Annotated in this window: 208 protein-coding genes, 1 tRNA gene and 2 pseudogenes (1 of these 211 running past the window's edge); 60 read left to right on the forward strand and 151 right to left on the reverse strand. The window is 58.8% G+C overall.

Features of this window, described 5'->3' with window-relative positions; translation table 11 throughout:
- Positions 1-729, forward strand: partial view of an Rv3212 family protein gene (locus I6J19_RS00270; protein ID WP_038627943.1) — the 3' portion only. It extends 603 nt beyond the left edge of the window; the window shows 729 of its 1,332 coding nt (coding positions 604-1,332); its start codon lies beyond the left edge, outside the window; it ends in the stop codon at positions 727-729.
- Here the strand turns inward: I6J19_RS00270 and I6J19_RS00275 are convergent.
- Positions 726-1,184, reverse strand: a complete 459-nt coding sequence (locus I6J19_RS00275; protein ID WP_224786648.1) for a hypothetical protein — start codon at positions 1,182-1,184, stop codon at positions 726-728. The genes I6J19_RS00270 and I6J19_RS00275 overlap by 4 nt on opposite strands.
- Positions 1,185-1,284: 100 nt before the next feature.
- Here I6J19_RS00275 and I6J19_RS00280 point away from each other — a divergent pair, with 100 nt between their 5' ends.
- The 4 genes from I6J19_RS00280 to I6J19_RS00290 all read left to right on the forward strand — a co-directional run bounded on the left by I6J19_RS00280 (position 1,285) and on the right by I6J19_RS00290 (position 3,734).
- Positions 1,285-2,391 (forward strand): diacylglycerol/lipid kinase family protein, encoded by a 1,107-nt coding sequence (locus I6J19_RS00280; RefSeq protein ID WP_224786649.1) that lies wholly within the window; start codon positions 1,285-1,287, stop codon positions 2,389-2,391.
- Between the two features lie 485 nt (positions 2,392-2,876).
- On the forward strand, positions 2,877-3,146 hold the full coding sequence (locus I6J19_RS00285; RefSeq protein ID WP_005511107.1) for a WhiB family transcriptional regulator: 270 nt from the start codon (positions 2,877-2,879) through the stop codon (positions 3,144-3,146).
- 75 nt (positions 3,147-3,221) lie between these two features.
- On the forward strand, positions 3,222-3,296 hold the full coding sequence (locus I6J19_RS11005; protein WP_014300525.1) for a 50S ribosomal protein bL37: 75 nt from the start codon (positions 3,222-3,224) through the stop codon (positions 3,294-3,296).
- Positions 3,297-3,661: 365 nt separating this feature from the next.
- Positions 3,662-3,734 (forward strand) — tRNA-Ala (locus tag I6J19_RS00290).
- A gap of 130 nt (positions 3,735-3,864) precedes the next feature.
- Here I6J19_RS00290 and rsrA read toward each other — a convergent pair.
- Positions 3,865-4,173, reverse strand: coding sequence for a mycothiol system anti-sigma-R factor (gene rsrA, locus I6J19_RS11010; protein WP_016422222.1), 309 nt, complete (start codon positions 4,171-4,173; stop codon positions 3,865-3,867).
- Positions 4,170-4,799 carry a sigma-70 family RNA polymerase sigma factor gene (locus I6J19_RS00300; protein WP_016422221.1) on the reverse strand — a complete coding sequence of 210 codons (630 nt, stop codon included), beginning with the start codon at positions 4,797-4,799 and terminating at the stop codon, positions 4,170-4,172. Before I6J19_RS00300 ends, rsrA begins: the two co-directional genes overlap by 4 nt.
- A gap of 97 nt (positions 4,800-4,896) precedes the next feature.
- On the opposite strand from I6J19_RS00300, the gene ybaK reads away from it, so the two are divergent.
- The gene (gene ybaK / locus I6J19_RS00305; protein ID WP_038627936.1) at positions 4,897-5,409 is read left to right on the forward strand and encodes a Cys-tRNA(Pro) deacylase; all 513 of its coding nucleotides are present in this window, start codon (positions 4,897-4,899) and stop codon (positions 5,407-5,409) included.
- Positions 5,410-5,448: 39 nt separating this feature from the next.
- Here ybaK and I6J19_RS00310 read toward each other — a convergent pair whose 3' ends face one another.
- Positions 5,449-6,144, reverse strand: coding sequence for an SOS response-associated peptidase (locus I6J19_RS00310; RefSeq protein WP_038627934.1), 696 nt, complete (start codon positions 6,142-6,144; stop codon positions 5,449-5,451).
- Between the two features lie 70 nt (positions 6,145-6,214).
- On the opposite strand from I6J19_RS00310, the gene aroA reads away from it, so the two are divergent.
- The 3 genes from aroA to I6J19_RS00325 are packed head-to-tail and all read left to right on the forward strand — an operon-like array spanning position 6,215 to position 10,114.
- Complete coding sequence (gene aroA, locus I6J19_RS00315) at positions 6,215-7,693, forward strand: 3-phosphoshikimate 1-carboxyvinyltransferase (protein WP_080972919.1); 1,479 nt, start codon at positions 6,215-6,217, stop codon at positions 7,691-7,693.
- Positions 7,694-7,695: 2 nt separating this feature from the next.
- Entirely contained in the window at positions 7,696-8,742 is a 1,047-nt protein-coding gene (gene rsgA, locus I6J19_RS00320; RefSeq protein ID WP_038627929.1) for a ribosome small subunit-dependent GTPase A, read from the forward strand.
- On the forward strand, positions 8,729-10,114 hold the full coding sequence (locus tag I6J19_RS00325) for a chloride channel protein (protein ID WP_038627927.1): 1,386 nt from the start codon (positions 8,729-8,731) through the stop codon (positions 10,112-10,114). Before rsgA ends, I6J19_RS00325 begins: the two co-directional genes overlap by 14 nt.
- Here the strand turns inward: I6J19_RS00325 and I6J19_RS00330 are convergent.
- The 4 genes from I6J19_RS00330 to I6J19_RS00345 form a co-directional block, all read right to left on the reverse strand.
- Positions 10,111-11,451 carry a fatty acid desaturase family protein gene (locus tag I6J19_RS00330; protein ID WP_038627925.1) on the reverse strand — a complete coding sequence of 447 codons (1,341 nt, stop codon included), beginning with the start codon at positions 11,449-11,451 and terminating at the stop codon, positions 10,111-10,113. The genes I6J19_RS00325 and I6J19_RS00330 overlap by 4 nt on opposite strands.
- Positions 11,452-11,520: 69 nt before the next feature.
- On the reverse strand, positions 11,521-12,585 hold the full coding sequence (locus I6J19_RS00335; protein WP_038627922.1) for a flavin reductase family protein: 1,065 nt from the start codon (positions 12,583-12,585) through the stop codon (positions 11,521-11,523).
- Between the two features lie 327 nt (positions 12,586-12,912).
- The gene (locus tag I6J19_RS00340) at positions 12,913-13,404 is read right to left on the reverse strand and encodes a DUF6912 family protein (RefSeq protein WP_038627920.1); all 492 of its coding nucleotides are present in this window, start codon (positions 13,402-13,404) and stop codon (positions 12,913-12,915) included.
- Positions 13,404-13,814, reverse strand: a complete 411-nt coding sequence (locus I6J19_RS00345; RefSeq protein ID WP_038627918.1) for an HAD-IA family hydrolase — start codon at positions 13,812-13,814, stop codon at positions 13,404-13,406. The genes I6J19_RS00340 and I6J19_RS00345 overlap by 1 nt, the downstream gene beginning before the upstream one ends.
- Positions 13,815-14,099: 285 nt before the next feature.
- On the opposite strand from I6J19_RS00345, the gene I6J19_RS00350 reads away from it, so the two are divergent.
- Positions 14,100-14,723 carry a hypothetical protein gene (locus I6J19_RS00350; RefSeq protein ID WP_052155585.1) on the forward strand — a complete coding sequence of 208 codons (624 nt, stop codon included), beginning with the start codon at positions 14,100-14,102 and terminating at the stop codon, positions 14,721-14,723.
- A gap of 3 nt (positions 14,724-14,726) precedes the next feature.
- Here the strand turns inward: I6J19_RS00350 and secA are convergent, their stop codons facing one another.
- From secA to I6J19_RS00395, 9 genes and pseudogenes are all read right to left on the reverse strand, one after another.
- The gene (gene secA, locus I6J19_RS00355; protein WP_038627913.1) at positions 14,727-17,429 is read right to left on the reverse strand and encodes a preprotein translocase subunit SecA; all 2,703 of its coding nucleotides are present in this window, start codon (positions 17,427-17,429) and stop codon (positions 14,727-14,729) included.
- 161 nt (positions 17,430-17,590) lie between these two features.
- Positions 17,591-18,250, reverse strand: a complete 660-nt coding sequence (gene hpf, locus I6J19_RS00360) for a ribosome hibernation-promoting factor, HPF/YfiA family (protein WP_038627911.1) — start codon at positions 18,248-18,250, stop codon at positions 17,591-17,593.
- 161 nt (positions 18,251-18,411) lie between these two features.
- On the reverse strand, positions 18,412-18,669 hold the full coding sequence (locus tag I6J19_RS00365) for a hypothetical protein (RefSeq protein ID WP_052155584.1): 258 nt from the start codon (positions 18,667-18,669) through the stop codon (positions 18,412-18,414).
- 493 nt (positions 18,670-19,162) lie between these two features.
- Positions 19,163-21,004 (reverse strand): LpqB family beta-propeller domain-containing protein, encoded by a 1,842-nt coding sequence (locus I6J19_RS00370; protein ID WP_038627909.1) that lies wholly within the window; start codon positions 21,002-21,004, stop codon positions 19,163-19,165.
- Entirely contained in the window at positions 21,005-22,678 is a 1,674-nt protein-coding gene (gene mtrB / locus I6J19_RS00375; RefSeq protein ID WP_038627906.1) for an MtrAB system histidine kinase MtrB, read from the reverse strand. It abuts the gene before it with no gap.
- A 78-nt stretch (positions 22,679-22,756) separates the two neighbouring features.
- Positions 22,757-23,431: pseudogene (gene mtrA / locus I6J19_RS00380) on the reverse strand (MtrAB system response regulator MtrA).
- A gap of 54 nt (positions 23,432-23,485) precedes the next feature.
- Positions 23,486-24,115 (reverse strand): dTMP kinase, encoded by a 630-nt coding sequence (locus I6J19_RS00385; RefSeq protein WP_038629425.1) that lies wholly within the window; start codon positions 24,113-24,115, stop codon positions 23,486-23,488.
- A gap of 45 nt (positions 24,116-24,160) precedes the next feature.
- Positions 24,161-25,615 (reverse strand): adenosylhomocysteinase, encoded by a 1,455-nt coding sequence (ahcY, locus tag I6J19_RS00390; RefSeq protein WP_187402554.1) that lies wholly within the window; start codon positions 25,613-25,615, stop codon positions 24,161-24,163.
- A gap of 67 nt (positions 25,616-25,682) precedes the next feature.
- Positions 25,683-26,057 (reverse strand): DUF4259 domain-containing protein, encoded by a 375-nt coding sequence (locus I6J19_RS00395; protein ID WP_038627901.1) that lies wholly within the window; start codon positions 26,055-26,057, stop codon positions 25,683-25,685.
- A 350-nt stretch (positions 26,058-26,407) separates the two neighbouring features.
- On the opposite strand from I6J19_RS00395, the gene I6J19_RS00400 reads away from it, so the two are divergent.
- Positions 26,408-27,184, forward strand: a complete 777-nt coding sequence (locus I6J19_RS00400) for a hypothetical protein (protein ID WP_038627898.1) — start codon at positions 26,408-26,410, stop codon at positions 27,182-27,184.
- Here I6J19_RS00400 and manA read toward each other — a convergent pair.
- From manA to I6J19_RS00420, 4 genes are all read right to left on the reverse strand, one after another.
- Positions 27,181-28,383 carry a mannose-6-phosphate isomerase, class I gene (gene manA / locus I6J19_RS00405; protein ID WP_038627896.1) on the reverse strand — a complete coding sequence of 401 codons (1,203 nt, stop codon included), beginning with the start codon at positions 28,381-28,383 and terminating at the stop codon, positions 27,181-27,183. The genes I6J19_RS00400 and manA overlap by 4 nt on opposite strands.
- 86 nt (positions 28,384-28,469) lie before the next feature.
- Positions 28,470-29,486: a hypothetical protein gene (locus tag I6J19_RS00410; protein ID WP_038627894.1), complete on the reverse strand. Its 1,017-nt coding sequence runs from the start codon at positions 29,484-29,486 to the stop codon at positions 28,470-28,472.
- A 38-nt stretch (positions 29,487-29,524) separates the two neighbouring features.
- Positions 29,525-30,904 carry a phosphomannomutase/phosphoglucomutase gene (locus I6J19_RS00415; RefSeq protein ID WP_081914004.1) on the reverse strand — a complete coding sequence of 460 codons (1,380 nt, stop codon included), beginning with the start codon at positions 30,902-30,904 and terminating at the stop codon, positions 29,525-29,527.
- A gap of 116 nt (positions 30,905-31,020) precedes the next feature.
- A complete protein-coding gene (locus I6J19_RS00420; RefSeq protein WP_005509890.1) occupies positions 31,021-31,428 on the reverse strand; it encodes a DUF3499 domain-containing protein in 408 nt (135 codons plus the stop codon).
- A gap of 172 nt (positions 31,429-31,600) precedes the next feature.
- Between I6J19_RS00420 and I6J19_RS00425 the strand changes: the two genes are divergently transcribed.
- On the forward strand, positions 31,601-32,083 hold the full coding sequence (locus tag I6J19_RS00425) for a metallopeptidase family protein (RefSeq protein WP_070628649.1): 483 nt from the start codon (positions 31,601-31,603) through the stop codon (positions 32,081-32,083).
- 123 nt (positions 32,084-32,206) lie between these two features.
- On the opposite strand, the gene I6J19_RS00430 is transcribed toward I6J19_RS00425, so the two are convergent.
- From I6J19_RS00430 to rfbD, 4 genes are all read right to left on the reverse strand, one after another.
- Positions 32,207-32,575 (reverse strand): WhiB family transcriptional regulator, encoded by a 369-nt coding sequence (locus tag I6J19_RS00430; protein WP_005510060.1) that lies wholly within the window; start codon positions 32,573-32,575, stop codon positions 32,207-32,209.
- Between the two features lie 320 nt (positions 32,576-32,895).
- Entirely contained in the window at positions 32,896-34,053 is a 1,158-nt protein-coding gene (manB, locus tag I6J19_RS00435) for a mannose-1-phosphate guanylyltransferase (RefSeq protein ID WP_038627889.1), read from the reverse strand.
- Positions 34,054-34,094: 41 nt separating this feature from the next.
- On the reverse strand, positions 34,095-35,018 hold the full coding sequence (locus I6J19_RS00440; RefSeq protein ID WP_049182273.1) for a glycosyltransferase family 2 protein: 924 nt from the start codon (positions 35,016-35,018) through the stop codon (positions 34,095-34,097).
- Positions 35,019-35,029: 11 nt separating this feature from the next.
- Positions 35,030-36,004: a dTDP-4-dehydrorhamnose reductase gene (gene rfbD, locus I6J19_RS00445; RefSeq protein ID WP_038627887.1), complete on the reverse strand. Its 975-nt coding sequence runs from the start codon at positions 36,002-36,004 to the stop codon at positions 35,030-35,032.
- Positions 36,005-36,172: 168 nt separating this feature from the next.
- On the opposite strand from rfbD, the gene I6J19_RS00450 reads away from it, so the two are divergent.
- On the forward strand, positions 36,173-37,807 hold the full coding sequence (locus I6J19_RS00450; protein WP_371199666.1) for an LCP family protein: 1,635 nt from the start codon (positions 36,173-36,175) through the stop codon (positions 37,805-37,807).
- Here I6J19_RS00450 and I6J19_RS00455 read toward each other — a convergent pair.
- Complete coding sequence (locus tag I6J19_RS00455) at positions 37,804-38,064, reverse strand: HypC/HybG/HupF family hydrogenase formation chaperone (RefSeq protein ID WP_038627884.1); 261 nt, start codon at positions 38,062-38,064, stop codon at positions 37,804-37,806. The genes I6J19_RS00450 and I6J19_RS00455 overlap by 4 nt on opposite strands.
- A gap of 4 nt (positions 38,065-38,068) precedes the next feature.
- On the reverse strand, positions 38,069-39,424 hold the full coding sequence (locus I6J19_RS00460; protein ID WP_038627881.1) for a nickel-dependent hydrogenase large subunit: 1,356 nt from the start codon (positions 39,422-39,424) through the stop codon (positions 38,069-38,071).
- Between the two features lie 40 nt (positions 39,425-39,464).
- On the opposite strand from I6J19_RS00460, the gene I6J19_RS00465 reads away from it, so the two are divergent.
- On the forward strand, positions 39,465-39,824 hold the full coding sequence (locus I6J19_RS00465) for a hydrogenase maturation nickel metallochaperone HypA/HybF (RefSeq protein WP_187271236.1): 360 nt from the start codon (positions 39,465-39,467) through the stop codon (positions 39,822-39,824).
- Here the strand turns inward: I6J19_RS00465 and I6J19_RS00470 are convergent.
- From I6J19_RS00470 to I6J19_RS00495, 6 genes are all read right to left on the reverse strand, one after another.
- Positions 39,821-40,405, reverse strand: a complete 585-nt coding sequence (locus tag I6J19_RS00470) for a hydrogenase maturation protease (protein ID WP_038629417.1) — start codon at positions 40,403-40,405, stop codon at positions 39,821-39,823. The genes I6J19_RS00465 and I6J19_RS00470 overlap by 4 nt on opposite strands.
- Positions 40,406-40,466: 61 nt before the next feature.
- Positions 40,467-41,735, reverse strand: a complete 1,269-nt coding sequence (cybH, locus tag I6J19_RS00475) for a Ni/Fe-hydrogenase, b-type cytochrome subunit (protein ID WP_052155583.1) — start codon at positions 41,733-41,735, stop codon at positions 40,467-40,469.
- On the reverse strand, positions 41,732-43,480 hold the full coding sequence (locus I6J19_RS00480; protein ID WP_038627878.1) for a nickel-dependent hydrogenase large subunit: 1,749 nt from the start codon (positions 43,478-43,480) through the stop codon (positions 41,732-41,734). The genes cybH and I6J19_RS00480 overlap by 4 nt, the downstream gene beginning before the upstream one ends.
- Before the next feature lie 11 nt (positions 43,481-43,491).
- Positions 43,492-44,730 (reverse strand): hydrogenase small subunit, encoded by a 1,239-nt coding sequence (locus tag I6J19_RS00485; RefSeq protein WP_038627876.1) that lies wholly within the window; start codon positions 44,728-44,730, stop codon positions 43,492-43,494.
- Positions 44,731-45,063: 333 nt separating this feature from the next.
- Positions 45,064-45,870: a hydrogenase nickel incorporation protein HypB gene (gene hypB / locus I6J19_RS00490; protein WP_038627874.1), complete on the reverse strand. Its 807-nt coding sequence runs from the start codon at positions 45,868-45,870 to the stop codon at positions 45,064-45,066.
- 16 nt (positions 45,871-45,886) lie between these two features.
- Positions 45,887-46,282, reverse strand: a complete 396-nt coding sequence (locus tag I6J19_RS00495; protein ID WP_049182279.1) for a hydrogenase maturation nickel metallochaperone HypA — start codon at positions 46,280-46,282, stop codon at positions 45,887-45,889.
- Here I6J19_RS00495 and hypF point away from each other — a divergent pair.
- The gene (gene hypF, locus I6J19_RS00500; RefSeq protein WP_052155582.1) at positions 46,281-48,671 is read left to right on the forward strand and encodes a carbamoyltransferase HypF; all 2,391 of its coding nucleotides are present in this window, start codon (positions 46,281-46,283) and stop codon (positions 48,669-48,671) included. The genes I6J19_RS00495 and hypF overlap by 2 nt on opposite strands.
- Here the strand turns inward: hypF and hypE are convergent.
- Positions 48,668-49,810, reverse strand: coding sequence for a hydrogenase expression/formation protein HypE (gene hypE / locus I6J19_RS00505; protein WP_052155581.1), 1,143 nt, complete (start codon positions 49,808-49,810; stop codon positions 48,668-48,670). The genes hypF and hypE overlap by 4 nt on opposite strands.
- Before the next feature lie 123 nt (positions 49,811-49,933).
- Here hypE and I6J19_RS00510 point away from each other — a divergent pair, with 123 nt between their 5' ends.
- Both I6J19_RS00510 and hypD read left to right on the forward strand, forming a co-directional pair.
- Positions 49,934-50,203 (forward strand): HypC/HybG/HupF family hydrogenase formation chaperone, encoded by a 270-nt coding sequence (locus I6J19_RS00510; RefSeq protein ID WP_038629409.1) that lies wholly within the window; start codon positions 49,934-49,936, stop codon positions 50,201-50,203.
- A gap of 16 nt (positions 50,204-50,219) precedes the next feature.
- Positions 50,220-51,371, forward strand: a complete 1,152-nt coding sequence (gene hypD / locus I6J19_RS00515) for a hydrogenase formation protein HypD (RefSeq protein ID WP_038627869.1) — start codon at positions 50,220-50,222, stop codon at positions 51,369-51,371.
- Here hypD and I6J19_RS00520 read toward each other — a convergent pair whose 3' ends face one another.
- The 14 genes from I6J19_RS00520 to I6J19_RS00580 form a co-directional block, all read right to left on the reverse strand.
- Entirely contained in the window at positions 51,372-52,235 is an 864-nt protein-coding gene (locus I6J19_RS00520; protein ID WP_038627866.1) for an HpcH/HpaI aldolase/citrate lyase family protein, read from the reverse strand.
- 129 nt (positions 52,236-52,364) lie between these two features.
- On the reverse strand, positions 52,365-53,573 hold the full coding sequence (locus I6J19_RS00525; RefSeq protein ID WP_038627863.1) for an acetyl-CoA C-acetyltransferase: 1,209 nt from the start codon (positions 53,571-53,573) through the stop codon (positions 52,365-52,367).
- Between the two features lie 58 nt (positions 53,574-53,631).
- Positions 53,632-54,300 (reverse strand): 3-oxoacid CoA-transferase subunit B, encoded by a 669-nt coding sequence (locus tag I6J19_RS10835; protein WP_038627860.1) that lies wholly within the window; start codon positions 54,298-54,300, stop codon positions 53,632-53,634.
- Complete coding sequence (locus tag I6J19_RS10840; protein ID WP_038627858.1) at positions 54,301-55,053, reverse strand: CoA transferase subunit A; 753 nt, start codon at positions 55,051-55,053, stop codon at positions 54,301-54,303.
- A 4-nt stretch (positions 55,054-55,057) separates the two neighbouring features.
- The gene (locus I6J19_RS00535; RefSeq protein ID WP_038627856.1) at positions 55,058-56,812 is read right to left on the reverse strand and encodes an AMP-binding protein; all 1,755 of its coding nucleotides are present in this window, start codon (positions 56,810-56,812) and stop codon (positions 55,058-55,060) included.
- A gap of 103 nt (positions 56,813-56,915) precedes the next feature.
- The gene (locus I6J19_RS00540) at positions 56,916-57,794 is read right to left on the reverse strand and encodes an HpcH/HpaI aldolase/citrate lyase family protein (protein ID WP_038627854.1); all 879 of its coding nucleotides are present in this window, start codon (positions 57,792-57,794) and stop codon (positions 56,916-56,918) included.
- A gap of 7 nt (positions 57,795-57,801) precedes the next feature.
- Positions 57,802-58,344: a MaoC family dehydratase gene (locus I6J19_RS00545; RefSeq protein ID WP_038627852.1), complete on the reverse strand. Its 543-nt coding sequence runs from the start codon at positions 58,342-58,344 to the stop codon at positions 57,802-57,804.
- Between the two features lies 1 nt (position 58,345).
- Entirely contained in the window at positions 58,346-59,515 is a 1,170-nt protein-coding gene (locus I6J19_RS00550) for an acyl-CoA dehydrogenase family protein (protein ID WP_049182292.1), read from the reverse strand.
- A gap of 62 nt (positions 59,516-59,577) precedes the next feature.
- On the reverse strand, positions 59,578-61,671 hold the full coding sequence (locus I6J19_RS00555; protein ID WP_038627850.1) for an acetyl-CoA carboxylase biotin carboxylase subunit: 2,094 nt from the start codon (positions 61,669-61,671) through the stop codon (positions 59,578-59,580).
- Positions 61,672-61,725: 54 nt separating this feature from the next.
- A complete protein-coding gene (locus I6J19_RS00560; RefSeq protein ID WP_070431953.1) occupies positions 61,726-63,306 on the reverse strand; it encodes a carboxyl transferase domain-containing protein in 1,581 nt (526 codons plus the stop codon).
- A gap of 306 nt (positions 63,307-63,612) precedes the next feature.
- A complete protein-coding gene (locus I6J19_RS00565) occupies positions 63,613-64,206 on the reverse strand; it encodes a TetR/AcrR family transcriptional regulator (protein WP_038627845.1) in 594 nt (197 codons plus the stop codon).
- A gap of 199 nt (positions 64,207-64,405) precedes the next feature.
- On the reverse strand, positions 64,406-65,953 hold the full coding sequence (purH, locus tag I6J19_RS00570) for a bifunctional phosphoribosylaminoimidazolecarboxamide formyltransferase/IMP cyclohydrolase (protein WP_038627842.1): 1,548 nt from the start codon (positions 65,951-65,953) through the stop codon (positions 64,406-64,408).
- The gene (gene purN / locus I6J19_RS00575; RefSeq protein ID WP_016422166.1) at positions 65,950-66,603 is read right to left on the reverse strand and encodes a phosphoribosylglycinamide formyltransferase; all 654 of its coding nucleotides are present in this window, start codon (positions 66,601-66,603) and stop codon (positions 65,950-65,952) included. Before purN ends, purH begins: the two co-directional genes overlap by 4 nt.
- A 57-nt stretch (positions 66,604-66,660) precedes the next feature.
- A complete protein-coding gene (locus I6J19_RS00580) occupies positions 66,661-68,490 on the reverse strand; it encodes a cell division protein PerM (protein WP_038627831.1) in 1,830 nt (609 codons plus the stop codon).
- A 530-nt stretch (positions 68,491-69,020) separates the two neighbouring features.
- Between I6J19_RS00580 and I6J19_RS00585 the strand changes: the two genes are divergently transcribed.
- Both I6J19_RS00585 and I6J19_RS00590 read left to right on the forward strand, forming a co-directional pair.
- Positions 69,021-69,728, forward strand: coding sequence for a M23 family metallopeptidase (locus I6J19_RS00585; protein ID WP_038627829.1), 708 nt, complete (start codon positions 69,021-69,023; stop codon positions 69,726-69,728).
- A 152-nt stretch (positions 69,729-69,880) separates the two neighbouring features.
- Positions 69,881-70,372: a hotdog fold domain-containing protein gene (locus I6J19_RS00590; protein WP_038627827.1), complete on the forward strand. Its 492-nt coding sequence runs from the start codon at positions 69,881-69,883 to the stop codon at positions 70,370-70,372.
- 67 nt (positions 70,373-70,439) lie between these two features.
- On the opposite strand, the gene I6J19_RS00595 is transcribed toward I6J19_RS00590, so the two are convergent.
- Complete coding sequence (locus tag I6J19_RS00595) at positions 70,440-73,139, reverse strand: UvrD-helicase domain-containing protein (protein WP_038627825.1); 2,700 nt, start codon at positions 73,137-73,139, stop codon at positions 70,440-70,442.
- Positions 73,140-73,204: 65 nt separating this feature from the next.
- On the opposite strand from I6J19_RS00595, the gene I6J19_RS00600 reads away from it, so the two are divergent.
- Positions 73,205-73,579, forward strand: coding sequence for a chorismate mutase (locus I6J19_RS00600; protein WP_038627823.1), 375 nt, complete (start codon positions 73,205-73,207; stop codon positions 73,577-73,579).
- Between the two features lie 22 nt (positions 73,580-73,601).
- Here I6J19_RS00600 and I6J19_RS00605 read toward each other — a convergent pair whose 3' ends face one another.
- Positions 73,602-75,083, reverse strand: a complete 1,482-nt coding sequence (locus tag I6J19_RS00605; RefSeq protein ID WP_038627820.1) for an NAD-dependent succinate-semialdehyde dehydrogenase — start codon at positions 75,081-75,083, stop codon at positions 73,602-73,604.
- A gap of 224 nt (positions 75,084-75,307) precedes the next feature.
- Here I6J19_RS00605 and pgi point away from each other — a divergent pair, with 224 nt between their 5' ends.
- From pgi to I6J19_RS00630, 5 genes are all read left to right on the forward strand, one after another.
- A complete protein-coding gene (gene pgi / locus I6J19_RS00610) occupies positions 75,308-76,945 on the forward strand; it encodes a glucose-6-phosphate isomerase (protein WP_038627818.1) in 1,638 nt (545 codons plus the stop codon).
- 394 nt (positions 76,946-77,339) lie between these two features.
- Positions 77,340-78,095 carry a 3'(2'),5'-bisphosphate nucleotidase CysQ gene (locus I6J19_RS00615; protein ID WP_038627816.1) on the forward strand — a complete coding sequence of 252 codons (756 nt, stop codon included), beginning with the start codon at positions 77,340-77,342 and terminating at the stop codon, positions 78,093-78,095.
- Between the two features lie 16 nt (positions 78,096-78,111).
- Positions 78,112-78,948 carry a thymidylate synthase gene (locus I6J19_RS00620; protein ID WP_049182304.1) on the forward strand — a complete coding sequence of 279 codons (837 nt, stop codon included), beginning with the start codon at positions 78,112-78,114 and terminating at the stop codon, positions 78,946-78,948.
- Between the two features lie 23 nt (positions 78,949-78,971).
- Positions 78,972-79,502 carry a dihydrofolate reductase gene (locus tag I6J19_RS00625; RefSeq protein WP_038627807.1) on the forward strand — a complete coding sequence of 177 codons (531 nt, stop codon included), beginning with the start codon at positions 78,972-78,974 and terminating at the stop codon, positions 79,500-79,502.
- A 139-nt stretch (positions 79,503-79,641) separates the two neighbouring features.
- Positions 79,642-79,920, forward strand: coding sequence for a mycoredoxin (locus I6J19_RS00630; protein ID WP_038627805.1), 279 nt, complete (start codon positions 79,642-79,644; stop codon positions 79,918-79,920).
- 122 nt (positions 79,921-80,042) lie between these two features.
- Here the strand turns inward: I6J19_RS00630 and I6J19_RS00635 are convergent, their stop codons facing one another.
- Both I6J19_RS00635 and I6J19_RS00640 read right to left on the reverse strand, forming a co-directional pair.
- Positions 80,043-81,452, reverse strand: a complete 1,410-nt coding sequence (locus I6J19_RS00635; RefSeq protein ID WP_038627803.1) for an NAD(P)H-quinone dehydrogenase — start codon at positions 81,450-81,452, stop codon at positions 80,043-80,045.
- A 75-nt stretch (positions 81,453-81,527) separates the two neighbouring features.
- On the reverse strand, positions 81,528-82,778 hold the full coding sequence (locus I6J19_RS00640; protein ID WP_187402553.1) for a M20 family metallopeptidase: 1,251 nt from the start codon (positions 82,776-82,778) through the stop codon (positions 81,528-81,530).
- Between the two features lie 172 nt (positions 82,779-82,950).
- Between I6J19_RS00640 and I6J19_RS00645 the strand changes: the two genes are divergently transcribed.
- Positions 82,951-83,634, forward strand: coding sequence for a hypothetical protein (locus tag I6J19_RS00645; protein WP_141737476.1), 684 nt, complete (start codon positions 82,951-82,953; stop codon positions 83,632-83,634).
- A 9-nt stretch (positions 83,635-83,643) separates the two neighbouring features.
- On the opposite strand, the gene upp is transcribed toward I6J19_RS00645, so the two are convergent.
- Positions 83,644-84,279, reverse strand: a complete 636-nt coding sequence (upp, locus tag I6J19_RS00650) for a uracil phosphoribosyltransferase (RefSeq protein WP_049171962.1) — start codon at positions 84,277-84,279, stop codon at positions 83,644-83,646.
- Positions 84,280-84,626: 347 nt separating this feature from the next.
- Between upp and I6J19_RS00655 the strand changes: the two genes are divergently transcribed.
- The 3 genes from I6J19_RS00655 (at position 84,627) to I6J19_RS00665 (ending at position 87,364) form a co-directional block, all read left to right on the forward strand.
- Entirely contained in the window at positions 84,627-84,947 is a 321-nt protein-coding gene (locus I6J19_RS00655; protein WP_038627794.1) for a hypothetical protein, read from the forward strand.
- Positions 84,947-85,990, forward strand: coding sequence for a C40 family peptidase (locus I6J19_RS00660; protein ID WP_038629398.1), 1,044 nt, complete (start codon positions 84,947-84,949; stop codon positions 85,988-85,990). The genes I6J19_RS00655 and I6J19_RS00660 overlap by 1 nt, the downstream gene beginning before the upstream one ends.
- 132 nt (positions 85,991-86,122) lie before the next feature.
- The gene (locus tag I6J19_RS00665; protein WP_038627792.1) at positions 86,123-87,364 is read left to right on the forward strand and encodes a hypothetical protein; all 1,242 of its coding nucleotides are present in this window, start codon (positions 86,123-86,125) and stop codon (positions 87,362-87,364) included.
- A 30-nt stretch (positions 87,365-87,394) separates the two neighbouring features.
- On the opposite strand, the gene I6J19_RS00670 is transcribed toward I6J19_RS00665, so the two are convergent.
- A complete protein-coding gene (locus I6J19_RS00670; RefSeq protein ID WP_038627790.1) occupies positions 87,395-88,624 on the reverse strand; it encodes an adenosine deaminase in 1,230 nt (409 codons plus the stop codon).
- A 156-nt stretch (positions 88,625-88,780) separates the two neighbouring features.
- Here I6J19_RS00670 and I6J19_RS00675 point away from each other — a divergent pair, with 156 nt between their 5' ends.
- Complete coding sequence (locus I6J19_RS00675) at positions 88,781-90,031, forward strand: D-alanyl-D-alanine carboxypeptidase family protein (protein WP_038629395.1); 1,251 nt, start codon at positions 88,781-88,783, stop codon at positions 90,029-90,031.
- Here the strand turns inward: I6J19_RS00675 and I6J19_RS00680 are convergent, their stop codons facing one another.
- The 3 genes from I6J19_RS00680 to I6J19_RS00690 all read right to left on the reverse strand — a co-directional run bounded on the left by I6J19_RS00680 (position 90,032) and on the right by I6J19_RS00690 (position 92,750).
- Positions 90,032-91,057 carry a YhjD/YihY/BrkB family envelope integrity protein gene (locus I6J19_RS00680; protein WP_038627788.1) on the reverse strand — a complete coding sequence of 342 codons (1,026 nt, stop codon included), beginning with the start codon at positions 91,055-91,057 and terminating at the stop codon, positions 90,032-90,034.
- Positions 91,058-91,119: 62 nt separating this feature from the next.
- Entirely contained in the window at positions 91,120-92,175 is a 1,056-nt protein-coding gene (gene trpS, locus I6J19_RS00685; RefSeq protein ID WP_038627786.1) for a tryptophan--tRNA ligase, read from the reverse strand.
- A 143-nt stretch (positions 92,176-92,318) separates the two neighbouring features.
- Positions 92,319-92,750, reverse strand: a complete 432-nt coding sequence (locus tag I6J19_RS00690) for a hypothetical protein (RefSeq protein WP_070560858.1) — start codon at positions 92,748-92,750, stop codon at positions 92,319-92,321.
- Between the two features lie 190 nt (positions 92,751-92,940).
- Between I6J19_RS00690 and I6J19_RS00695 the strand changes: the two genes are divergently transcribed.
- Positions 92,941-95,628 carry a DUF6541 family protein gene (locus tag I6J19_RS00695; protein WP_187402552.1) on the forward strand — a complete coding sequence of 896 codons (2,688 nt, stop codon included), beginning with the start codon at positions 92,941-92,943 and terminating at the stop codon, positions 95,626-95,628.
- A gap of 25 nt (positions 95,629-95,653) precedes the next feature.
- Here I6J19_RS00695 and I6J19_RS00700 read toward each other — a convergent pair whose 3' ends face one another.
- Positions 95,654-96,610 (reverse strand): exodeoxyribonuclease III, encoded by a 957-nt coding sequence (locus I6J19_RS00700; RefSeq protein ID WP_038627780.1) that lies wholly within the window; start codon positions 96,608-96,610, stop codon positions 95,654-95,656.
- Between the two features lie 43 nt (positions 96,611-96,653).
- Positions 96,654-97,964 (reverse strand): MFS transporter, encoded by a 1,311-nt coding sequence (locus I6J19_RS00705; protein WP_038627777.1) that lies wholly within the window; start codon positions 97,962-97,964, stop codon positions 96,654-96,656.
- Positions 97,965-98,359: 395 nt separating this feature from the next.
- On the opposite strand from I6J19_RS00705, the gene I6J19_RS00710 reads away from it, so the two are divergent.
- The 4 genes from I6J19_RS00710 to metX all read left to right on the forward strand — a co-directional run bounded on the left by I6J19_RS00710 (position 98,360) and on the right by metX (position 104,839).
- On the forward strand, positions 98,360-99,397 hold the full coding sequence (locus I6J19_RS00710) for a hypothetical protein (protein WP_038627775.1): 1,038 nt from the start codon (positions 98,360-98,362) through the stop codon (positions 99,395-99,397).
- Between the two features lie 265 nt (positions 99,398-99,662).
- Complete coding sequence (locus I6J19_RS00715) at positions 99,663-101,885, forward strand: NADP-dependent isocitrate dehydrogenase (protein WP_038627773.1); 2,223 nt, start codon at positions 99,663-99,665, stop codon at positions 101,883-101,885.
- A 449-nt stretch (positions 101,886-102,334) separates the two neighbouring features.
- Positions 102,335-103,657 carry an O-acetylhomoserine/O-acetylserine sulfhydrylase gene (locus I6J19_RS00720; protein ID WP_038629393.1) on the forward strand — a complete coding sequence of 441 codons (1,323 nt, stop codon included), beginning with the start codon at positions 102,335-102,337 and terminating at the stop codon, positions 103,655-103,657.
- Positions 103,658-103,702: 45 nt separating this feature from the next.
- On the forward strand, positions 103,703-104,839 hold the full coding sequence (gene metX, locus I6J19_RS00725; RefSeq protein ID WP_038627771.1) for a homoserine O-acetyltransferase MetX: 1,137 nt from the start codon (positions 103,703-103,705) through the stop codon (positions 104,837-104,839).
- Here the strand turns inward: metX and I6J19_RS00730 are convergent.
- The 5 genes from I6J19_RS00730 to I6J19_RS00750 all read right to left on the reverse strand — a co-directional run bounded on the left by I6J19_RS00730 (position 104,836) and on the right by I6J19_RS00750 (position 111,944).
- Entirely contained in the window at positions 104,836-105,204 is a 369-nt protein-coding gene (locus I6J19_RS00730) for a DUF3017 domain-containing protein (RefSeq protein ID WP_038627769.1), read from the reverse strand. The two genes, metX and I6J19_RS00730, sit on opposite strands and share 4 nt — an antisense overlap.
- A gap of 20 nt (positions 105,205-105,224) precedes the next feature.
- Complete coding sequence (locus I6J19_RS00735; RefSeq protein WP_038627768.1) at positions 105,225-106,082, reverse strand: bifunctional methylenetetrahydrofolate dehydrogenase/methenyltetrahydrofolate cyclohydrolase; 858 nt, start codon at positions 106,080-106,082, stop codon at positions 105,225-105,227.
- 68 nt (positions 106,083-106,150) lie between these two features.
- Positions 106,151-106,690: a tRNA (cytidine(34)-2'-O)-methyltransferase gene (locus tag I6J19_RS00740; protein ID WP_038627766.1), complete on the reverse strand. Its 540-nt coding sequence runs from the start codon at positions 106,688-106,690 to the stop codon at positions 106,151-106,153.
- A 31-nt stretch (positions 106,691-106,721) separates the two neighbouring features.
- Positions 106,722-108,686 (reverse strand): alpha/beta hydrolase family protein, encoded by a 1,965-nt coding sequence (locus tag I6J19_RS00745; protein WP_038627764.1) that lies wholly within the window; start codon positions 108,684-108,686, stop codon positions 106,722-106,724.
- A gap of 18 nt (positions 108,687-108,704) precedes the next feature.
- Positions 108,705-111,944, reverse strand: a complete 3,240-nt coding sequence (locus I6J19_RS00750; RefSeq protein ID WP_038629391.1) for an error-prone DNA polymerase — start codon at positions 111,942-111,944, stop codon at positions 108,705-108,707.
- Between the two features lie 247 nt (positions 111,945-112,191).
- On the opposite strand from I6J19_RS00750, the gene I6J19_RS00755 reads away from it, so the two are divergent.
- From I6J19_RS00755 to I6J19_RS00765, 3 genes are all read left to right on the forward strand, one after another.
- The gene (locus I6J19_RS00755; RefSeq protein ID WP_038627762.1) at positions 112,192-113,058 is read left to right on the forward strand and encodes a MetQ/NlpA family ABC transporter substrate-binding protein; all 867 of its coding nucleotides are present in this window, start codon (positions 112,192-112,194) and stop codon (positions 113,056-113,058) included.
- A 64-nt stretch (positions 113,059-113,122) separates the two neighbouring features.
- On the forward strand, positions 113,123-114,172 hold the full coding sequence (locus tag I6J19_RS00760) for a methionine ABC transporter ATP-binding protein (RefSeq protein ID WP_038627760.1): 1,050 nt from the start codon (positions 113,123-113,125) through the stop codon (positions 114,170-114,172).
- Positions 114,173-114,237: 65 nt separating this feature from the next.
- A complete protein-coding gene (locus I6J19_RS00765; protein WP_224433327.1) occupies positions 114,238-114,870 on the forward strand; it encodes a methionine ABC transporter permease in 633 nt (210 codons plus the stop codon).
- A 24-nt stretch (positions 114,871-114,894) separates the two neighbouring features.
- Here I6J19_RS00765 and I6J19_RS00770 read toward each other — a convergent pair whose 3' ends face one another.
- Entirely contained in the window at positions 114,895-115,806 is a 912-nt protein-coding gene (locus I6J19_RS00770) for a sucrase ferredoxin (protein ID WP_052155580.1), read from the reverse strand.
- 163 nt (positions 115,807-115,969) lie between these two features.
- Here I6J19_RS00770 and I6J19_RS00775 point away from each other — a divergent pair, with 163 nt between their 5' ends.
- A complete protein-coding gene (locus I6J19_RS00775) occupies positions 115,970-116,650 on the forward strand; it encodes an AMIN-like domain-containing (lipo)protein (RefSeq protein WP_038627758.1) in 681 nt (226 codons plus the stop codon).
- A 39-nt stretch (positions 116,651-116,689) separates the two neighbouring features.
- Here the strand turns inward: I6J19_RS00775 and I6J19_RS00780 are convergent, their stop codons facing one another.
- The 3 genes from I6J19_RS00780 to I6J19_RS00790 form a co-directional block, all read right to left on the reverse strand.
- Entirely contained in the window at positions 116,690-118,354 is a 1,665-nt protein-coding gene (locus I6J19_RS00780) for a Y-family DNA polymerase (protein WP_038627756.1), read from the reverse strand.
- Complete coding sequence (locus tag I6J19_RS00785) at positions 118,354-119,049, reverse strand: hypothetical protein (protein WP_038629380.1); 696 nt, start codon at positions 119,047-119,049, stop codon at positions 118,354-118,356. The genes I6J19_RS00780 and I6J19_RS00785 overlap by 1 nt, the downstream gene beginning before the upstream one ends.
- 215 nt (positions 119,050-119,264) lie before the next feature.
- Complete coding sequence (locus I6J19_RS00790) at positions 119,265-119,570, reverse strand: antibiotic biosynthesis monooxygenase family protein (RefSeq protein ID WP_038629377.1); 306 nt, start codon at positions 119,568-119,570, stop codon at positions 119,265-119,267.
- Positions 119,571-119,719: 149 nt separating this feature from the next.
- On the opposite strand from I6J19_RS00790, the gene I6J19_RS00795 reads away from it, so the two are divergent.
- The gene (locus tag I6J19_RS00795; RefSeq protein ID WP_038627755.1) at positions 119,720-120,397 is read left to right on the forward strand and encodes a hypothetical protein; all 678 of its coding nucleotides are present in this window, start codon (positions 119,720-119,722) and stop codon (positions 120,395-120,397) included.
- Between the two features lie 4 nt (positions 120,398-120,401).
- On the opposite strand, the gene guaA is transcribed toward I6J19_RS00795, so the two are convergent.
- From guaA to guaB, 4 genes are all read right to left on the reverse strand, one after another.
- Positions 120,402-121,976, reverse strand: coding sequence for a glutamine-hydrolyzing GMP synthase (gene guaA / locus I6J19_RS00800; RefSeq protein ID WP_038627753.1), 1,575 nt, complete (start codon positions 121,974-121,976; stop codon positions 120,402-120,404).
- 13 nt (positions 121,977-121,989) lie between these two features.
- The gene (locus tag I6J19_RS00805; RefSeq protein WP_038627751.1) at positions 121,990-123,738 is read right to left on the reverse strand and encodes an FAD-dependent oxidoreductase; all 1,749 of its coding nucleotides are present in this window, start codon (positions 123,736-123,738) and stop codon (positions 121,990-121,992) included.
- A gap of 119 nt (positions 123,739-123,857) precedes the next feature.
- Entirely contained in the window at positions 123,858-125,006 is a 1,149-nt protein-coding gene (locus tag I6J19_RS00810; RefSeq protein WP_038627749.1) for a GuaB3 family IMP dehydrogenase-related protein, read from the reverse strand.
- A gap of 50 nt (positions 125,007-125,056) precedes the next feature.
- Positions 125,057-126,586: an IMP dehydrogenase gene (gene guaB / locus I6J19_RS00815; RefSeq protein WP_038629376.1), complete on the reverse strand. Its 1,530-nt coding sequence runs from the start codon at positions 126,584-126,586 to the stop codon at positions 125,057-125,059.
- 263 nt (positions 126,587-126,849) lie between these two features.
- Here guaB and I6J19_RS00820 point away from each other — a divergent pair, with 263 nt between their 5' ends.
- On the forward strand, positions 126,850-127,218 hold the full coding sequence (locus I6J19_RS00820) for a DUF5319 domain-containing protein (protein ID WP_038629374.1): 369 nt from the start codon (positions 126,850-126,852) through the stop codon (positions 127,216-127,218).
- 137 nt (positions 127,219-127,355) lie between these two features.
- The gene (locus I6J19_RS00825) at positions 127,356-127,679 is read left to right on the forward strand and encodes a WhiB family transcriptional regulator (protein WP_080972931.1); all 324 of its coding nucleotides are present in this window, start codon (positions 127,356-127,358) and stop codon (positions 127,677-127,679) included.
- A 125-nt stretch (positions 127,680-127,804) separates the two neighbouring features.
- Here the strand turns inward: I6J19_RS00825 and groL are convergent, their stop codons facing one another.
- From groL to I6J19_RS00870, 9 genes are all read right to left on the reverse strand, one after another.
- Positions 127,805-129,409 (reverse strand): chaperonin GroEL, encoded by a 1,605-nt coding sequence (groL, locus tag I6J19_RS00830; protein ID WP_038627745.1) that lies wholly within the window; start codon positions 129,407-129,409, stop codon positions 127,805-127,807.
- A 19-nt stretch (positions 129,410-129,428) separates the two neighbouring features.
- Positions 129,429-129,728, reverse strand: coding sequence for a co-chaperone GroES (groES, locus tag I6J19_RS00835; protein ID WP_005510054.1), 300 nt, complete (start codon positions 129,726-129,728; stop codon positions 129,429-129,431).
- 458 nt (positions 129,729-130,186) lie between these two features.
- Entirely contained in the window at positions 130,187-131,260 is a 1,074-nt protein-coding gene (gene tsaD, locus I6J19_RS00840; protein ID WP_038629372.1) for a tRNA (adenosine(37)-N6)-threonylcarbamoyltransferase complex transferase subunit TsaD, read from the reverse strand.
- A 58-nt stretch (positions 131,261-131,318) separates the two neighbouring features.
- A complete protein-coding gene (locus I6J19_RS00845; protein WP_038627743.1) occupies positions 131,319-131,747 on the reverse strand; it encodes a hypothetical protein in 429 nt (142 codons plus the stop codon).
- Positions 131,748-131,802: 55 nt separating this feature from the next.
- Entirely contained in the window at positions 131,803-133,539 is a 1,737-nt protein-coding gene (locus I6J19_RS00850) for a pyruvate dehydrogenase (RefSeq protein WP_038627741.1), read from the reverse strand.
- 38 nt (positions 133,540-133,577) lie between these two features.
- Positions 133,578-134,057, reverse strand: a complete 480-nt coding sequence (gene rimI, locus I6J19_RS00855; protein ID WP_038627739.1) for a ribosomal protein S18-alanine N-acetyltransferase — start codon at positions 134,055-134,057, stop codon at positions 133,578-133,580.
- Positions 134,054-134,704, reverse strand: coding sequence for a tRNA (adenosine(37)-N6)-threonylcarbamoyltransferase complex dimerization subunit type 1 TsaB (tsaB, locus tag I6J19_RS00860; protein ID WP_038627737.1), 651 nt, complete (start codon positions 134,702-134,704; stop codon positions 134,054-134,056). The genes rimI and tsaB overlap by 4 nt, the downstream gene beginning before the upstream one ends.
- A gap of 30 nt (positions 134,705-134,734) precedes the next feature.
- Entirely contained in the window at positions 134,735-136,348 is a 1,614-nt protein-coding gene (locus I6J19_RS00865) for a bifunctional alanine racemase/tRNA (adenosine(37)-N6)-threonylcarbamoyltransferase complex ATPase subunit type 1 TsaE (protein ID WP_038627735.1), read from the reverse strand.
- The gene (locus I6J19_RS00870; RefSeq protein WP_038627733.1) at positions 136,345-138,027 is read right to left on the reverse strand and encodes an NAD(P)H-hydrate dehydratase; all 1,683 of its coding nucleotides are present in this window, start codon (positions 138,025-138,027) and stop codon (positions 136,345-136,347) included. Before I6J19_RS00870 ends, I6J19_RS00865 begins: the two co-directional genes overlap by 4 nt.
- Positions 138,028-138,051: 24 nt before the next feature.
- On the opposite strand from I6J19_RS00870, the gene I6J19_RS00875 reads away from it, so the two are divergent.
- Positions 138,052-139,140 (forward strand): esterase/lipase family protein, encoded by a 1,089-nt coding sequence (locus I6J19_RS00875; RefSeq protein ID WP_038627731.1) that lies wholly within the window; start codon positions 138,052-138,054, stop codon positions 139,138-139,140.
- 219 nt (positions 139,141-139,359) lie between these two features.
- Positions 139,360-140,712 (forward strand): HNH endonuclease signature motif containing protein, encoded by a 1,353-nt coding sequence (locus I6J19_RS00880; RefSeq protein ID WP_049182329.1) that lies wholly within the window; start codon positions 139,360-139,362, stop codon positions 140,710-140,712.
- On the opposite strand, the gene glmS is transcribed toward I6J19_RS00880, so the two are convergent.
- Positions 140,695-142,569, reverse strand: a complete 1,875-nt coding sequence (gene glmS, locus I6J19_RS00885; protein WP_038627727.1) for a glutamine--fructose-6-phosphate transaminase (isomerizing) — start codon at positions 142,567-142,569, stop codon at positions 140,695-140,697. The genes I6J19_RS00880 and glmS overlap by 18 nt on opposite strands.
- A gap of 111 nt (positions 142,570-142,680) precedes the next feature.
- On the opposite strand from glmS, the gene I6J19_RS00890 reads away from it, so the two are divergent.
- Positions 142,681-143,532 (forward strand): alpha/beta hydrolase, encoded by an 852-nt coding sequence (locus tag I6J19_RS00890; protein ID WP_038627725.1) that lies wholly within the window; start codon positions 142,681-142,683, stop codon positions 143,530-143,532.
- Between the two features lie 15 nt (positions 143,533-143,547).
- On the opposite strand, the gene I6J19_RS00895 is transcribed toward I6J19_RS00890, so the two are convergent.
- From I6J19_RS00895 to eccCa, 18 genes are all read right to left on the reverse strand, one after another.
- Positions 143,548-143,829, reverse strand: coding sequence for a hypothetical protein (locus I6J19_RS00895; RefSeq protein WP_038627723.1), 282 nt, complete (start codon positions 143,827-143,829; stop codon positions 143,548-143,550).
- Positions 143,829-145,073, reverse strand: coding sequence for a hypothetical protein (locus tag I6J19_RS00900; protein WP_038627721.1), 1,245 nt, complete (start codon positions 145,071-145,073; stop codon positions 143,829-143,831). Before I6J19_RS00900 ends, I6J19_RS00895 begins: the two co-directional genes overlap by 1 nt.
- Complete coding sequence (locus I6J19_RS00905) at positions 145,073-145,408, reverse strand: hypothetical protein (protein ID WP_052155578.1); 336 nt, start codon at positions 145,406-145,408, stop codon at positions 145,073-145,075. Before I6J19_RS00905 ends, I6J19_RS00900 begins: the two co-directional genes overlap by 1 nt.
- Positions 145,409-145,507: 99 nt before the next feature.
- Positions 145,508-146,698, reverse strand: coding sequence for a hydroxymethylglutaryl-CoA synthase (locus I6J19_RS00910; RefSeq protein ID WP_038627719.1), 1,191 nt, complete (start codon positions 146,696-146,698; stop codon positions 145,508-145,510).
- Positions 146,699-146,892: 194 nt separating this feature from the next.
- The gene (locus I6J19_RS00915; RefSeq protein WP_038627713.1) at positions 146,893-147,948 is read right to left on the reverse strand and encodes a hydroxymethylglutaryl-CoA reductase; all 1,056 of its coding nucleotides are present in this window, start codon (positions 147,946-147,948) and stop codon (positions 146,893-146,895) included.
- Positions 147,949-148,041: 93 nt separating this feature from the next.
- Positions 148,042-149,139 carry a phosphomevalonate kinase gene (locus tag I6J19_RS00920; RefSeq protein WP_038627711.1) on the reverse strand — a complete coding sequence of 366 codons (1,098 nt, stop codon included), beginning with the start codon at positions 149,137-149,139 and terminating at the stop codon, positions 148,042-148,044.
- Positions 149,140-149,151: 12 nt separating this feature from the next.
- The gene (gene mvaD, locus I6J19_RS00925) at positions 149,152-150,129 is read right to left on the reverse strand and encodes a diphosphomevalonate decarboxylase (protein WP_038627703.1); all 978 of its coding nucleotides are present in this window, start codon (positions 150,127-150,129) and stop codon (positions 149,152-149,154) included.
- The gene (gene mvk / locus I6J19_RS00930; RefSeq protein WP_224786608.1) at positions 150,126-151,151 is read right to left on the reverse strand and encodes a mevalonate kinase; all 1,026 of its coding nucleotides are present in this window, start codon (positions 151,149-151,151) and stop codon (positions 150,126-150,128) included. The genes mvaD and mvk overlap by 4 nt, the downstream gene beginning before the upstream one ends.
- Before the next feature lie 4 nt (positions 151,152-151,155).
- The gene (idi, locus tag I6J19_RS00935; protein ID WP_049182338.1) at positions 151,156-151,812 is read right to left on the reverse strand and encodes an isopentenyl-diphosphate Delta-isomerase; all 657 of its coding nucleotides are present in this window, start codon (positions 151,810-151,812) and stop codon (positions 151,156-151,158) included.
- Positions 151,813-151,828: 16 nt separating this feature from the next.
- Positions 151,829-153,172, reverse strand: a complete 1,344-nt coding sequence (glmM, locus tag I6J19_RS00940) for a phosphoglucosamine mutase (protein ID WP_038627699.1) — start codon at positions 153,170-153,172, stop codon at positions 151,829-151,831.
- Between the two features lie 101 nt (positions 153,173-153,273).
- Positions 153,274-154,962 carry a VanW family protein gene (locus I6J19_RS00945; protein WP_038627697.1) on the reverse strand — a complete coding sequence of 563 codons (1,689 nt, stop codon included), beginning with the start codon at positions 154,960-154,962 and terminating at the stop codon, positions 153,274-153,276.
- Between the two features lie 43 nt (positions 154,963-155,005).
- Positions 155,006-156,928 carry an acyltransferase family protein gene (locus I6J19_RS00950; RefSeq protein WP_038627695.1) on the reverse strand — a complete coding sequence of 641 codons (1,923 nt, stop codon included), beginning with the start codon at positions 156,926-156,928 and terminating at the stop codon, positions 155,006-155,008.
- Between the two features lie 220 nt (positions 156,929-157,148).
- Positions 157,149-157,709: a 30S ribosomal protein S9 gene (gene rpsI, locus I6J19_RS00955; RefSeq protein WP_038627693.1), complete on the reverse strand. Its 561-nt coding sequence runs from the start codon at positions 157,707-157,709 to the stop codon at positions 157,149-157,151.
- A complete protein-coding gene (gene rplM / locus I6J19_RS00960; protein ID WP_005509852.1) occupies positions 157,706-158,149 on the reverse strand; it encodes a 50S ribosomal protein L13 in 444 nt (147 codons plus the stop codon). The genes rpsI and rplM overlap by 4 nt, the downstream gene beginning before the upstream one ends.
- A 319-nt stretch (positions 158,150-158,468) precedes the next feature.
- Positions 158,469-158,756, reverse strand: a complete 288-nt coding sequence (locus I6J19_RS00965; protein WP_005509924.1) for a WXG100 family type VII secretion target — start codon at positions 158,754-158,756, stop codon at positions 158,469-158,471.
- 73 nt (positions 158,757-158,829) lie between these two features.
- A complete protein-coding gene (locus tag I6J19_RS00970; protein ID WP_005510029.1) occupies positions 158,830-159,156 on the reverse strand; it encodes a WXG100 family type VII secretion target in 327 nt (108 codons plus the stop codon).
- Positions 159,157-159,358: 202 nt separating this feature from the next.
- Positions 159,359-160,747, reverse strand: coding sequence for a type VII secretion-associated protein (locus I6J19_RS00975; RefSeq protein WP_049180787.1), 1,389 nt, complete (start codon positions 160,745-160,747; stop codon positions 159,359-159,361).
- Positions 160,747-164,520, reverse strand: coding sequence for a type VII secretion protein EccCa (gene eccCa / locus I6J19_RS00980; protein ID WP_052155577.1), 3,774 nt, complete (start codon positions 164,518-164,520; stop codon positions 160,747-160,749). Before eccCa ends, I6J19_RS00975 begins: the two co-directional genes overlap by 1 nt.
- A 247-nt stretch (positions 164,521-164,767) precedes the next feature.
- On the opposite strand from eccCa, the gene eccD reads away from it, so the two are divergent.
- Both eccD and mycP read left to right on the forward strand, forming a co-directional pair.
- Complete coding sequence (gene eccD, locus I6J19_RS00985) at positions 164,768-166,183, forward strand: type VII secretion integral membrane protein EccD (RefSeq protein ID WP_235191230.1); 1,416 nt, start codon at positions 164,768-164,770, stop codon at positions 166,181-166,183.
- A 14-nt stretch (positions 166,184-166,197) separates the two neighbouring features.
- On the forward strand, positions 166,198-167,436 hold the full coding sequence (gene mycP, locus I6J19_RS00990; RefSeq protein ID WP_222867126.1) for a type VII secretion-associated serine protease mycosin: 1,239 nt from the start codon (positions 166,198-166,200) through the stop codon (positions 167,434-167,436).
- Here the strand turns inward: mycP and eccB are convergent.
- Entirely contained in the window at positions 167,395-168,837 is a 1,443-nt protein-coding gene (gene eccB, locus I6J19_RS00995; RefSeq protein WP_038627684.1) for a type VII secretion protein EccB, read from the reverse strand. The two genes, mycP and eccB, sit on opposite strands and share 42 nt — an antisense overlap.
- 116 nt (positions 168,838-168,953) lie before the next feature.
- Here eccB and I6J19_RS01000 point away from each other — a divergent pair, with 116 nt between their 5' ends.
- The gene (locus I6J19_RS01000) at positions 168,954-170,108 is read left to right on the forward strand and encodes a hypothetical protein (RefSeq protein ID WP_081914002.1); all 1,155 of its coding nucleotides are present in this window, start codon (positions 168,954-168,956) and stop codon (positions 170,106-170,108) included.
- Between the two features lie 589 nt (positions 170,109-170,697).
- Here the strand turns inward: I6J19_RS01000 and I6J19_RS01005 are convergent.
- From I6J19_RS01005 to map, 9 genes are all read right to left on the reverse strand, one after another.
- Positions 170,698-172,839 carry a DUF6541 family protein gene (locus I6J19_RS01005; RefSeq protein WP_052155576.1) on the reverse strand — a complete coding sequence of 714 codons (2,142 nt, stop codon included), beginning with the start codon at positions 172,837-172,839 and terminating at the stop codon, positions 170,698-170,700.
- A gap of 59 nt (positions 172,840-172,898) precedes the next feature.
- Complete coding sequence (locus I6J19_RS01010; RefSeq protein ID WP_038629364.1) at positions 172,899-173,768, reverse strand: tRNA pseudouridine synthase A; 870 nt, start codon at positions 173,766-173,768, stop codon at positions 172,899-172,901.
- Positions 173,769-174,081: 313 nt separating this feature from the next.
- A complete protein-coding gene (gene rplQ / locus I6J19_RS01015; protein WP_038627680.1) occupies positions 174,082-174,558 on the reverse strand; it encodes a 50S ribosomal protein L17 in 477 nt (158 codons plus the stop codon).
- 37 nt (positions 174,559-174,595) lie between these two features.
- The gene (locus I6J19_RS01020; protein ID WP_038627678.1) at positions 174,596-175,621 is read right to left on the reverse strand and encodes a DNA-directed RNA polymerase subunit alpha; all 1,026 of its coding nucleotides are present in this window, start codon (positions 175,619-175,621) and stop codon (positions 174,596-174,598) included.
- Positions 175,622-175,694: 73 nt separating this feature from the next.
- Positions 175,695-176,300, reverse strand: a complete 606-nt coding sequence (gene rpsD, locus I6J19_RS01025) for a 30S ribosomal protein S4 (RefSeq protein WP_038627676.1) — start codon at positions 176,298-176,300, stop codon at positions 175,695-175,697.
- Between the two features lie 24 nt (positions 176,301-176,324).
- Positions 176,325-176,729, reverse strand: coding sequence for a 30S ribosomal protein S11 (gene rpsK, locus I6J19_RS01030; RefSeq protein WP_016422078.1), 405 nt, complete (start codon positions 176,727-176,729; stop codon positions 176,325-176,327).
- Positions 176,730-176,732: 3 nt separating this feature from the next.
- Positions 176,733-177,101: a 30S ribosomal protein S13 gene (gene rpsM / locus I6J19_RS01035; protein WP_005509836.1), complete on the reverse strand. Its 369-nt coding sequence runs from the start codon at positions 177,099-177,101 to the stop codon at positions 176,733-176,735.
- A gap of 296 nt (positions 177,102-177,397) precedes the next feature.
- Positions 177,398-177,619 carry a translation initiation factor IF-1 gene (infA, locus tag I6J19_RS01040; RefSeq protein WP_016422077.1) on the reverse strand — a complete coding sequence of 74 codons (222 nt, stop codon included), beginning with the start codon at positions 177,617-177,619 and terminating at the stop codon, positions 177,398-177,400.
- A gap of 283 nt (positions 177,620-177,902) precedes the next feature.
- Positions 177,903-178,703: a type I methionyl aminopeptidase gene (map, locus tag I6J19_RS01045; RefSeq protein ID WP_038627674.1), complete on the reverse strand. Its 801-nt coding sequence runs from the start codon at positions 178,701-178,703 to the stop codon at positions 177,903-177,905.
- A gap of 226 nt (positions 178,704-178,929) precedes the next feature.
- Between map and I6J19_RS01050 the strand changes: the two genes are divergently transcribed.
- Positions 178,930-179,511, forward strand: coding sequence for a hypothetical protein (locus tag I6J19_RS01050; protein WP_038627672.1), 582 nt, complete (start codon positions 178,930-178,932; stop codon positions 179,509-179,511).
- 181 nt (positions 179,512-179,692) lie between these two features.
- On the opposite strand, the gene I6J19_RS01055 is transcribed toward I6J19_RS01050, so the two are convergent.
- Together I6J19_RS01055 and secY are read right to left on the reverse strand one after the other, a co-directional pair.
- The gene (locus tag I6J19_RS01055) at positions 179,693-180,244 is read right to left on the reverse strand and encodes an adenylate kinase (protein ID WP_005509947.1); all 552 of its coding nucleotides are present in this window, start codon (positions 180,242-180,244) and stop codon (positions 179,693-179,695) included.
- A complete protein-coding gene (gene secY, locus I6J19_RS01060; protein ID WP_141737477.1) occupies positions 180,244-181,575 on the reverse strand; it encodes a preprotein translocase subunit SecY in 1,332 nt (443 codons plus the stop codon). The genes I6J19_RS01055 and secY overlap by 1 nt, the downstream gene beginning before the upstream one ends.
- 354 nt (positions 181,576-181,929) lie before the next feature.
- On the opposite strand from secY, the pseudogene I6J19_RS11015 reads away from it, so the two are divergent.
- Both I6J19_RS11015 and I6J19_RS11020 read left to right on the forward strand, forming a co-directional pair.
- A pseudogene (locus I6J19_RS11015) lies at positions 181,930-182,544 on the forward strand (6-carboxyhexanoate--CoA ligase); the annotation flags it as partial.
- 57 nt (positions 182,545-182,601) lie between these two features.
- On the forward strand, positions 182,602-183,789 hold the full coding sequence (locus I6J19_RS11020) for an aminotransferase class I/II-fold pyridoxal phosphate-dependent enzyme (protein WP_370547474.1): 1,188 nt from the start codon (positions 182,602-182,604) through the stop codon (positions 183,787-183,789).
- Positions 183,790-183,891: 102 nt separating this feature from the next.
- Here I6J19_RS11020 and rplO read toward each other — a convergent pair whose 3' ends face one another.
- The 10 genes from rplO to rplN form a co-directional block, all read right to left on the reverse strand.
- Positions 183,892-184,338: a 50S ribosomal protein L15 gene (gene rplO / locus I6J19_RS01070; RefSeq protein ID WP_016422071.1), complete on the reverse strand. Its 447-nt coding sequence runs from the start codon at positions 184,336-184,338 to the stop codon at positions 183,892-183,894.
- A 7-nt stretch (positions 184,339-184,345) separates the two neighbouring features.
- Positions 184,346-184,531, reverse strand: coding sequence for a 50S ribosomal protein L30 (rpmD, locus tag I6J19_RS01075; RefSeq protein ID WP_187402551.1), 186 nt, complete (start codon positions 184,529-184,531; stop codon positions 184,346-184,348).
- Between the two features lie 5 nt (positions 184,532-184,536).
- Positions 184,537-185,154 carry a 30S ribosomal protein S5 gene (gene rpsE, locus I6J19_RS01080; RefSeq protein ID WP_005510059.1) on the reverse strand — a complete coding sequence of 206 codons (618 nt, stop codon included), beginning with the start codon at positions 185,152-185,154 and terminating at the stop codon, positions 184,537-184,539.
- A 34-nt stretch (positions 185,155-185,188) separates the two neighbouring features.
- On the reverse strand, positions 185,189-185,587 hold the full coding sequence (gene rplR, locus I6J19_RS01085; RefSeq protein WP_038627668.1) for a 50S ribosomal protein L18: 399 nt from the start codon (positions 185,585-185,587) through the stop codon (positions 185,189-185,191).
- The gene (gene rplF / locus I6J19_RS01090; RefSeq protein WP_005509895.1) at positions 185,587-186,123 is read right to left on the reverse strand and encodes a 50S ribosomal protein L6; all 537 of its coding nucleotides are present in this window, start codon (positions 186,121-186,123) and stop codon (positions 185,587-185,589) included. Before rplF ends, rplR begins: the two co-directional genes overlap by 1 nt.
- Positions 186,124-186,138: 15 nt before the next feature.
- Positions 186,139-186,537: a 30S ribosomal protein S8 gene (gene rpsH / locus I6J19_RS01095; protein ID WP_005509822.1), complete on the reverse strand. Its 399-nt coding sequence runs from the start codon at positions 186,535-186,537 to the stop codon at positions 186,139-186,141.
- 404 nt (positions 186,538-186,941) lie between these two features.
- The gene (locus tag I6J19_RS01100; RefSeq protein WP_038627665.1) at positions 186,942-187,838 is read right to left on the reverse strand and encodes a GDSL-type esterase/lipase family protein; all 897 of its coding nucleotides are present in this window, start codon (positions 187,836-187,838) and stop codon (positions 186,942-186,944) included.
- Between the two features lie 378 nt (positions 187,839-188,216).
- Positions 188,217-188,771: a 50S ribosomal protein L5 gene (gene rplE / locus I6J19_RS01105; RefSeq protein ID WP_005509901.1), complete on the reverse strand. Its 555-nt coding sequence runs from the start codon at positions 188,769-188,771 to the stop codon at positions 188,217-188,219.
- 2 nt (positions 188,772-188,773) lie between these two features.
- Positions 188,774-189,088 (reverse strand): 50S ribosomal protein L24, encoded by a 315-nt coding sequence (rplX, locus tag I6J19_RS01110; protein ID WP_005509963.1) that lies wholly within the window; start codon positions 189,086-189,088, stop codon positions 188,774-188,776.
- Positions 189,089-189,457: a 50S ribosomal protein L14 gene (gene rplN, locus I6J19_RS01115; protein WP_038627660.1), complete on the reverse strand. Its 369-nt coding sequence runs from the start codon at positions 189,455-189,457 to the stop codon at positions 189,089-189,091.
- A gap of 297 nt (positions 189,458-189,754) precedes the next feature.
- On the opposite strand from rplN, the gene I6J19_RS01120 reads away from it, so the two are divergent.
- Together I6J19_RS01120 and I6J19_RS01125 are read left to right on the forward strand one after the other, a co-directional pair.
- Complete coding sequence (locus tag I6J19_RS01120) at positions 189,755-190,996, forward strand: multidrug effflux MFS transporter (RefSeq protein WP_187402550.1); 1,242 nt, start codon at positions 189,755-189,757, stop codon at positions 190,994-190,996.
- Between the two features lie 129 nt (positions 190,997-191,125).
- Positions 191,126-191,842 (forward strand): VIT1/CCC1 transporter family protein, encoded by a 717-nt coding sequence (locus I6J19_RS01125; protein ID WP_038627657.1) that lies wholly within the window; start codon positions 191,126-191,128, stop codon positions 191,840-191,842.
- Between the two features lie 44 nt (positions 191,843-191,886).
- Here I6J19_RS01125 and I6J19_RS01130 read toward each other — a convergent pair whose 3' ends face one another.
- From I6J19_RS01130 to I6J19_RS01230, 21 genes are all read right to left on the reverse strand, one after another.
- Positions 191,887-192,669: a formate/nitrite transporter family protein gene (locus I6J19_RS01130; protein ID WP_038627654.1), complete on the reverse strand. Its 783-nt coding sequence runs from the start codon at positions 192,667-192,669 to the stop codon at positions 191,887-191,889.
- Between the two features lie 102 nt (positions 192,670-192,771).
- Complete coding sequence (locus tag I6J19_RS01135; protein ID WP_049180779.1) at positions 192,772-193,428, reverse strand: class I SAM-dependent methyltransferase; 657 nt, start codon at positions 193,426-193,428, stop codon at positions 192,772-192,774.
- A 53-nt stretch (positions 193,429-193,481) separates the two neighbouring features.
- A complete protein-coding gene (mgtE, locus tag I6J19_RS01140; RefSeq protein ID WP_187402549.1) occupies positions 193,482-194,831 on the reverse strand; it encodes a magnesium transporter in 1,350 nt (449 codons plus the stop codon).
- A gap of 198 nt (positions 194,832-195,029) precedes the next feature.
- The gene (rpsQ, locus tag I6J19_RS01145; protein ID WP_005509926.1) at positions 195,030-195,308 is read right to left on the reverse strand and encodes a 30S ribosomal protein S17; all 279 of its coding nucleotides are present in this window, start codon (positions 195,306-195,308) and stop codon (positions 195,030-195,032) included.
- A complete protein-coding gene (rpmC, locus tag I6J19_RS01150) occupies positions 195,305-195,541 on the reverse strand; it encodes a 50S ribosomal protein L29 (protein ID WP_005509851.1) in 237 nt (78 codons plus the stop codon). Before rpmC ends, rpsQ begins: the two co-directional genes overlap by 4 nt.
- A complete protein-coding gene (gene rplP, locus I6J19_RS01155) occupies positions 195,541-195,957 on the reverse strand; it encodes a 50S ribosomal protein L16 (protein WP_005509813.1) in 417 nt (138 codons plus the stop codon). Before rplP ends, rpmC begins: the two co-directional genes overlap by 1 nt.
- 3 nt (positions 195,958-195,960) lie before the next feature.
- The gene (rpsC, locus tag I6J19_RS01160) at positions 195,961-196,701 is read right to left on the reverse strand and encodes a 30S ribosomal protein S3 (RefSeq protein ID WP_005509954.1); all 741 of its coding nucleotides are present in this window, start codon (positions 196,699-196,701) and stop codon (positions 195,961-195,963) included.
- Positions 196,701-197,063 carry a 50S ribosomal protein L22 gene (gene rplV, locus I6J19_RS01165; protein WP_005509775.1) on the reverse strand — a complete coding sequence of 121 codons (363 nt, stop codon included), beginning with the start codon at positions 197,061-197,063 and terminating at the stop codon, positions 196,701-196,703. Before rplV ends, rpsC begins: the two co-directional genes overlap by 1 nt.
- 3 nt (positions 197,064-197,066) lie before the next feature.
- Positions 197,067-197,345, reverse strand: a complete 279-nt coding sequence (gene rpsS / locus I6J19_RS01170) for a 30S ribosomal protein S19 (RefSeq protein ID WP_005509882.1) — start codon at positions 197,343-197,345, stop codon at positions 197,067-197,069.
- A 14-nt stretch (positions 197,346-197,359) separates the two neighbouring features.
- Positions 197,360-198,202 carry a 50S ribosomal protein L2 gene (rplB, locus tag I6J19_RS01175; RefSeq protein ID WP_005509800.1) on the reverse strand — a complete coding sequence of 281 codons (843 nt, stop codon included), beginning with the start codon at positions 198,200-198,202 and terminating at the stop codon, positions 197,360-197,362.
- Between the two features lie 37 nt (positions 198,203-198,239).
- Positions 198,240-198,545, reverse strand: a complete 306-nt coding sequence (rplW, locus tag I6J19_RS01180; protein WP_038627647.1) for a 50S ribosomal protein L23 — start codon at positions 198,543-198,545, stop codon at positions 198,240-198,242.
- Positions 198,545-199,192 (reverse strand): 50S ribosomal protein L4, encoded by a 648-nt coding sequence (gene rplD, locus I6J19_RS01185; RefSeq protein ID WP_038627645.1) that lies wholly within the window; start codon positions 199,190-199,192, stop codon positions 198,545-198,547. Before rplD ends, rplW begins: the two co-directional genes overlap by 1 nt.
- Complete coding sequence (gene rplC, locus I6J19_RS01190) at positions 199,189-199,845, reverse strand: 50S ribosomal protein L3 (RefSeq protein ID WP_005509762.1); 657 nt, start codon at positions 199,843-199,845, stop codon at positions 199,189-199,191. Before rplC ends, rplD begins: the two co-directional genes overlap by 4 nt.
- A gap of 31 nt (positions 199,846-199,876) precedes the next feature.
- Entirely contained in the window at positions 199,877-200,182 is a 306-nt protein-coding gene (gene rpsJ, locus I6J19_RS01195; protein ID WP_003938093.1) for a 30S ribosomal protein S10, read from the reverse strand.
- 671 nt (positions 200,183-200,853) lie between these two features.
- Positions 200,854-202,044, reverse strand: coding sequence for an elongation factor Tu (gene tuf / locus I6J19_RS01200; protein ID WP_038627641.1), 1,191 nt, complete (start codon positions 202,042-202,044; stop codon positions 200,854-200,856).
- Positions 202,045-202,547: 503 nt separating this feature from the next.
- Positions 202,548-204,620 carry an elongation factor G gene (gene fusA / locus I6J19_RS01205; RefSeq protein ID WP_049180800.1) on the reverse strand — a complete coding sequence of 691 codons (2,073 nt, stop codon included), beginning with the start codon at positions 204,618-204,620 and terminating at the stop codon, positions 202,548-202,550.
- A gap of 358 nt (positions 204,621-204,978) precedes the next feature.
- Entirely contained in the window at positions 204,979-205,449 is a 471-nt protein-coding gene (gene rpsG, locus I6J19_RS01210; RefSeq protein WP_016422052.1) for a 30S ribosomal protein S7, read from the reverse strand.
- 3 nt (positions 205,450-205,452) lie between these two features.
- A complete protein-coding gene (rpsL, locus tag I6J19_RS01215; RefSeq protein WP_038627636.1) occupies positions 205,453-205,824 on the reverse strand; it encodes a 30S ribosomal protein S12 in 372 nt (123 codons plus the stop codon).
- 447 nt (positions 205,825-206,271) lie between these two features.
- Entirely contained in the window at positions 206,272-206,760 is a 489-nt protein-coding gene (locus I6J19_RS01220; protein WP_038627634.1) for a hypothetical protein, read from the reverse strand.
- Positions 206,761-206,810: 50 nt separating this feature from the next.
- The gene (locus I6J19_RS01225; protein WP_038627632.1) at positions 206,811-208,115 is read right to left on the reverse strand and encodes an SAM-dependent methyltransferase; all 1,305 of its coding nucleotides are present in this window, start codon (positions 208,113-208,115) and stop codon (positions 206,811-206,813) included.
- 72 nt (positions 208,116-208,187) lie between these two features.
- Positions 208,188-209,726, reverse strand: a complete 1,539-nt coding sequence (locus tag I6J19_RS01230; protein ID WP_080972800.1) for an FAD-binding oxidoreductase — start codon at positions 209,724-209,726, stop codon at positions 208,188-208,190.
- A gap of 316 nt (positions 209,727-210,042) precedes the next feature.
- Between I6J19_RS01230 and I6J19_RS01235 the strand changes: the two genes are divergently transcribed.
- Positions 210,043-210,690, forward strand: a complete 648-nt coding sequence (locus I6J19_RS01235; protein WP_038627630.1) for an SDR family oxidoreductase — start codon at positions 210,043-210,045, stop codon at positions 210,688-210,690.
- A gap of 9 nt (positions 210,691-210,699) precedes the next feature.
- Here the strand turns inward: I6J19_RS01235 and I6J19_RS01240 are convergent, their stop codons facing one another.
- Positions 210,700-212,394, reverse strand: a complete 1,695-nt coding sequence (locus I6J19_RS01240; RefSeq protein WP_049180776.1) for a purine-cytosine permease family protein — start codon at positions 212,392-212,394, stop codon at positions 210,700-210,702.
- Positions 212,395-212,661: 267 nt separating this feature from the next.
- On the opposite strand from I6J19_RS01240, the gene I6J19_RS01245 reads away from it, so the two are divergent.
- The 6 genes from I6J19_RS01245 to I6J19_RS01270 all read left to right on the forward strand — a co-directional run bounded on the left by I6J19_RS01245 (position 212,662) and on the right by I6J19_RS01270 (position 218,259).
- A complete protein-coding gene (locus tag I6J19_RS01245; protein ID WP_038627628.1) occupies positions 212,662-212,970 on the forward strand; it encodes an urease subunit gamma in 309 nt (102 codons plus the stop codon).
- Positions 212,971-213,900 carry a hypothetical protein gene (locus I6J19_RS01250; RefSeq protein WP_049180775.1) on the forward strand — a complete coding sequence of 310 codons (930 nt, stop codon included), beginning with the start codon at positions 212,971-212,973 and terminating at the stop codon, positions 213,898-213,900. It begins immediately after the preceding gene.
- Positions 213,887-216,013, forward strand: a complete 2,127-nt coding sequence (ureC, locus tag I6J19_RS01255) for an urease subunit alpha (protein ID WP_187402548.1) — start codon at positions 213,887-213,889, stop codon at positions 216,011-216,013. Before I6J19_RS01250 ends, ureC begins: the two co-directional genes overlap by 14 nt.
- A gap of 9 nt (positions 216,014-216,022) precedes the next feature.
- A complete protein-coding gene (locus I6J19_RS01260; RefSeq protein WP_038627626.1) occupies positions 216,023-216,730 on the forward strand; it encodes an urease accessory protein UreF in 708 nt (235 codons plus the stop codon).
- Positions 216,731-216,793: 63 nt separating this feature from the next.
- Entirely contained in the window at positions 216,794-217,429 is a 636-nt protein-coding gene (gene ureG / locus I6J19_RS01265; protein WP_141737478.1) for an urease accessory protein UreG, read from the forward strand.
- A 2-nt stretch (positions 217,430-217,431) separates the two neighbouring features.
- Positions 217,432-218,259 (forward strand): urease accessory protein UreD, encoded by an 828-nt coding sequence (locus tag I6J19_RS01270; RefSeq protein WP_049180773.1) that lies wholly within the window; start codon positions 217,432-217,434, stop codon positions 218,257-218,259.
- Positions 218,260-218,345: 86 nt separating this feature from the next.
- Here the strand turns inward: I6J19_RS01270 and I6J19_RS01275 are convergent, their stop codons facing one another.
- From I6J19_RS01275 to I6J19_RS01305, 7 genes are all read right to left on the reverse strand, one after another.
- Positions 218,346-219,071: a type 1 glutamine amidotransferase gene (locus tag I6J19_RS01275; RefSeq protein WP_049180772.1), complete on the reverse strand. Its 726-nt coding sequence runs from the start codon at positions 219,069-219,071 to the stop codon at positions 218,346-218,348.
- Positions 219,072-219,387: 316 nt separating this feature from the next.
- Positions 219,388-223,359, reverse strand: coding sequence for a DNA-directed RNA polymerase subunit beta' (locus I6J19_RS01280; RefSeq protein WP_187402547.1), 3,972 nt, complete (start codon positions 223,357-223,359; stop codon positions 219,388-219,390).
- A gap of 148 nt (positions 223,360-223,507) precedes the next feature.
- Positions 223,508-226,996: a DNA-directed RNA polymerase subunit beta gene (gene rpoB, locus I6J19_RS01285; protein WP_038627624.1), complete on the reverse strand. Its 3,489-nt coding sequence runs from the start codon at positions 226,994-226,996 to the stop codon at positions 223,508-223,510.
- A gap of 435 nt (positions 226,997-227,431) precedes the next feature.
- Entirely contained in the window at positions 227,432-228,397 is a 966-nt protein-coding gene (gene pgfA, locus I6J19_RS01290) for a cell envelope lipid trafficking protein PgfA (protein ID WP_038627621.1), read from the reverse strand.
- Between the two features lie 223 nt (positions 228,398-228,620).
- On the reverse strand, positions 228,621-229,004 hold the full coding sequence (gene rplL / locus I6J19_RS01295; RefSeq protein WP_038627619.1) for a 50S ribosomal protein L7/L12: 384 nt from the start codon (positions 229,002-229,004) through the stop codon (positions 228,621-228,623).
- Positions 229,005-229,128: 124 nt separating this feature from the next.
- Positions 229,129-229,641: a 50S ribosomal protein L10 gene (gene rplJ, locus I6J19_RS01300; protein ID WP_038627617.1), complete on the reverse strand. Its 513-nt coding sequence runs from the start codon at positions 229,639-229,641 to the stop codon at positions 229,129-229,131.
- 387 nt (positions 229,642-230,028) lie between these two features.
- Positions 230,029-230,661 carry a hypothetical protein gene (locus I6J19_RS01305; RefSeq protein ID WP_038627615.1) on the reverse strand — a complete coding sequence of 211 codons (633 nt, stop codon included), beginning with the start codon at positions 230,659-230,661 and terminating at the stop codon, positions 230,029-230,031.
- Positions 230,662-230,686: the final 25 nt, after the last annotated feature.

Consider the following 230,686-nt stretch of genomic DNA (forward strand, 5'->3'; position numbering starts at 1 on the left):
GTCCGAGTAGTCGAGTACGGCAAGATTCCAGCATCCCCGGAACCGAAGATGCAGCCACATCCAGAGTGTTCGATTATCAGTGCGCTCACACGCGTGGAGCTGCTGGCCGTTGTAAACAATTGCGATGGTCACGGACGCCTGGTCATGCAGGTGGCAAATCCGGAGGAATCGCGGAAACCAGAGGTCAAGAGCGATATTGACCTTGGTCCAGTAACTGCAGATATGTCGCTGGTATCGATTGGCCAGGACACGGCAGCGGTACTAACAGACAATCGCATTCGCGTTTTTCGTATGGACGGCACGATGCTAACTGAATTGGCGCTGGGTGAGACTACCCTGCGTCCAGCACCGGCTGAAGCTAACTCCGACGGCGATGCCCCGCGTGCGCCTTTTACAACGGATCTCCCCCATCACATGACGTGGTGGTCGCCACGTGGATTACTTGGCTTCCGTCCGAGCACCCTGGCACCGGATTTCGAGTTTCCTGAGGCCACAGGGACCCCAGCTCCATGGGGTGAGCATGTTTTCATGCCAGTCGCTGACGGAGTCGCGGTATTGAATGCCTCAACTCTCGAAATTATCGGCACACTCCCGTTGCCTGCAGCTGCGAAGTCCACTCATGCAAATGATGCGGACAAGCCGGAACTGCCCGTGCGTCTTGCAGTTGTCGGTGACACGCTACTGGTTCAGCGCGGTGAGTCAGTCGACGCGTTCGTCATCGAAATTTAAAAAGAGCGGGCAGCCCAGTCAATCGCCTTCGGACTAAACATACAGACCAGCGCCGCAATTGAAGCTGCCGCCGTCGGCAGAGCCAGCAGAAAAGCGCTCGAGCGGAACATGTAATAGGCCACACCCAGCAAGCAGAGGTTGAGCATAATAATCGGCCCGCGCCCCCAACGGGCGCCACGCAGCAACATAATCGCACCAGCGAGAACAGAGCCAAAAATGAGAAGGAACCACAGCGCGGTACCCCAACCGGAAATGACCGCGACCTCGTCGCGGTACCCCATCAAATCACGAATCAGAAGGAAGACTCCGTAGCCCAGACCGAGGGTACATTCGGCGACACCGATCCACGCACCGACCACGACAACCTGAGGTGCGGCCATCGGCCCGTCAGTTACCGCAAGCTGGTCAGTAGTACGCGATTTGGACGCATTGCTGCTGTTTTTCTGGTTACTCACGCCCTACATGTTAGCCCGGTGAGAACCGATGAATACACTCTGGAGGCAAGTCGACCAATGCACCCATCACAGGTCTATTCATGCACTACTCTTGGTGCCTGTGCGTGCGTTGCTAATCTCCAATCCGAATTCGACCAGTAACTCTGCTCGACGCATGCCCAGCATTGTGCGGGCGCTTCGCTCAGTCGATGGGATCCGCTTGACATCCATGTTCACCGCTTACCCCGGCCATGCTGAGGAAATGGTCGCGGGAATAACGGTTCGCGATTACGACGTCATTATTTCCCTCGGCGGCGACGGAACCATTAACGAGATTGTCAATGGGCTCATGTACTCCAACCCATTCTCCGCACTGCCTGCCACTGACCTGCCTGCCATCGCAACAATTCCCACAGGCAGCGCCAACGTCTTGGCAGGTGCGTTGGGCATTCCCCGCGACCCCGTAGATGCCGCGTGGTACATCGCAAGCCTGCTGCGCTCCCGAACCCGCAGCGCTATTAGCGTTGGACATGCAGCAGAGCGATGCTTCGTCGTCAATGCCGGTATCGGCATCGATGCGGAAGTCATTTCCACCATGGAACAGCTCCGACATAACGGCACCCGCGCCAAAGCCGTGCGCTATTTGCCGGCAATTTTCACCGCATGGAACGAGTTGCGCAAAAGCCCGCCACAAATCACCGCAACTATCGACGGCAAGGAATTTGGCCGCGATCTCGCAATGGCTGTGGTGTCCAACTCCAATCCATGGACATTCCTCGGCGACCTCCCCATCGTCACCAACCCCACTGTGTCACTGCGCAGGGGCCTGGGGTTTTATGGCTTCACTTCTTTAAAGGGAGTGACGGGGCTTGTCGCCGCAGCCAATTTGGCCGGTTTCTTCACCCGACTGCGCTCCCCCTTCCACATAGAAGCCCGCGAACGACGCGTTGACAACGCTCAGCACATCCAGCTCACCGCTACTGCTCCACTTCGTCTCCAATTGGACGGCGAGTACATCAATCAGCGCGATTCCCTCAACATCCGCGTTAAGCAAGGCGCAATCAATTTTGTGGCGCGTGCCGACGATTACACCGAGGACCAGTTCACCAAGAAGGTCGCTACCCGCCCCGTGGACGAGCGCTTGCTCGTTGTGGTGACCAAAAAGGCCATGGATCGCACACGCCGCCTGTTCAGTACAAGCCAAAAGACCGAGGCAAACCCGGCTTAAGCTGTAACTGTTTACTGACAAGCCAACAAAAACGCGCCATACACCCTCACTACTGCAATTACCAAAACTAAAATCACCCCCACAAGGGGCTAGTTTTGACCTGGCGTTTTAACCAAAACTTCACTTTTCTGTGAGGTTTGGCACTTTTATTCATTTTGCTCTTTACGAACCGCTCCAGTCGTGAAAACATGTAAACCGTCAGCGAGACAGGCACGCAGTTCACTGGATGTGCAACTATGCAAGTCTCGCCTTTTTAGGCGCAAACTCTTTGGTGAGTCCCCACTACCTTTCACGTCGCATAGGTGATGCAACAGGTAGCCCCTCCCAAGATGCCTAATACCCCTGGGCAACCGGGAATGAACCCCAACCCTCGTTGAGATACGGCGATTTGTCGTGTCTGACGAAATCCATTTCCGGAGCTGCCTTCCCGCAAGGAAATTTAACCCTGCCCTCACCCGGGGCTCGTAATGTTTTAGGAGTTTGTCATGGATTGGCGTCACAAGGCCGTTTGTCGTGAAGAGGATCCGGAGCTGTTCTTCCCAGTCGGTAACTCCGGCCCGGCTCTCGCCCAGATTGCTAAGGCCAAGGTCGTTTGCAACCGCTGCCCCGTTACCGCTCAGTGCCTGGCTTGGGCACTTGAGACCGGCCAGGATGCAGGTGTCTGGGGCGGCATGAGCGAGGACGAGCGTCGCGCACTGAAGCGCCGTCGCAACCGCGGCCGCACTCGTCGCACTCGCACCAGCACCGCAGTCTAATTAAAAGACTTACCCCTTACCGTGTAATCTATACCGGTTGATACCTGTTTAACCCGATAGAAAGAGAGCCCAGCTATGAGCAAGCGTGGCCGTAAGCGCAAGGACCGCCGTAAGAACAAGGCTAACCACGGCAAGCGTCCGAACAGCTAAGTTGCCCTTAGTTACAGCAGCCTTAGCCATCACTGGCTAAGACATCTCACTCCACCCCGACACAACTCGGTATTGCATCGAAGGACGAGGTGGAGTTTTTGTGTCTCCAATGGAGAGCTCAACGGGTAGCAGGTCTGAAACTGACTAGGTTTATGACACGTGAATTGAATTCACCCGCGGTTTTTTGTCATAAACCTAGTCACTTTCTGCACCTTTTCGATACCTCTTCGATACCCCATCCTCGCTTTTCAGGATTAACCATCCGCCAGATCACTACCAGCGAGTTTGGAGCCCAAACCCCACCGGGAGTAACGTCTAAAAATAGAGCTTTTACAGGAGCTCCAGCTAGGTTGCTCGAAAGTAATGGGGCTATAGCTCAGTTGGTAGAGCGTCGCGTTCGCAATGCGAAGGTCAGGGGTTCGATTCCCCTTAGCTCCACAAATAATTCCACAAAAATATCCCAGGCCACATCTCCATGACCTGGGATTTTCCGTATTTCGCACTACCGCATTACGAAACATCGCATTAAGCATCAAAGGAATACACGCCAAAACCTAGCCGCCAGCAACTACCTGCGGTACTCCACCCGCGTATAGGACACGCGTATGCGGGTGGTAATGCGCTGGCGGAGGTCCTCAGGGGCAGGTTGCTGGCAGCACCGGCGCAGCAGCCGTCGGATAGCTTGCTCGGAACCGAACTCTTCTAAGCACTGAGGGCATTTGTGAATGTGTTCCTCGAGAAAGCGGCGCTCCTCCGAATCACACTCGCCATCCAAAAATGCGTGTAGGCGCGAGTGGACATCCTGACAGAAAGCATCTTCACAGGCGTGCCCGCGCTCTGGCGTCTGCTCCATATCTTGGCTCGACTCTCGGCTCATCGCGGAGAATCTCCCTTCTCTTCTTTCAAGAATCCACGTTCCACGGCTACGTTGTGCAACGCGTCTCGGAGCTGTTTTCTTCCACGGTGGAGCCGACTCATCACAGTTCCGATGGGTGTGCCCATGATTTCGGCGATTTCCTTGTAGGGCAATCCCTCGACATCGGCGTAGTAGACCACCATCCGGTAATCCTCTTTGAGACTCATCAAAGCGTCACGAATTTCCTCGTCAGGAAGCTTTTCCAGCGCTTCAACCTCAGCAGAGCGCAGCCCTATCGAAGTGTGCGACGCGGTTTCCGCGATCTGTGAATCGGTGATGTCATCGGTGGCGTACTCGGCAGGACGACGCTGCGCCTTGCGGTAGTTGTTGATGTACGCATTCGTCAGAATGCGGTAGAGCCATGCTTTCAGATTCGTGCCCGGCTTGTAGGAGCGGAAGCCCTGAAAAGCCTTTATATAGGTCTCCTGCACCAGGTCTTCGGCATCGGCGGGGTTGCGTGTCATCCGCAGCGCCGCTCCATAGAGCTGATCCAAAAGCGGCATGGCATCACGCTCAAAGCGCTGCGCAAGCTCCTCATCCGACTCATCAGTCCGGATGGCCGATGTTCCTGTCTGATCACCTGACATGCTACCTATCCTAAAACATCCGCACCCACGAGTCGGCAGACCCCCGTCACCAGGCATTTCGTAGCGTAATTGCGCTGATGTGCAACGATGGGAAATTATGTCGAAGAAGTCCGCCAAAAAATCCGCTGCCGCCACCCCGGCCATCGCCTTCTGTCAGAACGCCGGAATCGACTTCCACGTTCACCAATTCCCCCACGGCAGCGACAACTTCGGCGAAGAGGCCGCCTCTTGGCTGCTAGAGCACCTCGGCATCGAGCCCGAACGCATCTTCAAAACTCTCATTATCGAGCTATCCGGCAAACGCACTGGGCTGGCCATCGCCGTCGTTCCCGCCACCGGAATGCTCAACCTCAAGGCCGCCGCCGCGGCTATCGGGGCTTCCAAGGCCACGATGGCCGACCCCCATGACGCGTCACTTGCCACCGGCTACATTCCCGGCGGCATCTCCCCGCTTGGCGGTCGCCGCAAGCTCCCCACCGTCATTGATGAGACAGCCACTCTCTCCGACACTGTGTTCGTCTCCGGTGGTCGCCGCGGGTGGGACATCGAACTGTCACCCGCTGATTTGGTTTCGCTTTGCGACGCCACGGTCGCCGACATCGCCCGCTAATCCTGCGGCTACTCCTGCAACCTCCCCGCTGATACGGCCTTAAAACAGCTCCTCGTTGTGGCCGGGTACCGCGCCATCGGGCTCATCCAACAGGTGCGGCCCTTCATTCGCAACATTGCCGACGGCGCGGTTGACCGGTCGGATGGTCAGTTTGTCCACCACCTCGGCGCTGGTCACGCCAACATCTCCGTTTGCTGCCCAGGCCGAGAGATCCAGCCAATCGCTGACTTCGTCGTCGGCAAGCACGCGCGGCATACGATGATGCAGATCCGCGAGCTGTCCCACGGCGTCGGTGGTGAGAATTGTGGCGGAGACTATATCTCCCCAGCGTGCCCACAGACCCGCGACGGTGAAAAGCGGTGCATCATCACCGAAGCTGACGAAGTAGGGCTGGCGATTTTTCCATTCATACCAACCGTTCATGGGGATTGCGCAGGGAAGGCCGTCCCGGAAAGTCGGTTTGGACTGCCAGGTTTCCGCACGGGCGTTGAAGAAAGGTGTCGTTGGCACTTCGCGGGCCCACTGCGGAATTAAACCCCAGCGCACGGCGGCTGCAATGGTTCCTGTGCGGCCGGGATGCTCGCGGGCAAGAGCAACTATTGGCATGGTCGGGCCGATGTTGTAGCGGGAGGTGGGCAACGGGCCGTCGGCACGCACGGGCGCCAAACCGGGAATTTCAGCCGTGGTGCTGAGCAGCTTTTCGGCGACTGCGAAATTGACGAAACGACCACACATACCAACTGATTGTGCCGATGACTCCCCCTCTAGTCGAGGTATGGAGTGAAAGTGTTCCATAATTGGTTGTGTGTGTTCCCAAAATCAGAATTGGTCCGCCCCTACTGTAAGTGTCGACGGTGCCGAATCCGGTCGACAGCCTTTTAGCGCCACGGTGCAGATTGCCGGCTCGAAGTCGATTACGAACCGTGCTCTTGTCATCGCGGCGCTATCTTCGACCCCATCGGTTATCCATGGTGCTCTGCGCTCTCGCGATACCGATCTTATGATTCGCGCACTGCAGGCCTTGGGAACTGACATCAGTGCCGACTCGACATATTCGGGTGCCCCGAACCACACGCTCCGTGTCACTCCACGCATGCTCCGCGGTGGTGTCGTGGAATGTGGCCTTGCAGGTACGGTTATGCGCTTCGTGCCGCCTATCGCAGCTCTTGCGCAGGGGTCGGTGTTCTTCGAGGGCGACGTAGAGGCCAAGGCTCGCCCGATGTCGGCCGTGCTGGATGCCCTGCGCGGCCTCGGTGTGAACATCACTGGAAATGGGCTTCCTTTCACGGTCAATCCACAGGGTCCGAACCAGGGCAACCGCCTCGGTGACTCGGTCCAAGAGCAAGATCTGCCGGACATCGGCGGCGAAGTGGAAATTGACGCTTCGGCCTCAAGCCAGTTCGTCTCTGGCCTGTTGCTGTCAGCGCCGCGCTATGGCCGTGGCCTCGTACTTCACCCGACCGGTGAGATTCCATCCCGCCCGCACATTGACATGACCCTGGACATGCTTCGCGAGGCCGGTGTGCAGATCGAGGAGACCACGGCCGACGCACCTGAGGGATCACGCACAACGTTCACCATTCGCCCCACCGAAATGATGGGTCGTACTTGGCAAATCGAGCCCGACCTGTCCAACGCTGCCGCCTTCCTGGCCGCTGCGGCTGTCACTGGTGGCAGCGTCACCGTGCCCGACTGGCCAGAGCACACCACGCAGCCGGGCAACCGCATCCGCGAGATCCTCACCGCTATGGGCGCTACTGTGACGTTCAACCGTCACGAGGGCGGCCGCACCAGCCTCACCGTCGTGGGTCCAAAGCCGTCGGAGCTGCGCGGAATCACGATGGACATGTCCGAGATTGGCGAGCTGACCCCAACGGTCGCTGCCATCGCCACCCTGGCCACCACCCGCACCGAGCTGACGGGTATTGCACACTTGCGCGGTCACGAAACCAACCGTCTTGCCGCGCTCACCACGGAAATCAACCGCCTCGGCGGTCGCGCTACGGAGCTTGACGACGGCATTGCGATTGACCCCGTTCCGCTCCACGGTGGCCTCTGGCACAGCTACGCCGACCATCGAATGGCCACCGCTGGTGCCATTGTTGGCCTGCGCACGGAGGACGTGGAAGTCGAAAACATCAGTACCACCGCTAAGACCATGCCTGGATTCGACCTGCGCTGGCTGGAGATGCTCGGACTGGCCTCCCCCAGCCCTAGCTCGTTGGAAAAGTCGGTCGACACTCGACTTGATGGCATGGAGAACGGAACCGAGGCAGGGAAATAACAGTGGCGGCACGCAGGCGTGGACGGCAATGGGACGAGTCCGATGTACGCATCCGCCCCGGTAGAGGGTCTCGGCCACGGACGAAGGATCGCCCCAGCCACGCCGATGCCCACTGGGGCATGGTGGTGACCAAGGATCGTGGTCGTTGGGGTGTAGTCCTCGATAACAACGCTGATGTTGCAGTGACATGCATGCGTGCCCGCGAGCTCGGCCGCACCAATATCGTTGTCGGTGACCGTGTCGGTGTCGTCGGCGATGTCAGCGGCCGTGAGGGCACACTGGCCCGCATCGTCAAGCTGGCAGAGCGCAGCACGGTTTTGCGTCGCACCGCCGATGACAATGACCCGTATGAGCGCATTGTCGTGGCCAATGCCAGCCTGCTGCTCATTGTGTGTGCAGTCGCCGATCCTGAACCCCGCACCGGTTTTGTCGAACGCGCGCTGGTCGCGGCCTACGCCGGCGGTGTCCGTCCCGTGCTCTGTCTGACTAAGTCTGATCTGGCTGACCCAGAGGAATTTGCCGGGGAGTTTTCCGCACTCGGAGTGGATGTCGTTGTCTGCGGTATTAACGATAACTTGGCTCCTTTGTCAGAGCTCATCGATGTTCCAGGACGAGTGACAGCTTTGGTTGGGCATTCCGGTGTTGGGAAATCAACCCTCGTCAACCGGATTGTTCCCGAAGCCAACCGTGAGACCGGCGAAGTCAGTGGTGTGGGTAAGGGCCGCCATACCTCCACGCAGTCGGTGGCGCTGATGTTGCCGTCGGAAAGCGAAAACAGCGCGCCCTCGTGGATCATTGATACCCCGGGCATTCGTTCCTTTGGCCTGGCTCATGTGACACCGGAGACGCTACTGGCGGCGTTTCCAGATATCCAGGCGGCAACAGATGAATGCCCACGTGGTTGCACCCATTTGGGACCACCCGCGGATCCAGAGTGCGCCCTGGACAAGTTGGAGGGAGTTCAGCACCGTCGAGCGATGGCAGTGCGTCGTCTATTGATCGCTATCAGCGACAACGAGGACTGGGAGCTGGACATTGAAAGAGACTAGCCACACCAATTCTGCGGAGTCGTCCTCTGAAGCCTCGGCAAGTGCTGAGTCGAACAAAGAGGACTCCGGTCTCTACCCCGCTCCCGGCAGCTGGATTCGACTGTGCATCTACACACTTATCGTGGGTCTTGCGACGGGGCTCGGAGCAGCCGGGCTCGCGCTGATTATGCACGGAATCGAGTACGCGGTCTACGGGCAGCACGAGGGTGACGTAGCGGTCGTGACCGATGGCACCACCGGCCTACAGCGCTTTGTCGGGATCGTGTTGGCGGGGCTGATTGCAGGACCAATGTGGGCTGCTTTGCGCACAAAGGCGAAGCCCATTGAAAGCGTTGAGGCGGGCATGCACGGCCGTCTCATGCCTGTGTGGTCGACTCTTGTCAATGTGTTTTTACAGATGGCGACCGTAGCCGCAGGTGCATCCATGGGACGCGAGAATGCCCCGCGTGAGCTAGGTGCAATGGTGGCCTCGCAGATGTCGCATCGACTACGCATCGATCCGCTACACCGCCGTATTCTGGTCGCAGCAGCGGCCGGTTCCGGCCTGGGGGCGATTTATCACATCCCGCTGGCCGGAGCGGTTTTCTCGTTGGAGATTCTGCTGGGCTCACTGAGCATTACCGCGGTGATGGTGGTACTGGCGTGTTCAGCCATTGCCACGGTGACGTCGGGCATCGTGGTCGGCAGTAGCCCGCTCTACAGCCCAATCAATCTCTCAGACGGCTGGGGCAACCTCGGTGCGGCACTGCTCCTCGGCGTTATCTGCGGCGCCATTGGCTACGCATTTCGCATTCTCAGCTCGCGGGTGTTAGACAAGGCACCGACTGGCTGGCATTCTGCCTGGGCCATCCCCCTCGCGTTCACGCTAGTTGGTGTGATCTCGCTATGGATTCCAGAAGTATTGGGCAACGGCCGCATCGCTGCGACCACAGTTCTCATGGATCGCCCACTGCTGGGGTTTGCGGTCATGCTGCTGATCGCGAAAACTGTCGCGGTTCTAGTTACTTTTCGTTCGGGTGCCGTCGGTGGTCTGTTAACTCCCGGCTTTGCCCTTGGCGCGCTCAGCGGTTTCATCATCGGCTGCTTCGTACAACCATTGATGCCCTCAATTCCGCTGAGCGACTTTGCAATTCTCGGCGCGGCGGCCTTCCTGTCGGCGTCCATGGCAGCTCCACTTTTCGCACTGATCGTGACCGTGGAGTTTACCGGCCAGAATTCCTCGGCTTACTTAGCGCTCTTCCTCGCTGGTGCAACTGCGACACTAACTGTGACCATAATTCGCGCCTGGCTACGGCTCCCCCACAAACAATCAATGCCATGGAACCGCGAACCGGCAGCCGCAGCTGCAGTCCGCAAGCGGGTCGAGGGCTAACCGCGCCCAGCAGTGTGCGTTGAGCGACCTGTATAGGCTCGGACAATTTCCCGGACGCCTGGGCGAAGACGGCGGAGCATTCGCAGGCCCGTCGCTAAGCCCTTGCGTTGCGGGGAACTGGACTGGAGCTCCGCTTCAACCTGCGGATACTTCTTGAACGCCGCCTCCGAACGCACCTCTGGGGCGTTGTCCGGGTCAGCGACTAAGAAGCGATCCGGCAGCGACAACTTTAGTAGTGTGCGCTGGACCTGGAAGAACTGCTTCGGGAACGACCCCGTGTTGTATGGCAGGTCGTATTCTCGGCAAATCTGCTGAACCTGCTTCGAAATCTGCGCGAGCCTGTTGGATGGCATGTCTGGGAAGAGGTGGTGCTCAATCTGGTAATTCAGATTTCCCGAGAGCACCGACAACGCCAGCCCACCGTGGAAGTTCGCCGAGCCCAGCATTTGGCGCAAATACCACTCACTCTTGTCCTCGGTGTTGTACTGCTCCTTGGTGAAAGTCTCGGCATCATCCGGGAAGTGTCCGCAGAAGATGACAGCGTAGGCCCACAGATTACGGGCGAGGTTGGCCATCATATTCGCAAATGCCACTTCGCGGTAACGCGGACCCGCCATCGCCGGGAAGAGAACGTAGTCCTTGATCACCTGGCGCCCCGACTTGTTGAGAACCTCCATGAGCTGCGGCCGGGCCTCATCCCAGGATTTCTTGCCTGCAAACACACGCCCGAGCTCAACGTCGTAGAAAGCCACTGCCCATTGAAAAAGGCTGGCCAAGACCACGTTTGTCACCGGCTGCAACAGCGTCGATGGCTTCCAACGGCGGTCACGAGTCACCCGGAGAATGCCGTATCCCACATCGTTGTCCATACCTAACACGTTGGTGTACTTGTGGTGGACAAAGTTGTGGGAGTGCTTCCACCCGCTCGATGGGCAGGAATTGTCCCACTCCCAGGTGGCCGAGTGAATCTCGGGGTCATTCATCCAGTCCCACTGACCGTGCATGGTGTTGTGGCCGATTTCGAGGTTTTCCAAAATCTTTGCCAGCCCCAGCGCTGAGATGCCCGCCCATTTGAAACCCCAGTGTGCGGTGTTCTTCCACGACCTCGGCAGCAGCCCCAATTTGTTCAGGGCCATGCCTGCGGTCGGTACCATCAGCAGACCTCGACCAGTCACCTCAAGGGTGCGTTGAATGCGGATGAGCGTGCGGATGTAGCGAGCATCCTTCTGCCCCAGCGAATCGCGGTGTTGCTTTTCGATTTCCGCAAACCGACGCCCAATCTCTGCGACGTCTTCTTCGCTCAAGTGCGCATACGATGCGATATCGGAAATTGCCATGGGAAGGGTCCCAACTCCTTTAGGTAGTTTCTCCTGGTTAATGCAGGTTGAGATAGATGTGGGGCGAACTTACAGTTCGATACGCGCGTGCCCCGCCGGCGCACAGACGCACGTTCGGACCCGCTCGCCCGCCACAAACGTCGCACCGGTGCGGATGTCCCGCGCTGCGCCGTCGGAGAGTTGCTGCACGCAGGTCGCACAAATTCCCATCCGACAGCCGTACGGCAGGTCGACCCCGACGCGCTCGGCCGCCTCCAGGATGGTGGTTGCACCGTCTACGTCGACATCTCCTCGGCTGCCGAAACTCACCGTGCCACCGGCCTCCTCCGCCGCCGAGCGGTCAACGGTGAAACGTTCCGTCCGCAGCTCGGGGAACTCCGACTCAAGGCTTTTCAGCAGTTCAACCGGACCACAAGCATAGGCGCTTGCCGACGATGCCAGCGCTCCAAAGTCAGCAATGATGTCGGTAACCGCAGCAGCGTCAATCCGCGGCTGCGTCTCCGTATTCCAGGCATGCAGGCGATACTTCAACGCGCTAATAGCGCTGCGCTGTTCCAGCTCCCGGAGTTCGTTGACAAACACAGCTTCTGCCTCGCCGCGGTAGGAGTGAATGTGTTCGACTTCCACTGATGCATTGCGAGCTGAAAGATCACGCAGCATGGAAATCACAGGAGTTACGCCGGAGCCTGCGGTAACAAACGCAATACGGGCTGGGAGTGGCTCCGGAAGATGGAAATCCCCAGCCGGGGCAGCCAGGCGGACGACAGTACCCGGTTTTACATTGGCGACGAGATGTTGGGACACGTAGCCGTCGTTGAGTGCACGAATGTTGATAGTCAGCAGCCCATCATGAGGCCGCGGTGCATTTGTCAGTGAGTAGGAACGCCACAGGTATTTCCCCTTGACCTCTACGCCGAGTCCAATGAACTGACCTGACTTGAAGTCTGTTGGCATCCCCCAACCCGGACGGATTATCAACTCTGCTGAAGTAGGAGATGTGGGATTAATGGCCTCAATCTGACCGCGCAGCTCGCGACTTGACCACAGCGGATTTAGCAACTGCGTGTAGTCATCGGGCAAAAGTGGCGTGGATAAATGCTTGAATACCCGGGAAACTTTGGTCTTAAGTCCCATTCTTGACCCTCCTGACTGTCACGGGAGAACAAGTAATAACACTGTTCATCAGCGGGCAATCCCCGCCCAATCCATTATTACGTGCCCGTAGGTTACTTAGACGTAGACTACGGAGTGGTAAGTTATTGGTCAAGAGAAGCAAATGATTTTGACACAAATAGCGAAATTGTCATTACCCCCGCTTTCCTGCGAAGCGCCCCCTTTGACATGGAGCTTATCCACACAAAACAATCCCGCCTTATATACCCCCGCAGAAAAAACTTGTGCCATACAAAAAGGGACTGGGTTCCAAACCCAGTCCCCTTCTTCAACACCAAGCACGCGCTACTACAGGAAGTCGACCACCATGCCGAGCTCAGCTACGTCATACCACGCCAGCGGAATCTCCAGCGCATCGCCGACAGTGAGCTCCGCATCCTCGTCACCGAGATCTGCCTTATCGACGGCTTCAATTGCAGCCTCAACCTTGCTTTCCGCCTCTTCCACATCAATGTGGAGCGCTGCAACGTCGGCAAGCGAAATTGGGCCGCCGACCTTAACCACAGCATCGCCCATATCCGACTGCGGTTCCGCCTCCACATCGACGGAAATGACTACTCGGCGGTGCGGGAACTTCTCTTCTGCAGCATCGAGCAGACGGAGCGACGCACGCGCAGCCTCATCAAAGGCCACATCTGCCAGTTCCTCATCATCGCCCTCAGTAAAGAAATCGCGCAGCGCCTCAGTGACAGCAAAGCCCCAACCACCGCGGGCGTGGAAGAGCTCATCCTCCTTCAGCGCCTCAAGCATGGAGAAAGTCGCTGGGATATAGACACGCATTAGAACTCGCCCTCGAGCCCCAGTAGACCGGCAATCTCGACCACTGCGCGGTCGAACTGCTGATAGAAGACTCCCACCATGCCGTTAGAGACGGCAGCATGGATGTTCTCAATCGAATCATCCACCAACACACAGTCCCGTGCCGGCAGTTCAATAGCCGCAGCAGCTGCATTAAAAGCCTCTGCCGAAGGCTTCTCATGGCCAATTTCACCAGAGAGCACAACTGCGTCTACCAGGCCCTCATCTTCGAGCTTGCGAATCGGATCCGCTGATGGGCCACCTGGGTCATTCGACAGGACTGCCAGGCCAACACCATTTGCACGCGCCTCTACCAGCAAATTACGCCAACGTGCCTGGTCTTCATCCGTACCGTCGAGGACACCACAGTAATCGATAATCATTCCGCGCATGGCCTGTAGTTTATCGCATGACCTGCACGTTTGCCTTTTTTCCAGTTCAGCGTGTTAATTGGCTGTTCGTTACGCCAATTTATAGACGACCAGAACGGCTTTGACGGAAACCTATAGGGCTATTAACAGCGAGACACTCAGCCCACTTCGCGGCTGCATCTTCTCCCCACCCCCATGCCAGCCGTGAATTCCCCTTCACAAGCTGCACACTTAAAGCACTTGTAGGACAATGGTCTTCAGCAAGGGGGGAACTTGCCAATGGAGAGTTTTTAGGGGGATTAATCCATGGCACCTACGTCTCACGTACCAACATCGCAGGCGCCGATGCCTTACGCGCTGTCGCACGCCGCTGAGAACCGATCCAGTGACAGGGAATTCATCGAACCAGCAACGGGCTTTTCGCTTCTCCACACAATTCAACTTGGCCAGTCAGCTAATGCCGCCACTTCTCCAACCGCAAAAGTGGCACCGACCTATAGCGGATGTTCCGTTGCTTCCGGGACCGCTGTCATGACGGCATTACCGCCCGCCGTGGCCACTCCTGCGGCAAAAAAGACGCCGCAAACACCGCACGTCGTCCAGCACTGTGAGCAGAATCTGAGACAGGAGCTTGGCACGATTACTCGCCGCGTCTTCGACATTATCGCGGGTCGCCGGCGAGTCAACGATTTGCGTCGTATCAACATCGACCCGATTATTCACGCTGCGATACTCACGCTGTCGAAAAACACCAGCCTCAAAGGTGTCGCGTTGCAATCCTTCCACGCCAGCGCTTCAGCGGACGGCAAAAAGGTCGAATTCCTGGGTAGTTGCCGTGTCGGTCCGCGCGTTCGCGCGTTCACGGGCACGTTCCGCCGCGGAACAGCAAAAACGCGGCCATGGATTATGACCGCGTTTCGTGTGCTTTAGTGCTTAGCGACGGCGCTTGCGAGCCGCCTTCCGACGCTGCGCCCGGTTGCCCTCACGCTCTTGATCCATGCGCTGCTGCTCTGCACTGCCGTCCTCGCTGGGGCCGGAGTAGGTCATCTGCTGATTTTTCTCAGCAGCTTCCGTTGGCAGAGCCGGAGCCTGGTTTTCCTGCCCCTCAGTGTTTTCCACTGCGGGCATAACCTGCTTACGGATTAGGAACAGCTGACGAACCGATTCTTCCTTGATGCCGTCCATCATCGCGGTGAACATGTCGTAGCCCTCACGCTGGTACTCCACCAGCGGGTCAGCCTGGGCCATGGCGCGCAAGCCAATGCCCTCCTTGAGGTAGTCCATCTCGTAGAGGTGCTCGCGCCACTTCTGGTCCATGACGTTCAGGATGGTGAAGCGCTCAATGTTGCGCATCTGGTCGTCGCCACCAATTGCGGAAACCGCATCCTCAAGCTGGTCGTAGCTGGCGGAGATATCCGTGTGCAGAGCCTTGGACAGCTCATCGGCCGAGAGGTCACCCGGGGTACCGAAGTCAGAGCCATCGATGAGCTCCTGCGCCGTAAACGTCGGGCTGTAGAGCTGCTCAAGGGCATTCCACAGCTCGTCGAGGTCCCAATCCTCCACGTAACCGTCAGCGGTGGCACCGTTGACATACGCGTCGACGACATCGTCCTGCATGTCGCGAACCTGAGTCTTCAAATCCTCACCTTCGAGGATGCGACGGCGCTCAGCGTAGATGACCTTACGCTGCTGGTTCATAACCTCGTCATACTTCAGAACATTCTTACGGATTTCGAAGTTCTGGCTTTCCACCTGAGCCTGAACGCTCTTAATGGAGTTGGAGACAACCTTGGAGTCAATAGGAACGTCATCCGGGACATTCAGAGTGTTCATCAGCGCTTCCATGCGCTGGCCGTTGAAGCGAACCATGAGATCATCGCGCATGGACAGGTAGAAGCGGGTAACACCCGGGTCACCCTGACGACCGGTACGACCACGCAACTGGTTGTCAATGCGGCGCGACTCATGGCGCTCAGTGCCCAGGACGTAGAGTCCACCGGCCTCACGTACCTTGTCAGCTTCTTCCTTCGACTGCTGACGAACGCGCTCAATCTCAGCGTCCCACGCCTCTTCGTACTCTTCCGGAGTTTCCACCGGGTCCAGACCACGAGAGCGCAGATTCAGGTCAGCGATGATGTCCGGGTTACCGCCCAGCACGATGTCAGTACCACGACCGGCCATGTTAGTTGCCACGGTAACGCCTCCGAGACGACCCGCCACCGCAACAATCTCAGCTTCCTTCTCGTGGTGCTTTGCATTCAGCACAGAATGAGGAATACCTTCGCGCTGCAGGAGCTTGGAAAGGTACTCGGATTTCTCGACTGATGTCGTACCAACGAGAACTGGCTGGCCCTTTTCATGGCATTCGCGGATGTCCTCGACAACAGCGGCGAACTTTGCCTCCTGCGTCTTGTAAATCAGGTCGGGCAGATCCTCGCGCTGCTTCGGGCGATTCGGCGGGATCGCCATGACGTTCAGCTTGTAAATCTGGTGCAGCTCAGCCGCTTCAGTCTCAGCCGTACCGGTCATACCGGACAGCTTGTCGTAGAGGCGGAAGTAGTTCTGGAGCGTGACGGTTGCCAGCGTCTGGTTCTCGTTTTTAATCTCCACCCCTTCCTTGGCCTCAATTGCCTGGTGCATACCCTCGTTATAGCGACGGCCTGCCAGCACACGACCGGTGAACTCATCGACAATGAGAATCTCACCATTACGGATAATGTAATCCTTGTCGCGGGTGAACAGCTCCTTGGCCTTCAGGGCATTGTTCAGGTAGCTGACCAGCGAGGAATTTTCCGGAGCATACAGGTTTGAAATACCCAGCTGATCCTCAACGAATTCAACACCCTCTTCACGAATACCGATGGTGCGCTTACGCTCATCGACTTCGTAGTGAATGTCGCGCTTCATACGCGGCACAATCTTGGAGAACGCCAGGTACCAGTGCGGATCGCCATCCGCCGGACCGGAAATAATTAACGGGGTACGGGCCTCGTCAATCAGAATCGAGTCAACCTCATCGACGATGGCGAAGTGGTGCCCACGCTGCACCAAATCGTCGAGCGAATGCGCCATATTGTCGCGCAGGTAGTCAAAGCCGAACTCATTGTTCGTGCCGTAGGTGATGTCGGCAGCATAGGCCTTGCGGCGCTGGTCCGGGCTGAGCTCAGAGAGAATCACCGAGGTCTCAAGCCCCAGGAAGCGGTGGACTCGACCCATCCACTCCGCGTCACGCTTAGCCAGGTAGTCATTAACCGTAACGACATGAACGCCCTTGCCTGCCAACGCATTGAGGTATGCGGGCAACACACAGGTCAGGGTCTTACCTTCACCAGTACCCATTTCGGCAACGTTGCCGAAGTGCAGTGCCGCACCGCCCATAACCTGGACGCGGTAGTGCTTCTGACCCAGCACGCGCCAGGATGCCTCACGCGCCGTGGCGAAAGCATCCAGCAGCAGATCGTCTACATCGGCACCGTCAGCCAGCTGCTTCTTAAACTCCTCGGTCTTGGCGCGGAGTTCATCGTCTGAAAGAGCTGCGTACTCGTCTTCCTTGGCGATGACCTGATCTGCAATATTGCCAAGCCTCTTGACAGCGCGGCCTTCACCAATGCGGAGCAACTTGCTGAGCGAAAACACTAAATTGGGACCTTTCCGGCCGATTCACGTCGAACTTTAATGTGCAACGGTTGATTATACGACGAACCCGCCTTCCCTTCTAAGAGAAGACGGGCTCATGTGAGCAATTACTTACCAATACACAGCTCTGTGCGGCATTGCGTGCTCTTTTTGATGAAGACTTACTTCTCGTCTTCCTCTGCCAGCTCAATCAGACCGTAGTCGTATGCGTGACGACGGTAGACCACGGACGGACGAGAGGTTGCCTCGTTAACGAAGAGGTAGAAGTCGTGACCGACGAGCTCCATCTCAGACAGAGCATCTTCGACCGTCATCGGAGTTGCGGAGTGCTGCTTGGTACGCACAACCTGGCCCGGACGTACGTCCTCAACCAGATCCTCGTACGGATCAGCCTTTTCCGGAGCCGCTGCCTCAGCCTCTGCAACCAGCGAAGCAGTTGCCTCGCCGACGGACATCGGTGCACGGTGGCCAGAACGGCTAATCTTGCGGCGAGCCTTCACCTTACGCAGGGAGCGCTCCATCTTGCCCAGAGCAGACTCCAGTGCAGCGTAGAAGCTATCTTCCTTCGCCTCCGCACGAGCCAGGTGCCCCTTGCCAGTAGCGGTGATCTGAATACGGTCAGAGCGGTCTGCACGGCGCGGATTCGGCTCGTGCTGGAGCTCCACGTGGAAGAAGGTCAAAGTCGGGTCGAGGCGCTCAATCTTCGCCAGCTTCGCCTTAACACGATCTGCGAAGTGCTCTGGAACCTCAACATTGCGCCCGGTGATGGTCACCTGAGCGTTCGGGCTGAGTACCTCGTTGTTGTCAGCAGGTGTGGACACTTGCTACCTACCTCCCGGTATGGCCACCGCCCTTCCGTGAGCGGGATTACTCACGGCGTCTACGGTGACGAGTCTTTCTGCACCCCCAGGATACAGTTCCGGGGGTAACCAATGCCACGTTCCCCTCGTTTATTTTTCGCTTGCCGACGACACCCCTGCGTCTACGCCCGGGCGAGTACCAACACCATGTCGATGCGAATCCCCAATGACGCTGCCACCAACTCGGTTTCCGCTGCAGTGGCACCAGTGGTGGCCACATCATCAACCAGAATCACTGTCACCTGGGCACACCGTTGTCGCAGCTTGCCACTAATTCCGTGCTTGAATTGCGTCAGCGGCACAATGTGGCCAGAAAGGTTTCGTCTGCGTTGAGAAGCCCCAAGCTCCGCGGAATCCCGCGTGCGCTCAGCAATGCGCACCAGGGGCAATACCGAACTAGAGGGGAGCTGACTGCAGGCAAAGTCGCAGGCAATTGTTACCGGATCCCCACCCCGTTGTCGACGGGATGACAATCTTGTCGGCGCGGGAATCAAAATGACGGGGGTAATTTCCGGGGGCATTATATGGCCGTCTGAGGCCAGCCTTCGTACCGCAGCGGCGAACACGGCCCCCATGATTCGTCTGGCTTCACCACTGCCCCGTTCTTTGGCCGACAAAATGAGATGTCTCCTCGCACCGGAGTACGGACCGCAGGTCCACGCTGCTGCGCGTAACGCAGCCCGCGGTGAAAACCGCACTGGAGGTTGCTGAAGATCGTCCTTGCAATCACGACACAGCGTCCCGGAGCAGCCGCACACCGGGCAGGTTTCCGGTATCACGAGGCCAATCGCATCGCGAGTGACGTCGTAAAGCACGCGCAGTACATCCTGCGATGATTTCCCCTGCGCCATTGATCCCCTCCCCGATTTGCGCTTACTCCACAGACACCGGAGCCATTCGACCACGCGCACCCGGAACCTGGCGCCAGAACTGCTGTTGCCCCTCGCTGGAGATCAGCTCCATAACACCGGTGGCATCCAATGCGTAACGCTTCGACGAGGTCGCGGTAACCACAGGAATTGGCGGTGTCAGGTTGAGCTTCGGCAGAACGGAGCTGGTCGCACCGTCCGGGAAGGCACTCCACATCGGGGTGTCTCCGCTGTAACCGCCCACCGTGACCGTTTGATTCGGCGACCACGTCAGTGACACCGGGGAAACGTTTTCAGGGAGCGGCAGAGCGCGCGGATGCGTCAACTTCCATGGTTTGTCGTCATGCCTTTCGATGGTGGCGATATAGACCTCACCAGCGATAATCATCGCTACCTGCGTGCCTGAAGAATCGACGCGGAATTCAGAAATACCGGCGCTTGGGTGCCCCGTGTCTTCGCCGCCGTCAAGAAGGTGACTGAGCTCAGAGGTATCAACCTCCTCCTGCTGAATCCGGGACGACGTCGACTGCCGAACCAGGCGTACGACGGTTGTACCGTCCTTCACTGTCCAGACCGCCTCGGCATCTGGCGACCATGTCGGACGGGTGAGACTCTCGCCAGTCAGCACAGGAACCGGCTGATCTTGTATTCCGCCGAGCATCAATGTGGACTCCCCAAGGTCATACGAACCGGTACGACCATCCACAGCCGAGCGGAACACGGCGGCAATAAGCTCGCTGCCATTAGGGTTGATGCCCACTGCCGCGGAAAACACCGCAGTGCTGCCGCTGGCAGTCCAGCCGCGTCCCACAGGTGTGGCGTGGCCGTCAGCAATCTCGTAGATACCGCTGCGGTCGACCGTCCGCAACGGCGCGTTATCAGCCGGTAGATGATTCGGGTCGTAGAGCTGGATTGCGTCGGTATCCTTCGTCCACGGCTCGTCGTGGCTGGCAATTAGTGGTTCGCCGTCGGCCATGAGGATCCACGGACCACGGAAATCTGCCGAGTCGAGAGTCCAGATAATCTGTGCCGCGAGCATGACACGCAGTTCCTCGGAAACATCACCCAATCCGGTGATTTCGACCCTGCGACCGTCCGAGTTGGACACAGGTCCTGCTTCCACCGCAATTGAGGCATTGGGCTTGAGCACTGTGGTGACGCCCGGTCGCAGTGGTGCTGATGGTCCGTTCTTCAGCTTTGTCAACAGATTGGTCGCGCCATCGGTGACGCCACGATAGAGCCAACGACGATCTGTGACCAAATGATTACCCGCCGGGTCGAGGAAATAGACATTGCGAGGCACATTGTTTTCCAGGAATGCCTGACGCTCCATGACAACACCGTCGGGCAGCGAGGAAATGCGCCACTGCCCATCCGAACCGAGCTTCATCTCCACGGTTTCCTCATAGTCACCGGACTGGGGCTCATAAGCACCATCAGTACCAAATTGACCAACGCTGCGACCTCGGGCAACGAAGGACTGTCGAGAACCTCCTTCATCCCGTTGAGCGATGAGGTTGACACCGTCGAGAATGCGGGCGCTTTCGTGCGGCTTCCAACTGGCCGCAAGTTCCGGGGTCATGAAGGCACGCATAGCTTGAAAATCATCAACCGGATGCGCGGCCGCGGCGAAAAAGTCGCGCAGGACAATGTCTGCATTGACATTCGGCCGTGGCTGCGGAACCTCAATACGAACTTGGGGCGGCTCAAACGGACGCAGCACCTGGGGGCTGGTGTTCCTCGGAATGGTGGTACATCCTGCGGCCGTGCCCAAAATGATCACTGAGCTAAGCGCCACTACCTTACGCAGGACGCGACGAGCCTTTGACTGTTGCTGCGCCGTCATTTAAATATCCTCCTCTCGTGCCTGTCGGGATTCGCTATCGCTAGTCCGCTGCCCCTTATCCTGATCCTGGCTCTTGACTTGCGGTGCAATCGAATCCGATTCCAACTCCCGTGCACCAATTTCCTGCTGATGCGGAATCTGATCGGGCAGCGGCGGAACTTCTAGGCCGAGCGGATGCTCACCGAAGCTCGCATCAGGCTCCAGTGGCACAGTCAGGCGGAAACAGCTACCGACCGTCGGCACGCCAAATGCCTCCAGTTCCCCACCATGCAATTGTGCGTCCTCACGCGCGATCGCCAAGCCAAGTCCGGTACCGCCGGTGCGTCGGACACGCGAGGGGTCAGCGCGCCAGAACCGGTTAAACACCAGCTCTTGCTGCTCCGGCTTTAGCCCCACACCGTGGTCAACGACCGTAAACGAGACCGCGGAATCGCTCGCCTGCACTGTGACATCCACCGGATTGCCCTCACTGTGGTCAACAGCGTTGGCCATAAGATTGCGTAGCACGCGCTCGATACGACGCGAGTCGACTGTTGCCATTACCGGTTCATCGGGCAGGTGGAAGCGAATGGGTGTACCGGTCTCCTTAGCCACGACCGTTACCTGCTGATAGGCAGCATCCACGCAGCGACGGACATCGACCTTTTCTGCGGACAGGTCAGCAACGCCGGCATCGTGGCGTGAGATCTCAAGCAGGTCATTGAGAAGCATCTCAAAACGCTCAAGCTCCTCATTCATCAGCTCAGCTGCGCGGCGAGTCGCCGGATCGAGGTCCTCAGCGCCGTCAGCAATAAGATCGGCGGCCATACGCACCGTGGTCAGAGGCGTCCTCAACTCATGCGAAACATCGGAGGTGAACTGTCGCTGCAGACTGCCGTATTCCTCCAGCTGTCTAATCTGCGTCGACAGCGATTCGGCCATCTTGTTAAAGCTCATGGCCAGTCGCGCCATGTCATCTTCACCCTGCACGACCATGCGTTCGCGCAAGTGGCCGTCGGCAAAGCGCTGGGCAATCTGGGCGGCGGAACGCACTGGTGTCGTCACCTGATTGGAGAAGAACCAAGTAATACCGCCGAGAAGCGCCATGATGACTACTGTCGCACCGGCGAGCAGACCACGAACCAACTTAATAGTCGATTCCTCTGCAGCCATAGAGGTGACCAGATAGAGCTCGAGCCCATCAACCGAGGTAGAAGTAGGGCTACCGATAATTAACGCCGAGTACGTATCGCCGCGGTTATCAGTGACTTGACGTACCTGATACGCAATTTGCCCTTGTCGGACTACTTCATGCAATCGTTCTGGGACATCGGCCTTAATCGGCGATGAAGCCAACACCGTGCCTCGTGGCACCGGCGCCACGAGCAGCGGTTCATAACTTGTCAATGGCGCAGCACCGGAACCGGCTGCACGGTTCACAAGGGCATCGCGCCCCACGTTGAGCAGAGCTTGCAGCTCGTTGGACGAAGAGTTCTCAATCGCCTGCTCCACCACCGCGCGAGCACGGTCAATTTCCTCGTCGGCAGCGGTAACCTTTGCGTCGATAAGCCGCTGGGTAACAATAGTCGCCAGCGCGAAACCGAGTACCGCAATCACCATCGCGCTCAGTACCACGACAGAGGTCAGAATGCGCGCTTGGATAGACGTACGCCAGAGCGTAACCGCCCAGGTCACTCCCCTATTGGTGAAGTCTCGAAGCTTCGTTATTAATCGACGCAAGAATCGGCTCCCACTAAAGCTGACTGACCTTGATTAGTCACCCGTCTTGTACCCGACACCGCGGACGGTCAGCACAATCTGGGGGTTTTCCGGATCCAGTTCAATCTTCGAGCGCAGACGCTGAACGTGAACGTTGACGAGTCGAGTATCCGAGGTGTGCTGATATCACCAGACCTTTTCCAACAACTCATCACGGGAAAAGACCTGCTTCGGACGGGATGCAAGAGTGTGCAATAGGTCAAACTCCAACGGGGTCAGAGAAATCTCCTTGCCATCGCGGAACACGGCGTGACCGGGCACGTCGATAGTCAGGTCGCCGACCTCGAGGGTCTCACTCGGGCTGTCCTCTTGACGACGCAGCCGAGCGCGCACACGCGCCACGAGCTCCTTCGGCTTAAAGGGCTTCGTGACATAGTCATCCGCACCGGATTCCAGGCCGAGGACCACATCGACCGTGTCGGTCTTCGCAGTCAACATGATGATCGGCACCGCCGATGTCTCTCGCACAGTGCGACAGACATCGACACCACCCATGCCCGGCAACATGAGATCCAGCAGAATCAAATCTGGATTCTCCCGCTCTGCTGCCTTGACAGCTTCGATGCCATCGTCGACTACTACTGTGTCGAAGCCCTCGCGCTCCATCACCATCGTGAGCATTTCGGCGATGGCCGGATCATCATCAACAACCAGGATTTTTGAGCTCATGCGTCATATTCTAAACGTAAAGCTATCTAGTTCTGTAGTTTCCAGTTGAGGTGGCTAGCGCAGGCGTGCACTGATCCATTCCACAAGACGGTCCGCCCCATCATCCCCCGTAAGCATCAACCATGGTGACTGCCACGAGCCCCCCGCGAACTTCTGGTACGCCGCCAGCGTGCGCTCCTGCAAACCCGAGTCCTTTTCGTAGGTATCCCTAGTTCGCTGCGCATCAGAGGCTTCCCGATTGCGTGCGCGGTCGGCTGCCACTCCCACCGACGTGGCCAGACAGACCTGAACGTCGGGAAGCGGAAGCTGGAAATCTCCGAATTCGGTCTTCTCAATCCACTCGACGATCGCCGGATCCTGCGTGCGAGCCAGGGAGTAGGCCGCGTTGGACGCGACGTAGCGGTCGATGATCAGAACATCGTTTTCGCGCGCTGCATCAACAATCGCTTCACGACGTTCTTTGCGGTCCAGAGCGAACAGGAGTGCCATTGCCCAAGCGGAGTCCGCAGTGTCGCCGAGCTGACCGTGCAAAGCTTGATCGGCGAAATCAGCGAAGATCGTCTGCCGGTACGCCGGAAAGGTCATCGATGAAACGGAGTGCCCTTGACTTCGGAGTTGATTGGTAACAGCTGTGACAAGCGTGTTCTTGCCAGCACCGTCGATTCCTTCGACTGCGATAATCAAATTTTTCTCCTCGCACACATGGCTACGACCAAGCCTTGGCTAGAACTAGTAGCGGTAGTGCTCTGGCTTATACGGACCCTCGACATCAACGCCGATGTATTCGGCCTGTTCCTTGGACAGCCGGGTGAGCTCGCCGCCAAGTGCCTCGACGTGAATGCGAGCGACCTTCTCATCCAGAATCTTCGGAAGACGGTGGACAGAGTTGTCGTACTTTTCGCCGTTGCAGTAGAGCTCAATCTGAGCGATTGTCTGGTCGGTGAAGGAGGTCGACATTACGAAGGACGGGTGTCCGGTGGCATTGCCCAGGTTGAGCAAACGCCCCTCGGAAAGCACGATCAGAGAGCGCTCTTCGCCGTCAGCATGCGGGAAGATGTACTCGGTGACCTGCGGCTTGATCTCCACACGACGGACATCATCGCGATGGTGCAGGCTGTGCATGTCAATCTCGTTGTCGAAGTGCCCGATGTTGCCCAGCAGCGCGTGGTTCTTCATCTGCTGCATGTGCTCGAAAGTAATGACGTCCTTGTTGCCTGTGGCGGTGATGACAATGTCGACATCTGCGATGACGCTCTCAGTAGCGACAACGTCGAAACCGTCCATCAATGCCTGCAATGCGTTAATCGGGTCGGCCTCGGTGACCTGAACGCGAGCGCCCTGGCCAACCAGTGCCTCTGCGCACCCCTTACCCACGTCACCGTAGCCACAGACCAGTACGTTCTTGCCCCCAACCAGCATGTCGGTACCGCGGTTGATGCCGTCCAGAAGGCTGTGACGGGTGCCGTACTTGTTATCGAACTTGGACTTGGTGACCGCATCGTTGACGTTCATGGCCGGGAATGGCAGCACTCCCTGCTCTGCGAAGTGGTAGAGGCGGTGGACACCAGTGGTGGTCTCCTCTGTGACACCCTTCACCGACTCTGCAATTCGGTGCCAACGGCCGGCATCCTTCTCCAGGCTGGCGCGAAGCATGTCCTTGAAGGCAATAAACTCATCCGAATCCGACTCTTCTGCAGGCGGCACCAGGCCAGCATCCTCGAATTCCATGCCCTTAATGACAGCCATGGTAGCGTCGCCGCCGTCGTCCAGAATCATGTTGGCATCTTCATCGCCCCAGTCGAAGATGCGGTCGAGGCACCACCAGTACTCTTCCAGTGTCTCGCCCTTCCAAGCGAAAACCGGAACACCCTGCGGGTCCTCCGGAGTGCCGTTTCGCCCAACGACGACTGCCGCAGCGGCCTCATCCTGGGTGGAGAAGATGTTGCACGAGGCCCAGCGGACCTGTGCGCCCAGCGCCGTCAACGTCTCGATGAGCACTGCGGTTTGAACCGTCATGTGAATGGAGCCGGAAATACGGGCACCGGCCAGTGGCTGCTGCTCCGCGTACTCTTCGCGCAGCGCCATTAGACCTGGCATCTCGTGCTCAGCCAGACGAATCTGGTGACGACCGGCCTCAGCCAGGGAGAGGTCTGCAACCTTGAAATCAATGTTCTTCGAGGACATGTAACGCTTTCTCTAGATTCTTTGACGTGAGATTCTTCTTAAAGAATTACTACTGGGGACGCGAGAGTTACTCTACCGCTTCGACGCAGTTTTCCAGCGCCGCCTGGTCAGACTCACTGAGTTCCCCCAGAAGACTATCGAACACCTCGGATGCGATAGCCAACGCATCTTCCTCGCTGCCGTGCGCCTCGGAGATTCCCTCCCGGATGAAGCTGTAGTCCTCCACAATGTCACCGCCGCTAAATGGCGCACCATTCCAAATTGCAATGATCACAGCCGCCGCGAGTGCGCATGCTTTCTCATCGCTATTTTCGGAATCCACCCCAATGCGGCCAGCATCAATCAATGCACCAACACGATCCTGTGAGTCGAGATCCTGAACCTCATCGAAGAGTTCAATGACCGAATCGCTACCAAAAATCTCAGTATCCCAGATGGACATGATAGGTGGCCACGCTCCTTTCGCGCTTCGAACCAATAGCCAGTTTTCGTCTATCGACGAGCGCTTTCCAAAGAGCGCTTTTCGACGAGCCCACGGTAATCTGGCCGCCGACCTAAAAGCTGTCGCCTGCACGTACCGCTAGCCGGAAAACCGCATGTGGCCTTACCGAAGTTCTACCCGACTTTTCGTCACTTTTACAGTTCGAGAGACATATTTAATCCCTTCAACACAAATTTCACCCTAGAGAGAAGATAACGGGCATGTTAAGTTAGTTCCCAGACCTCGTAATGCAACTGTTATCTTTTTCGTTACAGGGCGACCTCACGCATGACACGAAAGGAGTACCTACCATGGTGAAGAAGGCTTTTGGAGCTCTTCTGCTCGCAGCCCTTCCCCTGAGCGCTTCGCTCGTAGGCTGCTCCGATAGCAGTGCCGCCAAGGGGGCGAATCCGGAAAACGCCGGCTCTCAGTCGAAAATGGAGACCTCTGCTCCACTGCCTCCAGTTCCTAGTGATGCCGAGCTGCAGCAGACCACTGAACCGAATTCAGATTCCTCGCTGACTGAGACGAACGGCAGTCTAGTACCTCGTCCGACCACGTCATCGAGCACCGAAATCGTTGAGGATCCGTACCTGCCACCGCAGGCCTACATCCCCCCGACTTCCACAAGCTCAAGTGCGACAACTCCGACGTCGACGACATCGACACCTCCGACGACCACAGAGACCACAGAGCCCACCTCTGACGACATATCTTCGCCGACGCCCAGCAAGCCGGTGCCACTGCTACCGGAAGATAACTCGGAAAAGCCGAACGACAGTCTTCCGGAAGGCGACGGTGGTGCAGCAGCTGAGCCGAAGCCGCCTTCATCGCAGGCGCAGTCCCAGTCGGGTACGCAAACTACAACTCCGTCCGAGACTCCTCAGAAAACTCCTTCGAAGGAACCGACATCCCCGAAGGAGCCGACACCTCCGAAGAGCCAGACCTCTTCGAAGGACCAGACCCCTTCGACGGAGAAGGACACCACTGGCGGCAATGGGGCTAGCAATAGCAAGATTTCCCCAATCCCGGAAAAGCCGAAGGACTCCGGATTCCTGGGAAATTTCTTCGATAACGACGAGGACTAACCCACCCGCGGGACGGTCGCGACAAAGACGGTTGCCCCGTCTTGGCGCGCAGTCAGCTCAATATCAACTGCGTCGACAGCCGGAACCCAGGCCGCATGGCCGCTGGGAACCTCAACCACGGAGTCGTCGTGACGCAACGCCACCGTGCCCGCTGTAGACAACACAACCGTGGCGGATTCTTCGTCGAGCAGAACATGTTCGCCCGGCTCCAGGTCCCGCGAACGAAGGCGGAACTCGCGCACCGGCGCGTCATAGTCATTCCAGCCATCATCGGTCAGCCACGACTGCAGCACCGGATCTGGCAGCGGTCGGAAAGAGAGCACGCGCAGTAGCTCCACGACATCGACGTGCTTAGAGGTCAGCCCTCCGCGCAGCACGTTGTCGGAGTTGGCCATGATTTCCACGCCCATGCCATTGAGGTAAGCATGCAGCTGTCCCGCACCAAGGTAGATGGCTTCGCCCGGCTGTAAGCGAAGGCGATTAAGCAGCATCGACCCCAGGACTCCCGGATCCCCCGGATACTTTCGAGCCAGTTCGCAAGTGGTCTCGGCCACTCGCGAGAACTCCTCGTCATCGCCACTGTAATCCGCGCACTTGGCAGCCACGGCCTTGACCAGCTCATCGAGGACATCCTGGGGCAACGTCAACCACGTTGTAAACAATGCCCGCAGAGCACTCTCGTCATCGGCGGCATCGAGCAGTCCCATGTAGTGGTCGAGCTCCGGTACCGCCAGCGTCGCGAGCAACTCCTTCGTGCGCTCCACCGGGCGGAATCCGGCCAACGCGTCGAAGGTAGTCAGGGCGACAATAAGTTCTGGCTTGTGGTTGTTGTCCCGGTAATTGCGGAAATGTGCAGTGGCCGGAATGCCCTCCGCATTTTCGCGTGCAAATCCCTCCTGAGCTTCTGCCAAGGTGGGGTGTGCCTGCAGCGATAGCGGCTCATCGGCTGCGAGCAGCTTCAACAGGAACGGCAGCCTGCCGTTGTCGGTGTCAATTGCATATCCGAGCGCAGCTGCCGGATCCTGCGCAATGAGCTCGTCCAGCGGCGTGCCGGCCACCGTGGCCGATGCCAGTGCATGCGCACCAAACCACAGTTCCGCCCAGGGCTTCGATGTGGGAGCGTCCGCACCGGTGATTCTCGCCAAATGTGTACGAGACCCCCAGGGGTACGACTGCAGCACGGGGTCCAACAGCTCCATGCCCGTATCACTCCTCTAATAGTCACTTCTGGCGCAAGCACGCCAATCTCACCGAAGGCCCAAAAGCCTTCGGTGACACCCGGCGATTACGCAGAAAACGCCGCAATCGCACCAACTCTGGCTGCAGCAACACATACTTCAACCAATGGATGATGAGTCTCCGCATCGAGCGCAGGGCACTCCACACGAGCCCATCCAACCTCGCCGTAGTGGTCCCGGTAGTGGCCCACATTGTTCGGCGCAGCTAAAACAATCGCCCCCAACGGTAGCACTGTCGCCCCTTCATCCCCACCATCAATGAACGGGTCATAGAAAATATCACGGCTTTCCTGGGGCTCTGCAGCGAGCAACGCGCCCACACTAAGAGACAATTCGCTTATCGACGACGCTGCCGAGACCACGCCTGCCTCAAGCATCTGTAACGATGCCAGTTCCGCTACCGGTGCCAGCGCCGAGGTCGTCGACACTCCAAGCATTCTGCGGCCTGCCACCCACTGCGCTACCTGCCGCGCGGGATTAACTGTTTCATCTCGCTGCGGAGCACAGGCGGCAATATCGGCGTCCACCGCATCAGCGACTTCCTCCACGACCCCGGCCGGAGCCAGGGTGGTGGCACCACATTCGGTGAGCGCGCTGGCGATGGCACCGACATAGGCGGTAAAGGACGCGGACTCCGCCATCGCCGGGCGCGGAACCACAACCGTATCGGGGCTACCGGCGGCACGCAGTGGCCCTTCACCGGGATCCACCACGACCGTGGCAGCACCTCGCCTATCAGCTTCAGCCAGAGCTGCCCCCAGTGGGCTGCCGGGGTTGTCGTCACAGACGATGACCAAGTCGAGGGCACCGACATAACTGGGCAACTGATGCGCAATTACCACCGGGCAGCGGATGTCGTCGGCAAGCGCGCGCACGGATTCGGCAGCGAGCTGCGCCCGACGATTTCCCACGAGGATGACCGCACTGCGCGGCAGTGGAAGTTGAGCAAACGCACCCCCGCGAGTCGCGGAAGCAGCAGCTCTGAGACCTGCACCGGCAGTGGCCATACGGTAGAACAGGGCCTCTTGGCGCGGGTTATGGGAGGAGTCGAATGACGAGGTCATACTCCCAAGCATGCCTGAAAACGGGCGCGTGGGGTTGATTAACCGCGGATGATGCCGAGAACTTCGTCGACAAGAGCGTCGACCTCAGCACGCGTCGGAGCCTCGACGTTCAGACGCAGCAGCGGCTCCGTATTGGAGGCCCGGACGTTGAACCACGCCTTGGAGTCCGCCAGCTCAATGGTCAGGCCATCCATCCAGTCCGAGGACTCCGTGCGATCGGCAAACGCGGCCTCGATTTCCTTCTGCTTGGCCTGCTGCTCCTCGGCGCTGCCCAGGCGGGAATTAATCTCACCGGAGGCCTCGTAGCGGTTGTACTCGGCCATGAATTCACTCAGCGGCTTGTTCTGCTCGGCCAGTGCGGCCAGGACATGCATGGCAGCCAGCATGCCGGAGTCTGCGTTGAAGAATTCCTTGAAGTAGTAGTGCGCTGAATGCTCGCCACCAAAAACAGCACTGTGCTCGGCCATTTGCGCCTTAATAAAGGAGTGCCCAACACGGGTACGAACCGGAGTTCCGCCGTTTTCCACAATCATCTCCGGCACGACGTGCGAGGTGATCAGGTTATGGATGATAGCCGCACCCGGGTTCTGCTCCAGGTAGCGGGTGGCCACCAACGCACAGATGGCCGATGGGCTGACCGGGTTGCCCTTCTCGTCGACGACGAAGCAGCGGTCAGCGTCGCCATCGAAGGCAATACCGATGTCTGCGCCCTGCTCCACCGTAAACTTCTGTAGGTCAACGAGGTTGGCGGGCTCCAATGGATTGGCCTCGTGATTCGGGAAGTTGCCGTCGAGCTCAAAGTAGAGGTCAGCAACATCCATGTCTTCTCCGAGCACTGCCGGAACTGTCAGTCCCCCCATACCGTTACCGGCATCGACTGCAACCTTCAGGCGACGGCCGGAGCGGATGTCGACCAGCCCATGGAGGAACGCCGCGTAATCCTGCAGAACATCCTCACGATCAATTTCGCCCGGAGTGCCGGTGTACTCCGGGATTCCGTCGACAAGCAGATCCTTAATCTGAGCAAGCCCTGTCTCCTGCCCGATTGGGCGGGCCAGCGAACGGCACATCTTGATGCCGTTGTATTCAGCTGGGTTGTGGCTGGCAGTGAACATCGCGCCCGGGCATTCCCTTACTCCGGAGGCGAAATACAGCTCGTCCGTAGAGGTCAGGCCGAGCAGGGTGACATTGAGCCCCTGCGCTGCCGCGCCATCGGCGAAACTAGCCGCCAACTCCGGCGAGGACTCACGCATATCGTGACCAACTACGGCACGCGTTGCGCCCTCTGAACGCATGATGTGCCCAAAGGCGGCGCCGATGGCTCCGACAAGGTCCGCGTCGATGCCCTCACCGACAACACCGCGCACGTCATAGGCCTTGATGACGGCATCCAAATCGGAACGATTGTAAGTGCCCACGAAAAACCTCTCTGGGTAAGTATCAGTGTTGTGAAAAATGATACTAGCCACAGAGAGGCTCTCACAAAGAAATGCCGCGGCAAGATGGCATGAGCTGGGGCACGGCGCCCGCCCCGTTAGTCGTCCGAATCCTCCGGATCGCGAACTACATGCAGGTGACCGCGCGCGGATTTCCGCGTCGACGGGTGACGGCTGGAATCAATCTTGTAGGTCTGCGGACGGTTGTCGACCTCATCCCGCAACACCAGGCCAGTCGCGTTGCGGCCAGCTTCACGGACGGCTTCCGCCAATGCGGTCAAATCATCATCGTCCTGGGCGGGCGTCGGCACGTCGTAACGCACGAGCTCCCAACCCAGCGGTGCGGTGATGGAACGCGCGTGCTTCTCACAGAGATCCCAGCTATGCGGTTCGGACGCGGCGGCGAGCGGACCCACCACAGCCGTCGACTCCGCGTAGGCATACGTCAACGTAGCTACGGCAGGTTTGCCACAGCCGGGCCGGCAACAACGTCTAAAAACACTCACGGCATCAAAGTCTAGACCCTAACTTTAAGTTTCGATAGTTTTTCTCCCACTCCGGGCGTTTTCGCTTTCCGACGCTCCCCCGGAGCACCCCAGCCTTACCCAGCAAACCCGCGACATGGCCGAAAGTTGACCTCACCCACGTTGACAGGCCGACCGATTATGCTCAACAAATATGAATTCATCGGCTTATACTCCGCGCTCGTTGCGACGCTCACTGCGACGCGGTCGCGGACCTCGGGGGCCTCTGCTGCCGCCGGAAGTACCTCGTTGGAAGAGCCGTTCAGAAGCTTTTGACCAGGCGGTTATTGACGCCTATGCCCCATTGGATCAGCGCTGGTCCCGACAACTGTCGCACCTGGACATCGCCATCGATACGATTCCTCGCATGCAGTTGCGCCCGGACATGTACTTCCCGGAAGAGGTTGTCGCTGACGGACCTGTCCCACTGGGACGGCTTATCCCTGCTGGCATTGACCGCATAGGCAACCCCACCCGCCCCTGCGTAGTAGTGTTCCGCCGCCCCATTGAGCGCCGTGTGTCGGGCCGAGTGGAACTGGACCGGATGCTGCAATATGTACTGACCCGCCTGGTGGCGGTATATCTGGGTATTGATCCGGTTGAGGTGGACCCTAGTTTCGACGAAAACTTCCTGTAGAAAGCTCTCTTCTAAGGAGCTCCCTAGAGAGCAGAAAAACCCGTTCAACGAAAAATCCCCCAGGGTATTACCCAAGGGGAAACTGCGAGGTCGAGAGAAGGATAAAAACCGACCCCAGCCTTCCTAGCCAATCTGCCGCTTCAAACGGCGGCGCTCACGCTCAGAGAGGCCACCCCAAATACCGAAGCGCTCATCATGCTCGAGAGCAAACTCCAGGCATTCATCTCGCACACCACAAGCACGACAAATACGCTTTGCTTCGCGAGTGGATCCACCCTTCTCAGGGAAGAAAGCTTCTGGATCAGTCTGGGCACACAGAGCCTGCTCCTGCCAGTCCTGATCGACGGCTTCAAACAACCCCGAAAGGTCATCTGCCCACTCTGTCAACGGCCGAGGCTGGTTTTCAGAGGAGCTATCGTTCACAGCGATGTCACCCGCATTCGTCTCACTATCCACAGCAGAGCCGCCATCAAACATGCTGGACTTTTCCATGCCGAGGGCCTCCTGATGGTTGTTGCTGCGGGTCTTTAAATTGGGCTTAGTGTGCGAAACACACATTTGTGATTACACACGTGTAACCCACCATCGGTCAAGCCGAATAGAGAATTTGCCCCAATACTTTTCATTGCCCCTGAAGCCCCTCCCCCCGCGTTGGGGATTAAGTTCAGGTTGAAGGATGGTGCCTGAACCCTAAACCTGCCACCTGAACTCAACCACATTCACCACATGCCTCTCACCAGCAACTTTGGCGATACTCCGGCAATTCTAATCAGATATTGCCGACAAAAGTCTGACACGCCGAAGGCTGCAGACTAGACATCCGTCGAAAAACGTACTCCGTGATCGGGGATCCGGACGCCCGGCCACACACGGATACCGTTGATCAATTCACAGCGCGCACCAACGACGGCACCCTCGCCGATAATGGCATCACTGATGACCGTCCGCGGGCCAATATCGGCGCCATCGGCAATCACAGAGCGCTCAATCACAGCACCGGCACCGATGCGTGCGCCGTCGAAGATCACCGATTGATCAATCCGAGCTCCCGCACCAATCTCCGCCCCACGGCCGACGACAGAGCCACCGTAGAGAAGAGCGCCGCCACCGACCGACGCAGATTCGTCGACAAGCGCTTCGCCGTGCTTACCCTCTAGAAGTGGTGACGGCGCGATACCGCGGACCAAATCGGAGGAGCCGCGGACGAAGTCACCCGGAGTCCCCATGTCACGCCAGTAGGCGTAATCAACGTGACCGTAGACGTTCATACCGCGGTCGAGCAGCGCTGGGAAGATTTCACGCTCAACGCTAATAGGACGACCAGCCGGAATCGATTCGATAATCTCGCGGCGGAACACGTAGATACCGGCATTAATCTGATCGGTTGGCGGATCCTGGGTCTTCTCCAGAAACTCCAGGACGCGCCCATCCTCATCGGTCGGAACACAGCCGAACGCGCGTGGATCCGGCACACGTACGAGGTGCATCGTGACGTCCGCGTCCTTCTCCGCGTGAGTACCCAACACCGCGCGCAAGTCGGTGCCGCCGAGGACATCGCCGTTGAAAATCATCGCGGTGTCATAGCGCAGCTTGTCGAGGACGTTTCGGATACCGCCACCGGTCCCCAGCGGCTCAGCCTCAAAGACATATTCAATTTCGAGACCCAAATCCGAACCGTCGCCGAAGTGTTCTTCAAATACTTCAGCACGGTAGGAGGTGCCCAATATCACGTGCTTCATACCTGCTGCACGAATGCGGCCAAGCAGATGCTCCAGGAATGGATGTCCTGCCGTGGGCAGCATCGGCTTCGGCGTATTCACAGTAAGGGGACGCAAACGCGTACCTTGCCCGCCGACCAGAATGACAGCGTCAGTCTGTTCAGCCAACGTGGCTCCCGCCTGCTGTGCAGCATCCGCTCCCGGCTGGAAAGCGGAGCCATGCCCAGCACTCGGACGAACTTCGGTAGTCATGAAATCGGTAACTTTCTTCGATGGATCATTCCAACAGTCAATTAATTCCTACGCTTTTTGACCGCGATTATGACTTTGCCACGCAGGAACAGCCCCAAACGCAATGCCAGTCGCACAGGTGCCAACGCCGGCCCCGGCAGGCGATCTGACATAAAGCGGTAGGCCGACTCGTGATGGGCCTTTACGGTAATTTCTGGGTGCTTACTGGCAGAATGCCCCTGCGCGTGACGAATCTCTGCACGAGGACAGAAAATATTCCTCCAACCAGCCTTGCCCAGTCGGTCGCCCAAATCCACGTCCTCCATGTACATGAAGTAGCGGGTATCAAAGCCATCAATCTGGTCGAACGCATCCCATCGCAGCAGCAGGCATGCGCCCGACAACCAGCCGGCCGGTCGCTCGCGATCCATATCCGCGTCATCCCGGTAGCGCCGTGAGAAAGGGTTAGTAGGCCAGATATCGGCGAGCAGCGCGTGTCCGATACCACTGACAAGCTCAGGAACCGCGCGTGCCGACGGGTACACGCTGCCATCCGCCTCGCGAATCAGCGGACCAATAGCTCCGGCTTTGGGATTGCGCTGCGCGCATTCCAACAGAACATCGATTGCGCCAGGGGCAAACACCACGTCAGGGTTGACCAGCATGACGTAATCAGGATTAATCTCACCGGCACGGCGAGCCCGTCCCAGCTCCGCAATGCCACGGTTGGCGGCCGCGCCATAGCCAATGTTGCCGCCGGTGCGCAGAAGCTGAACATCCGCTCCGGTCTCCTTGGCCCGAGCTTCTTCCTTCTCCACGGAACCATCCGTCGAGCCGTTGTCGGCCATGATCAGACGCGTGGAGGCACTGGCGGCGGGGCCCAGCGAATCCACCAGCTTGCTCAGGTGCTCACCGGGCGAAAAGGTCACGGTGACCACACCGAGCGGAAGCTGTGAGGATTGCGGGGAATTCGAGGTTGCATTCACAAACCTAGACCCTAGGTCAGGACTGCACGCAAAGTGTCCTGCCACTCCGGAAGCGAATGTAGACCTACCTCACTCCATGCGGAACCATCCAACACGGACCAGGCCGGACGCACGGCCGGACGAGGGAACTCACTGCTGGTACACGCCACCACACGCTGTGGATCGTGACCGGTGAGCCGAAACACTTCGCGAGCCACCTCGAACCATGTTGACTCACCGCTGCCCGTGACATGGAAGGTGCCGGTCGGTGCGCTGCTCGGTTTGGACAACACGCGATCGGACAACTCCCAGATAGCTCCGGCGAGGTCACCAACAAAGGTGGGGTTGCCGTGCTGATCGTCAACGACCTTAATAATTGCCGGATTGCCCTTGTCATCAGTCGCCGTCTCCGCCAGACGCATCATCGTGGAGACGAAGTCCTTGGCCTCTGGCTGTGTGGGCCCCGACCAGACCCACGCCGTACGCAAAATAGCGGAACGCGCGCCCGAATCACGCACATTGTTCTCCCCCACTAACTTGGTACGTCCGTACATAGTCTGAGGCGCGGTGAAATCATCAACTCGCAGCGCTCGGCGCTGCCCCGTCATCTCATCGATTGCTACATCACCGAAGACATAGTCGGTGGAGATATGAATGAGATACGCGTCTTCCTTTTTCGCCCGAGCCGCCAAGTACTTCGGTCCGAGTGCATTGATTAGATGTGCCGAACCGGGATCGGATTCTGCACCATCGACATCGGTCGCCGCTGCCGCGTTAATGATGATGTCGACGTCGTCAAGCAGAGGCGATGTCTCCACAGCATCCGAATCAGTGATATCCAACTGTGCCCGAGTGAGAGGGCGCACCTCAACATCGGCGGCGAAAGAATCACGCTGAAGCGCAGTACCCAGCTGTCCAGCCGCACCAGTTATGGCAATAATGGGACGCCGCGAGTTGCTGTGGGTTGGTCCATGAGTGGCGAAATGCGAGACTGATATTTCAGACATATTCTTCTTTATCACTATCGTAGATACGATTGACACTGTGTTGAGGTGTAACCGGATACGGATTGACACTGTGTTGAGGTGCAACCGCACACGGTTGGACGGCTAAGGTTTATGTAGTTTCCGCAGCTGCTTACTGCCCTCCACGATGTGTGGAATGCCCACGCAGACATGCAGCACAAATTATATTTTCGAAAACGGTTTAAGAGGAGCCCCGGTTTGAGCAGCCACACGCCACGCGCGCGTCACGCACGCGATATTCAAGCGCCACCGTCCTCTGCAGAGAGTACCGCCCAAGCTTGGCCGCCGATGCTGCGCAATGCGCTTGTACTGCTCTCGGCCATTATCCTGGTTATTTCCGCAGTTGGCTGGTGGACACTCGGTAGGACCACCGACAACTTGGGTTCGGGTGGCGACTTCGGCCTGGGCAGTGAGAAGGACGGTGCAACCGATATTCTGCTCGTCGGCTCAGACTCCCGCACCGATGCCCAGGGCAACCCGCTGACTCCGGAAGAAATTGAGCTTCTGCGTGCCGGCGACGAAGAAGCCACGAATACAGACACGATTATTGTGATTCGTGTTCCTGCCGATGGCTCTTCCGCGACGGCGATTTCCATTCCGCGCGATACCTATGTCCACACCAATCGCCTAGGCAACACAAAGATTAATGGTGTCTACGGCAATACAAAGCAGATGGTGGAAGAGGAACTCGCAGGAAGCGGGGCTTCGCCGGATGAGATTGAGCGTCGCTCGACTGAGGCCGGACGTAGAGCTCTGATTGAAACCATTAGCGACCTCAGCGGTATCACCGTTGACCACTACGCAGAAGTTGGCCTGCTCGGCTTTGTCCTGCTCACCGATGCCATCGGTGGTGTCGATGTATGTCTGAATGAGGCTGTTTACGACGAGTTCTCTGGTGCGGACTTCCCGGCGGGCTCACAGACGTTGATGGGTGCCGACGCGCTCTCATTCGTCCGCCAGCGCCACGGTCTGCCCCGCGGTGACCTCGACCGAATTACTCGCCAGCAGGTCTTCATGGCCTCGTTCACCAATAAGCTGCTCGGCGCTGGCACACTGTCCAATCCCGCGAAGCTGTCTGAACTGGGCAACGCTGTCCAGCGCTCGGTGGTGCTCGACGACAACTGGGATGTCACCGGATTTGCTACCCAGATGCAGGGCCTCAGTGGTGGCAACGTGAAGTTTGAAACGATCCCGGTGACCTCGATTGACGGTGTCGGCGACTATGGCGAGTCGGTGGTCACAATCGATAAGGGCCAAGTCCACCAGTACTTCGAGACCCTGCTGGGCACCAAGGAAGAAGAAGCTCCGACGAAGGAAGAAGACGATAAGAAGGCTGACCCCAACGCGGCTGAAACTACAGTCAGCGTTTACAACGCCACAGGCATTGAAGGTTTGGCCAGCGGCGTCTCAGGTTTCTTAACGGAAAAGGGCTACACCCAGGGAGAGGTCGGCAACGCTGAGTTCGCCGGCGTTGCCTCCAGCCAGATCAATGCGGCTGACCCAGAGGATCCGGCAGCTCAGGCCATTTCTGAAGCACTCGGTGGCGTACCGATTGTCCACGATCCATACCTCGATCCGCACCACATCTCAGTGACGATTGCCGGTGACTACGACGGCCCAGGATTGACATCAGAGGGAATGGACACTGATTCGGGCGAGAGTGCCGAACCCGCACCTGACGTCGAAGATGGTTCCAATGGCGACATCATCGGCCAAGAGGGCGGCGAAATTCCGCAGGAAGATCGCCCCGCTATCGACGCCGCTGGCGTGACCTGCGTGAACTAGGTCCGTCTCTTCGGGGAGACCTCAGCGACATGTTCGATGAGGTTATATTCCTCAATTGCGGCTAAGGAGTCCTTGGCCTCCTGTTCGTCCAGCACGTTCATGATGAACCCGTTCTGGACGAACACCCAATCACCTACCACCAGCTCAGGCACGTACATTGCCGAGCATTGCCGCTTCTGCCCCGCCATATCCACCATCGCCATCGGCAGTGGACCATCGGCGATTGCCAAAACCTTGGCAGGAATTCCAAGACACATCGTGTTACTTCGTCCTCTCCACTACGGTCGGGGCATCCGCCGAACTACGGCTATCCGTTGTCATATTGTCCGCAGGTGCACCGGCATGTTCCTGCATCTTGAATGTCATCACTCCCGCAGGTGCCGAGCTACACGGTAAGCACGGATCAGCGGCCCAGATGGACTTCTCGACCCCCGCAGTCTCCCCGCCACCGCACATCTGCGCGGTGAGCATACGCGTCAGCCAGAGTTCATTCTGCGCAGTTGGCGTCATAATCTGACAATCCGTGATGATGCCGTCAGCCCCTGCCGTATAGCGATGTACTAACAGCCCACGCGGACCGTCAATAATCCCGACACCACTGCGATGCCCTTCAAAGTCAGCGCTCTCAATCGCTGTCGCGGCATTCGGATCGCACACATGCTCGCCGAGCAGTTCCCCGTCGGCAAGCACCCGCCTCGCCCAAGCCGCGGTGTCGGCGAGAAGCTGGCGTTGGGCGTCGCGTGGGCTCACCCCACGCTTATCGACGACAACCTGCCTGGAGACCGGCCCCACCCGGTAGAAATCGGCCCGATGACCTTCACAGCCATGTTTGCCCAGCTGCTTCGAGGCATCAAACACCGGTCTGGGAGCGGCATCGCCCGGACGGGATTCACGAACACGTGTGGGCCAATCAGCAGCCGGGAAAATCTCCGCCGCGGTATCGGTGTCATGCCGCGCGACTGCCAGGTAATTTCCCAGCGGCGCAAGCTCACCGTCGGCATCGACAACTGCCACATCGAGGCCGTCAAAAGTATCTGTCCAAGCATCAGGAGCATCGGGAGTGGGAAGAAGCTCCACTTCCTTGATTACCGCCGTCTCAGCCAGTACCTCCAGAGCAGTTTCTGCCTCAGAAACCAGCGTCTTATCCACTGTCGCGCGCACACCGCCGGGGACGGCGACATCCGGGAAGTGCGACGGTGCCCCCGCTGCACGCATCAGAGCTTTTCCGGCACGCTTCATTGCCCGCGCCCCCTCGCGGTCGACGGCCACAAATTTGGTCGCTAGATTATCCAAGGTCGACCCGGCCGCCAGCAGCTCTCGAATCAACTGTGCGGTTCGAGGAATGTCGGAGATCCCGTAGAGGTCCTCTACCGCCCGCACGCCTGCAAGATGATGCACAACCGGGCACAGGCCACACAGCCTCTTGGTGATATCTGGTACAGCCAGCGCCTGCTTGCCCACGAGCATCCCGTCGATACGCGGTAGCCCTGAAAGGTCGAAGGCCACCTGTGTGATGGCGCCGTTGTCATCGCGATAGACATCCAGTCGTGCCTCGAATGGGTCAACAAGCTCATCGAGCTGGATGTGCTGGGTAACCGGAACGGATTTGGATGACATGGTCCGCCTGCGCCTCCTTTGCGCTGAGTGCTTCGCCATAATGGTATCTGTGCATGAGCTTGGATTGTTGACCAGCGTGGTGGAAAAGATTGCCGAGGTCTGCCCGGGACGCACCGTGACAAAGGTGTCAATGCGTGTGGGCGACCGCTCCGGAGTCGTCTACGATTCCCTCATCGCCGCGTGGCCCGTGGCCAGTGCCGCGACGCAGTGTGAGGGCGCCGAGTTAGACGCCGAGCTCATTGTGTCGACGGTCTACTGTCCCACCTGCGAGGCCGAGCATGAAATCGATGAATTCTATGCTCTAACCTGCCCCGTCTGCGGCACTCCAACTGCGGATCTACGGCACGGTCGCGAGTTTGAAATCTCCAGTATTGAGGTCAACGCTGAGGGCGAGAGTTAGACGCCGCTGTCGTGCTCGTCGGCAAGCCAGCTGTCGATGAGCTCGCGCGCAACCTCAGTCGCTTCCTCAATGCCGACAAGTGCCGTGTCACTGAGCCCCACCACCATGTCAGCCGACTCGTAGACCACTCCCACCACACCGACGCGCGCAGGCTCCTGCCCCAACAGGCGCGCCGCGGTGAGCAAATCCAACAAGCCGACCTGGTGCGCGGACAGCTTTGCCGCCAATAGTCGAGGAATCTGGTCACCGACGAGCTTAACGACGGTACCGGGATCCCCCGGACCAGCGAGAGCATCGAGCAACAATAAGTTCTTGGCCTCCTGCACGATGGGCAGCAACTCCATACCGCAGGTGCCGCCATCGATGTAGGCAACCGCACCCGTCCATTCGTCCCCCCGCCCGGCGATGTTCGCAGGATCATCGAGATTAGAGGGCGACCAGACCAAATGCGCAGAATCTCCGGCCTGAGTTGTCTGCCTCATGCCTGCAGATTCCAGTTCCGGGGCGAGGCGCCTCAGCAGTTCGAGACCAATGCCGTCGTCGCCCATGACGGGGTTGCCGATGCCAAGAACCGTCACCAACGGGGTTCCAGTATCGGCGCCGGTGGCTGCGTCAGACGTCTTATCGTTACCCAATGATCTCCTATCCAATGCGTGGAGAGTCAACCGGTTGCGTGCCGCGCGGTAGCCAGACAGAGCCACCAATCATCGAGGACAGACCACCGTGGTTGTGCACCGCATCGGAGCGGATGACCAGGTAGACGTGAATGATGGCGAAGAGCCAAATCAGGTACATGATGATTGTGTGAATCAGGCGGAAGTAACCGATGCCAATCCAGTGCGTGGGCATAGCCAACAGCTGGAAGAACCAGTTGGACTGATCCATCATCGCATATAGCGACAAACCTGTGAGCATCTGGATGAAACACATCGCGTAAATACCGGTGTATGCCAGCTGCTGCAGCGGATTGTGCGCGAAGTAGAACGGCCCTTCCTTGCGCAGGAAGAGGTAGTACTGCATCGTGTGCCAGAGGTCTTTAACATCCTGCTTGTTATAAATCGGCCATAGCGCACGCCATCGTGTTTGTCGGTCGTGGGTAACAAACAACAGAATGGCACGCCACAATCCCACCGCAATCCATAGGAATCCGGCTAAGAAGTGCGCGAAACGCACATACCCCATCGCAAAACCCGCGGCCGTGCCGTCATAGGTGCGCTCGGTCAAATAGGGCTGCATGATGTACCAGCCAGTAAAGGTCATCACCAACATCAGCGCCAGGTTCAACCAATGTTGAACGCGCAGCGCCCATCCCCACAGGTGAACCTCGACCCACGAACCGGAACCCTTCTTGTTCTCCGCAATGGCCTCGTCGAGTTTCCGCAGCCCCATTGCCACGAATCCTTCGAAGATGAACTCTCCGATGATATTTCCGTCTTTGTCAATGGGCGCGAGAGCGACCCCCATGCTGCGATGACCGCGGCCATGGTGCATGTTCGCGTTACGACGAAGTAGAACACCTTCCTCGCGGGACATCGTGGATGCCTCTACGACTGAGTCCAGTTCACCACGCATGATTGCCACATCGACCGTTTGATCGGCGATATTGAGACCGTGCACCTTAGCGATGGAGTAACGGCGATCCGGTGTTGCCGGATCGTACGAATCCGGGGTCAATTTCATCAGTGGCGTGCCGTCGAGGTGGAAAAGATCGTCACGACGACGACGCAAGCTGACCTTCAGCGCAAGGTCGACAGGATCGCGGGACTCGTCCGGGACAATTGCTGCGGCCTGAATGACCTCAGATGGCGACAACCAGTGGCTGGTGTGTGCGTCAATAACCGCAATAACCAGGGGGTTGCCCTTGGAATCCTTTAGTCGCAGTTCCGGATTTTCACTCACTGAGGGGGTCATGCCGTCGTCACCTTAAACATCTCCTGACCAGACGGATCCAAAACATGGACTGCGCAGGCCATACATGGGTCGAAGGAATGAATCGTGCGAAGTGGCTCAAGCGGCTGCTCAGGATCGACCAGCGGATGCGTGCCATCGCCAGCCAGCGCGTGCTCGTACGGGCCAAGCTGCCCCTTGGGGTCACGGCCACCGGCCAGCCACGTGGTAGGAACCACGGCTTGGTAGTTGGTCACCTTGCCATTTTCGATTTTGACCCAGTGGCTGAGCATGCCACGAGCGACCTCGAGAAAGCCCACGCCCTGGCACTTTTCCGGCCACGAGGACGGCTCCCAACGGCTGTTGTCGAAGACATCAATATCGCCGTTCTTCAAGGCCTCAACGAACTCTGGGAAAATGTGATCTGCCAAGTAATTGGCGGTAGTCACAGATTCCACGGCACGAGCGTAGGTGCGTCCCGCAGTGGAGTTCATCTGCTCAATGCGTAGGTCGAGCTTGTCCATAACCTCGTCGACCAGGCGCACCGTCTCCGACTCCTTCTGCAGGTACGCCAACAGCACACGTGCAACCGGGCCGACTTGAACAGCGCGACCGTCGTAACGCGGCGCTTTCGACCAGGTGTACTTTTCATTGTCGGACAGCCACTCGTACGGCGGTTTCGGTCCGGTGTAGTTCACTGTGGTTTCACCGTCGTACGGCTTGAGGCCGACATCGTCGCCTGCTTCCTGCGTGTACCAGGCGGAGTTAATGAATTCCTCGATCTTCTCCGGCTGGAATGGGTGGAGCTTGGTGTAATCACCGTCGAGAATGACACCGGGCTTGATGTTTGGATGCACGGTCTGGACACGGGACTTAGCCGGGTCGCCGGAGTAAGTGGCACCGGCCATGCCGACCGCCAGGAAGCTGTCGGAGGAGCGACCGATGTCGAAGTAATCCTTGTAAACGCTCATAATGGCGACTGCATCTGGGTAGAAGCAGTCATTGACGAACTCCACGATCTCATCGATCCAGGACTTGATCTGGTCAATGCCGACTTGGTTGACCGTCTCCGAGCGTTCCGGGTCTATGGAGCACGCCATACCTCCGACCAGGAAGTTCGGGTGGGGATTCTTACCGCCAAATACGGTGTTAATGCGGATGATAGAGCGCTGGAAAGCCAAGGCGTCGAGGTAGTGCGACACTGCCATCAGGTTGGCCTCGGGCGGCAAGCGGTAGTCCTCATGCCCCCAGTAGCCGCCGGTGAAGATGGACAGCTGGCCGGAGTCCACAATGCCCTGCACGGTGTCCTTGACTCGGGCGAAGGTTTCTTCGTTATTGCCCTTCCACGTCGAGCCGATCGACTGCGCGAACTCAACGGTCTTCTTCGGATCTGCCTCGAGAGCCTTCGTGACATCAATCCAGTCCAACCCGTGAAGATGGTAGAAGTGCACGACGTGGTCGTGAATCTCCTGCGAGCCAATCACCAGGTCGCGAATACGACGTGCCTGCGGGGGCGGTGTCGAGCCAATGGCATCTTCGACCGCAGCAATAGATGCCACCGAGTGAGTACCCGTGCACACACCACAGATACGACCAACGAACGCCCAGACATCGCGAGGATCGCGGTTTTTCACAATGGTTTCGATGCCGCGGAACTGAGTGGTCTCACTCCACGCGGTTTTAATCTGGTCTCCCTCGCGTTCCAGCTCAATGCGAAGGTGTCCCTCGATTCGGGTAATCGGGTCAATTACAACTTTTTCCGTAGCCATGTCCTATGCCCTTAGTTGTCCTTCGAATCGGATGCTGTCTCACTCTGCGTGCCCGGTGAGTTTGAAGGAAGGTCGACCATCGGAGGCTTTCGGCCTTCCACACCACCAAACGCAGCCAACACCTTTTCTTCGCCGTTGGAGCGCCTTATCTTCAGTTCCTTCACCAATGTAAGTCCGCCATGGACTGCGGTACCCGCAGCAGTAGCAGCCAGCAGTCCAACGCCGACCTTGTTCACACTGGACTCCACCCCAATACCCGGGATACCCGGCAGCTTGTCATAGAACGGAGTGAACTGGTCGAAGAAGTCCTTCTCAGTACAGCCAATACATGGGTGACCAGCACCGATTGGCCAGCCAGACTTAAGGTTCCACTGCACGATTGGGCATGGGCTAAACGTGGATGGCCCCTTACAGCCGACCTCGTAAAGGCACCAGCCGTTGCGTGCACCCTCGTCATCGAAGGTTTTCACGAACTGACCGGCATCATAATGTGCGCGGCGCGGACAGGAGTCGTGAATACGCTGGTCGTAGGCAAACTTTGGCCGCCCCTCAGCGTCAACCTCCGGAGTCTTGCCATAAGTGAGCACGTACGTCAGAGTGGCGGTAATAACCTCACCAATCGGCGGACAACCAGAGACATTAATCACCGGCTTGTCCTTGATAATCTCATCGACGCCCTTAGCGCCGGTCGGATTCGGCTTAGCGGCCTGAACAGAACCCCAGACAGCACAGGCACCAACGGCCAGGATTGCCGTGGCCTTCTCAGCAGCCTCGAGCAGCACTTGTTCTGCCGACTTACCGCCGATGGTGCAATACGCACCGTGCTCGCCGGTCGGGATCGAGCCATTGACCACCAGAATGTGGTCCTCGGCATTCATGTCATCCAAAGCCTTTTCGGCCGCGTGCCCGGACGGCGCCATGAGCAGCTCGTTATAGTCCATCGAAACTAAGTTCAGCACCACGTCTTCAGCAGTAGTGCCTCCGGAACGCAATACGGATTCCATACATCCGGTGCACTCCTGCAATTGCAACCAAGCCACCTTCGGCTTCTTTACAGCTGAGAGCTTGTCTGCGATTTCCTCCGCCGAGGGAGTCAGCGACTGCGCCGCGGCCTCACCGACATTCGGAGTTCCCGCGGCAAAAATTGCCGCCATGGTGCCACAAAACTTCATGAAACTGCGCCGTGAGACACCAGCTCTAGCGAGGTTGTCGCCGAGGGTGCCTTCCTGCCAATTCGCGCCACTAATCATTTTTTCGCTGCGCCTTCTGCTTAGTTATTAGGAATATTGGTTTCGAGGTTTTACAACTACCCAGGCCCATTGCCTATACATGGCCAAGTATAGCGACCTAAGAACAACCTGAATAATGGCGCTGCGCTGCGGTTATAACAAAATAATATGCAAGATAACTGTTGCGTAAATATAGCTCCAGGTACAGGGAATGAACGTGAAAAACCGCCGCAGATTACAGCGGGATATCACCTATCCCCCACTAAGGTGGAGCGAAACGAGGGGGTGGCGGGACCGTCGTCAAGCATGCCGTAATGCCCCCCCATTGCTTCACGACGCCCCCCCGGCGCGCGCTTAATCAACCAGCGCAGGGTTGACCCAACGGAGCCATTCGTCGATGCCCTCCCCGGTCTTAGCGGAGACCTCAATCACCTTCACCCCTGGATTGACCTTTTCCAGGTTGGCGCGGAAGAGCTCCATGTCGAAGTCAAGGTACGGGGCAAGATCCATCTTGTTGATAACCACTACCTGCACAGAGCGGAACATCACCGGATACTTGACCGGCTTATCCTCACCTTCAGTAATGGAGTAGACCATTGCCTTGCGAGTCTCACCGACCTCAAACTCAGCCGGACAGACGAGGTTTCCCACATTTTCAATCATGACCAGGTCAAGCGTGTCCAGATTCAGCCCCTCGAGCGCGCGGGAGACCATGGGAGCATCCAAGTGGCATTCGCCACCGAATCCGTTGCCCGTGTTCAGCAGCGAAATCTGTGCCCCGTAGCCCTCCAGGCGATCGGCATCGAGGGCCGTCTCAATATCGCCCTCGATAATGCCGACGCGCAGCTTGCCCTGCGCAGCCACCAGTGTCTTCTCCAACAGCGCGGTCTTGCCTGAACCCGGGGAGCTCATCAGGTTGATGGCCTCAACACCATGTTCGGCAAGCAACTCGCGATTATGCTCCGCGCGGTGGTCGTTCTCGCTGAAGATGTCCTCGAGGATGGTCACGCGTTCCACACCAGTTTCATAACCCGAGTGGTCGCCGTGGCTGGTGTCATTGGGGTCGGCGAGATGAACGTGGTCATGGCCGTGGTGGTGGTCATGGTCATGATGATGGTGGTGGTGTGCGTCATCGCCGTCGTGCCGGTGGAAACGTCCCATGATTAAACCGTCTTTCCTACTTGTGCGCGTCGACGTCGATGTCGACGATTGTGAACTCTTCCCCCGAGATTACGCGTCCGGGCTTTCCGCACGTGGGGCACAGCAGACCGTCGAGTGGCCCGACCTGTTCGCGATGGCCGTGCGCGCATTCGACAACGGCAGGTACCCAGTCAATCTCCAATTTCGCGTGCCCCAAACCGGTATCGCGACTGACGAAATCCCACGCGTATGAAAGGGTTTCTGGAACAACCTGACGCAGAGCGCCTATCCGCAGGTGCACAGTGCGTACATTCCGCCCCTCGGCTGCTCTCGTGACAACCTTCGCCAACTGCATGCTCAACGCTACTTCGTGCACAATCTCCAAAGTAGCAGTGCGAACGGACCCGAGTCGCTTACGTAAAGTTGAACGCATGGAAAAGGCAGGCACGACCGGGGCGGGGATGGGCACGGGCATTCAACGCATTCGCTGGCGTATCGAAGGAATCGTCCAGGGGGTCGGATTCCGCCCTTTTGTGGCCACCATCGCCCGGCGCGCGGGTCTCGTCGGCTTCTGCGGCAATGATGAGCAGGGCGTATTCATCGAGGTAGAAGGCACGTCGGACGCCCTCGCGGCCTTCCGCAGCCAGCTTTTCACCGAACTGCCGGCGCTTGCCCGCATCATCAATCACTCCGCCGAGCACATCGCTGCGCTGGGCCATGAGCGCGAGTTCACCATCGTGTCCTCTCGCCACAGCTACCCCGGCCGCGCGCTGCTTCCGCCCGACACCGCACTGTGCCCGGACTGCCGCCGTGAGTTTTTCGACCCTACCAACCCGCGCTACCTCTACCCTTTCATTTCCTGCACCAACTGCGGGCCGCGTCTGTCCATCATCACTGAACTGCCCTACGACCGCCCGCGCACCACTATGGCGGCCTTTCCGATGTGCACCCCGTGTGAGCGCGAATACACCGACCCCACCGACCGCCGCTATCACGCCCAGCCAATCAGCTGTTTCGACTGCGGACCGCATCTGAGCTGGCACGATGCAGGCGGCACCACCACCGCTACCTCCCGCGAGGAGGTTCTCGCACTCTTTCGTCGCGCACACGCGCTGCTTGACGACGGCGCCTTGCTCGCCGTCAAAGGTATTGGTGGTTTTCACCTGGTCTGCGATGCCGCCAATGGCGCTGCCTGCGAGAAACTACGGATGCGCAAGCGTCGACCCGACAAACCGCTGGCGGTAATGGCTCCCACTGTTGACACCGCTGCCCAACTGGTTGAGTTAACTGAGCAGGAGAAGCGTTTCCTCGACTCCCCTGAGGCACCGATTGTGATCGCGCCGAAGCAGCGGTCGGGGCCGCTTTCCGATCTCATCGCCCCTGGCCTCGACAGCTTCGGCATTATGCTTCCATACTCAGGCATTCACCTGTTGCTTTGCGATCGCCCGCTCGTGGTCACCAGCGGCAACCTCAGTGGCGAGCCCGTGTGCACCGACAATGCCGACGCGCTGAAGAAGCTCGGTCACATCGCCGACGCTTTCATCCTCCACGACCGCGAAATCCACGTCCCCGTTGAAGATTCGGTTTTCATCGGCACCGCCCCATCGCGCCGGTCCCGTGGCTTCGCTCCCATCCCCGTTTCAATCACGGCCACCGATTCTCGTAGCCACACGGGCACTAGCACCGGCACCAGCGCCCGTAGTACGTCGCAACCCACCATTTTCGCGACTGGCGGGGAGCTGAAGAACACTTTCGCGATCGCGCATGGGGACCTCGTTCACGTCTCCGCACACATTGGTGACATGGGTTCGTGGGCCAGTCAGAAGGCCTACCAGAAAGCAGTTGATCAGCTCCTTTCCATGCGTGACGCGACCCCGGATTTTGTCGTCTGCGACCTTCACCCGGACTACGCCACTACCGCCTTCGCCGAACGCTTCGCTGCCGAGCACGACATCGAACTGCTCTCGGTTCAACACCACTTCGCCCACGCGCTCTCCCTACTCGCCGAACACCGCCTCCTTTCCCCCAGTGCCGGTCGCGCAGTCGTCGCTACCCTCGACGGCACTGGCTATGGCACTGATGGTTCCATCTGGGGCGGCGAGATCCTCACGCTCAGTCGCAGTTCCGCAAACTGGGAACGCACCTGGCACTGCCCCTCTTTCCCATTGGTAGGCGGCGATCGTGCAGTCACGCATCCGTGGCGGCTAGCCCTCGGTCTCGCGCACGAGTGGGAGCTTGACGACGACCGTCTCTTGCGCAACCTCTCCAACGAACACGAAGTAGCGCTGGTTAAAAGCCAGCTGGCGACGGGAATTGGCACCGTGCAAACTTCGTCTCTAGGCCGCATATTCGATGCCGCCGCAGCTCTGCTGCTGCCTCGCTGGCGCGGTGGCGCGGCCATCAGCTACGAGGCGCAAGCGGCCATGGAGTTGGAGGCAGTGGCGACTCGCTACGTGAGGTCACATGCGGAAGCGCTCGGAGCGATCAGTTCAGAGACGAAGCCGGTGCCCCTCCAGGACGTCATCCCGGAGGCGGCAGCATCGCCTGACGCTGAGCAGGCCGCATTCTTGTTTCACAGTGGGGTTGCGGGCGTCGTCGGCAAGCGACTGGTGCAGGCGGCGGAGGAAGCTGGAACCGATGTTGTCGGTGTCAGCGGGGGTTGCGCGAATAATGCGCTGTTAATGGAGTTGCTACGGCGCGAAGTTGCAGCTGAGGGCTTTACTCTGTTGCAGCATCAAATCGTGCCGCCGGGCGATGGCGGCTTGAGTCTTGGCCAGGCGGTGGCCGGTCGCCTGCTGGCGGCAACCGGCATGGATGTCTAGCAGATGCGCGGCAGCGGGTCGCCGACCAACATGTCCACCATGCGGGTGCCACCGAATCCGGTGACCAGCACCACGGAAGCGGCGGGATCGTCCTCGATGGAGCCGATATCACGAGCCTCGGAAGCCCCGGCTGCGTGGAGCGCACTGAGCGCTGCCTCGGATTGCTCAGCCGGGACAACGGCGACGAAGGTGCCTTCATTGGCGACGTAGAGCGGATCGATGCCGAGCATGTCACAGGCGCCACGGGTCATTTCACGGACTGCAATGGATTCGTCGTCAAGCACGACACCAAAACCGGTGCCACGGGCGAGCTCGTTGGCGACCGTGCCGAGGCCGCCGCGGGTGGCATCGCGCATCCAGCGAGTGCCGGGTGCAGCTTCAAGTAGCGCTTCGACCAGACCGTTGACTGCGCGGGTATCGGTCTCGATAGGCGCGGCCAGAGCCAAGTCGCCGCGGGCGAGCATGACGGCCATGCCGTGATCGGCGATTGGACCGGAGACGAGGATGCGGTCTCCGGCCTCGATGTTTGTGTAGACAGATCCTTCCGTAGCGGCACCTGCGTAGTCGCCGCGGACCACGCCCACCCCGGCCGTGGTGATGTAGACCTGGTCACCTGCGCCCTTCGGCACAACCTTGGTGTCGCCGGCGACGATGCTCACCCCTGCGGCATCGGCAGCGGTGCGCATACTCGCCACGATGCGACGGAGAGTCGCGATCTCCAGCCCCTCTTCCAGGATGAACGATGCGGTCAGCGCCAGCGGCCTGGCTCCGGCTACCGCCAGATCGTTGATCGTGCCGTTGACGGCCAAATCGCCGATGTTGCCGCCCGGGAACTCGATGGGATTGACCACGTAGGAGTCAGTGGACATTGCCAAACGCGCCCCGCCATGTGCAGAAGCTGTCGCAGCCTTGACGACGGCATCGGCAGCGAAGAGCCCGGAGTCGCCACCCTGCCCTAAAATTTCATTGCCATAGGCATCGAAAAAGACCTGTTCAACCAGAGCTGCGGATGCCTTTCCGCCGGAGCCGTGTTGCAGGGTGACGTAGTCGTCGAGAAGCCTGAACGGACGTGCCCGAACGCGACCAATATTGGTGTTTACCTTGGCTTCGTTGGTGTTCAGACGATTCTTCGGCTGCATGCTCACTATCCCTAACTTCACAGCTGCTGGCGGACAAAACTGCTTGCGTCACTCGTCCTTCGAAAACGAGGCTCGCTGCTCCTGATGGTAGTCTCGAAAAGTATTGCAAACGAGGAGAAGCGTATGTGTCTTGGTGTCCCCGCCGTCATCACGGAAGTCCACGATGCTGCCCGTGCAACAGTGGAAATTGGTGGCGTCGCACGCATGATTTCCACCGATTTACTTATTGACGAGAACCTCACCGCCGGTGATTGGGTTCTCGTACATGTCGGTTTCGCCATGAGCAAGATCGACGAGGAAGAGGCCAGGCTCTCGCTCCAGCAAATCAAACAGCTAGGTGGCGACGCTTACGAGGATGAGCTGGAATCCTTCTCATCGTCACAGATCAACTAAGGGGCTGGACGGCACCATGAAATACGTTGACGAATTCCGCGATCCCGCCGCTGCGAAGAAGCTGCTCGCACGCATTGAACGCGAGGCCACCAAGCTGGAAAAGCCCATCGCACTGATGGAAGTCTGTGGCGGGCACACGCACACCATTTACCGCTACGGCTTGGAAAACCTCCTGCCGGAGAACATCGAGCTGATTCACGGACCCGGCTGCCCCGTCTGTGTCATCCCCATGGGGCGCGTCGACGATGCCATCTGGCTGGCACAGCAGGAAGACGTCATTTTCACGACCTTCGGCGACATGATGCGCGTGCCGGGGTCCGAAACGTCGCTGATGCAGGCACGTGCGCGCGGCGCCGATGTACGCTTTGTCTACTCGCCTCTCGACGCGCTGAAAATTGCCACCGACAACCCCGATAAGCAGGTCGTTTTCTTCGCCGTCGGGTTCGAGACCACCGCCCCGTCGACTGCCGTGACCGTTGAGGCCGCACGCCGGCAGGGTGTGGAAAACTTCTCCGTGTTTTCCAACCACGTACTTATCGAGCCGCCGCTGCGCGCCATCGTCAACGGCGGCGAAACCAAGGTTGATGGGTTTATCGGCCCAGGCCACGTGGCCACCACCACCGGCACGGACGCTTTCGAGTTCCTGCCGCGCGAGTTCAATCTGCCAGTGGCGGTCACCGGTTTTGAGCCATTGGATGTACTCCAGGCCGTCGTCATGCTGCTAGATCAATTCGTCAGCGGCGACGTTGCTGCCGGTAAGTCGCGGGTGGACAACCAGTACGCGCGCGTTGTGCGCTCCTCCGGCAACACCACCGCGCAGAAACTTATGGACCGCGTCTTTTCCCTCCGCGACATCTTCGAGTGGCGCGGCCTCGGCTGGATTGAAAACTCCGGCCTCGGCATCTCTGAGGAATACGCAGCATTCGATGCCGAGCGCCGTTTCCAGGTGCCGGGGCGCCGGATCCCAGACCCCGTGACCTGCGAATGCGGATCTGTGCTCACCGGCCACATCAAGCCGTGGCAATGCGCGGTCTTCGGCACCGCCTGCACCCCGGCGACCCCCATCGGCACCTGCATGGTCTCCCCCGAAGGCGCTTGTGCGGCGTACTACAACTTCGGCCGCATCGACCGGAAAGTCACCGAGAACCTGGCGAAATCCCGCCGCTAGTTACTCCGTAATTCCCGCACGCGCGAGCGCTGCCACCGCCTGCTTTACGACGGGCGCGTCAATCATCTCGCCATCGAGCTGGAAGGCGCCAGTGTGCGTACCTGCGTGATCGACAATCTTCCGGGCGCGGGCGAGCGTTGCTTCCGACGGCTTATATGCCTTGCGCACCGGCGGCACCATCGCCGGGTGGATGCAGGCCGTAGCCAAGAAACCACAGCCCACGGCATCGAGAGCCTCTAGGTACTGGCCGCGCTCATCGCGAAAGTCAGTATGAACGGCATCAATGGCGGCAATACCCGCTGCAGCTGCATGCACCTGAACGAGTGCACGAGCCAATCGCTGCGGATCGCGGTAGTGGCGACGAGGGTTTTCATCCACACTCTGACGCGAGGACGCCCCACCGAGTTCGGCGGTCAGGTCTTCGGCACCCCAGAACAGCCCCACAACGTCCTGGTGCGTGGCAATCTGCTGGATATTAATCATGGCCTGCGGGGTTTCAATCATCGCGATGATCTTCAACCCTTCGAGCTCTGCGGGAATGGAGTCTCGAATCTTGGGCACCATGACGATGTCGTAGTCACATGTACGGGCAAAGGCGACATCCTCCGCGAAGGTCGGAGTCCCAGGACCGGTAATCCGAAGAATAGTCACCTCCGGGTCGAGCGGATTGTTGATGATGTTCGCACGTGCCTGCTCGTGATTGTCAACGGCAGCGCCGTCCTCCAGGTCAATAATGACCATGTCCGATCGTTCAGCAGCTTTCTGGAAACGTTCCGGACGGTCAGCCGGGGCGAAGAGTAGCGCCGGGCCAGAGGGAAGCCAAGGGAAGGTCTGTTCACCATCGAGGGAGCTAAAGCCTGTCATAGCTCCTAACCTAATTGAAAACTCGAATCACCTTCGCGCAGGCTCTCCCAGGAGACAACAAAACCCGCGTTGTGGGGTCCATAGAGTGGAAACCACAACGCGGGTTTACTGAGTTTTTAACCTATGCGATTAGTCGCGGTACAGCAGCAGCGCGTCGCCCTGGCCGCCGCCACCACACAGGGACACACCAGCGCGACCCGAACCGCGACGGTTCAGCTCCATTGCAGCGGTCAGAGTCAGGCGGGCACCGGAGCAGCCAATCGGGTGGCCGAGGGCAATCGCGCCACCGTGGATGTTGGTCTTTTCCAGCGGGTAGTCCAGCTCACGCAGGGACTTGACGGCCACCGCACCAAATGCCTCGTTGATCTCGATGAAGTCAAGCTCCTGCGCGTCCCACTCAGCGCGACGCAGAGCCTCCTTCAAAGAGTCCGCCGGCTGAGCGTGCAGGGAGTTATCCGGACCTGCGGTCTGGCCGGCCTTGCCCACAACTGCGAGGTAGTCCAGGCCGTGCTTCTCTGCGTAGGCACGCGATGCCAGCACAACTGCTGCGGCACCGTCGGAAATCGGCGAGGAGTTACCGGCAGTGATGGTGCCGTTTTCCTTCAGGAAGACCGGACGCAGCTTAGCCAGGGTCTCCACAGTGGTCTCCGGGCGAATGCCCTGGTCGGTGTCGACAACTACCGGGTCACCCTTGCGCTGCGGAATCTCGATTGGAGCGATTTCCTGCGCGAAAATGCCGTCTTCCTGCGCCTTGGCTGCACGCTGGTGAGAAGCGGCCGCAACTTCGTCCTGCTGCTCGCGGCTAATGCCGAGGTCGCTGTTCGGACCGTCGGTAAGCGTACCCATGGACACACCATCGAAGGAGTCGACCAGACCGTCGCGCTCCAAGGTGTCCTCCAGCTTCAGCGCACCGAAGGACTTGCCCTGACGAACACCGCGTGCAACGTGCGGAGCGTGCGTCATGGACTCCTGACCACCTGCAACAACAACGTCTGCATCACCGAGACGAATCAGGCGAGCAGCGTGAATGACAGCGTTTAGGCCCGAGAGGCAGACTTTGTTAACGATCTCAGCGGTCGTATTCCATGGCAGACCTGCCTTAATGGCGACCTGTCGGGCCGGGTTCTGGCCAGCGCCTGCGAGAATCACCTGGCCCAGAACGACGTGCTGAACCTCTTCCGGGGCAACGCCGGAACGCTGGACAGCGTGCTTGACAGCATGTGCGCCGAGTTCGACGGAAGTAAGCGGTGCCAGCTGGCCGAGCAGCTTGCCCTGCGGGGTGCGGGCACCGGCGAGGATAACGACATCATTCGGGCTGGGAGCTGGAAGGTTACTCATGGATGGATTCTCCTAAGTCAAATCTGATGAGTGTGGACTGACCATGATTGCTGCGTATTTAATTCTCGAGGTCAACCACGTATGCGGCTTCGGTGTTGGCCTCGATATCGGCTAGCGTCACCCCAGGTGCCAGCCTGCGTAACACCAGGTGATCATCAGCGACATCGAAGCTTCCCAGGTTGCTAATAATCCTTTTCACTACTTTTGCACCTGTGAGGGGCAGTTCGCAGGCTTTTACCAATTTTGGTTTGCCATCTTTGGAAACGTGATCGGTCAAAACCACCACTCGAGGGGTACCAGCGACTAAGTCCATCGCGCCGCCCATGCCCTTGACCATCTTTCCTGGAATCATCCAGTTGGCCAGGCCACCGCACTGGCTAACCTCCATTGCACCCAACACGGCCATTTTCACAGCACCGCCGCGAATCATGCCGAAGCTGGTGGCGGAGTCGAAGATTGCCGCGCCCGGCACCAATGTCACGGTCTGCTTGCCCGCATTGATAAGGTCGGCGTCCTCTTCACCTTCATATGGGAAGGCGCCCATTCCCAGAATTCCGTTTTCACTCTGCAGCAGAACACGCACACCTTCGGGAATATGGTTTGCCACCAGTGTCGGAATGCCGATACCCAGATTCACATAGTCGCCATCGCGCAGCTCTTCGGCGGCCTGCTGTGCCATCTCGTCACGGCTCCAGCCCTTGTCCATAATTGTCTTCGCAGGTGCCATTTAAATCTCCTCCCCTGCTGCCGCGTCACCGGCATCGTGGCTGGAATCGGTATTGCGTGGCCGAGTTGTGCGCTTTTCAATGAGCTTCTCACGGCCGTCACCGCGGACGATGTGCTGGATATACACACCCGGAGTCATCACCAGATCCGGGTCGATCTCACCGCGGCCAAGCAAGTGCTCCACCTCCGCAACGGTCACCCTGCCGGATGCTGCGCACAGCGGGTTGAAGTTCTGCGCGGTCCGGCGATAGACAAGGTTGCCCTCGATATCGCCGTGGTAGGCGTGCACCAGGCCAATGTCAGCAACGATGCCACGCTCCTGCACGTAGGTCTGCCCGTCGAAGTCGGCGTGGGGCTTGCCCTCTGCAACGAGCGTGCCGACGCCGGTTGCGGTGTAGAACGCGGGAATACCTGCGCCCCCTGCGCGAAGCCGCTCAGCCAGAGTTCCCTGAGGGGTGAACTCCACCTCGATTTCTCCTTCGAGGTACTGGCGGGCAAACTCCTTGTTCTCGCCGACGTAGGAGGCCACTACCTTTGCCACCTGTTTGTTCTCCAACAGAATGCCGAGTCCAGTACCGTCAATGCCCATGTTGTTGGACACGATGGTGAGGTCTTTTGCCCCGGAGTCGCGCACGCCTTCGATGAGGGTATATGGCACACCACACAGGCCAAAGCCGCCAACTGCCAGGGTCATTCCATCAGTGACAAGGCCTGCGACAAGCTCTCGGCCGGTCTGATCAGTTGTTTTTGACATTGTTCTACACCCAGCCCAGGATTCGCGGAGCCATCTCACGCATCTCGACCTTGCGGACCTTGCCCGACGCGGTCATCGGGAACTCTTCGACGACGTGGACGTAGCGCGGAATCTTGTGACGCGACAGCTTGCCGTGGGCAAAGGCCGCCACATCGTCAGCGGTGAGGTCTTCCACATCGTCGTGCAGAATTACCCATGCCATGATCTCTTCGCCGTACTTGTCATCCGGCACACCGATGACCTGCGCATCGACGACAGCCGGGTGGGTGAACAGGAACTCTTCAATTTCGCGCGGGTAGATGTTCTCACCGCCACGGATGAGCATGTCCTTAATACGTCCGGTGATGGACAGGTAGCCCTCGTCGTCAAGCACACCCAAGTCGCCGGTGTGCATCCAGCCGTCGGCGTCGATGGCCTCGGCGGTTTTTTCCGGGTGTTCCCAGTACTCCTTCATAACGGAGTATCCGCGAACGACAACCTCGCCCTGTTCGCCTCGCGGCAGCGTCTCACCCGTTTCTTCACAAATGATGCGGGCTTCCAAGTGCGGCATGATTTGGCCGACGGTGTTGACGCGCTTTTCCAGCGGAGAATCCGCGCGGGTCTGGAAGGACACCGGCGAGGTCTCCGTCATGCCGTAACAGATGGCAATCTCGTGCATATTGAGTTTGTCCATCACATCACGCATGGTCTTCGACGGGCACGAGGTACCTGCCATCACACCTGTGCGCAGCAGCGACAGGTCGTAAGGGGATCCGTATTCCTCCTGATCATGAGCTTCTTCAAGCTCATTGATGAACATCGTCGGCACGCCGTAGAGGCTGGTGGCCTTGGCCGAGTGCACAGCCTTGAGTGTTTCACGCGCCTTAAACGACGGGGCCGGGATGACAATAGCGGCACCGTGGGTGAAGGCGGCGAAGGTGCCAATCACCATGCCGAAGGTGTGGAAGAACGGCACCGGCACACAGATGCGGTCGGTCTCGGTGTAGCCCAACAGCTCACCGATGAAGTATCCATTGTTCAGCAGGTTGCGGTGCGTTAGCGTAGCGCCCTTGGGAAAGCCTGTCGTGCCCGAGGTGAACTGGATGTTGATTGGATCATCCGGTTTCAGCTGGGAGGTGTACTCGCTCAGGTCGTCGATCTCGCTGTGCATGTGCTCGTACCATTCGGACGAACCGAAGTAGATGACCTTGTCCAGGCGCACACCGCGCTGCTTGGAGGCCTCGATCAGCATGGTTCGGTAATCGGAGTCCTTGTAGCGGCGAGCGGCAAACACCATACGCACACCTGCCTTTTCCAGCACGTAGTTCAGCTCGTGCTGGCGGTAAGCCGGGTTGATGTTGACCAGCACCAAGCCGATGTGGTGGCAGGCGTACTGCACCACGGTCCACTCCCATCGGTTGGTAGACCAAATGCCGATGCGGTCTCCTGGACGGTAGCCCTCCCGGATGAAAGCGCTGGCCAGGCGCAAAACTCGGTTGTAGAAACGCTCAAAGGTAAAGGAGACATCCGCGTAGACGTCAACGACGGCGTCGCGGGAAGGGAATTTCTCCACAATCGCACGCAGGTTCTCACCGAGGGTCTCATCGCGAAGTGGAGCGGCACCTTGCTCGACACCGGCGCCGAACACGTGGCTCATCTTGTTGCCATCGGCATCGACAACATCCTTGCCGTATGGCGCCGGCACAGTGGTGAAGCCCTCCGGCAGCTTCGAAGGATCAGCAGTGCGCTGTTCTGCGTGGTTCTTCAATGTCGCGGTCATGGGGAGTTCTCCTTGGTTTAAGTGACTCCGCAGAGTGCGGAGTGTGTGAGAGGAAAATGTGTTCTTTAGGGGGATAAATCAGTGGTCGTTACCGGCCGTGGGACTAACCGGTTACGGCAGCTCGCCGAGCAATGGCTTCTGCTTGACGGAAGAGCGGCGCATCCACCATCTGGCCGCCAAAGCTGAAGGCGCCGGTGTTCTCTTCCGCTTCCGCCAAGAGCCGACGCGCCCAGTCAATCTCCTCGTCGCTGGGGCGGTAAGCCTGGCGGATTGTCGGGACCTGACCGGGGTGGATACAGACGGTGGCGGCAAATCCCAACGCAGCGGCATCTGCGGCCTCCGCAGCTAGCCCATTCGCGTCGGAGATATTGACGTAGATGGAATCCAGACTGGCCTTACCGTGCGCCGCTGCAGCCAGGTGAACGTGGCTGCGGGTATGTACCGCCACACTGCGGTAGCTACCCGCATGGATACGGCCCGGCACGAGTGCAGCCTCTGCTTCGCTAAAGCGTGATGACGTTCCCGCCAATCCCGCCACCAGGTCCTCTGCGCCCCAGAACAGTGCAACGACACCATCGGCCCGTGCCAGCTCTTCGGCGCGCATGACCCCAAGCGGAGTTTCAATAAGGGCAATGACCTGGGTCTTCTCCCCCAGTGCCGCTACCAACTCATCCACTTGCTGAGCCGATGAAGCCTTGGGCAGCATCACCTGGCGGAAAGCGGTGCCACGCAGCATGTCAATATCCGCTGCGTAGTCCTCAACCTCCGGTGGATTGACACGCACAATCGTGCGGGCCGGGTCGAGGTCACAGGAGGCGATAGCCTCGCGGGCGGCCTCACGGTTTTCTGCGCGACAGCCGTCCTCCAGGTCCAGAATCACCATGTCGGCACGGTCAGCAGCTTTAGCGAATCGTTCCGGCCTGTCTGCCGGCGCAAACAGAATTGCAGGGCCCAGCGGCTGCCAGGAGTTATGCGTAGACATGAGCCACTCACTTCCCCGCTGAAGCCGCGTTCTCGGAGCCGTCGTCAAGCGAAGTCGGTGCGCATTGGACGAGCGTGGACCGGACGGCGCGGCAGACGACGGTGCCGTCCTGATTGCGTCCGATGTGCTCGAGCTCGACAATGCCCTGGTTGGGGCGGGACTTGGACAGACGCTTGTTACGACAGACGGTCTCTGCATACAGGGTGTCGCCGTGGAACATCGGTGCGGGAAACGCCACTTCGGTGAAGCCGAGGTTGGCGACGATGGTGCCGAGCGTCAGCTGCCCGACGGACAGCCCGACAACCGTCGACAGCGTCCACATGGAGTTGACCAGCCGCTCGCCGCCGAATCCCGGCTGCTGGCTCGACCAGTGCGCATCCAGGTGCAGTGGCTGGGTGTTCATGGTCAGCGTCGTGAACAGGACGTCATCGGTTTCAGTGACGGTTCGCCCCGGTCGGTGCAGGTAACGCGCGCCGACCTCGTACTCTTCGAACCACAGTCCGCGCTGGACGACGTCGTGGGTGACTTCGGTTACGTTGTTGTCAGCCATTTTACAGCCCCAATCCGCGTGCGATCAGCATGAGCTGAACTTCGGTGGTGCCCTCGCCAATCTCCAGAATCTTGGAGTCGCGGTAGTGACGTGCCACGCGGTACTCGTTCATGAATCCGTAGCCACCGAAAATCTGTGTCGCGTCGCGCGCGTTGTCCATCGCGGCCTCGGAGGCAATCATCTTGGCGATGTACGCTTCACGACGGAAATCTGCGCCCGCGGCCATCTTTGCGGCTGCGTCGTACCACGCCATACGTGCGGCATGCGCACGCGCTTCCATTCGTGCGATCTTGAAGGAAACAGCCTGGTACTCACCAATCGCTCGGCCCATGGAGTGGCGTTCCTTTGCGTGGCGAACAGACTCGTCGACACAGCCCTGCGCAGCACCAGTGGCAAGAGCTGCAATCGCGACTCGGCCCTCCGCCAAGATGGACAGGAAGTTAGCGAAGCCGCGACCACGGGTGCCCAGCAGGTTCTCCTGGGGGACGCGGACATCGGTAAAGGTCAGTGGGTGGGTGTCGGAGGCATTCCAACCGACCTTGTCGTAAGCCGGTTCCGCGACAAAGCCCTCCGTGCCACTCGGCACGATGATGGTAGAAATCTCCTTCTTTCCATCGTCCTTCTGGCCGGTGACTGCGGTGACAGTAACCAGCGAAGTGATGTCGGTACCGGAGTTGGTGATGAACTGCTTGGCACCGTTGATGACGAAATCATCGCCGTCTTCACGGGCTGTCGTGCGGGTGGCACCGGCGTCGGAACCTGCATCCGGCTCGGTGAGACCAAAACCGGCCAGCTTCTTACCAGCAGTCAGCTCGGGCAGGTAGGTCTCCTTCTGCTTGTCATTGCCGAAGTGGAAGATTGGCATGGCACCTAGGCCAACGCCCGCTTCCAGGGTGATAGCGACCGACTGATCGACTTTAGCTAGCTCCTCCAGAGCAATACCGAAGGACAGGTAGTCACCGCCCATGCCACCGACTTCCTCGGGGAATGGCAGACCGAACAGGCCCATTTCTCCCATCTGCGAGACAATCTCGTACGGGAAGGTGTGGTTGCGGTCATGCTCGGCAGAAACCGGATCGACAACTTCATTGGCAAATTCGCGAACTACTTTCTGCAGTTCCACGTATTCGTCGTCGAGGATGGCGGTTGCAATCTTGGTGCTTTCGGACATGATGAGTGCTCCTTAAAGATTTTGTAGGTGTGGGACCTGATTGGTGCGTTTTGTGTGGGTTTTTATTCCTCGGCTTCGGCTACGGTGATGACGGCCAGCTGCTGGTCACCGGTGACCTGATCGCCCGGCGCGACGGTGAAGCTAACCTCACCTGCAATTTCGGCGGTGAGAGTGTGCTCCATCTTCATGGCCTCCATGACCAACAGAGCGTCACCAACTTCGACGCGGGTTCCCTCCTCCACCGCCAGCGCGATAATCGCGCCGGGCATCGGAGCTTGGATAACTCCTGAGCCACCGGCATCGGCTTCGGCGCCGGTGGTGACTACCTCGGTGCGGGGCAATACCCAGGTGCCGTGGGCACCGGCGACGACGTATTCTTCGTGGTTCGCTGACCCAGCGTTGTCGATGGTTTCGACCAGGAAGTGCTGTGCAACTCCGTCGCGGACGATGCGCAGATGTTCCCCGTCGCGATAGACCGAAACTTTGTAATTTCGCGGTTCTGGAACGTCGATATCTTCGTTCTCCGCTTCGGCCGACAGACCTGCGACTACGTCACCGACAACGACGTCGGTACTCGACGGGGTGCCCACAATCGAGATCAGACGCGAGTTCTCCCCTGCCCCGAAGCGAATGCGCTGCGCGGCAGGCGCACTGGCACGCCAGCCATCCGGGGTGAGCCACGGTGAGTCGGTGGCCTCTTCAAAGCGAGAAGCCAGCCAGTCCATCGCGGCGGCGAGGTACACATCGTCCGGCGTTTCGGTGGTGGCGAAGCCTTCCGCCACGCGGTCGAGCAGTCCGGTGTCAAGATCGCCGGCGCGAACCTCGGGGACGTTCAGCAGATAGCGACAAAAATCGATATTGACTCCGACACCTGCGACAACGGTGTCCCCCAGCGCCTTGTCCAGCCGCTCGAGCGCCTGCTCACGGTTTTCACCGTAGGAGATGATCTTCATCAACATCGGATCATAGAGAGATGAGACCTCGGAACCGTCGACAATGCCGGAATCCACCCGGATTCCCACCCCGCTCGGCTCGACGACACGTGTGACCGTGCCACCGGTGGGCAGGAAACCCGCCGCCGGGTCTTCGGCATACACGCGAGCTTCAATCGAGTGACCGGTAAGAGTTACATCTTCCTGAGCAACCGGCAGTGGGCGTCCCGAGGCAATGTCAACCTGCAGCGCCACCAGATCCAGGCCGGTGACCTGCTCAGTCACGGGGTGCTCAACCTGCAGGCGCGTATTCATCTCCATGAAGAAGAACGACGACGGGTCCTTCGCCGGCACAATGAACTCCACCGTGCCCGCGCCGACGTAGCCAACCGAGCGTGCCGCGTCACAGGCCGCTTCACCAATTGCGCTGCGCGTTTCCTCATCCAGCAGAGGGCTCGGCGCTTCCTCGATGACCTTCTGATGGCGTCGCTGCAGCGAGCACTCACGCTCGCCCAAGTGGATTACATTGCCGTGTTTATCTGCGAGAATCTGCACCTCGATATGCCGCGGGGTGTCGACGAAGTGCTCGATGAACAGGGAGTCATCGCCGAAGGCACCCGCCGCTTCACGACGAGCTGTTGCGAGTGCCGCCGGCAGGTCAGCAGCATTTTCCACGCGGTGCATCCCCTTGCCACCACCGCCTGCCGACGGCTTAATCAGTACAGGAAAGCCAATCGATGGGGCTGCCTCAATGAGGTCCTCGTCGCTAAGCCCGGGGCGAGAAAGACCCGGCACGGTGGGAACATCGCGGGCTTCGACGGCAGCGCGGGCGGAGATTTTGTCACCCATGATGTTGATGGCGCTGGCCGGTGGGCCAATGAATTCAATACCTGCTTCCTCACAGGCGGTCGCGAAGTCTGCGTTTTCAGACAGAAAGCCGTAACCGGGGTGGATTCCGTCTGCGTCGCAGCGGCGAGCGGCATCGATAATCTTGTCGATAACCAGATAGGACTCGCGTGCCGGAGATGGGCCAATGTGGATGGCCATATCCGCCATGCGGACGTGAGGGGCGTCGGCATCGGCATCCGAGTAAACCGCGACGGAGCGAATTCCGTTGTCACGAAGGGTTCGAATAATGCGGCAGGCAATCTCCCCGCGGTTTGCGACCAATACGGTACTCAGGCTGCCGCCAGCTGCGTGGGGCTGCGTGTTGTGCGCTGTCATGTGCCCTGTGTTTCCTTTCCAGAAAATGCGGTGTCGAGAGTTTTTAGCTGGTTACTACATGCGGAAGATGCCGAAGCCCTGTTCATCCAGGGGCGCGCCACTTGCCACATCGAGGGCCATGCCAAGAATTCGGCGGGTATCTGCGGGATCGATGACACCGTCATCCCACAGGCGAGCCGATGAGTAATAGCAGTGCGACTGGCGCTCAAACTGCTCGCGGATCGGAGCTTCAAACTCCTCCTGGTCTTCCTGCGACCAGCTCTCACCTGAGCGTTCAATCTGGTTGCGACGAACCGTCGACAGCGTCATCGCCGCCTGTGGACCGCCCATGACGGAAATGCGAGCATTCGGCCACATCCAGAGGAAGCGCGGCGAATATGCGCGACCGCACATGGAGTAGTTGCCGGCGCCGAAGGCACCGCCGATGACTACGGTGAACTTGGGCACGCGGGTGGTAGCCACGGCGTTGACCATCTTGGCGCCGTGCTTTGCGATACCGCCGGCCTCGTATTCGCGACCAACCATGAAGCCCGTGGTGTTCTGCAGGAATACCAGTGGGATGCCGCGCTGATCACACAGCTCGATGAAGTGCGCGCCCTTCTGTGCAGATTCCGCGAAGAGAATGCCGTTGTTGGCGATAATGCCGACGCGGTGCCCGTGAATGCGGGCAAAAGTAGTGACCAGGGTCGTACCAAATTCGGCCTTGAACTCCTGGTATTGGCCTCCATCCACAATAATTTCAATGACCTCGTGAACGTCGTAAGGCACTTTGGCATCGACGGGGACGACATCGTAAAGATCGGTCTGGTTGCGAGTCGGCGCGACGGTGGGCTCTGTGTCCCACGGAACTTCCGGGTCCTTGGGGAGCGTTGCGACGATATCGCGGACACGACGCAGTGCGTCGGCATCGTTAACTGCGAGATGGTCAGTAACGCCGGAGGTCTTGGAGTGCAGTTCGCCGCCACCGAGTTCCTCTGGTGTGACATCTTCACCAGTTGCAGCCTTAACCAGTGGTGGGCCTGCCAGGAAGATGGTGCCCTGGTTTTTCACAATGACCGCTTCATCGCTCATCGCCGGCACGTATGCGCCCCCGGCGGTACAGGATCCCATCACGGCGGCAATCTGCGGAATCCCGCGAGCGGAGAGGTTGGCCTGGTTGTAGAAAATGCGACCGAAATGATCGCGATCAGGGAAAACTTCATCCTGGTTGAGAAGCATGGCCCCGCCGGAGTCGACCAGGTAAATGCACGGCAAGTGGTTAAGGCTGGCAATCTCCTGTGCGCGCAGGTGCTTCTTGACAGTCAACGGGTAGTACGTTCCGCCGGAAACGGTTGCGTCATTGGCTACAACCAGGCAGCGACGACCTTCGATGATGCCAATGCCGGCGATGACGCCAGCAGCCGGAACCTTGCCGCCATACATTTCGTGGGCCGCTAGAGGTGCGACCTCAAGGAAAGGGCTGCCGGGGTCAAGCAGTTGGTTGATGCGCTGACGTGGCAGCAGCTTACCGCGGGAAATATGGCGAGCACGGGCACGTTCGGAACCACCGCGTGCTGTCGTGCTGAGCAACTCTTTGAGCTCTGCGACGAGCTCTTCGTGGCGCTGTCGGTTGGTCAATGCTGGGGCGTGAGTCATGGGCGAAATACTTTCCGTTAATGACTATTAACTTTCTTGACGGAAAGGTTAATGTGACCACAGTCACTTCACAACAAGTTTTGTTTCCTAGGTCATACTTTTACCCCCGGATGCCTTTCAGACAGCTTGAAGTACACACCCCTCCCTGAGGTCACAACATGTTTCCAATAGAGATTTAAGTTTGTCCTAGAAATCTGTTTCGGGGGTAAATTCACTTGGATAAGACCGACCGCTCCACACAATAAAACCGCCTGACCTCACACTGCTGAGCACAGTGAGGCCAGACGGCACAAGAATAAATACGGATTATTGGTTGTTAATGCCCAGCGCAGCAAGGGCCATCTCAAAGGCATTATCCCTTGTCGCCTCGGGACCCGCCCATTTGAGCACATGTCTGGAAGAGTTAATCAACCCAGCGGTGAGCTGGACTTTAAGCTGCGCCTCGTCGGAGGTGAGTTCGGGCTGTAGTTCACGCAGAGCGTCCACCCATAAGACCATGTAAAGACGCTGCAAGGAACGCACTTTTGCGCTCTGCTCTGGCGCTAGATTTCCGCCTTCGCGTTCTTGGACACGAATGCGATCGGGCTCCGTGACTGCAAAATGCACGTGATGCGCAAGGAGGCCCCGAAGAGTCTCCTCTGGACCCCAATCATTGCTCTTTGCTCGATCGAGAACTGCTCGCGCACCATCGACAAGTCGGATAGAAATATCGATGAGGATCTGCGCCAACAGCTCTTCCTTGCCGCTGAAGTAGCGGTAAAGAGCTGGGCCAGAAATGCCAACAGCGGAGCCAACATCCTCCAACCGAGTCTGATGAAACCCTCGGTCGGCCAGGATCGCAGCAGCAGCGGAGAGAATCTCTGCTTCTCGACGCCGTCGCGCTTCGGTTCTACGTGACATAAGCCCTTATGTTAAACGCATTGGAGCCATTTCGTCTGCATAATTACCACCAGCGCCCGCCCTCAGCGTGTGTTCACATAGACCACGGCTCGACAACAGACACACATCCTCGCCCACAGGTCCCCACACGTCCGGGTAGAGAAAAACCGCCGAGGTGATAGTTAGCACCGCGGCGGTTAGCCCCTAATCCAGCAAGGAATTAGTGGAAGAAGTGGCGAGTACCTGTCATGTACATAGTGATGCCAGCTTCCTTGGCAGCAGCGATGACCTCTTCGTCACGGATGGAGCCACCTGGCTGGACAACTGCCTTCACACCGGCATCAATCAGGACCTGCAGACCGTCAGCGAACGGGAAGAAGGCATCGGACGCAGCGTAGGCCCCCTGGGTACGGTTTTCTCCGTCGGCAAGCGTATTTGCGCGCTCAACGGCGAGCTTTGCGGAGTCCACGCGGTTGACCTGGCCCATGCCGACGCCGACGGTGGCGTTGTTCTTGGACAGCAGGATGGCGTTGGACTTCACAGCGCGGACGGAGCGCCATGCAAACTCGAGCTCAGCCAGCTCTTCAGCATTCAATGCCTCGCCGGTGGCCAGCTCCCAGTTCTCCGGCTTATCTCCCTCTGCCTGGTAAGTATCCGGATCCTGGGTAAGCAGACCACCCGAGATGAACTTGTTCTCGGTGGTCGGTGCTTCGTACTCGGCGACGAGAATACGCAGATTCTTCTTGGCCTTCAGTACCTCAACGGCACCGTCTTCGTAGGACGGAGCGACGATGACCTCGGTGAAGATGTCCTTGACCTGTTCGGCCATCTCAACGGAGACCTCGCGGTTGACGGCGATGACACCGCCGAATGCGGACATCGAGTCACATGCGTGAGCTGCGCGGTGAGCTGCGGCGATGGACTCATCCGAGACTGCGATGCCGCACGGGTTAGCGTGCTTGATGATTGCCACACACGGACGCTCGTGATCCCAGGCGGCACGCCATGCGGCGTCGGCATCCTGGTAGTTGTTGTACGACATCTCCTTGCCGTTCAGCTGCTTGGCGTTTGCCAGCCCCTTGGTACCAATGCGGGTCAGAGTTGCCGACTGGTGAGAGTTCTCGCCGTAGCGCAGCGGGGTCGGCGTGGATCCCTCAGCGCTACCGAGCTGCTCAACAAACCAGTTGGACACAGCTGCGTCGTAATCAGCGGTGTGCAGGAAAGCGTCGCGAGCGAACTCACGGCGCTGCTCGAGGGTGAAGCCGCCTTCCTTCACGGCGGTAGCGACATCGCCGTAACGAGCCGGGTCGACGACGATGGCGACCGACGGATGGTTCTTCGCCGCAGCGCGAACCATCGACGGGCCTCCAATGTCGATCTGCTCCACGCACTCGTCGTAGGAAGCGCCCGAGGCAACGGTCTCCCGGAACGGGTACAGATTAACGACAACGAGCTGGAAAGCCTCCACACCGAGCTCCTTCAGCTGAGCCAGGTGGTCTTCCTTGCGAGTATCAGCCAGAATACCGGCGTGAACACGCGGGTGCAGCGTCTTCACACGGCCCTCGAGACACTCCGGGAAACCAGTGAGATCCTCAACCGGGGTCACAGGCACGCCAGCTGCAGCAATCTTGCCAGCCGTGGAACCGGTGGAAACGATTTCCACGCCAGCCTCGTGCAGGTCGCGAGCCAGCTCCTCGAGCCCAGTCTTGTCGTAGACGCTAATCAGAGCGCGCTTGATCGGTTTACGCTGCGTGTTGTCGTTGGTCATTTCAGATAAGCCTTTCGTCCGTCACGCTCAATTCCGTGATCGGCAATCGAGTGCAATACATCAACCAGGAGTCGGCGTTCGACAACCTTGATTCGTTCGTGCAGGGTCTCCACCGTGTCGTCGTCCTCGACGGCCACTGGCTGCTGCGCCAGAATCGGCCCGGTGTCCACTCCATTATCAACAATATGCACGGTCGTGCCGGTGACCTTCACCCCGTAGTCAAGTGCATCCGGTACCGCACGCGCCCCTGGGAAGGACGGCAGCAGCGCAGGGTGCGTATTAATGATGCGATTGCTGTAGGCCTCCACAAATGATGGCCCCAGAATGCGCATGAAACCCGCCGAGACAACGATATCCGGCGAAAAACTGTTCACGGCCTCTAAAACACGAATATCCCAACCTTCTCGGTCCTTCTTTGCCTCAGCATCGAAAGGCACCCGAAAAGTTGGGATATTGAGGTTTTGAGCCCTCTCCAGCGCCGGACAATCCTTGTCCGAACCAACCGCGACAATCTGAACTTTTTCAGCGTCCAGCAGTTCCAGCATCGACTGCAAAAGGGAGCCCAGGCCAGAGGCCAGGACTACGATGCGGAGCTGCTTGCTGGAGGAATTATTGTGCGAAATTTCTGCGACGGGCTGTGCTTCAGTCACGGCGTTTAGCTTACCCAGCCCGACAGAGACCCCAAATTCCGCTCCCCCTAAGTTGGCTTAGCTCTTTTGGCTTGACGACGGTTCCCCGTCGCCGCCCTCCTCCGAGTCTTCGGTGTCCTCATCGGATTCACCCTCATCGGTCGCATCTACTTCGCTCGACTCTCCTCCGCCTGCGGCGCTTTCCGAATCCTCTTCAGAGTCGTCCGATTCCTCAGCGTCTTCTGAAGCATCTTCAGACTCAGCACCGGACTCTGATTCCTCCTCTGTGTCGGACTCGACTTCATCTTCGGAGGTCGCTACGACTTCCCCGTCGACAATCTCCTCCGACTCCTCTGACTCCTCCGAGCTGTCCCCGTCATTGTCGGACTTATCGGCGTCGCCGGCATCCTCAGCCTCAGCATGACCGTTTCCATCTCCCGCAGGCTTCGGCGGGAACTTTTCTGCGGCCACTTCCGAGACTCCCTTGTCCCTACCAAGTGACGGCACACCGGTCATCGCAACAACCACGATGGCCCCCGGAACAACCAGCCACATCGAGCCGAGCAGTCCAGTCAGCCACCAGGAGGCACCGGCCCACCCAAAGATGCCAACCTCACCGCCGAGCAGCCAAGCCAGCCCCATGAGGAACATGATTGACCACACGGCAGCGAGAACGACGACCAGGTAGGGCTGCTTCGGTGCAGATTTCTTCAGGAATGCCACGACGCGCCAAGCTGCGACGGCTGGCGGTAGCACAATCAGCACTCCGAAAGCCCAGTGCGCCAGCGACTGAGGCATGGCAGCCAAAATCGGCAGGGGTGGCAGCTGAGCCGGGTGCACTGCGAATAGTCCAGCCTCCGCAGGCCCGAAGGTCGATTTTCCACCTACCAGCACACCGACAGCACCGAAGGCTACATTCGGCAGGTAAAGCAGCGAGAGACCGCTGACCGCAACACTTTCACCGGCGGTATCCGTGATTGCAAATGTCTCTGCCAGCAACTCTCGATGCCAAATCAGCGAAACGAGTGTCACCGCAACACCGACCAGCCACAGCCATGCCACGTAGCTGACCGCCAGTCGCGCAGACCCGAGCAACCATTCCGGCAACTTCCGGCGCAGCAGTAGTGCACGCAGCAACCGCTGCCCCATTCCCAGCACCAAGGCCACGAGATTTACGAGCAGCGCAGCCGCAATCGCCAGACCGAAACTGGGGGTCTGAACGCGGGGAAACACCTTCGACGCGTCGTAAAGCATGAGCCACGCGATGATGGTGAGAACAATGGGCGTGCCCAGATACGCGCCGACCAACGCGCGCACGTCCTTGATGCTGATGCGGTCAGCGACCTCGCGGCGCACCCGCCAAGCGATGAATGCCACCGTCAGCACTGCGGGTAGCGCCGGCGTGAGCCCCAGCGTCGTGCCGTTAAAGCGGAACGGGGCAAGGTTAAACATCATCCACAGCGACGCGATACTCGCTGGAAGCGGAGACATTCCAGCGCCGCTGACGATGACGCCAATCAGAGCTACCGAGATGATGAACAGCAATACGACGCCGTAAGAACCGGCAACAGACAGCCCAAACCGGCGCACACGGGGAGAGTTAATGAAACGACGGACCCCCGAGGGACGCCCCTTGCGTGACGACGTTCCGGAGCCCCCCGCTTTCATCTTCGTCGTGGCGCCTCGATTGCTGTCGGCACCGACGCTGCGCGCACCGCCAGTCCGGCCGGCCTGCGTGTTCTGCCATGCGCGGGCAGTGCGCTCACTGTGCTCACTGCGGACGCTACGGGAACCACCGCCGCTGCCACCGGCACCGGTGCGGCTTCGCCGATTTCGATCGCTACCGGAGGAACCTCTCCGCGAATCCGCGCCTTTCACAGTGACATCGTCCTTCCCGCGTCTAATCATTGACAGCTGATTGCCCACCTATATAGATAGGGTGCCACGCAAGGGTGCGTCACAGCCATGGCCATATAGTGCCATACATACAACGCCTCTTTGTTTAGGCATTGCAGAGTCTAATTTGAAGGTACGGATCCCAGGACGGACGGTATCCGTTGAGTCCGACCTCCTCCGCTGTCCCCCCCAAAGTGGCTTCGCCGTTGGTTTCCATTTGTCAACGTCGATGGGTTACCTTTTGTCACCCCCGCTACCACACCCTTAGTTCACCCGGAAACTACTTGCCGACCTCCCTACCCACCCCCTCGATTAAGGGGCATCCGCCATAAATCCCCTGGCAACACACCGGTTGCGCTTCACCGGATCCGTGATACAAGACAACAGCCCCACGGTCGCAGCACGGCTCTATTGAACTGAAACTGACAAATTAGTGAACAAGTTCTCTAAATATGAGTTGCTTGCCCTATATCGAACCGTTATTATCGCAGAAGTTAGATAACAGTTGGGTTACAAAGAGTTTCGTTGGCAGGGAGATTGAAGTGACGTTTTTCAATGCTCGTCGCGGAGGCGGAAAGCACCGCAAGGTAGAGGTTTCCGCAACTTCTCGCGCAGCACTGGTCGCACTGTCCGCATCGACGATTGCTTCTTCCAACGCGGTCGCCCACGCAGCTGAGACCGAGAATAAGGCTCCGGAGAACTCAGCTTCGACTCAGACCCGCGCTGCTCAGCCGAAGAACAATGCTCCGATGGTGCTGGCCTCCAGCTCCTTCAATCCGAGCACTAACCTCAGCGACCACCTCGCTACGGCGTTGCAGTACAACCAGGAGCGCGTTGCTCGCGACCAGGCTGCCCGCGCTCCGAAGCTCTCCATCCCGACTGTGGGACTGCTGACCTCACCGTTCGGTCCACGCTGGGGAACCTTCCACTACGGCGTCGACCTGGCTAACGTCACCAACACCCCAATCATGTCCGTCATGGACGGCACTGTTATCGATGCAGGCCCGGCTCAGGGCTACGGTCAGTGGATCCGCGTTCGCCATGACGACGGCTCTGTTTCCGTCTACGGCCATATTGAGTCCATCTACGTCGCTGTCGGCGAAGCTGTCCGAGCTGGCCAGGTCATCGCCGGTATGGGTAACCGCGGCTTCTCCACCGGTACGCACCTCCACTTCGAGATTCACCCGGATGGCACCACCCCGGTCGACCCGGTGACCTGGTTCATCCAGCGTGGTCTGAGCCTGAACTAATCAGGTATCGGCACAGGCACGAGCAGGCCTGGCCGCTCTACGAAGGCCCTACTTGTGCACCGGCCCCCTGTTTGACCGTGGCTGAAAGCCTCGTCTAATCAATTTTTCAGAAACCGGCATCGCCGCCGGCACTGGGGCTTTACCCTTGACACATGGCAGAGACTCAAACATTCCGCATGTGGAAGAAGTTGGCTGCGACTCCGGTCGTCGGCAAGCGTCTATTTTCCTTAACCGCCGCATTGACGGCGCCATATTTCCGCACAATCTGCCCCAAGCTAGAGACGATGCAGCCTGGACTGGCGGTAGCGCGCATGCCCGCTTGGTGGGGCGTGCGTAATCACATTAAGTCCGTGCATGCGATTGCTGCGTGTAACCTCGCTGAATTCGCGATGGGCATGCTCTGTGAGGCCAGCGTACCGACAACGCATCGCTGGGTTCCAAAGGGCATGACGACGAACTACAAGCGCATCTCCGTTGGTGGCCTGACGGCTGTGGCCAAGGCTGAGTTGCCGGACTTCTCCACCATCACACCGGAGACTGGCGGGGTAGATTTTCCCGTCCACATCGTGCTGACCGATGCCAACGGCACCGAAGTGCAAGATGCCACCATCAACTGCTGGGTGACGGCGAAGAAGCCTAAGTAGCCTCCACGCGATAGTGGCACGTGCACGGCCGCAGGTAGGGACGGCCAATCGGGCGGTGGTTGTTCTTTTACAACTTCTCCATGGGCACGCCGCCGATAAGCATCATGCGGACCTTACCTGCGGATCCAAAGTCAATCATCGCAGTTGCCCGGGGCGCGGCCCCTTGGACCTCAAGCACAGTGCCTAAGCCGTACTTGTCGTGAACAACCTTGTCACCGGGCTCTAGGTGCAAGACCTGATTCTTCTTTCGGGATGACGCACCAGAGTTAGAGGATCCACCAGAGCCGAAGCCCGAGCTGGAACCGAAGCCCGACGAGGCACCATGGCCACGACCAAACGCGCTGCCTGCGCCGTAGCCTCCAGAGCCGAAACCACCAGAACCGGAGCCCCAGCTTCGAGCCGGAGCCTCGCGCAGCCAATCAATCAGGTCGCTTGGGACTTCCCCCAGAAAACGTGAGGGCGGATTATTCTGCGGCGAACCCCACGAGGACCGAGTCACAGCGCGCGTGAGATACAGCTGCTTGCGAGCTCGGGTAATACCCACATAGGCCAGACGTCGCTCTTCGGCCAGCTCCTTCGGATCGCCTAGGGCGCGCAGGTGCGGGAACAGTCCGTCTTCCCAACCAATGAGAAATACCACCGGAAACTCCAGGCCCTTGGCCGTATGTAGCGTCATCAACGTCACTACACCGGTGTCATCATCCGGAATCTGGTCCGCATCCGCGACCAGAGAAACTCGCTCGAGGAATGCCTGCAGACTTCCCGGCTCCGCTTCCCCATCGTTGTCGAAGTCGGCCGTGAAATCACGCGCGAGGTCATTCGCGATTCCAGATTCCACCTCGGACTCGCCACTAGTATCAGCACCGCTTTCAGCATCAGTTGCAGCGCCAGAGCCTTCATTTACATCAGCGCTAATATCCACCGACGCCATCATCCGCGCCTCTGCAGAGAACTCCCGCGCAACGCTGACGAGCTCATTGAGGTTGTCCAGTCGCGTGGCATCTTGCGGATCATTGGAGCGCTCGAGCTCCGACTTGTACCCACTGCGATCAATAATCGCGTTGACCAGATCACCGATATCGGCCAGCTCACCGGATGCCATATCCGCCGCCAAGCCATCAATCATCTCGACGAACGCCGCCATCGCGTTTCGACTCCGCGCCGCCACCGCCGGAACCTTGCCCTCCGCTACGGCACGTAGCGCCGTGCCGAACGAGCATCTCTCGTCCTCGGCATAGAGAGACACATGCGCCACCGCACGGTCACCGATTCCGCGGCGCGGCGTATTGATAATGCGACGCAGCGAAACATCATCGTCGAAGTTCTCGATAACGCGCAGGTAGGCGACAATATCGCGTACTTCCTTACGCTCATAAAACCTGGTGCCACCAACCACCGTGTACGGCACGCCCATACGAATGAAGACATCCTCTAGCGCACGGGAGGAATTATTGGTGCGGTAGAAAATCGCCACATCCGAATACGAGTACGGCCCGTAGTCGACCAATTGCTCAATCTCGTTAGCGATAAACCGAGCTTCATCGTGCTCATTGTCCGCCACGTAGCCCTTGATCTTGCCGCCCTCACCGAGATCGGTCCACAGCTTCTTCTCCCGGCGATTCTCATTCCGCGCAATCAACGCATTGGCCGCCGACAGAATCGTCTGCGTCGAGCGATAGTTTTGCTCCAGCAGAATCGACGTGGCCTCGGGATAGTCCTTTTCAAACTCTTCAATATTTCGAATAGTCGCACCACGGAAGGCATAAATGGACTGGTCCGAATCGCCCACCACACACAGCTCACTCGGAGGCACATCTCCACCGGGTTTGCCGACGAGCGTCGAGACCAAAACATACTGCGCATGGTTGGTGTCCTGGTACTCATCCACCAACACATGCCGGAAGCGGCGACGGTAATACTCTGCAACCTGCGGGTGATTGGTGAAGATCCGAACGACCTCACCGATTAGATCGTCAAAGTCCACGGCATTAGCCGCCCGCAGCCTGGTCTGGTACTCCAGGTAAACTCGTGCAACGACGTCATCAAAAGGATTGCGCGTCGTCGAGGCATCCGCGATGGCCTTCTCCGGGTCAATCAATTCATTCTTGAGATTGGAGATACGCGACGAGAGCACGCGGCCGGTGAACTTCTTGGCATCCAGGTCCATGTCCTTAGCAATCATGGACAGCAAACGCCGGGAGTCGTCCGAATCATAAATAGAGAAATTGGAATTAAGCCCCGGTACTAGCGCATGCTGCATGCGCAGGATGCGCACACACATGGAGTGGAACGTGGACACCCACATACGCTGCGCCTGGTCACCAACCAGACCAGCCACACGCTCGCGCATCTCGGCTGCGGCCTTATTGGTAAAAGTAATAGCCAAAATTTGACTTGGCAGGACCCCACGCGCGCCAATCAGGTATGCAATCCGGCGCGTCAGCACAGACGTCTTTCCCGAACCCGCTCCAGCCACAATCAACAGTGGTGAGCCAATGTGCTCCACTGCTTGGCGCTGCTGCGGATTAAGCCCCTCTAACAGCGACTCTGAATCAAAACTGGGCTCGAAGCCACCGCCAAAACCGCCGCCAAAGCTGGCAGCGCCACTCGGCGCGCTATTGCTACCAGCGCCGGCGAAGTGGCCGAACCCACCACGGCCAGGCGTAGCACCGCCCGACTCACCGTGGTTCGAACCACCATGGCTATCACCACGACGGCCATCGTCAGCATTGAAGGACCCGAACAACATTCCAGTTTCATTTCCCATGATGGCTACTACAGTAGCCGAGCCCCCGGATTGGACTGTTCGAATCCTTTGGCACAATAAGAACTATGAGCGAAAACCCTGCGGACACTCCCGCCGCACACACCGACAACACCAACGGCGCTGAGCACAGCCAACAGGCTGCGGCAGTATCCCCTTTTGAAGTCCGCACCCCCACCGGCACCGATGACCCGTTGAGCTCCGCGGAGATCGAACAGTACCGCAAGGAAATCAACCGCCTTGACGGGCTGATTATCGATGCCATTCAACGCCGCACCGCAATCAGTAAGGCCGTCGGCAAAACCCGCCTGGGATCTGGCGGCACGCGTCTCGTGCACGGCCGAGAGGTGCAGATCATCAACGAGTTCCGTGACGCCCTTGGCCCAGAGGGCCCAGCGATCGCATCGGCTCTGCTGCGCATGGGACGCGGTCGCCTGGGCTAACCCTCGCCAACTACCTGTCCGGCTAGCCTTCCAGGGAAATCAGCTTTTCCTCTAGGAACTCATCGATACCGGTGAAGCCGCCCTCACGTCCAAGGCCGGACTGCTTGACACCACCGAACGGCGCCGACGGGTCCGACAGCGAGCCCTTATTGACCGCAACCATGCCGGACTCCACTGCCTCTGCCGCACCGAGCGCCTTGGTCAGATTCTCACTGAACACATATGCAGCCAAACCAAAGATGGTGTCATTTGCCTGCTCAATCGCCCGGTCATCGTCCGTGAAGGTCGTCACCGCAACCACCGGACCGAAAATCTCTTCGCGGACAATATCCGCATCCTCGGGCACATCGGTCAGAACTGTGGGCTCGAAAAAGTAGCCGTCGGAAAGCGCGCCGCCGAGATCTGGAATCTTGCCGCCGCACTCGACCTTCGCACCGCGCTTGACCGCATCGTCAACCAGATCACGAACCTTTTCCTGTTGATCGCGCAGCGCGAGTGGCCCAAGGTCCGTCGCAGGGTCGGTGCCCTCGCCCAACTTCAGCTCCGCAAAACGCTTGACGACGCCCTCGACGAACGCATCCTTCTTGGATTCATGAACAATAAAGCGATTCGGGGCGATACACACCTGGCCGCCATTGCGGAGCTTGGCGTCACTGACTGCCTGCACAGCCTTATCGACATCGCCATCAGAGAGAATGACAAACGGTGCATTTCCGCCGAGTTCAAGGGAGACCTTCATCGAGGTTTCCGCGGCCTTCGCGGCGAGCATCTGGCCAACTTCGGTGGAACCGGTGAAAGTGAACTTGCGCAGGCGGTCATCGGAAAGGAGGGCCGAAACGTTGGCTGAGTGTCCTGTTGGCAGCACGGAGATCACGCCTGCGGGGACGCCGGCCTCGGTAAGCAGTTTGCCCAGGTAGAGCATGGTCAGAGGAGTTTTGGACGCGGGCTTAATAATGACCGGGCAGCCGGCGGCGAGTGCCGGGGCGATCTTGCGAGTACCCATAGCCAGTGGGAAATTCCACGGCGTAATAGCCAAAACCGGGCCGACCGGCTGCTTAATCACCGCGACGCGCGAGGTCCCGCTCGGAGAAATTCGGTAATCGCCGGAGATACGCACGGCCTCCTCAGCGAACCAACGAAAAAACTCGCCACCGTAGCCGACCTCAGCCTTGGAATCCGGCAACGCACGGCCCATCTCCAGGGACTGCAGCTGGGCCAACTTGTCTGCATCCCGACGGATGAGTTCAAAAGCGCGGTACAGAATCTCGCTGCGCTTGCGGGGCGAGGTTACCTTCCACTCCTTCTGGGCTGCGACGGCGTTGTCAAGCGCCCGCTGAGCGTCCTCTTCGGTGGCAGATGCGACCTTGACCAGCGGTTTATCGGTGGCGGGATTAATGACATCGAAGGTCTCGCCATTCGACGCGGGACGGAACTCGCCGCCGAGGAGAAGGCCTGTGGGGACGTCTTTGAGGATGTTGTCGTAATCAGGGGTGAAATCAGTCATATTTTCCAGGGTAGGTGCCTTTGCTGAAGCGGGCTAGGGGCTCGTAGATGGCGGATAGTCGACGGATGGTCGGTGCATAGGCGAAGCATAGGCACCGCGGAATCGAGTTGCTGGCAGATTGCGGTCACGCCTGGTCGAATCCTGCCGCCCGGCGAGAGCGCCAAAACGTAACTAGTCTGGGGAGGTATAAAGTGCATTTCGTCAAAAATTACCTGGGAGCAGGAATGACTGTAGATATCACCGCAACCGAACAGTGGGCTCAGCTAGCTAAGCGCGTGGACAATGTTCGCGCCACCTCGCTGCGTGAGCTTTTCGCCAATGAAGATGGCCGCACTGAGAAGCTGACTTTCGATGCGGGCACTCTCCACGTTGACCTTTCCAAGAACTTGATGTGCCTCGACGGTTTTGCCGAGCTGGTTGAGCTCGCTCGTGCAGCTGGCATCGAAGAAGCACGCGAGAAGATGTTCCGCGGTGACAAGATCAACACCACTGAAAACCGCTCCGTGCTGCACACCGCGCTGCGCCTGCCAGCAGAGGAAAATCTGACCGTCGGTGACCAGGATGTCGCTGCCGACGTGCATGAGGTGCTCGGCCGCATGCGCGATTTCGCTCGCAGCCTCCGCAGTGGAGACTGGCTGGGATACACGGGTCACACTATTAAGACTGTGGTCAACATCGGCATCGGTGGCTCCGACTTGGGCCCGGCAATGGTGACCAAGGCGCTGCGCACCTACGCCACTGCCGGCATTGATGCCCGCTTTGTCTCTAACGTTGACCCGTCTGATCTGCAGGCAGTTCTGGATGAGGTCGATCCGGAGTCCACGCTGTTTATCGTCGCTTCCAAGACCTTCACCACGCAGGAGACGCTCTCCAACGCTCACGCAGCTCGCCGCTGGCTTATCCAGCAGCTGGGTAGCGAAGAAGCCGTCGCCAAGCACTTCGTTGCCGTTTCCACGAATGCCGAAAAGGTCGCCGAATTCGGCATCGACACTGAGAACATGTTTGGCTTCTGGGACTGGGTCGGCGGCCGCTACTCCGTCGACTCCGCCATCGGCCTGTCCATCATGGCCGTCGTTGGTCCGATGGACTTCATGCGCTTCCTGCAGGGCTTCCGCGCAATGGATGAGCACTTCCTCAACGCTCCGCTGGAGCAGAACGTGCCGGTGCTGATGGGCATGCTGAATGTTTGGTACTCGAACTTCCTCGACGCTCAGTCGCATGCCGTGCTGCCCTACTCCGAGGATCTCTCTCGCTTCCCGGCGTACCTTCAGCAGCTCACCATGGAATCGAACGGTAAGTCCGTGCGTACCGACGGCAAGAGGGTGGACTACAACACCGGAGAAATCTTCTGGGGTGAGCCGGGAACGAACGGCCAGCACGCTTTCTTCCAGCTCCTTCACCAGGGAACTCGCCTGGTTCCGGCTGACTTCATCGGCTTTGCCCGCCCACGCCAGGATCTGCCGACGGCATCTGGCGAAGGTTCCATGCACGACCTACTGATGAGTAACTTCTTCGCACAGACCAAGGTGCTGGCCTTCGGTAAGACCGCAGAAGAAATTCGCGCAGAGGGCGTTGCCGAGGAACTCGTAGAGCACAAGGTCATGCCGGGTAACCGTCCGACCACGACCATCATGGCCGAGGAACTGACCCCGGACGCTGTCGGTGCGCTGATTGCACTCTACGAGCACATCACTTTCGTCGAGGGCATTGTCTGGGGCCTGAACTCCTTCGACCAGTGGGGCGTGGAGCTGGGCAAGCAGCAGGCCGGTGACCTGCTGCCTGCGGTCACTGGTGAAGTAGCACCGGATTCTGGCGATACTTCCACCGATGCGCTGCTGACGTGGTACCGAGATAAGCGCTAGCGGCTCTTAGACAGCTGGCCTAAATAGCTAACAGCCCGCCCTCGGCTTCTCGCTGCGGGCGGACTTTTGTTATTTGTATCCCCCTAAATCTTCACCGCGTAACCGTCAGCGCGATAGCCCTTAACAATCTCCTTGCCAAATGGGAAGCAGGTCACCGGGATCATCTTGACATTGGCCACAGGCCACCGAACAAAAGCCAAATGATATTCAGCAAGGTCTTCATGCCACTTAAGTCTAGTCAGGATGCGTAGTCGGCAACTGGAGCTAGCAAGGCTCAACTAACACCTGCGCAAGGTCTGGAGCTAAGCCAATGAGGCCACCTGGCTGCGGTGAGAATAAGTCGCGGCATCTCGTCGTAAAGCGGGGTTGGGAAAAAGTGAATAGTATCTAAGTCATGTCTGCCTACATTGAAGATGATGTTCTTGCCTATCGACTTGCCGTGGGCGCCAGTGAAATTCTCAAGGGTGTCCGCAACGTAGGCCTGCTGCGTGGCCGCATTCTGGGAGATGCCGGCGACGCACTGGCACAGGAGTGGATTGCCCGCGTACTGGAGCAGCACCGTCCGGACGACGGACTGCTGTCGGAGGAAGCCGCGGATAACCGTGAGCGCCTGGACTCAAAGCGTGTGTGGATCATTGACCCACTCGATGGCACTCGAGAGTTTGCTTCGGGCCGTCAGGACTGGGCAGTTCATGTCGCTCTGGTAGAGGACGGTCAGCCGACCCACGCTGCTGTTGGTCTGCCGGATCACGGCCAGGTTTTCCACACGGGTGAGGCCAAGGCTGTGCAGGGGCCGCGTGCGGGCAAGATTGTCGTATCGCGTACTCGCCCACCGGCTGTGGCGAAGTACGTCGCTGACAAGCTGGGCATGGAGCTGGTGGAGATGGGCTCCGCTGGCGCGAAGGCAATGCACGTGCTGCTCGGTGACTACGACGCCTACATCCACGACGGTGGTCAGTACGAGTGGGACTCGGCAGCGCCGGTTGGTGTCGCTAAGTCCGCCGGTTTGCATGTCAGCCGCCTAGACGGCTCCGCGCCGACCTACAATAATGTCGATACTTTCCTGCCGGATATGCTGTTCTGCCGACCGGACCTGTCGGAGGAGATTCTGGCAGCGGTGAAGGAATTCAAGAATCAAGAGCAGAAGTAGGTAAGTTAGGGCGGCTATGACCGACTCCACTGACATCACGACACAGCCTCATCAGGGCATTAAGACTCCGTACGAGGATTTGCTGCGCGAAATTCTCGCTGACGGAGCAGCGAAATCAGACCGCACTGGCACGGGCACTCGCTCAGTGTTCGGCCGCCAACTGCGCTTTGATCTGAGCGAGGGCTTCCCGCTGATCACCACTAAAAAGGTGCACCTGAAGTCCATCGTGTACGAGCTGCTGTGGTTCCTCCGCGGCGATTCAAACGTCCGGTGGCTCCAGGACCGCGGAGTGACTATTTGGGATGAGTGGGCAGACGACAACGGCGACCTCGGCCCGGTCTATGGCGTGCAGTGGCGCTCCTGGCCCACTCCGGATGGGCACCACATCGACCAGATTGCACAGGCGCTGGAGACTTTGAAGTCCAACCCGGATAGCCGCCGTAACATCGTCAGCGCCTGGAATGTCTCCGAGATTTCCAATATGGCGCTGCCGCCATGCCATCTGCTGTTCCAGTTCTACGTCGCAGATGGCAAGCTCAGCTGCCAGCTCTACCAGCGCAGCGCGGACATGTTCCTGGGCGTGCCATTTAACATCGCTTCCTATGCACTGTTGACGCACATGATGGCGCAGCAGGCGGGCTTGGATGTTGGTGAGTTCATCTGGACCGGTGGTGATTGCCACATCTATGACAACCACATTGAACAGTGCGAACTGCAGGTCTCCCGTGAGCCACGCCCCTATCCCACGCTGAAGCTTCGGAAGGCCGACAGCATTTTCGACTACGCTTACGAGGACATCGAGGTCATCGGCTACGACCCGCATCCTCTGATTCGCGGTCAGGTGGCTGTCTAAGTCAGCGAAAGGTGAGTGTCGACATGAACGAGTCCACCGCTTCCACCAGTGCAAGGCCCCCGTTTGTAGGGATGATTTGGGCGCAGTCTCGGGCCGGCATTATCGGCGACGGCGCGACTATGCCCTGGCATCTGCCTGAAGATCTCCAGCATTTCAAAACAACGACGATGGGCGCACCAGTCATCATGGGGCGCCGCACGTGGGACTCGCTGAATCCCAAGTTCCGTCCACTCCCGGGTCGTCGAAACATCGTCCTTTCACGCTCCGTGTCCGATTTCCCCGGCGGTGAATCCGCAGCCAGTCTCGAAGCGGCACTCGCAGCCGTCGCCGACGAGCCCGCAGCATGGATTATCGGGGGCGGACGTGTCTATCGCGATGCACTTTCGCTTGCCGACGAATGCGTGGTCACCGACATTGATACTGATGTCAATGTCCCGGTACCGGTCATGGCTCCCGACCTCTACGACTGGGTCCGCATTGAGGATGGCCCGTGGCAGACGTCAACGACCGGCCTACGCTACCGCTTCTGCACATGGCGGCGCATAGAGGATTAGCTTCCTTTAAAAGCCTCGGAAGGAAAGCCTCCGAAGAGCATCTGGGAAGGCTGCCTAGCAAGGCTCTGAGGTGGGGCTACTGCCCGGCGGACGTATTGCGCAATGGAATATCGGCCTTGGTCCGCGCGTTGGACTAAGTATGACTGATGTGAAGACTCCACAGACCACCGAACACGTGACCATTTACGCTGCGGCCTGGTGCCCTTTCTGCCAGAACCTCATTGCTGGCCTGAAGGAAAACGGCACTCCGTTTGAGGCTTGGGACGTCGAAAAGCACGACGACCTTTCGAAGTGGGTTGAGTCCGTCAATGACGGCAACCGCGTTGTGCCGACTGTGCTGTACTCCGATGGCGAGCACGCCACGAATCCGTCTGTGGAGGAAGTCACCGCTAAGTACGCTGAGCTCTCCAGCAAGTAAGCACAGCATAAGCGCATCGGTACGTTCTTATTGCACAACCAAAAAGCCGAGCCCCACTTTCGGGGCTCGGCTTGTTTTAATTACGAGTGCGGCCGGTCATGCTGCCAGTCGCGATACCAGCATTAATCCAAATCGTCGTGTGCCATCAGCTGACGAGCAGCCTCAGTAATCGAGCCAGACAGCGACGGGTAGACAGAGAAGGAGCTTGCCAGGTCATCGACGGTGAGCTGGTTGGAAACACACACAGCAATTGGCAGAATCAGCTCCGAGGCGGTCGGAGCGACCACCACACCACCGATAATCATGCCGGAATTCTTACGGCAGAACAGCTTGACGAAGCCGTGGCGCAGCGAGCGCATCTTCGCACGCGGGTTACCTGCCAGCGGGAAAACCTCAACACGAGCGGAGACCTCACCGGACTCAATCTGAGCCTGGGAGACACCAACAGTCGCAATCTCCGGGCGGGTGAACACTGCCGAGGAAACGGTGCGCAGGCGAATTGGCGAAACACCTTCACCGAGGGCGTGGTACATCGCAATACGACCCTGCATAGCTGCAACGGAAGCCAGCGGGAACAAGTCGGTGCAGTCACCGGCAGCGTAGATGCCCGGCACGTTGGTGCGGGAAACACGGTCAACGTGAATGTGGCCAGACGGGGTCATTTTCACACCACTTGCGTCCAGCCCCATATCCGCAGTGTTCGGAATCGATCCAACGGTCATCAACGCGTGGGAGCCGAAGACCTCACGGCCGTCGGAAGTGACGACGCGAACGCCGCCGTCCTCAGTGCGTTCGACAAGATCACAGCGGGCGTTCTTCACAACGTCCACACCGCGCTCCAGCAGGACCTCCTCCAGGGCATCTGCAGCGTCAGCATCCTCGTGCGGCAGGATACGGTCACGCGAAGCGACCATGGTGACCTTCACACCCAACTCGGTGAAAGAGGATACGAACTCAGCGCCGGTAACACCAGAACCGACCACAATGAGGTGCTCCGGCAGCTCCTCCAGTTCGTAAACCTGACGCCAGGTCAAAATACGGTCACCATCAGGAATCGCACCCGGCAGAATACGTGGGGACGCACCGGTGCAGACCAGCACCAGGTCGGCTTCAAGAGTGACCTCGCCGCCCTCGAGCAAGTCGACGGTGACGTAGTGAGTTACACGGCCCGGGTCGTGGTCATCGAGACGACCGCGGCCCTGCAGCATCTTGATGCCCTCGCGCTCCATCTGTGCGCGAACATCGTCAGACTGCTGCTGCGCCAGGCGCTTAACGCGCTCGTTGACCGCAGTGAAGTCGATTTTACGCTGGGAGAAGTCCGGGCGAAGACCCATCTCGTCCGCACGGCGCATATCGGTACGAACGCCCGTCGCCGCGATGAAGGCCTTAGAGGGAACGCAATCCCACAGGACGGAAGAACCGCCCATACCGGCATCCTCAACCACAGTGACTTCAGCACCGTACTTGGCGCCAACCAGCGCTGCTTCGTAGCCGGCTGGGCCGCCGCCAATGATTACGATCCTCTGTGCCACAAATCCTCCAAAGTTGCCGTGGATATCACAATGTAACTACCGCGGGAGGCATTTTCCCCGCTTTGCCCCAATATTCTAACGGACAGTCATGGTTGGCTGCGCGCCATCCTCATAGCGTGCGACGATGCCAGCGAAGAGTTTCACACCAACGCCCAGGCAACGCTCGTCCACGATTAGATCATCTCGGTGCAAATCGTGCTTGTCTCCACGACCGGACCAGCAGCCCAGACGAGCCATCGCACCCGGGACGTGCTCGAGATACCAACCGAAGTCCTCGCCGCCGGACGACTGTGGGGCCTGAATGACAGCATTCTCGTCCACTCGTCGCACCGCTTCCGCAATCAGGGCGGTGCAGTATTCGTCGTTAAGCACAGGCGGCACGCCACGCTCGTAGTTGATGGTGCAATCGGCGCCGGTCGGAGCGAGGACCTGTTCAATCAGTTCGCGCACAAGTGGATCGATGTCGCGCCAGGTCTTGATGTCCGCGGTGCGCAGGGTGCCACTGACGCTGCCTTCCGACGGAATCGCGTTGTGCGCGTACCCGGAGTGAACGGAGCCGAACGTCAGCACGGTGCCCGTACGAGGATCGACGCGTCGCGACAGCAAGCCCGGCAAATCTACAATCAATTTACCCAGCGCATAGACAACATCGGCCGTCATCTGCGGACGAGAGGTATGCCCGCCCGGACCATGCACCTGAATCTCCAGGGTGTCGGCTGCAGAGGTGATGGCACCTGTTCGAACGCCAACGTGACCGACACGTAACTTCGGCTCACAGTGGACAGCAAAAATACGTTCAACACCATTGAGCGCACCGGCAGCGATAACTTCGGGCGCACCGCCAACCATGACTTCCTCTGCCGGTTGGAAAATGAAACGCAGCGGAGTAGGCAACGTGTGCTTCTCGTGGTACTCAGCCATGGCCAATGCCGTCGCGAGCGTAATCGCGGTGTGAAAATCATGCCCGCAGGCATGCATGACGCCATCGTTGGTGCTGGCAAACTCCAGCCCCGTGGTCTCAGTAATTGGAAGCGCGTCTATGTCACCACGGAAAGCGAGACGCCCTGGGAGTTCACCTCCGGCGTCACTACCGGCGAGTTCGGCTTCACCAATGTCAACCATCAAGCCGGTGTTGGGAAACAGCACTGGTTTCAGCCCTGCAGCACGCAGCTTCTCCTCCACAAAAGCCGTGGTGGCGTGCTCCATGTGAGATAGCTCTGGGTGCGCATGAAGATGCCGCCGCCACTCGAGAACCTCGTTCGCATGCTCGGCCCACCAGTGCTTAATAAACTCCTCAATCACAACTCTCCAGTGTAAGCGCTCCATCGACAGGCCGTAACAAGAGGCCTACCGACGACTGGGCCAGCGATAGCAGTGGCCGGCAAGCGCTTGAATGTCAGCGCCAGACGTACACATGACCAGGAGTCACTTCTTTAACTTTGACCTCTTCAATTATCAGATGTTTCACATTTTGAGGAAGTCTGCGATGATAATAGGCATGTCCGGCAATGGCACACCTAAGTCTCTCAGCATCCCCATCATCATCGTGGCCACAGCACTCGTGGTCGTCATCGGCATCGCCATCGGCCTGTCGCTGAACAATAGTGATGAGCCCCAGCGTCCGGAGGTCCCCTCCTCCTCGCAGCCGACGTCGCCCAGTTCGACACCGCCGTCCTCGACGAGTTCGACTTCTACGAGCAAGACGACCACCACGACGACAACTACGTCGAAGACCTCCGAGACGTCGTCAAGCACGCCGAGCACTTCGACATCTTCCTCGTCGTCGACGCCGAGCACCACGTCTTCGTCATCCACGACGACGAGCTCCGAGCCGACATCAGCTCCGGAGGGACAGGACTTCGGCACTGGGCGCTCCGACCTGGACGGCCTGGGCTTCGTGGGCAGCTCCGCACGCTGCGACAGCGGCGACCGAGCTTTTGCTGTTGTCGCCGCTGAACAGGGAATTAAGGCTGCTGCTTGTGAGACACGCTCCGGCGAGAAGTACTACCGCTCCGATACACCACAGGGTTCCGGATCGATGGACATCATCGTCGATGAGGGCGACCGCGTTGTTGCACAAAACGGCTCGTACAAGTACCAGATGTCCCCCGACGGAGTTCTTGTGACCAAGGACAACGAGGTCGTCAAAAAGTACGCTGCAGAAGCCTGGGGCACTGCCTAAGAAATCAACTTAAAGATCAATGTTGCGGGGACCGTAGAGGCGGTCGCCCGCATCTCCCAGCCCCGGCACGATGTAGGCATCCTCGTTAAGATCCGGGTCCACCACAGTGGTGACAAGACGCACCGGGAAACCGGATTCCTTCAAGGCGTCGACACCCTGCTGTGCGGAAATGATGCACACGGCCGTGATGTTGTCCGCTCCGCGATCTGCCAACAGCTTCAGGGCATGCAGCAGTGAACCACCGGTTGCCAGCATTGGGTCGACCAGGAAGACAGTGCGCCCGGACAAATCCTCCGGCAGCGCCTCGAGGTACGGCACCGGCTCATGGGTTTCCTCATTACGAGCCAAGCCAATAAATCCCACCTGCGCATCCGGAATCATCGACAGCGACGGATCAATCATGCCAAGCCCCGCACGAATGACGGGAACAATAATCGGCGGATCCTGCAGACGGTAACCCGGCGCGGTGGTGATTGGGGTCTGAACATCGAAGTTATCGACGGGCAGCTCCCGGCTTGCCTCGTAAATCAGCATTGCGCCCAGATCGGCGAGTGCCGCACGGAAGCCCGCGTTATCAGTGCGCGCGTCGCGCAGAATGGTCAAACGTGACTGTGCCAAGGGATGGTTGACAACGGTAATCTCCATGCCTTCCAAAATACATTGCTTTGCTTTTGCCGCTCTGGTGCCGGCATCGCAAGTTTCTGAAAACGCGTTCCGCAAAAAAGATGGAACCGAATCGGCCTTTTTCGCGCCTAACAATACGAGGGCTTTTTACTGCGCCCCATTTGTGTAAGCCCGCTTACTACCAAATCCACTTGCCACTCAGTCGCCGTCCGAACCTCGCTAGCCGTTCTGCCACAGCACTGAGTGTTTAACCACACGCGAATTTCCTAGAGAGGCCGTAAATCTTGTCCCGTCCATCACCGCACAGTCCCCACAGCCAATCATTTCTCTCTCCGGCCACTAGCGGGAATGACTCAGTCTTTACGCTGGTGCCAGAGCTTATTTCTGCCAATGCCGCGCGCCTTGACGCATTGTCGCAGCAGGACAGCGGCACTGCCTTGGACATCAGCGCACTGCACTCGCTTGGCGACGTCCCGTTTGCCGGCCCCTTCTGTCACGCTGCAGCCACTGCTCTACAGCGCCAACATGAGCATGTGGCTGAGCTGAATGAGTACGGCACCAGCGCTGCTCGTGCACTGAACGCTCTTGTCTCTGCGGTGTCCACTGCTGAAGATGCAGGCGCACATGCGTTGCAGTCCATTTCACCGAAAATGGGAGCCGTTGCAGCTCGCGGGATTGGCGGTGCGTGATGCTTCCCACCAATCTACTTACGGAAGTCCCCAGCGCGATTGCACAACAGCTAAGTCCTGCCATCGCGCCCGCACTGGCAGGACTTGCTGGGGCCGCAATCCCCGCCGCGAGTACTGCCTGGCGCTCTGTGGCAGATTCCGTTGACCGCAACTGGGGCGATGGTGCTCGTTCCGGGGCAGGAGCCGCGGGAACAAGCCTCAAACAGGCTGCAAATGCGGCAGCCGACTTGGAAGCTCGCGCCGGAACCATTGACAGTGACATTGCCAAGGGCCTAGCCGCAGTAATGTCAGCGGCCACTGATTTGGCCCGGATTGCCATGGATTTTGTTACTTCCGCCATGGGCTCGCTGACTGCGACGGCTGCGGGGCCCGCAGGTCTCGCCGCAACCGGTGCCAGCCTAGTCTCAGCGGCCAGTTCCTCGATCTCACAGGCCATTGCGCGGCTCATGAAACTAGAACAAGAACTGCGGCCTCTGGTGCAGTCGCTGATACAGCAGGCAAGCACCGCGGTGGACACCCCTGCCCCACCCCGTCCGACGCAGTTGGAGGCCCCAGCAACCACTCAAGCCGCCTTCGCTTCTACGTCTACGAACACCCCAGGATTGGCCAGCGCTACCGACGCTGCAGATGGTTCGTGGGCGTCGTCCGATTCGGGCGGCGCGCCGGTGCCTGCGGATGCGGGGGCTGGCGCGCCGACACCAGAAGCCCAAGCTGCGGTGAAAGCTGCACTCAGTGCCGTGGGAACGCCCTATGGTTGGGGCGGAAATACTCCGGGGCAGGCGCTCGATTGTTCAGGCTTGACGCACTGGGCCTACGGGCAAGCTGGTGTTGATATTCCCCGCACGGCAGAAGCACAGGCCGTCGGCCGACAGGTGAGCCAGGATGAACTGCTGCCTGGCGATCTTGCAGTGTGGGACGGCCATGTCGCCATGGTTATCGGCGACGGAAAGATGGTCGAAGCGGGCGATCCGGTACAGGTAAACCCCGTGCGTACAACCAACATCGGCATGCCGTTTAAGGGGTTCTACCGCCCGACCGGATAGTGCGGTGGGTATCTGCGTCGTAAAACTTCTAAGATAGGACTACGCAAACTTGCCACCCGTGGGGGCGCTGCAGGTATGACAATTTTTGAGTTTTAACAATCACCGACAAGCAGAAGGGCTGCGACGAAAACTATGGCCAGGAAAGGCATCGTTCCTATCGAACTCGAGCTGACCTCGGGCACCTTTTACACGTTGTGGGCTCCAAGCTGGCGTGAAGGTGGCTCCGAGTGGCAGGCTCTGCTCGGCCGCGGCGATGACATCTATTTGTTCTCATCAGCGGCAAAGCTCCTGGCTTTCCTTCAGTCGGATGCTCCTCACGACTTCACGCAGCACCCCAGCTGGCGCAACTTCAACCAGCAGCTACCGGGAGCGGCCATCGCGGCGCCACGCCACCGCTATGACCTGATTGGGCTGCCAGAAATTTTGGCTGGCCGGGCCGACTACGACCATGTTTCGCGCGCAGACCGCATTCTTGCCATCACTCGCTCGATTGGTGCGATCGCGGATCTCAATCCGATCAACCAGATGTTCGCCTCTCACTCTGTCCTGGCTGCCACACAAAATGGTGCTGATCACTTCCAGGGCGGTGGCGCCGCTCAGTGGTCAGCTATCGGCAGTGTCATCTTGACCAACTGGGACAATTGCATTGACGCTATCGACGCCATCGGCGCAAATACTCCGAACATCGATGAAGAGTCTGAAACCACTGCTGCAGTCGCACTAAAGGAAGCAGAGGCCGCGGAGCGTGAGCGTCGTGAAGCAGCGGAGAAGAAGCGCGAAGAGGAAAAGAAGGCCGCAGAGGAGACCGCCGGCGATCCGTACGATCAGACGGTGTGGGCCAACGCTGGCATCGACCCGATCAAGATCTCCATCGCTGGCCGCACGCTCTACACCTTGCGTTGTTACATGGGGCGTCGCCCGCTATTCCTGGGCAGCGCCGGTGAGATTCACACGTTCTCGCAGCCACGCACGATGGTACGTTGGCTGCTGGAGAACAAGCATCACGACATGTCGGCGCTGACGACGTGGGATGAAATCATCACTGCAGCCAACGCAGGTGAGCTAGAGGCCGTGGTGCACGAGGACAATGAGTACTCGTTTACCGGTCTGGCCGAGGATATTGAAAAGGGCCCGAACGCCGTGGACACCGCCCAGCTCGCCCGCGCGTACGAGCTACTCGCAGATGCCGCTGACTGGGCTGGTGATGATGCCGTGAACGAGGTACTGGCGGGCAATCAGCAGCTGCAGTGGCTGCTGAACTTCCTGCTGGACACCGGAGAGCTGTCCGAGCCAGTTCCGCCTTACGACGATGAGGCCAAGGGCTGGAGGCAGCTGGAGAAGGACTTGGCCGCTCGGTTTACGACCAAGATCTAGCTCCCACCCAGCAAAGCTGGCCGGCGCTGGCTAGTCCAGCGTCAGGTTCAGCTCGTCTTCGGCACCGAAACCCGCACCGTTGACATCAGTTTCGATGTCCTCGTCGCTGTTGTCGATAAGCTGCAGGTAAGCGGGGTAAATAATGGTGTCCATGATGTGTTCGCGGGTCGGCAGATCCACGAATGCATTGTTTAGCGCATTCGAGGTCAGTTCGAACAGCTCGCTGTAGCCGTAGCCGAAGTTCTCCACCAGCTCCATGCACTCCCTGGTCATGGAAGTCGCACCAATCAGACGGTTATCCGTGTTGACGGTGCAGGCGAAACTCATATCGTCGAGAAGCGAGAACGGGTGATCCGCAACGCTGTCACAGACACCCGTCTGAACGTTGGAGGTCGGGCAGATTTCCAGCGGAATCTGGCGGTCACGAATAGCGGAGGCAACCTCCTGACATTCGATGCCCTCGAGGGAAGCACCGAAGTCCTCGTAGATGCGCACACCGTGCCCCAGGCGGCGAGCACCTTGCACGACAGCGTCCTGCAACGAATCCACACCGGCGTCTTCACCTGCGTGAATGGTGACCGGAATGAGGTTCTCCCGCAGCATAGTGAATGCTTCGGCGTGGTTAGCCGGCGGGAAGCCGTTTTCCGGTCCAGCGATGTCAAAACCGACAACGTACCCGTCGGAGTTCTTCCCGTAGTTGTCGATGACCAGCTGTGCGACTTCCTTGGAATTGTTATTCTGGCGCATCGCACAGACCAACAGACGTGCGGTGATGTGCTTTCCCTCAGCGGCGGCATGGGCTTCACCCTGCGCCAGGCCTTCGACCAGAGCGTCGATAACAGCCTGCATATCCAGGCCCTTTTCCAGATGGTTTTCCGGAGCGAGGCGCAGCTCAGCGTAGACAACGTTGTCGGCAGCCAAATCCTCGACGGCCTCACGCGCCACGCGCGTCAGCGACTCAGCGGTCTGCATGACGGCGCAGGTGTGCGCGAAGGCAGTCAGGTAGCTCGGCAACGAGCCAGAGTTGCCGGTGTCAATGAACCACTTCTCCAGTTCATCCACGTCGGTGGTGGGCAGCTGATCGGTGTAACCGCAGTCCGCGGCCAGGTCGATAACGGTCTGCGGGCGCAGGCCGCCATCAAGGTGATCGTGAAGCAGTACCTTGGGCAGGCTGGCGACAACCTTGCGCATCTCATCGAGATTCGATGCCGAAGACTGTGTGTCCAGAGACTGAGCATCACTGTGCAAAGAATTAGTCATAATGGCCAGACTATCGGTACTGCGCCCTCCGCTTCTACTTCACTGCCGCGGAATCGTATTTCTGCTTTGCACAAAGGCTTTCCCTCCCCCGTTTTCCCCCATCCACACACGAGAAATACGTCATTCCGAGTGACGTTTTACTACCCTTATTTCATCATGTTTCCCTCTCGCCGCTACTCGTCTGCCGTTACGCTGCTAGCCACCAGCGCTTTGCTTCTGCCGAGCACTGCCCCCGCAGCCATGGCGCAGAGCACCTCGCTTACCGACGACACTCCGATTGTCGGCCCCGCACCTGACATCCGTGACACGGAGGGCTGCCCCTACAAGACCCTCCCACCAGCACCAGTGGACTCCTCGGAGGTTCCGGCTCCCGGCGAAACATCTCCCCCTCCACTTCCGGTTCCCCAAAAACCGACTGGAGGTAGCAAAATGTCCGCCTGCGGCATTGTCAGCGGTGAGGGGTTTGACGTCCCGAAAGACCTCTCCGCCTCTGCATGGACGGTGTTCGATTTGAAATCCGGCGATGTCCTTGCGGCGAAGGACCCGCACGGCCGCTACCGTCCGGCATCGATTATTAAGGTGTTGCTGGCGATGGAGGCGCTCGAGGATTTGAAACTCGACACCTCGGTTAAAGCGACATTCGAGGACGCGAACATGGAGGGCTCTCGTGTCGGCATCGTCGAGGACGTGAACTACTCGGTAGAAACGCTCCTGACTGGCCTGTTGCTCAACTCCGGCAACGACACCGGCCACGCGTTGGCCCGCGAACTTGGTGGCATGGATAAGACCACCGAAAAGGTCAACGCCCTGGCAAAGAAATTGGGGGCGACGGATACGCGAGTGGTCAACCCGACTGGTCTCGATGCCCCGGGCCAGATGACGTCGGCATACGACATGTCACTGTTCTTCCAGCACGCATTCAACAATGAGACCTATCGCAAACTCTCGGCCACCCGCCTGGCCACCATCCCCGGAGACAAAGCTCTCGAGGTCGATGACTTCGAAATCGCCAACGACAATCAGCTGATTGCCCAGGACTATCCCGGCGCGCTTGGAGGCAAAACCGGTTTTACCGACGATGCCCGTCACACCTTCGCTGGGGTGGCTGAGCGCGACGGCCGTCGTCTCGGCGTCATCATCCTCGACGCCACTGTGGAGGATTCACCGCGCCCCTGGGAGCAGGCAGCATCGCTTCTCGACGCCGGCTTCGCGGCCCCGCAGGACAGCTCTGTCGGTGTCCTCGAAGCGGAAGCGACTGAGAATACGTTGGTAGAAAAATTGCCCGATATCCTGGACGACGAGTCAACAGGAACCGGGCTGAAAATTACTGTCAGCGCTGCCATCGTAGGTGTCATCGCATTGATTGCGATGGTCACCTACCGCTTCGGCAGACGCGATCGCGGCTAATTATTTCGAACCGAGCAGGCGGTTCAATCCGGACGGGTTGGCCGCTTCCGCACGGACGTTAATGACAGCAGGAGCAGGCGCATCCAGCTCCTCGTCGGCAAGCGCTTCTTCGGTCGTCGCGGTCCAGGCAGTGGCGTACATAGTGATGCGCCAGATGAGGTAGAAGACGACCATCAAACCGATGACCGGACCGAAAACTGCACCGGCCGGGTTCGACAGGGCGTTGGAGAAGAAAACGCTACCGAGCTGCTTGACAACCTCAAGGCCAATCGCACCGATAATCGCGCCCTTTGCCGCAGAGCGGAACGGGGCACCCCCGCGTGGCAGGAAAGCGAGCATCCAGAAGAACAGCAGCCAGTTGGCGACGAGACCAATGGCGATGGCAATCAATCCTGCGATTATTGTGATTCCCGGGACATGGGCCAGACCAATCTTGTCCAGCAGGGACTGTGTCAGTCCGGAAGAGCCGGCCGCGGTGACAGCGAAGGTCAGCAGGATCATAACCAGCATGCCCAGCAGACGCAGCAGGTCGCGAACCTTTCCCATCACGAAGTTGCTAGCGCCTAGCGGGCGCTTCCACAGCTGTGTCACTGCGTTGGAGAGGTTGCTCATCCAACTAAGACCCGACCACAGGGTGGCGATGAAACCGACGGTGAAAACGCCACCGGCCTGATCGATCGCACCTTCAATAATTGCGTTGATGGTGTCGCCCATCGACCCATCGATGGAGTCTGTGATAGCGGACTGAATTTGCTCGAGCAGTTGCTCACTACCACGCAACACAAGCGCGAGGATGGCAAATGCCGTCATGATAAGGGGGAAAATCGACAGCACGGAGAAGTACGTGACAGCGGCGGCAAAAAAGTTGCCACCCTGCTCAGAGTAGCGCTCCTGCATCCGCATAATGTGATCGAACCACGTCCACTTTTCGCGGAGGCGGTCGATTGCGCTCGGTTCATCGGCGTGTACACGCTCGATGCCATAGCGGTCCGTTCTCTTCGGATCTTTTTGAGTAGAGGTTGCCATGTCCTCTACCTTAACGTGCCAGCTTTCGGTACGGAGACTGAAGCGCAGAGTCTACAGCTGGATTAACGGTTGGCAGCCTTCAGGAACCCGACGCGCTCGTACACATCTGCAAGTGTCTTGGCGGCAACTTCACGGGCACGGTCAGCGCCTTCGGCCAGGATTCGTTCCAACTCACCGCGATCAGCCATGAGCTCCTCATAGCGAGCACGCAGTGGCGTGGTGAATGCTTCCAGCGCATCTGCGGTATCAGCCTTCAGCTGGCCGTAGCCTGCGCCTTCGTAGCCGGCAACGAGCTCGTCGACAGGCTTGTCGGTCAACGCCGACTGAATGACCAGCAGGTTGGATACGCCCGGCTTGTTCTCACGGTCGAAACGAATTTCGCCATCGTTGTCGGTAACGGCCGAGCGAATGCGCTTGGCAGAGACCTTTGGGTCGTCCAACAGATTAATAATGCCCTTCGGGTTTGCACCCGACTTGCTCATCTTCGAGGTCGGACCCTGCAAGTCATAAATCTTGGCGGAGCCTTCCATGATGTGCGGATCCGGCACAACGAACGTTTTCTTGTAGCGGGAGTTGAAGCGCTGCGCCAGGTTACGCGTCAGCTCGAGGTGCTGGCGTTGGTCCTCGCCCACCGGCACCAGCTGTGGGCGGTAGAGCAGAATGTCGGCGGCCATCAGCATCGGGTACGCAAACAAACCAGCGGAGGTGTGTTCCGCGCCCTGACGAGAGGACTTGTCCTTAAACTGCGTCATACGGCTGGCTTCACCAAAGCCAGTCAAGCAGGTCAGCACCCATCCGAGCTCCGCGTGCTCGGGCACATGCGACTGCACGAACAGCACCGACTTCTCCGGATCAATACCAAGTGCAATCAGCTGTGCGGCACCTGCGATAGTGCGCTGACGCAGCTCCTTCGGATTCTGCTCGACAGTGATGGCGTGCAGGTCTGGAATGAAGTAGTAAGCGTCGAAGTCATCCTGCAGATTAATCCAGTTCTTCAATGCTCCCAGGTAGTTGCCCAGGTGGTAGGAATCTGCGGTCGGCTGAATGCCGGACAGAACGCGCTGCTTACGAGCACTCGGTGCAGGATTAGTTGCTTCAGGACCCTTGCTTTCACTCATAGCCAATAAGTTTAGCGCGAGCTTCATAGTGGAGAGTCGGCGACGTACCCATTTCGACGACATCGCAGGCTTTACAGGAACGCCAATCCTTAATATCCGGTCTTTAAATCGACGTCGACTACCGGGAAAGCGACCACCAAAAACTAGTCCTGACGGCCCTTGTACCCTTGCTCCACAAGCATTCGATCGGATAGCAATTTGACGGTTCGCGCTGCAGCGGCTGGCGATTCCTCGGGGTACAGTGCGCGCACCAGCGTGACAGCCGGGCGGATGCCGTGTTCAGAGAGAACACGTCGAACACGCTCGCGCTCCCCCTGGGTCAACTCCAGTGGAGCTACGGGAGGCCTGCGGGTGTAGGACACGACCATGACGACTCCCAGCAGAACAATGAGTCCGAGGGAAATCCACAGTGGCCACGCGTAGGCAAAAGACAGCACGATAAACGCAACGATGACACCGGAAGTCACGACCACCGGGACATTGACAGCAGTACCAGGATCGTTCTGCAGGCTCCGTGCGATGGCTTCCAAATCGGCCATCTGGTGCCGCTTGTTATCTCTCTCGCCGTTTTTCACTGTGAATGTCCTCTCCTTTCCGGGTCCGCACCGAGCTCGCTTCAAGTCTCGCGCAAATTCGCGCTTGGGCTTTACAGCAGCTGAAGTCCCATCAGCCCTTCTTCAAATCTTAGGCGCTCGCGTCCCAAGTGCCGAACTAACCCACAGGTATTATTGGACTAATTCAATTCTCTTATCCGTCAGGAGTCCCATGCTCGCTGCCATTGCGGTTGCCGTCTTCATCCTGCTGATCCCAGGCACAGTTCTCGGTTGGGTCAGTGGGCTACGTCCCACGCTCGCGTTGGCATCTGCCGGCCCATTAACGATGGGTGTGATCGGTTTTTCCGCATGGTCGTCTCACGCGCTTGGGCTGGATTACACCTGGCTCTTCGTGGCCAGCATGTGGGCATGGTTCTGTGCCATTGGCTATCTGGTGCGCAGATTCATCCCCCGGGCAACGCCCGAAGACGGCTTCGATTCCGGCGTTGTCACCGCGATGATTGTCGCCGGGGTCACGGTAGTCGGCTCGATGCGCGCCATGCTCGTGCTTAACGACGTCCCCGGTGGCCCCGGCGCTATCCGCGAGGCCTGGGATATGCTCTGGCATACCAACTTCCTCCGGTTCATTGACGAGCATGCAATAGCCTCGCCCACCGCGGCCGGTGACCTGATGAATCAGGAGACCGGAGCCGAAATGTTCTACCCCACCGGCTGGCATGCCGTGGCGGGGCTGCTGCCCGGCTCGGTTTTCCTCGATTCCAACGTGTTTGCGTTCTTGGCCCCGGCGCTGCTTCTGCCCGCAGCAACTGCGGTGCTAGCCCGCACCGCAGTTGGCCCTAAGTGGGCGGCCTATGCCGGTCCCGCAGCTGCCGTCGCGACGCTGATGCTTCCGGAGATTTGGGTGGCTCTTTGGCGCACATCCTCCATGCCGTATCTGCTCGCGGTGGCCACTTTGCCGATCGCTGCGGCTTTGACCATGCGGGGCTATATTGTCCCCGCTACGCTTGCCCTGGTCGGCACGTTTATCACCCACCCGGCCGGCGCAATTGCTGCTGTGCTCTTTGTTGGCTTGTGGTTGATCACCCAACCGAGTGTCAGTGGCCTCGCTCGCACACTAATTATCGGAGCGCTCTCACTGGTGATGACTCTCCCGGCAGCATTGTCCGCTAGCGGGCAAGGTGAATCCGTTGCGGGCTTTACCGGCCAAATTGAGATTTCCCGCTCCGAATCACTGTGGCGGACTCTTATCGGGTTTTCCCGCTATGCTGACGAGCCCATCTTTTCCCAGACTGTTCTGGTTCTTGTGCTCATCGGCCTGGTGGTGGCGCTGGTCTCTCGCCTACCAGACAGCCCGTGGGCGCCGTGGCCGGCACTGGCTTTCGGGCTGCTCTTTGTGGTGTCCGATAGTGCGCAGTCCCGTTGGGATGAGCCGTTCGGCACCTATCTGAAGTTTATTGGCACTTTCTTCTACGACATGCCGTACCGTATGCAGGCGGTTATGGGAATTCTGCGCGCAGTGCTGGTCGGCTACGCAGTCGCGGCTGCCGTTGTCGCGATTGTGGCTGCGGCGCAGTGGATCGTCGCAAAGCGAAATCAGCCGGTCAAGTCGTGGAATCCTGCGCTGGCGATGGGGCTCGTAGCGGCACTGGCGATTGTGCCTGCGACCTGGGTGAGTGGGCCTGCTCAGCGCGAGGCAATTCGTGGAAGTTTCGGAAGCACGTTTGTGACCGCTGCGGACATGGAAGCTATTGATTGGCTGTCCGAGCAGCCGCATGCGTTTGAGGGGCATATCCTCAATGACCGTCGTGACGGTTCTGCGTGGATGTACGCCATCGCTGGGCTGCCGACGCTGTTCCGCCATTTCTCCTTCTCCGACAAAACTGCCGAGGCAAGCAAGAAGCTGCCGACAAACGTTGACTTGCTGGGCTCACATCCGGAATTCGATGCCATGGCGAAAAAACTGGGCGTGCATTACATCATTAGTTCTCCGCCAGGTGTGAACACGGATGGCACGGAGGCGCTGTCGATGCGTTCCTGGGCATGGCACGCGCCGGGGCTCACGCCCGTGTATCACGACGGTTCTGTGATGATTTTCGCGGTCAACAAGATGTTTTCACCTGAAGAGTTGCACGCTGTTGTCAACAGTTCCCCACACCGCCCGGCGCGCCCCAATCCGCTGTGGATGCCTCCGCGCCAGCCGATCATCCCCTCCCCCGACGAGGCTGCCGATCCGCTCGCCGGCGCGCATATCACCGTCGACTCTCGCCGCGGGGCCATCGAGACTATCAACGCTGACCTGCCTCGCGCACTGCGTTTGAGTGGGGATACTTCCGCTCACATCGACAGCATCGTGCAACGTGCCAACGAGAAGCTCCGTCAGCGCGGCGCAATCGTTGGCGCGCATTCGCTTGCCGACGGCACGGAGAGCGCAGCCACCGTAATTGTCGGTCGCTCATCAGAGGACCAGACCCTTTCTGGGGATAACATCGGCGATCGTGGTTTTTCGGTATCCGCTGTGGTGGAGTCCCTCGAGCCAAAGGACGATGACCCTGCTGACTGGCAGCTGGCGGCAGGTGTGCGTGACGGAATGGTGTTCCGAGGTTTCAATCCGCACAGCAGTTACAGCACAAACGGGGTGCCAACAGAGTTTCGTACCGGTCTGGCGCCGGCAGTGGCGGTGAACCAGAGTTCGCGGTCGCATGCGCCGACGGTTGCGCTATCGCTGGGAGCGGTGGGCGCTGAAAAACTCACCCGCGATTTGGCCGACCCGGCTATGCAGGACAAATGGGCCGACGCCATCGTTGACGGCATTGCCTCCATGTTGCGGCAGAACCGACATCTCGTAACCGCTCCCGAGCCGGAGTTGATCCCAGAATTCGCTGGAGTCGGAGCATACTAGTCCGCGGCCTAGGCGCGTGCCGAGTCTAGGCGTACTCCACGATCACCGGCGCGTGGTCCGTCCAGCGAAGATCGTAGGCGGCAGGCTTGTCCACCACCGAGCTGACGGCACGCTTGAGCATTGGTTCGGTTGCCGCCTGGTAGTCGATGCGCCAGCCGGCATCTGTATCGAACGCCTTACCGCGGTAGGTCCACCAGGACCAAGGGCCGTCGGCCTCTGGGTGAAGACGGCGGGTGACATCAAACCACACCGGATCTGCATTGGGCGCCGGGGCCTCCCACACGGAACCATCGGAGAAGGCACCGGATTCCAGCTCCTTGTCGCTGGCCTGAACCTGCGAATCCTGGGGAACCTCATCGGGCCAGCAGCCGAAGACCGAGTCCATCCAGGCGCGCTCCTGTGGCAGGAAGCCGCTCTTGCGGCGGTTGGTCTTCCAGTTCTTCAAATCCTGTTCGCGGTGACAGATGTTCCAGTCGCCGCCGATAACTGCGTGGTGACCGTCGCGCCCCTTGGCACCCAGTTCCGCCAGGTAATCAGAGAAGGCATCGAGGAAGCGGTACTTCTCATCCTGCTTCTCACTAAGCGCGGCACCGGACGGCAGGTAGAGGCTGGCAATCTGGACATCCGCATCCAGGCCGGTATCCGCTGCCGGGGCAACCCCACTGATAAACCGACCGGATTCTTCGAACTCCTCCGAGCCGATGCCCACCTGGACGTCGTTAAGCGGAAAGCGCGAGAGAATGCCCACCCCGGCGCGCCCCTTGGCACCCAGGTTTTCAGCGCCGACCCAATGCCATCCGGCATCGAAAGCGGGCGCGAGGGCCTTGCGTGCCTGGTCGTCGGTGGCGCGGACTTCCTGCAGCAAAACGACATCGGAACTGGTGTGCTTCAGCCACTCCAACAGTCCGAGGTTGGTTTCGCTGCGCTCTTTGACGGCGGCGCGGATGCCGTTGACATTGATTGTCGCGATTGTAAGGCTCATGCCCTCATACGTTACCTATGCGTACGCTACGCCTTGTAGACCTCTAGCGCAGTTCGATGCGCTCGGACTTCTTCGCCTGTGAGCGGCGGTACAGAACAATGGTCGGCAGAGCGATGAAGATAGCCAGCATCGCCAACGTTGCGCCGCCCAAAGCCGGTGCGCGGTAGCCATAACCGGAAGCGATGACCCAACCACCGAGCGCGGCTCCGAATGCGTTGGCCATGTTCAATGCGGCCTGGTTGAGAGCTGCCGCCAGCGTCTGTGCGCGACCTGCGACATCCATCAGACGGGTCTGCAGATTCGGTACCAATACCGATCCCAGCAGACCGATAAGGAGGAAGTTGATCGTGCCCAGCACAGCATTCTGCGAGGTGAAGTAGAAAGCACTGAGCATGATTACCATCAGCACCAGCGCAACCATGATGCCCCACTCCCCGATGCGGTCGGAGAGCCATCCGCCAATGTAGGTACCGACTACCATGCCGATGCCGTAGGCCATCAGCACAATCCAGATGTGGTTTTCGCTCATGCCCGCTTCGCGAGTCATGGTCCAAGTGATATAGGTGTAGACCGCGAACATTCCGCCGAAACCAACGGTGCCGATTGCGACGGTCAGCAGCACCTGCGGTGTCACCAGGGCGGAGAGCTCATCCATCGGACGCGTCTTCGGCATACGGTTCATATGCGGCACAGCGAACCACAGCGAAACAAGTGCAATCAGGCCGATGACCGCTACAAACGCGAAGGCACTGCGCCAACCGTACATCTGCCCCAGCACCTGCGCGGCCGGCACACCTATCACAGTCGCCACCGACAGCCCCACGCCCGACAGGGCCACCATCTTTCCACGCTGCCCTGGCTTAGCCAGGGAGGCCGCCACCAGAGCAGCCACCGAGAAATACGCACCGTGCGGCAAACCGGCAATGAAGCGGGAGACCATGACAGCTTCGAAAGACCCCAGTGTGCCTGCCCATACCGTGGCACCATTGCCGATGGTAAATGCCGCCATCAGCAGCAGTAGCATGCGCCTGCGCGGAATCGAACCGGTCAGCACGGTAATCAGCGGTGCGCCCACGACAACACCGAGGGCGTACATCGAAATCATGCGCCCCGCGGCATCCTCATCGCGTCCGAAGGCGTCAGCGATGTAAGGCAGCAGGCCCATGGCCACAAACTCAGTAACGCCGATGCCGAATGCACCGACCGACAGAGCCACAATCACCAAGATTCGGCGTAGATCAGAGATGTCGTCCTGCACCGGAACAGGACGGCGATGCGAGCTAAACGCTCCCACACGACGTGCACGCGGTTTGTGGTCGTCGTTGTGGGTTGTTACTTCGCTTGACGACGTCATTGCGACCGTCTCCTTTTCTCTTCTTACGCCAGTTGGTGGGCTCTCAGTTCCCCTCGATTTTCGACCCAAGACGGGCTCGCAAAACCGCGAGGGGAGTCGAAAGGGAAAAATGAGACTCTACTCCGCAACACAAAAATTTCGCTATTCAATCCGTCTGTTCCCCGGGTATTTGTGCGCGGAATAACATCTACAGCCATTGGCGGTAGTCACTCACTCACGTTCTTCTAATACATTGTGCAATCGGCATTGTTTGCCGAGGGCTACCAATGCCCTCCGAGCGCCACGGACTTCCTACCATCGAGCGCTCCGGGTCTTCGATGCTGCCGTACTAGCTACCGGGTAAATTGTTTGAAAAGATATTTCGAACTGCAATACCGATAGGATCTTGAGCCGCTATGGGCGACCGCTATAACCTCTACGAGTCTCTGAAGCTGGATAGCGCAGCCAGCACCGAAGAGCTCCATGCAAACCTTTCTAGTCAGCTCTCTGAACTGCGGGATGCTGGTGTCTCGGAGTACTCCGGCGAGTTCCAGGAGAAGCTCACTGCGCTGCAAGTGCTAGGCGATGAGGGACGTCGTCGCGAATACGACGCTTTGCTGGCCGATGAGAACGCCACCATCACCATCGCGACGCTGCGCGGGCTGGCAAATCGCCCGGTACCCACTGCGCAGGAATCCTCGTTCCAGACACAAGCCCAGCAAGCCCAGCAAGCCCAGTCGCAGCCGTCATCGGCACAGCAGAATCAACAAGCACAGTGGTCCGCCCCAACTCAAAACGGACCTGCGACGGTAACCACCACGGTGACCACGGATGTACCGCCACTGCCGGCAAACGCCACACTGCAGAACATGTGGCAGCGCATGCCGCTCATTCCCCGAATTACTACCGGCCTGGTCGGTTTTTCAACCTTGATTGGCATCATCACAGTTCTGTACGCAATCAAGCTCAGCATCCAGGGCGCCAACAATCTCGGCAGCCTAGAGTCATCGTTGGGTGATTCTTGGGAGGGTATTGGCTACATGATGGGCGCTGCAGCCGCCCTCGTTCTCGTTCCAATCCTTTTACTGCTGGGAATGATGCTTGTCACCTTGACCGCATACTGGATTCACTCCATTCTCCGCGGCGAAGACTCAACGGCACCAATCTTTTTCTGCGTCACCGTGGCACCACTGGCGTTGACTATGACCATCATCCCCCTCCTGTTCTTGAGCTCCTGGGTGGATGTAGTCCTCTTCCTCGCAGGTGCCATGCTGATCGCCGCTTGCGTTCTTATGTTCCTCAAGGACATGCGCGCATGGTTCCGCGGCCAGAAACTGGTCAGGACTACCCAGTCAGCCCCGGGGCAGGTATATGCGCCGCAGCACCCCCAGTCTCAGAACATTCAGGGCTACCAGTTCGGCCAGAACAATCCTCCGAACAATACGCAGAACTAACTAAGCTGTCCTGAACCACCGCGCCGGCGTGCACGACACCCCAGCGCGGTTTTTCGTATTTGAGGGGCCTGAGCGCGGGGACCGTCGTAAAGCGAAAAATGGAATGAAAAGCGGTGAATAAGCGACAAATAAAAACGCATTTCGTGACTTACCTCACATAATTGCGTTATTCATATCACTATCACTGTTTTTGCGCTATGCCCCGACACAACCCAAGATTCAAAACTGGGTTATCGTGGAACAAAACAGATAGGAGACATGAATTATGGCGACAATTATTTGGACCCGTACTGACGAAGCCCCTCTGCTGGCGAGCTACTCGCTGAAGCCAATCGTGGAGGCATTTGCAAGCCAGGCTGGTGTCAATGTTGAAACCCGCGACATCTCCCTCGCAGGCCGCATTCTGGCTCAGTTCCCGGAGCGCCTTTCGGACGAGCAGAAGGTAGAAGATGCGCTGGCAGCCCTGGGCAAGCTGGTCAAGGAGCCGGACGCCAACATCATCAAGCTGCCGAATATCTCTGCATCCGTCCCGCAGATTAAGCGCGCTGTCGCAGAGCTGCAGGAAAAGGGCTACGACATTCCGAAGTACAAGTCGCAGCCGGAAGGCGACGAGGAGACCGCCGACCGCGCAAAGTTCGACAAGGTCAAGGGCTCTGCCGTTAACCCGGTACTGCGCGAGGGTAACTCCGACCGCCGCGCTCCGGAGCCGGTGAAGAACTACGCCCGCAAGCACCCGCACCGCATGGGTGCTTGGTCCGCAGACTCCAAGACCAACGTCGCCACCATGGCCTCCAACGACTTCCGCCACAATGAGAAGTCCATTGTCATGCCGGAAGACGACAAGCTGACTTACCAGCTCGAGTCCAACGACGGCCATATCATCACCCTGAAGAAGGACATGCCGGTCCTCAAGGGCGAGATTATTGACGGCACGGGCATGAACGTCCACATCCTGGACAACTTCCTCCGCGCTCAGATCCGTCGCGCAAAGCGCGAGAACATCCTGTTCTCCGTCCACCTGAAGGCCACCATGATGAAGGTCTCCGACCCGCTGATTTTCGGCGAGGTCCTCAAGGCCTTCCTGCCATCTGTTTTCCCGAAGTTCGAGTCCAAGCTGGCCGCTGCCAACCTGACTCCGGACTATGGCCTCGCCGCTATCCTCGACGGCCTGCACAAGCTTGACGACGCAACCGCTGCAGCCGTCAAGTCCGCGATTGAAAAGGACCTGAAGGAGGGCCCGGCCCTCTACATGGTGAACTCCGACAAGGGCATCACCAACCTCCACGTTCCGTCCGACGTCATCGTTGACGCCTCCATGCCTGCACTAATCCGCAACGGCGGCAAGGGCTGGGGCCCGAGCGGCGAAGAGAGCGACACTCTCGCTGTTATCCCGGACTCTTCCTACGCCGGCGTCTACCAAGCGGTCATCGATGATTGCCGCGCCAATGGCGCTTTCGACCCGGCAACCATGGGATCTGTCCCGAACGTCGGCCTGATGGCTCAGAAGGCTGAGGAGTACGGCTCCCACGACAAGACTTTCCAGGTTCCGGTTGACGGTGTCCTGCAGGTCATCAACTCCGCTGGCGAGGTTCTGATTGAGCACCACGTCGCCGAGGGTGACATCTGGCGCTCCTGCCAGACCAAGGACGCCCCAATCCGCGACTGGGTGAAGCTAGCCGTTAACCGCGCTCGTATCACTGGTGACCCTGCAGTGTTCTGGCTGGACCCGCAGCGTGCGCACGACAACAACCTGATCAGCAAGGTCAACGAGTACCTGGCAGATCACGACACCGAGGGTCTGGATATCCGCATCATGGATCCGGTGTCCGCCACCAAGTTCTCCCTCGAGCGCATCCGCCGCGGCGAGAACACCATTTCCGTAACCGGTAACGTTCTGCGTGACTACCTCACCGACCTGTTCCCAATTATGGAGCTGGGCACCTCCGCTAAGATGCTGTCGGTCGTGCCGCTGATGGCCGGCGGCGGTCTGTTCGAGACCGGTGCAGGCGGTTCCGCCCCGAAGCACGTCCAGCAGGTTCAGGAAGAAAACCACCTGCGCTGGGATTCCCTGGGTGAGTTCCTGGCACTGGCCGAGTCCCTGCGCTATGCCGCTGAGGATGACGACGACTCACGTCCGCGCGTCCTGGCCGAGGCCCTGGACAAGGCAACCGCTACCCTGCTCGACGAGGGCAAGTCGCCCTCCCGCAAGGCTGGCGAGATCGACAACCGCGGCTCCCACTTCTACCTGGCTCTCTACTGGGCACAGGAGCTGGCCAAGCAGGACGAGAACTCCGAGCTGAAGGAAGCTTTCGCACCGGTTGCTAAGGCCCTCACGGAGAAGGAAGAGTCCATCACCAAGACCCTGATTGATGCTCAGGGTTCCCCAGCTGATCTGGGTGGCTACTTCCTGCTGGACGATGAGAAGACCTCCGCAGTTATGCGTCCGTCCGCTGAGTTCAACGAGATTATCGACGGTTTGAAGAAGTAGGACTAACTGCTTGCCCCTGGGTGGTCTGGCTGGTCTGGTTGGCCGAGGCTGACCTAGACTGCCCGCCGATTTCAGGCGATAGCCCCTCGCTCATGTTGCATTTGATGCACATGATGCGTGGGGCTTTTTCTGTGCCCTGACCTCCATAACGGCCTTGACAACTTCGAGCGCCCTTCGGCGGTCTCCGGTACTTTTCGCCCATATCCAGCCCCCAGCTTGGCTCAACCCGACACTCGACACCGCAGCGCCCAATGCCCAGCCCCCCCAACTAATCACACCCCACGACTAATCAAACCAATCCGTACTAAGCGGGCTATCGCACTCTCGACACAGATGCACACACCCTCTTACCTTGGGTTTTTCCAAAACTTTGCAATAGACAGCTTGGTTCACTATTGTTTGTAAGCAACGTTTTGAACAACCTCAAAAACCGCAAGGAAGTATCTGAAATGACCACCAAGTACGACAACAGCAACGCCGCCAACTGGGGCCTGTCCACTCGCGCTATTCACGCCGGCTTCGCTCCGGACGCACAGACCTCCGCGCGTAACCTGCCGATTTACAACACCTCCTCCTACGTCTTCGATTCCGCTGAGCACGCTGCCAACCGCTTCAACCTCTCGGATGCAGGCCCGATTTACTCCCGCCTGACCAACCCGACTGTGGATGCCGTCGAGCAGCGCATCGCCAGCCTTGAGGGTGGCGTCGCAGCCGTACTGTTCGCCTCCGGCCAGGCAGCTGAGACCGCTGCTGTTCTCACTCTGGCTCGTGCGGGCGACCACTTCGTCGTTTCGCCGCGCCTCTACGGTGGTACTGAGACCCTGTTCAAGGTCACCCTGCCGCGCCTTGGCATCGACTGCACTTTCGTCGAGAACCCGGATGACCCGGAGTCCTGGCAGGCAGCAGTTCAGGACAACACCGTCGGTTTCTACGGTGAATCCATCGCCAACCCGCAGATCGACATCCTGGACATCCCGGTTATCGCAGAGGTTGCACACCGCAACAACGTTCCGCTGATTGTCGACAACACGGTTCCGACCCCTGCCCTGCTGCGCCCGCTCGAGCACGGTGCTGACATCGTGGTTTCTTCCACCACCAAGTTCCTGACCGGTAACGGTTCCTCCCTCGGCGGTGTCATCGTCGATGGTGGCAAGTTCGACTGGACTCAGACCCGCAACGGCCGCTCTATCTTCCCGAACTTCACCGAGGCCGACGAGGCTTACCACGGCCTGAAGTTCGCCGACCTGGGCGCCCCAGCCTTCGCACTGCGCGCCCGCGCTGGCATTCTCCGCGACACTGGTGCTACTCCGGCTCCGTTCAACGCGTGGGTTCTGGCTCAGGGCCTCGACACCTTGTCTCTGCGCATCGAGCGCCACAATGAAAACGCCAAGGCTGTCGCTGAGTTCCTCGAGAACCACCCGCTGGTCGCCAAGGTCAACTACGCTGGCCTGCCGAGCTCCCCGTGGCACGAAACCCTGACCAAGCTGGGTCTCTCCGGCGCCAGCGGCGTGCTCTCCTTCGACTTGAAGGATGCCGACACCGCCAAGGCTTGGAAGTTCATTGACGCTCTGAAGCTGCACTCCAACGTCGCCAACATCGGTGATGTCCGCTCATTGGTTGTCCACCCGGCCACCACCACTCACTCCCAGTCCGATGAGGAGGGTCTGACTCGCGCCGGCATTTCCCAGGCCACCGTGCGTCTCTCCGTCGGTATCGAGAACATCGATGACATCATCGCTGACCTCGAGGGCGGCTTCGCAGCACTCGCGTAGACCGTTTGTACACAGACATATGACGGACTAAGTAGTCTATAAGGCATGAGCTTTTCCCCATCTACCCCGGCCGCCCTCCCACCCGAGGGCGAGCCGGGGCGTGTCTTTATCGGCGATGTCACCACCGAGGCCGGCGCGGTCATCCCCGACGTCACCGTCGAGTTCGAACGCTGGGGCCGGCTTAACGACGACTGCTCGAATGTCATCCTCCTCGAGCACGCTCTAACCGGCGACGCCCACGCTTCCGGTCCCTCGGATGAGTACCACCCGACTGCGGGTTGGTGGAACGGGATGATTGGCTCTGCCCGCGCACTGGATACCGACGAGTACTGCATCATCTGCACCAACGTCATCGGCGGCTGTCGCGGTACAACTGGCCCCTCCAGTCCACATCCGGACGACGGCAAGCCCTGGGGCTCTCGCTTCCCCGCCATCTCCGTGCGCGACACGGTGACAGTGGAGCACCTTGCGCTGCAAGAACTGGGAATTTCCCGCCTCCAAGCTGTCATTGGTGGCTCCTTGGGTGGGGCCCGCGCGCTTGAGTGGTCACTGATGCACCCGGATTTCGTCGGCAAGGCATTGGTGATGTGTGTCGGCGCACGTGCGTCTGCTTGGCAGATTGGTATTCAGTCTGCGCAGATTCAATTCATTGAGTCCGATCCCGATTGGCATGGCGGCGACTACTACGACCGCGGTGTGACCCCGACCCGAGGTCTGGGGTTTGCACGCAGGGTCGCGCATTTGACGTACCGTGGCGAGCTGGAGATGGATGACCGCTTTGGTGCGGCAGCGCAGCCCGGTGAGAATCCGCTGGGCGCGATGCGCACGGAAGACCGATTCCAGGTAGAAAGCTACTTGGATCATCAGGCGAAGAAGCTGGCTCAGCGTTTCGATGCCGGGTCGTATGTCGTGCTCACCGATACCTTGAATCGGCACAATATTGGCCGTGATCGCGGTGGCCTCAACGAGGCGCTGCACTCGTCAACCGTTCCGACCATGATTGCCGGTGTGGACACGGATATTCTCTACCCCTTCCACCAGCAGGAGCACCTCGCCCGCAATCTGGGCAACTGCATGGGGCTAGAAAAGATTGAATCCGCCGTGGGTCACGACGGATTCTTGACGGAGTTCGAGCGAGTGGATTCGATTGTGCGTAATTTCCTCTCTCGCGATGTCAGCTAGCTTCCCAGCGCATCCACGCTGACTGCGAGGAATACGATCCCCATCCCGATTATGGAGCAAAACCATAGGTCAAAGGTCCGGGATCGTACAGAGAACACACCTAAAATACTGTCCGGCAGGTACTGCCTAGCCACACCGAGCAGCACCATTGTGCTTCCCAGCATGAATGTGGCGCGTCGCCAACGCTCCAGCCCCAGGAACACGACGAAGGCGGACATGCCGAAAAAGAGCGCGCCGTAAATCGTATACTGCACCCACATTGGCCACGATGCCCCCGGCGGCGGGGTCTTCGGGCTATGCGGGTTCAGCATTGGATCCGGCAGATCTTCCCGCCGGGCACGCTGCGCAATTTCCCTTTTCGACATGACTTCTTCCTCCCGGCTGACTAGGCCAGGCCAGCGAGCTTTTCAGCGCGCTCGACGACATTGCGTACGAGGAAAGCGCGAGTCAGTGGGCCGACACCACCTGGGTTCGGGGATACGTAACCGGCAATGTCCCAGACGTCATCAGCAACGTCACCGGCCAGCTTGCCGTCGACACGCGAAACTCCCACGTCGAGTACAGCAGCGCCAGGCTTGACCATGTCTGCCGTAAGCATATGAGCGACACCAGCGGCTGCGATGATGACGTCAGCCTGACGGGTTTCAGCGGCCAAATCCTTGGTGCCGGTGTGGCACAGCGTCACGGTGGAGTTCTCGCTGCGGCGAGTGAGCATCAGCCCGATTGGGCGACCGACGGTGACACCGCGGCCGATAACAACAACCTTGGCTCCATTGAGCTCGACGCCGAAGCGTCGCAGCAGGTGGATACAGCCGTTTGGGGTACACGGCAGTGGCGCTGGCTCGTTGAGAACCAGCTTGCCCAGGTTTACCGGGTGGAGCCCATCGGCGTCCTTCTCCGGATCGATGAGGCCCAGAATACGGTTTTCATCCAGGTGCTTCGGCAGTGGCAACTGAACAATGTAGCCTGTGCACTCCGGGCTTTCGTTCAGCTCGGTGATTACTGCCTCGAGTTCTTCCTGCGTGGTGTCAGCTGAGAGATCACGGCGGATAGAGGCGATACCAATCTGCTCACAGTCGCGATGCTTCATCTTGACGTAAGAGTGGCTGCCTGGATCATCACCAACCAACACGGTGGCCAACCCCGGGGTGTAGCCGGCTTCCTTCAAACGCTCAACGCGCTTTTCCAGGTCTTCAAAGATTTCGTCTCGGTAGAGTTTGCCATCAAGCTTTGTCGCTGCCATGGCATTTATCTTAGGCACAGGAGCGAATAATGCCCAGAAACGCCCTGTAACCGCCCTCGCCTTTGACCCTATTTACCGCCCATAAAGCCCTGTTGACGCCAGACTTCATAAGCAGCCACTGCAGCGGCGTTGGAAAGATTCATGCTGCGACGAGCGGGCAACATGGGAATTCGGATCAATTGCGTAATTCGCGAATCATCGAGCACTGACTGTTCCAACCCGGTTGGCTCCGGGCCAAAGAGCAGTACATCGGTGTTCGTGTACTCAATGTCTGTGTGCCAAGTGTCAGCGTGTGCGGTAAAGGCAAAGATGCGGCACCCTTGGCTGGCAAAGGTCTCCAACGCTTGATCGATGGAATCGTGAATACGCACATCGGCCAGGTCATGGTAATCCAGCCCGGCGCGACGCAGATTCTTGTCATCGAAGTTGAACCCCAGTGGCTTGGCCAGATGCAACATAGCTCCAGATCCCGCACACATGCGGATAGCGTTTCCGGTGTTCGGCGGGATGACAGGCCGGTCAAAAAGCACGTGGCAGGTGTGGCTCTTAATCCAGTCTGTGGAGTTGGTTGGCTCGGCGTTCGTCGGCTCGGTCGTGGCGCTATTCATTTCTTCTGTCAGTTCTTTTCCGCTGCTTCTATTACTGATCGTTGTTAGTTTCTACTGCCGTTGACGCGCTGGGCACCGCATCACACACGCCGTACTCGGCGAAAAACGCGATGATGGTCTCACCGATGAGCGCTCGGCTCCTCGGCTTCGAGAACTTATGGCCCTCTCCCTCAACCACCAGAAAATCAGTGGGCACACCATAGGCATCCATGGCGTTGCGCATCTGACCGGACTCTCGCGGAGGCACGTTGGTATCCCACTCGCCGTGGATGAATAGGGTTGGAGCCTTCATTTCCTCCGCACGGTGCAGTGGCGAGATATCGCGCAGAAGCTCAGCATCCTGGTACGGGTAGCCGTATCGAGGGAACGCGGCCTGCGCCAACCAGGGTTCTGTGGATTGGTAGTAGGTTTCAAAACTTGTCATTCCGCAGGCATCGACGATGGCAGCAAACTGATCCGGGTACCACGCCGAGGCCAACAGCGACATGAAGCCACCGTAGGATCGCCCACCCAGGGCAATGCGTTCTGGGTCCGCCAACCCGGCATCAACGAGGAAGGCACGCGCCGCTGCGATATCCGCAATAGCGGCAAAGCGTCCATAGCGGTCGCCCGCGTGCTCGAATGACCTACCGGACCCCGAGGAACCGCGCACATTAGGTGTGAACACCACGAAGCCCGCCTCCACAATGCTGGCTAGAACATCGTGGTGAATGGGTTTCGCCTGCAGTTCTGGGCCGCCGTGGATATGGATGAAAGCCGGCGGTAGTGCGTTTTCGGAAACGTCATTAGAACTATTGCGCACCGACTCTGGAAGGTAGAGCCAGCCAGAGAGTTCCAGCCCATCGCGGGAAACAAAGTAGACCAGTTCTGGGGCCGGCATGGTCTCCAGATTCTTCTCTTCCAGAGCCAAAATCCGTTCGGTGCGTTCCATATCCAATGGCTCAATGACACCACCGATATTGCGCAGAATCTCCACCGTTGGCGCAAGGCCTGGCCCTTCTACTGTCAGGGAGATCAGCTCACCGTCTCCGGAGATTGACAGCTCGCGCGCAACCATGCCCGGCAATTCCACGTTGCGGCGCACCATCACCCGCATGTCGTCAGTCTGCGGGTGAAAGCCAAGGGTTAGCACCTCGAGCGTGCTGACCCCACCGCTATTCCACAGCACAGCCGCAGTGGAGGAATCCTCACTAATGACGAATTCTTCGACGTCTTGATCCGGATTGCCAATGAACTCCTCGACATCGACTTCGATGCCGATCTTCATATCCAAAATCTCCGCTGCGGTCGATTCCGCTGTACGCGGCTCCGTGGTGCTGATACCACTATCGGGAGTAATACCCAGGCGCAGGATGCGACGCTGTTCCGCGCCATGATCTGAGAGCACGAATGCGGTCAGCTTCTCCTGCCCCGTATGCGCCAATAAGACACCGGCATCCGTGGTGGAGCCAGGATCGGATGGCAACAGCGGCTGCCACTGCTGCCCCGGCCCGACTAGTAGTAGCTCCCGGTGGCCTCGCGGACCCACCCGCACGAGGCCAAACCCACTTTCAGCCGCTACCAGCTGGCTGTCGGTGCGTCTATCAATGACCTCATACTTTGAGTTTGTCGGGTTGACCAAACGTGCATAGTTAATGCCCTGGGCATCGACCGCGTTCATCGCCAGGAGATTGTTATCCCATTCCACCAGTGTGGCGCGCATATCCGCATCCATGCGCAGGGGGCGGGCACCATCGACCTCCGGATCGGTGGATACCAGCCAGGTCTGCAGTCGCTCCGTACCGTACGGAGAGACCTCGCAGGCAATCCACTTTCCATCCGGGGAGTGCAGCACTCTGGTAACCGGGCCTTCCACCGGCAGTTTCACGGGGCGCTCCTCCCCTAGCCCCTCCGGAGTAATCTCCTGCTGTACCGCACGCGGGTAGCCGCTATCGCGGACAATAAAGGCGATTGCACTCCCATCCGGTGCTAACGAGGATTCATAGGTCTGGCGCATAACAATCCATTCTAATAGTCAGCGAAAATCTCTACTTCGACCTGCCACCACCGGCCGCCCCAGAGCCTCGGACATATCCACCAGACGATCGGCCACGATTGTCACCGCACCAGAGGCTGTCTGCGCGATACCGCGCACCACCATCGCCCGCGAATTCACCGCTACCGGCCGAAAACGATTCCACAGCCCCGGTGTACACAGCACATTCACCAGCCCAGTTTCGTCCTCCATTCCCAAAAATGTCACTCCGCCAGCTGTCCCTGGACGTTGCCTATGTGTCACGACTCCCGCCACTTCTACTCGTGTTCCATCGGGCACTGCTTTCAGTTCCGCCGCAGGCACCACTCCACGTTCCTGCAGGTCTGCCCGCAACGCAGCTACCGGGTACTGCCCCGGGGTCACTCCCGTTGCCATCAAATCGGCAGCTGCCAGCTCAAACTCCGTCATGCCGGGCAACGCCGGTGCGTCAGCAAGCGTGAGCCCCGGCAGCATGCCCTCACTTTCCGTCGCCGCCACGCCCGCCGCCCACAGTGCTTGACGACGGTCAATCCCCAGCGACCCAAGTGCTCCTGCGCGCGCCAGTGCTTCCATGTGCCCAACACCCAGCCGAGCTCTGCGGGCGACATCTGCTGCGTTGACAAATGGCCGCGCTGCGACGATACGTTCCGCCACGCCATTGCCCACACCGGCAATGGCACCGAGCCCCAAACGAATACGACCATCGATGACGCTGGCTTCCACGCCTGAAACTGCGATATCCGGACCATCGCAGCCGATACCGCGCCGGCGGGCATCGGCAATCAACGACTGCGGAGAGTAAAACCCCATGGGCTGAGCACGGAGCAACGCTACACAGAACTCCGCCGGATAGTGGTACTTAAACCAGGCCGAGAAATACACCAAGGAGGCAAACGACTGCGCGTGTGATTCAGGGAAACCGTAGGCGGCAAAGGCCACTATCTTGTTCCACAGTTGTTCCCCAATATCCGCATCAATGCCACTGGTGCGCTCCAGCCCAGCCAGAAAACGGGCATGGAGCGCTTCCATTTTGGCCACTGAGCGCTTCGACCCCATAGCGCGGCGCAGCGAGTCCGCTTCCGCCCCGCTGAAACCCGCCGCATCGACGGCCATTTGCATCAGCTGCTCTTGAAATAGCGGAATGCCCAGTGTCTTCCCGAGAGACTTCTCCAACACCGGATGCTCATAGGTCACCGGTTCGAGTCCATTTCGGCGGCGAATGTAGGGGTGCACGCTACCGCCTTGAATGGGGCCTGGGCGAATGAGTGCCACCTCCACCACCAGATCAAAGAACTCCCTCGGCTTCAGTCGGGGCAAGGTGGCCAGCTGCGCGCGCGATTCCACCTGAAACACGCCCACCGCGTCCGCGCGTGCCAACATCTCGTAAACCTCCGGTTCAGCGACATCTATTTCCCACAGGTTCACTCGGCGCCCGTGCTGTTCATAGACCAAGTCAATGCAATGGTGGATGGCCTCCAGCATTCCGAGGCCAAGCAGGTCGAACTTCACCAGTCCCGCTGCCGCACAGTCATCCTTATCCCACTGCACTACTGAGCGCCCCTCCATGCGTGCCCATTCCACTGGCACGACATCCGCAATCGGCCGATCACAAATCACCATTCCGCCAGAGTGAATGCCTAAATGACGAGGCTGCCCACGAAGCTGCTCTGCCAGTTTCCGCACCGGCTCCGGCGGACACGCTTCTCGGTCTCTGCCCCACGCATCGATAACGCCCGGCGAGTATCGCAACACCCGCGCCGCATCGCGCAATGCGCCGCGCCGCCGGTAGGTAATGACATTGGCCACCTGCGCAGCATTGTCACGACCATACTTTTCATAGACGTATTGGATAACCTCTTCCCTACGACCAGACTCGATGTCTACATCGATATCCGGCGGACCATCCCGTTCTGGCGACAAAAACCTCTCGAACAACAGCCCGGCGCTAATGGGGTCAACATTGGTGATCCCCAGCGCAAAACACACCACCGAGTTAGCGGCCGAACCGCGCCCCTGCGCCAGAATTCCCGCCCGGCGACAGAACTCACAGATGTCGTGCACGATGAGGAAGTAGCCCGGAAAGCCCAGCTCTCGAATCACAGTCAGCTCATGTTCTAACTGCGCCCACGCCCGCGCTTGCACGGAGCCGTCCCCAGCTCCATCGACCGGACCATACCGCCGCCGTGCCCCCGCACGGGTAATTTCCCGCAGCCAGGAGTCCTCATCGTGGCCCTCTGGCACTTCCCAGCGAGGCAACTCAGGCGCAATGAGGTCAAGCGTAAAAGCACACTCACCTGCAATGTCCTGTGTTGACTGCAGCACCTGCGCCCCCAGATACCGTGTTGCCGCCGCTAGCTCCTCCCACGAACGCAACCAAGCTCCGCCTGCCGGCTCCAGTCGTGACTCGAACCCGTCTAAGTCCTCTCTCACAGCAAGAGCCTGTTTAGCCCCCGCCAACCGGCTTGTCGCAGGCGAAGCCGACGTCGCAGCAGAGGAAACCACCTCCCGCAGGCCATACTTCACAGCTGCGGCTGAAATAGCTTCCGCGTCATCGGCCGCCTGCGCGGTGGGGCTCACGCGGTGTTCGAGTGCCACATTCTCCGCACCGAAGGCCGCAATAAGTTCTTCCAGGTCGCCGAGCCAGTTAACGTCGGCAAGCACCTGCCAGAAACCACCTGCGGCCTCCCCCAACTTTGGCAGTGGAGGATAGCGGACGACGGACTTCTCCCCCGCAGACATATGCGCATCACACAGCGCGTGACTCAGGCGCCGATAGCCCTCGGGACCCCGCCCCAGCACCGTGAGGGGCCGCTGCGGAAGCCCCAGCTCCGCGCCGATAATTGTGGCAATACCAGCCTCCGCTGCAGCCTCGGCAAAACGAGCGATTCCATAGAAACCATCGCGATCTGTCAGCCCCAACACGTTTAACCCCAAACGCACAGCCTCGGACACCAATTCTTCCGGATCCGATGCGCCATGCAGGAAGGAATAACTCGAACGACAGTGCAATTCCGCCTTAATATCCGCAGGCGTAAATGACATGCCACCTCTGCCACCAGCGCCGCTTTCCGGAGCTTCAAAAGCCCCAACGATGGAATCTGACAGCTGCCCCCGCCAGCCGTTGAAGCTACCATTAGGCTGTAGTTTTCCTGAAAATTTACCCGATAGAATACGCTCAATCCGCGACCAACTCAGTGGTCGACCGGACCGCTCCGACTGCCCGTCCGAGATGTTTTCCATGCCACGAACATTAACCCACACCGCGGACTGAATTCAAACGTATTTTCGACTGCCATCTGCATTAAACGTCACCCCCGGGACGCATCCGTAAGTCACATCTCAGCCACGTTCGACTGTTTAGGCTGAAGTTGAATTTTCAGCACCACCTGGGCAAGTGCTAGCCTTAACCCCAGAATTAAAGACAGCTTGGTCTAGTTCTGCCTTAAAACTTCAGCTAACAAATCCCATTAAATAAGGAGACCCCTCGATGAACCTCAAGCGTTTTTCCGCCGGTGTACTTACTGTCGCGTTCGCCGCAACCGGCCTTACTGCCTGTGGCGGCTCGGATGACGCCATTCGTATCGGCACCACGGATGCCGGCAAGAAGGCCTGGACCGTTTTCGAGCAGAAGGCTTCTGAACAGGGCATTGATCTGGATGTTCAGAACTTCTCCGACTACCAGACTCCGAACCGCGCACTCGATGAGGGCCAGCTCGATGTCAACCTCTTCCAGCACATCAAGTTCCTGGCTGAGTACAACGTCGGCGCTAAGTCGGACCTGACGCCGATTGGCTCGAGCGAGATTGTCCCGCTGGCTCTGTTCTGGAAGGACCACAAGTCAGTTGATGAGCTGAAGAAGGGCACCGAGGTCGTTATCCCGAACGACCCTTCCAACCAGGGGCGCGCTATTAACGTGCTGGCTCAGGCTGGCCTGCTAAAGCTGAAGCAGGATGACCTGCTGACTCCGTCCCCGGCCGACATCGATAAGGAAGCTTCCACAGTCACGGTCCTGCCAGTGGATGCTGCTCAGACCCCGGCCGCTTACGGCGAGGGTAAGCCTGCCATTATTAATAACTCCTTCCTGGACCGCGCCGGTATCGACCCGAACACCGCCATCTTCCAGGATGACCCGAACTCCACGGAGGCAGAGCCGTACATCAACGTCTTTGTCACCAAGGCTGAAAATGCTGACGACCCGAAGTACGCGGAGCTCTCCAAGATCTGGCACTCCAAGGAGGTCCAGGACGCAGTCGCAGAGGACTCCAAGGGCACCTCGGTTCCGGTTGACCGTTCGGCTAAGGAGCTGCAGGACATTTTGGACCGCGTCGAAAAGCAGCAGCGCGAGCAGAACTAAGGCCACTGCCGCTTAAGCACCGCCCACCACCAGGGAACACAGACCAAGGGGCACTGATTCATTCGTGACCAACAAGGGAACGAAGCTCGAATTCCGCGAGCTGAACAAGCAATTCGGCGACGTCACCGCGCTCGCCGACATCAACCTGACCGTTGAACCCGGCGAAATCCTCGGCGTCATCGGTTATTCCGGCGCCGGTAAATCAACGCTCATCCGTATGATTAACGGCCTGGAAAAGCCAACATCAGGGCAGGTTTTGCTGGACGACACCGACATCGTCGGCATCTCCGAGCGCCAGCTACGGGGCCTGCGCCGCAATATCGGCATGATCTTCCAGCACTTCAACCTCTTCCATTCGCGCAACGCGATTCGCAACGTTGAATATCCGCTGGAACTGGCCGGTATGCCGAAGGCCAAGCGCCGCGCTCGCGCCCAGGAGCTGTTGGAGTTCGTCGGTCTCGGCGACAAGGCGGAGTCCTTCCCAGAGCAGCTCTCGGGTGGACAGAAGCAGCGTGTCGGCATCGCCCGTGCGCTCGCCACCGAACCGACGCTCCTGCTTGCCGACGAAGCCACCTCGGCACTCGACCCGGAAACTACTTCTGGTGTCCTGGATCTGCTGCGTCGCATCAATCGCGAAATGGGTGTCACTATCGTGCTGATTACCCATGACATGTCGGTTGTACGCGGTATCGCTGACCGCATGGCCATCATGGAAAATGGGCACATCGTCGAAACTGGTACGGTCCACGGGGTCTTTGCCAATCCCAAGACTGAGGTTGGCCGCCGCTTCGCCACCACCGCGCTGCGCGATGTTCCGATTGGTCGTGAACGCGATTCGGTGAATCAGTCTGCCGAGAGCGCAGCGGCTCGCCTGATCACCATCACTATCAATGACGGTGTTGACCTCGGTGCTCTAGCACAGGCCACTAGTGCCCACGGTGTCGCCGCCTCGGTGGCACACGGTGCAGTCGCCAATGTGCAAGCGAAGTCCTACGGTCGCCTTACTTTGCGGTTGACTCCGCTGACAGGTGATTCCGCCTCGGATTCCTCTGATTTCGATGCCGCCATTGCTGCCATTTCCGAACTGACACAGGTAGAGGAGCTTGCATCATGATCGGTCTCTTAAACTCTCTGCCATCGGTGAGTGGCAAGGACACCAACTGGGATAGCCTCGGCCCAATGCTGGGCGAGGCATTCGGCCAGACGCTCTACATGGTCTGTGTCGCCATGCTGATTGGTGGTGTCGCAGGTCTGGCAATCGGCGTGCTGCTCTACACCACCCGCGACGGTGGCGTGTTGCGCAACAAGTTTGTCTACCAGGTCCTCAATGTCCTGATTAACTTTGTCCGCCCAATCCCGTTCATCATCTTGGTTACGGCCATTGGCCCACTGACAAAGAACGTGGTCGGCACCACGATCGGCACTGAAGCCGCGGTGTTCGTCATGTCGATTGCCGCCACATTCGCCATCGCGCGACTGGTGGAGCAGAACTTGATGTCCATCGACCCCGGCGTGATTGAGGCCGCCCGTGCGATGGGCGCAAGTCCGTGGCGCATCATCCGCACGGTCGTCGTGCCGGAGGCACTGGGCCCACTGGTACTTGGCTACACCTTCGCATTCATCGCCGTGGTCGACATGTCGGCTATGGCCGGCTACATCGGCGGCGGCGGACTGGGCAACTTCGCAATCACCTACGGCTACCAGGCATTCGACTGGAACGTCACTCTGGTGACAACCCTGGTCATCATCTTCATCGTCCAGTTGGCGCAGATTTTCGGCAACTGGCTCTCCAAGAAGATTATGCGCAGGTAGCCGCACACATTAGCTAGCCGCTAGCTAGCGGCGGGTTACTTCGACCGCAGCCCAGCCCTTCTTTGGCCCTGGAGCATCACCGCAGGAAGACACAACACCTTCTGTGGTGATTTTCTCCAGGGCCACTTCGTATTCCACGACCTTGTCGCGGTCGCTGGGGCCGTCGTAAAGCGCGACGACTGCAGTCGTACCGTCGACGTCAACGCGTGCGACGTCGTCTACGCCCCACGCATCTGCTTGACGACGCGCAGCCAACTCGGCTGCCTGCCCCTGCGGGGTGTAGATACCACGGCCGCGGCAGCCCCCTGCATGCACGATGCCCCGCTGAGCGTCTTCGATAACCCCCTTGGCGTCCACCGCACTCAGACGTCCAAAGCTGTAATTCCATGGCAGCAGTACGCTAGCCGGCGCAAAGCGGTGCCCCTTAGAGTGGGAAGTTTCCCACACGACCTCTGGGTAGAGGTTGTGCATCGCCGCAGCGAGCGGGCGACCTTTAATCGCACAGCAACGATCGCGCTTACCGTGCGTACAGATGAGAAACAGTGGATGGTCTAGACGAGTGGCCCCCTCGGTGGACTGTCCAAGCCGGATATCCAGAGTCATCAGGTCTTCAACATCGGCAACCATGCGATGTTCGAGGAAAACCTCAGAGCCATCCGCTGACTCGCAATGCGCGATATAGACGTTAACGCCATCACACGGCTGCTGGCCGATTCGGCCTGGTTTGCGAATTAGCTGCAACGCGCCACCGCGCTCAGATAACCAGGCTTCTACCTGACCGGTGATCTCTGCTCCCCATACCCCGCCGTCAAAAATATCGTGCGACCAACCGAGTTGGTGCTCCAACGCAATAAAGAGCTTTCCGGCTTTTGCAGTACCGGGAAGCGGCTCAGCCATCTGAGCGGAACAGGTGGTATCAAATTTGGCCTGGCTCATACGCCTAAGCGTAATTGAGTACCTCTGCGATTGGGTCTTAGGTCGCAGCGTTCACCCCTGTTTTATTACTATTGTGCAACACTTTGACAACAAATAACTTTGACCTCGACTTTTGCAGTTCAACTTGTTGAAATTCCGCAACCGCGCACATACCGTCGGACGTATGAATACGAAATCGCTGGATGCTTCGCGCACTCGTACCCGTATCGCGGCATCCCTGTGCCTCGCATTGGGTCTAGCTCTCGGTGCCTGCTCCTCTGACTCCTCCTCAGACTCGGCTGCTGCACTGTCTATGAAAACTGACTCAACCGCTGGCACCTCCGATTTGTCGAGCAGCTCTAGCAGCTCCACTAGCTCGTCTGCGGCGGCGCAGACCACCATGGATGACGATGCTGCTCCGGCGGGCGATTTCAATAGCTCCTCTGCAGAAGCTGCTCCTTCCGATGGCGCTTACTTGGGTATTCAAGATGTCCGCGTCGGTTCCCACGACGGTTATGACCGCATTGTCTTTGAACTCACCGGCGAGGGCACACCGGGATACTTCGTCCGTTACGAGGATGTCCCAACCCAGCAGGGCTCCGGCAAGCCGATTTCTGTCGACGGTACAGCCAAGCTGGTAATCGACTTGCGGGGCATGGGCTACCCCTTTGATTTCCAGATGGAGGACTTCCCCTCTGACTCGGTCAAGCCGACATCGACTTCCGTTATTAAGGAAGTCGTCGGTGCCGGAACCTTCGAGGGGCAGACTCAGTATGTCGTCGGGCTCAAGGGAGATAAGACCCCGTTCAAGGTTTTCTCGTTGAGCAATCCAAACCGCCTGGTTATTGACTTCCAATCGAAGTAATCGGTTTGCACACCGACGCACTCCTCCTCCACTGCGTCTCTACGCGTAAGCACCCTCGATTCTCCATGCGCCGGCATGCCCTATGAGCAACCAGGCGGCGATGGTACCGTCATTCGCTACCGCACGGATTTGTATTCTTGCCGCTCGGCGAGCCTCATCGGGTACCCACCAGCGCTCATCAATCGGCCAGGGCCCAGCCCACGATGACACGCGATACGTTGTTACTCCATGTCGCACCAGGGACGGTTCCGCCGTCATGGTCGCTCGCCCAGTTACGCCCACGGTGTGCCCATCGGCGTCGAGCACTTCCACCTCTGCATTCGCAGTCGCGGGAATAATTGCCGGATTGGGGGCAAGAACAGCTCCCGGCCATGGCTGATTAATTTCCGCGGTTTTTGTGTTTTTGGGGTTTTCTCCGAAAGCGACAAATCCCACTCTTTCGCCTGGGCCACGCCCGCCTTGCATGATTGGTTGCTGTACTGCCTCTGGCCCCAGTAACCCCTGCACACGCTCTGCAGCCCGGCGCGCTTTAGCTCGCGCATCATCACTACCGTGCCACAAATCCTGCTTTACAGTCCCGGCGGCGACCACATCCAGTGGCTCTAACTGCAGCTCTACGATTCCGCGGCTATCATCTCCGTCATTTTCCTCAGCGCAGCCAACAACTCCAGCACCAGTGTCGCTGTTCCCTCGTGGCTGCTGCCGATTCCTGTTATTCAGCCAGCCATCGAGCTGCCACCGAACTCTGTCAGCCGTAGTCTGTTCTGCCAGTGGCTCAGTGCAGCGCCATACTCTGCGCACCTCTGAGCCGTCACTAAACTGCGCCACCACCGCTAAGCGGTAGCACGAATACCCATGGTTAAAAAGCTGTTCATGCAGTTGCCCAGCTAGAAAACGCGCCACGAATGAGGCCTCGTCCACTCTCCGGAGTGGACTCTCCCAAGACTGGTAGCTCGCAGCCAATCCTGGTGGCAAAGATCGCGGCGCTACCAACCGCACTTCCCCACGACAGGCCAAATCATGCCATCTAGCCCCCTGCACCCCAAACCTGTTGGCTATATCCCGCTTCGGCAACGCAGCGACATCTCCCAATGTGCGCAGACCGAGTTCCTGCCACGACTTCGCAAGCTCTGCGGGCATCTCCAGTGCACTTTCCGCCCTAAGCTCCACCAGAGAGATTCCCTGCCGAAATCTTTTGCCTTCATCCTCCCCGGGAGCTACCAGCACTCCCCGGCGCGCTGCCAAAATAGCTGTCACAATATCGTCCGCGAGCCCCAAGCTGCAGTCCACACCCGGTACTGCAGCGGCATCAAGCAGCTTTTCCAAGGCCACATCCTGTCCGCCGTAATAACGCATTACCCCTCGCGCTGCCACAACCGCCAAGCCTGGCCGTAGAGCTTCGACACCAGCTGCCACCGCCTCCAACCGTTGCAGCACGGACTCGAATTCCGCAGCGTCGCGCACCGCACTTTCCTCGACAACCTCCAGTTCCGGGCACAACGCTTCCGCATGACGACGACTTTGCCCGCGCCGTACCCCTGCACGGCGTGCACTTGGAGAACAAGCAGCGACTCCGCTATCACCCACAATTGCAACTGGACTGAGCGGATTAGCCTGCGACGTCACAGATGCTAGATGCGCTGCCTGCACTGGCCAATCAGGAAGCCATAGCGCCACCACACGGTTCGATTCCGCCGCTGCCATTAGGACCTCCTCTGTGCGGGAAAGGCGACCACATTGTTCTGTTCCACCTGTTCCCCCACCCGCCAACGGCACTGCCTCCGCGGAAACCGCGTCCCCGACACACTGACGTGGTAATCCACTGCCCGAATCCGGCCATACCCAGTACCAATCCCGGAAACACCAGCAACAGAGCTGGAAATTTCCGACTCAGCGCCCGGCCACTGCTGCCCGACAAAAACCAGAGCACAACCACTCGTGCGCAGTCGTGCCTGCAGCGGACGTGCCTGCGACGGCGGCGGAGTGGGTGCCAACGAAGCCACCACCAAGTCAACGCCGTCCGCCAGCAGCCCAATTACTTCAAGTGGCTGCATTCCAGGATCTGGCACACAGACAATGTTCGATAGCTTCCCGCCCAACTCCACCACGGAGAGCAACCCCTGCTCGGAGAGCCCAACTAGCGCAACATGACCTGTCTTCGTAACTTCCGCGATTAGGCCTGCTAATACCGCACCGGGCTGTTCAATGACACTGACAGCCCCTTTTCGCACTGCTCCCGCCAACGTATTTTCCAACGCCACCGGCACCGGCAGCGCCTCACCGAGCCCAAAGGTTGCACCAGTTACAGTCCCACCAGACTGGGCTGCCATCGCCTGCCGCAATGCCGCAATAGTCTGCTCCCTAGACTGCCCCGCAGCAATATTGACCGCCGTTGTCACTTCTTGTTCCACCTCATTTCGTTGTCATCCCGCTGTCGACCCTCTGTCGACTCACTGCCATGCTCACCACGAACCCTGCTCGAATATTCTTTCCCAACAAGCGGATTAAACACTACCTTAAATAGCACGTACGTTCGGTATTAATGTGCGAAGAAAAGCGCCGCACACCACCGCGCGACGCTCTAACCTCAGCCGAACACTACATTGCGTAATGCTTACGCCTTCACATCCAGGACTACATCGAATTCGAGCAAATCAGCCGACGACGACACCGGCTTGCGCTTTTCGCCCTCATGCGATGCCTTGAAGGCACGGCCCTCACGCCACCCCTGGTAGGCCTCCTCGCTCTCCCACTCAGTGAAGACGAAGTAGCGGCTCTCCCCTGCGGTTGGACGCAGCAGCTGGAAACCAATAAACCCCGGGACATCGGTCATTTTCGAAGAGTTAGCGGAAAAGCGACGTTCGAGCTCTTCTCCCGCACCCTCAGGAACGGTAATAGCGTTAATTTTTACAATGCTCATAGTCATAACACTAGCCACACGACTCTCAACAATCTATAGTTCCACCGCTACTAAACTTAAGAAGTATGACTGAATGCAGCCGATACCAACACTCTTCAGGGTCTTACCCAGACGCGACTCAACGCACGACAAAATTTATCAATAATCCCGTGCGGCTGGGGACGGTGATTGGCGTCATCACCGCAGTGATTACACTGCTCGCGCTGCTTAACGCACATATCATCGGCTCCATTGGCTGGTGGATCATGATAGCGCTTTTACTGGCTCTCATCGGCGCCACTCTTTTCGTGCGCCAGGCAAAAACACCCACCAAAGAAACTCGGCCGTCCTATTTCGCCGAGCCGATGCGTGAGTCACCAAACGACATCTCTTGGACCTCCAGCGTAAGCGTGCTGCTGATTTTCCCCGGCGCATGGATTATTGCGGCTGTCGCCGAACGAATCTCCTCTACACCGATCGCCTGCATAGTGACCCTAGTTCTGTCCGCCATCACCGCTACCTGCGCAATCCTGCCGCGGCAATTCGGCTTCCTCCCGATGGCCGCACAACTTCCCGACGACTTCTCCCAACGCTGCCCTTATCCCGCCGACTCACCAGAGGCCCGCATCCTCGCGGTCCTCTTCACCGCACGTCTGCGCGACAACTACGTCTTCTTCACCGACCAGCTGCCTTACTTCGCCATGCTTGACGACGATGCCGTGAGCGCAGCCCTCCACACGCTCGTGGCCGATAAGCGCATCACCATCACCAGGAACAATTCTGCCCTGACGGAAAAGGACCGTGCCCGCGAGTTTGCACAACTCACAGACACGGCCCTTGCCAACTAGTGGCTTACTCCCACTCAATGGTTCCCGGCGGCTTGGAAGTCACATCCAGGACCACTCGGTTGACCTCTGGCACCTCGTTGGTAATACGGGTGGAAATCTTCTCCAAAGTGTCGTACGGAACGCGAGTCCAGTCAGCGGTCATCGCATCCTCAGAGGAAACCGGGCGCAGCACAATTGGGTGGCCATAAGTACGACCATCGCCCTGAACACCGACCGAGCGAACGTCGGCAAGCAGGACGACCGGGCACTGCCAGACAACCTCATCCATACCTGCGGCCGTCATTTCCTCGCGCGCAATGGCGTCGGCACGGCGGAGGGTATCCAGGCGCTCCTCATCGACAGCGCCGATGATGCGGATACCGAGCCCCGGACCCGGGAACGGCTGACGAGCAACGATTTCTTCCGGCAGCCCCAGCTCACGGCCGACCGCACGGACCTCGTCCTTGAACAGCAGGCGCAGCGGCTCAACGAGGGTGAACTCAACGTCATCCGGCAGACCACCGACGTTGTGGTGGCTCTTGATGTTGGCAGTACCAGAACCGCCGCCGGACTCCACCACATCCGGGTACAGGGTGCCCTGAACCAGGAAGTCCACGGTCTCGCCCTCCGGAGCGCCCTCCAGTGCCTGAGCGACAGCGCGCTCGAAGGATCGGATGAACTCACGGCCGATAGTCTTACGCTTGGTCTCCGGATCGGTGATACCAGCCAAAGCATCCAGGAAGACTTTGGAGTCGTCGACGGTGATCAGCTTCGCGCCAGTTGCAGCAACGAAATCCTTCTCAACCTGCTCGCGCTCGCCCTGACGCAGCAGCCCATGATCGACGAAGACACAGGTCAGACGGTCACCAATAGCGCGCTGCACCAGCGCGGCGGCAACTGCGGAGTCAACGCCGCCAGACAGACCGCAAATTGCGCGACCGGTCTCACCGACCTGATTACGGACCTGCTCAATCAGCTCTTCCGCGATATTAGCGGCAGTCCAGTCCGGCTCCAGGCCAGCAATCTCGTACAGGAACTTCTCCAGAACCTGCTGACCATACGGCGAGTGGTTGACCTCCGGGTGGTACTGCACACCGGCCATGCGCTTTTCCAAGCACTCGAAAGCGGCTACCGGAGCACCCTTGGTGGACGCCGTAACGGTGAAGCCCTCCGGTGCCTCAGACACCGCGTCACCGTGGCTCATCCACACCTCGTGCGTCTCCGGCACACCAGCGTGAGCGACACCGCCACCGTCGACGACGTTTAGCTGCGTGCGGCCGTACTCACGGTCACCGGTAGCAGCGATCGTGCCGCCGAGCACCTCAGTCATCACCTGGAAACCGTAGCAAATACCAAACACCGGAATGCCCAGCTCAAGCCACTCTGGGTTGAGCTTCGGGGCACCTTCGGCGTAGGCACTGGACGGGCCGCCGGACAGCACCAGCGCGGCCGGGTTCTTGGCCTTGATTTCTTCGGTCGTCGCATCATGCGAGACCACTTCGGAATAAATTTTTGCCTCGCGCACACGTCGCGCGATGAGCTGTGCATACTGCGCACCGAAGTCCACGACGAGGACGGGCTTAGTCACCTGTTCAGACACGCCCTAAAGCTTATCAAGACTTACGGACTGCAGGCATACCCAGGTTCAGTGCAGCCGGAGCATCTTCCGGCACAGCCGGGTTCACCGGAGCAATCGGCTCCAGTCGCACGTAGGACTCACCCTGCGCCGGACGCTGATCTTCCTCACCCTTATTCGGCCACAGCGACGTTGCACGCTCCGCATTCGCGGAAATCGACAGTGACGGGTTCACCCCCGGGTTGGCTGCCATCGCCGAGCCGTCGTGAATCGAGAGCGTCGGGTAGCCCCACACGCGCAGGTACGGGTCGACTACGCCGTTTTCGGGCGAATCCGAAATCGTCGCGCCACCAATGAAGTGAGCTGTCAAAGGAATGTTTGCCAACTCACCGATAGTGCCACCAGCCAGCACACGACCATTCCGACCACGTGCATTGAGCTTGTCCGCCGCACGTTGCGTAGCTTCGTTGCCCGACGGAATCCACGTCGGGTTCGGCTCCCCCTCGCCCTGCTTACTCATCAGGAAACGCACCGGCCCGATCTTTTGCAGGTACGTCGTAATCGAGTTGTCGCGATTCTGCATCACCAAAGAAATCACGGTGCGCTGCGACCACTTACGCAGGTTCAGGAGTTGTGTCAGGTAGTTCGGGTGCTTTACGACGATCCCCACAGCCTGTAGCCAACGCGGAGTTGCACGACCCCCTTCGGTCATAATCATCTGCAGCATTGCAATGGCATTAGACCCCTTGCCGTAGCGCACTGGCTCGATATGGGTGTCCTCGTCCGGGAAGAATGACGAAGTGATAGCTACACCGTTAGAGAAGTCATTTTCCGGGTCCACCTTCGTACCCATCGCGCCCAAGATAGCCTCGGAGTTGGTGCGGGTCAGCTTGCCCAAAGACTTCGGCAGCAGCGGCAAGTACCCATCGGCCTGCTGCCGGTGCAGCAAATTCTGGGTTCCCCAGGCACCGGCGGCGAGAATAACGCGCTTAGCTCTAAACTGCTGCTTGCCCTTAGCTACCCAACGGCCACTGCGCTCAGTGTCAATAACCCAGGAGCCATCAGCCTGAGGATGCAGGCCAGTAACGGTAGTGCGGTCAAAGACCTGCGCACCGAACTTCTCCGCCAAGTAAAGGTAGTTCTTAACCAGGGTGTTCTTTGCATTGTGGCGGCAACCAGTCATGCACTCACCACATTCCGTACAAGCAGTGCGGTCCGGTCCAACGCCACCAAAGTAGGGATCGGAAACTGTTTGCCCTGGCACACCCTGACCACCAGTCTTGGCACCGAAGAACACGCCCACCGGGGTTGAGCGGAAAGTATGGCCCACCCCCATATCTTCGGCTACCTCACGCATGACAACGTCGGCAGGCGTGTCGGATGGGTTGGTGACCACCCCGAGCATGCGAGATGCATTGTCATAGTGCGGAGTGAGTTCTGACTCCCAGTCGGTAATGTGCCCCCACTGACGGTGCTGGAAGTACTCGGTACCCGGCTTATACAGAGTGTTTGCGTAGTTAAGGGAACCACCGCCGACTCCAGCACCAGCGAGAATCATGACATCTTTCAACATGTGCACGCGCTGGACGCCAAAGAGCCCCAGCTTGGGAGCCCACAGGTACTTATGAAGCCGCCAGCTGGTCTTGGCAAAGTCTTTATCTTCGAACCGTCGACCGGCTTCGAGAACTGCCACTCGGTAGCCTTTTTCGGTCAACCGCAAAGCAGAAACAGAGCCACCGAAACCGGAACCGACGATTACAACATCGAAATCACGTTGTTTACTCATGGGAAAAGCCACCTTCTCTAAGGGCGTAACACTAATGCGCGGAACTCATGTTCCTAACCCTAAGCGGAGGTGGCTTTTCAGTAAGGTAGTTTTGCGAAAAAACTATCCGATTACTTTAATTACAAACCCTTTGGACGTACCGACAGCTCAACGCGGTGGAAGGACTTCAGGTTGGTAAAGCCGCACTTGGCCATTGCGCGACGCAGGCCACCGGCGAGATTGCGGTCACCGAACGGCGAGGCGGACGGGCCAAACAGAGCCTCTTCCAGGCTGACCAATTCCTTCTCATCGTCGACAACCGGCCACACCGCACCTCGCGGGTACTTCGGGTGTGCCGCAACAGACGGCCAGACATAGCCCTGCCCCGGGGCTTCGTTGACGGTTGCCAGCGCACTGGACAGCGCCACAGCATCCGCACCGCAGGCGATTGCCTTGGCAATATCACCGACGGTATCAATGCCGCCGTCGGCAATGATGTGGACGTAGCGGCCCTCGGTCTCATCGAGGTAGTCCTTACGAGCAGCTGCAGCATCCGCAATAGCGGTAGCCATTGGCACATCGATGCCGAGCGCATCCGGGGACGTCGTAAAGCCTGTACCGACGATTACACCAGCGGCGCCTGAGCGCATCAGATGCAGCGCAGTCTGGTAGTCGACAACGCCACCGGCAATAACCGGAACGTCCAGGCTGCCGATGAAGTCCTTGAGGTTCAGCGGCTCACCCTGAGCAGTGACGTGCTCTGCGGAAATCAGCGTGCCCTGGATAACCAACAAGTCAATGCCAGCTTTAATAGCCAGCGGCGCCAACTCACGGACGTGCTGCGGGGAGACACGAACTGCAGTGATCGCACCGGTTGCGCGGATTTCCTTGATGCGCTCAACCAACAGCTCCGTATCAATCGGAGCAGAGTGCAGTTCCTGCAGCTTGCGGTTCACTGCCTCGGATTCGCGCTTGGTGGCGGCATTCTTTGCCAACTTCACCAGCTCGGCAATCTTGTCCTGCGCATCGGCGTGACGGGCCCAGATACCCTCGGCGTTGAGAACCGCCAAGCCGCCCAGGCGAGCAAACTCAGCGACGGATTCCGGGCTGGCGATGGCATCTGTCGGATGCATCATCATCGGGAGTTCGAAATCGTAGGCGTCAATTCGCCAGGAGGTATCGACGTCCTTGGACGACCGAGTACGACGAGTGGGAACGAGTGCAATATCGTCCAACTCGTAGGTCCGGCGTGCCTCGCGGCCAATACCGATTTCAACGATGTCGCGCATGAGCTTTCCTCACATGCCCTTTCCGTGGAATTTAACTCGACTAAGCCAGTTTAGCGCTGGTAGTAGTTCGGCGCTTCGACAGTCATCTGGATATCGTGCGGGTGCGACTCGCGCAGGCCTGCAGCGGTGATCTGGACAAACTGTGCGTCGTGCAGCTGCTCGACGGTAGCGGAACCGGTGTAGCCCATAGCTGCGCGCAGACCACCGACCAGCTGGTGAACGATGGAGTCGATGCTGCCGCGGAACGGAACACGGCCCTCGATACCTTCCGGAACCAGCTTCTCTTCGCTCTTGACGTCAGCCTGGAAGTAGCGATCCTTGGAGTAGGAGCGCTTCTCGCCGGTCAGGCCGCGGCCCTGCATGGCGCCCAGCGAGCCCATGCCGCGGTACATCTTGTACTGCTTGCCGTTAACGAAGGTAACCTCACCCGGAGCCTCAGCGGTACCGGCCAGCATCGAACCGAGCATGACGGAGGATGCACCGGCCGCCAGAGCCTTGGCGATGTCGCCGGAGAACTGCATACCGCCATCGGCGATAATCGGAACGCCAGCCTTCTTAGCTGCGACAGAGGCTTCCATGATGGCGGTGATCTGCGGGGCACCTACACCTGCGACAACGCGAGTGGTGCAAATCGAGCCCGGGCCGATACCGACCTTGATGGCATCTGCACCCGCGTCAATCATGGCCTGTGCAGCACCACGGGTAGCTAGGTTGCCGCCGATAATCTGGATGTTCTCGCCGAATTCCTTCTTAACGCGGGAGACCATCTCAAGTACACCTGAGTTGTGGGCGTGAGCGGTATCAACAACGAGCACGTCTACGCCTGCGTCAGCCAATGCGTGTGCGCGCTTCCAGGAGTCCTCGCCGGTACCGATGCCAGCACCGACCAGCAGACGGCCGGAACCATCCTTGGAAGCATTCGGGTACTGATCCTTCTTGACGAAGTCCTTGACGGTAATCAGACCAGTCAGACGGCCTTCGCCATCGACGATCGGCAGCTTCTCCACCTTGTGAGCGCGCAGCAGGTTCAGCGCCGCATCGCCAGACACACCCTGCTCAGCCACGACGAGCGGCATCGGTGTCATGATTTCGGAAACCTTGCGGTTCAGGTCTGCCTCAAAACGCATGTCGCGGTTGGTGCAGATACCGACCAGCTTGCCGTCCTCGTCGACGACCGGCAGGCCCGAGATGCGGTAACGAGCGCACTTGGCATCTACTTCGGCGATGGTGTCATCCGGGGAACAGGTCACCGGGTCGGACACCATGCCAGCCTCAGAGCGCTTTACAATCTCGACCTGCTGAGCCTGCTCCTCGATGGACAGGTTGCGGTGCAGGATACCCATACCGCCCTGGCGGGCCATGGCAACAGCCATGCGAGCCTCGGTGACGGTGTCCATAGCAGCGGACACAATCGGAATGTTCAGACGCAGCTCACGAGTGAGCTGCGTCGAAGTATCAACGCCGGAGGGGATAACGTCCGAAGCGTCCGGCAGAAGCAGGACGTCATCGAATGTAAGGCCGACTAGTGGAATCTTGTTGGGATTGTCTCCGCCGAGGCTAATTCCCGTGGGGTTGGTCATGGACTCCTCCTGCTCCACCCTTGCCGACATCCGGCCAGGGGCGCTATCGCTTCGTGGTTGCCAAACGTTATATACAGGGTAGTCCTTAAGTGATAGAACGCGACAATTAGACGGAGCGACAGGCGCCCGACAAGGGTTAGCCAAAAGCTAGCTGAGGGTTATACCAAGGTGAACTAAACCCCAACTAAGTAGATTGCCAATCGTCAGGATTGCCGTACAGAGCTGTTACGGTAGTGATTGTGAACCATAACTTTTTCTCATCCATGCCGCGGGATCCGTTCGAGGGAGATCCCAATGACCCGGCAAGCTTTCTCGAGCCGGATGAGCCGTTTGCTCCGCTGACAGACCAGGAACGTCGAGAGGTTCTTGAAGATCTGGCCGCAGTTCGCCTATTCCGCACCGCTTTGAGCCCAGAGGGATTACTGGGTGTCTGCATGTTGTGTGAGGACTGCGGTGACGAGCACTTTTACAACTGGGAAGTTTTGGAAAACCACTACCTGATGCTCCTGTCTGGACAGGCGTCCCCGGTTCACGAGCCACAATTCGATCCAGACCCCTCCCGTTACGCTCCATGGGACTACTGCGCAGGCTTTGTCGACGGTCTGCGTTCTCGCCGACCTGGCCGTTTCTAAAAATTTGGTAAGAGTTTCACGGAATTGTTTGCGTAGTATCCCGGCTGGCCTCCTTAGGTTTACCAACCGTTCATTGTTGGCCTCCACACTTGAGCTCACTGCTTCAAGAAAGCTCAATGAAGGAGACATCAATTCCGATGACGTACATCGACCACTTGCCCGGGCCCAATGCGGATTTGTGGGATTGGCAGCTGCACGGCTCTTGCCGCGGGCAGGACTCCGCGACCTTCTTCCACCCGGAAGGCGAGCGCGGACGCGCACGCAGCCTACGCGAAGCCCGTGCGAAGGCTATCTGCCGTTCTTGCCCCGTTCTTATGCAGTGCCGTAGTCACGCACTCAAGGTTGGTGAGCCATACGGCGTCTGGGGTGGTCTCAGCGAATCTGAACGAAATGAAATCCTTCGAGCTAAGCCGGCCTCACGTGAACGCGAACTTGAACGCGTTCTAGTCGCTGCCATGTAGTCCCTCCCCTTCTCTCGGACTCCAGCCAGTTCCAGTTCACATAAAACCAAAATGCTCCCCACCCTCAGATTGAAAGGCGGGGAGCATTTCACGTACTAGCAGCTAGCACACTAGCTCATTAGCAATTAGTGAGCGTGATCGTGCTCCGGCTCCTCTTCCGGCTTGTCCACAACGGAAGCCTCAGTGGTCAGCAGCATGCGTGCCACGGAGGTTGCGTTGACGACTGCGGAGTGAGTGACCTTGACCGGGTCAATGACACCGGACTCAATCAGGTTCTCGTAAGTGTCAGTAGCAGCGTTGTAGCCGTTGCCGTTCTCCTGCTCGCCGATGTGGTAAACGACAACTGCGCCATCCTTACCAGCATTCTCAGCAATCCAGAAAGCCGGGCGGATCAGAGCCTTGGCAACTGCACGGACACCGACTGCCTCGTCACCCTCGAACTCGTCAGCAAATGCCTCGAGTTCACGGGAAATCTGCACCAGTACGGAACCGCCACCGGCGATGACGCCTTCCTGAGCTGCTGCACGAGCAGCGTTAATGGCATCCTCGACGCGCAGCTTGCGCTCGTTGACCTCGGTCTCGGTTGCAGCGCCGACCTTAATAACAGCCACACCGCCTGAGAGCTTCGCCAGACGCTCTTCCAGCTTCTCGCGGTCCCAGTCAGAGTCAGTGCGCTCAATCTCGGCACGAATCTGGTTACGACGCTCTTCCACGGCCTCAGCGGTGCCGGCACCGTCAACCAGGACGGTCTCGTCCTTGGTAATGGTGATGCGGCGTGCGTTACCCAGCACCTCAAGTCCAACGTCCTTCAGCTGCATGCCAGTGTCAGCCGTAACGACGGTTGCACCGGTGACAACTGCCAGGTCATCCATGAACGCCTTACGACGGTCACCGAAGTACGGTGCCTTCACTGCGGCAACCTTCAAGGTCTTGCGCATAGCGTTGATAACCAGCGCGGACAGAGCCTCGCCCTCGATATCCTCAGCCATGATCAGAGTCGGCTTGCCGGACTCGGCAATCTTCTCCAGAATCGGCAGGAACTCCGGCAGGGAGGAAATCTTCTCGCGGACCAGCAGCACCTGTGCACCGTCGAGAATTGCCTGCTGAGCCTCAACGTCGGTAATGAAGTACGGCGAGAGGAAGCCCTTGTTGAAGGACACGCCCTCGGTCACGGACAGCTCGGTGGCAATCGACTGCGACTCCTCCACAGAGACGACGCCGTCCTTGCCGACCTTGTCCATGGCACCTGCAACCAGGTCACCGATTTCAGTGTCGCGCGAGGAAACGGTTGCCACCTGTGCGATGGCAGCAGAGCTGCTGACCGGGGTGGCACGCTGCTTCAGCAGCTCAACCGCCTTGTCGGATGCAGCGTGAATACCGCGATTCAGAGAAATCGGGTTTGCGCCAGCTGCAACGTTGCGCAGACCCTCGTGGACCAACGCCTGTGCCAGCAGCGTTGCGGTAGTAGTGCCGTCGCCGGCAACGTCATTGGTCTTGACCGCAACGGACTTAACCAACTGCGCGCCGAGGTTCTCAAACGGATCCTCAACGTCGATGTCGCGGGCGATAGTCACACCGTCATTGGTGACCAGCGGACCGCCGAAGGCCTTGTCCAGGACTACGTTGCGACCCTTCGGGCCAAGCGTGACCTTGACTGCGTCGGCAAGCGTGTCCACACCGCGCTTGAGGCCTTCGCGAGCCTCTTCGTTAAAAGCAATAAGCTTCGCCATGTGTGGGTACGTCCTCCCTTTAGTTCTCGATAACAGCCAGGATGTCGCGCTGCGACAGCAGCAGGTACTCCTCGCCCTGGTACTTCAGCTCAGTGCCGCCGTACTTGGAGAAGATGACGATGTCGCCTTCCTTGACGTCCATAGGAATGCGGTCATCGTCATCGGCCCAACGACCCGGACCAACTGCGATAACGGTAGCCTCCTGCGGCTTCTCCTTAGCGGAGTCCGGGATAACCAGGCCAGAAGCCGTGGTGGTCTCTGCTTCGTTGATCTGAACGAGGACGCGGTCCTCCAGCGGCTTGATGTTGACGTTCGCCACGATGAATTCCTCCATACATGCGGTGATGTGATGTTCTTGTGCCGGTTGGTCTGCCGTGCACAGCCGTCGTCGCGGGTGAACAACTGTGTGTCAAACAACCTTCGTTAGCACTCTACCTCTGCAAGTGCTAACACTCAACAACAGTGAGCGCTAATGCTAATTGGTCAGCTTGTCGGGGTTGCAAGCCATACGACCGAACACAGTAACCGTCATCCCGTGTTCCTTGATGTACTCATCGCTAAAGCAGGGGCCACCAGAACCGGTCGTGTAACGACTGTCTGGCTCCCTCCTTTGCCAGGCACCTTCGTCCCATTGGTAAACCGCCAGTCCCCCCACTGTTTGTGCGTCCACCTATCGCCCACCATCCGTCACAGGCGACAATCGTAAAGTTTTCCTCCGTGGTTGGGAACTCCGGCGCCTCACAGTCTCCGCTAAACGGAGCCGAGTGGTAATCAGTCTCATTGCATTACAGGTTCTTCCACTGGCATCGATGGGTCGGTCGGACAGGCGTAACCAGAGGGATTGACCCCTGCGGCAATTAGGTAGGCGGCAGCTGCGCCAATCATGACACCGTTGTCGGTACACAGCTTAATCGGCGGCACGTGCAGCGTAATTCCCGCCGAGGTAGCTCGCGCCGCTGCGAGTTCACGCAACCTCGAGTTCGCAGCTACACCACCACCGAGCAGCAGCGTAGTAGCCCCCACATCCTGAGCCGCACGGACAGCCTTCTTGGTCAACACATCGCAGACCGCCTCCTGGAAGGAAGCACAAACGTCCTCTACGGAGTATTCACGACCTTCCTTCTCCGCTGCCTCGACATAGCGGGCCACGGCTGTCTTCAAGCCGGAGAAGGAGAAGTCATGGCGCGCATCCTGCTGGCGCATCATGGCCCGAGGAAACGCGATGGCCTTGCGGTTTCCCTGCTTAGCCAACTTATCGATAATCGGGCCGCCCGGGTAACCCAACCCAAGCAACCTAGAAACCTTGTCGTATGCCTCTCCGGCTGCGTCGTCAAGCGTCGACCCGAGCTCCTGCATCGGGCGACCGACCCCCTGTACACGCAGCAGCTGTGTGTGACCGCCAGAGACCAACAGCGCTACAGCATTGGACAAATCCGCGCCGTCAAGGGCACCAACAGCAACGTGGCCACCAAGGTGGTTAATGCCGTAGAAAGGCACACCCCAGGCAGCGGCATAGGCCTTCGCGCCTGCCGAACCAACCAGCAGCGCACCGGCGAGACCAGGCCCCACGGTAGCGGCGACGGCATCTGGGATAAAAGTATCGATACCGAGCTTGGCAGCTGCTTGCGCACGCGCTTCGGAAACCACTGGCTGCAAGGCTTCCAAATGAGCGCGAGAGGCAATCTCGGGAACCACACCGCCGAAACGGGCGTGCTGTTCCATGGAGGATGCGACGACGTCGGCAAGCACTTCTACCTCAACAGCGGCAGGGGTGGCGGTGTCGTCGTAGCGCACACGCATCACTGCAGCGCCAGTCTCATCGCAGGAACTCTCGATTGCCAGCAGGGTCAACTCGGTCATAGCAGTCATGGTACTAGCGCACCATCGGGTCGCTTACCAGCGACCGAGTTTAAATTTCGAGGCGGCCGAGGTTCCTCACAGCGGCACGCCAGAGAGCGTATTCCTCTGGGTAGTCATCGCGGTAGTGGCGAACGGCGCGCATACCGTGCTTAATACGCTCAATTTCCTCGTCGCCGATATCCTCGCCCTCGGCGTCGACGAATACGACCGTTCCGCAAATTGCGGTGGTGGGGTCGGTGAAGAAAGCCGAGTTGCCCGTAGCAGCCTCATTGCGACCGAGGGACGCGACCGGGTTCGGTTCAGCGCCCTCAGCCTTGGCCGTCGGGTTGTAGAGAGCGGCGTAATCGACACCATCTTCCTGAAACGCCACCGAAACACGGTCGGAGGAAACTCCGCCGAGGAATGTAGCAGCGGCCTCCAACTCAAATTCGACGATGCGATGCGTCAGGTCAGGGTTCACCAGAAAACCTTTAATCATGGAAACAGAGGTACCGCACCGCATCCGCTCCCGCATCTCGAGAGCGCTACCCCCACTATGGCCGCGGGATGTTGCGGAGGTTCGACCGTGCCATGTTGATCATCTGACCAACGCCGCCGCCAAAGACGGTGCGAGTAGCGGCCTTGGAGAATCCCATCAGCATGTCCCAGGTGATATTCGCCGGGATGGACAGGGCATTCGGGTCGGTGATCATGTCCACCAGTACCGGGCCGTCGTATGCCAGCGCCTCTTGAATCAGGCGAGGTGCATCGGCCGGATCTTCAATTCGGATGGCCTTGATACCCAACGACTCTGCGACTCCGGCGTAGTCAACTGCGCCGTGATCGGTCTCGTGCTCCGGCAGCCCCTGAACCAACATTTCCAACTTGACCATGCCGAGCGAGGAGTTGTTGAACACAAACATCTTGATCGGCAGCTGCTGCTGCTGCACGGTGATGAGCTCACCGAGCAGCATTGACAGGCCACCGTCACCGTTGAAGGTAATGACCTGACGGTCCCGGTCAGCAGCCTGCACACCAATAGCCTGCGACAGTGCATTGGCCATAGTGCCGTGACGGAAGGAACCAATCTGCTCTCGCCTGCCATTCGGCGTGACGTAGCGTGCAGCCCAGACATTGCCCATGCCGGTGTCGACGGTGAATACGGCATCGTCATCGGCGTACTTATCAATCAGGTCGGCCACATACTCCGGGTGAATCGGGCGCATGTTCTCAACGTCATGGGTGTATGCCTCGATGACGTGGCTGAGCAGGCGCTCGTGGTTCCGCAGCTGCTTGTCCAGGAAGGAGCGGTCGGTCTTTTCATCCAGGTACGGCAGGATGGTTTCGATCGTTGCGGCCACATCGCCGACGACTGGGTACTTCACCGTGGTACGACGACCGATGGCGCGACCATCGATATCGACCTGGGCGACGTTCTTAGTCGGCAGGAAGTCGTTGTACGGGAAGTCAGTACCGAGCAGAATCAACAAATCAGCATCGTTAGAGGCATCGTGGCAGGCGCCGTAGCCCAGCAGTCCGGACATTCCGACGTCATAGGGGTTGTCGTACTGGATGTACATCTTGCCACCCAGCGCATGCCCCACCGGCGACTTAATCTTCTCCGCAAGCTTGAGCACCTGTTCGCGGGCATCCTTCACACCTGCGCCGCAGAAAAGCGTGACGGTTTTAGCCTCATTGATTGCGTCGGCAAGCGCGGCGGCCTGACCGGCATCAGGGAATACGACTGGGCGACCGCTGCTGATAGTGGAGGTGACGAACTCATCATTTTCCACTTCATGCGTTGTAATGTCGCCCGGCAGAACCAGCACGGAAACACCGTGGCCAGTCATGGTCGACTGGATAGCATGATGCAAAACGACGCCACCCTGCTCAGCGGAGTTCACCATCTCGCAGTAACCGGAGCACTCGTTGAAAATAAACTCCGGATGGGTCTCCTGGAAGAAGTTCGAGCCAATCTGGCGAGAAGGAATGTGCGATGCCAGCGCCAGCACCTTTGCGCCGTTGCGGTGGGAGTCATAGAGGCCCTGAATGAGGTGGGTGTTACCCGGACCGCAAGAGGCCGCACACACTGCTAATTCGCCGGTGACCAGGGACTCGGCACCGGCAGCGAAGGCCGCAGCCTCCTCGTTGCGGACGTGCACCCACTCAATGGAGGACTCACGCACCGCGTCGACAATGGGGTTCAAACTATCTCCGACGAGTCCGAAGATTCGCTTGACACCTTGATTCTCTAGGGTTTCTACGAGCTGCTTTGCAAAGGTTTTAGCCATGTGACCGGTCTAACGCAGAATAGTCGCTACGTCAACATTTAGCCGGCGGGCACAGGCCGGCACATTGTGTAAGCGTCCGCCCCAGAGCCCGGGTAGTAGTTTTTTCGTAGCCCCATATTTTCGAAGCCGTAGCGTCGATACATGGCGATAGCGGGTTCATTATCCGTGCGCACTTCCAAAAACACCGGGCCCGGATCCTCCGCCACAGCTGCCATCAGCGCGTCCATGAGCTGCGCCCCAAAGCCCCGGCGCTGCCACTTCTGCCCCACGCCGACGGTGTGAATCTCGTACTCGGCGCCACCCGCAGGTCCCAGCTTGGTAATCCCCGCATAGCCGCACAGTTCTTCGACCCCGTCTGCCTCTGCGATCAGCCCGACGTAGAAATTGTTCGGCGCGGCCAGCTCTGCCATAAAGGCCGATTCCGGCCAGGGATCATCGCCGGCAAATAGCTCCGCCTCAATCGCCGCACACGCCTTGGCTGCAGGAGGCCCGAGACGCACTAGCTTGACGACGCTCATCTCATAGCCTTCGGGACAACGGCATCCGGACGGCGCAAGTACAGCGGCACCAGTGGGCCCGGCGCGGTGTCAAAGTCAACCGTTTCAACCATGGCTTTCGGAGTGGGAAAGACTTGTTCGGCAGCAACCTCAAGCCCGGCAATTTGCTCGATGTGGCTGAGGCTGCCGCGGGCGTGGCTCGGCGTGAAGTCGGCGACTTCTGCTGCGAGTTCTTCCTTGAGCAGCTCCATGACGTCGGCTGGCTTGGCCACTGCCGGGCCGAAAACTCGCTGGCCATCGTGGTAGGCCGCGAAGTACACCTCGCGGCGGCGAGCATCGGTGACGACCAGTTCATCGCCAACACCAACCGCGAGCGCATCCAGGCTGCAGATGCCGTAGCAGGGAATTCCCAGAGCGTCGGCAAAGGAGGCTGCGGTTGCCATACCAACGCGCAAGCCCGTAAACGGTCCCGGACCACAGCCGACAACCACGGCATCTAGCTCGGTTGCCGCCACCCCACTGTCGGTGAGGCACTGCTGAATCAGCGGCACCAGCACCTCGTTGTGCGCGCGGGCATCCAGGTGCAGCTTTTCGGCCACGGTTTCACCATCGCGGACAATTCCCGCGGTGACCTGTGGGGTCGATGTGTCAACGGCCAAAATGTTCATACTCAGTAACCTACTTGAACCGACTTGAAGCTACTTGCTCCACTTCCAGGTGACGACGCGGGTATCGTCGTCACGCGAACGATCGATGCTCACCTGCAGATAGCGCTCAGAGAGCACCTCGGCGAGCCCCATTCCCCACTCGGCGACCACGACGCTGTCCTCGAGGTCGGTGTCCAGATCGAGTGAATCCAGCGCATCGAAGGCCTCGCCATCAGAGCCGGGTCCCTCTTCGCCGAAGAGTCGATAGGCGTCGACATGGATGAGGGTGACGCCGTCTTTTGCGAGCGGACGGTGCTCGCGGGCGATGGTGAACGTCGGCGATGTCACGCGCCCGCGCACATTCATGCCGCGGGCGATGCCCTGCGTGAGAGTGGTCTTACCCGCGCCGAGTGGGCCATCGAGAATCACCAAATCCCCGGCGGCTAGCTCCCGGCCAATCTCCTCGCCGAGGTCACGCATGTCCTCTGCGGTTGGCGCAATGCGGCTGCGCACCCACTTTCGCTCGCTGCGTCCCTTCGGTGCGGTGAGGATTTCGTAGTTAATGGTGCCGGATGCCTCCGCGAGGTCATCGAGACCGGGCTCCCCCAGTGTGGGATCACCGACGATGACCGCAGTGTCGCCGGCCTCGACATCACTGTCGGGACCAAGGTCGACGACGAACTGATCCATACATACGCGTCCTACCTGCGGATAGCGTGTGCCATTGATGCTGACTTCGAAACGACCGGATGCCGAGCGCATCATGCCGTCGGCATAGCCGCAGGGCACGATGCCGATGGTGGTATCGCGGTCAGCTGTCCAGGTCTGTCCGTAGGACACCGACTGCCCTGCCGGCAGCTTCTTGACCAAGATGACCGACGCTTCCCACCGCATCGCTGGGCGCAATCCATGGGTGGACCCCACAATTGGCTCGCCACCATAAATCGCCAGCCCTGGGCGCACCATGTCGAAGGCCAGGTCAGGACGCGACAACGATGCCGGCGAATTCGCCGCATGGTTAATCAGCTCATCCAGCCCCGCCTCGCGCAGTGCAGTAATCGCTGCACGGAAATTCTGCGCCTGCTTATCGACGCTCGCGTTGCCCGGCTCATCCGCGCACGCAAAGTGCGTGAAAGCACCGGTGATGTTCAGCGCACCGGTCTTGTGCAGCTCGACCAGCTGATCAACCGCATTCTCAAAGTCCCCATTGGTCATAGAGAATCCCGAGCGACCCAAGCCCGTATCGACCATCACCGTCACACGTGGTGTCACCGATAGCGCCCGCCCGGCATTGGCCACGGCCAGCGCATGAGCCATCGACGGCAGGCCGAGGTCAATATCTGCAGCCACAGCACGCTGCAGCAACGAGGTGGCTGCCGCGTCCCAGATCCAGGCGAGGATGGGGATGGTGTGGCCGTCGTCAAGCGTGGTGCGGAGTTCCTCGCGGAGGGAGAGCGCCTCGTCGATTGTTGCGACGCCGAGCTGTGTTGCGCCGCCGGCCAGTGCGGCACGCGCCGTCTGCAGCGCACCCTGCGAGTAGCCGTCCGCCTTGACGACGGCCATGAATTCCGACACCCCTGCGATGGCCTTGACGGTCTTCACATTGTGGGTGATTGCGTCGAGATTAACGGTATGGGTCAGGATGGCTGGTGCCGAGGAAGTCATAGCCGTATTTTGCCACTGATGCCTTCATTGGTGAACCACGCGGTGGCATCTCGGATGGATTCAGCGATGTCCTGGGCGCTGCAGGGTGCTGGTCCGAACTCTGTCTGCGCGGCCAAGAATGCGGCGCGAGCGTGAATAATTACTGGTACGTAGAGGGATTCGCCTCGTGCTACCCAGGCGCCAAGAAGTCCGGACAGTACATCGCCGGAGCCCGGCGTGGCTGCCCAGGAGCTACCCGCGTCAATCACAACTGTGCGCTGCGTTTTCGGATTGGCAATCACGGTGCGGCGTCCCTTGAGCAACACTTCACAGGAGAACTGCTCGGCAAGTTCACGGGCATCTGCGATGGCGTTAGTGACCTCGTGCCCGGTAAGGCGCTCAAATTCGCCGGCGTGCGGTGTGAGAACAGTGCGCAGGTTGCGCTCCTGGCCGCGCTCGCGGACGAGCTGTCGGAGATTCTCATGCATCGAGAGCAGCGTCAGGGCGTCAGCATCGATGACTACTGGTTTGTCGGTAGCCAGGATGGCACGCAGTTCCTCGGCCGCGCGCTCATCAGTGCCCCGACCAGGGCCGGCAACCCAGGCATCGACGCGTACCTCTTTACGATCCACCGAGTCCGGCTGCGCAATCACCGTCGGTAAGGCCGTCGGTAAGGCTGCGGTGATGCGGTTGCGGGCGTCCACGTCGCCGACATAGATAACCGCGGGACTGGTCGCGTGCACGGCAGCGGAGGCACACAGCTGACCAGCGCCCGGATACTCCTGACTACCGGCGGCGATACCCGTTACTCCGGTAGAGTACTTGTGGTCAGCAGCACCGGGTTCGAGCTGAGTCTTCGCGCCAAAAGGTGCCGGAAAGCTCCCGCCTAGGGCTTCGTAAAACTCTACGGTCGGAGTCTGGTGGTGGACGGCATTGTAGTGACCGTTTTCATAGAGCGTCTGCCCCAGTCCTGGAAGTTCGAGGGAGCAGACATCGAGCGCAATTTCGTACAATTCGACCTCACCACAGGCTTCCGACAGCGCATGCGCGTAGCGCAGTCCGCCGAAGGTCACCGTTGTCGTGGCCTCGACGTGGGATGGCAGGTACGGATCCTGGCCCTCTTCCAGGTCGAGGTCGGGGTTGATGGTCTGGGAGGGCGGATCAAAAGTGCGTCCGGTATCGGCTTCCACGCCACTCGGCACGTCGACCGAGAGAATAGGCACCTCGCCTATGTTTGCCTCGCGCACCAGCCACGCAGCCTCTTCGCGCAGCGCACCATGACCACCGAGCCCCACAATTCCGTCGATAATCAGTGCGTAGTCTTCACTTATCGACCACAGAATCTTCGATAAATCCGTCTCCCGGTCACACCCCAACGGCAGCACCCGCCCGCCTGCGAGCTCAAACGCTTTCAGCGCCCGTTCATGTGGCTTGGTGCCCAGCAAAACTGCATCCACGCCATGTCCGCCCGAAGACAAGTCCCGGCCGGCATAGAGCGCATCGCCACCATTGCCTCCCGACCCAACCAACAGCAGCACACGACCGCGACCAGGCTCCGGCGACACCTTAGCGAGCATCCGCTCCGCCACCTCCGACACAGCGGTGGCTGCGTGGCGCATGAGTTCGTCGTCACGCGTTTGTGCGTCCAGATAGGGCTGTTCCGCGGCGCGAATTTCGGCAGCTGTGTAGCAGTACGTCATAAACCCAGCCTACGATTAGCCCCTATGGATGACTACTCCCCGAGCACGCGAGTTTTCGGCCCTCTACTGCGCGCCTTTCCGCAGGCATACCTGCGCTCGTTGCGTCATCCCGAATGGATCCCCCACGGCGTGCAGGACGTTCGCGAAATCCTCGACGGCAAAGTCACTCCCGACCTGGATGGATACAACGGCCGCACACCAATTGTCCTGGTTCACGGCACCTGGATGAACTCGTTCAACTCCTTCGCCATGTTGGGGCCGTTCCTCGCCCGGAATCGCCCTGTATTCTCACTCGATTACGGCTCCGACCCCGCCGCGCTGGTCAGCCGCCTCCGGAGCGTCAAAGCCACCACCGATTTGAGCGATGCGCTCGCCGAAGTCACCGACCTTCTCGACCGCTTCCGAGCCCAACTCTCCCTACCCCGCATCGACCTCATCGGTCATTCCCAGGGCGGTCTGCACTGTCGCAGTTACGCCAACGCGAGCATCGATTCGCTTTACGACGACGCCCTCAACCATGGCCTCAACGAAGAAGACGCCGAGCAGTTCGCCTCCGACAACAGCCCCGTGCGGGCAGTCATCTCGCTTGCGGGAAACCATCGCGGCACTACTGCGTGGGGCATGCGCCGAAGGCTCAGTGCCTTTGAACGATGCGGCCTACCAATGCACAAACTCGTCGACCGCCTTGTCGGCCGTGCCTGTATTCAACAGCTGCTGGACTCCGACTATATTGCGACTCTGAACCGCGCAGTGCGTGGCATTACCCGACGCGGCCCGCACTACCTGAATATCGGCACCCCTTTCGACACCGTAGTTCGCCCGTGGACCGGCGCCTTTTTGCCCGAACAAGAGGGTCACCACATTACGAACGTCAACAACGCCACCGGCGGTGGCGACTGGTCTGACCACCTCGCGCTGCTCTACTCCCCCAATACCTTAGAACTCATCCACGAGTTCTTAGACGAGCTGGATCGCGCCGAGGAGGGTGGCGCCGAGGACTCTTCGACCAACAAGCAAACGCCGCGCCATGTACGGCAGCGAGTCCTGCCTATGTACGGCGCACTGCCGACGAGGCTCGGGCGGCGGAGACTCGGACGGCGCGGCCAAATCTAATTCAACATGGACTTTTAGAACATATTTCTAAAACCCTATTGACACTTTTTCAAACAGGTGTACGATTTGGGTTGTAGGGAAAATTTGTAAGCAAAAGTTCTTGGTCCGGTGCACAGAGGTTGGCGGGGGCTGGTTGAACGAGCCTCTCCACGCTTCTCTCCACCACAGAACTCAATCTTCAATTCTCCGGCGGACACGTAGTAATCAGGGGGATAACCAATGTCATCGCCGCCCATAGAACTTCCAGCACCAGGTCAAAAGCCCTCATGGGCCAACCAGCAATCCGACGACCCCATTAGCATCGCGGCCCGTGCCACCAACGCCGCAGACCTTCAGCTCATCGATATCTGCGCTCCCGGTGACGCGGTAGATGTCAATCACCATCTCGCCCGCATAAGCATTCGAACCGGCCTTAGCCGCGGCAAGTGCTCTACGCTGTGCGAGATTGCACTGATGTTCGAGCGCCTACCAAAAGTCCGGGCTCTCATCGAATCCACCTTCTGTTTCTCTCTAGCCCATCTCCGCGCCATCGCCAATGGCGTTGCCGGGCTGTCACCAGACCAGTTCGACACGGTAGAGCCCCATCTTTTGGAAATGCTCACTCCGACGCGACCTCGACAAGCAATGATTGGTGTCTACACGCTGTCTCGCCTAATCGGCGACTTGGTTTCTGAGTACAACGACTGCGCCCGCAACGACGGCACCCAACGGGTTCCAGAAGGCGAAGCGGTCACACTCGCCGACACGGGCGATGGCAAGCACAAAAAGGTCACAGCAATCCTTGAAAACGACCGCGCGACCGAGCTCATGGCCAGGATCCAGGGGATTCGCAACATCGCAATCAATCGTGGTGAACAGTGCACGCAGGCGGAAGCGCTACTACAGCTGGCACAGAATTCGACCAATGCCGAGATTGTCATCAATGTCTACCGCGAGGTCGGCGGTGGGCCAGCATGGATTGATGGCGTCGGCTGGCTGAGCGAGGTAGCCACCGAAGAATGGATTGCTCGCGCAACTCACATCCGTATCTCCGCCGACAGCAAGGTGGATGGTTACCGCCCCACCGAGAGCCAAGTGGCTCGCGTCCGTGGTCGCGACGGTACCTGCCGCTTCCCTGGCTGCGACGTCCCGGCATCCAAGTGCGACCTGGACCATATTCAGCCGTACAACCACGACAATCCCGACCAGGGCGGGCCAACTGACACAGAGAATCTGCACTGTCTCTGCCGCCGACACCACAACCTAAAAACTCACGAGGGCTGGGACATCGACAGGTACCCCGATGGAACGGAAGTGTGGACTTCCCGCGATGGAGACACCGCGACTAGCGTTCCGGTTGGGGCGCTAAAGAACGTCGGCAAGCAAACTTTTCATCAGCGCGTGACACGAAAGATGAAGACGATTCAGAAACGCAACCTCGATTGGATGTTGTCATTTTGCGACGTACCTGACGAGGTCTGGGAGCTAACAGAGGAGGAAGAAAAACGCATCGGGTCCCTCACGGATGAAGAACTCGATGCGGAAATTGAGCAATACCGACGAAAGCAGGACGAACTACTCGACGGTGACTGACTTAGCCAGGTTGCGCGGCTTATCGATGTCCTCGTTACCGCACTGGCGAGCGATCTCAGCTGCCAGGAACTGCATCGGAATCGTAGACAACAGCGGCTGGAGCAGCGTGGACGTCTCCGGGATCTCAATCAGGTAGTTCGCAAACGGAACCACCGACTGATCCCCTTCTTCGGCAATCACGATGGTCTTGGCGCCACGGGCACGAATCTCCTGGATGTTGGAGACAATCTTGGAGTGCAGCACGGCGCGTCCCTTCGGCGATGGCACTACAACGACGACCGGAAGATCATCCTCGATGAGTGCAATTGGACCATGCTTGAGCTCGCCTGCCGGGAACCCCTCTGCGTGAATGTAGGCAAGCTCCTTGAGCTTCAGCGCACCCTCAAGTGCGACTGGGTAGCCAACGTGTCGGCCGAGGAAGAGCATCGTCGGAATAGCACCGATTTCCTTGGCCATGTCGATGAACTCATCGCCCTTAGCAACGACCTTGTCAATCAGTGCCGGGATGGTCTCCAGCTCTTCAAACTCGCGAGTGACCTCATCCGGGTACTTAGTGCCGCGTGCCTGGGCAAGAGCCAATCCGACCAGGTAATTTGCGGCTACCTGCGCCAGGAACGACTTGGTTGCAGCAACACCAATCTCCGGCCCAGCGTGCGTGTAGAGCACGGCATCAGACTCACGCGGAATCTGTGCACCGTTGGTATTACAGACAGCCAGCACGCGGGCGCCCTGGCTCTTTGCGTGCCGCACGGCCTCGAGGGTGTCCGCAGTCTCACCCGACTGCGAAATAGCGACCACCAGCGTCTGGCGGTCCAGCACCGGATCGCGGTATCGGAACTCGGACGCGACCTCAATCTCGACCGGGATACGCACCCAGTGCTCAATGGCGTACTTGGCCAACAAACCGGAGTGGTATGCGGTACCACAGGCGACGACGAAGACCTTCTCGATGTCACGCAGATCTTGGTCACTCAGGCGGGACTCGTCGAGAACGATGCGGCCATCAACGAGGTGACCGGCCAACGTATCGCGGACGGCGGCAGCCTGCTCGTGGATTTCCTTCATCATGAAGGAGTCATAGCCACCCTTTTCGGCTGCAGCGAGATCCCAGTCGATGGTGAATGGTCGACCCTGCTGCTCGTTGCCGGCGAAATCCAGGATGCGGTAATCATCTGCGGTGATGATGACGACGTTGTCCTGCCCCAGCTCCACGGCCTCGCGGGTGTGCGCGATGAAAGCCGCAACGTCAGATCCGAGGAACATTTCGTTTTCGCCCACACCGACAATCAGCGGAGTGGAGCGACGAGCAGCGATGATGCGATCCGGGTGGTCTGCATGAGTAAACAACAGCGTGAAAGCACCCTCGAGGCGGTTGAGCACGGACAGCGCAGACGCCTCGAAATCACCAGCGGTAGATCCGCCGTCGGAACCGTCCAGGGCACGTGCGAGCATGTGCGCAGCGACCTCGGAGTCGGTTTCGGACTTCAGCTCAATGCCGGCATCCTCCAGCTCCTGACGTAGCGGAGCAAAGTTCTCGATAATGCCGTTGTGGACGATAGCCACCTTGCCGTCATAGGACTGGTGTGGGTGGGCATTCTCATCAATTGGGCGACCGTGGGTAGCCCAACGGGTGTGCCCAATTCCAGTGGTTCCAGTGATTTTGTCGCGCCCATCCGCGTCAAGGGCAGCCTCGAGGTTGGCGAGTTTACCGGCCTTCTTCTCTACAGTGATATGCCCCTGATTGTCGACAATGGCGACACCCGCGGAGTCATAGCCACGGTATTCCATGCGTCGTAGCGCATCGACAGCAATATCCAGGGCGGGCTGATGGCCCACATATCCAACGATTCCACACATGCCCTACAGAATAACCCGCGAAGCGGAAAATCGTCATAACGAAATAGACATTCTCGCTCATCCTGGCACTTTTTCAGCAAAGGTATGCCCCTTATAGTTAAGCTATTCACTGTGGCTGACAACTTGAAGACTCTGACATCTAATCTTTCCAAGCGTGGACCGCACCGCGTCATGGTCGGTGACCTAGCTTTTACTGGCCTGCCGGGAAAGGTCTACACGCCTGCAGAGGGCAATGGCATCCCCGGTATCGCCTTCGCACACGATTGGCGCACACCGATTGAGGAGTACCACGCCACGCTGCGTCACCTAGCTTCGTGGGGCATCGCGGTCGCTGCTCCGGACACCGAAAATGGCATTGTGGCAGACCACCGTGGTCTCGCCAACGATTTGGAGACAGCGCTCCAGATTCTCGCTGGTGTCCGCCTCGGTGAGGGCAAGGTCGTCGTCCACCCAAAGAAACTCGGTGTCGCCGGCCACGGCATGGGCGCTGGCGTAGCCGTCCTCGCCGCCGCTGCTCACGACATCATCTCCGGCGTTGGCTGCGTCTACCCCGCGACTACCGCGCCTTCCTCCAGCGCGGCTGCAACTAATGTCTCGGCTCCGGGCCTCGTCCTGGCCCCTGGCGAGGATAAGTGGCTCGATCGCGGCAACCCGGCTCGCCTGGCTGTTCAGTGGAAGGGCGATGTCGTTTACCGCGAAGTAGACAACGCTGACCAGAGCAGCTTCTCGGAGACAACTCTTCTACGTCGCCTAGCGGGCTTCTCTTCTTCCAAGGTGAAGTACCAGGAGGTTGCGCGCGCCGCGCTCACAGGCTTCCTGCTGGCCACGGTCGGTGACGACAAGAAGTACTCGGATTTCGCAGACCCGACCGCCACTATCAAGGGCACAACTAACCGCGATATGGAGTGGCTCATCAAGGAGCTGCCGGAAAACCCGGAGCACTCGCTGGTTCCCGGCAAGTAGTCACTAGGCCACGCTTCAGGACACGCCCCGAATCGACTTCACCGTCGGCGTCCCTTTCCCCGCCCGCCCGAACAACCGCGTAACGGTTCCCTTCGATCGGGCGGTTTTTTGCTGCTTCTCGACGCCCTTCGCCACCTCTCTCTCCTTAATTTCGCGTGCTTTACGACGCTCTTCCAAACCCTGCAATTCTTTCTGTGCCCTCTGTATCGCCGTTTCGAACTCCTGCCTGGTCATTGCAGCAGCGTCGTAATAGGCCTGCCCAATCCGGTCATATTTCGCGGCATGCTTACTCCCCATTACCACTCACCTGCCGTTGGCGAATTAACCGCGCCCACAAGCTCCTGTGCGTTGGGCTGCTCAGGGGGCTCGGGCACAGCTGAAGCAGATTCCTGCACTGATGCTGCCGCGTCCTGGGCTGGTTCTGGCTGTGGCTCTGCTTGTGTTTCTGGCTGTTGTGATTCTGACTGCGGTTCCTGTGGCAGCTCGATTCCCAAGTGCTTTAGTTTCTCAGCCGGAGGAGGTGGCTCAGGCGCATCTTCTGGTTCCGGCTCGGGTTCGGGTTCGGGTTCTGGTTCAGGCTTACAGTCCTCCGGCGCAGGAGCTGGTGCTGGCTCAGGTGCCTGTTCGCACACTGACTCTTCCATCTCCGTGCACATGTCTAAGTTGAGCAGCGAGGTGGCGACGCTGCCCGCAACACCCACAGCCTCCGCAATTCCGGCGATACTGGCAGCCCCGGCAGCGCCAATGGCACCTCCAACGGATATCCCAGCAGCAACGCCTGCCTCTATCCCAATATCAACGTTGGCAACAACCCCAGTTCCACCAGCGATAGCACCGTTGCCACCGGTTACAGTAGCTCCTTCGCCACTCACAGACTCAGCCACCTCTGCACAGGCCGCCGAGGTAGCACCCGAACTGGCAGGGACAGTAGGAGGCTGCGGCGGGGTGGCGACCACTGCGGCCTCAGTGTCACACGCTGCCTGCTCAAGACACTGCTCGATGCAGGCATTGCGCGCATCGTAGAGCTGACCAGTGGAGTCGACGAGACTGTTGCACACCTGCTGGGCCACTTGTGCGGCTTCGGCGCCGACCTCCGGATCGTCGACAAGCGCTTCGCACTGAGAAAGGACGCCGTCGGTTTGCTCAGCCATATCTTCGGCCTGCTTTTCACAATCCTCGAGGACCTCGTCGACTTTCTTGCCGCACTCGCCGACACTCTGTGCGCCATCGGCGGACCGCTCATCCTGATTCGCACAGTCCTGCGCGGCTTTATCGCAGCGTTCCTTGGCGGCGCCGGCGGCATCGCCTTTCAAACCGCCCCAATCGAAAGCCATAGCAATAGTTATCGCGGAGGCTATCAACCCCACGGAGTTGGAGAACTTGGATAGGGCGCTGCCTTTCCAGCCGTCAGCGCGTCGCGCCTTATCCAAGACTTTGGGCAGATTCTTGCCGATGCCGCCGACCCCGCGCTTGGCTCCAATACGGCTTCCACGGCCAATAACACGCACCAATATCGGAAGAATTCGAGCAACCCATGGCATCAGTCCACTACCTCAATTCCACCGAGGTCGGCACTCCCGTCGCTGTCACAGCTTGCAAAGACACGCCACTGTTCCCGCACTGCCGGAGCATGGTTGCCAAGTCCCGCGTACATCGATTGCCCGTGCTCACGCAGCTGCACTGCCGCCTGCTGCAGACGATGCCCCTGGGCGGCAAAACCCTGGCCACAGTCTGCTGCTGAGATATTGGGAGCGCTTCCCCACCGCTCATGGCCGTCACGGCCGCGCTGCTCGATCTCTCGGGCAGCCGCTGTCACTGCATCCTCCGAAAAGTGCAGCAAGCCTCCGCCACTGCCTCCAGTAAAACTTGCGGACACGAAAAATCCCCTTCCCCCGCGAAAAACAGTTCTTATTACTGTTAGGCGCGAAAAAAGGGGATTCGGTTCCGTTGAGGTCCTAGCGCGGGTGCCCCCGGGCTAACGAGCGCGGTAGATGCGCTTACAGCCCTCAACACCGGTGAAACTGAATGGACCGGTGCCGATCAGTGCGTCGTCTCCCAGGTTTGAGTACTCACCCGGATCTTCATGCGTCACCTGAGCGTGGCGGTAGTAGGTCGGATCATCGAGCTTTACGCGCTCTTCCAGTTCACGAGCATTATCTGCGGCGCGCAGCTGGGACTCGTAGCCCTCGACCACATTGCCGGTGAGGAACTCAGCAACTGAGCCGGAACCATAGGAGACAACAGCGACCTTCTTACCAGTCAGGTCCTTCTCGGTGTCCAGCAGCGAGAGCAGGCCGAAGTAGGCCGATGCTGTGTAGGAGTTACCGATGATGCGGTTGTACTCAGTGGTTGGGCCTAACTGGCGGGCCTCGTCCTCTGCGGTGAGCTCCACACCGTTATTGGCCGACAGCTGCCGGTGCGCCTTGTAGGCCATCTTGGTGAACGGCTGGTGGTAGCTGAAGTAGTCAATCTCGCTGAAGTCCACACCGCCGCGGGCACGGTAGTCCTCGTAAGCCCCCTGAACAGCGTCGATGTAAGCGCCAATAGAGAGCTTGCCCTCCACCAACGCCTGACTGCGGTGGTTCGGACGCCAGAAGTCCATAACTTCGCGGGTGAAGACGCCCGAAGCCGCATCGATGGCCAGGATGCGCGGATTAGCGGTCACCAGCATGGCCACAGCACCTGCGCCCTGGGTTGGCTCCGCAGCGGAGTCCAGGTCATAGCGGGCAATGTCGGAGGCGACAACGATGACCTTTTCCTCCGGATTGCGGGCCACCAGAGCGCACGCAAACTGCAGCGCCGCGGTACCCGAGTAGCAAGCCTGCTTCAGCTCAACAGAGCGCGCGTGCGGGTCAAGACCAACCAACTCGTGGACATAGACGGCAGCGGCCTTCGACTGGTCGATACCGGTCTCAGTGGCGAACATGATGGTGCGCACGCCGTCGATACCGTGGCGATCCACAATCTTCTTCACCGCAGTCGCGGCCATCGTCACCGGATCTTCATCAGAGGCAACCACGCTGGAGCGTTCCTGCCCCAGGCCCTTGTGATATTTTGCCGGTTCCGCTCCGAGTCGGGGCGCAATATCGGCGAGGTCAATGCAGTACGAACCCGTCGCAAAAGCGATGTCATCAATACCGACCGGGGTCACATTGCTTGTTGTCATCAAAACCGTGCCTTCACTACCTCTACAGATTTTAAGAAATAACGGGCAACGAAACATCCCATGTCATCAGAACGACCATCAGAGCCGTCATCAGACCACGGGATATTTTGCCCACAAAATGTTAATTGCCTACTACAGAAATCTAGCGCGTTTACCTGAGATTTGTCTTAGGTTTTGCGAATTGTTGCGACGCACTACTTCGCCCGCTCGATAGAAACGTGCGCCTCCATCAGCTCACCCGGGTTCGTCTGTGCCGCGAGCAGGGAAAGCTCACCACACCAGACGATTGCCGCACAGCACGCTGCTAGACGACGGGCATTCTCACCCGGCTCACGGTCCTCCTTGCAGCCCAGCGCCGTGAGATTCTTCTCCACGAAGTCCAAGCCCTTGCCGTTGCCCACGGAACCGACGATCAAATGTGGCAGGGTGCAGCTAAAGCGCACGGAGCCGTCGTCAAGCGCCTCTACCTGCGTCAGCCCCTGCGAGCCCTCGACGATATTCGCAGCGTCCTGACCGGTAGCGAGGTAAAAGCCCAGCAGCATATTGGCGTAGTGCGCATTACCGCTGCGCAGCGAACCGGCCATGATGGAGCCGACGAGGTTCTTGCGCTCGTTGAGCTCGGCCAGACGCTTGGCAGTTGTGCGCAGACGTTCGCGGACAACTGGCTCTGGAATGACGGCTTCGGCAATCACGTACTTACCGCGACCCAAAATGCCATTGACGGCGGAGGTCTTCTTATCGGTGCAGTAGTTTCCCGAGATAGAGCCATAGCCCAACTCTGGCATCTGCTCCATCAGGTAGGACATCAAACGCTCAGACGCCAGCGTGGCCATGTTGTGGCCCGAGGCGTCACCGGAGAAGAAGTCAAAGCGGACAAAGAGCAGACGCGATGCGATCTGAAAGTGAATATCCACCAGCCTGGCAAAACGCGAGGAGGACTCCACGACCTTCTTCAGCTCGTCATAACGAGACAGGATGTTGTCGCGTGCAATGACGGCATCAGCTGCCGAGTCGAGAGTGAAAATCACCGAGCGGGTCATCTTCTCGCCGACGAAAGTACAGGTAATGCCACCTTCAATCATGCGGGAGACCTTCGCACCGCGACCACAGGACGGCCACAGCGGGGTCTCGTAAGTCGCCAGCGGAATCTTCACCTCGTCATTCATGACGTTGCCACTAATGCGCACCGGGCCAATCCAGCTCAGTGGTACGTGTGCATATTCCAGGTCGTGCGAGCTCTTTTCAGCCATTATCCTAAGCGACCCTTTCTAGCTGCATGCAGCTTCGGTTCCCAGCTTCTGTAAATTTCAGCTGTCTTAAATTCTACGGTCAAAAAACTGTGGTCAAAGTTGAGCGGCCAGCTTCAGCGACAACGGCCGAATGCCAGCTGCCTGCCAGCGCGCGGTGATGTCCGCGGCAGTCTCTCGGGTCGAACTCTCAGCATCGGCACCATTTGAGGCTCCGACCAGCGCGATTCCACAGTCACCACCACCGGAGCCACTGCTCTTGCCCGCGGCCCCCGCGCCATCGGCGATGTCGGCGAGCGCTTTCAGTTTCTCCGTCTCAATGCACACAGCACGCTCGCGCTCATAGTCCTGCAGCAGCGTCCGATTCTCGCGCAGGCAGGCAAACGCCGCTGTGTGGTCGCCGTCGGCAAGCGCCTGCCAGAGTTTTTCGCTTATCGACGAGACCCCGCGTACAAAAACACGGTCTGCGCCACCGGCCTTCTTCAACTGAGAGTCCGTCTTCACCGGACTGCCCGTCCAGCCGACCAACAGTTGTAACCCGCCGAGGTCGGCACGGGCGTCAATGCGAAGATTCGGCCACGGTGCCGCCACGGCAGCGACAGGATCAGCCGCCACGAGTTCTGCGAGCGCCGTCGGATTCGGCCGGCGATAGAGCACCACCCCGCCGTGCGCGGAGCACGCGATATCGCCGCCGGAACCAGCCGCACCAGCCAGAAGCGTGGCCACCATCGCAATCTTGTACACGTCCAGCGAATTGAGCTCCAGGCCTAGGTGCGCTCCCAGCGCACGAGTCACTGCCACAGCGACAGCCCCGGAGGATCCCAGGCCGTACTTCGCACCGCTGTCGGCGTCATCGAGGTCCGATTCAATGACAATATTGATGGGGCTCTCTGGGGTGTTTTCCAGCTCGCCCGCAGCAATGCGATAGACCAGGGAAATCGTATAGGTAGCAATGTCACCTGGCGCATCGATATCAATGACGCGCCCCTGCGGGCCGTAATAGCTGGAGTACACGCGAGAGACCGGCTGCGATGGGTCGGCATCGTGGCACCGAACCGTCACATAGCGGTTGACTCCTGCGATGACGGCCAGCCCCTCAACATCCATCACCGCATATTCGCCGGTGAGATACAGTTTGCCACAGCCGCGGCCAATCGATTCGCCTTCGAGAGGTTCGCCCTTAGCGCTACTCAACTACTCCCCCAGCTACACCAGGTATGCGCCGGGGCCGGAGCCGGAAACCAGCACGTCAATATTCTCGAACTCTGCGCGGAAACGATCCGCGATGGTCTCGGCATCGCCGCTGCGGCACAGCACCTTCACATTCGGACCGGCATCCATGGTGGCGTAGCACTCGGTGCCCTCGTCGCGCAGCGTAGCGACGAGATCGAGAGCCGCCACCGAATCCGGATTCCAGTAACGCACCGGAGGAAGAGCCCCCAGCATAGTGGCGTGCATACGCATGGCATTGGCCTCGGCAAGCTCGCCGACCGCAGTGAAGTCCGCAGCGGCAATGGCGGCCTTCATGTCCTCGATATCGCGGGGCACCTGCTCCACCCACGCCGGGAAGAACGGTGAGGTCTCGACCGTGCGACGCATGGCGGCACGGCTGTCAATCTTCTTGCGGCCTGGGGCCAAAACCGCCACGACCAGGGAGAGGTCCAGGCCGGAATCCGGCAGAGCCACTGCATGGCTCGAAGCATCGTCATCGCCGGGCAGCCACTCGACGAGGCCGCCGAAAATAGAGCGACAGGCCGAGCCCGAACCGCGACGGGCCAGAGCCGAGAGCTGTTCCGGGGTGTAGTCCAGGCCGTAGGCCTTCGCCGCGGCCAGCGCGAGAGCACCGAAGCCTGACGCGGACGAGGCCAGTCCAGCGCCCGTCGGAATCTCGTTGGTGCTGGTCACCTCTGCGAAGCTAGTGCTGCCCGCACGCTCGCGGACCAAATCCAAAAACTTCTGAACACGGGACAGATCCTTGCCCGCCATCTCCTGGCCGTTCAAAGTGCCCAAGTCGGCGGTGACGCTGGGGTCGTCGATAAGCGACACCGTGGTGGTCGTCGGAGCGATGCCCAGAGTAAGGGACAGCGAACCTGTGGCCGGCAGCTGCACGGCCTCATCGCGCTTGCCCCAGTATTTAATCAGGGCGATGTTGGGATGAGCGACGGCGGTAGCGGTCGTGGTCACGAGGGATTTACCTCCACAGTCCAAGTAGCAACGGCATTGGCGCCCATCATGGCATGGCTAATCAGTTCCGCGTGATCGGCGGACTCTGCCAGCGCCATCACACAGCCGCCGCAACCGGCACCAGTGAGCTTTGCACCGTGGGCACCTGCCAGACGTGCGGCAGTGACGAGATCAGTGATGGACTCATGCCCAACACCTAGTTCCTCTAGCGCTTCCTGCGCCGAGTCCATGCGATGTCCCAGACGGGCAAAATCGCCCTTGGCCAGGTTGTGCACCGCAGCATCGGTCAGCTGCCCCAAGTGGTCCAACAACTCTTGGCCGTGGACTCGATGGGAATCGACGAAACCACGCACGCGGGCAACGGCCAGCGACGTCGAGCCACGCACACCGGTATCCCCCAGCACCAGCCACATCTTCTTGGCTACCTGCAGCGGATGGAACTCCCCCTGCTTGAAGTAGACCGGACGAGACGCACGGGCAACCGTGGCATCCAGGCCAGAGGGGTTACCGTGCGCCAGACGCTCAGCTTCCTGCACCAGGTCAAAGCGCTGACGCTCGGTCAAAGTGCCATCGGCGAGGTCACGCACTGCGTCGATAAGCGCATGTGCCACAGCGGCGGAACCACCCAGCCCTGCGGCGGGTGGGATACCGGAGCGGAGACGAATCAGCAGGTCACGTTCGGGAATACCGAAGGTGCGCAGGCCAGCGCGGAGTGCAGCGGCGATGGAGGAAAAGCGCTCCGGCAGCTCGTCGATGTCAATGACCTCGCCATCCATGGAAAACAGCACGGGAGAATCCTCCACGCGGTCAATCCACGCCATCGTGCGCAGCGATGTCACCGGCAGCGCAATAGCCGGCTTGCCATAGACGACAGAATGCTCGCCCAACAGAATCGACTTGGCATGCCCTTCACCGAATGCGGCACCCTGCTCGTTGGCCAGGGCATAGAACTCTCCGGTCTCCAATTCCTCGGACTTGTCGAGGCCGAAGTCGTCGACGCTGGCGTTTTCTACGCTGGTCACGAAGCTACACATCCCTTTCCGAAACCGACTGTGCGGCAGCCTGCGCCTCCGCGGGGCCATGGATACCCGGCACACCCGCAATGTCGAAACCGTACTTGGAGAACTTCTCCGCACCAACACCCCAGACGTGGTTAAACCACTCCGTCATCGGTTCGTTCGCGCGGCGTTCGGCGAGCTCCTGCGGGGTCACGTACACCACTTCATCGACCTCATCGGGGTTGATATCCACCGACTTCGGATCGACGATGCCGGCGTAGACATGGTTGTACTCGTGCTCCGCCAGTCCCGAACGATCATCGATGACCTGGTAGATAACGATGCCGATTTCCTCCAACTGGGAGACATCCGCACCGAGCTCTTCCTTCGCACGACGCTCAACGGCATCCGCCACCGGCTCCCCCGGCAGTGGGTGCGAGCAGGTCGCATTCGTCAGCAGCAGTGGTGAGTGATACTTCGACTCCGCACGGCGCTGCAGCAGCATGCGTCCCTGCTCATCGAAGAGGAAAAGAGAAAAGGCACGGTGCAAAATTCCCGGCGGAACGTGTGCTTCAAGCTTGCCGACGGTACCGAGAACTCGACCGTCACGATCGACTACCTCTACCTGGATGTCGGCTTCACCCGGGGCAAAGCGGGCTTTAATGTCCTCTGGCGCATCATTCATTTCCACACTCCTGACTTTAGACTGCGGCCACAACCGCAGCTAACTCCCCGGCAATCTTGCGGGCCGATTCCGCATCGGCGGCCTCCACCATGACGCGGAAGAGCTCCTCGGTGCCGGACGGGCGCAACAGCACGCGACCGGTGGAGCCCAGCTTCTCCTCGGCTGCATCGATGGCGGCCTTGACCTCATTAGACTCCAGAATTGCGGCCTTGTTGGACACCGGCACGTTGATAAGAGTCTGCGGCAGCACCTTCATTACCGAGGCCAGCTCAGCCAGAGACTTACCAGTGCGTGCCATCCGCGCCATGAGGTACAGACCAGTGAGGGTGCCGTCACCAGTGGTGGCGTGATCCGGAATGACCACGTGCCCCGACTGCTCACCGCCGAGCGAGTAACCGCCAGCGTTCAAATCAGCCAGCACATAGCGGTCGCCGACCTTGGTGGTGCGCAGGGCGATATCGTTTTCCTCCATCGCCAGCTTGAGGCCGAGGTTGCTCATCACAGTGGCCACCAGCGTGTTGTGGTGCAACAGCCCCTCTTCCTTCATGGCGACGGCCAGAATGGCCATGATTTGATCACCGTCGACGATGTTGCCCTGCGAATCCACAGCCAGGCAGCGGTCGGCATCACCATCGTGAGCCAGTCCCAGATCCGCGCCGTGCTCCAGCACTGCCGCGCGCAAAACCTCAATGTGGGTGGAACCGCAGTTATCGTTGATGTTGTAAGAGTTCGGCTTGTCGTGAATAGCGACGACGTCGGCACCGGCGGCCGCGTACGCCATGGGGGCTGCCTGCGAAGCAGCACCATTTGCACAATCCACCACGACGCGAATGCCGTCGAGCTTGGTACTGACCGCACGGGAGAGGTGGAACAGGTAGCGGTCGAGCCCGTCTGGGGCCTCCTCGATGACACGACCCACTCCGGTGCCCGTGGGGCCGGTCTCCGGCAGGTTGTGGAGAGCGTGTTCGATTTCCTTCTCCACCGCGTCGTCAAGCTTGGTGCCGCCCGCGGCGAAGAACTTGATGCCGTTGTCCGGCATGGGGTTGTGAGAAGCCGAAATCATCACCCCCATGTCGGCACCGTAGTCGTCGGTGAGGAAAGCGACAGCCGGAGTGGGCAGCACACCGACACGCAAGACGTCGACGCCCTGGGAAGCCATGCCGGCAGACAGCGCTGCGGCGAGCATCTCACCGGAGACACGCGGATCGCGGCCAACAATGGCCAGGGGACGACGCCCCGATGGATTCGTGCCGCTAGTCAGCACAGTGGCCGCAGCAGCACCCAGCCGCATTGCCAGCGGTGCGGTCAGAGTCTTATTCGCCAAACCGCGGACGCCATCAGTTCCGAAAAGACGTGCCATTGTTGCTAGACCACTCCTTGGGGGTTTATGAGTTTTGGTATCGCGGACTGTTGCATTGTCAATGCTGTATTACTTTAGCCGGTCGCGCAGGCGAATCCAGACTAGCCACAGGACACAATTGGCTGCGGGTCATAAACCGTAGTCTGAGTTTCACGCGAGATTTCCGCGCCAGAGAGGTTCCGAATGACGCGTGTGTCGGAAGTGGTAAAACCCTGCGCACCCGACGACGGCTGGCAAGAGCTGCCACTGACCTGCATGCGCTGCGGTTGCGTGTATGCCCAACGGCCACCATTGATGGACTCGACGTTGACCCGCTTCACGCCCTTGATGCGCACAGTGACGTCGGAGCCAGTAGTAACGGCCTCGATAAGAATCGGAGTGTCGGAACTGTTCTTAAACGCCAGGTCGATTGCGCCCTCGTACACCGTCGCTTCACGGCCGGCCGGGTAACGCGAAATGTAGTAACTGTGCGGAGTGTGCGCGACATCCTCCATGCCCGCAAAGTACGAAGCATTGTACAAAGTAGTGGCGAACTGGCTAATGCCACCGCCGACAGCCTTGTCCGCATGGCCGTTGAGGATGATGCCCGACTCGACAAAGCCCTGCGCAGTACCGCGCGGCCCCGTGTAGCCGTTCAGGCTGAATGTATCGCCCGGCGCCACGAATGCGCCGTTGACCATCTGAGACACCAGGGCAATGTTTGTTCCCGATGCCGAGCTGAAACCACCGGTGGTGAACTCACCAATGACATCATCGAAGGTCGCACTTTCCGCTTGTTCAGTGGTGTAGGTGGCGGGCTGGTCCTCGTAGACCGCATCGAACTCGCGCTTATCCGTCGAAGTCACACGCTCGGCGAAGTCCTTCATAGTTTCATCCCACTTCACGGCTACGCCATCAACTGAGGGGACCACTTCACGCGAACCACCGCTGAAGCGTATCGACGCATTGCGCTTATCAACCTCGGAAGCAGCCAGCCCCTCCTCGAGGATCTCGCGTGCGCGGTCGACATTGATATCGGCGGCCAATCCGCCGTCGCGCGGCACAAAGCTGATGATCTCAGCCATGCGCTCCGGAGGAATTACACCATCTTTGCCATCGCGGCCCTTGGCAACAATCGGACCCGACACGGCATCGGCGGCCTCTCCCTCAGCTGCCTCACGAACCTGATCTTCACCGATAGCCGGGTCGTGCGCGGTGGTCTCCACATCGATGCCCTCCGGCGACAACCACTTGGCGGCCAAATCCCCGCTGACCGCATTGCGGTCGACATCTTGGCCGATGACCGGTGGAGTTGTTTCCACGCGGCCGTCAACAAGCTTGACCTCGCCATCGACGGGAGCAATAGTCAGTTCGCCGACGAGACGGTCGACCTGCGGTTCGAACTTAGAGCTATCGATATCGCTGACCAAATCCAGCTCACGGGTAGTAAAGAAACTGCGCACCCAGGTAACTGGGTTCGCCGTCTGCTTGCCCGCCTGAGCGACCGTCTTCTCCCAGTCGATGCTCAGCCCCGCCTCCTCGGGCAGAACCTCCGCCGCGCGCTCGCCGGCACGCAACGCCACTGGATGAGTGGAAAGATCACCGAGCTGTTCTTCGAGCTTCGCCTCAGCGTGGTTCGCGCTCAGCGTGCTGATGTCAATCCCCGCAACGGTAGACCCGCGCGGGACATGGTCCTTATTCAGCACGTAATCGACAGCGTAAAACACACCGAAGAGCGCGAAGATACCGAGGACGATGCCGAGGAAAATCTTTAATCCGCGGTGACTGGAGGAAGACTTTTGTTTGGCCACAGCCACTTACTTTACCGTGGAAACACTACTAACTAGATTTTTATTAGATTCCGCAGGTGTCCGGAATGCGTTTCTTGTTCTTCGCATACTGCTGGAAAGCATCGACCACGGCATTGGCATAGACCTCGGCACCATCCGGGGTCGGGTGGATAAGGTCCGCGCGCAGCTTGGACAAATCGTCACGCACACCATGGCACCAGTCAGCCACATAGACATTGTCGCGCTTCTTTGCCGCGTCGAGGACTTCCTTCTCCGACTGAGGCATCCACACGCGATCACCGTACGGGTTAATCAGGACAATGATGCGGTCTTCACCCAGCGAATCGAGAATCTCATCCAACAGGTGTTCGTCCGATGCCGCAGCCGACTGATTGATACCAAGCCCCAGCACAACGAATGGATCGAGCGTACCCGCCGCCTTCATACTGGCGATAATCTCCGGCGCGGCCGGATAACCACGGGAAACTGCCGCATCGATGTAGATGCCGGGCAGCTTCTCCTCCAACGCGGACGCCGAGGCGAGCATCACAGAGTCGCCGATAGCAGTGATCTGGTCACCACGCGGCATAACGCGCTTGGCCAACTCGGCTTCCTCCGCCTTCTGTGCCTGTGCACGGCGCTCAGCTGCCTCCTGTAGCTGTGCCTCCAAACGCGTCATCTTCGGCGCCGTGGCCATCCCTGCCACTGCACCAACCACGACGACCAACGCCAGCACTGCTGCAACGCGCGGCTTCCAAGAACCGGCGTACTGCGTGCCCGAAAACTGCGACATCCAACGGCGGTAGCCCATCCGGCGAATTGGGGATTCCACATTCTTGTACGACCAGTTCGCCAAAAGCAGCGCCAGCGCAATACCTGCAAAGGCAGCGAGTTTCTCATACTGCATCGCCTCATTGCGCTCCAGCAGTTCACGGATGAGCACGATGACCGGCCAGTGCCACAGGTACAGCGAGAAAGAAATCTTTCCCAGCCAGCACAGTGGCTTGAACTCAAAAATCTGACGCACGGGTGAAACACCGCGAACGACAAGATAGAGAATCGCCGCCGACAGCAACGACGCGAACACCAACCCACCGCGGTAAGTCGCCGACGCGGTATCTGACATCATCAGCAAAACCAACGACAGGAAAATCAGCGGCAGCGAGGCCACTACGAAAGCCTGGGCAGAACTGCCAAAGAAATCCCGCAGCAAGGGTTCTGTGCGTGGCCAGGAGTCCGCCTCCGCGCGTGACGACGTCGACGTCAACCACAATGCGAGGGCCGCACCAAACAGGAGACCAAAGGCGTGAGTATCGGTGCCGTAGTAGACCCGCGTGGGGTCAACCTTCGGATCGTAGAGTGACACCATCCACACGAAAGAAGCAACCGCGCCAATGCCCGCCACTGCTGCCAGCTTGCGAGATGCCAGCTTCAGCGCGAGAAGAGCCACAAAGATTAGTGGCCAGAGCAAGTAGAACTGCTCCTCTACCGACAGTGACCAGTAGTGGGCTAGCAGCTGCACACCAGAATCCGCGAAATAGGACTGAGAGCCCGCAATCTGCGTCCAGTTATTGACGAAAAAGACCGTGCCGAGAAACTGCGTCGACAATCCAACAGCGGGATCACCGCCAACCAGACCTGCGACGGCGATGGAAATAAATAGCACAAACATCGCAGCCGGGGCGATGCGGCGCAGTCGACGGAGCCAGAAGTCCTTTAGATCGATGCGCCCAGTGACCGCGCGTTCGCGCACCAGAAGCGAAGTGATAAGAAATCCGGAGAGCACGAAAAAGATATCCACACCGATGTAGCCACCGGGCAGCACATTATCGAAGTAGTGGTAGATCACCACAGTGGCAACGGCCAGACCGCGCAGCCCATCAATGCCTGGTACGCGTCGAATGCGGAAGGGATGCTTCGCCACCGAAGACGAGTTAGAGGAGCTCTTCACGTCGGAGGTCTTGGTGGCTGTGGTGCTCACCGCCATACGGTTTCCTTCTTCCCATCGCACTGCAATCGCACTTCCATCGCACCGCAATCGCACCGCGAACAACGATTCTCGTGGCAGTTTTTAACGGATAAAAGTCTAACGTACGGGGCTTGCCCCAAAAATGCAGCCATGCCTGGTCACGGCGGACTTTAACCCAAAAAAGCACCCCGGCTTGCGCGTAATACGCAAACTGAGGTGCTTTTCGAAGCAGTAAAGCTTAACGCTTGGAGTACTGCGGTGCGCGACGGGCCTTGTGCAGACCAGCCTTCTTGCGCTCGACAGCACGAGCGTCGCGGGTGAGGAAGCCAGCCTTCTTGAGAACGCTGCGCTCCTCCGGGTTGAACTCGTTCAGGGCACGAGCGATAGCCAGGCGCAGAGCACCGGCCTGACCGGACGGGCCACCACCGTTGATGTTGGCCTTAATGTCGAACTGGCTCTCGCGCTCGACCAGGACCAGCGGGTCCTTGATTTCCTGCTGGTGCAGCTTGTTCGGGAAGTAGTCCTCGAGCTCGCGGCCGTTGCAGACAATCTTGCCGGAACCAGCGGTCAGAACGACGCGGGCGACAGCGCGCTTACGACGACCGACCGTCTGAATCGGACGATCCAGGGTCAGCGGTGCAGCCGGAGCCGCCTCAGCCTCTACCTCAGTAGCAACTGCATCGCCGATGGAAGAGGTGAACTCTTCGGTGGCAGCAGCAGCGGCAGCCTGAACATCATCGTAGGAAGCCTCGGTGGCCTCTACGTTCTGGTTCTCGTTGACGTCCTGTGGGTTGGTCACTGTGCCACCGCCTTGATCTCGTAGTTTTCAGGCTTCTGACCGGCGAACGGGTGCTCGGAGCCGGCGAAGACGTGCAGCTTCTTGATGGACGCACGCGAAAGCTTGTTGTGCGGCATCATGCCCTCAATAGCCTCAGCGATAACGCGCTCCGGGTGAACCTCGAGGGAACGACCCAGGGTCATCGACTTCAGACCGCCCGGGAAGCCCGAGTGGCGGTAGCGCATCTCACGTTCCCGCTTGTTAGAGGAGACGTGCACCTTATCGGCGTTGATGATGATGACGTGGTCACCGCAGTCGACGTTAGGGGCGAAGTAAGCCTTGCCCTTACCGCGCAGCAAGTCTGCGGCGTGAGTAGCCAGACGGCCGAGAACAACGTCGGTAGCGTCGATGACGTACCACTTGCGCTCGATGTCACCGTCCTTCGGATGGAAAGTAGACAACATGACTCCTTTTAGGGTCCGTGTAGATTTGCCAGCCACCGTGCACACTGTTGTTATTCCCCGGCGGCCGGTGGAGACCCGAGGCAACATTCACGTGTGCGCACACAGTTTGGCTACTTTACCTTGAGATGGCGCTAGAACAAAAATGCCAAAGCCAGTCTCAGCTGCAAACTGCTGAGACTGGCCTCCCCCCCCCCGGAGTGCTGCTAGCAAGAATACGTCAAAGGCAGATACCTAATTGAGGATCTCAATTGAGCAAATGCCCTCCCCCTCCCCCGGTTACATAGCTCAATCAAAAGTGCCTCAACCAGGATCCAAGCTATCCCCAGCTAGCTGCCGCACGGCGGTTAATATCCGCCATTCGCTGACTACCTGCGCTGACAGTATCCGCAATAGTTGTGAGAATCATATTGAGCTCCTCCGCTGCTGTGTCCCATTCACGCTGAGCCTCCTGATAAGAATCCGAAGACTCACCCTCCCACGTAGAGACCATCGGCGCGATGCGCTTCTTCAAATCTCCGAGCAGCCCGTTGATAGTGCCAGAAGTGGAACGAATGTCATCCGCAGCACCGTCGATGCCGCCGAAGCTGTACCTAATTGGTTGCATTAAGAACCCTTTCCCCAAAAGGTGATGTGTGTTGTGTGATTCAGTGTTGTAATTGTGCGATCCGACAAAACGTTTAGAGGTTCAGCAACGACGCACCCGCTGCTGCCACCTGCTTGAACGACGACGCCCCCTCGTCCTCGCCCGCATCGAAGCTGCTGGAATTTGCGCGGATGTTATCCGCAATATCCGTCAGCGCATTGGATAGACGCATAGCTGCGTCATCCCAACGAAGCATCAGATCATCGAAGCTGTCTTTAGCCTGGCCCTTCCATTCCCCCGCCAGACCGTCCACGACGCCTCGAATGCGCCCCAGCTCGCCCTGTACTTCCGAGTTGACGCCATCGACGTCCCCTGCGGTAGTGGTCATTTGATCTGATTCGGCTGCAAATAGGTTTGCCACTGTTTCCCCCTTTTTCGTGTTGAGTGACTGATTAACGACGGCATTTTTACCTCCCCGCGCGAGCCAGCCAGCTTCCCGCGTTAAAAAACCCGTCATATTGTTTGGCGCGAAAAACCCCGATTCGGTTCCATTTTGGTTTTCCGACCTTTACCCCTACCTACCCCCACCCAGCCCCAGTCACCTTCTCTACGCCCCTTGCGTATTACGGCACCGGCCGAGCGCTTACTACTGCCTGGTCGCATACGGGCCGTACCGGCGCAATAGTCCTTCCTCTGAACTGGCACCCCACACTGACTTGAGTTCCGTCCATCACTTTGTGATGCCAGAGCACTATCGAATTACCTGACGGCAGCCGCTCTTCTAGGACTACGACATCGGTGCCCAGTACTTGCCTGCGTTCCGGCGCGGACTTTGTCTCATCCCCGGCAACGGAGCTACTCAAAGCTGCTGCTAGATGTTCAAGCGCCATGTCCTGCGAAAGCGGATTAGCGAGCACCAATACGCGCATATCTCCGCCATCCACCGCAATCAGACGGTCGAACGGACTTGCCGAATCAAGCTCCCACCCGCCGGGAAATCGAGCTTCCACGCCTGCATTGGCCAGCATGACTACTGGAGCAGAATCGGGAACCGGTTTCGATGTGGGTGGAGGCGTAGTTACAGGTGGCGTAGTTACAGGAGGAGCCTGTGCGTGCGATGTCTCACGCTGCTTCTGCCTCCCCTCGTTCTCCCTGCCTATGCCGCCACTAATGAGCCATGCAGCAATCCCAACAATCAGCACCACCACCGTCAACAAACCAACGGCAGCTACTGACACAACTGTGCTTTGATTCGACACTGCGCTGGCTTCTCCCCTGGCTGCAGGATGCCTCCCCGCGAGATCCTCCAATTGCTCCACTTCACCGGCTTCAGCGTCGCCGATGCTTTTCAACCAGGCCGGATTTACGCACTCCCCGAGCCGCGAGGCTGGACAGTCAAAGACCAAAAACCCACGGTCGCGCAGACGATCGACTAGTAGAGCTCGCCGCGGGTTCGCTAGCCCAGGTGGAACTTCGCCGACGATGAACTCAATATCCTCCTGCCAGCGAGGCGGATACTCGGTAATACCGCGCCCACCGCTAACTTCCACATCATCAGGTATCCCCTGGGGTACATCCGGATACATGGTCAGCTGATAAGCCAGCGCAATAACTGTTTCCACCAGCGGTGCGCTGTCGTTCGCTCCGACCAAATGTGTCATCCGACTGTCAATGTGCCCACCGCTTAGACGAGTGACACAGACACGCGTTTCCTCTACTTCCACCAACACGCTATGAGACACAGTTGCCTCATCGAGTTCCACAACGGCGTCGGCAAGCGTCAGAATGTACGGATTGAGTTCGGCAGCCAATAGCGCGGAGGCCAGCCGGCACTGTCGCACAGCACCCCAATAGCTGGGCACAATGACTGTTTGCATGCTCTCGAGAAGCGGTCTAGGGCCATGCACAGCCAGTTCTGTGGTGTCTGCAGGTGCCGCGAGTCCCCACAGATGCCAGGTACCGTGGCGCAGCGTCGGGGTCTGCGTGGTGTCAGGAGAATCGACCCGAATCATCAACTGTCCTCCTGGTCACCAGCAGTATCCAACAAACCCAACTGCACAACCTGCGGACTCTGGCCGTGCGCCACCCAATAGCCACGACCCGGCGGCTGTTCGCAGGGCTTTACGCCGAGGATGGGGCCGTCGTCGCGTGTGCCATCCATAACAAAGACGCTGGCGCCCTGATCCTTAACCGCACCCATGACCGGGTCGTGGAGGGAACGCAACGCCCCGCTGATTCGACGGGCGAAAAAGATATTGAGCCCAATGTCGGCGGCGTGAGCGATGACTTCTGCCAGCGGCTGCAAGGGGTTACCCCGTGAGCCAGCCACGAGGTCATAGTCATCCACGATGACATTGATGGTTGGACCACTCCACCAATTTCGGGCCTTCAACTGCGCTGGAGTGATATCCGGTTGCGGGAGACGAGCCTTCAGTACCTCTGCCAGCTCCGCCAGCATGGGCGTCGCCACCGCAGCCGAGCCTGCATAGCCGGCCAGCCGCTCTTGGGGCACGGCCTCCATTAGCCCACGACGGTAGTCAATCACGACGAATTTCGAGTCCGACTGCGAGTACCGCAGCTGGTGAACGATGCCCCTCAGCGCGGCGGTTCTGCCACTGCCCGCCGAACCGAATATCAGTAGGTGGCGATCCTTTTCGGGGTGGAATATCACCGCGCCCAGACCGGCTTCTTCGAGACCCACTGCAATCGCACCTCTCGTCGCGGCCGCTGGTCGCGGCAAACGCGCAATATCAATCCGCCGCGGCAACAACTGGAGCTTGGGCGCCTGCTCACCGTGTGGCACCGTCTCTACAATCCGCTTGGTGTCCGCAGCACCGGTGAGAGCTACCAACATCGAAAAGCCGCCCGGCGCGACCCCACGTCCTGGGCTCTCCGGCACCAGCTCCGCTGCCTTACGATCAATCATTGAATCCATCGACTCCGCCTGACGCAGCTCAATCCGAGTACCAATCAGGTCGCGAACGGCAGGTCTCATGTCCGTCCACCGATGGGCTGTCAGCAGGACATGAATTCCCACCGCCAATCCATCTGCAACCAGCGCCTGCACATCGTCACTCAGCGCCGGAAGCTCCGTTTTGAACGCACCCCAGCCGTCAATGACCAACACCGAATCTGGCTGCCCTGCCGCCCGTGCTGCTTCCGACGAGAGCCATCCATTAGCGCGAAAGAGCTGTTCCCGACGACTTACCTCACGACGCAAAAAACCAAGCGTACGGCGAATAAGCTCCTCGTCTCCGCGGTGTGCAACCGACGCGACATGCGGCAACTCAGCCAGGTCGCTCAAGCCGCCCGCACCACAATCAACGATATAAAAATGCAGGTCACGGGCGCTGATGCCGTCGGCAAGCGCGAGGACCGCTGTGCGTGCAGCAGTGGTCTTTCCTGACCGCGGAGCTCCGACGATTGCCACGTGCCCGCCGGTTGTGCGCAGGTCAATACGCAGTGGGTCTTGGCGCTGAAACAGCGGCTTGTCCACCAGTCCAATCACACCGGTCAATCGCTGTCGCGGCAGCTGCTCGTCGGGCTGGAACTCGATGGCCTCCGGTAATGGTGGCAGCCACACGCGATGCGCACGTGTCGGTACGTGCGATACCGCTGCCACCACGGCACCGAGCACCGTCTGCTCCGATGTCTGCACAGGCGGATCCACCATTCCACCATCGCTTGACGACGCACCGAAAGCCTCCCGCGTCCAATTTTCAGCGGTAAATTCAGCGACAGTGGCGACCTGCCCCTGCAGCCCCTGCTCTGCCCCAGCCGCCGCACCGTCAACAGGCTGCGGGCGGACCACCGGGCCGGAAACATACGCCGACCGAAAACGCACCGGCTCGGCGGCAGCAGATTTGATATACCCAATGCCCGGGATGGCCGGCAGATGATAGGCGTCCGGAACACCCAACACGCTGCGGGACTCCGCGACGGAAAAGGTCTTCAACCCAATGCGATAGGAAAGATGGCTTTCCAGCCCGCGCAAGCGGCCTTCCTCCAGACGCTGACTGGCCAGCAGCAAATGCATGTGCAAACTGCGCCCCAACCGACCAATCGCAACGAAGAGCTCGGCAAACTCCGGGCGTGCGGAGAGCAGCTCCGAAAACTCATCCACCACAATCAGCAACGCGGGCATAGGTGGCGCATCTATCTGCCCAGAGCGCCGGGCCTGTTCATAGTCGCTGACACCGGCGAAATTCCCCGCAGCGCGTAGCTGCTCTTGGCGCCGCGTCATCTCACCGCGCAGTGCGTCTTCCATGCGGTTGACCAGGATAAGCTCCTGCTCCAAGTTGGTAATCACCGCCGAGACATGAGGCAATTGATCCAGTCCCAGAAACGTCGCACCGCCTTTGAAGTCCACCAGCACAAAGTTCAACTGATCCGGACTGTGCGTGGCTGCGAGCCCTACCACGGTCGTTCGGAGGAATTCCGACTTACCCGATCCTGTGGCACCAACGCACAGACCGTGTGGGCCCATGCCGCCCTCGGCGCTCTCCTTAAAATCCAGATAGACCGGCGCGCCGCCGTCATCAGCCCCAACGGGAATACGCAGACGAGCACTGCCAGAGCGCGGTCGGTAGCGCAGAGTTGTCGGAGGCGGATACAACCCGAGCTCCTCCATAACCGGATCTTCCGAGGTCTTAACAGAATCATCTGCGCTTGTTGGCACTTCAAAACGCGCCAAGCTCCGCCCAAGAACCTCCGCTTCTGCTGGACTCAGCTGATCAGGTACACCAATCTCCTCCCTTCCGGACGCGGTTTCCGCATGCACAGTAGTGGTGGAAACGGCCAGCGCGATGCCATGGTTAACCGCGGCCTCCCACAACATTGACTGCGCCTCCACGACGGTCAGCAGAACTACCGAGGTCTCCGACCCCGCCTCGTCAAAAATCGGTGTCAGTTCAGTGACATCGAGCTGTCCGCTCGAATCCGCCAGCACAATCAGCACTGCAGCTGGCAGTGTGTCGATAGCCGTGAGCAGCTCCGTCAGCTGCGCACACGTCGCTGCCCGCAACCGCGCTGAGCCACAGGCATCAGTAACTGCGGGGTGCCCGTGGTGTGGTGTCCATTTCAGCCATTCCCACCCATCTCCCACAACTGCAATCAGGCAATCCTCCGGATGATGCAGCGCAGCGGCTTGGGCGACCATCGCTCGAGCCAGCCCCTGCGCCGCGGTATCTCCAGTGAGGGCGATAATCTCAAAGGCCGACACATCTATGGCAAAGGGCACTCCCTCAACCTGACGAGCCGATCGAATAACTTCCCGCAGTGCTACGGCGGAAACCGGATCCAGTTTCTCGGGCGCCGGAATTGCCGGCGGTGTCACAAGCGTTGCGGGCTGCTGCGTTGCCACCCCGATGCGCAGCTGCAAGAAATCCGGGTCCCCCTTTCGGCGCTCGCACGCCCGCCCCATCGCCCCCAGCTGCCACAGAGTTCCAGGCCGAGGGTGGATAAACTGCGCCGATTCACGCTGCATCCTCGCTGCTTTCGCCACCGCCCGGCGAATACTGGACAAATGCCTCTGATAGTCCTTCCGCGCCGGTGCCATGTCCTTATTTCCCGCCCCTCCCGACACCATCATGCCCACAGTGGAAAACACCATCATCAGCGGAAACATAAACGACATCGGGTTACGTCCCATCCCAGAGACAAACATCAACACCACCATGCCAACCACCGCCACGACCATGATCAACGGCATGAGTGCACGCATCAGCGGCACCGGCTGTGGCTCCGGCGCTTCCGGTGGCGCATCCGGCGCGATTGTGCCCGTCATAGGCTGCGGCCCCGCTTTTCGGGTAGCCGAAATCCCCGCCCGTGCACTAGTCACAAAAATCCCCCCGCTATGTGTCGCCCCTTGTGTTCACTCGACGGCCAATCCCCCGACCAATCGGTGTGCACATAGCTTAAAACACACTCCGGATTCTCGCAGCGCATGGCCGAGACTGTTAGCGGGGGCACGCGCAGTTACTACCCCGAGTAGCGCTCTAACGAGTTGTACGCCACTCTAGAGGGACTAAAGCATGCAGAATTCATGGGGGAAATACATGCTGGGGGAACTCATTCGCGTGCGCATTGATGCCGCACACATGCCCGAAGACGCCAACCGAGCACACGCAGACCTTGCATTACCGACCAACGTCGCAATCGCCGCACTCGTACCGGATATCCTGCAAATTTTCGATATCGACATTGCGGACTTCCCGCTGGCACAGTGGCAGCTACGGACCGCCGCCGGCACGATATTGCTTGCCGACGACACCCTGAACGATGCCGGTATTGCGCCAGGCGAACGCCTGGTTGTTATCAACGACCCAGGGCCCGTGCCCAAACCTCGGCTCTTCGATGCCGCCGATGCTATTACCGACACCACCTATACCGACGGTATCGGTACGGCTGATTTAGTTGTTGGCTGTACCGCCGCCCTCGTAGCCACAGCTTCAATTGCAGCTGCCTCACTGAGCTTGAGCAGTACCGATTCCACACTGGCCGCGGCAATCAGCTTCATCGCACTGCTGGCAGTAGCCGGTGGACTGCGCCTGGCTCTGTTGCGTAGCGCAAAACCGGCGATTGTCATGTCCCTGGAGCTGCAAGTGCTCATTCTGGGCACCGCTTCGGGGCTCTGCTTCGTCGGCCTCGACCTACACCGCATACTCACCGACTGGCCGCCGACTGCTGCGATTAGCGTCGCGCTTGCCGTCACCGGTTTGGTTTTTCTCATTTCCAACACCGACGACGGCGACAACCGCATCACTGTTACCCTGGGCGCCGCGAGTCTCAGCGCTGCAGTTACCTTCGGTATTTACGCTGCGGCTGTCGCACTTTTCCAGAACTCGGTTCAATCAGGAGCACTCACCGCTGCTAGTGCAGTCATCCTGATACTGCTGGCACCTTCCCTGGCTATCAAGGCTGCCGGTATTCGCGTACCCAAAGTCCCTGCCGCCGGAGAGAGCTTCGATGACAGCGAAACTCCCGAAATATCCCACAACGCACCTAAGCGAGCGGGTTGGATTCTCGACGGCATCCTCTGCAGTGGCACCGGAAGTCTCAGCATTTTCACCCTGGTGGTACTTTTCTCCGGAGCCTATGCGAACAGGTGGTGGCCTCTGGGCATGGCTGCTGCTGTCATAGTCTTTTGTGCAATTCACTCCCGTGGCCAAGCCCGGAAAGTAGCTTCCACCTGCACTGCTTTAGCTGGTCTTGCCGTCATTGTGGCTGTCGCCTTTCAACAGTGGTTCGAAGGCAATTGGCCAGTTTCCGCTGGCCTTGTCGTCCCAATGCTTGCAGCCACCGCCTTAGCCGCATTTCCAGCGTCACGCATCTCACCTACAACGCGCCGCATAGCTGAGCTAACCGAGGCCTGCAGCATCGCCGTCATTCTGCCCATTGCGGCCATCATTGCCGAATTCCCTGAGTTCGTAAGTGGGTTCTTCCAGTGAAAAACCCACTTTTCATGAATGCCATAAAACCCCGTCTCACCGCCACGACCGCACTTTCCACGGTGCTTATCTCCACGTTGACGGCGGCCACCGCAGTAGCACCGTCGGGCATCGCACCAATAGCGGCTGCCCAGAACAGCCAGGACTGCGTGGCCACGATGCTGTCGTCGGAAAGCGCACTGCGTGAACCGACAGTGATCGAAAAAACTCTTCGGTTTCGCCAAGCATGGCAACTGACGACGGGTGCGGGGATTACGGTGGCGGTGATCGATACCGGGGTCTCACCCAATGAGCGCCTGGGCGAGGTTCTCGACGGTGGCGATTTTGTCGACGGCGACAGCGGGTTCGTAGACTGCGACGGTCACGGAACTCTAGTAGCCGGCATTATTGCAGGCCGGCCCGGTGCCGATGGTTTTGCGGGACTGGCGCCCGACGCGCACGTGTTGTCGATAAGACAAACGGCCGATGGCGAAGGCAATTTGGAGTCGCTGGCACAAGCTATCGACAGGGCCGTCGCGGAGGGCGCGAGGGTTATCAATATTTCGCTCACATCGTGTGCCCCGGCAGGTGTAATGCCCCAAGGTGCAACGGATGTTGCCGAGAGCGTCGCACGTGCGGAAGTCTCAGGCGCAGTAGTGGTCGCAGCGGCAGGAAATAAGGGCGATAGTTGTCAGGCCGGATCCGTAGCGTGGCCCGCAGTCCTGCCGGAGGTAATCGCAGTATCAGCAGTACAGTTCGACGATGCTGGCCAAGCACAACCCGCGGAGTATGCAATCACGGGACAATGGGTCAATGTCTCCGCTCCCGGCGGTCCCGTACTCGGTCCCGATCCGCGCACCCCTACCGGCCTCATAGACCGCCACGTGTTCGGGTCCGGGGATAACACCCGAGCTCAGCAAATCGCCGGCACCAGTTTTGCCACGCCAGCCGTGTCGGGAACGGCTGCCCTGCTGCTGGCACGAAACCCAGAGCTTTCCCCAGCACAGGTTCGCGACATCATCCTTAATTCCGCGAGCCCAATTAGTTCCGGGCTTGGCCTTGGCCGCGGCATCATTGCACCGTATGACGCTCTGATTTGGACCACTGCGGACACCGCCGCGCAGCACGCCGCCAATCCCGCTGCCGCGCCGGCTCCACCGGATCTGCTTTCTTCGCAGGAGCGCAATGCACCGCTCCGGGCGACTGGGCTGCTCCTGATATGCGTGCTGGGCCTAGGTGCCTGGCTGCTCTCGCGTCCCGGACAGCGGCCCTAGCGCCGCCTGCTTACTCAGCTCAGGGCCTCCACGCAACGCGGCCAGAACTTCCCAGTCCACTGGCCGCGTACCACCGCTGTCGGCGTTGGATGATGCATTAAACCCGAGAGCAGCCAACGTCGTGCGATCGTGCACAGCAAAGCGCATTCCCTCTGGCGAAATGACGTGTACAGCCCCATTTACGCTTACTGCGATCGAGCTGCGCTCACGACTGCGGCCATCCACGAAACCGTCGACGGCCACACCCGCCCCGTCAGCATGCGGGTAATCCACGTGCCGCCCCTCCGGAGCATGCTGCGACCACTGCACGAGAGCTTGCAGCCGTCCTGCTATCCGGCCGGCACACAACCAGCCATCAGCATCGGCAAACGTCAACGGCTTTTCAGGTAGTCCCGGGACTGCTGGTGCATTCGCAACGGGTACTGCCGCCAGCTGCCCTTCACTGGCCTGCAGAACTGGGCTATGTGCAGCTAATAGCTCTCCTAGCACCGGGGAGAGAATCGCGGCACCGTCGTCAAGCACGATAACGCGCCGCTGCCCGACCTCGACCACATTGCCGACTGTGTCGAATGGGGCGGCGAAGTGTGTGGGTGCGCCGCGGTTTGGAATTGCTGGCGCGGCCAGAATCGGAACCTCCGGAATCGCTCTGAGCAACGCAGGGCTAACAGGCCGGACTGCGGCGCGCTCCAAACCCAGCGCTCGAGAAACAGCGGCGTGCTCCGGGTGGTTGACATCCAACCGTGAGCGGTAGCCCTGCGTAATCAGCCAGTGGTTTTGGCCATCGGCAACAACGGCACTGTCCGAGTGGGTCCGGGTAAGCTGCTGCGGTTCCCCACGTACTTCCTCAAGACGCGCAAGTGACTCTGCAACAATCCACGGTTGCCCGAGGTCTTGCACCGTCCGCTCGCATAAAGACAGTGCCAGCTCCGGCGCACCTACGCTGCCCGTCTTGGCAGCTCCCGAGGCCCCAGAGCCTGCCGGCGTGGCCGGAACTGCTGGTGCGCCCTCAATCCCGACAGCAAAACTGATGTCCTCTTTGTCCAACTCGCTACTGCGCACCCGTTTCGGCTCAGCAGGATTGCCCAAAATTAACCGCGCCGATGCGAGATTCGCGACTGGATGCAATCGACCATTGACACGTACATGTAGGCCCTCCGACCCTGACACGACAATCAGCTGCTCATTGGAGCTAGAACCGCCCTGCGGTCGCACCAACGACAGCACCGCAGTACCGGCGGCCAGTAAAACCACCAGCGCACAGCCGATAAACAGTGCTCGGGTTCGCGTGCGCAGAGGGTCGTGCAGCATTCGCGAATCCGCACGCACAAGCGCATGCTCAATCCGACGAATCAAGAATCGATGACCGCTGACCTGGCTAGGCGTGGTCGGTGTACGTGGCATGAGTTTCCCCCAAAACTATTCCCCCAAATAATCTCTACCCTGCAGAGTAAGCCAGGCCGCGCTACTGTGCGACCAGGGGAATTTTAGTGGGGAACATATTGGGGGGGGATTTTCACATGCCATTGTCATTGTGGCTGCTCATTACAGCAATAATCATCACTGCAGGCGCGCATGTCCCTGTGCGCGGACGCAGCCTTCGCGACCGGCTGCGACGCACCGAACCAGGACAGTTCATCGGACTACGTCTCACACCAGGTCTGCGTAGCCAGCTAAGCGCTGCGGATATCGTCTCGCTTGCCGACGACAGCCCAGTGACCCTGGATGCGCTGTGTTTTTATCACATTGCGCCGGAAATCCGCGGAGAGCATGCGCACCGCTACTTCCGAGCGGCCGAACGCTCCGGCACAACCCCTGAGCCCTGGACACATCTGGTGGCAACTCTTCCGGTGGAAGCCTCCACTGACAAAGCCCTACGCTTCCTCATCCACAGGCTGGGGACCCTTGGCATTCGCGCACGGCGATTAACGGCACAGGAGTGTGCTCTGACTGAGAGCTCTGCGGAGGTAGTACAGCTGCGCCGCACTGGACGCTCTCATCATGTGGCGGCGTTGGGGCGCAAACCGCACCTGTGGTTAAGCCGACAACGTGACGTCGCTATCACTAATGGTCCAGCGCAGGTCATAGGGGTCGGGAGCAGTGGACAAACCATCACAATGTGTCCCGCGAACCTTCCCCGATTGGAGGTCGACTGCGGAAATCAGGACATTTGTGAGTTGCTCATCGGAATGCTCTCGCTCGGCTATCGAGTAGGAATTCGCACGTCCCGTCCACATTTCTTTACTGTGGCTCTTGATCTGGGCGCAGTACTTCTCGCGCGAGCTGGAGACGACACCGTCGATGTGGTTGTCGTCGAAGAGTATGAGCCCGACCTGCGTACGGGAATCGCGAGAATCATCGAGGTCAGTCGTGCAGGTTCGCCCACGGCAGCAGCATCGGAAATGCCAGCTTCATGCCCTCGACTGGTGATGGGCGAATTCACCTGGACGCTATCTACCTCCCGCACTACCGATGAACTGCAGCCACTGGCTATGCGGGCAACTAGCGGTTCAGTCCCGGAATCAACGCGCCCAAATCTGGCAGACCGCCCGGCGCCGGGGAGCCGTCAGGCTCACCCTGCTGCGCTGGGTCATTCGGAGCACCATTTTCTTGGCCACCCGGCTGACCGCCTGCTGCAGGAGGCACATCCTCCTTCGGCATCTGTGCACCGGTGACATTGCCATTGTCGATAGTGGCAGCGCCCGCTGGTCCCGAGCACTCCAGAGTCGACGGGCCATAGGCCGCGCAGCTGTATCCGAATGCGCTCAACTGAGAATTCGCTGGCAGCGTCTTCATCTCACCCGCCGGCGGGAAAGTAAGGACCTCGTAAGTAACTCCTCCCGGATTCCAGGACACAGCATTGGCGGGAACCTCGTTCCCCGTGCCGTCATCGACCATCGGAGGATTGGCAAGATTCACCTGACAGGCCAAGTAGGCGTCACCGCTCAAATCGTTGAGGAAACAACGTGTCGTGCCATCCTCCAACTGAAAGAGCCGAGTATTTGGGCCGTCCGCCGGAGTGTAATCCGCATCATTGACCTGGGTGATTGCAGGAGTCTCCGTCGGCGTCTCTGATTCTGTCGATTTCGTCGACTCCTCAGTCGGTTTCGGCGGAGTCGAGGATTTAGTCTTTGCGGAAGAACTGACGGAGCGATTCGAGACTTCCGGCTTAGCCGGCTCGTCGTCTCCACATCCGGCCAGCGCGAAAGTCATCATCACACCGGCTGCGATCGTTGCCATAAATTTATTCATCCGCATGGTGTCCTAACCTACCCGACCATCGCTCCATCCCCTAGTAGCCGAGGGAGGAATTACTTCCGGAGAACTAGCTCGCATCTCGTCGATGCGTTCTGGCGTGATCACATCATTGAAAGCGAAGATGGTTACTTCCCTATCTCGATAAACAGGGGTTACCCCTGGAGCTACCCAGAGCCCTTCACCAGGAAACTCTAAATCCTCCTTGGAATCCCAAATACCCGGGGGTGACAAATAGATGAATCCCACGTTCAGCTTTCGGGCTGAGCGGTCGACATCGTTCACCCCATCCGGCCGATCGGGGTCTGGAAAACCGAGGTAATCAGCGTGCCAATACAGCATTGAGGTGGCAGTCCACTTATTCGCAACTGGCCAGTCATAGTGCGGGAACACTACCGGCAGATCATTGCGAGCGTACATCCAGCTGGACCCCTCCGGCGGATTCGTAAACGTGCGGTACTTATGTGCCTCCGGCTGCTCGGCCAACCAATCAAATGCCTTCAGGTCAGCATTGGAAATGATTTGCCATTCTCGAGGGCTCTTGTAGGCGAAATCTGCAGCGCTAGCATTAGACGCCACTCCATAGACGACGAGTACAGCAGAGCTCACCGTCGCTAAGCTCAACCCCAGAACCCACCCCGTCGATGGCACCTTTGACTCACTAATTCGAGCCGCCCACGCGCAGCCCCACGCCACGGCGATACCCGCAAACGCGGAATACAGATACGCGGTGACCATCACCAACCGGTGAGGCGTGGAATAGTGAAGCTCCGTGTACAGCGCGAGAATATCGCCCGGCACACCACCAAAATGATTGAGCGCGTGGGTCGTCATCAACACCGAAACAAACCAGGCCGGTACTACCCACACCCGTCGGCGCGAAGTACCTGCGAAAACCAAAACCGCCATCCCGATGAAACCGAGGATAATAATTGGCCAGAACGGCCGGAATTCCTCAGTGTGGCGAGTCAGCATTGTGGCGCCTCGATACCACGCATCGAAACGATCGAGGTCGTCTACTTCAGCGCTAACCGCGCGCACATCCTCGGTCTGAGAAGTTCCCGTAAGCCACTGCGGCAGTAGAACTGCCACTGCTGGCACAAAGGCGGCTGCAATCACCGCGACGTCGTAAAGCTTGGCGCGAACCGCACCCAGTTCAGGATGCGCGGGACGCGGCAGGCGGTAGCACAACCACCAGATTGCACCGAGCATAACAACTGTAGGCACCGATGCCGGATGGAGCTCTCCGATACCGATTATTGCAAGAGCGGCGCTCAAGTTGCGCTGAGGTGCGTGTGGGAGCGACGTAGCAAAGGCAAAAACGGTAATCGCTAGCGCAATCGAGACCTGGTACGGCCAAGCCCCCACGAAGACCCCGACGGGCATCAATACCGGAAGCGCGGCGGAAACAAGCGCCGCAACCCCCGCGGCAACGGCGGTGGACAGCTTTTGGCGATCAATAATTCGCCAGGTCAGCGCCGCAGCAGCCGTGGGTATGGTCACGGCCGGAATGATAATGCCGAGGTAATTGACCGCCTCGGTGATTGGTAGACGGACAATCAGTACCCAAAGCGCACCGAACGCATGCCATGCGGCGGGATAGTAGGACACCGCCTGAGTTTCCACATTCTGGATCTCGCCCATCCTAGTGGCCGAGGCCATGCCATCTTCCGTAATCGAACGGAGCACACTTGCATGCCAGAGTGTATCCCAGCCTTGCTGGATGGTCGCCATCCCCTCGGACATTGAAGCGATGCGGCCGATAGCGGTCCACGTGAGAACCGCCGCTGCGATGATGACCCCGATACTTGCGATTAGCCCATAGCCCAACTCGCGCCATCGACTTGCGGCGAGCGGCTGCGCCTCGGCCGACACCGAGCGATCGACACTACCGCGCCGTCGCCGAATCAAAGCGCTGCCGCCACGCCAGCACAGCGCGAGAAGTAATGTCACGGCGCAGCAGATAGACGCACTGACCAAGGTGAAGCGCACATCGATAGCGCCGAGCACCCACCCTGCGGTGCCTGCGATACCAAACGTCACCGCAGGACCGAGGGCCAGCGCCCACGGTGTACGAACGCCGCTGGCTCGCACTACAACAGCGCCGGGGATTACGAGCAGCGCAACCAAGCTAACAATTGCCCACACCACTACCGAACACTCCTCCTACGGTCACTTTCTTCAGGGAATTTTACCGAGAGCTTGTACATTTAAGCCTCGTCCACATCTGTCCGGGCATCACGACGCTCACGGGTCTGCTCCGCCCTGGCCGCCAGATCAGCATCGGCGGGGTAATCAACACCTACCAGGCTGAGCCCACGCGCCTCTGCCACCGGGACCAACGGGGAACGCTTCTCTTCGCTCAACAACTGTTCAGTGAATCCAACCTCACGCCGCCCTTCACCGACGCTAAGGCAGGCCCCTACCAGTGAGCGCACCATAGACCAGCAGAACGCGTCGGCAGTCACATGGGCCTCGTACAGCTCCGGTTCTTCCCGCGTAGATACGTCGAACCACTGGAACCGCTGTAAATCTCTAGTGGTTGTGGCATGTGGCTTGTGTCGACAAAAAGCGGCGAAGTCATTGAGCCCCAGTAGAGCATCAGCTGCCACCTGCATACGGTCGATATCCACTGACCGTCGCCAGTGGGCCGTATCGCGAGCACGGGTAGGAAGCGGGCCACTGACGCAACTAGTGACACGATAGACATAATGCCGACGTAACGCGGAAAAGCGGGCATCGAAACCCGGGGGCGCAAACGAGGCGCCCCGAAGCGTCACGTCCGCGGGCAATAGTCGCGCTACACGACGAACCAAATTACCCGGGTCCCCTGCGATAGAACGTGTGTCTAAACAAAAGACAGGAACATCTGCGTGAGCCACCTGACCGGAGGCATGAACGCCGGCATCTGTACGACCGGCCACAGTCAGTTGCACTGGAGTGCGCAACACCTTCTCCAGAGTGGATTCCAACGTCGCCTGCACAGTCCGCACCGGTTCTCCCGTAGGCTTATCGCGCTGAGCAGCCCAACCGTGGAAATCTGTCCCATCATAGGCAATGTCAAAACGCAACCGAACCAGGTCGGAGGCGGTACTCCCCGTAGCGGCACGATCGGGAGAATCGCACGGGGTATCCGGAGTCGTTGGCGTAAGTGATGTCACGGTTAACAGATTGTAGCCGCGACCCCGGATTAGAAAATCACCAGTTTCCACCGAAGGGCCTCCGTACAGCTCCCAATGTTGGTACGTAATCTTCGGTGTAACCGGAGACAGAACTGGGGTCGGGCGCTGTGCGCCGTCGTCAAGCACAAAGAACCCCCGGTAGAGAGTTCAGATATGAACTACTCGACGGGGGTTCAAAGCTGTGACGGCCAAAAGCCGTCGGCGAGGGGATTTACTCCTCCTCTGCAGCCTCAGCTTCAGCAGCCTCAGCCTCGGCCTCTTCGGCCTTTGCCTCTTCAGCCTGCTTGGAAGCAGCGGCGCGAGTTGCGCGAGTTGCCTCAGCAGTTGCGGTCTCTTCCTCAACCAGAGCGATCAGAGAAATCGGGGCGTTGTCGCCCTTGCGGTTACCCAGCTTAATGATGCGGGTGTAGCCGCCGTCGCGATCAGCGAACTGCGGACCGATCTCGTCGAACAGCTTCTTAACTGCGTAGTTGTCGTTGAGCAGCTTTGCAACGTTGCGGCGATCTGCGAGAGTGCCGCGCTTTGCCTTGGTAATCAGCTTCTCAACGTACGGACGCAGCAGCTTGGCCTTGGTGTCGGTGGTCTTAATCTTGCCGTGCTCGATGAGCTGCTTCGCGAGATTGGCCAGAATCTTCTTCTGGTGCGAAGCGGAGCCGCCGAGACGGGAACCCTGCTTAGGGGTAGGCATAGGTATCTCCTCGTTTTAATGAAGTCGCGTCGGTGAACTACTCGTCGTAGCCAGCGCTTGCGCCATCAGTCCAGTCAGCGTCATCGCCCGAGGCAGCGTCCAAATCAGCGACAGCAGCCGGGTCGAAGTTGTTCGGGGAATCCTTCAGAGCCAGGCCAAGCTCAGCGAGCTTTTCCTTGACCTCATTGATGGACTTGTCACCGAAGTTGCGGATATCCAGCAGATCCGACTCGGTACGAGCAGCGAGCTCACCGACAGTGTGGATCTCCTCACGCTTTAGGCAGTTGTAGGAGCGCATAGAGAAGTCCAGATCCTCAATCGGAGTCTGGTACGCAGCGACATCCTCAGCCTCGCGCGGGCTCGGGCCAATCTCGATGCCCTCAGCAGCCTCGTTCAGCTCGCGTGCCAGACCGAACAGCTCAACCAGAGTCTTGCCTGCCGACGCCATTGCGTCGCGGGCGGTGATCGAGTTCTTGGTCTCGACATCGATGATCAGCTTGTCAAAGTCGGTGCGCTGCTCAACACGAGTAGCCTCCACCTTGTAGCTGACCTTCAGAACTGGCGAGTAAATCTGGTCCATCGGAATGCGGCCAATTTCGCCACCGGAGTTCGGGGTCGCCGGCACGTAGCCACGACCACGTTCAACGATCATCTCAATATCCAAGCGACCGGATTCGTTGAGAGTAGCGATGTGGTGATCCGGGTTATGAATCTCCACACCTGCTGGGCACTCAATGTCTGCAGCGGTCACCGCGCCTGCACCTTCGCGACGCAGGTAAACGGTAGCCGGCTCGTCGAACTCGCTCGAGAGCACCAGACCCTTGATGTTCAGGATGATGTCGGAGACATCTTCCTTCACGCCCGGGATAGTGGTGAACTCGTGCAGCACACCGTCGATGCGGATGCTGGTGACTGCAGCGCCCGGAATGGACGACAGCAACGTACGACGAAGAGAGTTACCGAGGGTGTAACCGAAACCCGGCTCCAGCGGTTCGATAACGAACCGGGAGCGAGAGGAATCAATGTAGTCCTCAGTCAGCGTTGGGCGCTGGGAAATGAGCATTTTCGAAAATCCTCCAGGTGGCGACCGCTATATGACGCCATAGGGAATGAATGGATGCAAGCGAAGTTAGTTATTACTTCGAGTAGAACTCGACGATCAGCTGTTCCTGAAGCGGAATGTCGATCTGTGCGCGTTCCGGGGTCTGGTGCACGAGGATGCGCAGGGACTCAGGAACAACCTGAAGCCATGCCGGGACGACAGCGTCGACCAGGTTCTCCTGTGCCTCTTCGAACCACATCATCTTCTGCGACTTCGGGCGCACGTCGATGATGTCGTACTGGCTTACCTGGAAGGACGGCACGTTGATCTTCTTACCGTTAACGGTGAAGTGGCCGTGGGAAACCAGCTGACGAGCCTGGCGACGAGTACGAGCCAGACCAGCGCGGTAGACAACGTTGTCGAGACGCGACTCCAGCAGGACGACGAGGTTATCGCCAGTCTTGCCCGGACGACGGTGAGCCTCGGCGTAGTAGCGACGGAACTGCTTCTCCATCACGCCGTAGGTGAAACGTGCCTTCTGCTTCTCCTGGAGCTGGAGCAGGTACTCCGACTCCTTGATACGAGCGCGACCAGCCTGCCCCGGAGGGTAGGGACGACGCTCGAAGTTCATGTCGCCACCGACGAGGTCGACGCGGAGACGACGGGACTTACGGGTTGCGGGACCGGTATAACGGGCCATTTCTGTTCTCTCCTTACCCTATTCCTAGACGCGACGACGCTTCGGCGGACGGCAGCCGTTGTGCGGCTGAGGGGTCACATCCGAGATCGAGGACACCTCAAGGCCAGCAGCCTGGAGGGAACGGATGGCGGTTTCGCGGCCCGAACCCGGACCCTTAACGAAAACGTCAACCTTCTTCATACCGTGCTCCATGGCCTTACGAGCAGCGTTCTCGGCAGCCATCTGGGCAGCGAACGGAGTGGACTTACGGGAGCCCTTGAAACCGACGTGACCCGAGGAGGCCCACGAGATAACAGCGCCCTTCGGGTCCGTGATGGACACGATGGTGTTGTTGAAGGTGGACTTGATGTATGCGTGGCCCTGAGCCACGTTCTTCTTTACAACGCGACGGCCGGTACGACGGCCGCGTGCGGACTTCGGAGCTGCCATGTTTTACTTCTTCTTTCCGGCGATCGTCTTCTTCGGACCCTTACGCGTACGAGCGTTGGTCTTGGTGCGCTGACCACGGACCGGCAGGCCACGACGGTGGCGCAGACCCTGGTAGGAACCAATCTCAATCTTGCGGCGGATATCAGCCTGAACCTGACGGCGGAGGTCACCCTCGACCTTCCAGGTGGCCTCAATCACGTCACGCAGCGCGGCGACCTGCTCATCAGTGAGAGCATCGGTACGCAGGTCCGGAGAGATGCCAGTCTTCTCCAGCAGCTCATTGGCACGGGCAGGGCCGATGCCATAAATGTAGGTAAGAGCGACCTCCATACGCTTGTTGCGTGGCAGGTCAACTCCAGCAAGGCGTGCCATACGGCAATTTCCTTCCGGTTGATGCGGTGGTTTACTCCACTGCCACCCTTCCCAGGCCCGGCTTAGTCGGTCGGACGCCGAGTCGCGCAGGTGTTATAGAAAGGCTCCAGCCACCGTTGCCGGAGGTAGTCTCGCTTACTTCTGTGGAAAAGCTTTCATAAAGAACCGCCGCGCCAATCTGCTGAGACGCCAGGCCTCAACATCACGCGGCCGTCACCAGAAGCAGCTAGGACGGTGGAGTTTCTGTCTAGTTAGTAAATAAGCCCATAACCACTACCAACAGTGGTCAGGTCGATTTACTTGTAGCGGTAGACGATTCGCCCACGCTCGAGATCGTAGGGAGAGAGCTCCACTACGACTCGGTCTTCCGGGAGAATACGGATGTAGTGCTGGCGCATCTTGCCACTGATATGGGCGAGCACCTTGTGCCCGTTGTCCAGCTCCACTCGGAACATCGCGTTCGGCAAGGGCTCGACGACGCGACCCTCAACCTCAATTGCGCCTTCCTTTTTAGCCATGTCCTCCACGTCTCTCTGGCGGATACCCGGGACAATCCCGGCACCAGTTGGGAAATCTCTACTCTGCCTGGTGTTTTAGCAGTTCCGTGCAGGGATAATCATCACTGCAGCGACACTGCGCCCACACCATCGCCCAACTTTACACGCGACCTGCGTTTTTACCAAATACGACCATTATGGGACCGGTTGCAAGCGACGGCAGGCTGGTTCGCTCCACCCGTTCAGAATTCATCGCAGCCTTTATGGCAACATTCTGACCTTTCGCTTGGCCCTCACGCACTAGTTATTCGTATCGAGGAGTCAAAATACGGGGGCCGTCCGCCGTGGCGGCAACTGTATGCTCCCAATGGGAGGCCGGCATTCTATCCGCGCTGACGACCGTCCAGCCGTCGTCAAGCTCATCACTACCCCACTCGCCGCCGAGAATGAGCATCGGCTCAATGGCCAATACGGAGCCTTCGACGATGCGGGGGCCCTTTCCAGCTTTGCCCTCGTTGGGCAGGAAGGGGTCCATGTGCATCTCCCGCCCAATGCCGTGCCCGCCATATCCATCTACGATGCCGAGCTCAATATCGTGGCGCAGTTCAGCCTCACGGGTGGCCATTTCAAGCGCATACGAAATATCGGTGAGGCGAGCGCCCGGAACCATGGCCTTAATACCTTCGGTGAGGACCTCTGATGTCGCAATGTTCAGTTTTTCGACATCTTCACTCAGCTTTCCGACGCCGAACGTAAGTGCCGAATCACCGTGCCAGCCATCCAGGATTGCGCCACAGTCAATTGAGACTAAATCACCATCGGCGAGAACCGTAGAGCTTGACGGAATGCCGTGGACAACAACTTCATTCACAGATGCGCAGACAGACGCCGGAAAACCTTCATAGCCAAGGAAGGACGGCGTTGCGCCAGCATCGATAATGACCTGGTGCGCGATCTCATTGAGATCTGCCGTGGTCACCCCCGGCTTAGCAGCGTTTCTGCAAGCCAGCAATGCACGACCGACAATCTCGCCGGCCGCTTGCATCGCATCCAATTCTCCCTCGGTGCGGGCAGGAACTACTTTGCGGCGGCGTCGAAAACTCATCACGCTGGTTGAGTCTACTCTGACTTAGAAGGGAACCACCGGCTAGCCGAATCCCGCCACCTACGAGGGCATCGCTCCCCCAGCCAGCGCTCTGCTTCATGTATTTCTACGAGGCGTTGCATGGGAATCTTTATGGATGTTCATTCGTGACGCTTAATCTGCAATCGGCTTGCTTCGTTTTTCGGGCGGTTTACACCCAAAGTTGAGCTGCCCTACGATAACTGGCATGCATTCACTGTTGAAGTCCGCGCAGACTGCGGGCGCTGTTATTGCCACCAGCTCACTTTTCCTGGTTGGCGCTTGCTCAAGCAATCCCGAACCGTCGCCAGCGCCGACTATCCCCTCCACTTCCCCTGCCGCGGAATCGCCGGAGACCCCTGGAAGCACCTCGGGTTTCATGGGCACCTCTGCACTGCCTGAGTCAATCCAAAACTTCACACCTGATGCAATTAAGGAGGCGATTGGCAGCTGCGCCGAGTCGGATGACTCTAAACCCGTCATTTTTGGCAGCGAGAGCGTACATGGCTTCACCTGCGTAATGGCAGTTGGAGACGGTGGCACCGCAATGCTCAGTACGGCCGAGGACCCGGCCACTGTCGAGCGCATTAACGAAAAGGCTGAGTCCGTCGAAAACTACGTACCATACGAGCTACCCGGCAAGCACGCATTTAGCGGCATCAACAAGGGGTCCCCTTTCGTTATGGTCATTGACGAGGCCAACCGCATCTACCAAGAGTTCGTTTTCGCGAATATCAGCGCTGAGGCCGCGCAGCCACTCATCGACCAGATTATTCAGGACTTCCAGTAGCCCTCACTATCGGCTGCCCCCCCCACCCCCGCCCCAGACCCCAACAGCCACACACAAAAGCCGCCCTTCCAAACCTCAACGGTTCGAAAGGGCGGCTTCAACAACCACCTACAACCGGCAAACCCATCGGCTCCAGCCAGCAAAAAAGCTAGAGCGTCTAGTTATCCGGCGCGCCAGGAGCTTAGTTCAGCTTCTCCAGCTCAGCCATCGTGCGCTCGTTAATCTCCTCAACGGATCCCTCAGCGGCAATCTTGATGATCTTCTCCGAGTAGTAATCCAGCAAAGGAGCGGTCTCATTGGTGTACACATGCATGCGGTTGCGGATGACCTCTTCAGTGTCGTCTGCGCGACCACGGGCCAGCATGCGCTCGACTACGACATCCTCAGAAACGTCGAACTGTACGACCGCATCCAGCTCAGTGCCGAGGTTGGACAGCAGACGCTTCAGCTCTTCTGCTTGACCAACAGTGCGCGGGAAGCCATCCAACAGGAACCCCTTGGCAGCGTCGTCCTCGTTCAGACGGGACTCGACCATACGCACAGTCACGTCGTCCGGAACAAGGTTGCCGGCGTCGATGTAGGACTTCGCCTCAATGCCGAGCGGAGTACCTTCACCGATGTTTGCGCGAAACAGGTCACCGGTGGAGATGTGTGGGACACCGAGCTTCTCCGAGAGGATAGCTGCCTGAGTGCCCTTGCCTGCACCGGGAGGACCTACAAGTACGAGTCGCATTACTTCAAGAACCCTTCGTAGTTACGTTGCATCATTTGGCTTTCAACCTGCTTGACCGTCGTCAGCGCAACACTGACCAGAATCAGCAGGGCTGTACCTCCAAACATACCGCCTCGACCAGCGTTCGCGTCGCCAAGCCCCATATCAAGAGCGACATTTGGCAGAACAGCGATCAGTGCCAGGTACAGCGAGCCGACAGTCAGCAGGCGAATCAGGACGTAGGACAGGTATTCAGCAGTCGGACGCCCCGGGCGGAAGCCCGGAATGAATCCGCCGTACTTCTTCATGTTCTCCGCCTGCTCGTGCGGGTCATACTGCACGGAGGTGTAGAAGAAGGAGAAGAAGATAATCATCAGGAAGAACAGCAGAATGTACTGCCAACTGGACGGCGCCAGCAGGTACTGAATGACATTGCGCTGCCACCAGTTGTCCATGTTCGGATTCGACTGACCGGACTGAACAATCTGGGTAATCAGAACCGGCACGTAAATCAGAGAGGACGCGAAGATGACCGGGATAACACCGGCCTGGTTCACCTTCAGCGGCAGGTAGGTGGAAGATCCGCCGTACTGGCGACGACCAACCATGCGCTTTGCGTACTGCACCGGAATACGGCGCTGTCCCTGCTCAATGAAAATAACGCCGATGATGAGAATCAGCACGGCAACAATCACGGTGGCAAACACGACACCGGTAGTGGAGCGCAGAATGTTCGCTCCCTGCGCCGGCATACCAGCGGCGATACCGGAGAAAATCAGCAGTGACATACCGTTGCCGACCCCTCGGTCAGTGATGAGCTCACCCATCCACATGACCAGCACGGCACCGGAGGTCATCACAACGACCATCACCACGAGGTCAAAGACACCCGCATCCTTAACCAGCAGCGACTGCGAGCCGCCCAGCAGGGCGCCACGGTCTGCCATGGCCACAATGCCCGCAGACTGCAGCAACGCCAACGCCACTGTGAGGTAGCGGGTGTACTGGGTCATCTTTGTCTGACCCGACTGCCCTTCCTTCTTCAACTGCTCGAAGTGTGGAATCACCACCGTGAGCAGCTGGACGATAATCGAGGCCGTAATGTACGGCATAATGCCGATGCCGAAAATCGCCATCTGCAGCAGAGCGCCACCTGAGAACAGGTTGATCAGCGAGTAAACGCTGGACTGATCTTTCGAAATCTGCTCGAGCTGCGCGTTGACCAACTGGTAGTCGATACCAGGGGTTGGAATCTGCGAGCCGATTCGGTACAGAATGATCATCGTCAGAGTGAAGAAGATCTTCTTACGCAAATCGGGATCGCGCAACGCCGCAATGAGACCGGAAGCCACGTGCATCCTCCCGAGGTCAAGAAATCCGCTTCTCCCACGCTTTTCCCGAAAGATTTACCCGCTTATCCGCCAGTAGTCTTCCGTTTTAGTTAAGCAACGCGGATGACGTATTCCTCAAACCTTTAATTGACAGTATTTGACGTAGTGAGTCTACCAGCGTTTCTCCATATCGTCGCAATACGCCTCTATATCACCGTTAGTACAGCGCCCCGTCAATCACCCTCTTTTCGCTTGACGACGATTCCAGCGCTCATCCCCTCTGAGCCCCCGCCCTCTCATGTGCTCCACCCAACCTTCTCAAACAAAACTTGAACAGTGTTAAAGTTTTGCTCTGTGAGTACCTACAGCATCCGCATGCGCTCCAGCGCCGATGGCTGCCATATCTCTGGCGCTGAGCGTCTTGCACCGGCCACCGAACTACCTCAGTTGGCTTCTGCTATGACTAGCCGTGCACTTCACCACGACAAGGGGCGAGCCGACACAATTCACATCACTGCGGACAAGATTGATGAGTCGACCATCAGCACCGTGCCGGCGTTAGTCCCCTTTCTAGAGTCGAACTCCAGCCCTGGGGACGCCCGCAAGCTCATTACTCAACGCCTACACGCTGCAGGTATACAGGCCGCCGATATCGCCGTCGAGATGGCCTATTCACTCACGGGTCTTCGCGGCGCCGCTCTTATCGATGCCTCCTCCGGTGAGCGGCTCGACCCAAACCCAGCCCGCGGTGTACGGGTTTCCACTTTTGATGCCATCTCACACCCCAGCAAGGACTGCGCCAAGGACCATTTTCACGAGGCGCTCATCCTCGCATCCAAGGTTCACAGCGCCCCGGGCATCGTCGCAGAAATCTGCCTCTCCGACGATCCCTTTTACACGCGTGGCTATCTCGCACTGGACGGAATCTTCCACCGTATCCCCAATATCAAGGACCACGGCAGCACTCTTGGTACTCGCATTTTCATCGTTGAACCCGGCATCGATATCCCCGAGCTAATCGACTACCTGGAGAACACGCCGGTCTATATCGAGCTCCCAGCTGACGCCAGTTTCTCGACGGACACTACCGGCCTCAGCAGCGACCTCTCAGCAATCGCCGCCCAAAGAAACACGGCCTGGGCCGGTGCAGGACTTGCCCGCACACTGCGCACTTTCGAAACCGCACAACTACCGCATAGCCGAATTGACGGAGCCGACTACCTATTGTTTTCTTCTTCGGACTACCTCGGCCTGTCCACGCACCCTGAGCTCATCTCAGCTGCCACCGAGGCAATTGGATATTTCGGCACCGGGTCCGGCGGCTCTCGCTTAACCACTGGCACTAGCATCCACAGCGCACTTGAGAATGAACTCGCGCAGTTCTTCGGTTTCGACGATGCCGTTCTCTTTGCTACTGGCTACCAGGCGAACCACTCAACCATCGCTGCCATCGCCACCGCCGACGTTGAAATCTTCTCCGACGCCGCCAACCATGCTTCCATCATTGACGGATGCCGCAATGCCCGAGCTAAAGTCACGGTCTTTCCGCACACTGACTACCAGGCACTCGACCATCTCCTCGCAACATCGAGCGCCCGCCACAAACTTGTCATCTCCGACTCCGTGTTCTCTATGTCAGGCGAGGTCATCGACGGCCCGGCACTCGAGCGCACCTGTCACCGTCGCAACGCATGGCTGATGCTTGACGACGCCCACGGCGTCGGAGTTATCGGAGAACACGGTCGTGGCACTGCAGCGCACCTGGGCATTCGCCCGGACATTGTGGTCGGCACCGCGAGCAAGGCTCTCGGGGTCGAAGGAGGATACGTTCTCTGCTCGGCACCAGTTGGCGAACTGCTACGCAATCAAGCCCGTAGCTACGTGTACTCAACGTCCATGAACCCTGGTTCTGTCGCAGCTATCCGCGCAGCGTTGAAGCAGTTGGAGGTTGGGGACGTCGTCAAGCGATTGCAACGTAATATTGCGTGCGTCCGCTCCCTGGTTGGCGCGCAGTCAGACCCCGCATCTGCCATCATCCCGCTGCCCGTCGGGGACGAGACCGAAGCGATGGACGCCTCAGCACAGTTGGCGGAGCTAGGCGTGTTTATACCTGCAATTCGCTATCCGACGGTGCCCCGTGGTGAGGCAATGTTGCGATTGACCATCACCGCGCTGCACACCGACGCTGACATCGACCAACTGGAGTGGGCTCTGCGAACCACCGGCCTGCTGTAAGCCAGCGGTTTGCGCTGCCCTCCCCTCCAATTTCCTCCCTCTCAATACAAAAAAGCTCCTAACCACATGGGTTAGGAGCTTTTCTATTAAAGCTTAAATGCTTTAAGCCTCAGTGACAGAGCCGCCTGCAGCCTCGATCTTGGACTTTGCGGAGCCCGAGAACTTGGTTGCGGTGACGTTGACGGAGACGTTGATGTCGCCGTCGCCGAGGACCTTCACCGGCTGGTTAGCGCGGACGGCGCCCTTTGCAACCAGGTCGGCGATGGTGACGTCGCCACCGTTCGGGAACAGACGCTCCAAATCCGAAACGTTGACCACCTGGAAGGTGACCTTCGCCGGGTTCTTGAAGCCCTTCAACTTCGGCAGACGCATGTGAAGTGGCATCTGGCCACCCTCGAATGCTGCCGAAACCTGCTTGCGGGCCTTGGTGCCCTTGGTGCCGCGACCAGCGGTCTTACCCTTGGAAGCCTCACCACGGCCGACGCGAGTCTTCTTCTTCTTAGCACCCGGAGCCGGGGCCAAGTCGTGGAGCTTAATTGGTTCGCTCATGGTTTACCTACTCCCCCGCTACTTCTTCAACCTCGACCAGGTGACGCACAACGTTCACGAGACCGCGCACAGCCGGAGAATCCGGGCGGACGACGGAATCGTTGATGCGCTTCAGGCCGAGGGTGCGCAGCGAATCCTTCTGCTTCTGCTCGGTACCAGCGGTACCACGGACCTGGGTAATCTTCAGTGCCATGGAAATCACGCTCCCTGACCTGCGCGTGCGCGCAGCATACGTGCCGGGGTGACCTCTTCGAGGGACTTGCCACGACGTGCGGCGACCTCTTCAGGGCGAACCAGCTGCTTGAGAGCATCAACGGTTGCGTGAACAACGTTGATGGAGTTGTTGGTACCCAGCGACTTGGACAGAACATCCTGAACACCGGCGCACTCGAGAACCGGGCGGACAGCGCCGCCGGCAATCAGACCGGTACCCGGAGCAGCCGGGCGCAGCAGCACGATGCCAGCAGCGGTCTCACCCTGAACCGGGTGGGTGATGGTGCCAGCAATCATCGGGACGCGGAAGAAGTTCTTACGAGCCTCTTCAGCACCCTTCTGGATAGCTGCCGGTACTTCCTTGGCCTTGCCGTAGCCGACGCCGACCATGCCCTCGCCGTCACCGACGATGACCAGAGCGGTGAAGCTGAAGCGACGACCGCCCTTGACGACCTTGGAAACTCGGTTAATAGTTACTACGCGCTCGATGTACTGCGAACGCTCGTCCTGCTGGCGACGGTCGTTACCGCGGCCACCACGACGGTTGTTGTTCTTGTTGTCAGCGGAGTTACGTCCGCCTTCGCGCTTATCGCGTTCCGACATCACGCATTCCTTCCGTTGGACTTGTAAGTGCGCATTAGAACTTCAGACCACCTTCACGGGCAGCCTCGGCCAGAGCAGCAACGCGGCCGTGGTACTGGTAGCCACCGCGGTCGAAAACGACATTCTCGATGCCAGCATCCTTAGCGCGAGCAGCAATCAACTCGCCGACCTTGGCGCTCTTGGCCTTCTTGTCGCCCTCGAAGCCACGGAGATCTGCGTCCAGAGTGGAAGCAGCGGCCAGGGTACGACCGATAGAGTCGTCGATAACCTGAGCGGTGATGTGGCGGGAAGAGCGGTGCACGACGAGGCGCGGTGCCTCGGAGGTGCCGCGGACGTTCTTGCGCAAGCGTGCGTGACGGCGGGCGCGGGCGACACGACGACGAGTCGAGATGTCCTTGCCTACCGGGAGGCGCTTTTCGTTGGTGTTGCTCATTACTTACCCGTCTTTCCGATCTTGCGACGGATCTGCTCGCCATCGTAACGAATGCCCTTGCCCTTGTAAGGATCATCCTTACGCAGACGACGGATGTTAGCTGCGAGCTGTCCGACCTGCTGCTTATCAATACCTGTGATCGACAGCTTGGTGGTGCCGTCGACATCGAAGGTGATACCTTCCGGTGCTTCGATCAGGACTGGGTGCGAGTAGCCCAAGGAGAACTCGAGGTCCTTGCCCTTCTTGGCGACACGGTAACCAACACCGAAGATTTCCATCTTGATGGTGTAGCCCTCGGTCACACCGACAACCATATTGTTGATCAGCGAACGGGACAGGCCGTGCAGGGAGCGGCTCTTGCGGTGGTCATCCGGGCGGTTGACCACAATCTCATTGTCCTTCAGCTCAACGGTAATTGGAGCCGGGATAGAGACAGACAGCTCGCCCTTCGGGCCCTTGACGGAAACGTCCTGGCCGTTGACCTGTGCAGTAACATTTGCCGGGACAACGACAGGGTTCTTACCAATACGAGACATTGTGTAGTTCCCCCTTTACCAGACGTAAGCGAGGACTTCCCCGCCAACCTTCTTCTCGTAAGCCTGACGGTCAGTCAGCAGGCCCTGAGACGTGGAGATGATAGCCACGCCCAGGCCACCGAGGACCTTCGGCAGGTTAGTGGACTTTGCGTAAACACGCAGACCCGGCTTGGAGACGCGACGCACGCCAGCGATCGAACGCTCGCGGGATGGGCCGTACTTCAGGTTCAGGGTCAGGGTCTTGCCGACCTTGGCATCCTCGACTGCGTAGTCCGCAATGTAACCCTCAGACTTGAGGATCTCGGCGATGTTAGCCTTCAGCTTGGACGACGGCATCGAGACAGAGTCGTGGTACGCGTTGTTAGCGTTGCGCACGCGCGACAGCATGTCGGCGATTGGGTCAGTCATGGTCATGGTTAGTGACCGCTTCCTTTCTCGCTGCGGTTCCTTCTCACCTCGTGGCTAACTCCAATGACCGCGCAAACAGCAACTGTCACACGGCAAAAGCTTAAGATGGAGCGACTACCAATATCGTGATTCCGGCGATTTAAGGGCTACTGTTCGCCAACTCGGTTCAATAGCCGAGTCAGCTCGCCACCCAGGTGACGCCAGAGACGATGCGAGGCGAGGGGGCCTACAGCAAAGTTCTTACATTTTTACTGCCGCACCTCTTACAGAGGGCAGACCTGGTGATACTAACAAATACCGACCGAAATGCAAAAACGCCGCGGCTGGACGTTAGTCCGCTCGCGGCGTGAAGCCCCACCAATTAGCAGTGGAACTCAATTTCTAGCCGATATGGCGCCGGCTAGAGGAAATTAGTAGAGCTGGTCGGCGATGATGTTACCCATAGCCTTTTCGCCAGCCACCGTCGGGTGATTGGTCATCGGGCCCATCACCGGATCTGCGAAACCGGCGACGAAGCGCTCATCCGGGTTTGGGTTGCAGGTACCGTGGCCGAGGGTTGCCTCGTAGACGTCGATGAAGCCGGCACCTACGTGCTGAGACGCGGAGCGAATGCTGTCGCGGAATGCCCCCTGAATCTCGCTGGCACCCGGTGCCGGGATCGGGAAGGTCTGGTTCGGGGCGTTCACCAGGCACAGCTGGTCATTGGTAGCGTACTCAGGGTACGAAGCCAGGACGACCTGAGCACCCGGAGCAACCTGGTGGACGCGGTCAGTGAACTGACGCAGCGTCTGCTTGAACAGCGACGGAGCCTTGGGGTCCGGCTTTGCGACCAGCTCGCCTGCCACGTCAACCCACTGGACCCAGTCCATGCCGCCGTACATCAGGACAACCTTCTCAGTGCCCTCTCCGATGTCGCCGTACTGGATGGAAGCTTCCAGGTATGCGAGGAGCTGACCCGGGAAGCCACCAAGACCGTTACAGGACCAGTCACCCAGGGACTTGTTCAGCTTCGACGCTGCAATCTTCGGCCAGTTTTCCATGTCGGTGGCACAGTTAGCGACCAGCACGTTCTGCCCCGGCGCCAGGCCACGCGGGCCACCCTTACCGGCATTAGCGGTGAAGGAGTCACCGAAGGTGACGATCTGCTTGACGCCCTTCGGGCCGGTGTCGCCGATACCCGGAATCGGAATGTTCGGCATTTCCGGCAGTGCCGGCTGTGCGTTGGCAGCACCTGCGCCCAAGCTCAGACCCAGAGCCGCAACAGTTGCAACAGCAGCCGAGCGGACGGCCACGGAGAAGTTCTTCATGTAGTTAATCCCTTTGCGTTTTAACTTAAGGACCGCTCTGTGTAGAACCACTGGCTCAACCACACAGAAGCTGAAGTCACTTAAATCTTGCCCAAATTGATAACGACCACAATGCATTTTGGCGGCCGTCACTATGACGAATGGCAGTTTACAACGAAATCATCACGAACGCCTAACTTTCATTTAAGAAAGCTTGTGACTTTACTAATTTTCAACCCCCAAAAAGGGTCAACTTTCACACCGGCAACACTGGTAACTTTTGCGCAGGCCCCGCACAGCGACATCCCCCCATGAACATAAGGGTTAACGGAGCAGCAAAAAGCCCCGGAGGCCAAGCGGCATCCGAGGCTTCAGACAGAAGCTACCGAAGAGGCAAAACTACTTCTTGAACGGGAAGCCCAGCTCGCGCAGCAGCGCGCGGCCTTCCTCATTGTTGGTAGCGGTGGTCACGACGGTGATGTCCATACCGCGCGGGCGGTCGATCTTGTCAACGTCGATCTCGTAGAACATGGTCTGCTCAGACAGTCCGAAGGTGTAGTTACCGTGACCATCGAACTGCTGATCAGACAGACCGCGGAAGTCGCGGATTCGCGGCAGAGCCACGGTCAGCAGACGATCCAGGAACTCCCACATACGGTCGCCACGCAGGGTGACGCGAGCGCCGATGGCGTCGCCTTCACGAAGCTTGAAGTTAGCGATCGACTTGCGAGCGCGACGGGTCTCCGGCTTCTGACCGGTGATCAGAGTCAGGTCGTTGATAGCACCGTTGATCTGCTTCTTGTCCTGAGCAGCAGCGCCGACGCCCATGTTAACGACGACCTTGGTAACGCCCGGAATCTGCATGACGTTCTCGTAGGAGAACTCTTCCTGCATCTTGCCGCGAATCTCATCGCGGTAACGGGCCTTCAGACGAGGGGTGTAATTTTCGCTCATGCTTAGATGTCCTTCCCGGTACGGCGGGAGATGCGAACCTTCTTGCCGTCCTCATCGAAGCGGTAACCAACGCGAGTCGGGGTACCATCTTCGTCGACCAGCATGACGTTCGACACGTGAATCGGAGCTTCCTGAGTGACAATGCCACCCGAGGATGCACCGCGCTCCGCAGCGGAGTTTGCAACGTGCTTCTTGATACGGTTAACGCCCTCGACCAGGACCTTGTCGCGCTTCGGGTAGGCCTCGATGACCTTGCCCTGAGCACCCTTGTCCGGACCGGAGATAACCAGCACGGTATCGCCCTTACGGATCTTCACTTAAATCACCTCCGGTGCGAGCGAGACAATCTTCATGAACTTCTTGTCACGCAGCTCACGCGCGACCGGGCCGAAAATACGGGTGCCCTTTGGCTCACCGTCGGCCTTGATGATGACAGCTGCATTCTCGTCGAACGAGATGTAGGAGCCGTCCGGACGACGGGTCTCCTTCTTCGCACGGACGATGACTGCCTTAACAATTTCGCCTGCCTTGACGTTGCCGCCCGGAGTAGCTTCCTTGACAGTTGCGACAATGGTGTCGCCAATGCCAGCGAAGCGTCGGGTCGAGCCGCCGAGAACGCGGATGCACTGGATTTCACGTGCACCAGTGTTGTCGGCAACGCGCAGACGGGATTCCTGCTGAATCACTGCGTTTCTCCTGACCTGGTTGCATTGTGCGTCAGATTTCCGTCCTAAACGCACGCGGTCTTTATGTCTTGTGTTTACGCTTTACGACGAAAGCACCTGCTAGAGGCAACTTCCATATCGCTTTGACCCCATGCTAGCTACGGTCATAGACCGTTGAGAGCAGCACGCAGCCACTTCGCGCAACCTGTGTATTATGGCACGTTCGTGCGGGACAACAAAATCCCTTAGTTTCATGCCCCCAACATGGTTTATACCCTCCGCAGCAACCCTATTCCGCGGAAACCCTAGACTGAGACAGTGACAAATCCACATTCCGAGAACGCTCAGACACAGCCAGCACAGACGCTTCCGGTATCGCTACTTGCCGGGTTAGCCTTATTATCCGCCGCCGCCCCGTTCGGCGCAGATACATACCTGGCCTCCTTCGTGGAGATAGCCAAGGAGTTCTCCACAACCGAGTCAATGGTTCAGCTCACTCTGGCAACCTTCATGATCGGTATGGCTGCAGGGCAGCTCGTCATTGGCGCTCTCTCCGATAGTTTGGGCCGTAGGAAGTTGCTTCTCATTGCGACTTTGGTGTTCTTGGGCTCGTCAATCCTCTGTGCAATAGCACCGAATATTGGCACGCTTATTGCAATGCGCCTGTTCCAGGGGTTAGCTGGTGGCTCCACAGTGGTTCTGGCTCGTGCTGTAGTCCCAGACCTCTTGAAGGGCAAGGCATCAGCGAGAGCTTTCTCGACGCTGATGGGCATTTCCTCCATCGCCCCGGCAATCGCTCCCCTTGTGAGTGGCTTTCTGGGCCCCGCATTCGGCTGGCGCAGCGTGTTCTGGTTTCTCGCAGCCATCAACGTCGCGATGGTCGCGATTGTGTTTCTGATGGTTCCGGAAACTCTACCGCCAGAGCGACGCTCCACAGGCTCTCTGCGCAATCTCCTGCCCAATATCGGCAGGCTGCTACAGCGGCCCGTATTTGTCGGCTACTTGTTAGCTTTCGCTGGTGGCTTCTCGGTGATGTTCTCCTATATCGCTGCGTCACCCTTTATCTTCCAGGAGCTGCTGGGGCTCACCCCTACTCAGTTCTCTCTCGTGTTCGCATCCAATGCAGCGATGTTGACCTTTGTGTCAATCCTCAACGGCAAGATGATCAACCGGCTTCATCCCCGCAAGGGCATTTTAGTTGCACTCACGGTCATGCTCGTGACGTCGATAGGCCTGATTGTTAATGCCATAGTCGGGATTAACTTCTTCACTACTTGGCTGTTGCTGTTCATTACGGTACCGATGATGCCGCTGATCTTCGCCAATGCCACAGCACTCGGAATTGAGGAGGTTCGAGATATCGGAATTGGCTCAGGTTCCGGCCTCATGGGCTTCGCACAGTTCCTCGCGGCCGCCACGGTTTCCCCGTTGGTGGGGCTTGGTTCCAATCTGCCTTTATCAATGGCCATATCAATGTTGACCTGCGCGCTGATTGCGCTGATCGCGGTATTGACATTGACGCACGACGGCCTCCGCAAACACCCACATAAGCTGGCATAAAACTACATACGAGAGGACTGCCCTCGTTTCACTTCACTGGTTGAGAATGTGCCCGAATCGGCATTAAATCGATGGTGAGGCCTCGTACCACCCGTAGGCGTGAGGCTGACATGGGAGAAAGGTCCTGCCATGACCACGTACGCGCATCCTCATGAACCGCATAAGTCTTCTGAGACGTCGAAGCTCAACTGGCTTCGCGCCGGAGTCCTCGGAGCCAACGACGGCATCGTCTCCACTGCTCTAATCTTGCTCAGCGTGATTGCAGCAGGTTCTTCTCGCGAAGCCATTCTGACTGCTGGTGCCGCCGCCGTTATCGCTGGTGCTATCTCGATGGCTCTGGGGGAATACGTCTCGGTTTCAACTCAGCGCGATACTGAGCGAGCACTGATTGCCAAAGAAAAGGCCGAGCTCAAGGACTTTCCAGATGAAGAGCATAAGGAGCTCGTGGGGATTCTCTCTGGCTACGGCATCCCACAACATATCGCCGAAGATGCTGCCCACGGCATCGCACAAAATGATCCGCTGGCAGCTCACCTAAAGCTGGAATTGGGCATTGACGGCGAGGAACTTACCAACCCCTGGGCGGCTGCTGGTTCTTCGGCACTGTCGTTCCTACTCGGCGCCATCCTGCCGATGATTGCGGCTCTGGTGTTCACCGGCCCCACCTCCGGCGCGATTGCGGTCACCGTTGTCACCATCGTGACGTTGGCCTTGACCGGCTACATCAGCGCCAAGCTCAGCTCCACGCACTCCGGCAAGGCTGCGCTACGTCTGGTCATCGGTGGCGCGCTCGGTTTGATTGTGTCCTACTTCGTCGGCCTGCTCTTCGGGCAGGCCGTCGGATAGCCCTTGAGATAGGTCGTCGGATAGGCTCCGGCAAAGCTCAAAAGCTAATCAACATAGCTGGTCTTCGTCTGGTTCAACCAGGCGTAGACCGCGCCAATTCCCAGGCCACCGCCTACGAAGTTGCCCAACCACACTGCCACCCAGTTGCCTGTAATGTGCAGGCCATCGAAGCCGGCAGGACGCGGATCGGCGAAAAAGGCCAAGGAAAACAGCGAGAAGTTCGCAATCACATGCTCAAGCCCGAGCCCAACGAACACCGCAATAATCGGCAGAATCACAGCGAACTTCGAAATGATTTCTTTGGCTTGTAGCGCGCCTAAAACAGCCATATTGACCACGAAGTTCGCGCCCATCGCCTCTACGAAAGCACCGAAGAACGGCTTGGCCAGCTTCCCCTCGGTCAAGGTGGAAATCAGATGTGTGTCATCAATCCCACCGAGTTTGGCGCTCTGGCTTAGCACCAGCGCCACAATCGCGGCACCGATGAAGTTGTAGAACGTGGCGACGGCCACCATCCGAAGAGCCACTCCCCACGGCATGCGACCGCGTGCAGCGGACCAGGACACAAACATCATGCTGCCAGTCGCCAGCTCTGCACCGAGCACCACAATGGCGAACAGTCCAAGCCCGAACAGGCACGCAAAGACCAGTCCCCCAGTGCCCGGAGCAACAGCTTCGGCCACTTGGCCAGCTACCGCTGCAAAGGCCGTTCCCAACGTCAGATACATGCCCGCCAGGACCGCTCGAACCGCAAAACGCCCGTAGTCCTGCGTCATCAGTTCCTGTTTTTTGTCACCAGCCGTATCCAGCGTTTCGTATAGCGTCACCGCCGAAGCCTTCCCTGCGTGCCGTTAATTGCAGTTATTCGCATAAAAGAATAACGATAGTCCGGCACGGAATCGCAACCGCTTTACGACGATCACAGCTCTCTACCCCCGTTCAAGCACTGCAACCAGGAACTGAGACTCATCCTCAAACGGACGAAGATCCCACGTCGAATAACGCTGAATCACGGTGAGCCCCGCCTCCTGCGCAGTGGTTTCAAAATCCGCAAAGTCCCAGCCACGGCCGGCACCGAAGCCGATGATGGCACGACCGCCCTCCGGATTCAGTGCCGCTGCGAAGGCCTGCAGTACCTTCGTGCGGTCTTCTGGCGCTACGAAGGTCAGGACATTGCCGGGGCAAATGATGACATCGAAAGCGGATGCCGTGTCATCGTGGGGCGTGTTCTCGAGGCCGTCGTCAAGCACGTGCGCCAATTGCGCCAAATCCCCTACCAACCACGTCGCGTCCGGGAACTGGCGTTTCGCCTCATCGATGAGATAGGGGTCGACATCGACGCCCATGACTCGGTGCCCAGCCTTCGCCAGGTAACCGCCCACGCGCCCCTGTCCGCAGCCGGCATCTAGAATTCGAGCGTGGCGTGGCGCCATCGCATCCACCAGCCGCGCCTCGCCATCGATATCGCGGCCCTCGCGCACGAATCCCCGCCACCGGTTGGCGTAGCGCCGAGAATGCTGCGGATCGGCGGCAATAATTTCTTTCCAAGTGCGGTGATTGTGGGTGCCATTGCTCATGGCCACCATTATGGCGCAGCTGGACACTTTTTATGTATCGGTGCAGCTGCGCACCGTGGGGTCTAAATCCCCAGTACCGACTTAGCGATCAGGAAGTAGATAATCAGACCGGAGGCATCAACAAGCGTCGTAATAAACGGGTTCGCGAAGACTGCTGGGTCAATGCCGAACTTCTTACCAATCAGCGGCATGATGCCACCGACGGTTGCCGCGAGGGTACAAATACCCAGCAGCGTCAGGCCGATAACGAGGCCGATGTCCCAACCGTAGAACAATCCAGCCAATAGTAGGCCTAGAGAACCAAGCAATAGACCGAGGAACGCGCCGACCCTCACCTCTCGGAGAATGACCTTGAATATATCTCGCGGTTGGACATCCCCCAGCGCCAACGCACGCGTAATCGTAGTTGCAGCCTGGTTACCGGTATTGCCACCTGTACCAATCAGCAGCGGTACGAACACTGAGAGAACGACCATCTGAGACAGAGTCTCTTCGAAGGTTTCCAGGACTTGCACGGTCAATGTCGCACCGATTGCCAGCACGAGCAACCAGACCACACGAGAGCGAACAATCTCAAAGATTGGCGTAGCAAGGTACGGCAAGCGCAGTGGCTCAGAACCGGAAATACGAGCTTGGTCCTCGGAATCTGCTTCCTCCAGAATCCGGAGTGCGTCGTCCACCGTGAGCAGGCCGATAACACGCTGCTTGCTATCGACGATCGGTAGAGCTAAGCGCTTACGATTGGCGCACATGCGAGCCACCTTCTCTTCGGACTCGGTGGCCTCTGCGTAGTCGGCCTTCCTCAAAATTGCCGACACATGGATATCACGGTCGGCGCGCATCAAATCACGAAGACTTACCACGCCCATCAGTCGGCGATTCCGGTTCGACACCGGCAAGGTGTAGATAGACTCGGCATCATCCAGATGCTTGCAGACGGTCTCGAGGGCTTTCCCCACCGTCATGTCGTCGTGAAGCGATACCAGCTCCGGGCTCATACGGCGGCCAATGGAACCGTCGGGGTAGCCGAGAACAATGTTGGTGAGCTCGCGCTCATCATCCGGCAAATCGGCCAGCAGCTTTGAAGCAACCGAGGCTGGTAGCTCATCGAGCAACTCAGCTCGGTCGTCCGGTTCCATCTCCGCAAAGACTGCGGTGACTTCAGGATCACGGAGGCTGTCGATCAGATGCGCCTGCAGCGCTGAGTCCAGCTCATCGAAGGTTTCAACCGCCGTGTCTTTCGGCAGTGTGCGGTAGAACAGCGCACGTTCCTCATGGCTGAGGCGGCGCATCTTTCGAGCGGCAGCTTTGGGCTCAACATCAGTTAAGAGCCGCGACAATGTCGCCACGTCGTGTGAGCGAAGCGCGGACTCCAGGTCTCGATCATCAATCCTGGTCACGTCAGTAGTCACCGAACTTCTCCCCTCACAAAGCACAAATCGTCGCCAATGCTATCAGAGATAAAACCCAGCAAACCTGCACTGAAGAGACTAGAAACACGAAGAAACATGGCTTGCCAAAAACAAAACCCCGCCACAGAACACACTTGCGTGTTTCCCGCGGCGGGGTTCTCGTTGTAAAGCCCTAGCTGTCTAGTTAGCCAACGGGTCTTACTTAGCCTTCTCGACGATCTCGATCAGGCGGTAGTGCTTGTCCTTGGAGAGCGGACGGCACTCTTCGATGCGGACGCGGTCGCCCACGCCAGCCTCTTCGTTCTCGTCGTGCGCCTTGACCTTGGAGTTCGTGCGCATGATCTTGCCGTACAGGGCGTGCTGCTTGCGGTCCTCGAGCTCGACAACGATGGTCTTCTGCATCTTGTCGGACACGACGTAACCGGTGCGCACCTTACGTGCGCCAGCCTCGGTGGTGTTCATGTTTTCCTCACTCATGCTGCATCACCATCGGTTGGTGCAGCAGACAGGCCGAGCTCGCGCTCACGCATAACGGTGTAAATGCGAGCAATATCCTTGCGGACAGTGCGGAGACGGCGGTTGTTGGTCAGCTGACCGGTAGCGCTCTGGAAACGGAGGTTGAACAGCTCCTCCTTAGACTCCTTGAGCTTGGCAACCAGGTCATCGTTATCCAGCGAGCGAAGCTCGTGGGCGGGAATGCCGTTCGACATCAGTACTGATCCTCCTTCCGAACGATTCGGGTCTTAATCGGCAGCTTAGCGCCTGCGCGCTTCAGTGCCTCGATAGCAACTGCCTCGTCCGGGTAGGACATCTCGAACATGATGCGACCCGGCTTGACGTTTGCAACCCACTTTTCGACCGGGCCCTTACCGGAACCCATACGAACACCCAGTGGCTTCTGGGTCAGCGGGCGGTCCGGAAAAATCTGGATCCAGACCTTACCACCACGCTTGACGTGGCGGTTGATGGCAATACGCGCTGCCTCAATCTGACGGTTGGTGATGTAGGCCGGCTCGAGAGCCTGGAGACCGTATTCACCGAAAGTCACCTTGTTGCCGCCCTTGGACATACCAGAACGGGTCGGGCGGTGCTGACGACGGAACTTAACGCGCTTCGGGATGAGCATGAATTAGCCCTCCTTCTTCTCAGATGCACGCTGACGACGCTTGCCACCGCGACGCGGGCGGTCGTTGCCGCGACGCTGGCGGGCGTTGCCGGCGTTGATCTCGGACTCGCGACGGCCACCGATCACGTCACCCTTGTAGATCCACACCTTGACGCCAATGCGACCGAAGGTGGTGTGAGCTTCGTGGGTGCCGTAGTCGATCTCCGCACGCAGGGTGTGCAGCGGAACGCGACCCTCGTGGTAGCGCTCGGTGCGGCCCATCTCGGCACCGCCGAGACGACCGGAGCAGACAACCTTGATGCCCTTGACGTGCGGCTGACGCATTGCAGACTGGATAGCCTTGCGCATTGCACGACGGAAAGCGACACGGTTGGCGAGCTGCTCAGCGATGGACTGAGCAACCAGCTTCGCATCCGCGTCAATGTTCTTGACCTCGAGGATGTTCAGCTGAACCTGCTTGCCGGTGAGCTTCTCGAGCTGGCCGCGAATGCGGTCAGCCTCGGAGCCACGACGACCGATAACGATGCCCGGGCGTGCGGTGTGGATGTCGACGCGCACGCGGTCACGGGTGCGCTCGATAACGACATCGGAGATGCCGGCGCGTTCAAGACCGGTGGACAGCAGATCGCGGATCTTGATGTCCTCGGCCAGGTAGTCAGCGTACTGCTTGTCGGCGTACCAGCGGGACTTCCAGTCGCTGGAAATACCGAGGCGAAGACCGTGTGGATGGATCTTCTGTCCCACTATCGGTCACCTTCCTTCTGGCTCTCGACGACCACGGTGATGTGGCTGGTGCGCTTGCGGACGTGGAAAGCACGGCCCTGCGCACGCGGGCGGAAGCGCTTCATGGTCGGTCCCTCGTTGGCGTAAGCCTCGGAGATGACCAGAGTACGACGGTCCAGGCCGAAGTTGTTCTCAGCATTTGCAGCTGCAGACGCAACAACCTTGGCAACTGGATCAGCAGCACCCTGCGGTGCGTACTCCAGGATGTTCAGTGCCTCGTCGACGGACTTACCGCGAACGGTGTCCAGGACGCGACGTGCCTTCATCGGAGTAACGCGGACGAAGCGCGCAGTTGCGCGTGCAGAAGTAATGTCGTTGCTCATGGCTTATCGACGTCCCTTCTTGTCATCCTTGACGTGACCCTTGAAGGTCTTGGTCGGGGCGAATTCGCCCAGCTTGTGGCCGACCATAGAGTCATCCACGAACACCGGCACGTGCTTGCGACCGTCGTGAACGGCGAAGGTGTGGCCGATGAAATCGGGGAGAATCGTGGAGCGGCGAGACCAGGTCTTGATGACCTGCTTGGTGCCCTTCTCGTTCTGTGCATCGACCTTCGCGAGGAGGTGCTCATCGACGAACGGGCCCTTCTTAAGGCTGCGTGGCATTCTCAGTTCCCTCCTTAGCGCTTCTTATTCTTGTTGGTACGACGGCGACGAACGATCAGCTGGTCGCTCGGGCGGTTCGGCTTACGGGTGCGGCCTTCCTTCTGGCCCCACGGGGAAACCGGGTGGCGACCACCGGAGGTCTTACCCTCACCACCACCGTGCGGGTGGTCGACCGGGTTCATGACAACACCGCGGACAGTCGGGCGCCAGCCCTTCCAGCGCATACGGCCGGCCTTGCCCCAACGAATGTTGATCTGATCCTGATTTCCGACCTCACCGACGGTTGCGCGGCAACGAGCGTCAACGCGACGAATCTCAGAAGAAGGCATACGCAGAACTGCGTACTTGCCTTCCTTACCGAGAAGCTGAATAGAAGCACCAGCAGAACGTGCCAGCTGTGCACCGGCACCCGGCTTGAGCTCCACGCAGTGAATGGTGGAACCGGTCGGGATGTTACGCAGCGGCAGGTTGTTGCCAACCTTGATGTCGGCATTAGCGCCAGACTCAACGATGGCACCCTGCTTCAGGTTCTTCGGAGCGATGATGTAGCGCTTCTCACCGTCTGCGTAGTGCAACAGTGCGATGTTGGCGGTACGGTTCGGGTCGTACTCGATGTGAGCGACCTTTGCCGGAATGCCGTCCTTGTCATTACGACGGAAGTCGATGACACGGTACTGGCGCTTGTGTCCGCCACCCTTGTGGCGAGTGGTGATGTGGCCGTGTACGTTACGGCCACCAGTCTTCGACAGCGGGCGCAGCAGAGACTTCTCAGGAGTCGAGCGAGTAACCTCGCTGAACTCGGAGACGGAGCTCTGGCGGCGACCCGGCGTAGTCGGCTTGTACTTACGAATAGCCATACTCTTGCTCTTCCTTAACTTCCTCGTCGGCTAGCGGCTAGGCTGCCGAACCGCCGAAGATGTCGATGGGATCGCTGCCGGCCGCGAGAGTCACGTAGGCGCGCTTGGTGTTCTTGCGCTTGCCGTAGCCGGTGCGGGAACGCTTGCGCTTGCCCTCACGGTTGAGGGTGTTGACGGAAGCGACCTTGACACCGAAAATCTCCTGGACCGCGATCTTGATCTGGGTCTTGTTAGCGTCGGTGTGAACCAGGAACGTGTAAACGCCCTGCTCCATGAGTCCGTAGGACTTCTCAGACACTACCGGTGCAACAATGATGTCGCGGGGATCTGCGATGGTAGCCATTACTTCTCCTCCTTACCGGCGGTGCGAGTGATGAAGTCATTAAGCGCCTGAACGGCGAAGATGACGTCATCGGCCTTCAGAACGTCGTAGGTGTTCAGCTGATCCTCAGACAGGATGTGGACACCTGGCAGGTTACGAACCGACTTCCACGAGTTGACGTCCTCGCGTGGCAGAACGACGAGCACGTTGTTGCGCTCAGTCAGACGCTCGACGAAAGTACGAGCTGCCTTGGTGGACGGGGTCTGGCCTGGGACCAGTTCCTCGACAACGTGGATGCGGTCGTGGCGAGCACGGTCAGAGAGTGCGCCACGCAGTGCAGCTGCAATCATCTTCTTCGGGGTGCGCTGGCTGTAGTCGCGCGGCACCGGGCCGTGGACAATGCCACCGCCGGTCCAGTGCGGAGCACGGATCGAACCCTGACGAGCGCGACCGGTACCCTTCTGGCGCCACGGCTTGCGGCCACCGCCGCGAACCTCGCCGCGGGTCTTGACCTTGTGGGTGCCCTGGCGAGCTGCTGCACGCTGCGCGACAACAACCTGGTGCATCAGGGCGATGGACACCTCCGCGTCGAACACGGAAGCAGGAAGCTCAACCGAACCGTTCACGCCGCCTTCAGCGGTGTGTACGTCTAGCTTGAGGTTGGTCATGCGTGAGCACCACCCTTCGTGGCAGTCTTAACAACCAGCAGGCCGCCGCGTGCACCCGGAACTGCGCCCTTGATGAGCAGCAGGTTCGCGTCAGCGTCAACCTTCTGGATCTTCAGGTTCTGGGTTGTGACCCGGTCGTTACCCATGCGGCCTGCCATGCGCTTGCCCTTGAAGACGCGTCCTGGCGTGGCGCAGGCGCCAATGCCACCAACACGACGGTGAGCAGCCTGGTTACCGTGAGCAGCACCCTGGCCAGCAAAGCCGTGGCGCTTCATACCACCGGCAAAGCCGTGGCCCTTGGAGGTACCAGTGACGTCGACGTACTCAATTTCGCCAAAGATGTCGACACCAACGGACTGGCCGACCTCGTAAGAGGAAGCGTCCGGGGTGCGAATCTCGACGCTGTGGCGACGCGGGGTCACACCGGCCTTCTTGAAGTGGCCGGCCTCCGGCTTGTTGACCTTACGTGGGTCAATTTCGCCGTATGCAATCTGGACGGCGTCGTAGCCGTCGGTTTCCTTAGTGCGCACCTGAGTCACTACGCACGGCCCAGCCTCAACGACGGTAACCGGAACAACGCGGTTTTCCTCGTCGAAGATCTGAGTCATACCGAGCTTCGTGCCCAGGATGCCCTTGATCTCGTTTTCACTCATTTATCTTGTCTCCGCTACCAAAAGTCCAGGATCACTGAATGTTCACATCGACACTTGCCGGAAGGTCAATGCGCATAAGTGCATCGACGGTCTTCGGCGTTGGATCGAGAATGTCGATCAGACGCTTGTGAGTGCGCATCTCGAAGTGCTCGCGCGAGTCCTTGTACTTGTGCGGCGAACGGATAACGCAGTAAACGTTCTTTTCGGTTGGCAACGGCACCGGGCCAACGACGCGTGCACCCGTACGGGTAACGGTCTCCACGATCTTTCGCGCAGAAGCGTCGATAGCCTCGTGGTCGTAGGCCTTGAGCCTGATGCGGATCTTCTGTCCGGCCACGCTTGTCCTCTCCTCGGTCGGCGCGCCCCAATTAAAGGGGCGTCGACCCTGTCAATGTTTCTCGACGCCGTCAGCAACTATGGCCAGCGCCAGAAATTAAAACTGGGTTGTGCATTACTTCAAAGCGATTTCGTCTTCGATCGTCATGGCAAATTAACTTTTGGCCATGACCCGAGCGGACGAATAACGCCTTGCACTCAAATCCCAGTGGAAAACAAGTCCCCCCTCGTGGGGCTCTTCATTTTGCCTACTGCCGCTGTTAATTTGCCATGCCACCTCCGACCCCCGCGGTCGGGCGTGTCGCCCGTTTTCTCCGTGAGGCACGATTGGGAAGAAACTTCCCTACGTGGTCATGCTCGCCTTACCATAGGCGCTAAGTCCAATTTCGTACTGGTTCCCAGCTGGGCCTGATACAACAATTGGCGCGAACGCCTTTGTTAAAGCAACCTCCGTATTAAAGCACGACCACACTGCAAATGTAAAATCGCGATTCCAAAGTGCAACGTACATCACACCCATTACGGAACAGTCTGCTTAACGACGGCTATTGCGCCGGTCCCATCCCGTCTAATGTCGGCTATGTACAGATACAAAGAATCCCGACTTCCGCTTACGCGGAGTCGGGATTCTTCTAAGACCTAGCTAAAGCATTTCCCCATTGGGGAGAAGACTTACTTAATGATCTTGGTAACGCGGCCAGCGCCGACGGTGCGGCCACCCTCGCGGATAGCGAAGCGCAGGCCCTCGTCCATTGCGACCGGCTGGATCAGCTTGACAGACATGTCAACGTTGTCGCCCGGCATGACCATCTCGACACCTTCCGGCAGGGAAACGACGCCGGTGACGTCGGTGGTGCGGAAGTAGAACTGCGGACGGTAGTTGTTGAAGAACGGGGTGTGGCGGCCGCCCTCATCCTTGGACAGGATGTAGACGGAACCCTCGAACTCGGTGTGCGGGGTGTAAGCGCCCGGCTTAGCAACGATCTGACCGCGCTCGATGTCCTCACGCTTGGTACCGCGGAGCAGCAGACCACAGTTGTCGCCAGCCTCAGCGGAATCCAGCAGCTTGCGGAACATCTCGATACCGGTAACGGTGGTCTTCTGGGACTTCTCCTTGATGCCCAGAATCTCCACCTCGTCGTTGACGTTCAGAACGCCGCGCTCAACACGACCGGTAGCAACGGTGCCGCGACCGGTAATGGTGAAGATGTCCTCAATCGGCATCAGGAACGGCTTGTCGGTCTCGCGGACCGGGTCCGGGATGTTGTCGTCACAAGCCTGCATGAGCTCGACGATGGACTCTGCCCACTTCTCGTCGCCCTCAAGAGCCTTCAGAGCGGAGATGTGAACAATCGGAGCCTCTTCGTCGTAGTCCTGCTCAGCCAGCAGCTCGCGAATCTCCATCTCGACGAGTTCGATGATCTCTTCATCGTCAACCATGTCGCACTTGTTCAGTGCAACGAGGATGTACGGAACGCCAACCTGGCGAGCCAGGAGAACGTGCTCACGGGTCTGCGGCATCGGACCGTCGGTAGCGGCGACAACCAGAATCGCGCCGTCCATCTGAGCAGCACCGGTGATCATGTTCTTGATGTAGTCGGCGTGGCCCGGAGCGTCGACGTGAGCGTAGTGACGCTTCTCGGTCTGGTACTCAACGTGCGAGACGTTGATGGTAATACCGCGCTCCCGCTCTTCCGGCGCCTTGTCAATAGCGTCGAAAGCGAACGACTGGTTCAGGTCCGGGTACTTGTCAGCCAGAACCTTGGTGATAGCGGCGGTAGTGGTGGTCTTACCGTGGTCAACGTGACCAATGGTACCGATGTTGACGTGCGGCTTCGTACGCTCGAACTTCGCCTTTGCCACTTTTAGTCCTCCTGGAGGTCTAGGTGGCCACGACTCTCGCAGCCACAATTTTGTGGTCACTCAATCCGCCTTCACAACATCAGAAGCTTTCAAGCTGTTCGCTTACGACTTCGGAACGTGCGCGCGCAAAAGAGCACTATTCTTTCACTGTGCCAGTTACTCGATACTAGGGCAGGATACTGGAGTTTTCCAAACCAGACCAACCCCCTAGTTAAGGGTGGGTAACGGCCAGCAACTCACATCGTCATTTACCTGCATAAATACTAGATATTTGAGTTGCGATCTAAAATCGCCCAACGATATGAATTGCGAGCAGCTACCCCAAGAGCTTGCCTGTGCTAACACGAGCCAAGAGTCTGGCGACATCTCAGCACAGTCAAATCTTAAGGGAATCTACTAAAAAGCTGCAGACCCTCGCACTGCACCGTCTAAAAAGAGTGACAGCGCAGTGCGCACAGAGATGGGGTCAGCCCTGATAGAGCGCCCCACCCTGCCGATGCAATTTAAGCGCCGGTGCGCGCTGCAATGATCTCCTCGGCCACGGAGGAAGGAACCTCAGCGTAGGAGTCGAAGATCATGGTGTAGTTAGCGCGACCCTGGGTCTTGGAACGCAGGTCACCAACGTAGCCAAACATCTCGGACAGCGGAACCAGAGCCTTAACAGCCTTGACGCCCGTACGGTCCTCCATGGAGTTAACCTGACCACGACGGGAGTTGATGTCACCGATGACCTCACCCATGTACTCTTCCGGAGTAATGACCTCAACGGCCATCATCGGCTCAAGCAGGACCGGCTTAGCCTTCTGGACAGCTTCCTTCAGAGCCTGCTGACCAGCAATCTTGAAGGCCATTTCAGAGGAGTCAACCTCGTGGTAAGCACCGTCGAGCAGGGTTGCCTGGATGTTCACCAGCGGGTAGCCAGCCAGGGTACCGTACTGCATTGCGTCCTGAATACCAGCGTCGACAGATGGAATGTATTCCTTCGGAACACGGCCACCGGTCACCTCGTTGACGAACTTGTAAGTGGTGGACTCACCCTCTTCAACCTCGTCAGTAGACGGAGCGTAAGGCTCCAGAGCAATGATGACGCGGGCGAACTGACCCGAACCACCGGTCTGCTTCTTGTGGGTGTACTCGAACTTCTCGACCGGCTTGCGGATGGTCTCGCGGTAAGCAACCTGCGGGTTACCGATGTTTGCTTCGACCTTGAACTCGCGCTTCATGCGGTCAACCAGGACGTCAAGGTGGAGCTCGCCCATACCGCCGATAACGGTCTGGCCGGTTTCCTCATCCAGGCGAACGGTGAAGGTCGGGTCCTCTTCAGCAAGACGCTGAATAGCGGTACTCAGCTTCTCCTGGTCAGCCTTGGACTTCGGCTCAATAGCAACGGAGATAACCGGATCCGGGAAGGACATGGACTCCAGAACGATTGGAGCATCCTGTGCACACAGGGTGTCACCAGTGGTGGTGTCCTTCAGACCAATGAAGGCGTAGATGTTACCTGCCACTGCCTCGTCAACAGGGTTCTCCTTGTTGGCGTGCATCTGGAACAGCTTACCGACGCGCTCCTTCTTGTCCTTGGTGGAGTTCAGGACCTGCTGGCCCGGCTCCACGCGACCGGAGTAAACGCGGACGAAGGTCAGCTTACCGAAGAACGGGTGAGCAGCGATCTTGAATGCAAGAGCAGAGAACGGCTCATCCTTAGACGGCTTACGAACCATATCGACGTCCTCGTCGCCCATCTGGTGGCCGTGCACCTCACCGATGTCCAGCGGATTCGGCAGGAAGTCAATGACAGCGTCGAGCAGCGGCTCAACACCCTTGTTCTTGTAAGCGGTACCACAGTAGACCGGGTAGACCTCAGAGTTCAGAACCATCTTGCGGATGGCGCCCTTAATCTCGTCCATGGTCAGCTCTTCGCCACCGAAGTACTTTTCCATGAGCTCCTCGTCGGACTCAGCGACGGTCTCAATGAGCTTCTCACGGTACTCGTTAGCCTTGTCGACCAGGTCAGCCGGAATCTCCTCGACCTGCGCAGGAGTGCCAATCTCGACCTTGCCCGGCCACATGAGGGCCTTCATCTCCAGCAGGTCAACAACGCCGTCGAAGTCATCCTCAGCGCCAATCGGCAGCTGCATAACCAACGGCTTAGCGCCCAGGCGGTCAACGATGGTGCCAACGGTGTAGTAGAAGTCAGCGCCCAGCTTGTCCATCTTGTTGACGAAGCAAATACGTGGGACATCGTACTTCTGAGCCTGACGCCAAACCTGCTCAGACTGCGGCTCGACACCTTCCTTACCGTCGAAGACTGCGACGGCACCGTCGAGCACACGCAAGGAACGCTCGACCTCAACGGTGAAGTCGACGTGACCCGGGGTATCGATGATGTTGATCTGGTTGTCGTTCCAGAAACAGGTCACAGCAGCGGAGGTAATGGTAATACCGCGCTCCTTCTCCTGCTCCATCCAGTCGGTTGTGGACGCACCATCGTGAGTCTCGCCGACCTTGCGGTTAATACCCGTGTAGTACAGGATGCGCTCGGTCGTAGTCGTCTTACCAGCATCGATGTGCGCCATGATGCCGATGTTGCGGACCTTGTGGAGGTCCTTCTTAACGGGAAGTGCACCTTCAGCCACTTGATTCCCCACTCGTTTCAAATCGGTTTGGCGGTGAGGCTCAATTACGGGATTGCAATTGGCCGTCAAATCCGCCGTCGGTCGGGTTTGCTTTATCTATAATGCCACCGTCTTGGCGCGAAGTCGCGCCGTGACGTACACCTTTTGCGTAAATTCTACGCAAGACATCAGGTGTAAGCGCCGGGCTGGCCCTATTTGAGTGACCCTTAAAGATCCGTGGACCGCGACCGACGCGCGCCGTTGACATACCGGCAGCTGCTTTACGACGGTGACCACTCGCGGCCCCGTCGATAAGCGATTACCAGCGGTAGTGAGCGAATGCGCGGTTTGCTTCCGCCATCTTGTGAGTGTCCTCACGACGCTTGACGGATGCACCCAGGCCGTTGGATGCATCGAGGATCTCGTTAGCGAGACGCTCGGTCATGGTGTTCTCACGACGCTGACGCGAGAACATCAGCAGCCAGCGCAGCGCCAGAGTGGTGCCACGGCCCGGACGAACCTCGACCGGGACCTGGTAGGTGGCGCCACCGACACGACGGGAACGAACCTCAAGAGCCGGCTTGACGTTCTCGATTGCGCGCTTCAGAGTCAGCACCGGGTCAGTACCGGTCTTCTCTTCGCACAGCTCAAGTGCACCGTAGACGATGCGCTCTGCGGTCGACTTCTTACCGTCAATCAGAACCTTGTTGACCAGCTGCGACACCAGAGGGGAGCCGTAGACCGGGTCGTTGACGACAGGACGCTTCTGTACTGGGCCCTTACGTGGCATGGCTTACTTCTCCTTCTTTGCGCCGTAGCGGGAACGAGCCTGCTTGCGGTCCTTGACACCCTGGGTGTCGAGGGAACCACGGACGATCTTGTAGCGGACACCCGGGAGGTCCTTAACACGACCACCGCGGACGAGCACCATGGAGTGCTCCTGCAGGTTGTGGCCCTCGCCCGGGATGTAAGCGGAGACCTCGACGCCGGAGGTCAGGCGCACACGAGCGACCTTACGAAGAGCCGAGTTCGGCTTCTTCGGGGTGGTGGTGTAAACACGGGTGCAAACGCCGCGACGCTGAGGGGAACCCTTCAGAGCTGCGGTTGCAACCTTAGCCTTCTTGTCATGGCGGCCCTTACGGACCAGCTGCTGAATAGTGGGCATGAAGCCTCTTTCTTCTTTCTCTCGCCGCCTGAGATTCTCGTGCCCGATGCCGACCGCAGCGGAGTAACCACCATCCGTGTGAATGCTTCACAAGAAAAGTTATTACTCATCCAGTGGTGAGCCCATCGGTTTAACACGAGAAAAGCGGAGGGATTTTGAACGTGCGAAACCCAGTCAGCCGCTCTCGCTGGCCTACTGGGTAATGTCTCAAGTTCCCAATTCTTTTCTGGGATCGTTGTATAACAGTACGCGAGCTGGGGCTTTACTCCAAACACCCAGGTAATAGCGTAAAAATTTCAGCCACTTTGATCAGTGCGAAGGCCGACTCACAAATTATCGTCGTAAAGCACGGCGCGCCTCCCCACGCGCTCTCTTTCGTCACTGCAGTCACGCGCATGCTTTACGACGACTAGTTCTGTGGCCTTATTTATAGCCGGTTTTACGCCTCTAATTCACTTCGATGACACAGTTGCCGGCGAGCCCCACTCGCCCATCGGCTTCCACCTGAATGTTCGGAATGGTGTCGTTGGGGATGTCTGTTGGAATTTGCATCTCGGTCAGCGTGCTCGAAAGCTCAAACCCTTGGGTTTCTGCTTCTCGCTCCGGACTATTGCTATTAATGGTCAGCTTGATGTGGTCACCAGGCTGACCGTGATATGTGATCCGCGCTGTGGGCTTTTCGTGGTCGATTGCGATGACGCTTTCATCACAGGCGCCATTAGGCCCGATATTGCCCAGAATCGGCTCATCGGGCTTTCTGCTGTGCGCATTATTAGCACTCGGGGCAGGCGTTGTAGGTGCCTCCGACTGCGTATCATGACTGCCGTCATCGGCCTCACGGCCGACCTGTTGCTGGTCCTGTCCCCCACAACCAGCCAGGGCAGCCGCACATACAACTGCCGATAATGCGATTACGCCAACTTTTTCTACCTTCATATACTTTCAGGCTAGCTAGCGGACATGAGAATTATCGACGCTTAAGACAATTAGTCTTTCCACCACTGACGCTGCGGGACATCACCACGGGAGCCGTCCGGGAACACCTTTACACCCAGAACCTGGTGCAGCTGGATCTGGTTACATGCGAAGTTGTACTCGGAACCAGCCATGTACATGCCCCACAGCTTTGCGGTCTGCTCACCAACCAGCTCGACGGCCTTGTCCCAATCCTTGTCCAGTCGTTCACACCAGTCATAGAGAGTGTGCTCGTAGTCGAAACGCAGGTTCTGCTGATCGAGCATCTCAAAGCCCTGATCCTGCATTGCTCGCATGATAGTTCCGACACCGGTGAGCTCACCGTCTGGGAAGATGTAACGGTCGATGAAGGTGCCCTTGCGGGTGCGGTGGTTATCCCAGTAGGTGATGCAGTGGTTCAGCATCAAACCGCCTTCTTTCAACTTGCCATAGAGGAAGCCGAAGAAGCTCGGGTAGTTCTCCACACCGATGTGCTCCAAAAGACCGATTGCGGAGATGGCATCGAAGCCTTCTTCAGGAACATCGCGGTAGTCCTGGAAGCGCACCTCAGCAAGATCTTCCAGGCCCTCTTCCTTAATCTTGGCCTGTGCGTACTCTGCCTGCTGCTTCGACAGAGTCACGCCGATGGCCTTAACGCCGCGCCTTGCCGCATAGAGAACCATGCCGCCCCAACCACAGCCAACGTCGAGAAGCCTATCGCCTTCCTTCAGGCGCAACTTATCGAATACCAGGCGGTACTTGTTTTCCTGTGCCTCTTCGAGCGTGGAGTTCTCATTCGGGTAGTAGGCGCAGGTGTACGTCATCGATGGGCCCAGGATGATCTCGTAGAATTCATTACTGACGTCGTAATGCGACGAAATCGAGTCTGCGTCGCGTTCCTTAGAGTGACGTGCTAGACCGTTTTGCAGGCGCTTCTTCCACCATGCAGTACGTTCAATCTCGGGCACAACAGGAACATATGGCAGCCCCATCGAACGCAGGGAGCGAACAATCTTCGCCAAAGTTGCTGCAGGTGGCATCACGAATTGTTCGTGCAATTTCATCAGAGCGTCGAACGCTTCAATTGGGTGTCCGAGACGGACGCGAGTCAGCTCGATCTCACCGGTGACGAATGCGCGACCGAATCCGACATCATCACGCAGATGAGTAACGATGTAGTTCAGCGCATCGAGCGAGCGGACGTTCAAGCCTACTTTTGCATCGTCGGGGCCAGCGACTGAACCATCAAAAGCCGTCAGGCGAATTGGCAGAGGCTTCTCCGAGGTATCGATGAAGGCCTCGAAAATCTCTGCAACGTTCATTGGAGTAAATGCCATGGTGAATCCTTGCTATTAACTGGCTATTTCGAAGAATTGGAGAAAAGCCGCTTGAAGTGGTTGGGCTTCTAGTTAGGCACCAGTGACGGTCTTGTCATACAGCCGCGGGAACCGGGAATCAGGGTCGTAGATTGCTTTGAGCTCATCGGGTAGGTTGCCACCGTAGAGTGCTCCGAATTGTTCTGGTGAGTAGAACGCCTCGGAATACAGTGACTTGTGACCGCCCAAATCGCTGACCTTGGCCTCAATAACGCGGTTGAACGCGCCGAGGCGAGTATCTCCTGGGACATGGTTGTTCGGCACTGCAGACCAGAACCCGACATTGATCCAGGTGGTCTCGGGATCTAGCGGATACAGTGGCCAAGCACTGCTGCTGCCAGCGAGCTTGTCGCCAGTACCAATTAGCTCGCTGGAGCCATCACGAAGGTGAATCGGGCATAGCCACACAGGCTGGATATCGCAGGCTTGGAAAAACCAATCCAGGTATTCAGCCAAGTGGTCAACAGTGACCTCGATATCTTGGACGACGCGCTCATTGGCCGGCAGGCCTTTTCGTGCTTTCATTTTCGCGTCAATGTCGTACTTGCGATCGAGGCCGACGAACTTCCAATACACCGAGGATCGTTTGAGCTCGCGCGGCCACATTGCACGAACTGCGGGATTTTGGGTACCGAAGGCTCTAGAGCACCAGAACCAGTCAATATCCCAGCGCCAGATGTAATCGCGAATCTTCAGGCGATCTCGAGTAACGCCGGAGGGGTGCTGCAGGGACCTGTAGTAGATCTTGTCTCGGGAGTAGTCCGAGACGGGACCTTCCTCATCAGTTTTGCGTCCCAGCACCAGGTAAATCTCATTCGGCGAGAAAGCGACACCGTCAAGGAAGTGAACAGGCTCGCCTTGGAACTCCTTTTCCACGGAAATCTTTGCCAGATCCTCTGCCGCTTCCGTCGTGGAGTTGTACCGAACGTGTCGCAGCTCGACGTATGGAAGTGCTTCTTCGAGCTCGATTTTTAACCGTACGGTGTAGCCGAGGGAACCATAGGAGTTTGGAAAGCCACGGAAAAGATCGACATTTTCCGTGCGCGAGCAGGTCACAATTTCGCCGGTACCGACTAGGACATCCATCTCGATGACGGACTCATGTGGCAGGCCGTTACGGAAACTCGTTGACTCCACGCCAATACCGGTCACAGCTCCACCGAGCGTAATTGTCTTTAGCTCTGGCACAACCAAAGGCATCAGACCGTAGGGCAAAGTGGCATCTACCAGGTCTTCGTAGGTACACATTCCCTGCACGTCGGCAGTCTTTTCAACTGGATCGACGGCGATTACTCCGCCGAGACCGCTGACATCTAGACCTGGTACGAGAGTTTTACTACGCCCGCGAAAAAGGTTTGATGTGCGCTTCGCCAACCTGACCCGCTGGTCAGCAGGAATAGCTTGAAAGCTATCAACTAGCTTCCGCACGCCTTCTTCATGCGCATGCCAGCCCACAGGCTCAATGCGCACTGAATCAATTCCTCGCCCCGGCGCCATTTGCGCCACCGTAGAAGTAATTTTTCCGATTAGTCGTGGCAACGTGCCGACATCAGAATTTGGTCGATGAGCCATGGTGAATACCGCAACGGCATTTCACAGGTATTTTCTACGCGAATTCGCCCTAATTTTGTCTTTTTGGAAAAACTAAGGGCCTCTGCTGGGCTACCAATATCGAAAAATACCCGGATTGAACAGGTAAATTACGTCTACATATATAACTTGATTTAGGACGACTTAACTAGGCGTTCTTGTACCCTGCAAATGGGGTGGCAAGAAGTACGCCTCGCCATACTCAGCGCTCACCGTTCGTCGCTCACCGTTCGTCATGTTCACTGCCAGCGAAGGCAACTGCATTGCTAGTACCAGCGAGCTGACGTATAGGTGGGGCATGGCTAAAAAAGTTATTGTTATCGGCGGCCACGGCAAGGTGGCCCAAATCGCTACTCCCCTACTCATCAATGAAGGCTACGAAGTAACCTCAGTTATTCGTAACCCTGATCAGGTCTCGGACATTGAAGCGCTCGGTGCCACCCCAGCTGTCTATGACATCACCGAGCTCTCGACCGAGAAGTTCGCTGACCTGCTACGCGGCAATGATGCCGTCGTTTGGTCCGCTGGCGCAGGCGGCGGTTCATCAGAGCGCACCTACGCAATCGACCGCGATGCCGCAATCACCTCGATGGCAGCTGCCAAGGCCGCCGGAGTTAACCGCTACGTAATGGTGTCCTACTTTGGTGCCGGCCCGAACCACGGAGTTCCTGAGGATAATTCCTTCTTTGCCTACGCCGAGGCCAAGGCCGCCGCGGATACAGCTTTGCGCGAATCTGACTTGGACTGGACAATCCTGGGACCGAGCACGCTGACCTTCGACGAAGGCCAGGATTCCATTGACACCGATGCCACAAAGGCCACAAAGGTTGCCCGTGCAACGGTTGCCAATGTCATCGCGCAGACCGTATTCAACGATCAAACGATTGGTCGCACCATTAACTTCAATGAGGGCGATACCCCCATCTCAGAGGCGCTAAAGGCCTAGCGCCTCCTCTCAGGACGTTCGCACTGATGCGCTACGCCCCCGCCGCGATTGAGCCGGCATAACATGTCGGCCGTCGCGGTCCATTGTCAGTGCGAGCGAGGATATGTACTGCTCCGCGCCATCGTCGCCACGCTCCGCCGAAAGGATTACATCAGGTCGTTCGACCTGTTCACCGGTGATGACACAGGTGAAAGACTCATTGGATGGGTTCCCGTGCTCGTCGAAAAGCGGTGCGGCGATGCCGTCGTCAAAGCGACGTCGGTAGTAGCGCCCCTTAGTCAGAATTGCCATCGTCGGCGTGACGACGAAGGCGATTGCTGCGGCGACGAGTGCGGAGTACGGCACCAAGCTCTCGCCGAAAGCGCCGAAGTACATGGCGATTGAGATTGTCGCGGAAGCAACGAGCGAGGTAATGCCGACGGGGTTGAAGTCGTGAATCATTCCGCGTCGGTAGTCGGGATAAATCGGCGAGATCTTCAGGACCCACTTGTTAATTGCAATGTCCGTAGCCACTGTGAAAATCCACGCAATGGCGAGGTTTGAGTAGAACCCCAGAACCGCATTGAGCATGGAGAACATGTCGAACTCCATAAGCGCCAGTGCGATGCCGAGATTGACGAAGACGAAGACAATGCGTCCCGGATAGGACTTTGCCACTCGCGTGTAGGCGTTAGTCCACGCCAGCGAGCCAGAGTATGCATTCGTGGCGTTGATCTTGATTTGGCTCATCACCACCAAGACGACCGCCAGCGTGATTGCCAGCCACGTGGGCACCATTTCCTGGTACACCGTCATGAACTGATGCACTGGCTCAACGGCTTCGGTCATGCCGCCGCCGACCACCGAAATCATGTAGACCGCGAGAAACACACCGATAATCTGCTTAGCTGCACCGAAGATAACCCATCCCGGCCCAGCCATGATGACCGAGGCCCACCACGACGTGGCGTTGTCCTTTGTCTTCGGCGGCATGAAACGGATGTAGTCAATGTTCTCGGCAATCTGCGCCACCAGCGCCAAACACACACCGGCAGAAGCCATCATTGCCGCCAGGCTAGGACCTTCTCCCTGCCCCTGATAATGCAAGAAAGCGTCCACGGAGTCAGGGTGCCTGACGACGAGATACACCATCGGTAGCACCATCATGACTAGCCAGAGTGGGTTGGTCCACGTCTGCATCTTCTGTAGCGTCTTCATTCCGAAAACCACTACGGGGATGATGATGAGCACGCTCACCAGGTATCCCAGCCAAAGTGGTATCCCGAGCCCGAGCTTTAGGCCCTGGGCCATAATTGCGCCTTCGGTGGCGAAGAAGATGAATGTAAAAGTCGCGAAAATGACGTTGGTGATTACGGAGCCGTAGTAGCCAAAGCCGGAACCGCGTGTGATGAGGTCGAGGTCGAGATTGAACTTTGCGGCGTAGATTGCCAGCGGCGCGCTGGAGAGAAAAATCAAGACTGCGGCGATGAGAATGCCAACCACAGCGTTTGTTGTTCCGTGAGCAATGCCGATTCCAGCACCGATGGAGAAGTCAGCCAAGTAGGCCATTCCTCCCAGTGCCGAGCCGGCAACTGCTACTGGTGTCCACGTTCGGTAGTGTCGTGGCGCGAATCGGAGCGGATAGTCGTCACCCAACTTCGATGACGACCCAGTATTTCCCGCCCTCCGCTTTCCCTGCTTAGCGTCGGCCATTGTGGTCGTCATGAGATACCCCTGATGTCAGTTCACGACAGCTACTTCCTTCAGCTACCCCACACCAGCCGCCCAACTATAGGCCGGTCATCAGCTGTAATGCTGCCCAGCAAATTGCTGCCTCAGCGCCGAAAACCCATACGGCTGGCTTAGGCATAGCCTGCAAGTAACCAGTCATGATTCGGTAGTGCAGCAATTATTTGCTGTGAAATCAGATATAGTACGAACTGGCGTTGAGTCTCAATGAGCACACATTTTGAGCAGTTAGGCAGGTAACACATGCGCCTCACCCCGCGCGAGCAAGATAAACTCATGCTCTTTCTTGCAGCTCGTGTCGCCGAGCGACGAAAGAACCGCGGTCTAAAACTCAACCGGCCCGAAGCAGTAGCACTGATTAGCGATGCCGTCGTCGAAGCCGCCAGAGATGGTGTGACCGTGTCCGAAGCCATGACCATTGGCACCGAGGTACTCGGACCTGACGATGTCCTCGATGGTGTCCGCGAGGCAATCATGCTGGTACAGGTCGAGGCCACCTTCACCGATGGCACAAAGCTCGTATCCGTCCATGACCCAATTGGCGGCAAATAGATGGCAGCCCAGACCCCACGTATCCTCATCGCTCACTGCGGAGTCGATGCCAGCCCAGAGTTCATCACCACCGCAGTAGAGGGCCTCGACACTTTTGATCAGACCATCGTGACCTCCACAGGCACCGAGCTGCGCAGCACACTGGCGGATTTGGGCCGCGAGGACACCGAGAATCTCCATATCGTCGTTATGCCCATGACAAGTGGCCGCAATCTGCCACTCATCGCCGACACGGCCAAGACTTGTCAGTGGTTCAAGCGCAATCACTCGAATGTGCGCATTGCACTCGCGGCACCGCCGCTGGGTGCCACCACCACGCTGGCGTTTCTACGCGCAACGCTCCGGCGCGAGACCTCGGCCGACGATATCGCGGTCATATGTTCCGCTGCCATCGATCCGTTCGCGGACGCGGAGCTGTTCCGTATCGCTCGTCTGGCGTGGACGCACAGTTCTGGCGCCGATGTAGTGGTCGCGTTCGACGATGTCTACCCATCCGTCTCGCAGACGCTGGCACCGTATAAAGCCACGCTTGACGACGAGTCCTTGCGCCCAACCCGTCGGAGCACAGTAATCCGCGCTGATTTGCAGACAGCCGAGAATCAAAAACCACTCATCACCAGTACTGCACTGGCGACGGCCATCTCCCAGTCTGCTAAAACCGCTCTGCATCTTTTGCAGTCGCATGATGATGACGGCATTGAGGCAGCATTACTTGCCGATCATGAGCACGGTTATGCCCATAGTCACGGCGAGGAGGATGGCGGCCATGGACACAGTCACGGCCACGTGCATGGCCACGGTCATCATCACCACGGCCACGTGCATGGGCACAGTCACGGTCATGGTCACAACCATCATCACCACCATCACAGCGCAGATGTCCACACTGAGTTTGACCTAGGAAATATCGATGCAGATGCAACCGAGTAACAACACAGATTGTCGACAAATAGTTCTGAATAAAGGCCGCCGCGCTCTGCGACTAAAGGTGGCCAATACCGGCGACCGCGCAATCCAGGTCGGTTCTCACTATCACTTCTTCGAAGCCAATGCGGCCCTTTGCTTTGATCGCCATCAGGCCTGGGGAATGCACCTAAATATCCCCGCCGGCCTGGCAGTGCGCTTTGAACCCGGCGATACCAAGACGGTCACACTGGTCGACTTCGGTGGAGACCGCATTATCCACGGCTTCGCGGGGATGACTGAGGGCCCGCTGGATGATGAAGCCACTCGGGAAGCTGCCTTTCAGCGAATTGCCGACTACGGTTTTGCGCACGAGCCTGCAGAACCGATGCCAGTTGCCGCGGATGAGGAAACGACGATCAGCTCGTCGAGATACGCGGAGCTCTCCGGCCCCACAACCGGCGATGTAGTACCGCTGGCGGATACCAATCTGGTCATTCGAATCGAGAAGGACTACACGGCCAACTTCCCCGGCGACGAGTCCATCTATGGCGGCGGTAAGTCCATCCGTGACGGCATGGCCCAAGATCCGCAGGCAACTCGCGCACAAGGCACGCCCGATACGGTTATTACGAGCGCGATTATTGTTGATGCTCTCCTGGGCGTCGTCAAGGCAGACGTGGGTCTGCGAGATGGCAAGATTGTCGCAATTGGTAAGTCGGGCAACCCGCATACGCAGGACGGAGTTCACCCCGACCTGGTCATTGGTGCTGGTACCGAGGTTATTGCCGGTGAGCATCGACTGCTGACGGCCGGTGGCATCGATACGCACATCCACTACCTGGCACCGCAGCAGGCCGAAGAGGGTCTCTCCAACGGCATTACGACGTTCTTCGGTGGCGGTACCGGGCCTGCGGAGGGGTCAAAGGGCACGACGTGTACGCCTGGTCAATTCCATATTCACACCATGCTGCGCGCGGCAGAGGGTCTGCCGGTCAATGCTGGTTTCCTGGGCAAGGGTTCGGGCAGTCAGCCGGACGCGCTGGTTGAACAGCTACTCGCTGGCGCTGCCGGGCTCAAGATTCACGAGGACTGGGGCGCGACACCTGCGACTATTCACAATGCGCTGGACATCTGCGATAAGTACGACGTTCAGCTGGCCATCCACACGGATACGCTCAACGAGTCAGGTTTCTTCGAGGACACGCGCAAAGCCATTGGTGACCAGACCATCCACACCTTCCACTCTGAAGGCGCCGGTGGCGGTCACGCCCCGGACATTTTGAAGGTCACGGCGATTCCGAATGTTCTGCCGGCTTCGACGAACCCGACGCTGCCCTACTCCATCAACAGCGCCGAAGAACTGCTGGATATGGTGATGGTCTGTCATCACCTTTCCCACTCGGTGCCGGAAGATGTCGCTTTTGCCGATTCGCGTGTTCGACCTGAGACCATCGCAGCTGAAACCGTGCTCCATGACATGGGCATCATTTCCATTTTCTCCTCCGATTCGCAGGCGATGGGACGAGTCGGCGAGTCCTTCACGCGCGCATTCCAGACTGCTCATCACTGCCGCGCCCAGCTCGGCCCACTTCCCGGTGCTGATGAAACCAATGGCGATGACAATGAACGCGTCCTGCGCTACTTGGCGAAGCTGACCATCAATCCCGCCATTTCCGCTGGAATTGATGACTATCTGGGTTCGGTGGAAGTCGGCAAGATTGCGGATTTGGTGCTGTGGCCAATCGATTCCTTTGCCGCAAAACCGGATGTGGTTCTGCGCTCCGGGGTAATCTGCTGGTCACAAATGGGCGATCCCAATGCATCCATCCCGACTCCTGAACCCTGCTATTTCCGCAATATGTTCGGCAATTACGGTTCCGCTCTCACGGCTACTCGCATTACCTTCATGTCCCAGGCCGCAATTGATGCCGGTGTGCCGGAAGAGCTCGGTTTGCAAAGCCGTGTTCTGCCGGTAAAGGACTGCCGCGGAATTGGCAAGGCAAACATGGTGCGAAACAACACTCTGGCCAAGATTGACGTCGATCCGGAAACCTATGTGGTCACCGTCGATGGCGAGCCCGTCAGCATCGAGCCTGCCCAGGAGCTTCCGCTAACGCGCCTGCACTATCTCTTCTAGGCTCTGGTGATGAGCTTGACTTCGTCGTTTTACCAGGCCTTGCAGTGGTCTGACACCGCATTCCCCTCCGGTCGCTATACGCTGTCGCATGGTCTCGAGGGGCTGGTCGCCGAGGGGATCGTCGGCAAGCGTGACGAGGCAGCACTTGCCACCGTCGCCGAGGACATGTTGCGTTATTCCTTCGCGCCGGTCGATCTGGCTGCGCATTTTCGCACGTGGGAGCAGGATTCGGTCGCTGGGATAATGCGAATCGACGCGATGGTGCATGCGGCACGACCGACGTTTTCGCAGCGGAGGGGCAGCGTGCGCGTCGGCAAGCAGATGCTGTTTATGGCGCGTGAGTTAGGGCTTGACGACGATACCCTGCGCGCGTATTCGAAAGCGGTGAGCAGCCCGGATGCGTCCAGCCGCTTGGCGTATGGGCACAGCCCGGTGGTGATGGCGTTGATTCATCGGTCCGCTGGACTGGATTCCGATGAGGCGGCGCAGGCCGAGGCCTTTGGTTTCGTCTCTGCTGTGGCATCAGCGGCGGTGCGATTGCAGGTGGCTGATTTTGTCGGTGCGCAGCGTCTGATTCGACAGCTGGCTCCAGTGGTCACGGAGGTTGTTGAGACTTCGCGGACGATTGGCACCGACGATATTGGTGCCTGTACGCCGCTGTTAGATATTGCCTCTGCGCGCCACGAGACTGCGGCGGCCCGATTGTTTATTACCTAAAGCTCGGCTTTTGGCCTCTGACAAGCAACTAGCAAGTTAACTATTAAGAAGGAATTTTTGACAATGGTTTTTCACGTTGGCATTGGTGGACCAGTCGGCTCCGGCAAGACGGCCTTGATTGAAACGCTCGTACCTGAGCTGATTTCCCGTGGTTTCACACCGGGCATCATTACCAATGACATCTACACCCAAGAGGATGCTCATCACATCCGGCAGGCGCTGGACGGCGTGGTCGACTCCTCGCGCATTATCGGTGTGGAGACAGGCTCGTGCCCACACACTGCGGTGCGCGATGATCCCACTATGAACCTCATGGCCAGCGCCGAGTTGCTGGAGGAGCACCCAGATATCGACATTGTTTTCTACGAATCCGGTGGCGATAACCTCACGCTGACTTTCTCACCTGCACTGGCGGACCTATTTGTCTTTGTGCTCGATACCGCCGAGGGGCAGAAGATGCCGAAGAAGCGTGGCCCTGGCATCACGGACTCCGATGTTCTTGTCATTAACAAGATTGACATCGCGCCCTATGTCCGCTGCGATGTGGACCAGATGCACACTGATGCGCTTGCCGTGCGCTCTGACAAGCCGGTCATGCTGACCAATTGTCTAGACGGCTCCGGCATTGCGGAGTTCGCCGATCTCATTGAGGCTGCGGCGAAGTCTGCGTCGGTTGATTCCTCCTCTGACCAGGCATAACCATGCTACGACCTGGCAAGGACGGCTTACTCGACCTGGAGATTCTGCCTGCTGGCCCCGGTACCCGGCGTGTTCGTGCACCGCTGTCTCTGGGGCGCATTCTCCATTCCGACCCGTCCTTCCCCGATGCCCACGTGGTCTATATTCGTGCCACCGGCGGCGGTCTCGCCCAGGGCGACCATGTTCGCCAGCGGATACAGGTTCGAAGTGGCGCACATGCGATTGTCACCTCTCAGGCGGCTACTCGAGTGCACTCAATGACCAGCGGCTACGCCGAACAGCTGACTGAATTCACGGTTGAGCCGGATGCCGTCCTCGAATACCTGCCGGACCCGGCAATTCCTTCGCGTGATTGCCACTTCCGCCAGCACACAAAGGTGACTGTCTCCCCCGGTGCTACTGCAATTGTCGGCGACTGCTTTACCGCTGGTCGCGTCGCTCACGGAGAGCTCCACGATGCCGCCGAGATTGATCTGCGTGCAGAGTTACACGCGCACGACAGTGTTCCCGCATTTATCGAAAAGGCTCACTATCTCGGCAAACGCGACCTCTCCTCGCCCATCGCGCATGGCAACTACCGCGCCTGGGCAAACCTCTGGGTCATATGTTCGCCACCGCTTGTCGACGATGTCCTTACCTCTTGGCAGGACTATCCACACAGCGACACTGCCCCGCTTATCGGCGCGTCTTCACTTCCCGATGGCCTTGGCATCTGGGCCAGGTTCATGGGCAATTCAATCGAGCATGTAACAGACGCTCAACATGATTACTGGAATCTAGCGCGGCGCATAGTCCTTAATGCACCGGCGTTTTCGCTGCGCAAGATGTAGCACGTCGCGAGTGCCGCGGTAGTCATCTGCTTTCCCGCCCCCACCGCGGCCCCGGGGTGCGTGCTGTGTCTAATCAGGCAGCCTGCTTAGACACCCGCATCAACACTGCAGGCACGCTTGGGCTGATTGGCACCCACCTGCTCGACGAATGCCGCAATCAACGCACGCCCATTGGCTTCCACCTGCTTATCGACGGCTCGGAGCTTGGCCACAATCGCCTCCGAATCCGTGCCATTGGTCTTTGACCATTCCTCCACTAACTCTGGGGTGGCCTCTGGGTGGAACTGCACACCGACGATGCTGCCAAGCCGGAAGGCTTGGACGGGGCATGGCTCACCAGTGGCCAGTAACGTCGCCTGCGGTGGGAGTACATCGACTGCGTCAAAGTGGGACTCTGCCACCTCGAAGGTTGTAGGTAGCGCACCGAGAAGTGGATCGCACGCACCTTCCGAGGTCAACGTGACCTCCGCTGCGCCTTCTTGACCTTGACCAGGTGCTGCCACTGTCACCGTACCGCCAAAGCAATTGGCAATGATTTGGTGTCCGAGGCAGATACCGATAACGGGAATGTGGGTGGTAAGAGCGTCGTCAAGCAGTGTGCGTAGTGCGGGCAGCCACGGTGCCTTTTCTTCATTGAGGGCGTCCATTGCGCCGCCCAGAATGATAATGCCCTCGCCGCAGTCAGTGATTGCCGGAACTGGTTCGCGACATAGGCGGACGGTGGTGTACGTTGCTCCGATTTCTTCGAGCCATGGTGCGATTCGGCCGATGGGGACTGTCGGATCGGGTTGGATGATGGTGATTTCAGTCATGGCGGGCACCTCTCATGCGCGCTGCTATGTCTACCGTACGAACGTACTGTTTATTGTAGCCACAAATTACGCATTTCAATAGCAAATTACTTAAGTAAATAGCAAAAAATCCCCCAACACCTTTTGGCTAGCTGTTTAAAAACAACTGACCAACTGTGGTGTCGGGGGAATTTTTGGGTTGCCGCCTAATGTCGGGCTCGGTTAACCGCGTATTGCTAACCAGTAAGCCCTGTTAGGAGCGTGGCTCTGCTCAGCGGTGAACTGGGGGATCTCAAAGGATTGCCACCCCCAGCCGCGGCCGCAAAGCTATTGATTTTTACTCGAAGGTTCCGATGTCATCCAGCGGAACTGCGGAACCAACCTGGTCGATGCCGTAGGTGTCCTCGGCACCGTAGAAGCCCTCACCGAAGGAGGCAAATGGTGCGGCTGCCTGGCGGGCAGCTTCCTCAGTCGGCTCAACAGTGATGTTGCGGTAGCGCGAGATACCCGTACCAGCCGGGATTAGCTTACCGATGATCACGTTCTCCTTCAGGCCGATGAGCTTATCCGAGCGCTTGTTGATAGCGGCGTCGGTAAGCACGCGCGTCGTCTCCTGGAAGGAGGCCGCGGACAGCCAGGACTCGGTGGCCAGCGATGCCTTGGTAATACCCATCAGCACGCGACGGCCCTCGATGACGCTGCCGCCGGAGGCAACAATCTCGCGGTTCTTAGCCATGACCGTGGAGCGCTCGACCAATGCGCCTGGCAGCAGGTCGGAGTCACCCGGCTTGGACACAATCACGCGGCGCAGCATCTGGCTGACAATAACCTCGATGTGCTTGTCGTGAATGGCCACACCCTGGTCACGGTAGACCGACTGGACTTCCTCAATGAGGTGACGCTGGACACCGCGGCGCCCCAGGACCTCGAGGACCTCGTGCGGATCGGCAGCGCCCTTGAGCAGCTGCTGCCCCTTAACCACATGGTCACCATCGCGGATGGCGCGACGACGGCCATCGACGGTGATTTCAGCCAGACCCTGACGCTTGGCCAGCTTGTCGTAGACGACCTCGTCCTCGCTGTTGGCATCCGGGATGAGGGTGAGCGTGTAGAAGTGCTCGTCCTCCTCCAGGCGCACGCGACCGTTTTCGCGAACCAGTGGAGCCTTGTTCTTCGGCACTCGGGCCTCGAACAGCTCCTGGACACGCGGCAGACCACCGGTAATGTCGCCACCGACACCACCCTGGTGGAACGTACGCATGGTCAGCTGGGTACCCGGCTCACCAATGGACTGCGCAGCGACAATACCGACAGCCTCTCCGATGTCGACCAGCTTGCCGGTTGCCATCGAACGACCGTAGCACTTGGCACAGACACCGGTTGCGGTGGAACAGGTCAGAACCGAGCGGACCTTGACTTCCTTGACACCGTGGCTGAGAGCCAGGGTGATGTGGTCGTCGTTCAGGTCGGTGTCAGCCTCGATAAGGACATTGCCCTCAGCGTCGGTGACATCTGCTGCCAGTACGCGAGCAATCGCGGCGGTCTCGACGTACTTCGCACGACGGATCTCGCCGGTCGGGTTGCCGGTTGCGTCCAGAACATCCTCGCCAATCTCGACAACGACACCGTCGTGGGTGCCACAGTCCTCTTCGCGAACGATGACGTCCTGTGCAACGTCGACCAGACGACGGGTCAGGTAACCCGAGTCAGCGGTACGAAGCGCGGTATCGGCCAGACCCTTACGGGAACCGTGCGAGTTGTTGAAGTACTCGAGAACCGACAGGCCTTCGCGGAAGGAGGTCTTAATCGGGCGGGTGATGTATTCACCACGCGGGTTCGTAACCATGCCCTTCATGCCGGCCAGCGAGTGAATCTGGCCCATGTTACCGGCAGCACCCGACTTCACGATCATCGGAATCGGGTTGTCATCCGGGTACAGAGCCTCGACCTTTTCACCGACCTCAGCCGTCGCAGCCTTCCACAGGTTAACCAGCGACTCGTGACGCTCAGCGGCCGAGAGCTTACCGCGGCGGAACTTCTTCTCCACCGTGGCGGCCTTCTCTTCGTAGCCGTTCAGGATCTCACGCTTGTTCGGGAGAACCAGCACGTCAGACATAGCAATGGTGACACCAGAACGGGTAGCCCAGTAGAAACCAGCATCCTTGAGCTTGTCGACGGTCTGAGCGACCGTAATCATCGGGTACTTGGCAGCCAAGTCGTTGATGATCGCAGCCTGCGGCTTCTTAGCCATAACGCCTTCGACGTATGGGTAGTTCCACGGCAGCAGGTCGTTGAACATAACGCGGCCCAGCGTGGTGGAAGCCAGCCAGGTATCGCCCTTGTTCCAACCATCTGGAAACTGCTCGGACTCAATCTCGGCCGGCGGACGCAGGTGGCTGATGCGAACCTTAATTGGGCTCTGCAGGCCAATTGCACCGCGGTCGTAAGCCATGATGGCCTCGGCCGGGCTGGTGTAAATACCCTGCTCCGGTGCGTCCTCGGTGGCATCCTGGTGGCCACCCGGCAGCTCCGGCTTCTCCAGTGTCAGGAAGTACAGGCCAGTGACCATATCCAGACGCGGCATAGCCAGCGGCTTACCGGAAGCCGGCGACAGAATGTTGTTCGAGGACAGCATCAGGACGCGAGCCTCGGCCTGTGCTTCAGCGGACAGCGGCAGGTGAACTGCCATCTGGTCACCGTCGAAGTCGGCGTTGAAAGCCTCACATGCCAGTGGGTGCAGCTGAATTGCCTTACCCTCAACCAGGACCGGCTCGAACGCCTGAATACCCAGGCGGTGCAGCGTAGGTGCACGGTTCAGCAGGACCGGGTGTCCGGTAATGACATCTTCGAGGACGTCCCACACCTCTGGGCGCTGACGCTCAACCATGCGCTTCGCGCTCTTGATGTTCTGCGCGTAGCTCTTGGCCACGAGCTCCTTCATAACGAACGGCTTGAACAGCTCAAGAGCCATCAGCTTCGGCAGACCACACTGGTGCAGCTTCAGCTGCGGGCCGACGATAATAACCGAACGGCCGGAGTAGTCAACACGCTTACCCAGCAGGTTCTGACGGAAACGACCCTGCTTGCCCTTGAGCAGGTCGCTCAGGGACTTCAGCGGGCGGTTACCCGGACCAGTGACCGGGCGGCCACGACGTCCGTTGTCAAACAGTGCGTCAACGGATTCCTGAAGCATGCGCTTCTCGTTGTTGACGATGATTTCCGGAGCGCCCAGGTCAATCATGCGCTTCAGGCGGTTGTTTCGGTTGATGACACGACGGTAGAGGTCGTTCAAGTCCGAGGTCGCAAAGCGGCCACCGTCGAGCTGCACCATCGGGCGCAGCTCCGGCGGAATCACCGGAATGCAGTCGAGCACCATAGCGGCCGGGTCGTTGCCGGACTGCAGGAATGCAGTGACAACCTTCAGGCGCTTGAGGGCGCGCATCTTCTTCTGTCCCTTGCCGTCGCGAATAATCTCGCGCAGCTCCTCGGCCTCCTTGGCCAGGTCGAAGTTGCGGATCAGGGTCTGAATAGCCTCAGCACCCATACCACCGGTGAAGTAATCCTCGTAGCGGTCGACGAGTTCGGTGTAAATACCCTCGTCGATAATCATCTGCTTCGGCTCGAGCTTGATGAAGGTGTTCCAAATCTCGTCGAGACGATCCAGCTCGCGCTGGGCGCGCTCACGGATGTGGCGCATCTCGCGCTCGGCTGCGGACTGAACCTTCTTACGGGCATCAGCCTTGGCACCCGCTGCCTCGAGTTCAGCCAGATCCTCTTCCAGGGTCTGGGCACGCTCGGCCAGCTCCTGGTCACGATCGTCCTCAACCAGCTTCTTGTCCACGAGCATGTCTGCTTCGAGGGTTTCCTGGTCGTTGTGGCGAGCCTCTTCATCCACGGAGGTGATGATGTTGGCAGCGAAGTAGATGATCTTTTCCAGATCCTTCGGAGCCAGGTCGAGCAGGTAGCCGAGGCGGGACGGCACACCCTTGAAGTACCAGATGTGAGTGACCGGAGCGGCCAGCTCAATGTGGCCCATGCGCTCACGGCGAACCTTCGACTTGGTCACCTCAACGCCACAGCGTTCACAGATGATGCCCTTGAAGCGAACGCGCTTGTACTTACCACAAGCACACTCCCAGTCACGGGTCGGGCCGAAGATACGCTCACAGAAAAGGCCATCCTTTTCCGGCTTCAGCGTACGGTAGTTAATCGTCTCGGGCTTCTTGACCTCACCGCGAGACCAGCGGCGGATGTCGTCGGCGGTAGCGAGCCCAATCCGGAGCTCGTCAAAGTTGTTGACGTCGAGCACCTGTTTTCCCTTTCCCTCCGCATCGAAGTAATGCGGAAACCAAATTCTCTGCGGAGGTTTTTGTACGTTGTCGTCTGTGTTGGGTTATTCGCGAGTTAGGGCTTCCCGCCCCTGATACTCACGCAATGTTTCGTCGTTAAGCGAGAAACTATGCGGAGTCAGCGTCGGAACGCTCATCGCGGGACAGGTTAATGCCGAGGGAAGCGGTCGCGTGGTCGAGTTCCTCATCGTCGGAGGAGCCCAACTCAACCGGAACGCCGTCGGCCGAAAGGACCTCAACGTTCAGGCAGAGCGACTGCAGTTCCTTCAGAAGCACCTTGAACGACTCCGGAATACCCGGATCCGGAATGTTGTCGCCCTTCACGATTGCCTCGTAGACCTTGACGCGGCCAACCACGTCATCGGACTTGATGGTGAGCAGCTCCTGCAGGGTGTAGGCAGCGCCGTATGCCTGCATTGCCCACACCTCCATCTCACCGAAGCGCTGACCACCGAACTGAGCCTTACCACCCAGCGGCTGCTGGGTAATCATGGAGTACGGACCGGTGGAACGAGCGTGAATCTTCTCGTCGACCAGGTGGTGCAGCTTCAGCATGTACATGTAGCCCACCGAAACCGGGAACGGGAACTTTTCGCCAGAGCGGCCGTCGAACAGCGTGGCCTTACCGTCAGCGTTGACCAGCACCTCGCCGTCACGGTTCGGGCGGGACGACGCGAGCAGACCAGCGAGTTCCTCGTTCTCAGCACCGTCGAACACTGGGGTTGCAACCAGGGAGTCGGACGGAACGTCGTGCAGGTCGGCCGGAAGACGCTTAGCCCAATCCGGGTCGCCCTCAATGCTCCAGCCGGCCTTCGCCAGCCAGCCGAGGTGAACCTCGAGGACCTGGCCGATGTTCATACGACGCGGAACACCGTGGGTGTTCAGAATGATGTCGACCGGGGTGCCGTCCGGCAGGAACGGCATGTCCTCCTGCGGCAGGATCTTGCCGATAACGCCCTTGTTACCGTGGCGACCTGCCATCTTGTCGCCGTCCTGGATCTTGCGCTTCTGCGCAACGTACACGCGGACCATCTCGTTGACACCCGGTGCCAGGTCGTCATCGTCTTCACGGGAGAAGACACGGACGCCGATGACCTTGCCGGACTCACCGTGCGGAACACGCATGGAAGTGTCACGGACCTCGCGGGACTTCTCGCCGAAGATAGCGCGCAGCAGGCGCTCCTCCGGAGTCAGCTCAGTCTCACCCTTCGGCGTGGTCTTAGCGACCAGGATGTCACCGTCGCGAACGTCGGCACCGATGCGGACGATGCCGCGTTCATCCAGATCCTTCAGCATCTCCTCGGACGCGTTCGGGATGTCACGGGTGATTTCCTCCGGACCCAGCTTGGTGTCGCGGGCGTCGATCTCGTGCTCCTCGATGTGAATCGAGGTCAAGATGTCCTCCTCAACCATGCGCTGGTTCAGGATGATGGCGTCCTCGTAGTTGTGACCTTCCCACGGCATGAATGCCACGAGCAGGTTCTTACCAAGTGCCATCTCACCGTTGTCGGTACCCGGACCGTCAGCGATGACCTGGCCGGCCTCAACACGCTGGCCCTCGTCAACCAGTGGCTTCTGGTTGTAGCAGGTGCCCTGGTTGGTGCGCTCGAACTTGCGCAGCAGGTAGGTGTGGCGCTGGCCTTCATCGTCCATGATGGTGATGAAGTCTGCCGACACGGTCTCGACCACACCGGCGGCCGAAGCGACAATGACATCGCCCGCGTCGTAAGCAGCACGCTGCTCCATACCGGTACCGACGAACGGAGCCTCCGAACGCAGTAGCGGCACAGCCTGACGCTGCATGTTCGCACCCATCAGGGCACGGTTAGCGTCGTCGTGCTCGAGGAACGGAATCATGGCAGTAGCCACGGAGACCATCTGACGCGGGGAAACATCGAGGTAGTCGACCTCATCAGCGCGGACGGACTCGACGTCACCACCCTTCTTACGAACAGACAGGGTCTCCTGAACGAAGTGGCCGTTCTCGTCGATCGGAGTGTTGGCCTGCGCAACGACGTAGCGGTCTTCCTCATCAGCGGTGAGGTAGTCGACCTCATCGGTGATGACACCATCGCGGACGCGACGGTACGGAGTCTCAATGAAACCGAACGGGTTCACGCGTGCGTAGCAGGACAGCGAACCAATCAGGCCAATGTTCGGACCCTCTGGGGTCTCAATTGGACACATGCGGCCGTAGTGGGACGGGTGAACGTCTCGAACCTCGAGACCAGCACGGTCACGGGTCAGACCACCCGGACCCAGTGCGGACAGACGACGCTTGTGGGTCAGACCCGACAGCGAGTTGTTCTGGTCCATGAACTGGGACAGCTGGGAAGTACCGAAGAACTCACGGATAGCCGCGGAGACCGGGCGCACGTTAATCAGAGTGGTCGGCTGGATCGACTCCACGTCCTGAGTGGTCATGCGCTCACGAACCACGCGTTCCATGCGGGACAGACCCACGCGAACCTGGTTCTGAATCAGCTCGCCTACGGTACGCAGACGACGGTTACCGAAGTGGTCGATATCGTCGGTCTCAACCGGAATCTCGACCCCTTCCGGCGAGGTCATAACATTCTCGCCGTCGTGCAGGCGCACGAGGTATTCAATGGTGGTAGCGATATCCTGTTCGGTCAGGACCATCTCGCCAGAGACCTCAGTACCCAGGCCCAGCTTGCGGTTGACCTTGTAGCGACCGACCTTGGCCAGGTCGTAGCGCTTCGGCTTGAAGAAGTTGTTCTCCAGCAGAGCCAGCGCGGACTCGCGCGTCGGCGGCTCACCCGGGCGCTGCTTGCGGTAAATCTCCAGCAGAGCCTCGTCGGTGTTTGCAACACCGTCCTTCTCCAGGGTGGCCATCATGATCTCAGAGAAGCCGAAGCGCTCCTTGATTTCCTCAGTGGTCCAGCCGAAAGCCTTCAGCAGAACCGTGACCGGCTGGCGACGCTTACGGTCAATACGAACGCCGACGGTGTCCCGCTTGTCGACGTCGAACTCCAGCCACGCACCGCGCGACGGAATAATCTTCACCGAGTGCAGCGGGCGCTCGGTGGACTTGTCGATGGTCTCATCGAAGTAGACGCCCGGAGAGCGCACCAGCTGAGAAACAACGACACGCTCAGTTCCGTTGACGATGAACGTACCCTTGTCCGTCATCATCGGGAAGTCACCGATGAAGACAGTCTGGCTCTTGATCTCACCGGTCTCGCGGTTGGTGAACTCCGCGGTGACGTAGAGGGGAGCCGAGTAGTTGATGTCCTTATCCTTGGACTCATCCACGGTGTTCTTGACGGAGTCGAACCATGGGTCCGACAGCGTCAGGGACATCTTCTGGGAGTAGTCCTCGATCGGAGAGAGCTCTTCTAGAATATCTTCGAGACCGCTGGTAACCCGAGCGTCTTCTCCGAGCTCCTCCTGGCGACGAGCGCGCCACTCAGGCGTGCCAATGAGCCATGCGAAAGACTCACGCTGCAGGTCGAGCAGACCAGGAACCGCAATCGGCTCCTGAATCTTTGCAAACGAGTACCTCTTCGAAGCTCCGGGAATACCGGTTACTGCCTTGGTCTGGCGGGAGACTGCCAAGATGCGTCCTTCCAGCACCTCACGCGGTGGAGCACACCGGCAACCGGTGGTGCGCTCCGCCCGCTTGGTTTATACGCGATTCAAGTTGCAGGAATTATTTCTGTTGCGCACCGGGATACTTTGCGTCTAACCTTTGGTCACACACGAAAGTGATTCCCCCGCCACTTGGCCTCCAAGACCAGCCTTTAAAAGGCGAGCCCCCGAGCCCTAACGGCGGCGCCGCGGCAACTCCTTTAACAGCTAGATGCACGAAAAACGGTGCTACATAATAGCCCCGAGCCCCGAGCGCAAACTATAAAAGAGCTGGCGACAGATACACTAATTCCAGCGCAACGATTTAGCCTATATCAAAAACTGGCAGTTGTCTAGTACAACTTGACAAATCGGGCGTGTCGCATTCACCCGTCACCGATATAAAGGGGGAGGCCTGGGCGCTATGGCCGTCGTAAAGCGTTACTCTGCTTTACGACGGGTCGAAGGACGCACGATGCCCACGATTGCGATGAATACCAGAATCGAACCGGACGTAATGAGACCGATTGACCACGGCTCTAGAGCCGGGCGCTGGAAATTCTGTATTGCGCCGAAGAGAAGCTGATTGGAAAGGCCTTCGTCCATCTTTCCGTTGAAGCGCAGGTAGTCCATGATCGGCTCGCCATCGCGAGTCTCCCACCAAAGGTGGATGTCCTCGGCCATATCGATGACCGAGCCAGACTTCGGCTCAACCCAAAAATCACGGGTGCCCTGGTACTGGAGGAACCCGGATTTGTCATCCTGAGTTAGCTGAGAGACGTAAGAACGGTACTTCTGGGCGAGATTCGTCTTCTCAATATCCTGACGGAAATGCAGAACGCGGTTGCCGCCGCGTTCCTCTTCCCCGACAAACTTTGCTGGCAGGGAATCGTGGAGGAAATCATCAAAGATCAGATATTCCTTTTCCTCCGTGTCGGCCGGGAGCTTCACCCAGTTCCCCTCGAAAGCCACAGACCGCGGAACGCCCGCCATGCGGTCGACAAGCGTCGCAGGAGCCAGCGCCTCGCCGGTGAGTCGGTCGATGGTCACTGTCCAGATATTGGCCTCGATAAGCTCGGTCAGCGGGTCGGTGCCCATGACCTCCGGGGGAAGCTCACGCATTTCAGTCACACCGACACGGAGCGAAACCTTGTCCGCATCGGCAGGTTCGATGAGTACGCCGTGGAGCTGTCTCTGCAGCGGCGAGTGCACTTCTTCGCGCTTGCCTTCTTCGTTAATCCTGGTGGATACGCTGTCTTCCGCCCGCAGGGTGTACGACACCGGCGGCAGGTTAAGCGGCATTTTGGGATCAACATTGAGCACTTTGGGCAGCAAGATGCCAGCAGCAAGCAGTGCAGTGCCTAGACCCAATAGAAGGATAGACAAAATTCTCGGCCGTGAGAGCATGTTAGATACTTTACAGGCCAATAAGGGCAATCAAGACAATGAGTGGGCTGGTTTTTGCCCCAACTTCCTGTGACGGGTGAGATTAGTGAGGTTTTGCCCGGGTCAGGCGGGTTGGCAAAGGCCCCAGAAACAAAAGAACCGCCAACCCCGGGCAAGAAGCCCAGAATTGGCGGTCAGAATTGGCAGCTTTAGGCCACTACCGGGGCCGAAGCAAGTAACTGAATTACTTGAGGGAGACCTTTGCGCCAGCCTCTTCCAGCTTAGCCTTAGCAGCCTCAGCGTCGTCCTTAGAAGCACCCTCCAGGATAGCCTTCGGAGCGGACTCAACCATCTCCTTAGCCTCCTTCAGGCCCAGGCCGGAGACGATCTCGCGGACAGCCTTAATAACGCCGATCTTCTTAGCGCCAGCGTCCTCGAGGACGACGTCGAACTCGTCCTTCTCCTCAGCAGCAGCCTCGCCGCCAGCAGCGCCTGCAGCAGCAACTGCGACCGGAGCAGCAGCGGTGACGTCGAACTCTTCCTCGAAAGCCTTCTTGAACTCGGTGAGCTCAACGAGGGTCATTTCCTTGAAAGCCTCGAGCAGTTCCTCAGTGGTGTACTTAGCCATGGATATTCTCCTATGAGTGTGGTGCGGCCGCTCCCCTCAGAGATCCCTGGGGTCGAAGCCGTCAAAGTGATATTTAAAAGTTTTTCGCGTGATTTAGTTCGCGTAGTTCGCGAGCCGCTCGGGATTACTTCTTTTCCTCGAGTGCCGCAGCAAGGCGGGCAACCGAGGAGGTCGGAGCATCGAGCAGGCCAGCGACGTTCGCCAGAACGCCGTTGAAGGCACCAGCCAGCTTTGCCAGCGTGGTCTCACGGTTATCCATATCCGCAAGAGCCTCGAACTGTGCTGCATCGATTGCAGCACCGTCCATGTAGCCGCCCTTGATCACGAGGTTCTTGTTGTCACCGGCGAACTTCTTAATCGCCTTAGCCGCATCCACAGCCTCGCCCTTGATGAAGGCGACTGCAGTCGGGCCGTTCAGGTGCTCATCAAGACCCTCAATCCCTGCCTCGTCGGCAGCGATCTTGATCATGGTGTTCTTGGCGACGGAGTACTTAACATCAGCACCGAGGGCGCGACGCAGTTCCGTGATTTCCGCAACGGACAGGCCGCGGTACTCAGTCAGCACGATAGCGTTGGACTCTTCGACGTCCTGCTTCAGCGCTGCAACAGCTGCAATCTTCTCAGTATTTGCTGCCATGTGTACTCTCGCCTCCTTCCTGGTCTTTGCAATTTTCCGCTCGGCCAAGTGAAGGATTCTTTTGCGCAAATACAACAAACGCCCCAATCCTCGCACAAGGATGGGGCGCACAATTCTTTTGGCATGTTCCACTTCAACTCCGCCGACCCCAGGGCCAGCAGGTGAAGCCAAACTGCGCAAGCGCTTCCAAGTCCTCCTGCGTGGGCCGCTCACTGTATTCCTACAATGAAACCTTCAATCCGCTTCTTTCAAAGCGAATGACCGACGGTCTTCGGTGAAACTTGAGTACCAACCTCCATCGTCCCAACTTAATGTTGGTGCCGATTGGAAGCCGGTCAAACTTCGTGAAGAAACTCTATACCAGACCCAGGCAATTAATCAAATCGCCTATCCAAAGCGCGCCGCACCAGGCTCTCCAAAGCGGCCGAACTCCAGGTCCTTCTCACGTTGCTGCACAATCATCTCGAGCTCGGCAAAGTACGCATTCAGGTCATCGTCGGCAAGCCAGAGCACTTGGTCTGCATAGTCGAGTACTACGCGCACCATGTCGTCGGGATGCGCGTCCAACCTGGCGGCATCGAGAATATCCACGGTGAGTGTCAATGCCACACGCACGACCGGCGGGATCTGCGATGCCAGGCACTGCTGCGCCACGGCGTTGCGAAGCTCCACGGCCTCCATCCGCGCAATGATGCGCAGCAACCGCACGACCACGACCTGCGCCGCCCGAGCTTGCAGAGCTTCCTCCTCGCTCATCCCCGCAAGCACCACAGAATCCTGGATATTGCGGCGAAGCACCTCAGCTACGCGCTCGTCCTCCCCTAGCCCCGTCAGTACCTCGCCCAGCAGCGTCTGCCCCGCGATGCGCAGGCAAGGCATGTCATAGGCGTCGTCGCCCAACGAGTCGAGGTACGAGATGAGCTGCGGTTCAATAATTCCGGAACCGTCGTCGAGCTGCGCCAGGCGATTAATCTCGCCAAGCGCCTCCAGCCCTTCTTCGGGTTCCAAAATCAACGTCATAGTCGCGATTTTAAGCAACAAACTT

Source organism: Corynebacterium amycolatum (assembly GCF_016889425.1).
GTDB classification, from domain to species: domain Bacteria; phylum Actinomycetota; class Actinomycetes; order Mycobacteriales; family Mycobacteriaceae; genus Corynebacterium; species Corynebacterium amycolatum.

Bases quoted from the DNA above. Each gene is read 5' to 3' on its own strand.
- I6J19_RS00565 (WP_038627845.1), bottom strand. From the start codon at position 64,206: ATGTCACGTAGAACCGAAGCGCGACGGCGTCGAGAAGCAGAGATTCTC.
- I6J19_RS01135 (WP_049180779.1), bottom strand. From the start codon at position 193,428: ATGGTGGCCATGAGCAATGGCACCCACAATCACCGCACTTGGAAAGAA.
- map (WP_038627674.1), bottom strand. From the start codon at position 178,703: ATGAGTTTTCGACGCCGCCGCAAAGTAGTTCCTGCCCGCACCGAGGGA.
- glmS (WP_038627727.1), bottom strand. From the start codon at position 142,569: ATGTGTGGAATCGTTGGATATGTGGGCCATCAGCCCGCCCTGGATATT.
- I6J19_RS00620 (WP_049182304.1), top strand. From the start codon at position 78,112: ATGACCGACTCCACTGACATCACGACACAGCCTCATCAGGGCATTAAG.
- I6J19_RS00430 (WP_005510060.1), bottom strand. From the start codon at position 32,575: ATGGAAAAGTCCAGCATGTTTGATGGCGGCTCTGCTGTGGATAGTGAG.
- I6J19_RS00395 (WP_038627901.1), bottom strand. From the start codon at position 26,057: ATGTCCATCTGGGATACTGAGATTTTTGGTAGCGATTCGGTCATTGAA.
- I6J19_RS01100 (WP_038627665.1), bottom strand. From the start codon at position 187,838: ATGAAGAACTTCTCCGTGGCCGTCCGCTCGGCTGCTGTTGCAACTGTT.
- rplV (WP_005509775.1), bottom strand. From the start codon at position 197,063: ATGAGCAACGACATTACTTCTGCACGCGCAACTGCGCGCTTCGTCCGC.
- I6J19_RS00870 (WP_038627733.1), bottom strand. From the start codon at position 138,027: ATGACGTACTGCTACACAGCTGCCGAAATTCGCGCCGCGGAACAGCCC.
- rplR (WP_038627668.1), bottom strand. From the start codon at position 185,587: ATGAGCAACACCAACGAAAAGCGCCTCCCGGTAGGCAAGGACATCTCG.
- rimI (WP_038627739.1), bottom strand. From the start codon at position 134,057: ATGAGCGTCGTCAAGCTAGTGCGTCTCGGGCCTCCTGCAGCCAAGGCG.
- I6J19_RS00820 (WP_038629374.1), top strand. From the start codon at position 126,850: ATGCCGCGGGATCCGTTCGAGGGAGATCCCAATGACCCGGCAAGCTTT.
- cybH (WP_052155583.1), bottom strand. From the start codon at position 41,735: ATGACCCCCTCAGTGAGTGAAAATCCGGAACTGCGACTAAAGGATTCC.
- I6J19_RS00770 (WP_052155580.1), bottom strand. From the start codon at position 115,806: ATGAGCCAGGCCAAATTTGATACCACCTGTTCCGCTCAGATGGCTGAG.
- I6J19_RS00780 (WP_038627756.1), bottom strand. From the start codon at position 118,354: ATGGCAGCGGCGGAATCGAACCGTGTGGTGGCGCTATGGCTTCCTGAT.
- I6J19_RS00495 (WP_049182279.1), bottom strand. From the start codon at position 46,282: ATGCGTTCAACTTTACGTAAGCGACTCGGGTCCGTTCGCACTGCTACT.
- I6J19_RS00630 (WP_038627805.1), top strand. From the start codon at position 79,642: ATGACTGATGTGAAGACTCCACAGACCACCGAACACGTGACCATTTAC.
- eccB (WP_038627684.1), bottom strand. From the start codon at position 168,837: ATGCCACGTACACCGACCACGCCTAGCCAGGTCAGCGGTCATCGATTC.
- I6J19_RS00710 (WP_038627775.1), top strand. From the start codon at position 98,360: ATGGGCGACCGCTATAACCTCTACGAGTCTCTGAAGCTGGATAGCGCA.
- trpS (WP_038627786.1), bottom strand. From the start codon at position 92,175: ATGAGTGAAAGCAAGGGTCCTGAAGCAACTAATCCTGCACCGAGTGCT.
- I6J19_RS00340 (WP_038627920.1), bottom strand. From the start codon at position 13,404: ATGCGTGTCTATATCCCAGCGACTTTCTCCATGCTTGAGGCGCTGAAG.
- manB (WP_038627889.1), bottom strand. From the start codon at position 34,053: ATGACTACCGAAGTTCGTCCGAGTGCTGGGCATGGCTCCGCTTTCCAG.
- I6J19_RS00745 (WP_038627764.1), bottom strand. From the start codon at position 108,686: ATGCGCCAGACCTATGAATCCTCGTTAGCACCGGATGGGAGTGCAATC.
- rplP (WP_005509813.1), bottom strand. From the start codon at position 195,957: ATGCTCATCCCGAAGCGCGTTAAGTTCCGTCGTCAGCACCGCCCGACC.
- rplO (WP_016422071.1), bottom strand. From the start codon at position 184,338: ATGAGCGAACCAATTAAGCTCCACGACTTGGCCCCGGCTCCGGGTGCT.
- hypB (WP_038627874.1), bottom strand. From the start codon at position 45,870: ATGGGACGTTTCCACCGGCACGACGGCGATGACGCACACCACCACCAT.
- I6J19_RS00580 (WP_038627831.1), bottom strand. From the start codon at position 68,490: ATGATTAGACGCGGGAAGGACGATGTCACTGTGAAAGGCGCGGATTCG.
- eccCa (WP_052155577.1), bottom strand. From the start codon at position 164,520: ATGACGGGCACAATCGCGCCGGATGCGCCACCGGAAGCGCCGGAGCCA.
- rplB (WP_005509800.1), bottom strand. From the start codon at position 198,202: ATGGCTATTCGTAAGTACAAGCCGACTACGCCGGGTCGCCGCCAGAGC.
- I6J19_RS00950 (WP_038627695.1), bottom strand. From the start codon at position 156,928: ATGGCGGTGAGCACCACAGCCACCAAGACCTCCGACGTGAAGAGCTCC.
- metX (WP_038627771.1), top strand. From the start codon at position 103,703: ATGAGCTTTTCCCCATCTACCCCGGCCGCCCTCCCACCCGAGGGCGAG.
- I6J19_RS01000 (WP_081914002.1), top strand. From the start codon at position 168,954: ATGCCATTGTCATTGTGGCTGCTCATTACAGCAATAATCATCACTGCA.
- rplF (WP_005509895.1), bottom strand. From the start codon at position 186,123: ATGTCTCGTATTGGTAAGAACCCTGTCGTTGTCCCGGCAAATGTTACT.
- I6J19_RS00825 (WP_080972931.1), top strand. From the start codon at position 127,356: ATGACGTACATCGACCACTTGCCCGGGCCCAATGCGGATTTGTGGGAT.
- rsrA (WP_016422222.1), bottom strand. From the start codon at position 4,173: ATGAGCCGAGAGTCGAGCCAAGATATGGAGCAGACGCCAGAGCGCGGG.
- ahcY (WP_187402554.1), bottom strand. From the start codon at position 25,615: ATGTCCTCGAAGAACATTGATTTCAAGGTTGCAGACCTCTCCCTGGCT.
- I6J19_RS00975 (WP_049180787.1), bottom strand. From the start codon at position 160,747: ATGATTCGGGTCGATTCTCCTGACACCACGCAGACCCCGACGCTGCGC.
- rplD (WP_038627645.1), bottom strand. From the start codon at position 199,192: ATGACCAACCTCAAGCTAGACGTACACACCGCTGAAGGCGGCGTGAAC.
- I6J19_RS00350 (WP_052155585.1), top strand. From the start codon at position 14,100: ATGGCACCTACGTCTCACGTACCAACATCGCAGGCGCCGATGCCTTAC.
- I6J19_RS00460 (WP_038627881.1), bottom strand. From the start codon at position 39,424: ATGTCATCCAAATCCGTTCCGGTTACCCAGCACATCCAGCTCGATGAG.
- I6J19_RS00335 (WP_038627922.1), bottom strand. From the start codon at position 12,585: ATGGGACTTAAGACCAAAGTTTCCCGGGTATTCAAGCATTTATCCACG.
- rplE (WP_005509901.1), bottom strand. From the start codon at position 188,771: ATGAGCGAAAATTACACCCCTCGTCTGAAGGCCCGTTACCGCGATGAG.
- I6J19_RS01125 (WP_038627657.1), top strand. From the start codon at position 191,126: ATGACCACGTACGCGCATCCTCATGAACCGCATAAGTCTTCTGAGACG.
- I6J19_RS01305 (WP_038627615.1), bottom strand. From the start codon at position 230,661: ATGACGTTGATTTTGGAACCCGAAGAAGGGCTGGAGGCGCTTGGCGAG.
- I6J19_RS01220 (WP_038627634.1), bottom strand. From the start codon at position 206,760: ATGAAGGTAGAAAAAGTTGGCGTAATCGCATTATCGGCAGTTGTATGT.
- I6J19_RS00720 (WP_038629393.1), top strand. From the start codon at position 102,335: ATGACCACCAAGTACGACAACAGCAACGCCGCCAACTGGGGCCTGTCC.
- upp (WP_049171962.1), bottom strand. From the start codon at position 84,279: ATGGAGATTACCGTTGTCAACCATCCCTTGGCACAGTCACGTTTGACC.
- I6J19_RS00595 (WP_038627825.1), bottom strand. From the start codon at position 73,139: ATGGGAAATGAAACTGGAATGTTGTTCGGGTCCTTCAATGCTGACGAT.
- I6J19_RS00465 (WP_187271236.1), top strand. From the start codon at position 39,465: ATGGTATCTGTGCATGAGCTTGGATTGTTGACCAGCGTGGTGGAAAAG.
- I6J19_RS00400 (WP_038627898.1), top strand. From the start codon at position 26,408: ATGGTGAAGAAGGCTTTTGGAGCTCTTCTGCTCGCAGCCCTTCCCCTG.
- I6J19_RS00615 (WP_038627816.1), top strand. From the start codon at position 77,340: ATGTCTGCCTACATTGAAGATGATGTTCTTGCCTATCGACTTGCCGTG.
- I6J19_RS00645 (WP_141737476.1), top strand. From the start codon at position 82,951: ATGTCCGGCAATGGCACACCTAAGTCTCTCAGCATCCCCATCATCATC.
- I6J19_RS00865 (WP_038627735.1), bottom strand. From the start codon at position 136,348: ATGACTTCCTCGGCACCAGCCATCCTGACCCATACCGTTAATCTCGAC.
- I6J19_RS00910 (WP_038627719.1), bottom strand. From the start codon at position 146,698: ATGACAACAAGCAATGTGACCCCGGTCGGTATTGATGACATCGCTTTT.
- infA (WP_016422077.1), bottom strand. From the start codon at position 177,619: ATGGCTAAAAAGGAAGGCGCAATTGAGGTTGAGGGTCGCGTCGTCGAG.
- I6J19_RS00735 (WP_038627768.1), bottom strand. From the start codon at position 106,082: ATGGCAGCGACAAAGCTTGATGGCAAACTCTACCGAGACGAAATCTTT.
- I6J19_RS00665 (WP_038627792.1), top strand. From the start codon at position 86,123: ATGGCCAGGAAAGGCATCGTTCCTATCGAACTCGAGCTGACCTCGGGC.
- I6J19_RS00525 (WP_038627863.1), bottom strand. From the start codon at position 53,573: ATGAGTAACCTTCCAGCTCCCAGCCCGAATGATGTCGTTATCCTCGCC.
- idi (WP_049182338.1), bottom strand. From the start codon at position 151,812: ATGAATGATGCGCCAGAGGACATTAAAGCCCGCTTTGCCCCGGGTGAA.
- I6J19_RS00605 (WP_038627820.1), bottom strand. From the start codon at position 75,083: ATGACTGATTTCACCCCTGATTACGACAACATCCTCAAAGACGTCCCC.
- I6J19_RS00895 (WP_038627723.1), bottom strand. From the start codon at position 143,829: ATGGGGAGTAAGCATGCCGCGAAATATGACCGGATTGGGCAGGCCTAT.
- ureG (WP_141737478.1), top strand. From the start codon at position 216,794: ATGGTTTTTCACGTTGGCATTGGTGGACCAGTCGGCTCCGGCAAGACG.
- pgfA (WP_038627621.1), bottom strand. From the start codon at position 228,397: ATGCTCTCACGGCCGAGAATTTTGTCTATCCTTCTATTGGGTCTAGGC.
- groL (WP_038627745.1), bottom strand. From the start codon at position 129,409: ATGGCGAAGCTTATTGCTTTTAACGAAGAGGCTCGCGAAGGCCTCAAG.
- I6J19_RS00845 (WP_038627743.1), bottom strand. From the start codon at position 131,747: ATGATTAAAGGTTTTCTGGTGAACCCTGACCTGACGCATCGCATCGTC.
- manA (WP_038627896.1), bottom strand. From the start codon at position 28,383: ATGGAGCTGTTGGACCCCGTGCTGCAGTCGTACCCCTGGGGGTCTCGT.
- glmM (WP_038627699.1), bottom strand. From the start codon at position 153,172: ATGGCACGTCTTTTCGGAACTGATGGCGTCCGCGGTTTGGCGAATAAG.
- I6J19_RS00410 (WP_038627894.1), bottom strand. From the start codon at position 29,486: ATGACCTCGTCATTCGACTCCTCCCATAACCCGCGCCAAGAGGCCCTG.
- rpsE (WP_005510059.1), bottom strand. From the start codon at position 185,154: ATGTCGGAACGCGATAAGCGCGAAGGCGGACGTAACTCCGCTGACAAC.
- rplW (WP_038627647.1), bottom strand. From the start codon at position 198,545: ATGGCTACCATCGCAGATCCCCGCGACATCATTGTTGCACCGGTAGTG.
- rpsM (WP_005509836.1), bottom strand. From the start codon at position 177,101: ATGGCACGCCTTGCTGGAGTTGACCTGCCACGCAACAAGCGTATGGAG.
- rpsH (WP_005509822.1), bottom strand. From the start codon at position 186,537: ATGACCATGACTGACCCAATCGCCGACATGCTGTCGCGCGTGCGCAAC.
- rfbD (WP_038627887.1), bottom strand. From the start codon at position 36,004: ATGTCTGAAATATCAGTCTCGCATTTCGCCACTCATGGACCAACCCAC.
- rpsQ (WP_005509926.1), bottom strand. From the start codon at position 195,308: ATGAGTGAGGAAAACATGAACACCACCGAGGCTGGCGCACGTAAGGTG.
- I6J19_RS00900 (WP_038627721.1), bottom strand. From the start codon at position 145,073: ATGCCATGGGTTGCTCGAATTCTTCCGATATTGGTGCGTGTTATTGGC.
- I6J19_RS00765 (WP_224433327.1), top strand. From the start codon at position 114,238: ATGCTGGGCGAGGCATTCGGCCAGACGCTCTACATGGTCTGTGTCGCC.
- ybaK (WP_038627936.1), top strand. From the start codon at position 4,897: ATGTCGAAGAAGTCCGCCAAAAAATCCGCTGCCGCCACCCCGGCCATC.
- I6J19_RS00520 (WP_038627866.1), bottom strand. From the start codon at position 52,235: ATGACAGGCTTTAGCTCCCTCGATGGTGAACAGACCTTCCCTTGGCTT.
- I6J19_RS00740 (WP_038627766.1), bottom strand. From the start codon at position 106,690: ATGAATAGCGCCACGACCGAGCCGACGAACGCCGAGCCAACCAACTCC.
- I6J19_RS00755 (WP_038627762.1), top strand. From the start codon at position 112,192: ATGAACCTCAAGCGTTTTTCCGCCGGTGTACTTACTGTCGCGTTCGCC.
- I6J19_RS00660 (WP_038629398.1), top strand. From the start codon at position 84,947: ATGCTTCCCACCAATCTACTTACGGAAGTCCCCAGCGCGATTGCACAA.
- guaB (WP_038629376.1), bottom strand. From the start codon at position 126,586: ATGACCAACCCCACGGGAATTAGCCTCGGCGGAGACAATCCCAACAAG.
- I6J19_RS00695 (WP_187402552.1), top strand. From the start codon at position 92,941: ATGCTCGCTGCCATTGCGGTTGCCGTCTTCATCCTGCTGATCCCAGGC.
- I6J19_RS00625 (WP_038627807.1), top strand. From the start codon at position 78,972: ATGAACGAGTCCACCGCTTCCACCAGTGCAAGGCCCCCGTTTGTAGGG.
- I6J19_RS00535 (WP_038627856.1), bottom strand. From the start codon at position 56,812: ATGACCGCGACATTGAAGAACCACGCAGAACAGCGCACTGCTGATCCT.
- I6J19_RS01050 (WP_038627672.1), top strand. From the start codon at position 178,930: ATGCATTCACTGTTGAAGTCCGCGCAGACTGCGGGCGCTGTTATTGCC.
- I6J19_RS00750 (WP_038629391.1), bottom strand. From the start codon at position 111,944: ATGGAAAACATCTCGGACGGGCAGTCGGAGCGGTCCGGTCGACCACTG.
- I6J19_RS00455 (WP_038627884.1), bottom strand. From the start codon at position 38,064: ATGTGTCTTGGAATTCCTGCCAAGGTTTTGGCAATCGCCGATGGTCCA.
- hypD (WP_038627869.1), top strand. From the start codon at position 50,220: ATGAAATACGTTGACGAATTCCGCGATCCCGCCGCTGCGAAGAAGCTG.
- I6J19_RS01275 (WP_049180772.1), bottom strand. From the start codon at position 219,071: ATGACTGAAATCACCATCATCCAACCCGATCCGACAGTCCCCATCGGC.
- I6J19_RS00730 (WP_038627769.1), bottom strand. From the start codon at position 105,204: ATGTCGAAAAGGGAAATTGCGCAGCGTGCCCGGCGGGAAGATCTGCCG.
- I6J19_RS00590 (WP_038627827.1), top strand. From the start codon at position 69,881: ATGGCAGAGACTCAAACATTCCGCATGTGGAAGAAGTTGGCTGCGACT.
- mycP (WP_222867126.1), top strand. From the start codon at position 166,198: ATGAATGCCATAAAACCCCGTCTCACCGCCACGACCGCACTTTCCACG.
- rpsL (WP_038627636.1), bottom strand. From the start codon at position 205,824: ATGCCCACTATTCAGCAGCTGGTCCGTAAGGGCCGCCATGACAAGAAG.
- I6J19_RS01245 (WP_038627628.1), top strand. From the start codon at position 212,662: ATGCGCCTCACCCCGCGCGAGCAAGATAAACTCATGCTCTTTCTTGCA.
- rpmC (WP_005509851.1), bottom strand. From the start codon at position 195,541: ATGTCGAACGGCATTCCCGCCCACGAGCTTCGCTCGCTGGATAACGAT.
- tsaB (WP_038627737.1), bottom strand. From the start codon at position 134,704: ATGAACATTTTGGCCGTTGACACATCGACCCCACAGGTCACCGCGGGA.
- I6J19_RS00700 (WP_038627780.1), bottom strand. From the start codon at position 96,610: ATGAGCCTTACAATCGCGACAATCAATGTCAACGGCATCCGCGCCGCC.
- I6J19_RS00965 (WP_005509924.1), bottom strand. From the start codon at position 158,756: ATGCAACCAATTAGGTACAGCTTCGGCGGCATCGACGGTGCTGCGGAT.
- eccD (WP_235191230.1), top strand. From the start codon at position 164,768: ATGCAGAATTCATGGGGGAAATACATGCTGGGGGAACTCATTCGCGTG.
- rpsK (WP_016422078.1), bottom strand. From the start codon at position 176,729: ATGGCAGCTCCGAAGTCCGCACGCGGCCGTCGTACCGGCCGTCGCGTT.
- I6J19_RS00875 (WP_038627731.1), top strand. From the start codon at position 138,052: ATGGATGACTACTCCCCGAGCACGCGAGTTTTCGGCCCTCTACTGCGC.
- I6J19_RS00675 (WP_038629395.1), top strand. From the start codon at position 88,781: ATGTTTCCCTCTCGCCGCTACTCGTCTGCCGTTACGCTGCTAGCCACC.
- I6J19_RS00640 (WP_187402553.1), bottom strand. From the start codon at position 82,778: ATGGAGCGCTTACACTGGAGAGTTGTGATTGAGGAGTTTATTAAGCAC.
- I6J19_RS01225 (WP_038627632.1), bottom strand. From the start codon at position 208,115: ATGGCATTTACTCCAATGAACGTTGCAGAGATTTTCGAGGCCTTCATC.
- I6J19_RS01230 (WP_080972800.1), bottom strand. From the start codon at position 209,726: ATGGCTCATCGACCAAATTCTGATGTCGGCACGTTGCCACGACTAATC.
- I6J19_RS00480 (WP_038627878.1), bottom strand. From the start codon at position 43,480: ATGGCTACGGAAAAAGTTGTAATTGACCCGATTACCCGAATCGAGGGA.
- I6J19_RS00670 (WP_038627790.1), bottom strand. From the start codon at position 88,624: ATGACTAATTCTTTGCACAGTGATGCTCAGTCTCTGGACACACAGTCT.
- rpsG (WP_016422052.1), bottom strand. From the start codon at position 205,449: ATGCCACGTAAGGGCCCAGTACAGAAGCGTCCTGTCGTCAACGACCCG.
- rpsD (WP_038627676.1), bottom strand. From the start codon at position 176,300: ATGGCCCGTTATACCGGTCCCGCAACCCGTAAGTCCCGTCGTCTCCGC.
- I6J19_RS00425 (WP_070628649.1), top strand. From the start codon at position 31,601: ATGAATTCATCGGCTTATACTCCGCGCTCGTTGCGACGCTCACTGCGA.
- I6J19_RS00790 (WP_038629377.1), bottom strand. From the start codon at position 119,570: ATGAGCATTGTAAAAATTAACGCTATTACCGTTCCTGAGGGTGCGGGA.
- rplL (WP_038627619.1), bottom strand. From the start codon at position 229,004: ATGGCTAAGTACACCACTGAGGAACTGCTCGAGGCTTTCAAGGAAATG.
- I6J19_RS00715 (WP_038627773.1), top strand. From the start codon at position 99,663: ATGGCGACAATTATTTGGACCCGTACTGACGAAGCCCCTCTGCTGGCG.
- I6J19_RS01055 (WP_005509947.1), bottom strand. From the start codon at position 180,244: ATGCGACTCGTACTTGTAGGTCCTCCCGGTGCAGGCAAGGGCACTCAG.
- I6J19_RS00310 (WP_038627934.1), bottom strand. From the start codon at position 6,144: ATGTGTGGTCGTTTCGTCAATTTCGCAGTCGCCGAAAAGCTGCTCAGC.
- I6J19_RS00545 (WP_038627852.1), bottom strand. From the start codon at position 58,344: ATGGCTGACAACAACGTAACCGAAGTCACCCACGACGTCGTCCAGCGC.
- I6J19_RS00510 (WP_038629409.1), top strand. From the start codon at position 49,934: ATGTGTCTTGGTGTCCCCGCCGTCATCACGGAAGTCCACGATGCTGCC.
- I6J19_RS00370 (WP_038627909.1), bottom strand. From the start codon at position 21,004: ATGACGGCGCAGCAACAGTCAAAGGCTCGTCGCGTCCTGCGTAAGGTA.
- I6J19_RS00555 (WP_038627850.1), bottom strand. From the start codon at position 61,671: ATGACAGCGCACAACACGCAGCCCCACGCAGCTGGCGGCAGCCTGAGT.
- rplC (WP_005509762.1), bottom strand. From the start codon at position 199,845: ATGAGTGAAAACGAGATCAAGGGCATCCTGGGCACGAAGCTCGGTATG.
- I6J19_RS00805 (WP_038627751.1), bottom strand. From the start codon at position 123,738: ATGAGTAAACAACGTGATTTCGATGTTGTAATCGTCGGTTCCGGTTTC.
- purH (WP_038627842.1), bottom strand. From the start codon at position 65,953: ATGACCAACGACAACACGCAGCGTAAACCGATCAAGCGCGCTCTGATT.
- I6J19_RS01240 (WP_049180776.1), bottom strand. From the start codon at position 212,394: ATGACGACCACAATGGCCGACGCTAAGCAGGGAAAGCGGAGGGCGGGA.
- I6J19_RS00330 (WP_038627925.1), bottom strand. From the start codon at position 11,451: ATGGCAATTTCCGATATCGCATCGTATGCGCACTTGAGCGAAGAAGAC.
- I6J19_RS10840 (WP_038627858.1), bottom strand. From the start codon at position 55,053: ATGTCAAAAACAACTGATCAGACCGGCCGAGAGCTTGTCGCAGGCCTT.
- I6J19_RS00600 (WP_038627823.1), top strand. From the start codon at position 73,205: ATGAGCGAAAACCCTGCGGACACTCCCGCCGCACACACCGACAACACC.
- I6J19_RS00775 (WP_038627758.1), top strand. From the start codon at position 115,970: ATGAATACGAAATCGCTGGATGCTTCGCGCACTCGTACCCGTATCGCG.
- I6J19_RS00680 (WP_038627788.1), bottom strand. From the start codon at position 91,057: ATGGCAACCTCTACTCAAAAAGATCCGAAGAGAACGGACCGCTATGGC.
- I6J19_RS00915 (WP_038627713.1), bottom strand. From the start codon at position 147,948: ATGGCTGAAAAGAGCTCGCACGACCTGGAATATGCACACGTACCACTG.
- I6J19_RS01260 (WP_038627626.1), top strand. From the start codon at position 216,023: ATGAGCTTGACTTCGTCGTTTTACCAGGCCTTGCAGTGGTCTGACACC.
- I6J19_RS00880 (WP_049182329.1), top strand. From the start codon at position 139,360: ATGTCATCGCCGCCCATAGAACTTCCAGCACCAGGTCAAAAGCCCTCA.
- I6J19_RS10835 (WP_038627860.1), bottom strand. From the start codon at position 54,300: ATGGCACCTGCGAAGACAATTATGGACAAGGGCTGGAGCCGTGACGAG.
- I6J19_RS00850 (WP_038627741.1), bottom strand. From the start codon at position 133,539: ATGGCTAAAACCTTTGCAAAGCAGCTCGTAGAAACCCTAGAGAATCAA.
- I6J19_RS00540 (WP_038627854.1), bottom strand. From the start codon at position 57,794: ATGTCTACGCATAACTCCTGGCAGCCGCTGGGCCCTGCAATTCTGTTT.
- I6J19_RS00285 (WP_005511107.1), top strand. From the start codon at position 2,877: ATGGATTGGCGTCACAAGGCCGTTTGTCGTGAAGAGGATCCGGAGCTG.
- ureC (WP_187402548.1), top strand. From the start codon at position 213,887: ATGCAACCGAGTAACAACACAGATTGTCGACAAATAGTTCTGAATAAA.
- rplJ (WP_038627617.1), bottom strand. From the start codon at position 229,641: ATGGCAGCAAATACTGAGAAGATTGCAGCTGTTGCAGCGCTGAAGCAG.
- I6J19_RS00560 (WP_070431953.1), bottom strand. From the start codon at position 63,306: ATGACTCACGCCCCAGCATTGACCAACCGACAGCGCCACGAAGAGCTC.
- pgi (WP_038627818.1), top strand. From the start codon at position 75,308: ATGACTGTAGATATCACCGCAACCGAACAGTGGGCTCAGCTAGCTAAG.
- rpmD (WP_187402551.1), bottom strand. From the start codon at position 184,531: ATGGCACTGAAGATTACCCAGGTCCGTGGTACCGCTGGTACCGAGCAG.
- I6J19_RS00550 (WP_049182292.1), bottom strand. From the start codon at position 59,515: ATGTCCGAAAGCACCAAGATTGCAACCGCCATCCTCGACGACGAATAC.
- I6J19_RS00345 (WP_038627918.1), bottom strand. From the start codon at position 13,814: ATGCGCGGAATGATTATCGATTACTGTGGTGTCCTCGACGGTACGGAT.
- I6J19_RS00705 (WP_038627777.1), bottom strand. From the start codon at position 97,964: ATGACGTCGTCAAGCGAAGTAACAACCCACAACGACGACCACAAACCG.
- hypF (WP_052155582.1), top strand. From the start codon at position 46,281: ATGGAAAAGGCAGGCACGACCGGGGCGGGGATGGGCACGGGCATTCAA.
- rpsS (WP_005509882.1), bottom strand. From the start codon at position 197,345: ATGCCACGCAGCCTTAAGAAGGGCCCGTTCGTCGATGAGCACCTCCTC.
- I6J19_RS00810 (WP_038627749.1), bottom strand. From the start codon at position 125,006: ATGCGCGACATCGTTGAAATCGGTATTGGCCGCGAGGCACGCCGGACC.
- rplQ (WP_038627680.1), bottom strand. From the start codon at position 174,558: ATGCCTACCCCTAAGCAGGGTTCCCGTCTCGGCGGCTCCGCTTCGCAC.
- I6J19_RS01020 (WP_038627678.1), bottom strand. From the start codon at position 175,621: ATGCTCATTTCCCAGCGCCCAACGCTGACTGAGGACTACATTGATTCC.
- I6J19_RS00485 (WP_038627876.1), bottom strand. From the start codon at position 44,730: ATGATTAGTGGCGCGAATTGGCAGGAAGGCACCCTCGGCGACAACCTC.
- I6J19_RS01270 (WP_049180773.1), top strand. From the start codon at position 217,432: ATGCTACGACCTGGCAAGGACGGCTTACTCGACCTGGAGATTCTGCCT.
- hypE (WP_052155581.1), bottom strand. From the start codon at position 49,810: ATGCAGCCGAAGAATCGTCTGAACACCAACGAAGCCAAGGTAAACACC.
- I6J19_RS01235 (WP_038627630.1), top strand. From the start codon at position 210,043: ATGGCTAAAAAAGTTATTGTTATCGGCGGCCACGGCAAGGTGGCCCAA.
- fusA (WP_049180800.1), bottom strand. From the start codon at position 204,620: ATGGCGCACATCGATGCTGGTAAGACGACTACGACCGAGCGCATCCTG.
- I6J19_RS01250 (WP_049180775.1), top strand. From the start codon at position 212,971: ATGGCAGCCCAGACCCCACGTATCCTCATCGCTCACTGCGGAGTCGAT.
- I6J19_RS00450 (WP_371199666.1), top strand. From the start codon at position 36,173: ATGCAGCACAAATTATATTTTCGAAAACGGTTTAAGAGGAGCCCCGGT.
- I6J19_RS00300 (WP_016422221.1), bottom strand. From the start codon at position 4,799: ATGTCAGGTGATCAGACAGGAACATCGGCCATCCGGACTGATGAGTCG.